The following is a 219,666-nucleotide window of genomic DNA, read 5'->3' as shown; positions in this document are numbered from 1 at the left end:
CGGACAGGAAGTTCCAGCTCGACCACACGCGCTTGCGCTTCGGCATCAGCGCGGGGTCGGAGTGCAGCCAGGCGATGTTGCGCGAGGTCTGGAAGCTGGAGAGCACATCGCGCTCCTCCGCATCCAGATCGGCGATTATCGCGCGGGACTGCGGCGCGTGGGACGCAAGCACCACCTGATCGAAGCTCGCCTCGGACCCGTCGGTGAAGCGCACAAGGGGCCGCCCGCCGGGCCGCCGGATCTCCGCCACGCCAATGCCCGCGACCGCGGTCGGCAGCCGCCCGATCAGGCGGCGGACATATTCGCGGGAGCCGCCATCGACCGTGCGCCAGCGGTGCCCCGGCCCGTTGCCGTTCAGAAGCTGGTGGTTCTTGAAGAAATGGACGAAGTTCTCCGCCGGGAAATCGAGCATGTCACCGGTCGGCGTCGACCAGATCGCCCCGCCCATCGGCAGCAGGAAGCAGTCGCGCAGCCAGTCGCCATAGCCGCCGGCCTCGAGATACTGGCCGAGGCTCAGCCCCTCCAGCCGCCCCTCGACGAGATCGGACTGTGCCTCACGGTGGAAGCGCAGGATCTCCCGCACGCCGCCGACAAAGCGGGGCGAGAGGATGTTGAGCGGCTGGGCGAAGACCTTCCAGACGTTGTCGCAGGCATATTCCGTGCGGCCGCCATTGACCGACATGCCGAAGCTCATGTCCGAGGCGCGCGTCGGCACGTCCAGATGCTCGAAGAGCGAGGTCAGGTGCGGATAGTTCGCGTGGTTGTAGACGATGAAACCGGTGTCGACCGGCTGGCCGTCCACCTCCACCGTGTTGGCGTGACCACCGAAGCGGCTGTCCTTTTCGATGAGTGTGACGTCGGCAACCTCGCTCAAGGCGAGAGCCGCGCCCATCCCGGCGATGCCGGATCCGATGACGGCGATTTTCACAGGTTTTGTCCCACGTTCAGTTCTTGAAGTCTTCGTATGCGTCGAGGGCTCGCTGGCGGCCCTCTTTCAGTCCGATCATGCGTTCGGGGTAGGCGTCGTCCGGGGAGAGGCCCCAGCTTTCGGGAATGGCGTCATAGAAAGCGGCCGCTTCGTCGCTGGCATCCACGTCGAGCCAGCGCTTGCGGTAGACGCCGTCCGGGTCGAACTTCTCCGCCTGTGTCTGCGGATTGAAGACCCGGAAATAGGGCGTGGCATCGGGGCCCGAGCCCGCGGACCACTGCCAGCCCAGCGCATTGGAGGCCGGGTCGTGATCGACGAGGCAATCCTCGAACCAGTCATGGCCGACGCGCCAGCTCGTCATCAGGTGCTTGGTCAGGTAGGAGGCGACGATCATGCGCACCCGGTTGTGCATGTAGCCGGTGACGTAGAGCTCGCGCATCCCTGCATCGACGATGGGCTCGCCGGTGAGGCCCCGCTTCCACTTCGTCGCCTCGGCATTGTCCTTCTGCCAGGGGAACTCGGCCCATTCCTCGCGCCAGGCGGTGTCGCGGATATGGGGTGTGTGGTGGATGAGATGCCAGGCGAAGTCGCGCCAGACCAGCTCCTTGAGGAAGGTCTCGGGCCCTGCCCCGCCCTTGTCATGCAACTGCCGGTAGGCCGCGTGCCAGACGGTGCGGATGCCGATCTCGCCCAGTGCGAGATGCTGGCTGAGCCGGGATGTGCCGTCATGGTCGGGCCGGTCGCGTTCGTCCGAATATGAGTGGATGCCGTGGCCCATGAAGGATCCGAGACGCCCGCGGGCGGCCTCCTCCCCCACACTCACGTAACGGGCCACGACATCCGCCCCCCTCCGCATCGAAGTGCCGAGGGCCCACGCCTCGAGTGTCTCCGATGAAGGCCAGGTGTCGGGTGCGGGGACGGTGGACGGCGTCGCCTCAGGCTCGGGCACGTCGCGGTCCTTCACCGCCTTCCAGTAGGGCGTGTAGACCTTGTAGAAGCCGCCGGTGCCGGTCTCGACCGTCCAGGGCTCGTGCAGGACGTGGCCCTCGTGGCTGACCGCCTCGATGCCGGTGTCCTTGAGCGCCGACTTCACCTTGCTGTCGCGGTCGATGGAGCGGCTGTCGTAGAGGCGAGACCAGTGCACGGCGGTGGCCCCGGTCTCCTCCACCAGCTTCAGCAGGACGTCGAGCGCCTCACCCGAGCGGAATATGAGCCGGCTGCCCTTCTCCTCGAACCGCTTGGCGAGATCGTCGAGCGACAGGCCGAGGCGCCATTTGGGTGCCGCGCCCATATCGTCCACCTGCCCGTCCCGGATGAAGACCGGGATGACCGGCCCGCCCCGGCCGATCGCCGCCACCAGGGCGGGGTGGTCGGACAGGCGCAGGTCGCGGCGAAGCCAGAGGATGGTGGGTGAAGGCACCGGGAACGCTCTCCGTCTGAAGTGTCGAAACCGCTTACGGCGGCGATGTGGGCTCGGATCACACGCGGCGGCCGGTGGTCGCACTGATCCCGGCCGGAAGGTGCAGCGTAGGCGGAGAACTGGAGGATCCGCGATGCCGCATGTCTCGATCACCGGGCTCACGCTGAAGGGACCGTGGCACCTGCCGTGGTTCTGGCGGCATACGCTCGCCAGTGTCGCGAGCGTGCGGCGGAGCGAGGGCCTGATCTCCTTCGACGCGCGGCAGGTCGGGCGGACGCATCACACGCTGACGGTGTGGGAGGATGCAGCGGCGATGCGCCGCTTCTTCGCCGGTCCCGCGCACCGGCGGGCGATGCGCGGCTGGCGGCGGCATGGCACGGGCCGGGTGCTCGGCTATACGACCGACGCGCCGCCGGGATGGGACGAGGCGCTGATGCGCCTCGCCCGGGATGGTCGGCAACTCTAACACACGCCGCGCCGCTCATCCCGCAGGCCGATTGCGATCGCGACCATCAGTGCCAGGAGGACGATGGTGAACGGAAAGCCGGTGGACACCGCCATGGCCTGCAGCGAGGCGAGCCCGCCGCCCAGCAGCAGCGCGATGGCCACGAGCCCCTCGAAGATACACCAGAACACCCGTTGGGGCATCGGCGCGTCGACCTTGCCGCCGGCCGTGATCGTGTCGATGACCAGCGAGCCCGAGTCCGACGAGGTGACGAAGAACACGATCACCAGCACGATCCCGATGAAGGAGGTGATGCCCGCCAGCGGCAGCTCGGACAGCATGACGAAGAGCCTGAGCTCCAGCGCTGCATCGGCCACGTCCGTCATCCCCGCCTGCACCTGCGCGATGGCGGTGCCGCCGAAGACGGTCATCCAGAGCACGCAGACCATGCTGGGGATCAGGAGGACGCAGATCACGAACTCCCGCACCGTACGCCCGCGGCTCACCCGCGCGATGAACATGCCGACGAAAGGCGACCAGGAGATCCACCACGCCCAGTAGAACGCCGTCCAGCCCTGCGAGAAGTTCACGTCCTCCCGCCCGAACGGGTTGGAGAGTGCGGGCAGGTAACTCACGTAGCTCACCAGGCTGTCCGCGAAGGTCGTGAGCAGGAAGATCGGCGAGCCCACGAGGAAGACGAAGACCAGGAGCAGGAAGGCGAGGCCCATGTTGAGCTCGCTCAATCGCTTCACCCCGCCGTCGAGGCCGGCGAGGACCGAGACGGTGGCGACGGCGGTGATCGCGAGGATCAGCAGCACCTTGGACATGTCGCCGTTTGGGATGCCGAACAGGAACTCCAGCCCCGCATTGGCCTGCTCCGCCCCGAAGCCCAGCGAGGTGGCGAGGCCGAAGAGCGTGGCGAAGACCGCCAGCGTGTCGATGATATGACCCCACCAGCCCCAGACCCGGTCGCCGAGGATGGGATAGAAGGCCGAGCGGATCGTGAGCGGCAGCCCCTTGTTGTAGGAGAAGAGCGCGAGGGCGAGGGCCACGACCGCGTAGATCGCCCAGGGGTGCAGCCCCCAGTGGAAGATGGTCGCTGCCATGCCGAGGGACGTCGCCGTCTCCGCATCGCCGGCCGCGGCACCCAGCGGCGCCCAGTCGGTGCGCGCGCCGCCCTCGGCCGCTGTGCCGCCCATGGCGCTCGAGAAGTGGCTGATCGGCTCGCTGACGCCGTAGAACATCAGCCCGATGCCCATACCGGCGGCAAACAGCATCGCGAACCAGCCCGGATAGGAGAAGTCCGGCGTCGCATCCGGCCCGCCGAGGCGCACATTGCCCCAGGGCAGCACGACGAGCGCGAGGCAGAACAGGACGAAGAGATTGGCCGCCGACAGGAAGAACCAGTCGAAGGTCGCCGTCAGCCAGTTGCGCATCCCGTTGAAGATCTCCGCCGCGCCCTCCTGAAAGGTGAGCGTCAGGAAGACGAAGGCGACGATCGACAGGCCGGAGATCAGAAAGACCGGATTGTGAATATCGACGCCGACCGGCCCGATCTGAGTGGTGATGTTGTCCTGACCGATCTCGTAATCGGTCTCGATTTCATTCGGAACGTCCGGTTCCGCCGATATATCTGCCATCGGATCCTGCTCCTCGTGACGGTGTTGACCATTTCGGTCTCGAAAGTGTCACGGAAGACGCCGATGTCGAGGCCGCGACATCCGCGGCATCGGATGCCGAAAACGACATCCGATCCGGCGGCAGTCTCAGCCCTCGCCGTTGTCGAGCTCGGTCTCAGCCACCCGGCAGGCACTGGCGAAGGCGAGCATCGCGTCGGCGGCGATGTCCCACTGGACCGTGGGAATGCTGGCGAAGCGCGCCTCCACCGCCTCGATCATCTGATCGTAGAGCTGGGCAATCTCCAGCCGCTTGGCGGCGACGAGTTCGACCGAGACCGAGCGCCGGTCGCGCTGCAGGCGCATTCGTCGCACGAAGCCCGCGGCCTCGAGCCGGTCCACCATCGCGGAGACGGCACCACTGGTAAGACCGGTCCTGCGACCGATCTGGCGTACGGTAAGAGGTCCGGTGTCGAGGAGATTGATGCACCGCAGATCCTGCCGGTTGAGCCCCAGCCTGCGGGCGATCGATCCATCTACGGCGTCGAGAGCGGCCTGAACCGCCCGCCCGGCGCCGATCAGGTTCGCAGGGCCCCCCACTGCGAACCTCTCTCGATCAATGAGCGAGTTCATGACCTGATAAGGAAGCTTTCAAAATGCGTTCGTCAAAGGGTCCCGCGGCGACAGAGTGATGCTTTTTGCAAAAAATTCGTCTCGATGGTGACGCCACGTCACGAAGAATCCGAAAAAGCGAAGGCGACGTCATAGCTTAGGACCTCTCGGTATCTGCTATCGGCCGAAACCTTGGCAAAATGGCAACAGCGACAGATGCGCGGAAACACTTTGCATCCGGGCGAAGATCCGCCCGGATTGCTTTACGGTACAACTAATCTCACCCTACGGAAAGCTAGACGTTCGTATCGACGACCACGCGGCCCCGGACCTGACCGCCGAGGATATCGGCCCCCAGCTTCGGAAGGTCGGCGAGCGTCGCGGGCTGGACCATCGCCTCGAGCTTGTCCATCGGCAGATCCTCCGCGATCCGCTTCCAGGCCCGCAGGCGGTTGTCATAGGGCTGCATGACGCTGTCGATGCCGAGCAGGTTCACCCCGCGCAACAGGAACGGGATCACCGTGGCCGGCAGCCCTGCCCCGCCGGCGAGGCCCACGGCGGCGACGCTCGCCCCGTACTGCATCTGGCCGAGCACGCGGGCGAGCATCGCGCCCCCCACCGCATCGACGCAGCCCGCCCAGGTCTCGGCCTCCAGCGGACGCTTGACGGTCTCGTTGATCTCCTCGCGTGCGACGATCTTCGTGGCCCCCAGATCCTTGAGGTAGTCCGCCGTCTCGGGCCGCCCGGTCACGCCCGCGACCTGGTAGCCGCGCTTGGCGAGGATGGCCGTGGCGACCGAGCCGACACCGCCCGCGGCACCCGTGACCAGCACCTCGCCCTTCGACGGCTCCAGCCCGTGATCCTCCAGAGCCATCACGGCCAGCATGGCGGTGAACCCGGCGGTGCCCACCGCCATCGCCTGCCGCGTCGTGAGGCCATCGGGCAACGGTACGAGGTGGTCCGCCTTCACGCGCGCCTTCTGCGCATAGCCGCCCCAGCGGTTCTCACCGACGCGCCAGCCGGTCAGCACGACCTTGTCGCCGGGTTTGTAGCGGTCGTCCTCCGAGCTCTCCACCGTTCCGGCGAGGTCGATGCCCGGCACATGCGGATAGTCCCGCACCAGCCCGCCGCCCGGCCCGATGCAGAGCCCGTCCTTGTAGTTCACGGTCGAGTACTCGACGGCGACCACGACCTCGCCCGCGGGAAGCTGGTCGAGCTCCACCTGTTCGACGGCGGCGGAGGTCTTTCCGTCATCGCCCTTGCGGACGACCAGCGCGTTGAAGCTCATGTCTGTCTCCCTGAAGATGCCGCCCCTTGCCGGGCCGCTTTCGAATTCGTGGAAATACTCACGTCGCGCCGCAGACGACGCGCGCGCCGCTCAGTTCGGGCCGGACCAGTCGATCTTCACGATCTCCGCCGAGCGGCCGCCGAAGTCCCAGACCCGGCCGTAGTCGCGCACCCGGCTCTTGGTGCCGCGCGCCACCGCGATGTCGGGGCCCATCCAGTACTGGGAGTTGCGGATCATGACGGGGCCGTCATCGGCGCCCGCGATCTCCTCGATCTCGCCCTGGATCTTCTTGCCGACGATAAGGCGGCGCTTGCGGCCCTCGCTCTCGATCACCACGGGCGCGCGCTCATGCCCGATGATCTCACTGACCAGCATGGTGAAGAGGCCGGTGGTGCCCCGCGCGGCACCCGAGAAGATCTGGAGGAGTCCCTCGTAGGCCGCGTCCGAGCAGCGCTCGTCCATGTAGGCGGCGACCTTCCAGTTGCCCTCGCCCATCCGGCCCGGGATGTCGAGCATCAGGCCCACGTTGAGCCCCGACAGCTCCTCGCCCGCATACGCGCCCTCATCGATGCGCACCCCGATCCAGGCGTGGCAGGCGCCTTCGGTGGGCGGGTGGGCGCCGAGGCTCACCACGCAGGGGCAGAAGACCGTGCAGTTGCAGTTGAGGATGAGCTCCCCGCGGATGTGCCACTCGGGCAAGGTGTCGAGCATGTGTCCTCCCTACAGGGCCGCGAGGCCGACCCAGAGCCCCAGTCCGATCAGGGCGATCCCGATGGGCGCCGTCAACCAGACGCCGATCGCCGGCAGTTTCTCCAGAACCATCAGGAACGTCGCGAGCCCCATCCACAGGAGGCTCATCATCCCGCCCGCAAAGCCGATCGCCATCAGGCCCCAGCAGCAGCCCGCGCAGTAGACCCCGACCACGAGGCCGAGCCGCGCGCCGCCGCGCAGGCCGGGGCGGAACCCGGCGAGGATATGGGTCATAGGGTTCCGGCAATAGGACGCGCAGCGGTCCTTGAGCGCCGTGAACTGGTAGAGCCCCGCGATGATCAGGAGCCCGGCGGAGAACCAGGGCGAGAGGCTCTGTCCCATGCCCCCGATCAGCCCGATCTGCAACAGCGCCACCTGCACGGCGGCGAGGAGGGCGGCCACGCCCACCCAGATCGCGGAGTAGCCCCAGACGAACCCGGCGAAGCCGATGGGCCGCGCCAGCCCCGCCTCGATCAGGTCGGTGAAGACGCGGGCCGTGGGCACGAAGGTCGGCAGCATCATCGCGGCCATCATGATCGACCACATACCGAAGAGCGGGCCGAAGCTGCTCATGTCCATCATCATGCCGCCGGAGGCCATGTCGCCGGTCATTGCACCGTCGGTCATGCTGCTGCCGGACATGCCGCTATCCATCATGGCGCTGGCCGAGGCCATCCCGGTTTCGGACATGGTGCCGGCCGCCATCTCGCCCGCGGCCATCCCCTCCATCGCCATGCCGTCCATCGGCATGCGCGGGAAGCCCAGGAGGTCGATCTGCATGGATGTCGCGGACTGGTAGAGCATCCACCAGGAGCCCAGGCACACCGCGAAGAAGCCGAGCCAGGCGATCGCGCGCGTCAGGACCACGGCCCGGCCGTCGGTGTCGCGCAGGATATCTTTGACTGCCGTCCTCATCGCGCCGAACATCGCCCTGCAAGCTTTGAAACGCAAATCCAATTTGCCGACCGCGACCTGCGCGCTGACAGGGCGGCTGATCCGTGCCATGCTGCGGCATCCCCGACATGAGGAGTGGACCAATGGGCGTGGACTTCCTGCTGACGGCACTGATCGTCGTGATCGCTCCGGGAACCGGGGTGCTCTACACCCTGTCGGTCTCGCTCGGCCGGGGCCTGAGCCCGGGTCTCGCCGCGGTCGTCGGCTGCTCCTTCGGGATCGTGCCGCACCTTGCGGCCGCCTTATTGGGCCTCGCCGCGATCCTGCATGCGAGTGCCGTCGCCTTCCAGCTCGTGAAGTATGCGGGCGTGATCTTCCTTCTGTGGATGGCGTGGAAGACGCTGAAGGAGACGGGGACGGCGGGTGACGGGCCGGAGGCGCCGCGCGGGCTTGTCCGGATCGCAGTGCGGGGCGCGCTGATCAACGTGCTCAATCCCAAGCTCTCGATCTTCTTCCTCGCCTTCCTGCCGCAATTCGTCGATCCGGCGGCGGGCAATGCGACGGCGCAGATGGCGCTGCTCGGCCTCGTCTTCACGGTGATGACGGCGGCGGTTTTCGCGCTCTATGCCGTCTTCGCTGCAGCTGCGCGCAGCCAGATCCTCGGCAACGCGGCGGCCATGCGCTGGCTGCGCCGGGTCTTCGCCGCGGCCTTCGGCGGGCTGGCGCTGCGTCTGGCGAGCGAGACCCGCTGACGGGGTTCCATCCGCCCGTCCGGAACTTCGCGAGAATTGAAGATACGTCCTCCGCAACCTTTTTTCGGGTTCCCCGTTGCTCTTTCGACAGGCGGGACGCGGATGGGGGTCCGCACCGCCAGGAGGGGGAGCCGCCCGGGCGTGGGGACGTTCGGGCGGCAACCGAAGCGGAAGGAGGCACCAGGGGTGGGCCTCCGGCACCGCGACAGGATCGGGAGAGAGACCAGGGGTGGGCTCTCGACCAGATGGCGGCCAGCAGGATCCGGGTGGGATCCGATGCGGCGCCGACACGGGACGGGAGGCCAGGGGTGGGCTCCCAACCGGATACCGGAGCGGAGCCAGGGGTGGATCCGACCGGTCAGATCAGGGGCCGGAGCACCGCGGGGGCGGGCTCCGGCCTCATCTGTTTCGGGGCTCAATTCACCCGCCAAGCCGGACAAGTGCTTGTTTCCGCTCGCCGCCGCTATATAGCCAAGGGCAGACCCAGCGGAGCGCACGATGCGTGACATACCGACCCCTGCCCTGATCCTCGGTTTCGCCGGGTTGCTGCCGTTCCTCGGCGGTGCGGCACTCGTTCTTCTGCCGCCGGGCACCGTGCCGCTCTACGGCTTCTTCATCAGCGAGCCCGAGGGCGGGCGCCTGCTGCTGGAGCGCTACGGCACGATCATCCTGAGCTTCATGGCGGGCTGCCTCTGGGGCTTCGCCTCGCGGCACGGGCGCAAGCCGTCGTGGGTGGAGCTGGGGCTCAGCGTCACACCGCCGCTCGCCATCTTCTTCGGCCTCACGAACGATCCCGCAGCCTCCTGCCTCCTGCTCACCTACGCCTTCGCGGGACTCCTGCTGATCGACAGCCTGTTCGCCAAGCGCACCATCGTGGTCTGGTGGTGGCTGAGCTTGCGCATCCCGCTGACCATCGTCGTCTGCGCCTGCCTCCTGATCGGAGCCTTCGCATGAGCCTGACCGGAGGCTGCCAGTGCGGCGTGGTGCGCTACCGCATTACGGGGGAGCCGCTGGGCTTCGCCCGCTGCCATTGCACCGACTGCCAGAAGCAGAGCGGCTCGGCCTTCGGCCTCTCGCTCTATGTCCGCCTCGACGATATCGAGATCACCGGGGAGCTCGCCGAGTGGCGCAGCCGGGCCGCGAGCGGGAAGGAGGTCATCCGGCGCTTCTGCCCCGTTTGCGGCGTGCGGATCATGCATGTCTCCGCCAGCGGCGCCGACTACGTCTCGATAAAGGGCGGCACGCTCGATCCCGGCCACGGGCTGGAGCCGCAGGCCGAGCTCTGGACCGCCTCCCGCTTGCCCTGGGTGCAGCTGATCGAGGGCGTCCCGCAATGGGAGGGCCAGCCGCCGAGCCACGACGCTCTGCGGCGCAGCTGGGCTGCGTGGCGCTCGGGCCGGACGCTCGCCTTCTACGACACCCACGCCGCCGATTACGCCGACTGGTCGGAGCCGGAGGCGGAACCGCCCCGCCTTGCCGCCTTCCTGGACAAGCTCGCGCCCGGCGCGCGGGTGCTCGATCTCGGCTGCGGCACCGGCTGGGCGGCGGCCAAGATGGGCCAGCGCGGTTTTCGCGTGCGCGCGATGGACGGCAGCCGGGGCCTCGCGGCGCAGGCCAAGCTCCGCCACGGCATCGACGTTGAGATCGCGGAGTTCACCGATTTCAACGAGTTCGAGACGCTGGATGCGATCTGGGCCTTCTTCTCCCTGCTCCACGCGCCCCGCGACCGGATGCCCCGCCACCTGAGCGCGTGTTCTGCGGCCCTCGCGCCCGGCGGGCGGCTCTATCTGGGGCTGAAGGCGGGCACCGGCTCCAGCCGCGACCCGCAGGATCGGCTCTACACCTATTACGATGCCGAGGAGCTGCGCGCTCTCGTTCGCGCCGCGGGCTTCCGCGACATCACGCTTGAGCACGGCGCGGGCAAGAACTACGACGGCAGCCCGACCGAGAACCTCTACCTGGAGGCCCTGCGTGGCTGACTTCTTCGCCTATACCGACGGTGCATGCTCCGGCAATCCGGGGCCGGGCGGCTGGGGCGTCCTGCTCCAGGCCAAGGAGCGCGGGAAGGTCGTCAAGGAGCGGGAGCTCAAGGGCGGCGAGGCGCAGACCACCAACAACCGCATGGAACTGATGGCCGCGATCACGGCGCTGGAGACACTGGGCCGCGCCGCCGACATCACGGTCGTCACCGACTCCGCCTACGTGAAGGACGGACTGACGAAGTGGATCCACGGCTGGAAGCGCAACGGCTGGAAGACCGCGGCCAAGAAGCCCGTGAAGAACGAGGACCTCTGGAAACGCCTCGACGCGGCTCAAGCACGCCACAAGGTGAGCTGGGAATGGGTGAAGGGCCACGCCGGCCACCCGGAAAACGAACGCGCCGACGAACTCGCCCGCGCCGGCATGGCCCCTTACAAGACGAAGTGAGGCAGGGCGGCGCGCAACGCCGGCCCCGCCCGGACCGGCGTTACTCGCCCGCCTCTTCGAGAACCGTGTCGTAGAACGCGCAGATCTCCTCCATCGACGCGCCGGTCTGCATGGCCACGGCCTGCTGCTGCATCTCGGTCGCGAGCTCGGTGGCACGCTGCGGATCGGACGCCGCGATCGTCTGCAGCGCGGTGGCGGCCTGGGTCGCCTTCTCCTGAAGTTCCTCCGGCGTGCAGGCCAGCGCGGATCCTGCGGTCGCAATGGTTGCTGCTGCGGCGAGAGCCAGCATACGGATCATGATCGTCTCCTGTGGAAGATGCACCGGGACCCCCGGTGCATTTTGAAAAATGCCCCGAAACCAATGAGATGACGTGGATCGGGACGTGCCGTGGGTCACACAACCTAAAGGCGAAATCAAGTGACACTTTTGCTTTGGCCCGCCCTGGATCAGGTCTCGGTCCGACGGTGCGGGACGCCACGACTGGCGGAGGTCAGAATGCGTATGCCGTCATGAACAAGTCTCGTCCGGTCACCACGGCGACCGACCCGCAGTAAGGCGTGCAGACCCATCCCGCGCTGCGCGCCAGGTCACCGCGATAGACCACGGCGTCCGCAAACTGAGTGGGGTCGACCCTCGGAAAAAAACCCGCGAACGCGCCGCGATAGAAGGCGGTATCGGATGCGTCGGCGGGCCGAAGGCCAAGGGCGCGGGTAGCTTCGGCCGTTGCCGTATCGGACGACAAGCGGAGGTGCCATTGCGCCTCTTCATCGGAGAATAGGATCGGCCAAGGCGCCGATCGCGTGACGATGGTGTGCGTGATGCCCGTGCCCGACAGCATCTCCGGCACGAGGTTCAGCATCGCCTGTCGCTCATAGATGGCGAAGGCGAGAAACCAGCCGGCGGTGGCCATCGCGAGCACAGCAAAGCCCTGGCGGATTCGTCTTCCAATCATCTGCGGTCCCTGCCTCTTGAGCCCGAACCCTTGCGGCGGCGTGGAAAGGCGTCAAGCTGTGGCTCCCGCCGTGACGCCCGGAGCCACCCTATGACCCTCGTCCAATTTCTCGACTATGTCGCGGTCTTCGTCTTCGCCCTCACGGGCGCGCTGACGGCGAGCCGGGCGCAGCTCGACATCGTGGGGTTCCTGTTCGTGGCGTGCCTCACTGCGGTGGGCGGCGGCACCGTGCGGGACGTTGTCCTGAACCGCGACGCGGTGTTCTGGATCGCCGATCCGGGCTACATCGCGGTAGCTTGCGTGGGCGCGGTCGGGGTGTTCTTCACCGCGCATCTTCTGGAAAGCCGGTTGAAGACCCTGATCTGGCTCGACGCGCTCGCCATGGCCGTCGCGGTGCCGGTGGGGGTGGCGGTCGCGCGGCGCATGGGCTTCGACTGGCCGGTGCTGCTGATGATGGGGGTGGTGACGGCGACACTCGGCGGGCTGGCGCGCGATGTGGTCTGCAACGAGGTGCCGCTGGTGCTGAAGGCCCGCGACCTCTACGCGACGGCGGCGCTCACCGGGGCTGGGGCGAATGTGGCGGCCTTCGCGCTGACCGGGGATGCGATCCTCGCGACGCTCGCTTGCGGCCTCACCTGCTTTGGCTTGCGGGCAGGGTCCATCGCGCTCGGCTGGCAGGCGCCGGTCTACAAGGCGCGACCGCCGCGCCGGTGACGCCTCCGGCGGGCGTATTTGGCGAGAGTGATGCGGGGTCAGCGGCGCCGGTTGCGGCGGCGGTAGGCCGCTTCGGTGGGGATCAGGAACAGCGCACCGGCGGCACCCACGATGGCGTTCACGCCGTGGGAGCCGAAGCTGATCCCGAACATGACCCGCACTACGAACAGCAGGAAGGTCCCGCCCAGCGCGATCACGATCGAGGGCAGAACACCGTTGTGGGTGAGCCCCCACTTCTCCGCGAGATAACCGACGATCCCGGCGAGCACCATCGAGCCGAAGAAGGCAAAGAACATCTCACTCTCCCAACCTGTCGCCCGCGGGCACGGGATGGCCACGCAGGAAATCTGTCGCATCCTGCACGCCGCGCCCCTCCCGCTGCAAGCGGATCAGGCGCAGCGCACCCGTGCCGCAGGCGACGGTGAGCGCGTCGTCTAATGCGCTGCCGGGGGCGCCCTGCCCCGCGACGGGCGTACAGAGGTGGATCTTGAGCCGCGTGGAATCATGGATCGTCCAGGCGCCGGGAAAGGGGGCGAGGCCGCGGATATGCCGGTCGAGTTCCGCCGCGGGCCGGGTCCAGTCGATGCGCGCCTCGGCCTTATCGATCTTGGCGGCGTAGGTGACGCCCTCCTCCGGCTGGGTCTCCGGCGTCAGGTCATCGAGGCGGGCGAGCGCGTCGACGATCAGCCGTGCGCCCATCTCCGACAGGCGGTCGTGGAGCGTGGCGGCCGTGTCCTCCGGCCCGATCGGCTTGGCCTCGCGCAAGAGCACTGGCCCGGTGTCGAGCCCCGCCTCCATCTGCATGATGCACACCCCCGTCTCGGCATCGCCCGCCATGATCGCCCGCTGGATCGGCGCCGCCCCGCGCCAGCGCGGCAGCAGCGAGGCGTGCATGTTGAGGCAACCACGCACGGGCGCGTCGAGCACGGCTTGCGGCAGGATCAGACCGTAGGCCACGACCACCGCGGCGTCGGCATTCAGGGCGGCGAGTGCCGCCTGCTCCGCCTCGCCCTTCAGCGACTTCGGGTGCCGAACCTCCAGCCCCAGTCCCTCCGCCCGCGCGTGGACCGGGGATGGCCGCTCCTTCTTCCCGCGTCCGGCGGGGCGCGGCGGCTGGGTGTAGACGGCGGCGATCTCGTGACCCGCCTCGACCAGCGCGTCGAGCACCGGTACGGAAAAATCCGGCGTTCCCATGAAGATCAGCCGCATGCGCTCTCTCTTCTCCCAATATCCCCGCCGGAGGCGCACGCCCGCCTCAGGCGCGCCGCCGCATCTTCTCGTGTTTCGCCAGCTGCATCCGCCGCTTCACCGGCTTGAGCCGATCGACATAGAGCTTGCCGGCGAGGTGGTCGATCTGGTGCTGCACGCTGGTCGCCCAGAGGTTCACGAAGTCCCGCTCAACCTCCGCCCCGGTCTCGTCGAGATAGGCGACCGTCACCGCCCGCGGCCGCTCGACCACCGCCGAGAGCCCCGGCAGGTTGGGCGAGGCCTCCTCGTGAGCGCGCATCTTCACCGAGGCGTGGAGCACCCGGGGATTGGCCATGCGCACGGGCTCGGACCGGTCGTCGGAGCAGTCGACCACCGCGACCTGCCGCATCTCCCCGATCTGGGGGCCGGCAAGGCCAACGCCGGGCATGGCGTACATCGCGGCCAGCATCTCGTCCCACACGGCGCGCACGCCATCGTCCACGGCCTCGACCGGCGGCACGGCCGTGCGCAGCCGCTTGTCGGGCCACATCAGGAACGGGCGAGGCGCCGTCATGCGGTGGCGCGCGCCTTCTTCAGCTTCTTCATCTTGTTGGTGATCATCGTGCGCTTCACCGAGCCGAGATAGTCGATGAAGAGCCGGCCGTTGAGGTGGTCGAGCTCGTGCTGCGCGCAGGTCGCGTAGAGCGCGTCGAACCGGCCCTCGCGCACCGCGCCGTCGCGGTCGAGCCAGCGCATCTCGACCTCGGCGGGCCGGGTCACCTCGGCATAGATGTCGGGGATCGAGAGGCAGCCCTCCTCATAGACGGCCTCCTCCTCCGACACGCTCAGGATCTCGGGATTGATAAGGACCATCGGCTCGGGCTCCGCATCCTTTTCCGAGCAGTCCATCACGAAGATCCGCTTCATTACGCCGATCTGCGGCCCGGCGAGCCCGATGCCCGGCGCCTCGTACATGGTCTCCAGCATGTCGTCGGCGAGCTTTCGCACCGCATCGTCTACGGTCGCGACGGGATCGGCGACCTTCTTGAGGCGCGGATCGGGGTGGATGAGGATGGGTCTGATCATGCGGGCGATCTAAGCCATCTCTGAAGGGCGAACAAGCGCCCAGCGCTATCGCGCGTAGTCGGGCGGGGGCAGCGGCGCCGGCGCAGGGTTGAGCAGCACCCATCTGACGGCAAGTTCCCCGAAGCGGCGCGTGCTGTCGGATCCGGTCCGAAGGGTCCGGGCCGCTTTGCGGGCCTCGTCCAGTTCCGGCGTCGGCAGCGCCTGACCCGTCGCCAGAAGATGGAGGAACGTCTTCACCATGCGATCATAGTCAGCGTCCCAGTTGATGCCGCCATTCCTGTCGATTTCATCGGCAACGCGGCCCGATATGCGGATGACCTCGCCTTGCACCGTCCGGGCGGGACCGCTGCCCGGCACCAGCATCTGCCACAGCTCCTCGTGCTGGTCGGGCCAGTTCTCCGACGTGACGGTGATGGTCGAGACACCGTCATGGAGCACGCGCCGCGGGACGGGCGGCACATCGAAGAGCCGGTAGAGCGCGTCGAGCGCTGCGCTGTGCTCCTCGACCGTCTCAGGATTGAAGTTGGCGCGGTGGAACTCGAAGGTCTCGCCGATCTTGGTGACGAAACCGCGGGCCCGCTCCGTCGGCTCCGCGCCCGCCTCCAGCAGCACACGGGTCACGGCGACCGTGCGGGGCAGCGTGGCGTTGCTGGCGAATTGCAGGGCCAGCTCCAGCGGCGTGAGACCGTTGCGATTGCGGGCATCCAGCGCCGCGCCATGGGCCAGCAGGACCGCGGCATGATCGGCGAACTGCGCGCCCGCGGCCACGTGCAGGGGCGTGGAGTCCTTCTGGTCGAAGGCATGCACGTCCGCGCCCAGCTCGATCAGCACGGCGATATCCGCCGCCCGGCTGCCCGCGCGCGTGTGCAGCGGTGTCCGGCCCCGGGCATCCCGGCTGCCGAGGTCGGCCCCCTCGCCCACCAGCCAGCGCGTGAACGCGTCGGGACACGTGCCGAAGGCGAGCGCGGTCTGCTTGGACGTACCGCCGACCGCGTCGATCTCCCGATCCTTGAAGACGGCCTTTAGCTCATCGAGATCGCCGCGTGCCAGGATCTCCTCGAAGTCCTTCGGCAGAGTCTTCTTCTTTCGTGCCATCGGAATGTCCCCTTATCGGCCCGAGTACCCCATCGGACCGCCCCCACTCCCCGGCACCACCGTTCGCCCGGACGGGTGCAAGGATACAATTCGCCGCTTGTGTATCACGGCCATCACTCTAGCTTCGCGGGAAATCGAGGAGCATGCCATGTCCGTGAATTTCGACGAGGTCATCGACCGCCGGAACACCCACTCCGTCAAGTGGGACGCCTGTGAGAGCATCTACGGCGTCTCCCCCGATGACGGGATCGCGATGTGGGTGGCGGACATGGACTTCAAGCCGCCACAGGCAGTGAACGCGGCGCTGGCGGACGCGGTCGAGCACGGGATCCACGGCTATTTCGGCAACGACGCGCCCTACAAGGCCGCGATCACCGGCTGGATGCATCGCCGGCATGGCTGGGAGGTCGACCCGGAGTGGATCTCGACGACGCACGGGCTGGTGTCGGGCGTGGGGCTCTGCCTGCAGGCGTTCACGGAGCCGGGCGACGGGATCATGCTCTTCACGCCCGTCTACCACGCGTTCGCGAAGATGATCCACGCGAACGACCGGCGGCTGGTCGAGTGCGAGATGGACATCGAGGACGGGCGCTACGTCATGAGCCTCGACCGCGCGGCTGAGATGGTCGAGGGCGTGCGGATGATCATCCTCTGCTCGCCACACAATCCGGGCGGGCGGGTCTGGTCGGAGGGCGAGCTCAGGGCACTCGGGCAGTTCTGCGCCGATCACGATCTGATCCTGATCAGCGACGAGATCCACCATGACCTCGTTTTCAAGGGGCAGACGCACCACGTGCTCGCCAAGATCATGCCGGAGATCAAGGATCGGCTGGTGACGCTCGCGGCTGCGTCGAAGACCTTCAACCTCGCGGGCGGCATGACCGGCAACGTGATCATCGAGGATGCGGAGCTGCGCCGGCGCTTCCAGAAGGTGCACCTCGCCGCGGGCGCCTCGCCCAACCGCTTCGGCATCCTGATGACGACGGCGGCCTATTCGCAGGGCGAGGACTGGCTGACCGATCTCGTTGAATATATCGACGGCAACCGGCGGATCTTCGAGGACGGGGTGAATGCCATTCCCGGGGTCAACGCGATGGCGCTGGAATCGACCTATCTCTGCTGGGTCGATTTCGCGGGCACGGGCATGACCCGCGAGGAGGTGAACGCCCGCGTGCAGGAGCAGGCGCGCATCGCACCGAACCACGGCCCGACCTTCGGCAAGGGCGGCGAGAGCTGGCTGCGCTTCAACGTCGCCACCCGCCGCGCGCTGGTGGAGGAGGCGGTGGAGCGTTTGCAAACCGCGTTCTCCGACCTGCAGTAGCGGCCCGGCAGCGCCGTCGCTGGCGTATTTGGGGAAAGATGAAGATCAGGGCGCGAAGGCCTCGAAGACCGTGCGGAAGGCGGGCTGCTGCGCCTCGATCCGTCCATCATTGGTGGCGAGGATGAGGGCGCGGTCCGTGCCGGGCCAGAAGGCGGCGATGGCGTACCAGAAGGTGTTCGAGCCGTCGTGGACCAGCGCGCCGCTCTCGTGCACGACCCAGCCCATGGCGTAGTCGTCGCCCTCGGGCGGGATGTGCAGCCAGTCCCAGAGGGCGGGCGGCAGGTAATCCGGGTCGCGGTCGAGATGGGCGCGCAGATAGGTCATCAGGTCCGGCCCGCTCATGTGGAGCCGACCCGCAGGGTTGAGTACCGGCGGGTTGTCGGCACCGGCGCCCTGCCCCGCCGGGCGAACCCCGAAGAGCCCGCCGCGGTGACCCTCGATGGCGGGCGGCGGGCCGAAACCGGCCGAGGTGAGGCCGAGCGGGGTCAGGATCTCGTCGCGCAGCAAAGTTTCGTAAGGGGTGCCGGTCAGGCGCTCCATCATCAACGCAGCAAGGACATAGCCCGCGTTGGAGTAGAGGAACTCACCCCGCGGGCCGCGCTCCTTGCCGAGGATCACGGTGGCGTATCGCTGCCGGTCGGCGACCGGGTCCCGCTCCGCATCGATGCCCTGCAGCCGCAGGGCGGTCAGGAAGCCGACATTGGCGGGCAGGCCAGAGCGGTGGCTCAGCAGTTCAGCTAGCATCACGTCGGCATAGGCGTCGGGTGCGTCCGGCAGCGCGGCGCTGAGCGGCGTGTCGGCCGACAGGCGGCCATCGGCGATCAGGCGCGCGGCGAGCGTCGCCGTGGCGCTCTTGGTGATCGAGCCGAGATGCCAGGCGTCGCCCTCCTCGACCGGTGCATCGGTGCCGAGGCGGCGGCTGCCTGCGACATGCTCGACCACCTCCGATCCGTCGAAGGTCACGATCATCGCGCCGGGCGCACCGGTCTCAGCGAGGAAGGCGTCGATGTCCTGGGCGTGGAGCGGCATGGCGAGGAGGGCCAGAAGGGGGGCGAGGCGCATTGTCGGGATATGGGGATGGAGGGTGGCTGGCGCGAGTGGCTGGGGGCGTAGGGGCTGTCGGCAGCCTAAGCCTGTTCGGGGCGGTCCCGGCTCGGGGGCCGGGACGGTGGTGTTCTTTGAGGGCACTCCAGGCCCTCGCCCCTACTCCACCTCGTGGCGGAAGTGTTTCAGCGTTAGGCGGATGGGGTTCGGCGCCGCCTGGCCCAGCCCGCAGATAGAGGCGTCGGCCATGAGGGTCGACAGCTCCTCCAGCAGGCCCGCATCCCAGTGCTCGGCCTGCATCAACTTCACCGCTTTCTCGCAACCGACGCGGCAAGGGGTGCACTGACCGCAGCTTTCATCCTCGAAGAAGCGCAGCATGTTGAGGGCTGCGTCGCGCGCGCGGTCCCGCTCGGAGAGCACCACCACGGCCGCCGAGCCAATGAAGGTGCCGTGCTCCTGCAACGTGTCGAAATCGAGCGGAATGTCGTCCATAGAGGCGGGCAGCAGGCCGGAGGACGGGCCGCCGGGCTGGTAGGCGTAGAAGGTCTCGCCCGCGGCCATGCCGCCTGCGAGTTCAATCAGTTGCGCGATCGTCTGCCCGGCCGGCACCTCGTAGACCCCCGGATTGCGCACGCGTCCCGAAACGGAATAGGCCCGCATCCCGCGCCGCCCGTTCACGCCGTGGTCGCCGAAGACGCCCGGCCCCTCGCGGCAGATGCGGGCGATCCAGTGCAGCGTCTCGACATTGTGGACGAGGGTCGGGCGGTCGAAGAGACCGACCTCTGCCACATAGGGCGGGCGGTGCCGTGGGAGGCCGCGCTTGCCCTCGATACTCTCGATCATCGCGCTTTCCTCGCCGCAGATATAGGCGCCCGCGCCACGGCGCAGGTCGATATATCCAGGGGCGACGAGGCCCGCCTGCTCAAGTGCCGCGATCTCGCGCCGCAGGATCTCCAGCACGGCCGGGTACTCGTCGCGCATGTAGATGAAGCAGGTCTCGGCCTCGACGGCCCAGGCGGCGATCAGCATCCCTTCGAGGAAGCTGTGCGGCGTCCGCTCCAGCACGTAGCGATCCTTGAAGGTGCCCGGCTCGCCCTCATCGCCGTTCACCGCGAGGTAGCGCGGGCCCTCGTAGCCGCAGACAAAGGACCACTTGCGACCCGACGGGAAGCCCGCCCCGCCCATGCCGCGCAGGCCGGAGGAGAGTACGTCATCCTGCACCGCGTCGGGCGTCTTCGCCCCGCCGCGCAGGGCGATGAGCGTGTCGTAGCCGCCCGCGGCGCGATAGGTGTCGAAACGCTCGTAGTCCGGGATCACCGGATGGGTTTCGCCTGCGGCGATGGCCGCCTGCACCTTCTCTGGCGTTGCGTGGTCAATATGATGGTGGCCCAGCTCCAGCACCGGCGCGGTGTCGCAGCGGCCCATGCAGGGGGCGCGCAGGACGCGGACCTCCGCCGGGTCGAGCCCGTCCTCCAGCGCGGCCTTCAGCGCCTGCGCCCCGGCGAGCTCGCAAGCGAGCGAGTCGCAGACCCGGATCGTCAGCGCGGGGGGCGGGGTCTCCCCCTCCTTCACCACGTCGAAATGAGCGTAGAAGGTCGCGACCTCGTAGACCTCCGCCTGGGAGAGCCGCATCTCCTCGGCCAACGCACGCAGGTGGGCAGCGGAGAGGTGGCCGTGCGCATCCTGGATGAGATGCAGGAACTCGATCAGCAGGTCGCGCCGCCGCGGCCGGTCGCCGAGCAGCGCCTGCACCTCGGCCAGCGCCGCGTCGTCGTACTGGCGGCCCTTGGGCGTCGCGCGCCCCTTGCCCTTGCCCGATTTCCAGATGCCCTTGCGCTCGTCCAACGCCATGTCGTCTCCTCGTGTTGGCGCCAGATTAGGGCCCTGCCCGACCGCCCGACAGCGCAAAAGCGGCAGGCAAACCCTGCCGACGCGACATCACGGTTTCCGAAAGACGACAATCGGGGCGGGACGCGGGCGTCCGCACTCCCTATGTACCTCTTGAGGCTGACAGGCGAGGACTACCGAATGCTGAGACCCGCGGTGCTGCTGATCGGCGGCCTGAGTGCCGCTGCGGCCGGTGCGGAGGATGCGCCGCGGCACATTCCGCTCGACGAGTGGCGTACGCTGGTGGACGGTCGGGTGCTGCATTACGAGGCGGACGGCCGCTATGTCGGCCGCGAATACTACCTCCCCGGTTCCAACCGCGCCCGGTTCGAAAGCGCGGACGGCACCTGCGGCGACGGCGTCTGGACCTATCTGGAGGAGAGCCGCGCCTACTGCTTCCGCTGGCCCTGGGACACGTTCTGCTTTCACCACCTCGAACGGGCGGACGGATCCCTCGCCATTTCCACGGTCACACCTGCGGGAGACCCGGTTCCGTCCACACCTCAGGACATCGTATCCATCACCAAAGACGTCTTCATTTGCGGCACGGAGAATCTGAGCTGATGCGCGCCTTCCTTATCTTGATCACACTGGCGCTGCCGGCGCTCGCCCTTGCGCAGGACAAGATCCGGCAGATCCCGCCCGACGAGTGGGAGGAGATGACCGAGGGCCGCACGGTCTACTACTATATCGGTCAGGAGTATTTCGGGCGGGAGTACTACCTGCCCGGCAGCAACGCGGTGCGGTTCGAGCATGTGAGCGGCCAGTGCCTCGAAGGGGTCTGGACCCACCTGGAGGAGAGCTTCGCCTATTGCTACCGCTGGCCGGGCGACACGCCGTGCTTCCTGCATTTCGAGGAGGGCGGTGAGACGCTGATCCAGCCGGTCACGCCGACGGGCGAGCCCACCGGATCGTCGCTGCAACGGGTCGAGCGGATCGAGGTGGCCCCCTTCACCTGCGGCCCGGCGGTGACGAGCTGATGCGGGCGCTGATCCTCGCAGGCCTCGTCGCCCTGCCCGCCGCCGCGCAGGAGGGCAAGGACATTCCGCGGGAGGAGTGGATGGAGCGGGTGCTCGGCAACTCGATCCACTACTCGATCGACGGCAACTACATTGGCCGCGAGTTCTGGCTGCCCGACGGCCGCTCCGTCCGCTACCAGACGCCGGACGGCTTCTGCCAGGACGGGCGCTGGACCGAGTTCGAGGGCACCTACTGCTTCGCCTGGCCCGGCTCCATCGTCTGCGCCCGGCATGTGGAAGAGGCGGACGGCACGCTCTCCTTCCCGCCGGTGGATTCCGGCGGCCAGCCGCTCGACGAAGCGGTCCAGCAGGGCGAGATCGTCGAGGGCGGCTTTACCTGCGAGCCGGGGCTGACGAGCTGATGCGGGCATTCCTTCTGCTCGCCGCCCTGCCCTTGGCGGCGCAGGCGCAGACGGTACCGCCCGACGAGTGGACCGCCGCCGTCAACGGCAACACTGCGGTCTACTTCGATGAGGGCCGCGTCGTCCGGCGGGAATACTGGCTCGGCAGCGTCTTCGGCTTTTCCCTGCGAATGCAGGACCATACGGGCGAATGCTACGACGGGATCGCCCTTGTCGAGAACGAGATGGTCTGCATCGCATGGCCTGCACGGGACGGCGAGGTGTGCCAGGTGTCGGAGCAGGGCGAGCACGGGCTCTTCACCGTCCACTCTTACAACTTCGTCGGCGATCCGCTCGACACGCCGCCCCTGCAGATGGAGATCGTCCCCGGCGACGTGGCCTGCGGGATGGAGCAGGTCGGTTGACCGGCCTCGAGACCCCGCCCGGGTCGGAGCGGAGCGCGGGGCTGGCGGTCGAGCTCGACGAGGCCCTCGCGGCCCGCGTGAACCACGTGCCGCGCACTCACCACTTGCGGCCCGATGGCAGCCCGCGCTTCGTGAACCGGCTGATCCGCGAGGCCTCGCCCTATCTCATTCAGCACGCCCATAACCCGGTGGACTGGCGGCCCTGGGGTGAGGAGGCGCTGGCGGAGGCCGCCGCCCTCGACCGGCCCGTCTTCCTCTCCGTCGGCTACGCCACCTGCCACTGGTGCCACGTGATGGAGGAGGAGAGCTTCGACGATCTGGAGGTGGCCGCGGTTCTGAACGCCTCCTTCGTCCCAGTGAAGCTCGACCGGGAGCAGCGGCCCGATGTCGACCAGGCCTATATCCTCGCGACGATGCTGCAACACCGCCACGCGGGCTGGCCGAACTCGGTCTGGCTGATGCCGGACGGGCGGCCGTTTCACACCGGGACCTACTTCCCGAAACCGCAATTCGTGCAGGTCCTCGGCGCGATTGCGCAGGGCTGGCAGGGGGGCCAGCGCGACCAGTTCGAGGGCGTCGCGGGCCAACTCGCCGACGCGATGCGGCGCATCCCGGCCCAAAGCGCGCCGCCCGCGGAGCTGACGGAGGCGCCCACCCGCGCCGTCGCCGACCTCGTCCGGCTCTTCAACGCGGAGCATGGCGGCTTCTCCCAAGGCACCCAGTTCCCGCAGGAGGGCAACCTCCTGTTCCTGATGGACCACTGGCGGCGGACGGGGGATGCCGCAGCGCGCGATGCGGCACTCACCTCGCTGATCCACATGGCCGCGGGCGGGCTGCACGATCATGTGGGCGGCGGCTTCCACCGCTACACGGTGGACGTGAATTGGCGCACCCCGCACTTCGAGAAGATGCTCTACAATCAGGCGCTTCTAATGCGATGTTACACCGAGGCCTGGCAGATCGCGGGCCGCCCCGACTTCGCCCGCGCCGTCGCCCGCTGCGCCGACTACGTGCTGCGCGACATGACCGCGCCCGACGGCGCGTTCTACTCGGCGGAGGATGCGGACAGCCTCGATGTCACGGGCAAGCAGGAGGAAGGCGCCTTCTACGTCTGGCCGCCGGAGGAGGTGGAGGACGACTGGCTGCGCGACACGCTCAACCTGCATGCCGCACCGACGCTGGAGGCTGGGCCGGTGGCGCATCTGACGCCCGGCGCGGCGGTAGATTTCGATCGGCTGGACACGGGGCTCGAAGCGCTGCGCCTGCGCCGCGACGCCCGCCCCCGCCCGCTGCGCGACGACAAGGTCATCGGCGGCTGGAACGGGCTGATGATCCGGGCGTTGGCCGAGGCGGGCGCGGCCTTCGCGCGCCCCGAGTGGACCGAAGCCGCGGCGCGCGCCTTCGACGCCGTGATGACCCGGCTCGGCCCGATCGAGGAGATGGCACGGCTCGACCTCGACGGCACGCGGCGGGAGGCGGCGAACCTCTCCGATCTCGCCTGGCTCGGCCTCGCAGCTCTGTCGCTGGGCCGAATCGACGAGGCCGCGCAGATGGCCGACGCCGCCCTCGCCCGGTTCTCGACCGACGGGCGGCTGGCGCTGACCCTCGACGGCCCCCTCGGCCCGGTGCTGGAGACGGAGGACGGCGCGGTACCGTCGGGCGAGTCCTCCGCGCTGGAGCTCCTCGCCCTGCTCGACGCGGCCGCCCCCGATCCGGAACGGCGGGCAAAGGCGGAGGCGCTGGTCACCGCCCTGTCCGGCCGCCTCGCGGAGATGCCAGTGGCCCGGCTGGAGGCCCTGCGCGCCAGCCGCATCCTCACCGACGGCGCGGCGGGCTGGCACCGGCGCATCGGTCCGGTGCAGCTGATCCTGCGCCGCACCCAGGACGACTTCACCCTCGACCTGCACATCGCCGAGGGCTGGCACCTGACGGCGGGCGCGCATCGCGCCGACCGTCGCCCCCTGACGCTCGACGGCGCCGACATCGACTGGCCCGAGCCCACCTCGGGTCCCGACGGCCCCGTCTGGCAGAACACCCTCACCCTGCCCTTGCGCCCCGCGGGCGATACCCTCACCGTGTCGTGGCAGCCCTGCGCCGACACGCACTGCCTGCTGCCCGTGACCGTGGAGTTCCGATGGCCCTGATCCGCCTGCTCATCCTTGCCTGCCTCGCGCTGCCTGCCGCCGCACAGGAGCGGCTGACGCCGGACCAGTTCCTCGACCTCGCCGTGGGCAAGACGCTGACCTTCCAGACCTATCCCGGCGGCATGCTGGTGGGGGTGGAGCAGTTCCTGAGCCGGGAGCAGAGCCGCTGGGCCCGCGCCGATGGCTCCTGCGTGATCGGGGAGATCTTCATCGACGGCCCCGCGCTCTGCTTTGCCTATCCCGACGATCCGCGCGACCATTGCTGGTGGCCGCTGCGCGTGGACGACCGGCTCTTCGTCCGCTTCGCCGATCTCAGTTCGCCCAGCACGCAGGAGATCACCAAGATCACGGAGAACCCGGTGATCTGCGAGGAAGTGCCCTCGGTATGAGGTGGCTCGCCCTCGTGCTCGCCCTGCCCGCAGCGGCGGAGGAGCGGATCGTGCCGCCTGCCGAGTTCGACGCGCTGTCGATCGGCGAGACCTGGATCTTCGAGCAGGACGGGCAATGGGCGGGATCCGAGCAGTACCGGCCGGGCGGACAGGTGATCTGGCAGTACACCGACGGAAGCTGCGCGCGGGGTGTCTGGGTGGCCGAGGGCGATGCGCTCTGCTTCTCCTACGAAAACCGGGACGACGTGCAGTGCTGGTTCTTCATCGAGGATGATCGCGGCTACGTCGCGCGCCCCGAAGGTGCGGACGGGCCGGAACGGGATCTGCGTCTCGTGTTCCGCTCGCCAACACCGCTGCAATGCGAGGGCGAGGTGCCGTCGGTCTGAGGACTTAGAAGAGCTGGCCCTGCTCCGGCGCGGGTGTCTTGGCCTTGCGCTTCTTCGGACGGGCGGCACCCTCGCCCTCCACCCGGGCGGCGACGTGGCGCTCCCCGGCGAAGGCGATGTCGAGCGGGGTGCCGGGCGGCAGCTCGGTGGTGGGACCGACGAGGGTGCCGTCGCTGCGCACCACCGCGTAGCCGCGTTCGAGGGTCCGGTGGTAGCTCAGCGTCTCCAGTGTCCGGGAGAGAGCGGAAAGGTTGCGCTGGCGGTCCGGGAGCGCGCGGGCCGCGGCGCGGCCGAGCCGCGCTTCCACGCCCTGCAACTCGCGCGACGCGGTGCGCAGGCGATTGGCGACCGGCACCGGTGAGGGACGCAGGGCGCCAAGGCGATCCCTTGCCCGCTCCACCCGGTGGGCCAAAGCCCGGCCCAGCGACTGCGCCCGCAGCTCCGCGCGCAGGCCGCCAAGACGCGCGGCGAGGCGCGCGGGGTCGAGCGCGCGGGTGATTTCGGAGAGGGCCAGCCGTTTCCGGTCCGCCCCACTCGACAAGGCCAGCGGCAACCGGTCCCCCAGCGCATCGAGCCGTTGGGAGCGGTCGGCGAGCAGCGCTTGCGGCCGCGGCAGCCCGCGAACGAGCCCGCGCAGCCGCTCACCGCGTTCGCGCAGCAGGCGGGCGAGCGCGCGGACGCGCCGATCCTCGTAGCCCGCAAGCGTGGACAGAAGCTCCGCCCGCACCGGCACCGCCATCTCGGCCGCCGCAGTCGGTGTCGGCGCGCGGCGGTCGGCAGCGAGGTCGATCAGCGTTGTGTCGGTCTCATGCCCCACAGCGGAGATCAGGGGGATCTCGCTCTCGGCCGCCGCACGGACCACGACTTCCTCGTTGAAGCCCCACAAGTCCTCCAACGAACCGCCGCCCCGCGCGACGATCAGCAGGTCGGGCCGCGGCACCGGGCCGTCCGGCGGCAGCGCGTTGAAGCCCCGGATCGCGGCGGCCACCTCGGGTGCGCATTTCTCGCCCTGCACGGCGACGGGCCAGACCAGCACCTCCCGCGGGAAGCGGTCGCGCAGGCGGTGGAGGATGTCGCGGATCACCGCGCCCGAAGGCGAGGTCACCACCCCGATGACCTTCGGCAGTGGCGGCAGGGGCCGCTTGCGTTCGGCGGCGAACAGCCCCTCGGCGGCCAGCGCCGCCTTGCGCTTTTCCAGCATCGCCATCAGCGCGCCGACGCCCGCAGGCGCCACATGCTCGATCACGAGCTGATAGCGGGACTGCCCGGCGAAGGTGGTCAGGCGGCCGGTGGCCACGACCTCCATGCCCTCCTCCGGCTGGGTGCGCAGGCCGGAGGCCACGCCCTTCCAGATCACGGCGGCGAGGACGGCGCGGTCGTCCTTGAGGTCGAGATAGACGTGCCCGGAGCGCGGGCGCGATACGCGCCCCACCTCGCCGCGCACCCGGACGTGGCCGAAGCCGCCCTCGATGGCGCGTTTCACCGCCTGGCTGAGATCGGAAACGGACAGCGCCGGGGCGTTTTCCCCCGGCGCGTCACCATCGTCGAATAGCTCACTCATGGGTGAGAGAGTAGCGGGCGGGGCGGCTCACGAAAAGCCGCCCTGCGCGATCATTGGGTCGGAACCGCCTCGTCGATGAGGTCTTCGAGCTCACCGTCTTCCTCCTGCTCGGAGGGAAGCTCGCCGGTTTCGGCATCGGGCATCTCGGACTGCTCCTGAACGGCCTGCTCGGCCTCTTCCTGAGCCTCCTGGATCGCCTCCGGGATCTCGACCTCGCCACCGCCGACCTGCGGCGCGGAGCCTTCGAACTGATCACCCGCGAGGTACTCGAAGAACTCGCTGTCGGGCGTGATCACCATGGTGGAGTTCTCGCCCTGCAGCGCCCGCTCGTAGGCCGCGAGGGAGCGGTAGAAGGCGAAGAATTCCGGATCCTGGCCAAAGGCTTCGGCGAAGATCGCGTTCCGCTGGGCGTCGGCCTCACCGCGAACGATCTCGCTGTCACGCTGCGCTTCGGAGCGGATTTCGACCGCGGTCCGGTCGGCCAGCGAGCGCACGCGCAGTGCAGCCTCCTGACCCCGGGCGCGCTCGTCCTCCGCCTCGCGCAGACGCTCGGCCCGCATCCGGTTGAAGGTTTCTTCCAGGTTCTGCTCCGGCAGATCGGCGCGCTTGATCCGGACGTCGACCACTTCGATGCCGAGCTCGGAGGTCTCGTCTGCCGCGCGGTCGCGGATCTGGTTCATCAGCGCCACCCGGTCGGCGGAGAGCACGGTGTTCGACGTCACCGAACCCAGAACCTCCCGCAGGGCGGAGTTCAGAACCGTCTCCAGCCGCTGCTGACCGGCGAGCACGGCGAAGTCGCCGCTCGCACCCGTCCGCTCGCGGAACCGGACCACGTCCGAGATCCGCCAGCGCGCGAACGCATCCACGACCAGGCGGCGATCATCGAGCGGCGTGACCTCGAGCGGTTCGGTGTCGAGGCTGAGGATCCGGTCGTCGTAGTACGCGACCGTCTGGATAATCGGGATCTTGAAGCCGATGCCCGGATCGGGCCGCACGTCGCGAATCTGACCGAACTGGAGCACGAGCGCGCGCTGCCGCTCGTCCACCACGTAGATCGAGGATAGGAGGGCGATGACCAGAAGCAGGAGACCGCCGAGAAAGACCATCATACGGTTCATTGCGTGTTCCCCCGGCGCAGTTCATTGAGCGGCAGGTACGGAACGACCCCCTGCCCGCCATTGCCGCCTTCGGAGACAGCCTGGTCGATGATGATCTTGTCCACGTCGCCCAGCACCCGCTCCAGCGTCTCGATGTAGAGACGGCGGCGGGTCACTTCCTCGGCCCCGCGATACTCGCTGAGGACGCTGACGAAGCGCGCGGCCTCACCGGTCGCCTCGTTGATGACCTGGGCGCGGTAGGCTTCGGCCTGCTGGAGGAGCTGCGCCGCCTCACCGCGGGCCTCTGCGAGCGCCCGGTTGGCGTAGGCGTCGGCCTGGTTCTGGGCGGTCTGACGCTCCTGCTCGGCCGCCTGAACGTCGCGGAACGCGTCGATCACGTCCGTCGGCGGGTCGGCGCGGTCGAAGTTGAGACGCACGATGTTCACGCCGGAATTGTAGCTGTCGAGCGTGCCCTGGATCAGGTCCTCCACTTCCGCGGCGATCAGACCACGGTCGCGGTTCAGGATCGGTGCGAGCTCGGAGCGAGAGATGACCTCGCGCATCGCGGATTCGGACACCGCCTCGATCGTCTCCTCGGGCTGGCGCAGGTTGAAGAGGAAGGCGCCGGGATCGGCGATGTTCCACACGATCTCGAAGTCGATATCTACGATATTCTCGTCGCCGGTCAGCATCAGCCCCTCGTCGGCGCGGCCCGCACGGCCGCCGGTGCCCACGTTGACGGTCCGTTCCTGCGTCACTTCGACGATCTCGTGCGTGACGATCGGCCACGGCGCGAAGTTCAGGCCCGGCTGCCCGGTGGAGGAGAACTGCCCGAGCGTGAGCTCCACCGACTGCTGCGAGGGCTGCACGGTGTAGATCGAGGCAAAGCCCCACACCACGACCAGCGCGCCTGCGCCGATCAGCCAGGCGCCCTTGCCGATGCCGCCGTTGCCCGAGCCGCCGCCACCGCCGCCGGTGCCGCCGCGTCCGCCCATCAGGACGCGCAGGCGCTCCTGGCCCTTGCGGACGATCTCGTCGATGTCGGGAACCTGCCCGCCGCCACCGCCGCCCGGGCGCTGGGGACCGCCGGGACGGTTGCCACCGCCCCACGGATTGCGGTCGCCTCCATCATTACCGCTCCCCCGGTTTCCACCCCGGTCGCCGCCCCCACCCCAGGGGCCGCCGGAATTGTTGTTGTAGGGCATCGCCTGTCCTGTCTGTTTCCAGTTGTCTGACGGTGAAGTGTATACTCCCCCCGCCGTTTCAAGTTAGCGGATCGGCTTCTTGAGCGTCACGAGCTCTTCCGCCGCAGTCGGATGCACCGCGACGGTCCGATCGAAGTCGGCTTTTGTCGCGCCCATCTTGATCGCAACGCCGGCCATCTGGATCATCTCTCCCGCGGCCTCGCCAACGATATGGCAGCCGAGCACCTTGTCGGTGTCGCGGGACACGATGAGCTTCATCAGCATCCGCTCCTCCCGCCCCGCGATGACATGGGCCATCGAGCGGAACGTGGTGCAGTAGACGTCGATCGGACCGGTGTTGCGGGCCTGATCCTCGGTCATGCCGACCTGCCCGATCTCGGGCTGGGTAAAGACCGCCGTGGGCACGAGGTCGTAATCGGGCTGCGTCGGGTTGTCGTGATAGACGGTGCGGGCGAAGGCCTGCCCCTCGCGGATCGCGACCGGCGTCAGCGCCAGGCGGTCGGTTACGTCGCCCACGGCATAGATCGAGGGCACCGATGTCTGGGAGAACTCGTTCACCGCAATCGCGCCGTTATGCGACAGCTCGATGTCCAGCGCCTCCAGCCCCAGGCCGTAGCTGTTCGGGTCGCGCCCCGTTGCGTAGAGCACCTCGTCGAATTCCATGGTCATGTCGCCTTCGAGGTGCAGCTTCACGCCCTCGTTCGTGCGCTCGACCTCTTCCACATCGCAGTTCGTGTGGATCGTGATGCCCTTCTTCTCCATCTCGTGCGCCACGTGGTCGCGGACCTCGCGGTCAAAGCCGCGCAGGATCTGCTCGGAGCGGTAGAAGAGGTCCACCTTGGTGCCGAGCCCGTTCATGATGCCCGCGAACTCGCAGGCGATGTAGCCGCCGCCCACGATGGCGAGGCGCTCGGGCTGGTGCTCGATCAGGAACATGTCGTTGGAGGTGAGGGCGTGCTCCTTGCCCGGAATGTCCGGGATGAAGGGCCGCGCGCCGGTGGCGACGAGAATACGCTCCGCCGTCACGCTCTGCCCGTCGATCGTCACCTCGTTCGGCCCGGTGACGGTCGCGCGTGCGTCGAAGGTGCGCGCACCGGCATTGGCGAGGTTGCGGCGGTAGATCTGTTCCAGCCGGTCGAGCTCCTTGTGGATGCCCTTCTGCAGCTTCAGCCAGTCGAAGCGCGGCGGCTCCGCGACCTCCCAGCCGTAGCCTTCGGCGTCGTGGAACTCCTCGGAGAACTTGGAGGCGTAGACCATCAGCTTCTTCGGCACGCAGCCGCGGATGACGCAGGTCCCGCCATAGCGGTACTCCTCCGCGATCGCGACCTTCGCCCCGGCCTCCGCCGCGACCCGCGCGGCCCGCACGCCGCCGGAGCCACCGCCGATCACGAACAGATCGAAGTCGAAGTCGCTCATGGTGCCGTTCCTTGTGATGGGTCTTGTTCTTGGCGTGCGGGCGGCAAACTAGGACCGCAGCGCGCGAGGCTCAACCGGCAAGCACGGTGACGTGAGAGCGCAGGCTCATACCTTCTGTTCGTCGACGAGGTTCATCAGGAAGGCAAGCTCGTCGATATCGTCGAGGATCGGGGCGGGCTGCATCGCGCCCCCGTCGCTCATCTGGTGCACCTCGCCGGAGGAGTAGCCGACCATCACCTGGTCCGCGACGCCGAGGAAGAGACCGTTCTCCACCACGCCCGCCACCTGGTTGAGGAGCGGCGAGAGGCGGTGCGGGTCGCCGATCTGGCGCAGGTGCAGATCGAGGATGTAGTTGCCCTCGTCCGTGCGGAACATCTCCTGCCCCGCATAGCGCGGCGTGACCGCGTGGCCGCCCACCAAGATCTGTTCCAGCAGCTCCTCGATGATCGCCTTCGTCGCCTTCCAGCCGAAGGGGATGACCTCCACCGGCAGCGGGAAGGCGCCCAGATGCGGCACCAGCTTGGAGTCGTCGGTGATGACCACCATCCGGTCGGACGCGGTGGCCACGATCTTCTCCTGCAGATGCGCGCCGCCGCCGCCCTTGATGAGGTTCAGCGCGGGGTCGACCTCGTCCGCGCCATCCACCGTCAGGTCCAGCCAGCCGGCCTCGTCGAGGTCCATGACCTCGATCCCGACCTTGCGCGCCAGATCCGCGGTGCGCGACGACGTCGCCACGCCCACCACGTCGATCCCCTCGACCCGGATCCGCTCCCCCAGCAGCCGCACGAACCAGTTCGCGGTAGAGCCGGTGCCGAGGCCCAGCTTCATTCCGCTTTCGACGAGGCTGAGCGCCCCGCGGGCGGCGATGAACTTGGCACGGTCGGCGGGCGAAAGGGGATCACGCATGGGACATCTCCGGCAGGCGGTATCGCCGCGTTATAGCAGCGTGTGCCGCGGGTGCGAGGAGTTTCAGCGCCGCGCGGCGCTGGCGAGCGCGATCGCGGCGCGGATCGCCTCCGCATCGCCCACATGGTTCATCAGCGTGAGCACGAGGCGGGCGTTGAGCGCGGCGCTTTCCTCCGCGCTCAGCCCCTCATGGGCGGCGAGCAGTTCGGCATAGAGGTCGTCGGCCTCGGCTCCGAGATTCGGGCTCGTCTCCAGCGTCATGCCCGCCCCATGGCGCGGTCGAGTGCCGTGCGGATATCGGCCGGGGTCGGCCCGTCCCAGCTCGCGGCGATGTGCTGGTCGGGCCGGATCAGGAAGACGCCGGGGCCGTAGCGGTTGAGCATGGTCTCGCCGGTGGCCTCGACCACCTCCAGTCCCATGGGGTCGTCCACCCCACGCTCCACCGCCAGCAGTACGAAGCGCCCACCGAGCCGGTCGAGCAGCCAGCCGTTGCCGATGGGCGCATCCGGGCACGGATCGCCGACGCGCACCGGCCCCGCCCGCTCCTCCCCCGGCAGGAGGCCCGCGAGCGTACAGGGCCGCGACAGACGGCCGGAATTGATGAGCGGGCGCGCGAAGGCGTGGTCGCGGGCGAGGTCCAGCACCGCATCGCGGAACAGGCCCGACGCGGCGTTGGGCGGCGACAGGAAGTTCGTGGCGCGCGTCGAATTCAGGATGTTCTCGTCCGCGCCGTGCCGCCGCTCGATATCGTAGGTCGCGACCAGCTCCGGCGTCGCCTCGCCCTTGATGACGGCGGCGAGCTTCCAGCCCAGATTGTCGACGTCATGGATGCCGCCATTGCCGCCCCGCGCGCCGAACGGGCTGACGACATGGGCGCTGTCGCCGACGAAGACGACGCGGTCATGCACGAACTTCTCCAGCCGCCGGCACTGGAAGGTGTAGACGCTCACCCAGTCGAGCTCAAAGGGCCTGCCGCCCACCGCCTTCTCGATGCGGGGGATCACGTTCTCCGGCTTCTTCTCTTCCTCCGGATCCGCGTCCCAGCCCAGTTGCAGGTCGATGCGGTAGATGTTGTCGGGCTGCTTGTGCAGCAGCGCGGTTTGCCCGCCGTGGAAGGGCGGGTTGAACCAGAACCAGCGTTCGGAGGGGAAGTCGGCCTCCATCACGATATCCGCGATCAGGAACCGCTCCTCGAACACGCGCCCTGCGAAGTCGAGGCCCAGCATCCCGCGCACCGGACTCCGCGCCCCGTCGCAAGCGATCAGCCAGTCGGCGGTGAGGGTATACGGACCGTCGGGCGTCTCCACCTCTATCTCCACACCTTCGGTCCCGTTCGTCACCGAGGCCACGCGGTTCTTGAAGCGCAGGTCGATGAGGTCGGGGAAGTCGTGGCAGCGTTCGACCAGATACTGCTCCACATAATACTGCCCGAGATTGATGAAGGCGGGCATCTTGTGCCCCTCCTCCGGCAGAAGGTCGAAGGAGAACACCTCCTCCTCCCCGTCGAAGAGGCGGCCGACCTGCCAGGTCACGCCCTTCTCAACCATCCGCTCCCCGACGCCGAGCCGGTCGAAGATCTCCAGCGTCCGTTTCGCCCAGCAGATCGCGCGCGACCCGACGGAGACGACGTCGTTGTCGTCGAGCAGCACGGAGCGCACGCCCTGTGTCGCCAGATCCACCGCCATAGCGAGCCCGATCGGCCCCGCGCCGACGATCACCACCGGATGCGTCGGCTCCGTCGCGTCGAGACCGGGAGCGCGGCGATAGGGGAAGGGTTTGTAGTCGAAGGGCATGGCGCTCAGTCCTGCAACTCGGCCCACATGGCCGCGTCGCGCTCGGCGGTCCAGATGCGGGGGGTGTCGATGTCGCGCGCCTCGTCATAGGCGCGGGCGACGTTGAAGGGGAGGCAGTGCTCGTAGATCGCGTAGTCGGAGAACTTCGGATCGCAGACCTCGCGGCAGGCGGCCATCGCCTCCTTCAGCGAGCCGCCGCGCAGCGCGACTTTGGCCACCGAGCGGTAGGTCGAGGTCACGAAATCCTTGGTGGAATCGATGGCGGCGTTCACCTTCTCCCGCCCGACCAGCGCGTCGCCGCGACCCGGTGCGATGGCGTCCACATCCCACGCACGGATCGCCTCCAGCGTGCCCGGCCAGTCGTGGAAATGCCCGTCGCCGCAATAGCAGGCGGAGTGGTATTCGACGATATCGCCGGTGAACATCACGTTCTGGTCGCCGACATAGGCGACGATATCGCCCGCCGTGTGCGCCCGTCCAAGCTGCATGAGATCCACCCGGCGATTGCCGAGATAGACGCTCATCCGCCCGGCGAAACTGGTGGTGGGCCAGGTGAGGCCGGGGATCTCCTCATGCCCCTGAAAGAGGCGAGGGAAGCGGGCGAACTCGCTGTCCCAATCCTCCTGCCCGCGCTCGACGACCATGGCGCGGGCCTTCTCGCTCATGACGATCTGGTCAGCCCCGTAGGCGGAGGCGCCCAGCACGCGGACGGCATGGTAATGGGTGAGCACCACATGGCTGATCGGCTTGTCGGTGACGGAGCGGATCTTCTCGACCACCAGCCGGGCAAGGCGCGGGGTGGCCTGCGCATCTACGATCATCACGCTGTCGTCGCCGATGATGACACCCGTGTTCGGGTCGCCCTCGGCGGTGAAGGCCCAGAGCCCTTCGCCGATCTCGGTGAAGCTGACCTCTTTCTCCTCCAGATCGCCTGCGGAGGCGAACGCCTTTGCCATGCTGCGGTTCTCCCTGTTTTGGCAGGGAACCTAGTGCTTGCAGATGTAACTAAAAAGACGAGGGGCGGCGCGGGGCCGCCCCTGCCGGGATCAGGAAACCCAGTCGTAAGCCCGCTCGCCATGGGCGGCGTAGTCGAGCCCCTCATATTCCTGCTCCTCGCTCACCCGCAGCGGGAAGATCGCCTTCACGATCAGGACCAGGATCACGGTGCCCACGGCGGTGAAAACGCCGACGGAGACGAGGCCGATGAGCTGCGTCATAACGCCCTGCCCCTCCGACAGCCCGCCGCCGCCCAGCGCCGGGGCGGCAAGGATCGGCGCCATGATCGTGCCGAAAATACCGCCGAGGCCGTGGACCGCGAAGACGTCGAGCGTGTCGTCGATGCGCAGCAGGTCCTTCACCCAGCCGCAGGCCACCTGGCAGAGCACGCCTGCCACCGTCCCGATGATCAGCGCCCCGATCGGCCCGACGAAGCCGGAGGCCGGCGTGATCGAGGCGAGGCCAGCGATCGTCCCGGTCACGAGACCGACCATCGACGCCTTGCCGTGGCGCAGCTTCTCCCACGCCGCCCAGCTCAGCGAGGCGGCCGCGGCGGAGATATGCGTGACCGTAAGCGCCATCGCCGCACCACCGTCTGCGGCGAGCTGCGACCCGCCGTTGAAGCCGAACCAGCCGACCCACAGCATGCAGGCGCCGATCATCACCATTCCCGGATTGTGCGGCGGCTTCACGTCGCCCGAGGCGAAGCCCCGGCGGCCGCCGAGCATCGCGGCCAAGATCAGCGCCGCGATCCCCGCGGTCTCATGCACCACGATGCCACCGGCGAAATCCATGACGCCCATCTCGCCGAGCCAGCCGCCGCCCCAGACCCAGTGCGCGACCGGCGCGTAGACGAGCAGCATCCAGAGGCCGGAGAAGGTGAGCACGAAGCCGAAGCCGATCCGCTCGACATACGCACCGACGATCAGCGCCGGGGTGATGATGGCGAAGGTCATCTGGAAGGCGAAGAACAGCACCTCCGGAATGGTGCCCGACAGCGTGTCCGGCCCGATGCCGATCAGGAAGGCCTTGCCGAGCCCGCCCCACCAGGCGTTGCCCTCGCCGAACGCGATGGAATAGCCGAGGGCGAGCCACAGGATCGACATAAGGCAGGCGATGGCGATGCACTGCATCAGCACGCTCAGCACGTTCCGCGCGCGCACCAGCCCGCCGTAGAAAAGCGCGAGACCCGGCAGGGTCATGAAGAGGACCAGCGCCGTGGCGACGATGATCCATGCGGTATCCGCTCCGTTCATCTTGAGATGTTCCCCGTCTGCGCGGCCCTTTCGCGGGCCGCTTGTTGATTGCGCGACGGGTTAGACGCGGGTGACGGAGGGCGATCAATCGCGGGCGGACGGCGGCGGCAGGCTCCGCCGCGACCTGTCACGGGAACGACACAAAAACCGGGCGTGTCGTTCGCGCACTGCCCACGGAACGGGCAGCGCTGCCTTCATCTTGGGCGGATCAGCTCAGGCCACGGCTCGCGCGAGGGCGCATTGGCTCCACAAGCTGTGCAAAGCGTTGACCAAATGGTCAATATCTGCCGCCGTGTGCAACGGCGAGGGCGTGATGCGCAGCCGCTCCGTTCCCTTCGGCACGGTGGGGTAGTTGATCGGTTGCACGTAGATGCCCCAGTCCTCCATCAGGATGTCGGACAGCATCCGGCACTTGACCGGATCCTTCACCATGACAGGGATGATGTGGGACGGGTTCGGCAGGTGCGGGATCCCGATCGCATCGAGCCTGCGGCGCACCTCGGCGACGTTGCGGGCCTGCTGCGCGCGCTCCTCCCGGCTCTGCTTGAGATGCCGGATGGAGGCGGTGGCCCCGGCCGCCACGGCGGGCGGCAGGGCGGTGGTGAAGATGAAGCCGGACGCAAAGGACCGCACGAAATCCACCAGCGGGGCGGACCCGGTGATATAGCCGCCCATGACGCCGAAGGCCTTGCCCAGCGTCCCCTCGATCAAGGTGATCCGGTCCATCAGGCCGCGCTCCTCGGCCACGCCGCCACCGCGGGGACCGTAGAGGCCCACCGCATGCACCTCGTCGAGATAGGTCATCGCGCCGTGCTTCTCGGCCACGTCGCAGATCTCCTCCATCGGGGCGATGTCGCCGTCCATGGAATAGACGCTCTCGAAGGCGACGATCTTGGTGGCGTCCTCGGGCAGCTCCGACAGCTTGCGGTCCAGATCCTCGACATCGTTATGCGCCCAGATCCGCTTGTCCGCGCGCGAATGCCGGATGCCCTCGATCATGCTTGCATGGTTCAGCGCGTCCGACAGGATCACCGCGTTGGGCAACCGCCCGCCCAGCGTGGAGAGCGCCGCCCAATTGGACACGTAGCCGGAGGTGAAGATCAGCGCCGCCTCCTTGCCGTGCAGGTCCGCAAGCTCCGCCTCCAGCAGCGTGTGATGGTGGTTGGTGCCCGAGATGTTGCGCGTGCCCCCGGCCCCGGCCCCGCAGGTCTCCAGCGTGTGCTTCATCGCGGCGAGCACCGTCTCGTTCTGGCCCATGCCGAGATAGTCGTTGGAGCACCAGACAGTGACCTCCTCGCCCGAGCCGTGGTTCTTCGCCCGCGGAAACGCGCCGCAGCGCCGCTCCAGATCGGCGAAGATGCGGTAGTTGCCTTCGTCCTTCAGCGCGTCGAGCTGTTCGGTGAAAAGGTGGTCGAACTCCATGACCGTCCTCCCTTTGGGTGTTCTGTTTGGGGCTCTCGCCCGGTCTCGGTATGCGAAATCATCCAGCGCCACAGGCGCGCGTCCTGCAGCGGCAGCACCATGGCCCAGTGTTCGATGAGGGCGAGCGCAGTGAGCGCCGCCAACAGCGCAAAGCCCACCTGCCCTGCCCCGTCCGAGGCATAGGCCCGCTCCATCCAGCAGGCGGTCGCGAAGGCGAGCAGCGTCACCGACAGCGGGAAGAGCGCGTTCATCCGCGCCACGCGGAAGTGGCTGGCGAGGTGGCGGACGGGGGCCGGCAGGAACTCCGTATTGATATTCGGCACGCCCAGATAGACGTTCAGTTTCGCACTGACCCGGGCGAAATAGAGGATGATGAAGGTCCACATGCCGAACGGGTTCGGTGCCTCCCACGCGAACATCACGACCGCGATCAGGCAGCCGAGCAGCGCCATCTCCGAATAGGCGACGGTGCCCCAGGCGCGGATGAACCGCTCCCATTCCGGCACGCCCTTGGGCAGCGGCCGGACGTTGGGACCGGTCAGCACGCCGGCGAGGAAGGCCAGTTCGAACCAGCCCCAGACCGCGAGACCGGAGAGGAAGGCAAGGTAGATGCTCGCGAGATCCGCGGAGCCTGCCGTCAGGGCGAGGCCGACACAGCCGATCACCAGCACCGGCAGGCCCAGCAGCGTCGCACGCAGATGCGCGCCGCCGCCGCGCCGGTCGGCACGCTTCACGACGACGAGGATCGCCCCGGTGGAGAACCACCAGAGGAAAAGCGCCAGCAGCGCCGCGATCCAGGGGCTCGCCATCAGTAGGCCGGTTCCAGGCGCGAGGACGCGGGCGGCGTGCTCTTCTTCACCGGGATCGTGTAGAGTTGCGCGAAGGCGAGCGCCGCATTGGCGCCCGACAGCGCCTTTCCGATCGCGCCACCGGCACCGCCCCGCTTCTTCGCCCTGTCCATCCCGTCGAAGGCCCGGCGCAGCCGCTTGAGCCCCTTCGCCCAGCGCGGGTGGTCGATGTCGAGGGTAATCGGGAAAACCTGCTTGGAGATCTCGGAGGTCTTGCGGAACACTTCCTGATCGTACCAGTCGATATCCACCCCCAGCGCCTCGTGGAACGCGGGCCGCGCGTGGTCGCGCACGTGCATGACGCTGAACACCGCCGTCAGGAAGAAGCGGATCCAGTAGACGTTCATCCCGCTCGTCAGCTTCGGATCGGTGCGCATGAGCAGCGCGAACGCCTCCCCGTGCGAGAACTCGTCATTGCACCACTGCTCGAACCACTTGAAGATCGGGTGGAAGCGCTTGTCCGGGTTCTGCTCCAGATGCCGGAAGATCGTGATGTAGCGCGCATATCCAATCTTTTCAGACAGATAGGTCGCGTAGTAGATGAACTTCGGCTTGAAGTAGGTGTACTTCTTCGCCTTGGTCAGGAAACCGAGATTCACCCCGATCCCCGCCTCGCGCAGCGCATCGTTGATGAAGCCGGCGTGGCGCGCCTCGTCCCGGCTCATGTAAGAGAACAGCTCGCAGATATCGGGGTTGTTCCCGCGCCGCTTCATCTCCTTGTAGAGCACGCAGCCGGAGAATTCGGCGGTCAGCGACGACACCAGGAAGTCGATGAACTCCTTCTTCAGCTCCGGCTCCATCCCGTCCCAGTCGATCTCGTCCCAGGCGTCGGTCTTCTTGAAATGGTTGCGGTTGGGGTCGGACTTCATCTGCGCGATGAGCGCGTCCCATTCCTCCCGCACCGGGGTCACGTCGATCCGGTCCATCTCGTCGAAATCGGTGGTGTAGAAGCGGGGATCGAGCAGCGTGGTCTCCGCCGCCATCTCCGTCGTCTCGCTCACCTTCTGGCGCAGGGCCTTCAGGTCCGCGTCGCTCACATCCGCACGCACATTCATGACAACACCTCCTCCGAGAAGCTGAACTCGCACAGCTCCATGAATTCCAGATCGCCGGTCAGCCGGGTCCAGGCCCGCTCCAGCGCACTTGCCCGCGTGATGGTGGCGACGCGGTCCTCGCTGATGACCTCGCCATAGGCCGCGAGCACCGGGGCGCCGTGCACCAGCACCTCGTCGCCTGGATGCACCACCGCGCCGTTGTTGAAGCGGACGTGGGCATGCAGGCTCTCGAACCGGTGACTGACCTCCACCGTGCAGGGCGCCTCCTCGGTCTTTCGCGTGAACAATCCCATGACCCCTACTCCCTATTGATCCATGAGCCGCTCGAAGGCGGCCGTGTTGTCCCGGCCGAAGCCGATGAGCTCCGCCCGCCATCCGGTGAAATCGTCGCGCAGGCCGAGGCGGCCGTCCTCGAACCGGACGATGCGGACCGGGGCGTGCACGTCCACGCCCGCATTGGTGCGCACCCGCGCCATGGCCCGCCACACGCCGGAGATGAAGCCGCCATTCTCGGGCGTGAGCTCCGCAACGAGGCTGCCTTCGGTGGTGAAGACCCGCGCCGCGCCGCTCATGTCGCCGTAGATGATGAAGGTGCGCTCCTCCACGATCGCCACGTCGGGCGGCATCGCAGCCAGCGGCCGGTCGGTGACGCTCGCATAGGTCGCGATCGCCAGCGCCGAGAAGACCAGCAGGCCCATGGCGCGCAAGAGGATCCGCGGGATCAGCTCCCGATCCTCGTGCGGCTGTTTCGCTCGAAGCTCCATGATCCCCTCCTATTCCGCCGCGACCGCGAGGCCGCCGCGCTCGGCCACCTGCTCGGTCAGCCGCGTCTCCGCAGCCTCCGCGATCAGGCGGGCGACGCGTTCGGCATCGGGAATGGCGCGCAGGGCAGGCTCGGTCTTTGCCATGCGCCAGGGCCGGACATGCGGCCAGCAGACGAGGTAGGAAAGCCGCGTGGTGCCCATGAGCTGCATCACCACCGTGCCCGTGCCATCGCGGTTCAGCTTCAGATCCGCCGAGCCGATCCAGCGATAGGGCAGGTTCAGCGTCACCGTCAGCGCCGCCCCGATGCGCATCGCCACGCGCCGGTTCGTCACCGTGTAGACCGTCGTGCGCGCCTGCACCGCCGCCATGGCGAGGATCAGCGCGCCCACGATCAGGGCCAGCACCGCGAACGGGAGGAAACCGCGCAGTGCGACGAGCCCGGCATCGAGATTGGCGAGCACCCGCCAGACGCCAAGTGCTGCGAAATACCCCATGACCCAGTAGAGCGCGAAGGCCTCCCGCGCCAGCCGCCAGGTCTGCGGGCGACCCTGCCAGAGGACATGCTCACCCTCGGGCGGCAGCTCCGGCAGGCCCTTGACCGGCTCGATGGCGAAATCGTCATGGGGCATTGCAGGCTCTCCTTATCCGATCTGCGGTTCTTGCCGCGCGGCATCGGCATAGAGCTTGCCGCCGCAGTAGAACCCGCAGATCTTCTCTTCCTCCAGCATGGTCACCTGGTTGGGCGAGGCATGCGTCGGCACGTTCGGGAACTGCTCGCCGTAGAGCGAGTGCACCTTCACCCGGTCGCCGCGGATGCGCGCGAGCGTCATCGGCAGGAGGCGGCGGCCCGCGCCGTCGTTGAGCTCGATCTCCAGGTAGCGGACCAGCTGCTCGGGCTCGTCGACCCACATGTCGACGATCGAGCCCACGACCTTGCCATCGTGCGCCTGCACCGGCAGCCCGCGCGGGTCGCGGCCCACGGCGACGTTGAACTTGCCCGAATGGGCCATCGGCACGATCTTCACGTGGCCATGGCCGTCGAGCTCCGGCACGTCGCGGCGCGGCGCCCAGCTTGCCGGGCCGACCCCGTCGAGCATCGGATCGCCCGTCGGCTCCAGCGGCGAGCCCGCGGTGGGCGAGGACTGGCGGAGGGCCAGGTTCTCCCGCTCGGGATGCTCCTCCGGGATCAACTCGCCGCGACCGTGCGGCATCTTGAAGACCTTCTTTTCCGGCGTGCCGAACAGCGCCTGGGAGCTTGACGTGCTGCCGTCCTCCTCCTCGAGCGGGTAGCCCTCGCGCATGTTCTCGCGCTGCAGGTAGAAAACCAGCCCCGCGAAGAAGATCCAGAAGAGATAGAGCGCGAGTTGCGCCAGATCGAAATCACCAAAGAACGCTTCGGTCATCTTGTCCTCCCGTTCAGCGTCATGTCGGTAGTTCGGCCAGGGCAATGGGCCTGGCCTGCGCCGTCTCTCCCGCCCGGCGTGCGGCGGTCAGTAGGGGGCCGAGGGCGAGCAGCGTGACGAAGAGCAGCCCGATCTCGACATGGTAGACGATGGAATATCCTGTGGCGGGACTGGCCAGCACCTCGCCGAAGCGCCCGGCCATCGCGGCCTGTCCGACCAGGTCGCGCAGCGCGCCCCCCGTCAGGATCCCGACGCCCGCGGCCGTCGCCTGCGCCCCGCCCCAGGCCCCGAGTGCGAGGCCGCGGCCCGCGATGCCCTCGACCGGCAGCGCCATGGCCGCGACCAGCGTGGCGACCGCGAAGAGCCCGCCACCCAGCCCGATCCCGAAGGCACCGGCAAAGAAGAGAGGCGCGAGGCCCATGGGCTCGGCAAAGACCACAGCGCAGAAGGCGGCGATCCCGATCAGGAGCCCCCGTACGGCGAGGCGATAGGGATGGTGCGTCGCCAGCCACTTCGCCGCGAGCGAGAAGCCCAGAAGCGCGCCGAGCGCCCAGAAGGCGGTCAGCAACGTGGTCGCGCTGACGGACAGCCCCAGGATCTCCCCGCCATAGGGCTCCAGCAGTACATCCTGCATGGAAAAGGCGAGCGTGCCCAGGAAGACCACGGCGATCAGGCGGCCCGCCTGGCCGCCCCGCGCGAAATCGGCCCAGGCGTCGCGGAAGGCGGGCCGCGGGCTCGCGCGCTCGGCCGCACTGGTCGGCGCCATCCGCTCCTGCTTCCAGAGGGCGATGATGTTGACGATCAGCGTGGCCGCCGCCGCCCCCTGCACCACCTGGATCAGCCGAAGCTGTGAGAAGTTCACGAGCAGCCCGCCGATCACCAGCGCCGAGACGCCCATCCCGATCAGGAACATCACGTAGAGAAGCGCGACGACCCGCCCGCGCCGGTCGGGCTCCGCCTGATCCGCCGCAAGCGCCAGACCCGCGGTCTGCGTCATCGCGAGGCCCAGCCCGGTCATAATGAAGGAGAGGGCGGCGAGCACCTCGCCGGCCCAGCTCGGCCCCAGCGTCTGGTCGCCCGACAGCACGATCAGCGCGAACGGCATGACCGCCAGCCCGCCCATCTGCCACAGCGTGCCGAACCACAGATACGGCACCCGCTTCCACCCGATGGCGGAGCGGTAGGTGTCCGACCGGAAGCCCAGCAGCGCGCGGAACGGTGCGACCAGCACCGGCAGCGCCACCATGGCGGCGACCAGCCAGGCCGCCACCGACAGCTCCACGATCATCACCCGGTTGAGCGTGCCGAGCAGCATCACCGTCGCCATGCCGACCGAGACCTGGAACAGCGACAGCCGCAGGAGCCGGCGCATCGGCAACCCTTCGGAGGCCGCGTCCGCAAAGGGCAGCAGCTTCATCCCGAACTGGGTCAACGGATGCCGTTCGGTCTTCATCGCAGCTCCATCGCCTGGGAAATGTAGAAGCCCCGCGCGACGCGCGGCCCGGCCTGCGGCGCGGGCGCGCCCCGCCGGACCATCTCGCGCCCCAGCCGTGCGGGGCTGACGGGGACGATGGCCGGTGCGCGGTCGGCCTTCGGAAAGGCCTTGCCCGCGAGGTGCATCATCGACAGGAGCGGCGTCGCAGGCGCCACGGTGAAGGCGAGCGTGCCGCGCACCCGCCCCATCAGCCGGTCGAGGGCTGCGGCGATGTCGGACGCGCGATAGTGGATCAGGCTGTCCATCGCGATCGCGTGGTCGAAGGTACCGAGGTCGGCGTTCAGCATGTCGCCGGGCACGAAGCTGATCCGGTCGCGTAGCTCCTCCGGGCAACGCCGGGCCGCGACGTCGAGGAGGCTCGGCGAGATATCGGCTGCAACCACTTCGGCGCCACGCTCCGCGAGCGCGAAGCTCATCTCACCCGGTCCGGCGCCTGCATCGAGCACTCGCGCACCGGTCAGATCCTCCGGCAGCATGGCGAGGAGAGCCGCCCGCATCTCGTCCCGCCCCGCGCGCACGGTGGCGCGGATGCGGGAGACGGGGGCGTCCGAGGTCAGCCGCTCCCACGTCGCACTCGCGGTGCGGTCGAAATAGTCCTCCAACCGCGCGCGTGTGTCGGAATAGCTCGACACCACCCCGGCCCCTGCGCCGGGGCCGTCCACAGGCACGGAAAGGTCCCGGCTCTGCGGCCGGGACGGTGCGCTCTCAACAGCACCCACCCGAGGCCCGGCTTCGGCCTCTCGTAGGGCGCCGTCCGGATGCATATCGAAATCCCGCGCCATCAGTCGAACCCCAGCAGTTCGAAGATCTCGCGGTCGGGCAGCGGCTCGGGCGCCAGTGGATCCGTCCCGGCCCACAGCGTCTCGGCGAGCCGAATGTACTCGGCCTGCACCGCCACGACGTCCTCGTCATCGCCCATCTCGAAGAGCGTCTTCTTCTTCAGCCGCGAGCGGCGGATCGCGTCGAGATCGGGCAGGTGCGCCAGCCGCCTGAAGCCCACGCGGTCGCAGTAGCGATCGACCTCGTCGGTCTCGCGCGAGCGGTTCGCGATGCAGCCCGCGAGCCGCACGTTGTAGTTCCGCGCCTTCGCACCCACCGCCGCAATGATCCGGTTCATCGCGTAGATCGAGTCGAAGTCGTTGGCGGTCACTACCACCGCCCGGTCGGCGTGCTGGAGGGGTGCTGCGAAGCCACCGCAGACCACGTCGCCCAGCACGTCGAAGATCACCACGTCCGTGTCGTCGAGCAGGTGGTGCTGCTTCAACAGCTTCACCGTCTGCCCCACCACGTAGCCGCCGCAGCCCGTGCCCGCGGGCGGGCCGCCGGCCTCGACGCACATCACGCCGTTGAAACCCTCGTAGACGTAGTCTTCTGGCCGCAGCTCCTCGGCGTGGAAATCCACGTCCTTCAGCGTGTCGATCACCGTGGGCACCAGCCGTCCGGTCAGCGTGAACGTGCTGTCATGCTTCGGGTCGCAGCCGATCTGGAGCACCCGCTTGCCCATCTTGGAGAACGCGACCGAGAGGTTGGAGGAGGTCGTGGACTTCCCGATCCCGCCCTTGCCATAGACGGCGAAGACCTTCGCCCCCTCGATCTTCGCCGAGGCGGGCTGATGCACCTGGACGGAGCCCTCGCCATCCTCCCCCCGCAGGATCGGGGGCGTATCGCGGTCAAGTGGGGTCATCGGATCGTCCTTTCCTGGGCGCGGGCGAGCGCGGCCTGCGCCCGCTCGCGCAGCATCTCGGCGTCGCGACGCAGACGGGCGGAGCGGGCCTTCGCCTCCGCCGAGCTCGACAGCGGGCTCGTCTGGGCCCGATCGATGTCGAACAGCACGTCTTCGTATGTCGCGTCACGCTCGCTCATTCCGCCGCCTCTATGCCTTCGAGCCGGTCTTCCAGCTCGTCCGCGCCGCGTTGCAGCGCCTCCAGAACCTCTTCGGAGGGCTGCCAGTAGGCGCGGTCATGCGCCTCCAGAAGCCGCCCGGCCATGCGCGCGCCGGCCTGCGGATTCAGTTCAGCGAGGCGCCGCCGCATCTCCTCGTCGAGGACGAAGGTCTCGCTGAGTCGGTCGTAGACCCACGGATCGACCGCGCCAGTCGTGGCGGACCAGCCCAGCGTGTTGGTCACGTGGCTCTCGATATGCCGGACGCCCTCCGCGCCATGCTTGAGCATCCCCTCGAACCATTTCGGGTTGAGGGCGCGCGAGCGGGTCTCCAGCGCGATCTGGTCGGCGAGGCGGCGCACCTTGCCGTCGCCGCGGGTCTGGTCGCCGATGTAGACCGGCGCTTCCGCGCCACGCTCGCGCTTCACCGCGCGGGCAATGCCGCCGAGCGTGTCGAAATAGTGGTCGACGGTGGTGACCCCGAGTTCCACCGACTCGAGGTTCTGGTAGGCGAGTTCCACCTTCGCGAGTGCCGAGTGCAGCAGCTCCGGCTGCTTCGCTGCCTTCCCGTCGCGGCCATAGGCGAAGCACTTGCGGGCGGCGTAGGCATCGGCGAGCTCGTCCTCCTGATCCCAGGCGCCCGCATCGACAAGCTGGTTGACGTTGGAACCGTAAGCGCCCTCGGCATTTGAGAAGACACGCAGCGCCGCCTCCTCCAGCGTGAGGCCCTTCGCCTCCGCCACCGCGAGAGCGTGGGCGCGGACATAGTTCCGGTCGAGCGGTTCATCGGCGCAGGCGGCGAGCCACGCGGCCTCGGCCAGCAGGCGGGTCTGCAAGGGCAGCAGGTCGCGGAAGATGCCCGAGAGCGTCATCACGCAGTCGATCCGGGGGCGGCCGAGCTCTTCCAGCGGCACGAGGTCCGCGCCCGCCAGCCGGCCATAGCTGTCGAAGCGGGGCTTCGCACCCATCAGCGCCAGCGCCTGCGCGATCGGGCCGCCATCGGACTTGATGTTGTCGGAGCCCCAGAGCACCAGCGCCACCGAACGTGGCAGGCTCTCATGGGTCGCCAGCAGCTTCTCCATCTGCCGCGCGCCGTCCTGCATGGCGAAGGCCGTCGGCATCCGGAACGGGTCGAAGGCGTGCATGTTCCGCCCTGTGGGCAGGATGTCCGGGTTGCGGATGAGATCGCCGCCGGGCACCGGGCGGATGAACTGGCCGCGCAGCGCGCGCATCAGCGCGGGCGTCTCGGGGTCCGAGGCCATCAGCGCGTCGAGTTCGTCGCGTCGCCCCTGCTCCGGCATCAGGTCGAGCTGTTCGGCCCGCGCCGCAGCCTCCGGCGGCTGGCCGACCACATGCAGCCCCTCGGGGATCAGCGCCGCCTCCGTTTCCATCAGCACACGCCACAGCGCATCGGGGTCCGAGCCGTCGAGGTCCACGGCCGCCGCTTGCTCGGCGAGCAGCGTCGCGATCTCGCCCCGCTCAGGCGCATCGGGCGGCAGGGCGCGCCAGCGAGCCAGTGTCTCCTTGACCTCCAGCAGCCCCTTGTAGAGCCCGGCAGCCGACAGCGGCGGCGTCAGGTGGCTGACGATCACCGCGCCGGACCGGCGCTTGGCCAGCGTTGCCTCGGAGGGATTGTTGGCGGCGTAGAGATAGACATTGGGCACGTCGCCGATCAGCCGGTCGGGCCAGCAGTCGCCGCCCATGCCCGCCTGCTTGCCCGGCATGAACTCCAGCGCCCCATGCATGCCGAAATGCAGGATCGTGTCGGCCCCGAAATCCTCCCGCACCCAGCGGTAGAAGGTGGAGAAGGCATGCGTCGGCGCGAAGCCCTTCTCGAAGAGGAGTCGCATCGGGTCGCCCTCGTAGCCGAAGGCGGGCTGGACGCCGACGAAGACCTTGCCGAACTGCGCGCCGAGGATGAAGACGCCGGAGCCGTCCGACTGGTGGCGGCCCGGTGCCGGACCCCACTGCGCCTCGATCTCCGCCAGATGCGGCTCACGCACGACGATGTCTTCTGCGCTGACGCGGGCCGCGACATTGGCCTGCTGGCCGAACTGCGCGGCATTGCCGTGGAGGATCGCGTCGCGCAGGGCGTCCACGCTCTCCGGCGGGTCGAGGTCGTAGCCGTCGGCCTTCATGGCATGCAGGACGTTGAAGAGGCTCTGGAACACCGCGAGATGCGCCGCGGAGCCCACCGCGCCCGCATTGGGCGGGAAGCCGTAGAGGGCGATGGCCACCTTACGCTCCGCCACCTCCGCCCGGCGGCGCACCGCCAGACGCTCGACCCGTGCGGCGAGCCGGTCGATCCGCTCGAAGCACGGCGCCATGGCCTTGCCGTCGCCATCGCAGCCCTGGGCGCAACCCGCGCAGCCACCCGCGCCATGCCGCCCGCCGAAGACGGTGGGCATGGTGGCGCCGTCGATCTCCGGCAACGCGATCAGCATCGTGGTCTCGACCGGGCCGAGGCCACCGGAGGCCGACCACTCGCCCAGCGTCTGGAACTCCAGCGGATGCGCGGCGACGTAAGGCACGTCGAGGGCGGCCAGCGCCTCCTCCGCCGCACCGCTGTCGTTGTAAGCGGGGCCGCCGACGAGGCTGAACCCGGTCAGCGAGACCAGCGCGTCGATCCCGCCCATGAACCGCTCGATCGCGGGCCGCCCGTCGAGACCCGCGGCGAAGGCCGGGATCACGCGCAGGCCCCGTTTCTCCATCGCCGCGATCACGGCGTCGTAATGCGCCGTGTCGCCGGACAAGACGTAGGAGCGCATGAGCAGCAGTCCCACCGTCGGCCCCTTCGCCTTCGGCAGGTCGCGCGGGTCCTCGGTGATCCGGTCCTTGAGCGCGGGGTGATAGAGCCCCGTCTCCGGGTACTCCACCGGCAGCGGCGCCTCGCGCCCGCGCCAGTCGGCCCGCGTCGCATAGCGGCCGATCAGGAAGCGGACCAGCGCCTCCACGTTGTCGTCGGAACCGCCAAGCCAGTACTGCATGGCGAGGAAATAGGCCCGCAGGTCCTGCGCCTTGCCCGGAATGAACTTCAGGATCCGCGGCAGGCGGCGCAGCATCGCCATCTGCTTCGCACCGCTGGAGGCGGACGGCTTGTTGGAGCCGCGCAGCCGCTTCAGCAGCGCCATGATCCCGCTGGCGGGCTGGGCCATGTCGAGCCCGCCCATCTTCGTCAGCTTCACGATCTCCTGCGCCGCGATGCAGCCGACGACGGCGTCCGCCGCCTCCCGCCGGGCGGCGATGTCGGGCGCGATGGCTGTGACGTGCTCCTCCAGGAACAGCAGGTTCGCGATCACGATATCGGCGTGAGCGACAGCCTCCTTCGCGGCCTGCAGCGCGGCCGGGTTGCCGCCCCACTCCGCCGCAGCGTGGACCGTGATGCGCAGACCTGGGAAGTCGCGGGCCAGCCGCGTTTCCACCCGCTCCGCCGGGCCCGCCGCGTGGCTGTCGAGCGTCACGATGGCGACGCGGTAGGTCATGTGCCCGTCATCGCGCATAGTGAGCCTTCGCCTCGTAGAGGGTGTCCACGTCGATCTGCGCGAGCCCGCGTTCGGTCGCGAAACTCTCCGTATTCCGCCGGGCCTTCCCGCGGACGAAGAAGGGAACCTTGCGCAGCTCCTTCTCCGCATCGGCGAGCCAGATCACCTCGCCGGTCGCCTCCGGCTCCACTGCCCCGTGGCCCGCGTGGTGGCTGGGGCCTGCGGCGTCGTTGAACTCGAAATCCTCGCGGAACATGGCGAGCAGGTGCTCCTCCAACCCCATGACGAGCGGATGCACCCAGGTGTCGAAGAGGACGTTCGCCCCCTCCCACCCCATCTGCGGGGCGTAGCGGGCGGGGAAGTCCTGCACGTGGACGGGGGCGGAGATCACGGCGCAGGGAATGCCCAGCCGCTTGCCGATATGCCGCTCCATCTGCGTGCCGAGGATCAGCTCGGGCTGGAGCGCTGCGATCGCCGCCTCGACCTCCAGGTAGTCGTCGGTGATGAGCGCCTCGAGGCCGTAGTCGCGGGCGAGCGCGCGGACCGGCCGCGCCATCTCGCGATTGTAGCAGCCGAGGCCTGCGACCTCGAAACCCATCTCCTCCCGCGCCACACGGGCCGCGGCCATCACGTGGCTGCCGTCGCCGAAGAGGAAGACGCGCTTGCCGGTGAGGTAGGTCGAGTCGACGCTGCGCGACCACCAGGGCAGACGCAGCCGGCTCTCGTCGCTGCGCGCGGGCACATCCGCAAGCTCCGCCACTTCGACGAGGAAATCGTGGCTGGCGCCGACGCCGATGGGCACTGTTTTCGTCCACTTCTGGCCGAAGCGGCGTTCCAGGTAGCGCGCCGCCTCCTCGCCCGTCTCCGGATAGAGCAGCACGTTGAAATGCGCCGCGCCCAGCCGCGCGATGTTCGAGGGTCGTGCGCCCATCGGAGCGACCACATTCACCGCCACGCCCATCTCGGCGAGCATCCGCTCCACCTCCGCCACGTCGTCACGGTGGCGGAAGCCGAGCGCGGTGGGACCGAGGATGTTGCAGGAGACCTCGGGCGTCCGCTCAACATCGACGCAGAGGTGGCGGCAGAGTTGCAGGAACGTCTCCGACGCCCCGAAATTCTCCTTCCGCTGGTAGCTCGGCAGCTCCAGCGGGATCACCGGCACCGGCAGGCCCATCGTCTCGGCCAGACCGCCCGGATCGTCTTGGATCAGCTCCGCCGTGCAGGAGGCGCCGACGATCAGCGCCTCGGGGCGGAACCGCTCATAGGCCTCGCGGCAGGCGGTCTGGAACAGCTCCGCCGTGTCGGCACCCAGATCACGCGCCTGGAAGGTCGTGTAGGTCACCGGCGGGCGCTTGTCGCGCCGCTCGATCATGGTGAAGAGCAGGTCCGCATAGGTGTCGCCCTGCGGCGCGTGAAGCACGTAGTGCAGCCCTTCCATCGCGGTCGCCACCCGGATCGCGCCGACATGCGGCGGGCCCTCATATGTCCAGACCGCGAGCTTCATAGCGCCAGCACCTCCCGCCGCCGCAGGGGCCGGGCGAAGAGCTCCGCAAGGTCGCCCGCCTGCTCGTAGCCGTGGACCGGGGTGAAGACGAGCTCGATGGCCCACTTGGTCGTCAGCCCCTCCCGCTCCAGCGGATTGGCGAGGCCGAGGCCGCAGACGGTGAGGTCAGGCTGGGCGGCACGGCAGCGGTCGAGCTGACGATCCACGTCCTGCCCCTCGCTGATCTGTCCCGCCTCCAGCAGGTCGAGATCCGGGCCGACGAGGCCGCGATGCAGGTATGGGGTGCCCACTTCCATGGCCTCCATCCCGCATTCGGTGGTCAGGAAGCGCGCCAGCGGAATTTCGAGCTGGCTGTCGGGGAAGAAGAAGATCGAGCGGTCGGCGAGCGTCTCGCGCGCCTTCGCCACAGCCTTTTGCGCGCGGGCGCGCGGGGCGGCGGTGACCTCGTCGAACCGCTCCGGGCTCACCCCGAATTCGTCGGCGAGCACCCGGAGCCACGCGGTGGTGCCCCGCTCGCCGAAGGGAAACGGCGCCGGCAGATGCTCCGCCCCGCGCCGGGCAAGCGCCGAGGCGGTCTCGCCCAGGAAGGGCTGCGCAAGGATGAAACGGGTGGCCGGGCCGATCCCGAAGTCCTCGTCAGCGCGGCGGGCGGGCAGCGCGCGGACGTTCTCGATCCCGAGGTCGCGGATGAGGCCCAGAAGCTGGTCCTCCACCACATCGGGCAGCGCGCCGACTACCACTAGATCGGCCGGATCGGCCTCGGGCAGCACCGGCACCATGGCGGCAAGGCAGGTGTCCTCGCCTTGGGTGAACGTCGTCTCGATGCCCGAGCCGGAATAGTTCAGCACCCGCACATGCGGCGCATGCACCTTCGTCAGCCGCTCCGCCGCGCGTGCGAGGTCGAGCTTGATGACCTCCGACGGGCAGGAGCCGACGAGGAAGAGCTGGCGGATGTCCGGCCGCCGGGCGAGCAGCTTCGCCACCTCCCGGTCGAGCTCGTCATGGGCGTCGGCCATCCCGGCGAGGTCCGTCTCCTCCAGGATCGCGGTGCCGAAGCGCGGTTCGGCGAAGATCATGACGCCGGCCGCCGATTGCAGCAAGTGGGCGCAGGTGCGGCTGCCCACCACAAGGAAGAAGGCATCCTGCATCTTGCGGTGCAGCCAGATGATCGAGGTGAGGCCACAGAAGACCTCGTGCTGGCCCCGTTCCTTCAGGACGGGCGCGTCGCGGCATCCGGGGGCGGTGTCGAGGCTCATGCCGTCACCTCCAGCCGCGCGGCGCGCAGCTTCAGCAGGAACTGCGTGGCGTTCAGCACGTAAGCCGCATAAGCCGCAATCGCGAGCCACATCAGCGCCTCCGGCGTCAGCCAGCCACCCAGCAATGCGGCGACGTAAGCCGTATGCAGCGCGATCACACCGAAGCTCACCATATCCTCCCAAAAGAAGGCGGGGGCGAGCAGGTACTGGCCGAAGACGACCTTCTCCCAGATCGCGCCGGTGACCATGATCGCGTAGAGAAATCCGGTCTTTACGAGGATCGAGACGGTGGCGGCCACATAGCCCTCACCGGTCATCAGGAACCGGACCACCAGCAGCAGCGAGATCAGACAGGCCAGGAACTGGAGCGGCGCCAGAACGCCTTGAACCGTGGTCCAGATCGTGGCATCGCGCCTCGCCCTCTGTTCGGGGGTATAGAGCCCGCGGTTCGGGCGGTGTCGCGTCGGGGCGACGAACATTTCGCGACTCCCCAATTTGTCGGCCTGTTTCAGACGGTAGCGTTGCGTCAATCAAGCTGTCAACGTTGATTTACATATCAACTCTGACATGTCAGCAGAGCATCGTGGAGCAAGCCCCTGAAACCCAAGTGAGTATCGAAAGAAGACCAATAACCGCGAATTAACCCTACGCTGACGGAACACACGGAAAACATCAAACAGTCTGTCTACGATAATTGACATGCACCCGGATGTGGCGCAGGCTTCTCCCAGACTGCGTGGCAAACCCGATCGGTTGCCCGCGCGACGCTCCCGTCCGGTCTGCCGCACGACGTGCCGATCGAAGACCTGCCACCCTGCCGGGGGATCGAGACGTGCCGAGCTTTTCGGATAATTCGAAGCAAGGAGACGGCCCGCGCACATCACGTGACGTGTCCGCGCTGGCCGAGCTTGCGCTGACCATGGTCGCGGGCGAGCAGTTCTCGCCTTCCACTCCGGAGTTCGAACGAACCGTCCGCGCACTCTGCGAAAGTCTCGTGCAACCGGACGAGGCGCGCCACCGCGCCCAGATCGACCAGCTCCTGCGCAGCGGCGTGAGCGTGGACGAGGTGCTGGGCCTCTACATTCCCGCCGCCGCGCGCCTCCTCGGTACCGACTGGGTGGAGGATCGGCTCAACTGGGCCGCGGTCACCATCGGCTCCGCCCATCTGCAACGGCAGGTCCGCCGGCTGAGCGCGCATCCGCTGCGCGACGCGCCGGCAACGGAAACCGGGCAGACGGTCCTGCTCGTCACGCTTGAAGGGGACCAGCACACGCTGGGCGCCTGCCTCGCCGCCGACGGGATGCGGCAGGCCGGACTGCGCGTCCAGATGGCCATGGGCCTCAGCGCCGAGGAGGTCGCCGCCATAGCGACAGCCCGCCCCCTCTCCATGATCGGGTTGTCACTGGGCAGTGCAAAAATGCAACCCGAAGCGGAGAGACTGGTTGCAATGCTGCACGGTTCGATGAAAGAACGGTGCCCGATTGTCGTCGGGGGCGCCGTTGCGAGCCCCGACGTGAACGTGAAGTCTTTGGTTGGCGTAGACCTGATAACATCCGATATGAGCGAAGCTCTCGAATTCTGCGGCCTGCCGACGATGTCTGAGATGTCCTCCGACCCGACCAAACCGCTGCAATCGAAAGCCGCACCAACCCGCGGTAGGCCGGTTTGACCAGACGGGACATCGCCTCACAGGCGCCGAGCGCCCCACATGACCTGGACGCCTCCGACCTCGGCGCGGCGCTGGCGCGGGCCTGTGACATCCTCATCGTCATCGACGCGCAGGCGAAGATCCGTCAGATCAGCGTGAATGCCGAAAGCCGCGCGCTCGGCAGCCTCGACCACTGGACGGGTCGCGCGCTCAAAGAGTTCCTGACGGTCGAGAGCCGCGACAAGCTCGCCGCCCGGATGCAGGAGATCGCGGCAGGCACCTCCGACGCCGACCGCGTGCTGGAACTCAACCACGAGGACAACGCGGCCTGGGCCTTCCCCATCCGCTACGTCCTCTACATCACGCGCCCCGGCGGCCTGATCTTCCTGATGGGCCAGGACCTGCGCCCGCTTGCCGAAAGCCAGCAACAGCTCGTCGCCGCCCAGATCGCAATGGAGCGCGACCACGAGGTCGTCCGCCAGATCGACACCCGCCACCGCGTGCTGATGGAGAAGGTGGAAAGCCCCATCCTCTTCGTCGAGGCGCCGAGCGGCCGGGTGATCGAGGCGAACGGCCGCGCGCAGACGCTCGCCGATTTCGACCGGTCCGAGCTGATCGGCGCCCGCCTCGACCAGGCCTTCGGCGCCGATCAGTCCGGCGACCTGTTGGCCCATCTGATGGAGGGGGCGGGCCCTGCGGCCTCCGCCCCCGTGCATTGCCGCACGGTCCGCGGTGACAAGCCGGTGGCGATGATCCCGTCGCTCTTCCGCGCTGGGGGCGACGCCACCCTGATGATCCGGATCGAGAGCGGGCTGGGTGGCGCGGCCTCCCAGGACCTGCTGGAGCGGGACCTCGCCGCCCTCTTCGATCGCAGCGCGGACGGCATCGTCTTCACCGATGCGCAGGGCGGGGTGCGCGGCGCGAACGAGGCGTTCCTGACGCTCTGCGATGTCGCGCAGGTCTCTGACCTCACGGGCACGACGCTCGCCGACCTCCTGTCGCGCGGCAGCGTGGATCAGAAGGTGCTGCTCGACAACGCGGCGCGGCGCGGGCGGATGCGGCTCTACGCCACTCGCCTCTCCGGCGCGTTCGGCCGGCAGGTGCCGGTCGAGATCGCGGTGACGGCCTTGGGTGATGGCGGCAAGGCGGGCTTTGGCCTGATCGTGCGCGACGCCAGCCGCACCGACAAGGCAGAGGCGAAGGCGCCCGCCACCCCGGCGACCGCGCCGATGCGCGAGGTCATGGACCTCGTCGGCACCTCCCCGCTGAAGGAGATCGTGTCCGCCACCACCGATGTGATCGAGCGCATGTGTATCGAGACCGCGCTGGAGCTCACCAACGACAACCGCGTGGCGGCGGCCGAGATGCTGGGCCTCTCGCGCCAGAGCCTCTACGTGAAGCTCCGCAAGTTCGACCTTCTGGGCCGCCAGAACAAGAGCTGAGCTTTCTCCCGCCGCCAGACCACGCTAATCCGCAGGCAATCCGCCCCTGCGGCGCCGAAGCGACTTGTCAGACTCATCTGACATCGGCACTGTTACACACATGACTGTCATGTCCAATTTACAGTCTCGCACCTGGCCCGAGCCCAAGGCGCTGCTCCGCCTCATCAAGCCGGTGACGTGGTTTCCACCCATGTGGGCCTATCTTTGCGGCGTGGTCTCCAGCGGTGCCGATCCCACGGGACGCTGGGGTCTCGTCGCTCTCGGCGTCGTGCTCGCGGGACCGATCGTCTGCGGCATGAGCCAGGCGGCCAACGACTGGTGCGACCGGCATGTGGACGCGATCAACGAGCCCGACCGGCCGATCCCGTCGGGCCGCGTGCCGGGGCGCTGGGGCCTCTGGGTCGCGCTCGCCATGTCGCTGCTGGCCCTCGCGGTCGGACAGGCGCTCGGCCCCTGGGGGTTCGCCGCGACCATCGTAGCCGTCGCCGCCGCCTGGGCCTATTCGGCTGAGCCCGTGCGGCTGAAGCGCTCCGGCTGGGCTGGTCCCGGCCTCGTCGGGCTCTGCTACGAGGGCCTGCCGTGGTTCACCGGCGCCGCGGTGCTGAGCGCCGGGCTGCCCGATCCGCGGATCATCGCGGTCGCTGCCCTCTACGCCATCGGCGCCCACGGCATCATGACGCTGAACGATTTCAAGGCGCTGGAAGGCGACCGCCAGACCGGCGTCGCCTCCCTGCCCGTCACGCTCGGCCCCGCGCGGGCCGCCCGCCTCGCCTGCTGGATCATGGCCGTGCCGCAGGTCGCGGTCATCGTCCTTCTGCTCACCTGGGGCACCCTGATCCCCGCCGCGCTGATCGCCGCGAGCCTTGCGCTGCAAGCGCTGGCCATGCGGCGGATGCTGACCGATCCGAAGGGCCTCGCGCCCTGGTACAACGGCACCGGCGTGACCCTCTATGTCGCGGGCATGATGGTCGCCGCTGTTGCCCTGAGGAGTATCGTGTGATGTTGAGCTGGTTTTCCATCGTCCGCATGGGCCTCGTCCAGATGGCCCTCGGCGCGATCGTGGTGCTGACGACCTCGACGCTGAACCGACTGATGGTGGTGGAGTACGCGCTGCCAGCGGTGCTCCCGGGCCTCTTGGTCGCACTCCACTACGGCATCCAGATCACCCGGCCGTCCTGGGGCTTCATGTCCGACAAGGGCGGGCGGCGGACACCCTTTATCATCGGCGGCATGGCGGCGCTCGCCTTGGGCGCAGTCGGCGCGGCGGCGGTGCTGCCGCTCTTCGAGAGCGGGTTCGTGCTGCCGCTCCTCCTGTCCATCGGGGCTTACGCGCTGATCGGGCTGGGCGTCGGCGCATCGGGCACCTCGCTTTTGGCGCTGCTCGCCACGGCCACCGCCCCGCGCCGTCGGGCCGCGGCCGCCACGATCACCTGGCTGATGATGATCGCAGGGATCGCGGTCACCGCCGGAGTCGTCGGCACGCTGATCGACCCGTATTCCCCGACGCGTCTGCTCATCATCGTCGCCTCCGTCGGCGGCGGCGCCGTGGCTATGACGGCCCTGGCCACCGCCGGGATAGAGCGACGCCTCGACCCGAGCCCCCAACCGGTGCAGGAGGAGACGCCCTTCCGCGAGGGCCTCGCCGAGATCTGGGCGGAGCCGCAGGCGCGCGCCTTCACCCTCTTCGTCTTCCTCTCCATGACCGCCTATTTCATGCAGGAACTGATCCTGGAGCCCTATGCCGGCCTCGTCTTCGGCCTGACGCCGGGCGAGTCCACCTCGCTTGCCGGTGCGCAGAACGGCGGCGTCTTCCTCGGCATGGTGGCCGTCGGCATCCTCGCCAGCGGGCTCAAGATCGGCTCGCTGCGCCTCTGGGTCAGCGGCGGCTGCGTCGCCTCGGCCGCTGCTCTGCTGGCGCTCGCCACGCTCGGGCAAGCGGGCCCGGGCGCACCGCTCACAGCGGCGGTCGTCGCCCTCGGCTTTGCCAACGGCGCCTTCGCCGTCGCCGCCATCGCCTCGATGATGAAGCTCGCGGGCGAGGGGCGCGAGCGGCGTGAGGGCACACGAATGGGTCTGTGGGGTGCGGCGCAGGCGATCGCGGCGGGGTTCGGCGGTCTCGTCGGCGCCGCCGCGGTCGACGTGCTGCGCACCGTCCTGCCAGACGCCACCGCCTTCGCCACCGTCTTCACGCTGGAGGCGGTGCTGTTCCTCGCCGCCGCCGCCATGGCGATGGCCGTGATCGACACGCGGCAACGCCACAGCCTGGTTCCGGGAGAATGAGCATGATCTACGATGTCGTCGTCGTGGGCGGGGGGCCGTCGGGCGCCACCGCTGCCGAGCATCTGGCCAAGGCCGGGCGCCGCGTGGCCCTCATCGACCGGGCGGGCCGGATCAAGCCCTGCGGCGGCGCGGTCCCGCCCCGCCTGATCCGCGATTTCGCCGTGCCCGACGACCAGATCGTCGCGCGGATCACCACGGCCCGCATGATCTCCCCCACCGGGCGGCAGGTCGATATCCCCATCGAGAACGGCTATGTCGGCATGGTCGACCGAGGCCCGTTCGACGAGTTCCTGCGCGCCCGCGCCGCCGCCGCCGGGGCCGAGCGGCACACCGGCACCTTCCTGCGCATCGAGCGGGACGAGGCCGCACACGTGGTCTACCGCGACAAGGACAGCGGGGCGGAGCGGCGGCTGACCACCCGCCTCGTCATCGGCGCGGACGGCGCCCGCTCCAACGTCGCGAAGGCCGAGGTGCCGGGCGGCGACGCCATACCCTACGTCATCGCCTATCACGAGGTGATCGCGGCGCCCGAGGGCGGCGCTTACGATCCGGACCGCTGCGACGTGGTCTATGACGGCCGCGTGTCCCCCGATTTCTACGGCTGGGTCTTCCCGCACGGCCACCAGGCGAGCGTCGGCATGGGCACGCAGGTGCCCGGCATAGACCTCAAGGCCGCCACCGCCGACCTGCGCGAAAGCGCGGGCCTCGCGGGCTGCGAGACCATTCGGCGGGAGGGCGCGCCTATCCCGCTCAAGCCGCTCGACCGCTGGGACAATGGCCGCGACGTGGTGCTGGCGGGCGATGCGGCAGGCGTCGTCGCCCCCTCCTCCGGCGAGGGGATCTACTACGCCATGGTCGGTGGACAGGTCGCCGCCGAAGCCGCCGAGGCCACCCTCGCCTCCGGCCGCATCGCCGATCTGCGCCTTGCCCGCAAACGCTTCATGAAGGAGCACAAGACGGTCTTCCGCGTGCTCGGCGCCATGCAGGACGCCTACTATCGCTCCGACGAGCGGCGGGAACGCTTCGTCTCCCTCTGCCGCGACGTGGACGTGCAGCGTCTCACCTTCGAAGCCTACATGAACAAGGAGCTTGTGCGCGCCCGCCCGATGGCACATCTGAAGATCATGGCCAAGAACATCGCCCACCTCACCCGCTTGATCCCGGCCACCGCATGACGGTGATGATCCCGGCGTGGGAGAACGGCACGCTCAAACCCTTGGAAAAGCTTGACGTTCACCGGCGCGGGCTGCGCCACGTCGCCGTGTCGGTCTTTGTGATCACAGGCGAGCGGATGCTGCTGCAGCGCCGGGCGATGGGCAAGTACCATACGCCGGGCCTCTGGGCGAACACCTGCTGCACCCACCCCGACTGGGGCGAGGCGACGCGGGCCTGCGCCGTGCGGCGGCTGCGGGAGGAGCTGGGGATCGAGGGCCTGTCACCAGACTTCGCCACGCGCGTGGAGTACCGCGCCGATGTCGGCGGCGGCCTGACGGAGCACGAATTGGTCGACATCTTCGTCGCCGAGGCGCCCGCGGATCTCGTCATCACCCCGAACCCCGAGGAGGTGATGGAAGTGCGCTGGACCACCCTGCCCGGCCTCCGCGCCGAGATCGCCGAGGCGCCGGAGCGCTTCACCCCGTGGCTGCGCATCTACCTCGCGGAGCATGCGGCCGCGGTGTTCGGGTAGGCCCGAACGACGATCCGACGTCTCAGAGGCTAGATCAAACGGTCCCGGTTCTGCGGCCGAGACGGTTATTCTCATCGCAACCACCCCGGACTTGATTCGGGGCCGTTCTGATTTCCAAACCACACTGAACGGTCCCGGCTCTACGGCCGGGACGGTTCCACCAAGCGCTACCGCCCCGGACCTGATCCGCCCGCAACCCGCGCCCTACCCCTCCGAAACCCCCGCCTCGGCAAAGGTCGCCATGCCCGAGTGGCAGGCGCAGGCCGCCCGCACCACGTGAATCGCGAGCGCCGCGCCGGAGCCCTCCCCGAGCCGCAGCCCCAGATCGAGCAGCGGCGCCTTGCCCAGATGCTCCAGCAGCCGCGCATGCGCCGCCTCGGCCGAGCGATGCCCCGCCACACAGTGATCGAGCGCTGCCGGGTTCACCTCGTGCAGCACCAGCGCCGCGGCGCAGCAGATGAAACCGTCGAGCACCACCGGGATCCGCAGGTGCCGCGCCCGGGCGATCGCGCCCGCCATCGCCGCGATCTCTCGCCCGCCGAGAGCGGCCAGCGTGTCGAGCGGCGAGAGGCCCGCATGGCGAGAAGCGGCCTCCGCCACGATCTCCGCCTTGCGCGACAGCCCTGCATCGTCGAGGCCCGTGCCCCGCCCGGCCCAGCCGTCGCCACCGATCAACGCCGTGGCAAGCGCCGCAGCCGCCGTCGTGTTGCCGATGCCCATCTCGCCCACGACCAGGAGGTCGGCGCGCTCATGAACCGACTGCCAACCGGCCGCGAGCGCCTCCGCCGCCTCCGGCGGAGACATCGCGGGGCCTTCGGTGAAATCCGCCGTCGGCCGGTTCAGCGCCAGCGGCACGACCTCGAGATAAGCGTTCGCGTCGAGCGCGAGCTGGTTGATCGCGGCGCCGCCCGCCTCGAAATTCGCGACCATCTGGACGGTTACCTCCGGCGGGAAGGCAGAGACGCCCTTTGCCGTCACCCCGTGGTTGCCGGCGAAGACGATGACCTGCGGCCGCTCGACCCGCGGTGTCGCGACGCCGCGCCAGCCTGCATACCAAGCCGCGAGATCCTCCAGCCGTCCCAACGCGCCCGGCGGCTTCGTCAGCACCGCATCGCGGGCGCGTGCGGCGGCGACAGCCTCCGCATCCGTCTCCGGCAAGTCGGCGAGCGCGCGGGCGAAGCCTTCCAGCGAATGCGGCTGTTCGAACATGGGACGGGCTCCTCGACGGTCGGGTCGCCGATGTGCATAAACGCCTGATACGGCCCGCGTAAAGCCGGTCCGTGCGTCAGAGGTCCCCATGCGCAAATCCCCGCTCATCGAAGCCCATGATGTTCTCGCGGCCGCGAGCCTGCTGAGCCGGATTCCGCTGCCCGTGGACCATGCGCGCGCCGGGGAGCGGGGGGCCGCGGCCGCCTGGGCCTGGCCTCTGGTCGGCGCGGTCGTCGGCGGACTGGCCGGGGCCGTGGGCGCGCTCGCGTTGCTTTTTGGGGCACCGGCGGGCGTGGCGGCGGGCCTCGTCCTGGTGGCGCTGGCGGTGGCGACCGGGGCGCTTCACGAGGACGGCCTCGCCGACTGCGCCGACGGGCTCGGCGGCGGGCGGAACCGGGACCATGCGCTCGAGATCATGAAGGACAGCCGGGTCGGCGCCTACGGTGTGGTCGCGCTGGTTCTCGCGCTCGGCCTGCGCTGGCAATCGCTCGCGGTCTTCGAGCCGATGCAACTGGTTCTGGCCGCGGCGGTCGCCGGCGCGGCCTCGCGGGCGGTGATGCTCGCCGCCATGACCGCCCTGCCCGCGGCCCGCAGCGGAGGGCTCTCGGCCGGGGTCGGGCGGCCCGCGGCGGCGACGGCATTCGTGGGGACGGCGCTGGCCCTCGTCCTCTGCTTTTTAGCGGGGTTCGTGGGCCTGATCGGGCTCGCTACGGCGGCCCTGCTGGCCCTGCCGCTGGCGCTCTTTGCGAAGCGGAAGCTGGGCGGTCAGACCGGCGACGTGCTGGGTGGCGTTCAGCAATGTGCGGAGATCGGAGCACTGGTGGCGCTGGCGATCCTGATCTGAGCGGCTCGGGGCGGTTACATCAAACAGCGCCGTCCCGGCCGCAGAGCCGGGACCTTTCGGCTAACGTTTGAGGAAGTACGAAACGGCCCCGGATCACGTCCGGGGCGGTGCCGGAAGCTTCGGAAAACGAAAAGGCCGCTCCAAACCGGAGCGGCCTTTCCGAAACCTTAGAAGCCGGCATCAGGCGGCGCGGGCCACCAGGACACCGTCGACCTTCGCCTGGGCGGAGCCCTCGTCCACGCCGTCCACGGCCGCGACCTCGCGGGTCAGACGCTCCAGCGCGGCTTCGTAGAGCTGACGCTCGGAATAGGACTGCTCGCGCTGGTCGTCGTTGCGGTGCAGGTCACGCACCACCTCGGCGATCGAGATCAGGTCACCCGAGTTGATCTTCTGCTCGTATTCCTGCGCGCGGCGGGACCACATCGCCTTCTTGACGCGAGCGCGGCCCTTCAGCGTCTCCAGCGCCTTTTCCACGATGTCCGGCGAAGACAGGGAGCGCATTCCGACCGAGGTCGCCTTGGCAGTCGGCACACGGAGGGTCATCTTGTCCTTCTCGAAAGAGATGACGAACAGTTCCATGGCGATACCGGCGATTTCCTGCTCCTCGACCGCTACGATCTGGCCGACACCGTGTGCCGGATAGACGATGTAGTCGTTCGGGCGGAATTCGTTGCCTGTCTTGACCTTGCTCATGTGCGCTTACCTCTTGTCGCCCAAGGCCGGACTCACCATTTTCCGGAGACAAAAGGGCCTTAAGCAGCGTCTGCCGCTAAGCCCGCTCCTGAACCGGTGATGTCTTCCGTCATACCCCGTCCCCCGAGGTCACTGACGCTATCGGCCATTCCAATATGACGAATATATAGCAGATGTGAGCGCACGTTTCAATTCGTCGGCGGTTTACCGCCGCCAACAAAGAGTGAACATCCGTGACGTCGCAACCCTAGATTGCAAAAGAACGGTACGTCGTCAACCCGTCATACTTGATTATCGTGGCGTCAAGCGGCTTCAGCCGCCCTCGCCCGGCGCCTCGGAGAAATGTGATTCGAGCTTGCCCGCCTTGCCGTCGAGTTCCTCGGCATTGGGCAGCGGATCCTTCTTGGTGATGATCACCGGCCAGGCCTCGGAGTACTTCCGATTGAACTCGACCCACTTCTCCATGTCCGGCTCGGTGTCGGGCCGGATCGCGTCGGCGGGACACTCGGGCTCGCACACGCCGCAGTCGATGCACTCGTCGGGGTGGATGACCAGCATGTTCTCACCCTCGTAGAAACAGTCCACGGGACAGACCTCGACGCAATCGGTGTATTTGCAGGCGATGCAGTTGTCGGTCACGACATAGGTCATTGGGTCATCCTCGGCGGGCGTCGCATATTGCGCTGCACTTAGACGGCGGGGCGCCGAGGTGCAAGGGGACTCACGGCCGCTCCTTGCGCTGGGTCAAGTCGTCGAGCGCGCGCCTGTCCCGCTTGGTGGGACGGCCGCCCGCGCGATCGACGCCGGGACCCTGCGGTGCGGGGGCCGCCACCGGCGGGTCGAGGTCGGTGTAGAGCGCCTGCGCCTCGGGCGCAGGACCACGCCGCTCGCCCAGCGCCTCCACCCGGATCTGGCGGATGTGGCGGTCCTTCGCGAAGGTCAGCACGTCGCCCGGCCGCACGCCGGAGGCCGGTTTCGAGACCCGCACCCCGTTGATGCGACAGCCCGAGGTCTGGACCACCTTCGCCGCGAGGCTGCGCGTCTTGAAGAACCGGGCATGCCAGAGCCATTTGTCGAGGCGCAGCGCGGGTCCCGGGTCCGCCATGGCTCACACGATCCGGAAGTTGGCCATGATCTCGTCCACGCTCGTGCCTATCTCGGCACTGACCTTCTCGGTCTGCTCGGAGAGCGACTTGATCTCGTCCGCGATCACACCGAAGGCCCGGCCCGCGGCACCAGCGCGTGCCGCCTCGACCCGCGCGTTGAGCGAGATCAGGCGGACCGTGCGCGCGATCGTGTCGATCCGGTCCCGCGCGTCGACGGCCCGATGGCGCGCCTCATGTGCCGCGTCCTCCCGGCTGCGCCGCATCGCGTCGCCCGCCTCCTTCATTCGGGAGGACAGCGCGAGCATCTCGGGATGAAAGCTGGAATAGGTCCAGCGCAGCAGGGCGTCATACTCCGCCGAGGTCGGACGGTCGCCCCGCAGAGCACGCTCCGCCATCCGCTCGGCCCGCCCGCGCAGCTCGCGCGGCGCGTTCAGGCTGCCAGCGTGATCGGCCATGACGGTGGCGAGCACCTGGCGCGCCTCGGGGTTGAGATCGCGGCGGCTCTGCCACCCCGACAGGATATCCAGTGCGTTATCGACCCCTTCGAAGGCGAGCTTCATCGCGGCGAAGGAGCCGTCGCGGATCTCCCGATCCTCGGTCAGGATCACCCCGCCGAGGAACATCAGGATCCGCAGGATCTGCGTGCGGACCATGATGGGCAGAGCGGCGACGGCGCGCATCGCCGCCGCCGGATCGTCGGAGCGGAACAGATCGGGCGAGATTTCCGTCTCGAAAGTGGGCCTGTAGTCGGTCATCGAGGCCAGCGTTACGCACTCTTCCTTTACGAGGGCCTAACCATCGATCCGATCGATGGCCCGTCCCTCAGTTCTTGTCCTTCAGCGCCATCAGTGCTGCGAACGGGTTGTCGGGGTCGATCGCCTTCTCCTTACGCGGCGGGCGGGCGGAGTGGACCTGCGGTTTGCCACCGCCCTTCGGTCCGCCCGGCTTCTTGCCGCGCGGCTTGCCCCCCTTGCCCTGCGGCCGGTCGCCCTTGCCCTGCCCCTCGCGGCGCGGGCCGCGGTTCTGGTTGCCGCGCGGGCGCGGGGCCCAAGTGAAGGTGTAGAAGACCTCGATCTCATCCTCGGCGGCTTCGGCAGCCTCGCCCACTTCGGCGGTGGCCTCCTTGGGCATCTCGCCGGGCGCCTCTTCCGGCATCTCGCCCGGCACTTCGGCGGGCGGATCCTCGGGCGTCTCTGCAGGTGGCTGGGGAGCCTCCTCCGGCGCGGCCGGCGGGACCTCGGACGGGGGCTCAGGCACCTCCTCCGGCTCGCCCGCCGCGGCCGGCTGCGCATCGGGCGGGGTGGCGTCGGCGACGGGCTCGGCACTCTCGCCCGCGGGCTCCACCACGACGGGCGCCTCCGGATCGAGGGCATCGGCGGGCTTCGCCTCCTCGACCGGCGCGGCCTTCACCTTCGTCCGCTCGCCGCGCTCCGCCTTGTAGCCGAGGCCGCCCATCAGGTCGGCGAACTGCTCCAGCGTGAGCCCAGTGATGGAGAGCATGTCGGGGTTCGCCTCGAACCCGCCGCGGGTGTCCTGTCCGCGGATCATGTCGGCGAGGCGCTCCAGCATATCGATGCGGATCGCCCGCTGCCCGGCGAGGCGATAGCCCGCCATGGCGTAGTAGCCCTGCGGCGCGTCCTTCACCTCCGGCACGGTCACGAGGCCCGGCGGGGGCGCCTCGGGAAACTCGTCGAGGCCCTGCGCCAGCGACCAGAGCACCAGCCGCAGCCGCGTCGGCGCGGGCTTCAGGAGGAGCGGCTGGAACAGCGTGAACTGTCCGAACCGCACGCCATGCTTGCGCAGCAGCGCGCGCGCCTCCTGCTCCAGCGACTTCACGTCCTGAGCCACGTCCGCCCGCGGCAGCACGCCGAGATTTTCCACGATCCGGTAGGCGACCCCACGCGCGAGGCCGGTCAGCGCCTCGTCATCCCGCAGCGCGATCAGCGGCTCGAAGAGCGCCGCGACGCGCCGGTCGATCCAGTGGCTCAGGCGGCGCTTCACCTTCTCGGCGACGTCCGCACCCGCCTCGTCATCGACGAAGACCTCGACCTGCGGGCTGAGCGCGTCCGCGCCGCGCGTCAGCTTGCCAACGGCGTACTCGCCCCACATCAGGCCACCCTGCTCGGTGACGTCGATCTCCTTGTCGGGGGCGTTGTAGAACTTGTCCGACGCGAGGTTGTAGTGCGGCTGCAAGGCGGCCAAAGCGGCGGAGCGCAAGGTCTTCGCCTCCTCCGCGCTCGCACTGGGGTCGAGATGGAAGCGGAACGCATCGAGGCGCCCGACAAGGTGCCCCTCCACGCTCACTTCGCCCTTGTCGTTCACGTCGGCCACGAGGCCCTCCTTCTGCTTCAACCGGCGCATGAGCACACTCGTGCGCCGATCGACGAATCGTTGTGTCAGGGCGGCGTGGAGCGCGTCCGACAGGCGGTCTTCTACCGCACGGGTCTCGCCCCGCCAATGCTCCGGATCAGAAAGCCACCCCTTCCGCTGGGCCACGTAGGTCCATGTCCGCACGAAGGCCAGCCGCTTGGAGATCGCATCGATATCGCCGTTCGTCTTGTCGATGCGCGCGACCTGCCGGGCGAGCCAGTCCTCCGGGATCGTGCCACCCTCGTGCAGGAAGTCGTGAAGCCGGGCGAGCAGGCTCGCATGCTCCGCCGGTGCGACCTTGCGAAAGTCGGGCACCTGGCAGACGTCCCAGAGGAGCCGCACCTCGGGCCCCTGCCGCACCTTGTCGTGCATGTCGGGCATCGCCCAGAGCGCGCGCAGCGTGGCGAGGTCGTCCGCCTCGCGCGCGCGCTGGAGGTCGGGATGCTTCGGCCCCTGCTCCAGCGAGGTCATCAGGGCGGGAACCGTGCCGAACTCCAGCCGGGGGTTGCGCCATTGCAAGCGGCGGATCGGGGCGAAGCGGTGGTTCTCGATCGCCTCGGCCACCTCCGGGTCCAGCGGCTCCGCCTCGCCGGTGGTGCCGAAGGTCCCGTCATTGGTGTGCCGCCCGGCGCGCCCGGCGATCTGCGCAAGCTCGTTGGGCTGCAGATGGCGAAAGCGCCGCCCGTCGAACTTCATCGTCCCGGCGAAGGCGACATGCGAGATGTCGAGGTTCAGCCCCATCCCGATCGCGTCGGTCGCGACAAGGTGATCCACGTCACCGTTCTGGTAGAGCGCCACTTGCGCGTTCCGCGTCCGCGGGCTGAGCGCGCCCATTACTACCGCCGCGCCGCCCTTCTGACGGCGCAGCAGCTCCGCCATCGCGTAGACCCCGTCGACCGAGAACCCCACGACGGCGGAGCGGGGCGGCATGCGGCTCGTCTTCTTCACGCCGGCAAAGCTCAGCTTCGACATGCGCTCGCGCCGGATGAAGCGGGCCTCGGGGATCAGGTTGCGGATACGCTCGCGCATCGTGTCCGCGCCGAGGAACAGCGTCTCGTGCAGGCCGCGCGTGTTCAGCAGGCGATCGGTAAAGACATAGCCCCGGTCCGGATCGGCGCAGAGCTGGATCTCGTCCACCGCCACGAAGTCGGCGGCCATGTCCGGCATCGCCTCCACCGTGCAGATCCAGTAGGCCGCGCGCGGCGGCACGATCCGCTCCTCCCCGGTGACGAGGGCGACGACGGAAGGCCCGCGGACCTCGACCACCCGGTCATAGACCTCGCGCGCTAGGAGGCGCAGCGGAAAGCCCATGATCCCGTTGCGGTGCGCCAGCATCCGCTCGATCGCGTAGTGGGTCTTGCCCGTATTGGTCGGGCCGAGCACGGCTGTGACGGTGCGGTCGCGGCTCATTCTGTCCTGCAGTTCGGTGGGATCAGAGCTCGGTGCCGCGGGCGACCGGGTCAAGCCGCAGGATCGCGTCGTTCACCGCATCCTGATGCGGGTTGAGAGCCTGTGCCATGCGGAAGGCCCGCCACGCCAGGGCTTCCTCGCCCAGCCGCTCCATGATGAAGCCGAGTCCTGCGAGCGCGCCGAAATGCTGTTCGTTGAGCGCCAGCACCGCCTCCACATCCTCGAGCGCGAGGCCGTATTCCTCCTGCAGGAAATAGGCGGTGGCCCGACCATTGTAGGCCTCCGCGAAGTCGGGCGCATGATCGATCGCCGCCGTGAAATGCTCCACCGCTCCGGCGAAGTCACTGGACTCGATGGCGTCCTGCCCGCGCCGGACCAGGAGGTCCATGGCAGGCGAGCCCGACTGCGACCAGCGGCGGATGATCTCGTTCTCGATCCCCGCGACATCCTGCGCCTCGGGGTCGGCAAGTTCGGCCATCAGCTCCGGCAGGCTCTGCTCCGCATGGGCGGGTGCACAGAATGCTAACGCCACGGCAAGGCTTGCGAGCGCGATTGATCCCTGTCTCATGACTTCTAAGGTAACACCTGACACCGCAAATGCGAGGGGGTTCCCTCGCGACATAAAGGGAGAGGACATCACATGAGCGCAGTCGTGGATCAGGCCGTCACGGCCCTGTCGGAAAAACTCGAGGGCGGCACCTTCGACGCGGGCACCGTCAAGTTCGTCATCGAGGATGAGGGCGCCGTCATCATGGACGGTGAGGGCGTGCGCGCGGGCGACGACGAGGCCGACTGCACCCTGACCGCCGATGCCGACACGTTCCAGGAGATCCTCTCCGGCGAGTTGAACCCGACCTCCGCCTTCATGTCAGGCAAGCTCAAGGTCGACGGCAACATGGGCCTTGCCATGCAGCTCGGGTCCGCACTCGGCTGATGGAAGCGGCCCCGCTTCACGACGACATCGCGGATGCCCCCGCCGGGGGCGCCGCGCACTACCGGCAGACGCGGGACGGCACCCGCATCCGCATCGCCCTCTGGCCGGAGGGCACGCGCGGCACCGCGCTCCTCTTTCCCGGCCGCACCGAATACATCGAGAAGTACGGTCGCGTAGTCGGAAGGCTCAGCGCCATGGGCTTCGCCGTCGCGGTGATCGACTGGCGCGGACAGGGGCTGTCCACCCGGATCCACGGCACGACGGAACTGGGCCATGTCCGGCGGTTCTCCGAGTACCAGCAGGATGTGGCGGCGTTGCTGGAGGCCATCGAGGGCCTGCCGCGCCCGCTCCACCTCTTCGCCCACTCCATGGGCGGCTGCATCGGCCTGCGCGCGCTCTCCGAAGGGCTGCCGGTCGCTACCGCCACCTTCTCCGCCCCGATGTGGGGTCTGAAGCTACCGCCGCTGCAGCGCCACCTCGCCCCCTTCGTGATCCGCCTGCTGCGCGCCGTCGGCCGCAGCGAGGACTACGCGCCGGGCGGCCGCTCGGCGGCCCATGTGGCGCTCAAGGGATACTCCGGCAACCCGCTCACCACCGACGAGGAGCATTTCGACCGGCTCAAGCGTCAGCTCGCGGCCTATCCGCAGCTCGGCCTCGGCGCGCCCTCCGTCGGCTGGCTCGCGGCGGCCTTCGACGAGATGACGGAGCTGCTGGACGCCCCCGCCCCGACCGTGCCGGTCCTCGCGGCCGTCGGCAGCGACGAACAGATCGTCTCCCCCGGCGCAGTCGTGACCCAACTGGAACGGATGCCCGACGGCACGCTCCTCAACATCGAGGGCGCACGCCACGAGCTCTGGATGGAGACAGCCGCGATCCAGGACCCGCTCTGGACCCGCATCGCCACGCATGTGGAGCAGGCGGAGGTGACGGCCTGACAACGGGTCGTGATCGTCCGGTCGGGCTGGACGCGCGCCGCGTTGGGAGATCCCCGGGGCAAGCCCGAGGATGACTCCTTAACATACCAGATACCGCACCCGACCACCTGTCATCGTCCGGCTTGACCGGACGATCTCCATCATCAGCCGATTGTCTAAGTGCGGCCGAGGGGAACGAACACTCTAGCGGTTCAACAGCTCCAGCGCCGCCGCGTGGATCTCCGCGTTCGCCGCGGCGATCGCTCGGCCGCCCGCGTGGACCGGGCCGCCTTCCCAGTTGGTGACGACGCCGCCCGCGCCCTCCACCACCGCCTGCGGCCCCTGGATGTCGTAGGGCGCGAGCCCCGCCTCGATCACCAGGTCCACCTGCCCCAGCGCCACCAGCGCGTAGCCGTAGCAGTCGAGGCCGTAGCGCGTCAGCCGCGCCGCGTCGCGCACCCGCTCGAAGGCCGCGCGGTCCGCGTCCGTGCCGACCTCCGGAAAGGTCGTCAGCAGCACCGCCTCGTCGAGCGGCCGTGCCGCCCGCGTGCCCAGCGGGCGCACGAACCCGCGATAGAGGAAATCGCTCCGCCCGAAGCCGCCGACGAAGCGCTCGTCGGTCCAGGGCTGGTCGATCATGCCGAAGAGCGGCGCCTCGCCGGCGTTGAGCGCGATCAGCACCCCCCAGGTCGGCGCCCCGGCGAGGAAGGCCCGCGTTCCGTCGATCGGATCGATGACCCAGGTAAGGCCCGAGGTGCCCTCGACGGCCCCCTCCTCCTCACCGAGGATGCCGTCGTCGGGCCGGCGCTCCGCCAGCACGGCGCGCATCGCGGCCTCGGCCGCGCGATCGGCGGCGGTGACGGGATCGAACCCGCCCTCCAGCTTGTTCTCGGTATCGAGGTCGATGGACCGGAAGAGCGGCAGGATCGCGGCCCGTGCCGCGTCCGCCATGGCATGTGCGCAGTCGCGAAGGTCGGACTGCAACGCCGGATCCGATAGTGTCATGGGTCCCCCAGGCCAGCGGCGGCCGGGTGAGTGGCCGCCGCGCCGGGGTTCCATACGGCCGGGCTCAGGTCAAGACCCGGCCCAAGCCTTGTCAGGCCACGTCGCTGAGGACGCGGGCCAGATCGAAGAGGCGACGGCGCTGCTCTTCCGGGATGGAGTAGTAGGAGCGCACGAGCTCCTGCGCCTCGCGGTCGACCATCAGGTCGCCCTGCTCGCTCATCGAGGACATCTCGGCCATCGCGGCCTCACGATCCTCGCTGTCGAGCCCTTCGAAGAAGAACGCGATCGTCACGTCCATTGCGTGCGCGATGTCCCAGAGGCGGGACGCGCTGACGCGGTTCATGCCGGTCTCGTATTTCTGGATCTGCTGGAATTTGATTCCGACCAGATCGCCAAGTTGTTGTTGCGTCATTCCCACCATCCAACGACGATGGCGAATGCGCTTTCCGACGTGAACATCAACAGGGTGTTTCATTTGTTTTTGACCTTTTGCACTCGATGGTTTCCCCAAACCACCCCTCGCTATGCAAGCCGTGTGCCAACTTTTGATTGTGTCCCCTTTATGTCGGGCGAAGCCAAGAAGGGGCACTCGCGCGGGGGTCGAGGTGATACCCGCATGAAGAGAGGCCACAAAGCCGCCATAGTGCCAGACGGGCATTTCGCAAAACGCATTGCATTTTGCATACACGCTATGGTTTATCGCGTTATGCGAAACTCTCGGCGGAGTTCTGCCGCTCCGATAGGCAAACACCGCCGGGAATTAGCGGCAAACCGCCTAAGTTGTTGCTGAACCGACAAAATTATTACGATCCGTTGACAGATCCCGCCTCCGAGTCCCCTCTGAAGGCCCTCATCGCCCGATACACCTCTCCCGGCATGGTTGAGTGGATCGGAGTGCGCGCCAACCGACGCGAGAATCTTCTTGAGCGGATGTCCGCCGACCTCAGCGAGACCGGTCTGGAAGGCGATCACGCCCGTCCCGGCAAGCGCGCCGTCACGCTGATCCAGGCGGAGCATCTTCCGGTCATCGCCGCGCTCTGCGGACGGGACAGCGTGTCGCCCGCGTTGCTTCGGCGCAACATCGTCCTGTCGCGTCTGAACCTCACCGCGATGCGCGGGCGCCGTCTGCGGATCGGAACGGCCCTCATCGAGGTGACCGGCCCCTGCGCCCCCTGCTCGCGGATGGAGGAGGCGCTCGGCCCCGGCGGCTACACCGCCGTCCGGGGCCATGGCGGCATGACCGCCCGTGTCATCGAACCGGGCCGCGTCGCCGTCGGCGACGCGGTCACCCCTCAGGACGCGGCAGAGCGCGCCTGACGCTTGCGCTCGTGCGGGTCGAGGTAGCGCTTGCGCAGCCGGATCGAGGTCGGCGTCACCTCCACCAGTTCGTCATCGTCGATATAGGCGATCGCCTCCTCCAGGCTCATCCGCGTCGCCGGCGTCAGCTTCACCGCATCATCCTTGCCCGCCGCCCGGATGTTGGTGAGTTGCTTGCCCTTGAGCGGGTTCACCTCGAGGTCGTTGTCCCGCGAATGCTCGCCCAGGATCATTCCCTGGTAGACCTTCTCGCCCCCGCCGATGAAGAACTTGCCGCGGTCCTCCAGGTTGAAGATCGCGTAAGGAACGCTCGTCCCCGTCTCCATCGAGATCAGCACACCCTGCCGCCGCCCGGGGATCGAGCCCTTGTAGGGCGCCCAGGAATGGAAGACGCGGTTGAGCACGCCGGTGCCGCGCGTGTCGGTCAGGAACTCGCCGTGATAGCCGATCAGGCCGCGCGACGGGACGGTCGCGACGATCCGGGTCTTGCCGCCGCCAGCTGTCTTCATCTCCTGAAGCTCGCCCTTGCGGGCGGAGAGCTTCTCGACCACGACGCCGGAATACTCCTCGTCCACGTCGACGGTGACCTCCTCGATGGGCTCCAGCCGGTCGCCGTCCTCCTCGCGGAACAGCACCTGCGGGCGGGAGATCGACAGTTCGAAGCCCTCGCGGCGCATGTTCTCGATCAGCACGCCCATCTGCAGCTCGCCGCGGCCCGCGACCTCGAAGGCCTCACCACCCGGGGTGTCGCTGACACGGATGGCGACGTTCGATTCCGCCTCCTTCATCAGGCGGTCGCGGATGACGCGGGACTGCACCTTGTCGCCGTCCTGCCCCGCGAGGGGGCTGTCATTGATGCCGAAGGTCACGGTGATGGTCGGCGGGTCGATGGGTTGCGCCGGGATCGGGTCGGAGACCGCGGTATCGCACAGCGTATCGGCAACCGTCGCCTTGCTCATCCCGGCGATGGAGACGATGTCCCCCGCCTCCGCCTGATCGATCGGCTGCTGGGCGAGGCCGCGGAAGGCGAGGATCTTGGAGACGCGGAAGCGTTCGACCTCCTGCCCCTCACGGCTGAGCGCCTTGATCTGCTGCCCGGTCTTCAGCGTCCCGGTCTCGACCCGGCCCGTGAGGATCCGGCCGAGAAAGCTGTCGCCGCCAAGCGTCGTGGCGAGCATGGTGAAGGGCTCGTCCCGCTTCTCGATCTGCTTCGGCGCGGGCACATGCGCGATCACGAGCTCATAGAGCGCGTCGAGATTTTCCCGCGGGCCGTCGAGCTCCGCATCCGCCCAGCCGGAGCGGCCGCTGGCATAGAGCACCGGGAAGTCGAGCTGTTCTTCGTCCGCGTCCAGCGCGGCGAAGAGGTCGAACACCTCGTCGAGCGCCCGGTCCGGCTCCGCATCCGGCTTGTCGACCTTGTTGAGCACCACGATCGGGCGCAGGCCGAGCGCCAGCGCCTTGGAGGTCACGAACTTCGTCTGCGGCATCGGCCCCTCGGCCGCGTCGACCAGCAGGACCACGCCGTCAACCATCGAAAGGATCCGTTCAACCTCGCCGCCGAAATCGGCGTGGCCGGGCGTGTCCACGATGTTGATGCGGGTGCCCTTCCACTCGACGCTGGTGGCCTTGGCGAGGATCGTGATGCCCCGCTCGCGCTCCAGATCGTTCGAATCCATCGCCCGCTCGGCGACGGCCTGGTTGGCGCGGAAGGCGCCCGACTGTTTCAGGAGCTCATCGACAAGGGTCGTCTTGCCGTGGTCCACGTGCGCGATGATCGCGATATTGCGAAGGTCCATGTGCCTGCATCCGGTCCGGGTGGGGGTTCTGGCGCCGCTTGAACCCCATTTCCGGTCCGGATGCCAGCGCCGATTGAGCGCGGAGCACCCGGCGGGTCAGATCTGGTGCACGGCACTCTGCCGCAAGTGGGTCGCAACCTCCCGGCCCAGCGCGAGCGGATCGTCGGTAGCCAGATCGATCCCGGCCACCGAGGCGAGCGCCGGTGCGCCGGACTGCCGGGCGAGCGAGACGAGGAACTGCAGCGCATAGCGCACGCTGTCCTCCCGCCGGGTGATCAGCGCCTCCAGCAGCCGCAGCCGCGCGCGGGCGATGTCGTCCTGCATGGTGCCGGTCGCGGGCGCCGTCCACTCGCCGTCATCCTCCATCGGCATACCGGCCAATGCGGCGTGAAGCGCGCCGGAGCTCGCCAGCGGCTTCGCCAGACAGAGGTCCGCGCCGGCCGCCCGCGCCGCACCCGCCACATCATCCTGGCCGGACAGCACGACGATGCGCGGCTTACGGAAGCCGGCGGCGGCCATCCGGGCCACCAGCTCCAGCCCGTCGCCATCGGGCAGGCCGGGATCGACGATCACCACGTCGGGGCGCCAGGACATCAGGTGCCGCTCGGCGGCGGCGAGCCCGTCGGCACGGCGCACGCGGGCGCCCCCGGCACGGGCCATCAGGCCCAGCGCCTCGGCAGCGCTTTCGCTGTCCTCGACGATCAGGACGGACAGGCCGGCAAGGGGCAGCGGGGGCGAGCCCCCCTCGGCGGCAAACGGCAATGCAACGACACTCATCGGGGGGTTCTCCTCCACAACTGACACCCCCTTCATCGCCCCCCTATCCCGAAGATTCGGTTAACACCGCGCGGCTCCGTACTATTCGGTATTGGTTCGAGGATTTGACCAAAATGCTTGACGTGGGGTCGCCGCATGGTACGCCTTCTCAAGCACGAAAAAGGCCGCAAAGGCCCCTGCAACGCAACAATCCTTTGGGAGGATCAAGATGAAACTGTCCAGGCTCCTCGCGGGCACGGCCCTCTGCGCCGCTGTCGCCACCACGGCCCAGGCCCAGGAAACGCTCGAGATGACCTCGGCCTTCTCCGAGAACCTGCCGATCCTCGGCACGGCCGCCGTCAACTTCGTCGACAAGATCAACGGCATCTCCGAGAGCGTCGAGTTCGAGCACTACAACCCGGGCGAGCTCGTGCCGACGCTCGAAGCGCTCGACGCCGTCTCCAACGGTTCGGTCGACGCGGCCTACACCACCGCGGGCTACTGGCAGGGCAAGATCACGTCCGCCTCGCTCTTCGCCGCCGTGCCCTTCGGCCCGGAAGCCGGCGAGTTCCTCGCATGGATGATGTACGATGACGGGCTGGAGCTCTTCCAGCGCATGTATGACGAGAACGGCTACGACGTGCACGTCATCCCCTGCGGCATCATCGCGCCGGAGACCTCGGGCTGGTTCAAGAACGAGATCAACTCGGTGGCCGATCTCGAGGGCCTGAACATGCGCTTCTTCGGCCTGGGTGCCGAGGTGATGCAGCGTCTCGGCGTCTCCACCTCGCTCCTCGCGGGCGGCGACATCTTCCCGGCGCTGGAGCGCGGCGCGATCGACGCGACCGAGTTCTCCATGCCGCGGATCGACGCGCGTCTGGGCTTCTACAACATCGCGAAGTTCAACTACTTCCCCGGCTGGCACCAGCCCGCAACGCTCTTCGAGCTCCTGATCAACAAGGATCGCTGGGAAGACCTCGACGAGCGCGCGCAGCGCCAGATCGAAGTCGCCTGCATGGCCAACATCACCGACAACTACGCCGAGGGTGAGGCCACCAACTTCGAGGCGATGCAGACCAACACCGAAGAGCACGGCGTGACCATCAAGACCTGGTCGCCCGAGATGCTGGAAACCTTCGAGAACACCTGGAACGAGGTCGCGGCCGAGCTCGCCGCCGAGGACGAGTACTTCGCCGAGGTCTGGGCCGACCTGCAGGAGTTCCGCGAGGGCTACAACGTCTGGAACTCCAACATCTACCTGCCGCGCCCGCGCTGATCGCGCTTCGCGTCTGACCTGACACGGGGCGGCTCCGACCGGGGCCGCCCCTTCCCGACACGCACCATCCCGCGAGGCCCGCGATGACGCACGAGCCCACCAACGCACCTCACTCCGCCCTCGCGGAGGAGGAGTTCGTCGCCGTCACCGATCCCGGGGAGATCAACCGGGCCGAGCACACCGCGGGTGACCGGTTCGTGGTGAACACCTCGAACCTCTTCTCCTGGCTCTACCCCGTCCTGATGCTGGCGATCTGTTCGCAGGTCGTCCTGCGCGGCACCGGCAACAACCAGGCCTGGCTCGACGACCTGCAGTGGTGGCTCTACGGCGCTGCGATCATGATCGGCATCGGCTTTGCCGTGACGACCAAGAGCCATGTGCGCGTCGACATCTTCCACGCCAATTTCCGCACGGAGAAGAAGGCACGGGTCGAGATCTTCGCCCTCGCCTGGCTGTTCCTGCCCTTCGTCATCCTATGCTGGGACGTGACCTTCCACTACGCGATGAGCTCAATCGAGGCGCGCGAGGGCTCCGACAGCCCCAACGGCCTGCACCGGCTCTATCTGCTGAAGACGTTCCTCAACATCAGCTTCCTCTTCATCGGCATTGCGATCTGGGCCGCGTACTACCGCGAGCTGCGCCGGCTGACCGTGCCGCATCTATGGAAGCAGCTCCTCGTCGCGCTGCCCTCCACGATGTTCCTGCTGAACCTCGTGATCTACTACGCGATCTACTGGTATCTGCGCCTCTTCGGCCCGGCCGAGCTGGAGGCGCGCCGCATCACCCGCGAGCCGATCTTCGAGACCACGACCGTCCTGGGCGTGGAGATCCTGTGGACCATGCTCTTCACCTTCATCCTGACGCCCGCGCTGATCCTGGCCGCGTGGCTCCTGCGCCGCCGCGAGGCCTGATCCATGTTCCTGCTCGAGGCCATCGCGCCGTTTCTCGACGTCAACCAGCTTGCCGTGCTGGTCATGTTCCTCATCTTCATCACGATGCTTTTCACCGGCATCCCGGTGGCCTACGCGCTGGTCGGCGTCAGCCTGATCTTCGTGCTGATCGCGGAGCTGATCCTCGACCCCTCGCGCCAGCTCTTCCGCGACGTGATCGAGTTCGACCGGACCGGGATCGACTACCGAAGGCTCGGCGCCACGGCGAGCCGCGTCTTCGGCGGCATCATCCGCAATCCGGTGCTCGTCGCGCTGCCGATGTTCATCTTCATGGGCCTGATGCTCGACCAGTCAGGCGTCGCCCAGCGCATGATGCACTCGATGCAGAAGCTCTTCGGCGGCCTGCGCGGCGGGCTGTCGCTGACGGTGCTCCTGATCGGGATCATCCTCGCCGCCTCCACCGGCGTGATCGGGGCGTCGGTCACGCTGCTCGGCGTCATGGCGCTGCCCGCGATGATGAACCAGGACTATTCCAAGCCCATCGCCACCGGCACGATCGCCTCCGCGGGCACGCTCGGCATCCTGATCCCGCCCTCGATCATGCTGGTCATCATGTCCGACCAGCTCGCGATCAGCCTTGGCGACCTCTTCATGGGCGCGCTCTTCCCGGGGCTGATCCTGGGCGGTCTCTACATCCTCTTCATCATCGTCTTCGGCATTTTGAACCCCTCTGCCATGCCGGTGCCCGAAAAGACCGACGAGGTCGGCTGGCCCGTCATCAAGGAGGTGCTGCTCGCCGTCCTGCCGCCGATGCTGCTGATCCTGCTGGTGCTCGGCTCGATCTTCGCCGGGGTGGCGACGCCGACCGAGGCTTCGGGCCTCGGGGCGGCCGGTGCGACCGCGCTCGCCCTCGCCAACGGCCGGCTGAGCTGGAAGGTCCTCAAGGAGGTCAGCCGCTCCACGATGAACTCCACCGGCTACATCGTAGGCATCTTCCTCGCCGCGAACTTCTTCGCCTTCATCCTGCGCCGCTATGGCGGGGACGAGATCGTGGAGACGCTGGTGACCTCCGCCTTCCAGGACCCCTACATGGTCGTGGTCTTCATCCTGTTCATCGTGTTCCTCTTGGGCTTCCTGCTCGACTGGATCGAGATCACGCTGATCATCATGCCGCTGATGCTGCCGATCGTCCTCGGCCTGGGGCTGGAGATCGAGGGCTTCAATCAGGTCCAGGACCCGGAGGTCGTCTGGTTCGCGATCCTCGTCGCCGTGACGCTCCAGACCTCGTTCCTGACACCACCGGTGGGCTTTGCGCTGTTCTATCTGAAGGGCGTCTGCCCGCCCTCGATCAGCCTCGGCCACATCTACCGCGGGATCATCCCCTTCGTGGCGCTGCAGCTCCTCGGCCTCTTCATCGTGTTCGAGTTCCCGACACTGGTGACCTGGCTGCCAAGCGTCGCCTACGGCAACTGACGGGACGTGGAGGGCATTCGTATCGTCCTCGCGATCCTCGCCTTCGGCTTCGTTTTCCTGCCCGTTAGCCTGTCGCTGATCGCCAATCTGCTCTATCCGCGCTCGGCCGCGGTCGCACGGCGCAACTGGGCCGGCTTGCCCGTGGCGTCGCGCCTTTTCCTGCGCGTATGGTGGCTCGGTCTCCACATCCACGGGCGATCCGGCCTCCGCGAGCGGCAGGACGCTATGATCGAGGAGCCGGGCTGGAAGGTCCATATCGTCATGCTCTGGGTCCTCGGGACGACGCTTGCCTTCCGATACCTGCTGCTCCGCTGAGCACGCACCGCTCACACCCTGTCACGAGCCCGTAGAGGCCCCTGCGATCCGCCCCGATCTTTCCCAAGTCGGAGGCAGTGCCACCGGATCGCAGGAGTTTGCCGATGTCCGCCCTAGACCAAGTCCTCACCTCCCCCGCCGCGCGCGCCCTGACGCTCGCGCTTACCCGCATCACCATGGCGGGGCTTCTCTTCTGGTGGGGGCTCGTGAAAGGCCTGAACACCGGCGTCGGCCCGGCGGTCTCCGAAGGGTTCTATGGCGGCGCCTTTGGCGGCGCGCTCCTCATCGCCTTCGGCTGGGTGCAGGTACTCGCGGCTCTCTCGCTGGCGCTGGGGCTGGCGCGGGGCGTTCTACTGCCGTTCCAGCTCATCGTGAACCTCTCGACGCTGGCGGTGACGGCAGCCTGGGTGATCGATCCGTTCTGGCTCTGGATGCCGGGTGAGAGCCCGCGCGCCACCGGCTACCTCTTCTACCCCTCCGCCATCGTCGCGGTGGTCTCCCTGCTGCTCATCGCCTTCTGCCACGAAGATCGCTACGCGCTGGACCACGTCGTCTTCGGCAAACGAAGTGCGGCGGCCTGAAGCGAAAGCGGCCCTGGAAGAGAAGAGGGCCGCGCCCGACCTGGAGGGCGCTTGCGCCACGAAGTTGCTGAGCAAGCGCCCTCAAGCATCCATGTCGCCCGTTCGATGCATGACACCGCCAACGCGCCCTCCGCGGGGAGGTCGGGCGCGGCCCGGCCTATCAGCCGGGCGGGAGGATCTTGTAGTGCGCTACCGCCCCGGACGTGATCCGGGGCCTTTTGACAACGAAGCTTACGGAAGACGAGAGATCCAAGCGACCGTCACCCAAGAAGTCCAGCCCGGCGGCACCGCCGGGCGGCGCCCGACCCTCCCCACGGGAGGGCGCTCTTGCAACGGACCAAGAGACTCAGGTCTATCAAGGGTGGCGCCAACAGGCTTCAGTATGGACCTTACGAGGCGCCCACCCAGGGTCGGGCGCTGCCCTCACTTCGGCTCTCCGAAGACCTCCCGCAGCTCCGCCACTTGTTCCTCGGTGAGCCCTCGCGGCCCCAGCCCGCGCGTCAGTAGCGCCAGCTTCGCCGTCTCCTCCAGCTCCTCCATGGCGTAAACCGCGTCCTCGAGCGTTCCGGCACTCACCACCGGGCCATGATTGGCGAGCACCACCGCCGCATGCGCGCCATCCAGATCCCGTACCGCGTCCCCCATCTTAGGATCGCCGGGCCGGATGTAGGGGAGCAGCTTCACCGCCCCCAGCCGCATCACCGAATAGGGCGTCAGCGGCGGCAGCATGTCGTCCGCATCCACGTCAGGCAGCATCGACAGCGCCACCGAGTGCGTGGAGTGCAGGTGAACCACCGCCCCCGCTTCCCGCGTCGCATAGAACGCCTTGTGCAGCGGCATCTCTTTGGTCGGCTGGTCGCCGCCCACATGCCGCCCGTCCTCATCGAACCGCGCCAGCCGCGCGGGATCGAGGAAGCCCATCGACGACCCCGTCGGCGTCACCAGAAGCCCGCCATCCGAGGTCCGCGCCGAAATGTTCCCCGACGCGCCGCAGGTCAGCCCGCGGTCGAAGAGCGACTTCGCCAGCAGGCAGATCCGCTCGGCCAGATCGCTATCGCGCATCGAGCACTCCTGCCGCGCGGGCAAAGAAATCCTCCTGCCCGAAATTCCCCGATTTCAGCGCGAGGACCAGCGGCCGTCCGCGCACCCGCAGCGCAGGCACACCGGGTGCGATCTCCGGCCCGATCTCCAGCGCCTCGGCCCCGAGCCCCGCGACAACGGCGCCCGAGGTCTCGCCCCCCGCGCTGATGATCCGGGTAACACCGCGCTCGGCGAGCAGCCCCGCAAGCTCCGCGAAGAGCCCCTCGATCGCCCCGGCCACCTTCTCGCGTCCATGCGCCGCCTGCGCCGCCGCCACCGTCGCCGGGTCGGCGGAGGAATAGATCAGCGGACAATCGCGCCCCGTGGCCCAGTCGGCGAGTTCCGCCGCCTTCAGCCCGCCGAGCACCGCCTCTGCCGTCGCCTCCCGGCCCTCGTGTGCTTCCAGATGCCGCGCCACCTGCCCTCGCGTCGCCCGCGAGCACGAGCCCGACAGGATCACGCAGGGCCCAGCCTCGCCGTGCCACTTGGCGGCGTCCCCCGGCGAGATCCCAAAATTCGCAGGCAGGCCCAGAGCGATCCCCGAGCCACCGGTCACGAGCTTCCGCCCCGCCGCCGCCCGCCCGATCGCCACCAGATCCCCGTCGCGGACCGCATCGACGAGCACCATGGCCCGCGGTCCGCCGAGCGCCGCGCGGATCGCCTCCGCACCCTGCCAGACCACCTCCGCCCCAATATGCGCGACGTCCCAGTCCGTCTGCGGCGCCAACACCCGCCGCAGGTCCGGCTCGCGCATGGGCGTCAGCGGGTGATCCTCCATGCCGGAGCGGCTGAGGAGCTGGTCGTTCACGAAGAGATGCCCCTGGTAGACCGTCCGTCCCGCCCCCGGAAAGGCCGGGCAGACCACCACCCGATCCTCCCCCAGCCGCTCCGCCAGCGCCTGCGCCACCGGGCCGATATTGCCCGCATCGGTCGAATCGAAGGTGGAGCAGTATTTGAAGAGCAGCTGCTCCGCCCCCTGCCCCAGCAGCCAGTCACAGGCCGCGAGGCTCTGCGCCACCGCCTCCTCCGCCGGGATGGTCCGAGACTTCAGCGCGATCACCGCGGCGTCCTCGTCGCCCGCGGCGCCTTCCGGCACGCCGGAATACTGCACCACCCGCATCCCCGCCTTCGTCAGCGTGTTGCCGAGATCGGAGGACCCGGTGAAGTCGTCGCCGATGCAGCCGAGCCTCACGGCGCCACCGGATCGAAGAGCGGCGGCGCGTCCAGCCGCCAGCCGAACTCGCAGTCGAGCGCCGGGAACGCCCGCGTCACCAGCGGGTCGTGGCCGGGGATCACCAGCGACGGCGTGCTCGCCAACTGCTGAATCGTGTCGAAGCCCTTCAGCATGTCCTCCGCATCCACAACGATCGGGAACAGCCGCCGCTGCAGGAAGTTCTCGTAGTAGTGCGAGGCATCCGAGGCGAGGCACATCCACCCCGCCTCCGTCTTCACCCGCACCGCCTGCAGGCCCCGCGAGTGGCCGCCGATGCAGTGCACCTCGACCCCCGGCGCCACCTGCGCCGCACCGTCATGGAACACCACCCGGCCCGAATAGACCCGCCGGACCATCTGGCAGACATGCTCCGCGGTGAACGGCATCCGCAGCACGCCCTCGCACATGCACGGCCCGGTGGCGAAGGCCATCTCGGCGGCCTGCAGGTGGAAGACCGCGTTCGGAAACCGGTCGAGCCCGCCCGCGTGGTCGTAATGCAGATGGGTGATGACGACCGTGTCCACGTCCTCGGCCGCCACGCCGACCCCGGCCAGCGCCTCGGCCGGGTCCCGCAGGATCGGCCGGTCGCGCGCCGCCGCCTCCTCCGCTGTGTAGCCGGTATCGACCAGGATCACCCGGCTGCCCGAGCGCAGGACCCAGATGAAGTAGTCCATGTCATGGGCGCTCGCATGGTCGTCGTCGAACATGAAGCTGTCATTGCGGGTGCGCGCATTCCGCTCAGAGTACTTCAGCGCAAAGACCTGCCAGAGTTCATCCATGCACCGCACCCCGCTTGCCGAACCCATGCACTTTGCGCCCGGCCAGCATCGGCGCAATCTGCGCGTCCTGCGCCTGCATCGCGTCGCTGCCCAGATAGGCGGCATAGCCATGCGAGTCCTCGAAGGTCGCGAAGAGGTAGACCGTGTCGGGCCGCCTCGGGCTCCAGAACGATTCGTAGGTGGAGTAGCCGGAGGAGCCGGACACGACCGGATCGTGCGCATCGCCCACGACGTCGTAGACGGAAAACCCCTCGCCCGCCTTCGCCTCCAGAATGGTCGCAACAAAGAACATCGGCTCCTCCCGAAACGGAGCCTATCGTCCTGAAATCCAAGGAGGCAAGCGCGCTGGTACCCGTGGTCGGACTCGAACCGACAAGCCTCGCGGCGGGGGATTTTGAATCCCCTGCGTCTACCAATTCCGCCACACGGGCAACGCTCCGCTTCTAGACCACACGGGCGCGGCACGGGCAAGCGGTGAAAAGCCGCCGACGCGCCGCTCCGCGCTGCGGAAAGTTGTGCGCATCCGCGCAAACCCGGCACTGCGCCGTGGACAGAATCCCGCCCCCCTGCTACCGCTACGCGCATGCTTCGCGCCATGTACAACCAGACGCTTGCCCTCGCCGAGACGCGCTACGCGCTCTGGGTGCTGGCCATGGTCAGCTTCATCGAAAGCTCGGTCTTCCCGATCCCGCCGGACGTGCTGCTGATCCCCATGGTGCTCGCCGCGCCGCACCGCGCCTGGCTGATCGCCGGGGTCTGTACCATTGCCAGCGTGCTGGGCGGCGGCTTCGGCTACTGGATCGGGGCGGAGCTGTTCGAGACGATCGGCCAGCCGGTGCTCCAGTTCTATGGCAAGGACGCGCTCTTCGCCGATTTCGCCCGGCAGTACAACGACGCGGGCTTCTGGGCGGTGATGTTCGCGGGCATGACACCGTTCCCCTACAAGGTGGTCACCATCGCCTCGGGGGCGACCGGCCTCGACTTCACGACCTTCATGGTCGGTTCGGTCCTGTCGCGCGGCCTGCGCTTCTTCATCGTGGCCGCGCTCCTGTGGAAGTTCGGCGACCCGATCCGCGAGTTCATCGAGCGTCGGCTCGGCTGGCTCTTCGCCGCAGGTCTGGGCGCGCTCGTCGCCGGTTTCGCGGCGGTGCGGCTGCTCTGATGACGGACGGAGCGCGGAAGGCCCTGGTGCTCGGCGCGGGCGCGGGTTCGGCTGCGCTGCTGATCGGCGCACTCCTCTTCCAGTATGTCGGCGGCCTCGCGCCCTGCCAGATGTGCCTGTGGCAGCGCTGGCCGCATGCCATCGCCATCGCCCTCGTCCCACTCGCCTTCCTCCTGCCCACCCGCCTGATCGCGGGCCTCGGCGCGCTCACGATCTTCGCCGGAGCGGCCATCGGCGCCTTTCACGCGGGCGTCGAATGGGACTGGTGGGAGGGCATCACCGCCTGCGCCGGTGCCGGCGACGCGCTCACCGGCCTGTCGGGCGCGGACCTGCTGAGCACCGAAGGCCCCCTCGGCGTCATCCGCTGCGACGAGGCCCCGTGGGTCTTCGCGGGTCTCTCCATGGCGGGGTGGAATGCGGTGTTCTCCGCCGCTCTCGCAGCACTCTGGCTCAGGGCCGCGTGGCCAGCGCCCGATCCGACCACGCAGACCACTTGAGCAGCTCCGGATCGCGCCCGCCATCGGCGTAATAGACACACATCCGCAGCATGTAGAGGTAGTTGCGGTGCGTCTCCCGCTCTTCCTCCAGATTGGCGTTCAGCAACATGCCGAACAGCACGCCCGGATCGCGCCCGGCGAGCTGTTCCACGTTGTCGATGCAGATCCGGGCGAGGTCCTTCTGGAAGGTCAGGCCAACGCCCGGGATGTCCGTGACCGGACGGCGTTCGGGTAGCGTCATGCGTCGAGTTCGGCATCCCAGTAGAGGAAATCCATCCAGCTTTCGTGCAGGAAGTTCGGCGGAAACTTCCGGCCCGTGTTCTGGAGCTGCTCGGGGCTCGGCTGCCGCGGCGGCTTGCGCAGCTTCATGCCCGCGCGCTCTAGCGTCTTGGAGCCTTTCTTCAGGTTGCACGGCCCGCAGGCCGCTACGACGTTCTCCCACGTCGTGCGGCCGCCGCGGGCGCGCGGGATCACGTGGTCGAACGTCATCTCGCCCGTTGCACCGCAGTACTGACAGGTGAACCCGTCGCGCAGGAACAGGTTGAAACGGGTGAAGGCCGCCATCTTCGCGGGCTTCACGTAGTCCTTCAGCACCACGACCGAGGGCAGCCGCATCTCCATGCTCGGGGAGTGCGCGACGGTGTCGTACTCCGCGATGATCGAGACGCGGTCGAGGAACGCCGCCTTCACGGCTTCCTGCCAGGGCCAGAGTGAGAGGGGAAAGTAGGAAAGGGGGCGATAATCGGCGTTCAGAACGAGGGCGGGATGATCCTTGAGGTTCCCCGGACTTCGCACGAAATTGGTTGCGAAACTGCTGACACTCATGGACTCGGCTCCCCGTCCCTGCCTGCCGTAACCGGCACCGAGACGGGACCAGACCCGTCCCATGCTTCGACTATATCTCGCCCCCGCCCTCGATCAAGCGTCTAGATGAAGGGGCGTCGCTCTGCCTCACGCGCTGTATAGGACGGATGCATGACGGCCCCGTGACAGATCGGTCCACAGGCTTGTCCACAGTTTCAGACACGGGCGAGCGGGATGTGCGGCGGGGGCGGCAGATGAACCTCGACTCGGTCTCCGGGTGCGACCTCGCCCGATTGCAGGACCACCGCCATGACACCCGCCCGGAGCGCGAGGGAGCCGTCGGGATGTCGCCCCAGACAGGCCCGCGTCAGCCCCTCGCGATAAGCGTCGAGCTGCGCGCACGGGTTGCGCAGACCGCTGATCGACACGAGCGCTTCGCCCAGCCTCAGAAGGGTTGATTTCGGCAGGGCGTGCAGGTCGAGTCCCTCGGTCAGCACGTTCTCCCCGACCGCGCCGGGCGCAAGGTCGAAGCCCTGCTCCGCCAGTTCCGCGAGCCGCTCGGCGGGCAGCAGATGGACCTGCCGCAGGTTCGGCTGATCGGGATTCGCCGCCACGCGGGACCGGTGCTGCACCCGCGCCCCGGCATGGCCGTCCCCGGCGACGCCGACCCCCTCGATCAACTCGATCCGCGGCTGCTGCGGTTTGGAAAAGGCGTGCCCCGGCCCGGCCGCGACCGCCACGACGTGGCCCTCATGCTGCATCGCAGCACGGCCCGTCGGTACACAAGTGGCATACGCATGTCATGCGCGAATCATACGCTTTTCATACGGCGCTTTCAGGACAACCAGGTCATGATGCGCTGCAGCGCGACCGTCAGCCCGTCCGGCCCAATTCCATGCGCCACGCCGGGGCTCACATGGGTCTGCACGTCGAAATCCGCGGCCTCCAGCGCCTGTGCGGCGAGCCGCATCGAGTCGAAGGGCACGACCTCGTCCGCATCGCCGTGGACAAGCTGCACGGGTGGTTTCGTACGCACCTCGTCCAGCGCATCCGACTCCAGCAGGCGACCGGAAAAGCCAACAATCCCGGCCAGTTGCTCGGCGCGGCGGGGGCCGACATGCAGGCTCATCATCGTGCCTTGCGAGAAACCGACGAGGACGGTTCGGCTTGCCGGGATCCCCTCCTGCTCGGCCACCTCGTCGAGATAGGTGTTCAAGAGATCGACCGACCGGGCGAAGCTCTGCCCCATCTCAACCTCGGAGGAGCCATCCATCCACGGGATCGGAAACCACTGGTATCCCATTGGATTGACGGCGTTTCTCTCCGGCGCGTTGGGCGACAGGAAGGTCACGTTCGGCAGGTGCGGCGCCAGCGGATCGGCGAGCCCGATCAGGTCGTTGCCATCCGCGCCGTAGCCGTGGAGCAGGATCACGAGCGCATCCGCCGTGCCCGATCGGGCATCCCGGCGCGGTCCGGTCAGTACGGTCATCTCAACCCTTTCTTCATGTCTCTAGCGTATCCCCTCTCGCGACTTCGCCTGGCGATAGTAGGCCCAAAGAAGCCGCGCGGCGACGGCGCGCCACGGGCTCCAAGCGGTGGCCATCTCGCGCAGGGCGGCGTCCTTCGGCCGCTCGGGCAGCTCGAAGATCAGGCGCGCGGCCTCCTGCAGGGCGAGGTCGCCAGGCGCGAAGACGTCGGCGCGTCCCAGGGAGAACATGGCGTAGATCTCCGCCGTCCAGACGCCGATGCCCTTCAGCTCGACGAGGCGGGCCACGACCTCGTCATCGGGCAAAGTGCGGAGCGCGGCGTAGTCGAGATCAGCCTCGGCCAGCGCGCGAACATAGCGGATCTTGGGCCGCGACAGCCCGCAGGCCCGCAGCGCATCGTCGTCGAGCTGCGCAATCCCGGCGGGCGTCAGCGCCCCGGCGGCCTCCAGCCGCCCCCAGATGCCGTTCGCCGCAGCGACCGAGAGCTGTTGCGAGACGATGGCAGAGAGTAGCGCCTCGAACCCGTCGGGCTTCAAACGCAGCGGTAGCGGGCCGGTCAGCTCGAGCGCCGCGGCAAAGCGCGGCTCGGCCGCGGCGAGCCACGCGGCGCCCTCGGCGAGGCAGGCGTCGGAGTGGATGACGCGCCCGACGCTCATGCGATGCCCAACAGCCCCGGCAGCTCGGCCATGTCGCGAAAGGCGACGGCGCCGTCGACCGCCTCACCGCCCTCGGGCAGGTAGGCGAAACAGGCGAGCCCCGCCGCCCGCGCCGCCGCCATGCCGGAGCGGCTGTCCTCGATCACCGCCGTCTGCCCAGCCGCAGTCCCGGTCCGCGCCAGCGCTTCGAGGAACACGTCGGGCGCTGGCTTCGGCCGGGCGACATCCTCCACCGACACAATGCTGTCGCCGAAATAGCGGCCGAGCCCGGTCCGCCCCAGCGTGATCGCCATCTTCGCCCGCGGTCCGTTGGAGCCGACGGCCATCGGTACTCCCCGCGAAGCGCATAACGCGAGCACCGCCTCGACGCCCGGCACGGCCTCGACCTCCCGCTCCAGAACCGTGAAGATCTCTGCGTAAAGCCCTTCCATCCAATCAGTTTCGAGGATCGCACCGGCGGCCCGCGCCTGCTCCGCCACCCCCTCGATCGTGCCGCCGACGAAGCTCTGCATCACCCGCTCCAGCGGCCAGTCGAGGCCGCGGCGGGCGAGGTTGTCGCGGATCGCGCGGTTGCTCAGCACCTCGCTGTCCACCAGCACGCCGTCGCAATCGAAGATCACCGATTGGTACAATTTGCTTTCTCCCGCGCGGCGGTTCAGAACGTCGGCATGACCCAAGCCGAAGCCTTTGTCGATGATAGCCGCGCCCTGCGCAATGTCGGTGTTCTGGTCGCGGCGCAAGGCGTGATGGGTGCGCAGATGCCGATCAGCTTCGTGCTGGGCGGCCTCGCCGGGCAGATGCTGGCGGAGAACAAGCTCTACGCCACGCTTCCCATTTCCATGATCGTCCTCGTGTCGATGTTCGCGGCGCCCGTCCTGTCCTCGCTGATGGGCCGCTACGGGCGGCGCGCGGGCTTCCTGATCGGCGTGATCGCGGGCGCGATAGGTGCTGCGATCAGCGTCTGGGCACTGGTGGAGGCGAACTTCACCGCGCTGCTGATCGGCCACGCAATGACCGGCATCTACATGGCGGCGCAAGGGTTTTATCGCTTCGCCGCCACGGACACGGCGAGCGAAGCACTGCGGCCCAAGGCGATTTCCTGGGTGCTGGCGGGGGGACTGATCTCCGCCGTGCTGGGGCCGCAGCTCGTGATCTTCTTCGGCGACGCGTTCCTGCCCTACCCCTTCGTCGGCGGCTACGTGGCGATCATCGCGCTGAACCTGATCGGCATTCCGCTGCTCCTGATGCTCGACATCCCCTGCCCGCCGCGCCGCGCGAAGGGTGCGCCGAGCGGCAGGCCCCTGCGTGAGATCGTGGCCCAGCCGCGGGTCTACACCGCGATCATCTGCGCCATGGTCTCCTACGCGCTGATGAACCTGATGATGACCTCGACCCCGCTCGCGGTCGTCGGCTGCGGCTTCCCGACGGAGACGGCGGCGAGCGTTGTGCAGTTCCACGTGCTGGCCATGTTCGCGCCGAGCTTCTTCACCGGGCATCTCATCGCCCGCTTCGGGGCGGAGAAGGTGATCGCCGCGGGCCTCACCCTGCTCCTCGCCGCGGGGATCGTGGCGCTGTCGGGGGTGGAGCTGACGCAGTTCTACACGGCACTCATTCTGCTCGGTCTCGGCTGGAACTTCGGCTTCATCGGGGCGACGGCGATGCTGGGCGGCGGGCACACGCCGGAGGAACGCTCGAAGGTGCAGGGCTTCAACGACTTCCTCGTCTTCGGCATGGTCGCGGTGGCGAGCTTCGCCTCGGGCGGGCTGATGAACGGGCTTGGCGCGGGCGACGTGCTCCTGGGCTGGACGGCGGTGAACGTGGCGATGGTGCCGTTCCTGCTGCTGGCGGGCGGTGTGCTGCTGCTCTTCGTGCTGCGCAAGGACCGGCTCGCCGCATGATTTTCACCCGCGCTGCGGTCTCCGACACGATGGCGGAGTGGGTGGAGGAGGAATTCACCCGGCTCGACACCCTCTTCGGCTACGGCCGCGACCGGCCGCTGATCGAGCCCACCCGCGCCTTCTTCGACGTGCCCAAGGGTCAGGACGAGGCCACGGCCCGCGCGATCTTCGATACCGTTGCGGGGCATTTGCGGATAGATGCGTCCGGCGTCACACTCATTCGTCAGCCCGAGCAGTTCGAGATCCCGTCGGCTCACTATCACGAGATGGCGAACCCATCCGGGACATACGTGCATGACGAGGACGACCCGATCATAACTTATGATCCCGATATCATGCAGACGCGGATCACGTTAATCGATCTGCTGGCCCACGAGTTGTCGCACTTCATGCTGGCCCAACACAGTCTGGATCTGATGGCTGACGAGCCGCTTACAGACCTTCTCCCCACTTGGGCAGGGTTCGGAGTGTTCCAGTTGCAGAGTAGGAGCGATATGGGCGCTACTGGCTACCTTGCCGCCCCGACCCGCGCCTACGCGCTCGCCCTCTTCCTGCACCGTCGGGGCGAGGGACCGGCGACGGCGGAGCGCCACCTCGACAGCTGGTCGCGCAAGCAGCTTCGCCGCGCGATCCGGCAGGTGGAGCGGCGCGCTACCAGCGCCCCGTGAAGGTCCGGACGAGGAGGCTGCCTTTGCGCCGGAATTCGGAGGCCGCAAGCCCGTCGAAGATCGCCTCGGGCGCCTCCACCAAGCGGGCCAGCATCCGGTCCGCCTGCCACGCTGCGCGCAGGGCCGGATAGGCCGCCGCATCGACCTTCTGTCGCCGCGCGGCGGACAGCCGCGTCCGCGCCTCCTCCGCCACCTGCTTCATGGCGCGCGCCACGGCCTCCGGCATCTGCCGATCGAGTACCGCCTGCCGGTCCAACCCGCCTTCCACCGGGAGCGGATCGCGCCCGGCGGACCACAGCACCGGCAGGGCTGCGAGCAGGCCCGCAGCGCCCTGCGCCCAGCCGGCCTCCCGCGCGACAGGGGCCGCGTCGGGCGCACCAAGTGCTCGCACCGCCAGTTCCATCAGCCCGCCGCCGGTCGCCGCGAGGTAGGCGTCGAACCCCGCCCGCCCCGGATGGCCGTCATCGTAGATGTCGAAAGCCCGCGCATCGATCAGCGCGTCGAAGAGCGGCCGCGGCAGGCGCGTGGCCCCGATGATCTCGCCGAGCGGCAGCACGACCTCGTGCCGCCGCGGCGTCGCCCCCTCGTAGAGCTCGCCCACCGCGTCGCGCCACCATTGCAGTCGGATCTCGGCGAGGCCCGCCTCGCTCGTCACCCAGGGCGCGCGCGCGACCTCCAGGTTGAAGGCGTAGAGCGGGAAGAGCCGCGCCCGCCCCTCCAGCGGCGCGGTCATGGCCGAGAGGTATCGGTCGGGATCGCCACGCTCGACCAGCTCCGCGCAGTCCTGCCAGCTCATGCAGGCTCCACGACGAAGACGCCGTAGGCATAGGCGGAGCCCCAGCGGCGGAAGAGCGCGACCTCCTGCTCGGCACCCTCCAGCACCTGGCGCAGGGTCTCGTCGGCATCGGGGCGCAGGGCCTCGGCCCGCGCGCCCAAGGGGCCGAGATAGTTGTCCCAGTCGCTCTTGGGCTGCACATAGTCGGCCACGGTGCGAAAGCCCGCGCGCGCCACCTTCTCCCGCACGCCGGCGCGGTTGGTCATGGCGGGGTACTCCATCCAAAAGATCTCGGCCTCCTCGGGCCGCTCCTTCACGATCCAGATCGCGTCGGAGAACGCGATCCGCCCGCCCGGCGCCAGAAGCGGCCGCCAGCGCCGCAGGCCCTCCTCGATGCCGAGGAAGTAGAGCGCGCTCTCGCACAGAATGAGGTCGAGCGAGCCCTCCTCGAACCCCGCATCGCCCATGTCGGCGACCCGCGTCTCCAGCCGATCCGCCAACCCCGCCGCGTGGGCCCGTTGCTCCAGTGTCTGCAGGTAGGGCGCGTGCAGGTCCACCGCCGTCACCTGCGCCTCGGGCAGCGCGCGCAGGGCAACCAGGGAAGCGGCCCCCGGGCCGCAGCCCATATCAGCCATGCGCACCGGTCCGCTCACCCCGGTCTCGCCCAGGGTGCGCAGCGTCGTCTCGTCGGAGCCCGGCCCCTCGCGCAGCAATCCCTGGTGCAGGCGGAAGATCGGATTGGTCTCGCTCACCGCCTTCTCCTTCGTCAAATATCCCCGCCGGAGGCCTCCGACGGGTCAGGCAGATGCACCGTCCCGGATCAGCTTCCAGACCACTGCGTCGCTCAGCGCCTGGAAACTCGCGTCCACGATATTTGGGGAGACCCCGACCGTGGACCAACGCCGCCCCGCCCCGTCCTCGCTGTCGATCAGCACGCGGGTCACGGCCTCGGTCCCGCCATTGGTGATGCGCACCTTGAAGTCGACGAGCTTCATGTCGTCGATGTAGTCCTGGTAGCGGCCAAGATCGCGGCGCAGCGCGGCCGACAGCGCATGGACCGGCCCCTGGTCCGCCTCGCTCTCGGCAAAGAAGCTGTCGGCGGCCGAGATGATCCGCTCGCCGCCGATCTGCACGACCACCACCGCTTCGGAGACGGTGATGAGCTCGCCCCTCGCATTGCGCCGCTTCTCGACCGTCACGCGGTAGCGTTCGACATCGAAGAACTCCGGCAGTTGGCCGAGGATGCGACGCGCGACCAGCTCGAAGGAACCGCGGGCACTGTCATAGGCGTAGCCCTGATCCTCGCGCCGCTTCACGTCGTCGAGAATGTGCTGCAACCGCGGGTCGCCCTTTTCCACAACGATCCCGGCCTCTTCCAGCCGGTTCCTCAGATTGGACTGGCCGGCCTGGTTGCTCATCGGCACGACACGGGCGTTCCCGACCACCGCGGGGTCGATATGCTCGTAGGTCGTGGGATCCTTGAGGATGGCGGAGGCGTGCAGCCCCGCCTTGTGGGTAAAGGCCGAGGCGCCGACATAGGCCGCATGCCGGTTCGGCACCCGGTTCAGGATGTCGTCGAGCATCCGGCTGATCCGCGTGAGATCCCCCAGCTTCTCCAGCGGAATGCCGGTGTCGAAGCGGCTCGCATAGGGCTCCTTCAGGAGTAGCGTCGGGATCAGCGAGGTGAGGTTGGCGTTGCCGCAGCGCTCACCCAGCCCGTTGAGCGTGCCTTGGATCTGGCGTGCACCGGCATCGACGGCGGCGAGGCTGCCTGCCACCGCGTTCTCCGTATCGTTGTGGGTGTGGATGCCGAGCTTCTCACCCGGCACGCCCGCCGCGATCACCTCGCTTACGATACGCCCGATCTCCTCCGGCAGCGTGCCGCCGTTGGTGTCGCAGAGCACGACCCAGCGGCACCCGGCCTCCAGCGCCTCGTGCAGGCAGGCGAGCGCGTAGTCCGGGTTCGCCTTGTAGCCGTCGAAGAAATGCTCCGCGTCGAACAGCGCCTCCCGGCCCTGGGCGACGAGATGGGCGAAGCTCTCGCGGATGTTCTGCCGGTTCTCGTCGAGCGTGATGCCGAGGGCCGTCTCGACGTGGAAATCGTGGGTTTTGCCGACGAGGCAGACGGCCGGGGTGTTCGCGTTCAGAACGGCCGCCAGCACCTCGTCATTGCCTGCCGAGCGCCCGGCCCGCTTGGTCATGCCGAAGGCGGTGAAGGTGGCGGTGTCGAGTTGCGGCGCACTGTCGAAGAAATCGCTGTCGGTGGGGTTCGCACCGGGCCAGCCGCCCTCGACATAGGCAAGGCCGAGTTCATCGAGCGCCGCCGCGATCCGCCGCTTGTCCTCCAGCGAGAAGTCCACGCCATGGGTCTGCTGCCCGTCACGGAGGGTGGTGTCGAAGAGCGAGAGAGGTTCGCGGGTCATTGGGCGTCATCCGAACCGAAGTGAGAAGGGTGGCGCCCGCACCGCGGGGCACGGCGCGAATGCGCCCGCCCCGGGGGGGCGGTGCGGGCGCCACCCGGCGTGCCGCCGGGAGAAGTCTCAACTGAACAGCTTCGCACGAAGCGTCGCGCCCGGCCCGAGGGGGGCGCAATCGCGCCCGCCTGGGGGGCGGGTCGGGCGCGACGCGGGCTGCTCGCCCGCAGGACATCCGAGCAGAGAGCCAAGCCCGTCATTTCAACGCCTCCAGCTTGGCCGGATCGAAGTCAGGGGTCAGTTCCCAGACGGCGCCATCGGGCGTGTCCTTCACAACCACACCTGCCGCCACGAACCCGTCCCGGATCGCATCCGCGCGTGCGAAGTCTTTTGCAGCGCGCGCATCGGCCCGTGCCGCGATCAGCGCCATGATCGACGCCGCGACCTCGTCAGACGCCTCCGGTTCCGCGGCCCATTCGCCAATCCCGTCACCCAGCAGACCAAGCACGGATGCACCAGTCAGCAATTCCGCCGGGTCCGCCAAAGCGTGCAATGCCGCAATCGCCCGCGGGGTGTTCAGGTCATCCGCAAGCGCTTCCAGAACGGACGCGGGCACGGCGGCGGAGGGCTCGATGCCCTCCGTCGCCGTTCGCCACTTCCGCAGCACCGTCTCCGCCTCCTCCGCTGCCCGTGCCGTCCAGTCGATCGGCTGGCGGTAGTGCGTGGACAGGAGCACGAAGCGGATCACCTCGCCAGGGATGCCCTGATCCAGCAGGTCCTTCACGGTGAAGAAGTTGCCGAGGCTCTTCGACATCTTCTCGCCCTCGACCTGCAGGAAGCCATTGTGCATCCAGATCGAGGCCATCTCCGCCCCGTTGGCGCAACGGCTCTGCGCCGCCTCGTTCTCGTGGTGCGGGAAGGCGAGGTCGATGCCGCCGCCGTGGATGTCGAAGCGCTCGCCCAGGATCTCGCGCGACATGGCGGAGCACTCGATGTGCCAGCCGGGGCGGCCACGGCCCCAGGGGCTTTCCCATCCCGGCTCGTCGCCCGAGGACGGCTTCCAGAGGACGAAGTCCATCGGGTCGCGCTTGTAAGGTGCCACCTCGACCCGCGCCCCGGCGATCATGTCGTCGAGATTGCGGTGCGAGAGCGAGCCGTAATCCGGATCGCTCTTCACGTCGAAGAGCACGTGGCCCTCGGCAGCGTAGGCGTTACCCTTCGCGATCAGGTCCTCGATCATCGCGACCATGCCGCCGATGCTCTCCGTCGCACGGGGCATGTGGGTGGGCTTCAGCGTGCCGAGAGCGGCCATATCCTCCAGATACCACCCGATCGTCTCGTCGGTGATGTCGCGGATCGGGCGCCCGGTCTCGGCGGCGCGGGCGTTGATCTTGTCGTCCACGTCCGTGAAGTTCCGCACGTAAGTCACGGCCTCCGAACCATAAACATGGCGCAGCAGGCGGTAGAGCACGTCGAAGACCACCACGGGCCGGGCATTGCCGATATGCGCGCGGTCATAGACCGTCGGCCCGCAGACATACATACCGACCTCGCCCGGTTTCACGGGGTTGAGGAGCTGCTTCTGCTTCGTCTTGGTGTCGTAGAGCCGGATCTCGGTCATGGCCTTGAGCCTTCGCGCACAGGGGTTGGCCGCGCGGGCTTAGCAGGTCGGATGAGGAGAGAAAACGACGAAACCGCGCGGACGATATGTCAGCGGGTAATGCAGCACCGAATGTCGATCAGCATCGTCATGTTCCAGAGCATACGCGCATTCGGTTGGCGCGCAAGGGTCTTGCGCCGCGGGTGGCGAGAGGCCAAGGCTTGCGGCCATGAAGCTCTCCTCCCGCATCCGCGCCATCCCCTCGCCCGCCGGCAACGCCTGGGCGATCTACGAGCGCGCCCATGTGCTCAAGGCGCAGGGCGTGGACGTGACCATGCTGACCATCGGCGACCACGACCACGTGACGCCCGAGCCGATCATCGCGGAGATGGCCCGTTCGGCGCGGGGCGGGCATACGGGCTACGCCGCCCTGCCCGGCACGGCCGAGCTGCGCCGGGCTATTGCCGCGCGGGCCGGGGAGGGTGTGGGGCCTCAGAATGTCTTCGTGACGCCCGGCGGGCAGTTCGCGCTGTTCTGCGCGCTGATAGCGATGCTCGATCCCGGTGACCGGGCGGCGATCGTGGATCCCTACTACGCGACCTATCCGCTGACCGTGCGCTCCGCTGGGGGCGAGGCGGTGATCGCGCGGGCGGATCCCGAGCGCGGCTTCCAGCCGGATCTCGCCGACCTGGCGGACAAGCTGCAGGGGGCGCGGGCGCTACTGATCAACTCGCCCAACAATCCGACGGGTGCTGTCTATTCTCGGGAGACGATGGAAGGGATCGCCTCGCTCTGCCGTGCGCACGACGTCTGGCTGATCTCCGATGAGGTCTACGACACGCAGGTCTGGGAGGGGGAGCATCTCTCGCCCCGCACCCTGCCCGGCATGGCGGAGCGGACGGTCGTGATCGGTTCGGTGTCGAAGAGCCACGTGATGACCGGTTTCCGCCTCGGTTGGATGGTGGCGCCGGAGGAGATGGTGAGGGCGATCTGGGAGCTCGGCGTCTCCACCACCTACGGCGTGCCGGGCTTCGTGCAGGATGCGGCGCTTTACGCGCTGGAGTACGGGGCCCAGATCGAGGCGGAGGTGACGGCGCTCTACCGGCGCCGCCGCGACCTCGCGGTCGAGGCGCTGCGCGGCGCGAACGGTCTGCGGCTCTCGGCACCGCAAGGGGCGATGTACGTGATGCTCGACATCCGCGCGACGGGGCTGAGCGGCGTTGCCTTCGCGGAGCGGCTGCTGGAGGAGCACCACATCGCCGTGATGCCCGGCGAAGGTTTCGGCGAGGCGGCGGCAGGGCATCTGCGTGTGTCGCTGACGCTGGAGGACGACCGGCTGGTCGAGGCCTTACAGGTGCTGGCTGCCTTTGCGGGGGAGTTGGCGCGGGGGTGAGGTTGTGGTGTGGCCTGTATGGCTGCGTCATCCTCGGGCGTGACCCGAAGATCTCCCAACGCCAGAGATGGTCGGGCTGAAACTGAATATGATACCCTCAGCACAGTTCCGACCGGAGCACCCGGATCACTAGGACTGAGACGCTTCATAAAAGGCTCCCGAACAGGTCCGGATCGGCATCACACAGAACTCATACCCCGCCCGGCTGATAGGCCGGGCCGCGCCCGACCTCCCCACGGAGGGCGCGTTGATGATGTCGTTCATCGAAGGAGCGACATGGATGCTTGAAAGCGCGGACGTATCAACACTGTCCCGAAAGCGCCCTCCAGGTAGGGCGCGGCCCTCGTTTCTTTTTGTTTTGCGTTGAGCACGTCGGGTGGCGATTTCAAATCGCACGCGTCGCATCGCTGATAAAGACACCGCTGCGCTCAAAAAGGTCCCGGCGCCTCGGCCGGGACGGTGGTTTCCGGTTGGAACCGCTCCGGACCTGATCCGTGGCCTTTTGGTACAGGCGGCTCGGTCCGAGCCGCCTGCCCCAGCTTCCGATCAGGCCGCCTTCGAGCGGGGCGGGCCGCGGCGGCGGCGCCGGCGGGGGCGGCCCTGTTCGCCGTCCTTGCGCGGGGCGCCGTTCGCGGCCTTGCGCGGGCCGCGCGGCTGGCGGTGTGCCGCCGGGCCGTCGGGGTGGAGCACCTCGCCGGTGATCTTTTCGACCGCGCGCAGCTTCTTCTCCTCATCCGGGGCACAGAGCGTCACCGCCACGCCATCCGCGCCGTTCCGCGCGGTTCGGCCGATGCGGTGGACGTAGTTCTCGGGCTCGTCGGGCAGGTCGTAGTTCACCACGTGGGTGATGCCCTTCACGTCGATGCCGCGCGCCGCGATGTCGGTGGCCACCAGCACCCGGACTTTGCCGAGCTTGAAGGCCCCTAGAGCGCGCTGCCGCGCGTTCTGCGCCTTGTTGCCGTGGATCGCGTCGGCGGCCACGCCGTCCTTCACGAGGTTGGCTGCCACACGGTCCGCGCCCCGCTTGGTGCGGGCGAAGACGATGGCGCGCTCGACACCCGGGCCACTGACGATCTCGGCGAGGCGGGCGCGCTTCTTCGGCCCGTCCATCAGTTCGACCGACTGCTCGACCTTGCCCGCGACCGTGGACTGGGGCGCGACCTCGACACGCACCGGATCGGTGAGGAAGGTCTCGACGAGGCCCGAGATCTCGGACGGCATGGTGGCGGAGAAGAGCGCGGACTGCCGCCGCGGGTGCAACATGGAGACGATGCGCTTGACCGGCTTCACGAAGCCCATGTCGAGCATCCGGTCGGCCTCGTCCAGCACCACGAAGCGCACCTCGTCGAGGCGCACCTTGCGATCGTCCACGAGGTCCGTCAGCCGGCCCGGCGTCGCGATCAGCACGTCCACGCCGCGCGAGAGCATGCGGATCTGCCCGCCGCGCGAGGTGCCGCCGAGCACCAGGCAGGTGGAGATGCGCGCCCCGCCGGCGAAGCGGCGGAACTCATCCTGGATCTGCACGGCGAGCTCCCGCGTCGGCGCGAGGATCAGCGCACGCGCGGTGCCGGGCGTCGGACGGCCCTTCATGCCGAGGATATGGTGCAGGATCGGCAGTGCGAAGGCCGCCGTCTTGCCGGTGCCCGTCTGCGCGAGGCCGAGGATGTCGCGGCCCTCGAGCTGTGGCCCGATGGCCTGCGCCTGGATCGGGGTCGGCGTCTCGAAGCCCGCCCGCGCGAGCGCGTCGGTGATCGGCTTGGCAAGGCCAAAGCCGGCAAATGTCATGGTCGTCAAAGGAATATCCCGTTGCCGCGTGACGCGGCCTGTCGGCGGGCCGGGCGCAACCGGGCTGCCGGAAAACTTGGGCGATGTTCGGGTCAGGCCCGTGAGGGCTTGGCGCGCTGCGCCATCGCATCGATCGGTTCCCGTGGAACCGACCCACGGCACGGGGCATCGCCCCGCTCTACGGTTGGACGCGGCATAGGGCACCAGAGCCGGAAACACAAGGGGATGGGGGTTGCTCCGCCCCCGTGGATAACCGACATAAGCCCTTAACCTTCCGTCACTCCCGACCGTGAGATCCGATGAGCCCTACCCGCGATACCGTCCTCCAGGCCCTGTCCACCGTGCGCGATGCCGCCGGTTCCTCCGATGTCGTCGCCGCCGATCGCGTGCGCGCGCTGAACGTGGAGGGCGGGACGGTGCGCTTCATCCTCGAGATGCCCGCCGACGTGGCAGCGCAGGCCGAGCCCGTGCGAAAAGCCGCAGAGGAAGCGGTGAAGGCGCTCGACGGGGTGGAGACGGTCTCGGTCCTCTTGACGGCCCATTCGGCGCAGCCCGGCGGCGCGGTGAAGACGCCGCCGCCGAGCCTCAAGGTCGGCCGTCACCCGACGCCGCAGGCCGGGCCGCAGCCGGTCGCGGGCGTCAAGCGGATCATCGCGATCGCCTCCGGCAAGGGCGGCGTGGGGAAATCCACCGTGTCCTCGAACCTCGCGGTGGCGCTGGCGGCGGAGGGAAAGCGCGTCGGCCTGCTCGACGCGGATGTCTACGGGCCGAGCCAGCCGCGGATGCTGGGCGTGTCGGGGCGGCCGGCCTCTCCGGACGGGAAGATCATCCTGCCGCTGCGCGCCCACGGCGTGACGGTCATGTCCATCGGCTTCATGCTGAAGGAGGAGGAGGCCGTGGTTTGGCGCGGCCCGATGCTGATGGGCGCGCTGCAGCAGTTCCTCGGCCAGGTGCAGTGGGGCGAACTCGACGTGCTGCTCGTCGATCTGCCGCCGGGCACGGGCGACGTGCAGCTCACGCTCGCGCAGAAGGCGGACCTGACGGGCGCCATCGTCGTGAGCACCCCGCAGGACATCGCGCTGCTCGACGCCCGTAAAGCCTTAGACATGTTCGACAAGACAAAGACGCCGGTACTTGGCATGATCGAAAACATGTCTACGTTCAGATGCCCCAAATGCGGCGAAGAGACCCACATCTTCGGGCATGGAGGAGCCCGGGCCGAAGCAACGAAGCTGGATTTACCTTTTCTTGGCGAAATCCCGCTGAATATGGAGATCCGCACGGCGGGCGATGGCGGCGCGCCCATCGTCGCCGCGCGGCCCGACAGCGCGGAGGCCGGTGTGTTCCGGTCCATCGCACGCCGATTGATCGATGGGGGGCTCATCTAGGGCGGGTGCCTCTACAACCCAAAGTTGCCTCAGCAGTGATCGTTTGTCGCCGTACTCCCGCCCCAATTGAAAACGACGTTCCGGTTGTCGAATAAGGGGTGTGACGGACATTGGCAGAGGCTGACACGACTTCGGGGTATGAGAGCGGGCGCGCCGATTTCGCGCGCCGGATCCTCGTTCTGGCCTCCATCACGATCTCGATCAGCACCTCCGTGCTGTCGCTCATGCTGGTCTTTGCCCTCGGGCAGCCGCAGGCGATGGTGCTCAACGTCCTGATCGCCTCGCTCGCTTATCTCGCCGTTCCGCTCCTGTTCCGCCTCGGCTTCAAGCTGGAACTGGTGCGCGACGTCTTCTTCGCGCTGAGCTTCGTGACGATCTTCCTGATGTCGCTGAGCCCGGATGAGGGGGTCGCGTTCGGCTTCGTCAGCTACCTGCCGATCTTCATCTGCATCGCGGGGATGCTCTACCAACGGTCGGGCATCATCATCCTCGCACTGCTGTCCGTGGGCCTCGTCGGTGGCATCGCCATCGTCGACCTGATGCGCCTGCCGGTGGAGCGGGTGATGGACAGCCCCGGCTCGGTCGCCACGGTCGCGGTGCGCCACGGCATGGCGGTCGTCTTCTCTGCCGTGCTGGTCATCGTCGCGATGAGCCTCTTCGAGGACATGCTGGGCCGCCTGCGCGCCGCCCGGGATCATGCCCGTCGCACCAGCGAGTCAAAGACGAGCTTCCTTGCCAACGTCAGCCACGAGGTGCGCACGCCGCTCAACGCGATCCTCGGCATGGCCGAGATCCTGCAGCAGACCGAGCTCGACCCCGATCAGCGCCGCAAGGTGGAGACGATTTCGGAGAGTGGCTCGACGCTCCTCGAGATGCTCAACGACATCCTCGACATTTCCCGGCTCGAAGCGGACCGGATGCCGATCTCGCCCTCGCGGCAGGACGCCTCCGACCTGCTGGCGGGGGTCGAGGGACTGTGGTCGCCGATTGCCGAGGACAAGGGTCTCCAGTTCCTCATCGACTTCGATCCCGACATTCCCGAGGCGATCGAGATCGATCCCCAGCGCTTCCGCCAGTGCATGAACAACCTGCTGTCGAACGCCATCAAGTTCACGCCCGAGGGGCATGTGCGCGTCGCCATGCGCTGGGACGACCGGGCCGGCCAGCCGACCAGGCTGGTGGTCGATGTGCAGGACACCGGCATCGGCATGTCGTCGGATGCCGCGAGCCGGGTCTTCGACCCCTTCAACCAGGCCGACGACACGATCATGGGCTCCTATGGCGGCAGCGGGCTGGGGCTCAGCATCACGCGCCAGTTGGCCCGGATGATGGGCGGCGATCTCGTGTTCAAGAGCGTGCAGAACGAGGGCACGCTCTTCACCCTGACCCTCGGCGTGAAGGCGCTGGAGCCCGAGGCGCCCCGCGCGCCCGCCCCTGCCCCGGTCGCCAACGGCCTGCGCGTTCTGGTGGTCGACGACATCCCGACGAACCTGATGGTCGCCGCGAGCTACATGCGCGCGCTCGGCGCCCAGGTGGACGAGGCGATGAGCGGCGACCAGGCGCTGGAGCTGATGCGCAACCAGGCCTTCGATCTCGTGCTCCTGGACATGCATATGCCGGACACCAACGGCCTCTGGGTGTTGGAGAAGGTGCAGAACCTGCGCCGCAAGGTGCCGCCGATCGTCATGATCACCGCCGGCGCGACCGAGGCGGAGATGGAGCGCGCACGCGCCCTCGGCGCCCGCGACGTGCTGATGAAACCACTGACGCCACGCGTGCTCGAAAGCCTGCTGCGCAGCTACGCCGCCTGAACGCAGAAGTAGCGGGGCCGCGGGCGAGCCACGGCCCCGCGAGCGTTACTGGCCCGGCGTGCCGAACAGCGTGTCGTGCATCAGGCTGTAGACCTCGGTCGAGTCCATCAGCGGCTCCACCCGGTCGCTGTTGAGCCCGGCCGCCCGCACCAGGATGCCGCCCGCCACGTCGTTGTAGCCGACCCAGGCGATGCCGAAATGGTGGGTGTTGCCGTTGGCATCGGGCGCCGTCTCGAACGCATCGCCGAACGCGCCCTGCTGGCCGTGCAGGATGCCGCCGCCGCGGGTCGTCGCCTCCACGGGGCCTTCATCGGTGTTCACGACCTGCAGGCCGCCCGCATCGGAGTCCGCCGCCATCACCAGAAGCGTATCGTCGCGCCCGTCCATGAAGCCGAGGATCTCGCCCACGGCTGCGTCGGCGCGGCCCAGAGCTTCCAGCGTGCCGGCGGCGTTCATGTTGTTGGCGATGTTGTCGGTGCCCTCTTCCTCGATCACGGCGAAGAAGCCGTCCTCGTCGCGGCTGATGATCTCCAGCGCCACGCGGGACATCTCACCGATGGTCGGCGCGCCCTCCATGTAAGTAGGCAGCCCCTCGATGAGATTCCGCTCCCGCTCCTGATCGTTGAAGGTGTGGTTGTGGGCGAAGACGCCGAGCACGCGGTCCACGGTGGAGGTGTCGAGCGCCAGCAGTTCCTCACGGTCATAGACCACGGTGTAGCCCAGCTCCTCCGCCCGCTCGATCAGGTTTACGCCGTCCTCCCGCTCACCGGGGCCGTGGCGGCCTTCGATGCCTGCAGGCAGCAGGAAGCGCTCACCGCCGGCGAGGATCACCTGCGCGCCGGATTCGATCACGTCCGCCGCGATCTCCTGCGTGTTCGAACGGCTCTCGTTGGAGGCGACGAAGACGCCGGTACCGGGCTCGGCGATGTGGCCGGTCTGGACGAGGGCGACGGCCTTACCCGCCTCGATCGCCTCCTGCGCCACCGACATCTGGCGGCCGGAGGCGGCGGTCAGCGGCTCGGTGCCGTTGAGGCCATAGCTGTCGGCGAGCACCTTGATCCCGTAGGCGTGCACGGTCGCGCCGCCATGGCTCGTGCCCGTCACCCGGTCCGCCATGTGGCCGGTGTAGACGCCGATCGCAGGTAGACGGTCCCAGTTGAGCTCACCGTCCGGGCCCACCGTGTGCATCCGGGCCGCGAGCCAATGGTTCACGCCGGTCCCGTCGGGATGGAAGAAGATGACGTTGCCGGTCTCTTGCGCGCTGAGCGGCGTTGTGGCGCACAGGGCCACAATCGCCGTCGCTGCTGCGAAGGTCGTTTTCATGGTTACGATACTCTCTGTTGTGTTTTGTTCAGGTACTGCGGCACCGACCGCCTCCCTGCCCCGGCAGATCGTTGTGATATTGTAACGTTTCAAGCCAATCACGATGACAGTTCGATGAAACGCGCGTCCCGCCGTACGGGGCCGAAACCGCCCCGCGCTTGCCCCTCCGCCCCCGCATTGCTAAGCGAACGCAACTGCAAGGATGAGGGTCGCCCGACATGGCCAAGATCAACGGCAACGAAATCCGCCCCGGCAACGTGCTGGAGCACAATGGCGGCCTTTGGGCCGCGGTGAAGGTGAGCCACGTCAAGCCCGGCAAGGGCGGCGCCTTCGCCCAGGTCGAGCTGAAGAACCTGCGCAACGGCTCCAAGCTCAACGAGCGCTTCCGCTCGGCGGACAAGGTCGAGCGGGTGCGGCTGGAGCAGAAGGACCAGCAGTTCCTCTACGAGACCGACGGGATGCTCGTCTTCATGGATCAGGAGACCTTCGAGCAGATCGAACTGCCCTCGGACATCCTCGGCGACCGCCGCCCATTCCTGCAGGACGGCATGACCGTGCAGATCGAGTACTACGAGAGCGAGGCGCTGAACGCGACCCTGCCCGAGAAGGTGATCTGCACCATCGAGGACACGGAGCCGGTAGTGAAGGGGCAGACGGCCGCGAACTCGTTCAAGCCCGCGACATTGGATAATGGCGTCCGCGTCATGGTCCCGCCCTTCGTGGGCACCGGCGAGCAGATCGTCGTCTCCACCGAGACCATGGACTACGTGGAGCGCGCCTGACGGGCGCGCTCCTGCTTTTGGGCGATCTCAGACGAAACTGAGATCGTCCGCGGTCAGCGTACCGGTGAAGCCTAGGAGGGTGACGGAGACTTCGTCGGCGAACGGCACCGCAGTCTCGTTCGTTATGATCGTGGACCCGTCGAACTGAACGATTTCGAAATCGGCCGGATTGTCCACGTCGAACACGAGCACATCCTCGCCAGCAGTGAAATCAGTGACGGTGTCTCGATGACTGGCGTCGTTGAACTCGAAGGTGTCGCTGCCCTCTCCGCCGGTCAGCAGGTCGTTGCCTCCACCGCCGAAGAGCACGTCGTCACCATCTCCGCCATCCAACGCGTCGACGCCGATGAAGAAGTCGTCCTCGCCACGAAGTGTGTCATTGCCCTCCTCGCCGAAGGCGAAGTTAGCTTCACCGGCGATGCGAAACTCGTCATTGCCCGAGCCACCGAACATGAAGTCGTTGCCGGTTCCCAAGCGGTTGCTGAGAATGTCGTCCCCGCTTCCGCCCAACATGGTGTCGCTGCCGCCGAACTCCCCGTTGATGAAGTCGTTGCCCGCTCCCGCATCTATGAAGGTGTCGTCGCGAGACAGAATGAGATCGTCACCAGCTCCGGTGAGTACGTTGAAGTTACCAACCGGGTCGCCAATCGACGTCATCCGACCGTCGGCTTCCAATCGGAAAATCTCATCAAGCTCGAGATCGACGATGAGGTCTGACGTGGAGGCGCTGAAGTCGATCGTATCGATCCCGAAGCCACCGTTGTACTCCGTGAACCCGTCCTCGCTTCCGATCAGCGTATCGTTCCCGGCCCCGCCGTTCAGCGTGTCGTCGCCGCCGTTGCCGTCGAGGATGTTGTCGCCGTCCGTCCCCGTGATCTCATTGTCGCCGGACGTGCCTATGGCGTTCTCGAAGTTGGTGATGACCTCCGTCACGCCATTGAAGAACGTGGCGAGACCCGCCGCGAGATCGATGTCGACGTCGGCGCTTGTGTAGCTGAAGTCGATCGTATCGATGCCGTCGCCGCCATCCATGGTATCGCGGCCGAGACCACCGCTGATCGTGTCGTCTCCGGCCCCGCCTTGCAGGTCGTTCGCCCCGCTGTCTCCGGTGATCAGGTTGTCTCCGCCCGATCCGATGACGTTCTCGAAATTGCGGATCTCCTCGGTATTGCCGTTGAAGAACGTGGCGAGTTCCGCCACGAGATCGATGTCGACGTCGGCGGACGTGTATTCGAAGCTGACCGTGTCAGTCCCGTTTCCGCCGTCGAGTGTATCCAACCCGAGATCGCCTGAAATGAGGTCGTTTCCGGCAAAACCACGGATGAATTCACGCGCCGCCGTGCCGATGAGGGTATCGTCGCCCGAAGTCCCGTTGAAATCGATAGACATCGTATCGCACTCCTAAATGAACACCTTTGCCTTCCAAATTGAAGGCCCTCTTTTCTACCATAGGTTGAGCTCCGAACTGAGAACGAAACAGGCCTTCCGGGGCAGGAAAGTCTCTATTTGTCAGTATGATGACACCGCTTTGAAGTTGGCGTAACGAATTGGACATCAAGCACGACGCAAACGACATCGAGCTGCGGGCGCTCTTCTGCATGGCGCGGCTCCCGGCGGCGCACCCGACCAGCCTCTCCAGGCGCTGCGGGCTTGCATTGGGCGCGTCACGGGGCTAGGTGGCTCGCCTGTCCGAACGCCAGCCCGAGAGGCCTTTCCATGTCCGTCGCATCCGCCAACGTAAACGTCATGATCAAGGCGGCGCGCAAAGCCGCGCGCGGCCTCGTGCGCGACTTCGGCGAGGTGGAGAACCTGCAGGTCTCGATGAAGGGCGCGGGCGATTTCGTGAGCCGCGCCGACATCAAGGCGGAGGAGGTCATCCGCACAGAACTGATGGAGGCGCGCCCCAACTACGGCTGGGTCGGCGAGGAATCGGAGGAGGTGAAGGGCTCCGACCCCACCCGCCGCTGGATCGTCGATCCGCTGGATGGGACCACCAACTTCCTCCACGGCCTACCGCACTGGGCGATCTCCATCGCGCTGGAACACAAGAAGGAGATCGTGGCGGGCGTCGTCTACGACCCGGCGAAGGACGAGATGTTCGTGGCCGAGAAGGGCGGCGGCGCCTGGCTCAACGACCGGCGCATCCGGGTGAGCGGGCGGCGCGACATGATCGAGATGCTGTTCGCGACCGGCGTGCCCTTCGGCAACATGGGTGACCTGCCCGGGACATTGCAGGACCTCAGCCGCCTGATGCCGCGCTGCGCCGGCGTGCGGCGCTGGGGCTCGGCAGCACTCGACCTCGCCTATGTGGCGGCGGGCCGCTACGACGGCTACTGGGAGCGCTCGCTGAACGCATGGGACATCGCGGCGGGGATCATCCTGGTGAAGGAGGCGGGGGGCCTCGTCGGGCCGATCGAGCCGGATCAGAGCGTGATCGAGAGCGGTTCGATCATCGCGTCGAACGAGCCGGTCTTCGACCGCTTCACCTCCATCATCCGCAACGATTGATGCGCGCCGCCCTGATCCTCGCCCTGCTGCCGCTCGGTGCGGTGGCGCAGGACCTGGAAGGGGCCATCGCGGCCTGCGCGGGGATCGAGAGCCGGCTGGACCGGCTCGACTGCTACGATCGGTTGCCGGGGGCCTTCGGCATATCGGCGGGGCGGTCGGATTGGGTCGTCGAGCAGGGAACCGATCCGCTGAACGGCATGCCGCTGGTCACGGTGACGCTGACGGCGCGCGAGGGGCGCGCGGCCTTCGGCGCGCCGATCCGGTTCGTCGCCCGCTGCCGCAACGACACGACCGAGGTCTTCGTGCAGTGGAACAGCTTTCTGGGGGCCGTGCAGGCGACCCAGCCCGTGACCCTGCGCATCGGCGACGGCGCGCCGGAGGAGGCGGAGTGGGTGCTGTCCGACGACCGCGAGGCGACGTTCACGCCGGACTGGGGCGGCACGCTGCTGCGGCGCCTCGCCGAGGGGCCGCAACTGGTGATCGAGACAGTGCCTTATGACGGTGAGCCGCTGCGCGCCGTGTTCGACACGAGTGGGCTGGCCGCGGCCGTGCAGCCGTTGACCGAGGCGTGCAACTGGGCGCTTTGAGGGGGCTGCGTGGCACCACCCCGGACTTGATACGGGGTCTTTGATCGCAGATCGCATTGAGAGGTACTGAGCGCTCCCGGCTCGGGGGCCGGGACGGTCGAGCCTCTCAGATCCGCTTTACCGTCGCGCCGCCCGCCGTCATCTCCCCACCCGCGCGGTCGAAGCGAAGATGGGCGAGGCCCTGTCCGTCCGCGACCGTGTAGAGCGTCCCGGCGGCCTTGCCGTTCGCCTCGATGGCGGTGCCCGGCGGCGGGGCATCGCCGGTGACGGAGACTCGGGCAAGGCCCTTTTTCAGCTCCGTCTTGTGCTTCATGCGGGCGGTGACCTCCTGCCCGACATAGCAGCCCTTGCGGAAATCGACGCCGGAGAGACGCTCGAACCCCGCCTCGAGGATGTAGGTTTCGTTGGGTACCAACTCGATCCCGGTGTCCGGCACGAGTTCGGCGACGCGGCGGCGGTCGTACTCGGCCCGGTCGAGGCCATCGGTCCCGCCATAGAGCCGCCAGCCCATGCCGGGCGCGCGCGGGTCGGGCAGCGCGCCCTCCGCCGCCTCGGCCAATGCCGCGACGGTCAGATCCGTCTCCTCGATCGTGACGTCCGCGCGCAGCTTGTAGAGCTTGAGGCGCTGCATCAGCCCGGGCGCGAGTTCCCCGTCCACGTCGAGCAGGATCGCGCCGTCCCACTCCAGCAGGAAGAAATCGGCGAGGTACTTGCCCTGCGGCGTCAGGAGCGCTGCATAGACCAGACCGTCCTTCAGGCCGCCCAGATCGTTCGTCACGAGGTTCTGCAGGAAGTCGCGCACATCCGCTCCGGTCAGGCGCAGGATGCGGCGGTTGGCGAGGGCATGGGACATGGGCGTGGCTCCGCGGTTCGTGAGCCCGGATATAGGCATGGGCGGGCGCTACACCAGCTTCGGCGTTTCGTGCCACTCGGCCCAGGCGCCGTGGAAGTCGCCGCGGCCGAGCTCCTGCGTCTCGCCCTCCGGGAAGGTGGTGAGTTGGACGGCGGCGGACCCGCGGACCTCGTCGGGCTCAAGCCGCAGCCAGCTCAGGTTGCCCGTGGTGCCAGCGGCCCGGATCGCCTCCTCGGCGCGGGCCTGTTCCTCGGCGGGCATGTATTGCCACATGATCGAGTGGATCACGACGCGCTGGCGATCCTCCGCCAGCGGGCGGGAGAGGCGGTCGGCGAGGAAATCTGCGGCCCCCATCTGCGCGATCTTCGGCGGGTTGTGCGCCGCGAATTCGAGGGCGGCGCGGATGCGGACTAGGCGGGCCGTCTGGTCGGGCCAGATATAGGCCTCCATCCGCCGCCGCGCCGCCGCATCGGTCACATCGATGGGCGCGATGTCGCAGCCCTCCCGCGCGACGACCTTCAGCGGCGCCTCCATCGGCGGGACCGCACCGCGCCACTGGCTGTCTAGCGCCACCGGCGCCGACGGCTCCCCCCAACGCAAGCTGCCGCCGAGGCGATAGCGGTAGAGGTCGGGCACCTGGTTGAGTCCGCCGCTCGCCCCCAGCTCCAGCAGCTCGATGGGTCGCGGGTCGCGCGCCGCGACATGCAGCAACCCACCGATCAGAACGGCGGAGCGGTTGACCTCGTTGGTCTGGGGCGCGGAGTTGAGCCAGGGGAAGAGCCAGACGGAGCGGCGCTGGAACACGTCGCGCAGCACCGCCTCCATCCGCGCGTCGTCGACCTTCGCAGGCGGATAGACGGCGGCGAGGTCCGCATCCTCCCACGACAGGGCGTGGAGCGCGCCGCAGAGCCGCAGCGCCAGCGCATCGGCCACCGGATCCCCCTTCCAGCCAAGGATCGCGGCGGCGAGCGGGCCGCCGACCTCCAGCGCCGCGGGTGCCACCCGGCAGATCTGCGCCGTCAGCGGGCTGCCCAGCCGCTCGCAGGCCACGGCCTGGCTGGCGAAGGAGGCGCGCACTTTTTCGGCTGACGTTGCGTCCGGGCTTTCCACCACGCGGCAAGTCCCCCACCTTGGTCTCAAAACAATCGCTGATCGGGAGGCTAGCCATGCGCGCCATGCGTGTCCATCAACTGGACGGAACGCTGCAACTGGACGAGGTCGAGGCGCCGCAGCCCGGCACGGGCGAGGTGGCGATCGCGGTCGCGGCCTGCGGCGTGAACTTCGCCGACACGCTGATGGTGCATGGCAAGTACCAGGAAAAGCCGGAGCTTCCCTTCGCGCCGGGCATGGAGATCTGCGGCACGATCGAGGCGGTCGGCGAGGGTGTGAAGCATCTCAAGAAGGGGATGCGCGTCGCCGCCCTCTGCGGCAACGGCGGCTTCGCCGAGGTGGCGGTGGCGCCCGCGGCCTCCTGCGTGCCGGTGCCGGACAACATGCCCGATGCGCATGTCGCGGCCTTCCTGATCGCCTACGGCACCAGCCATGTGGGCCTGAACTACCGGGCGCGGCTCAAGGAAGGCGAGAACCTTCTGGTGCTGGGCGCGGCCGGTGGCGTGGGCCTGACGGCGGTCGAAATCGGCAAGCTGATGGGCGCGAACGTGATCGCCTGCGCGCGCGGTGCGGCGAAGCTGGAGGCAGCTAAGGAGGCAGGCGCCGACCACCTGCTCGACAGCGAGAGCGCGGATATCCGCGAGGCGGTGAAGGCGCTCGGCGGCGCGGACGTGGTCTACGATCCGGTCGGCGGGGCGCAGTTCGAGGCCGCGCTGCGCGCCTGCAATCCGGAGGCGCGCCTGCTACCGCTGGGCTTTGCCTCCGGCGACATCCCTCAGATCCCGGCGAACATCCTGCTGGTGAAGAACCTGACGGTGCACGGCTTCTACTGGGGCGCGTATTCCCGCTTCAAGCCGCAGGTGCTGGTCGAGAGCTTCCAGCAGCTCTTCACCTGGTATCTGGAGGGCAAGCTGAAGCCCCATGTGAGCCACGAGGTGCCGCTGGAGCGCGCGACCGAGGCGCTGGAGCTTCTGACCACACGCAAGGCCACCGGCAAGGTCGTGGTCACGATCTGAGGCCGTCGATCACCGCGACGATTGCCGTGGTGGCGTCCTTCTGAGGGACGCCGTCCGCAACCGCGAGCGCGGCGCCATCGAAAGCGGCACTGAGCACGGCCGTGAGGGCGTCGAGCGGAAGATCTCCGATCTGACCGGCCTTCCGGGCCGCCTCGAGGCCCTCGCGCAGGGCGGCGCGGGCGTGATCCTCGTCGATGCGGGCCGCGGGCTCGGCGCCCAGCACGGCCGGGGCCTCGATGAGCATCAGGCGGGTGCGACCCCGCACCGACATCGCAGAAATATAGGCGCCCGCACCGTCGCGCAGGGCGTCGAGCGGGGTGGTGTCGGGCCGAATCGCACCGTCGATCCGAAGCGCTACGTTCTCCGCCTCCCGCTCCAGCACGCCGAGGAAGAGCGCCGTCTTGTCAGCGAAGTGGTGGTAGAGCGCGCCGCGCGTCACGCCCGCTGCCTTCACGATCTGAGGGGTCGAGGTCTTCGCAAACCCCTGCTCCAGAAAGAGGTTTCGGGCGGCATCCATCAGCGCGGCGCGCATGCGGCTGGTCCGGACGTCGTTGGGAATGCGATCGCTCATTTACATACATTCTGTTTGTTTGTATCTAGATACATATAGTCTGCATGTTTCATTCGGAGCTTTCCACCATGAAGACCACCTCCGCCTATACCGTGCTCCAGACCCGCGACGTGGCGGGCACGGCCGCCTTCTACCGCGATCATTTCGGCTTCCGCCCGACTTTCGAGGCCGATTGGTACGTCCACTTGCAATCGGAGCGTATGCCCACGCTGAGTCTCGCGCTTCTGGAGGCCGGGCACGGCACGATCCCGGAGCCCGCGCGCGGGCGGGTTGCGGATGGGATCCTGCTGAACTTCGAAGTGCCGGACGTGGATGCGGAGTATGACCGGCTGCAAGGGGCAGCACCCGTCCTGCTGCCGCTGCGCAGCGAGGCGTTCGGGCAGCGCCACTTTATCCTGCAAGGGCCAGACGGCGTGCTGATCGACGTGATCACGCCCATTCCGCCGAGCGCCGAGTTCGCTGCCGGTTACTCGGAAGAAGCGTTGCCGCAGTGATAGGTAAGGTCCCGGCTCGGGGCCGGGACGGTTCCAAACAGGAAAGACCGCCCCGGAACCGATCCGGGGCCGGTGCTACTCCGCCGCCACCGCTTGCGGCTTCGAATAGGCGCCGCGCACCGCCCGTGCGAGACGGCCTGCGAGATCCGCGTTCGCGCCCGGCGCCACGTACATGTTGATGTTGATCGCCGGCAGCTGCGGCAGCGCGCCGCCATGCCGGATCGTCTCCATGTAGGGCGGGGTCGAACCGGACACGACGGCGTGCACGGCCAGATCGGCGGAGACGCTCGCCTCGATGGTCCGGGTCGAGTCGCTCTCCACCACCATCTCCCAGGGGATGTCGGCCTTGTCGAGCGCGGCCTGCACGCCGGCGCGGAAGATGCAGGCATATTCGAAGGCGAGCTTCAGCGGCCGCTGCTTCCACGCCTGCCCACCCGGCGCACCGACCCAGTCGAGCGTGTGGGAGGCCAGCGTCTCACCGCCCGCATCCACCTTCTCCTCCGTCGTGAGGATCAGGTCGACCTCGCCCCGCTCCATCTGCGCCTTCAGCCCGCGCGTGTAGGAGGAGATGAGCTGCACCTTCACCCGCGGATAGTCCACGGCGAAGCGCTGCAGGATCTGCGGCACGTAGGGATAGACGATGTCGTGCGGCACGCCGAAGACGATCTCGCCCTCATAGGCGTGGTCGGTCATCCGGCTCCACACCTCGTCATTGAGCCGCAGAATGCGCCGGCCGTAGCCCAGAAGCTGCTCGCCCTGCGCGGTGAGCGTCACACCGCGCCCGGTCCGGTCGAGGAGCGGCTGACCCAGCGCCTCCTCCAACCGTTTGATCTGCATGGAAACGGCGGACTGCGTGAGATGCAGTTGCCCGGCCGCACGCGTCACCCCGCCGCATTCGGCGACGGTGACGAAGGACCGGAGGGCGGTCATGTCGAGATTGCGGGGCATCATCACCTCCCGTGATTGATATCCTCACATTCATTCATTTGAGTTACGGACGTCAAGCCCTCATATAGATCGCACACACTGATGAAAGGCCGCCGCCAGATCAGAAATGCGAATGCTTAAGGAGCCCATGATGTTTACCACCGCCACCCTGCCCCACGCCCGCACCGGCACCTCGATAGTCGACCGGATCGCCGCCCGCCTCGTCACGATGCGGACCCGCGCACAGCTCGCCAAGCTCGACGATCACATGCTGCGCGACCTCGGCCTGACCGAAGGCGAGGCCCTGCGCGAAGCACGCCGCCCGTTCTGGGACTGAGCTAGAGAATGGTGTGGTCGAGGGCCAAGGGGTACTCGACCAGCTCCGAGTAGACCGGACCCTCCGGCGTGAGCTCGGAGGAATAGAGCACGAAGCGCTCGGCCGGAAACGGGCCGAGCGAGACCGCCGCGCGCTGCGCCAGCCACCGGTCGAGCCCGACCCCCGGCAGCCGCGCATTGAAGCGGGCGAGCGTCACATGCGGCACGAACCGTTCCTGCCGCAGCGTGACGCCCGACTGCCGCACCGCCCGCCGCACCCGATCCCGCAGACCGACCAGTTGCTCAGACGGATCGATCGCCGCGTGGACGTTGCGCGGCTGGTTGCCGCCGAAGACCCCGGCGCCGCTCACCCGCCAGATGAACGGGAAGACCTCGATGGCGCCGAGCGTCAGCGCGACCTCCTCCGCAACCTCCTCGGGCTGATCGTCGAGAAAGGCGAGGGTGATGTGCCAGTGATCGGGATCGACCACGCGGCCCTCCAGCCCCTCGGCAAAGCGCTCCATCTCGGCGCGCGCCGCGCCCTCCACCGGGATCGCGACGAAGAGGCGCATCACTCCACCCGTTCGACCAGGTCGAGGACCTGCGGCCCCAGCGCCTGAACGATCAGAGCCACACCCTCCGCGTTCGGATGGATGCCGTCGGCCTGCATGTAGGCTTGTGCCGCGGAAATATCCGTCTCCTCCAGATCGAACCCCTCGAAGAAGCTGTCAGCGTAGAGCGTGTCGTACTGCTCGGCGAGCTCCGGATACATCGCATCGAAGGCCTGCTTGTAGTCCGGACCGTAATTCCCCGGCGCCTCCATCCCGACAAGGAGCACGGGCAGCCCCTGCTCCGTCGCGGTCGACAGGATGCCGTCGAGATTGGCGCGGGAGGCCGCAGGATCGATCCCGCGCAACAGGTCGTTGCCGCCCAGCGCCACGATCACCGCGTCCACGTCCGGCGTCAGCGTCCAGCCGATCCGGCTGAGCCCGCCGGCCGTCGTGTCGCCGGACACCCCGGCGTTCAGCACCTCGACGGCGGCGCCCTGCCCCTGCAGCCAGGCCTCCAGTTGCGGCACGAAACCGTCCTCTGGCGGCAGGCCGTATCCTTGCGTGAGGCTGTCGCCGAGGGCCGCGACGGTGATCCCCTCGGCCTCCTGCGCCGTAACGGAACCGACGGTCACGAAAGTGATCAGCGCTGCATTGCACAACGCGCCAGCACGCCCATATGCGCCTGATACGCCACGAAGGAGCCTACTGATGAGCGATCCGGTCCTCACCCTCCACGACGCGCAGCTGTCGCTCGACGGCAATGCCGGGCGGGTGGACATCCTGCACGGCATCTCGATGGAGGTCGCGCGCGGCGAAACGGTGGGGCTCACGGGGCCGAGCGGATCAGGCAAGTCGTCTCTCCTCATGCTCTTGGGCGGGCTGGAGCGCGCCACCGGCGGCGAGGTCCGGGCTCTGGGCCACGACCTCACGGCGATGGGCGAGGACGCACTGGCCCGCTTTCGTCGCGATCATATGGGGGTCGTCTTCCAGTCCTTCCACCTGATCCCCACCATGACCGCGCTGGAGAATGTGGCAACCCCGCTCGAGCTTGCCGGACGCAGCGACGCCTTCGACCGTGCGGCGGAGGAGTTGGAGGCCGTGGGTCTCGGCCACCGGATGGACCACTACCCCTCCCAGATGTCGGGCGGTGAGCAGCAACGGGTGGCGCTGGCCCGTGCGGCCGCGCCGCGGCCCGAAATCCTGCTGGCGGACGAGCCCACCGGCAATCTCGACGGGCCGACCGGGCAGCAGATCATGGACGTGCTTTTCGGCCTGCGCGACCGGCATGGTGCCACGCTGGTCCTCGTGACCCACGCGCCGGAGCTCGCCGCCCGCTGCGACCGTCAGATCCGCCTGCGCGACGGACGCCTCGACATGCTGGCGGAGGCGGCGGAATGATCTTCCTCCTTGATGGAAATATCCTCGACCCGCAGGTCGAAACCGCTTCCTGGAGCACGTCATGAGCGTCGCCTGGCGCATCGCCCGGCGGGAACTGCGCGGCGGACTGCGCGGCTTCACCGTCTTCCTGCTCTGCCTCGCGCTTGGCGTCGGTGCGATCGCAGCCGTCGGCTCCGTTCGGGCCGGGATCGAGGCCGGACTGGCGCGGGAAGGCGCGGCGCTCCTCGGCGGCGACGCGCAGGCCGAGTTCACCTATCGCTTCGCCACGGAGGAAGAGCGCGCCTGGCTCGACAGCGTCGCCACCGAAGTCAGCGAAACCGTCGACTTCCGCTCCATGGCCGTGGTCGGCGAGGATCGCGGCCTGACCCAGGTCCGCGGCGTGGACGATCTCTATCCGCTTTACGGCGCGGTCGAGCTGGAGCCCGCCATCCCCCTCTCAGACGCGCTGGAGACGCGCGACCTGCCCGGCGCCGTCATGCAGCCGGTGCTCGCCGAACGGTTGGGGCTGGAGGTGGGTGACACCTTCCGCCTCGGCACGCAGGACTTCGAGCTGCGCGCGATCCTGACCCGTGAGCCCGACGGCGCCGGTGCAGGCTTCGGCCTCGGCCCCCGCACCATCGTGACGCTGGAGGGGCTGGAGGGCTCGGGCCTCATCACCCCCGGCACGCTCTACGAGACCGAGTACCGCCTGCGCGTGCCCGACGGCACCGATCTGGGCGCACTTGAAGCCGCGGCCGAGGATCGTTTCGCCGATGCCGGCCTGCGCTGGCGCGACAGCCGCAACGGCGCCCCGGGCGTCGCACGTTTCGTGGAGCGGCTCGGCGCGTTCCTGGTGCTCGTCGGTCTCTCGGGCCTCGCGGTCGGGGGCCTCGGCGTCTCCGCTGCTGTCCGCTCGTACCTGGAGGCCAAAACCGACACCATCGCGACGCTCAAGACGCTGGGCGCCGAGGGCCGCACGATCTTCCTGACATATCTGTTCCAGACCGGCCTGCTGACACTGCTGGGCGTCGGCATCGGCCTGATGTTGGGCGCGCTGGCCCCGATCCTGCTCGGCCCGATCATCGAGGCACAGCTACCAGTCCCCGCTGTCTTCACCGTCTATCCCGGTCCGCTGGCGGAGGCCGCGCTCTACGGCATCCTAACCGCGCTCATCTTCATCATCTGGCCGCTCGCGCGCGCACAGGACATCCGCGCCGCAAGCCTCTTCCGCGACATCACGGGCGGTGAGCAGACCATGCCGCGGCCGGTCTACCTCGCCGGCATCGCAGCGCTGCTGGCCCTTCTGATCGGCCTCGCCGCCTGGTTCTCGGGCGTGTGGAATCTGGCTCTGGGGGCAGCTTCCGGCATCCTGGGCGCGCTGGTGATCCTCGCCATGATGGCGCGCGTGGTCCGCGCAATCACCCGCAGCCTTGCCCGCTCCCGCGCCGCACGGGGACGTCCTGCTCTGCGCCTGGCACTCGGGTCGGTTGGCGGACCGGGGGGCGAGACGGCGTCGGTCGTCTTGTCACTAGGCCTCGGCCTCACCGTGCTCGCCGCCGTCGGTCAGATCGAATCGAACACGCGCAACGCCATCGCGCAGGACCTACCGGAGATCGCGCCCGCCTACTTCTTCGTCGATATCCAGAACGACCAGCTCCCGACCTTCCTGGAGCGGGCCTATGCCGACGAGGGGGTCGAGCGGATCGACACCGCCCCGATGCTCCGCGGCATCATCACGGAGATCAACGGCCAGAACGCGCGCCAGGTCGCGGGCGATCACTGGACGCTGAACGGCGACCGTGGCGTCACCTACTCGCAAGCTCAGCCGGAAGACGCCGTGCTGACCGCGGGCGAATGGTGGCCCGAGGACTATTCCGGCCCGCCCCTCGTCAGCTTCGCGGCGGAGGAAGGGGCGGAGCTCGGCTTGAGCATCGGTGACAGCATCACCGTCAACATCCTCGGCCGCGACATCGAGGCGGAGATCGCGAACTTCCGCGTCGTGGAGTTCGGCAATGCGGGCATCAACTTCATCATGGCGATGAACGAGGGCGCGCTGGCCGGCGCACCGCACACCCACATCGCGACCCTGTATGCCGAGGAAGCGGCGGAGGGGCGGCTGTTGCGCACCCTCGCCGGGGAGTTCCCCAACATCACCGCCATCGGCGTGCGCGACGCGATCGACCGGGTGAGCGAGGCACTGAGCGGGCTCGCGGCGGCCACATCCTATGGCGCGGCGGCAACACTTGTTACCGGTTTTGTGGTGCTGATCGGCGCGGCCGCGGCGGGCACCCGGCGCCGGGTGTTCGAAGCCGCAGTGCTCAAGACGCTGGGGGCGGCACGCGCCCGGATCCTCGCGAGCTTCGCCCTGCGCTCCGCGATTCTGGGCGCGGCGGCAGGGCTCGTGGCCATCCTGGCAGGGGCATTGGGCGGCTGGGCGGTGATGACCTTCGTCATGGATGCGCCCTACGCGTTCGAGCCGGTCTCCGCCTTCGCCATCGTGATCGGGGGTGCGCTCGCGAGCCTTCTGGCCGGTCTCGCCTTCGCTTGGCCCCCGCTCGCCGCCCGGCCTGCCCGCGTCCTTCGGTCGCGGGACTAAGCGCGCGGCGGTTCTTCTTGAAAGGGAAGGGTCTCTCGCCGATATTATGACGGAAAGGCTCAGGAACGAGCCCGATGCCAACATCAAGGGAGTTTTCGATGGCACAATCCGATATCCTCCGGCAGCAGACCGCAGCCGGTGTGCGCACGGCGGAAATCGACGCCGGCCTGCGCGCCCACATGAACAAGATCTACGGCCTGATGTCCGTGGGTCTGGCCGTGACCGGCGCTGTGGCATGGGCCTTCGGCACCAGCGACGCGCTGTTCTCGATCCTTCGCGATCCGGCGACGCTTCAGCCCAACCTGCTCGGCTGGGCCGTGATGTTCGCGCCGCTGGCCTTCGTTCTGGTGCTGAGCTTCGGCATCAACAAGCTATCGGCCGGTGCTGCACAGGCGCTGTTCTACGTGTTCGCGGCCGTTATGGGCATGTCGATCTCCTGGATCTTCATGGCCTTCACCGGCATGAGCATCGCGCAGACCTTCTTCGTCACGGCGATCGCCTTCGCGGGCCTGTCGCTGTGGGGATACACGACCAAGCGTGATCTCAGCGGCATGGGCGCCTTTCTGATCATGGGTCTGATCGGCCTGATCGTCGCGTCGATCGTGAACATCTTCCTCGCGTCGAGCGCGATGGCCTTCGCGATCTCCGTGATTGGCGTTCTGATCTTCGCGGGCCTGACCGCATACGATACGCAGCGGCTGAAGAACGAGTACCTGATGGCCGTGGGTCAGCCCGGCGGTGCGGCATGGCTGGAGAAGTCGGCGATCCTCGGCGCGCTGAGCCTGTACCTGAACTTCATCAACCTGTTCATGTTCCTGCTCCAGTTCCTCGGCAATCGCGAGTGATCGGGGCCTGAACCGAGACCGGGGCCGGAGGGAAACCTCCGGCCCTTTTTTGTGCGGCATAGCGCGGCTACACAGAAGCAGCGCCGAAGAGAGACGTTCGGAGGCTCAGATCCGCCGCGTCATCGCCATGGCGGGGAAGACGATGCCGGGGCGCAGTTCGATCTCGATCGGACCGATCTCGGTGAAGCCCATGGCACGGTAGAAGGGCACCGCGGTGAGCGTCGACTGCGAGTCCATACGGGTATGACCCGCCGCCCGGGCCGCAGCCACGATATGCTCCATCAGATGCCGGCCGAGCCCGGCGCGCGTGCGGTCCGGGTCGGTCGCGACGTGGCGCACGTGGGCCACGCCCTCGATCCGGCCGTGGCCCTGCGGGGGCACTGCGGTCCAGCCGCCCGCGGCCACCACCGCCCCCTCATCCTCGATCACGTAGTAGGTCCCGCAGGCCACCAGCCGCGGCTGCGCGCGGGAGATCAGCGGCAGCGCCGTCACCAGGACCGAGGGCGCATAGTCGGCCTTCAGCAGCCGCGGATAGGAGCGCTGCAGCAGCGCCTCGACGCCGGGCACGTCGTCCCGGGTCGCCGTCCGGAGGATCAAAACAAAAAGGCCGCACCCGATGGTGCGGCCCCTTCTGTCCCCCGGAAAGGGAAGATCACTTGATCTTGCCTTCCTTGTACTCGACGTGCTTGCGCGCCACCGGATCGTATTTGCGGACCGACATCTTCTCGGTCATCGTCCGGCTGTTCTTTTTCGTGACGTAGAAATGGCCCGTTCCCGCGGTGGAGTTCAGGCGGATCTTGATCGTCGTCGGCTTCGCCATGATCCATCTCCTCGGAAGGGCCCTCGGCCCCGGCTACACGTTGCGGGCCATGTTCAGCCCGGATGTTCTTGAGAGCGCCTATCTACTAGGCCCGCGCGCGGTGTCAAGGCTCAGAGCATGCGGAAATGCGACCTCTCCCCCTCGTGAGAGAAGAAGGGCACGGGCCGCGGCCCCCGTTCGATGCGCGCGGCGACCTCGGCGAGCACGACCTCGGTGATGAAGGGCAGCTCCAGCGCCCGCGCCTCGCCCAGCCCGACCCAGTGGAGGTGGGAGAGCTCGTCGCAGGCCCCGGAGAAATCATCGGGGTCGCCCGCGATCTCCCCCGCATCCACGAGGAAGAAGCGCGCGTCGAAGCGGCGGGGCCGCCCCGCAGGGGTCACGGCACGAAAGATGAAGTCGAGCGCGTCGAGATGCGGGGCGAGCCCCCGACCGTAGAAGTCCTGCCACTCGGGCGGCCCGCTCCCCTGCCCCGGACGGCCGAGCGCGAGGCCGGTCTCCTCGAACAGTTCCCTGACGGCGGCGAGGGCGAGGCGGGGGCCGAGCTCCGGCGGCGCGTGGGCCGCAAGGCGGCTTTCCACATCGGCGCTCAGTCGGGTCGCCACGGGCAGGTCGGGCGTGTCAGCTCCATCGAGCGCTCCACCCGGAAACACGAACTTGTTCGGCATGAAGACAGCGTGCGCGCCGCGCTGGCCCATCAGCACCTTCGGCCCGTCGCCGGTGCGGCGCAGCAGGACAACGGTCGCCGCGTCGCGGATCGGAACCTCGGTCTTGTCACTCATGTCGGGGACTATGGCGGCGGCGGCCGGAGCGGTCCAGCCCTAGACGCCGTCCTGCTCGCCGCCGAAGCCGTGCATCCGCTTCGCCCACTGGAAGCCGATGAACGCGCCCTTGATGCGCGGCAGCAGCCACAGCGACACCAGCGTGAAGAGGAGCGAGAAGCCGACCGCCATCACCCACGCCTCGGGCCGGAATGTCTCGAAGACGAAGAGCATGAGCGGCGCCATGATGTGGCCCGCGATCAGCATCGTGGCCCAGGCCGGGCCATCGTCCGCGCGGTGATGATGCAGCTCCTGCCCGCAGACGGGACAGTCGCGGCGCACGGTCAGATAACCCTCGAACAGGGGACCGTGTCCGCAATTCGGGCACTTCTGCTTCCAGCCGTGCTTCAGCGCCGGCCGGACCTCGCGTTCACCCTCGTCGCTCATGATGTCATAACTGCTGTCGCGCATAATTAATGTGGTACTCCGCTAGCCCGATCGGGGCAGCATGACAACCTGCCCCGCGTCCGGATGTCGCGATTGGTGACGTCAGGGTAAGTTCGATCTGCCAGCGACGGAGTGTGCCGCCCTCCGCCGTATCAGTCCCAGAACGCGGGCAGAAGAACCGCGTTCCGAACCGAGGATGACGGAACGAGGAGACGAAAATGGTCATCACGAAGAAAGGACTGATCGGCGCGGCTGTCCTGATCGCACTGGGCGCAGGCGCGCTGCCGGCCGCCGCTCAACCGCGCGGCGCGGCCTTCCCCTTCGAGGAGGTCGATACCGACGGCAATGGCGAGGTCACGAGCGCCGAGCTCGACGCCTGGCGCGAGGCCCGCTTCGCCGCCAACGACACCGACGGCAACGGATCGCTGAGCGTCGAGGAGTTGCGGGCGGCACAGGAGCAGAACCGCTCGGGCCGGTTGGAGCGGATGATCCAGCGGGCGGACGCGAACGGCGATGGCGAGCTCTCCCCGTCCGAGATGCCGGGCAGCGACAGCTCCCGCATGTTCGACCGGCTCGACCGGGACGGCAGCGGCGGGATCAGCGAGGCCGAGATCGAGACCGCTCGCGAGGGCCGCGGCCGGCGTCAGGGGGGCTGAACCGGCCAAGGGCGCGTGCGGGTGGTGAACCCCTCCTCCCGCACGCGCAGCAGACATGCTAGCCCGGACCCAGCACGACGAGGAGAACGGCGCCGCATGGCCCCCGACACCGAGCGCGAGATCGACGATGCCGATCTGATGGCCCGCTATGCCAGGGGGGATCAGTCGGCGGCGCGTGCGCTGGCCACCCGCCATGCACCGCGCGCGCTGTCGGTGGCGACCCGGATGCTCGGCGACGCGGCGGAGGCGCAGGACGTGACACAGGAGGCGATGATGCGGCTCTTTCGCATTGCACCGGAGTGGGACCCGACGCGGGCGCGGGTGAGCACGTGGCTCTACCGCGTGGTCTCCAACCTCTGCATCGACCGCCTTCGCGTCCGGCGGCGCGGCGCCCCGCTCCACGAGATCGCGGAGCCGGTGGACGAGCGTCCTTCGGCGGCAGCGATGCTGCAGCACGCCGACCGGGCCGAGGCGCTGCACGCAGCCCTCGCGCAATTGCCGGAGCGCCAGCGCCTCGCCATCACGCTGCGCCATATCGAAGAGCTGCCGAACCCGGAGATCGCCGCGGCGATGGAGATCAGCGTCGAGGCGGTGGAGAGCCTGCTCGCCCGCGGGCGGCGCGCGCTCGCCACATTGTTGTCGGATCGACGCGATGCCCTGGGGCCGATAGCATGAAGAGGGAGGACGCGATGGGCGAAGGGCCGGAGCACAAGGACAATCTGGAGGCGTTCTTCGCCGCCGGGCGCGCCGCGCGACCCGTGCCGGACGACGCACTGATGGCGTGCATCCTGGGCGATGCGGCGGAGCTCACGCCCCAGGCCGCGCCTGCGCCTCGGCCCCGCCGGTCCGCCTGGAGCCGATTCAACGGCCTCTTCGGCGGGGTCGCGGGCCTTGCCACCGTCGCGGCGAGCGCACTTGTCGGCCTGATGATCGGCTATGCGGGCGCAGACGACCTGACGCTGCTCACCCGGGATCCGGAGTGGAGCATCGATCTGGGCTATGCCGAGACCGAAGCCGACTATCTCGACCTGGAGAGCGACGTATGACGGCCACGCCCGGCTCCTCCCGGCTGATGCGGCGCGTGCTGATCGTGTCGGTCGCGCTCAACGTGTTGGTCGTCGGGCTGGTGATCGGCGTCATGATCCGCACCGGCGGGCACGGGCCGCGGCTGATGACCCCGCCCGACCTGCGCGCCGTGATCCTCGCCCTGCCCGACGAGGCCCGCGCCTCGGTCCGCAGCGAGGTGCGCGGCGTGGTCAGCGGCGGCCCGGCGGAGCGGCGCGCGCGCCTGATGCAGGGCCGCGCCTTCGCCGCCGCCTTCACTGCCGATCCGATGGACCGCGCGGCGCTGGAGACGATCCTCGCGCAGCGCCGGGCCGCGGGTGCAGAGATCCGGGTGGAGCTGGAACGCGCCCTGCTCGACGAGATGGAAAAGCTGAGCGTCGCGGAGCGGGAAGCCATCCTGGAGCAGCTCCGGGAGACGACCATGCGGCGCAGAGATGGCGGCGGGCGGCCCTGAGCGGCCGGCCTCATGCCTTTTCGCAGCTGTCCCACGCGGTGCTGACCCGGTCGCGGCCATCCGCCTTCGACCGGTAGAGCGCCCGGTCGGCAGAGCGCAGCAGGCTGTCCACATCCCCCTCCCCCGCCGGTGCCACGGCGATCCCGATGCTCACGGTGCACTCGATCTGGGTGCCGTCGCGCATCAGGAACATCTCCCCACAGACCGCGCGGCGGATGCGCTCCGCCGCCTCCCGCGCATCGTCCTGCGAGGTGCCGGGCAGCGCGAGGCAGAACTCCTCCCCCCCCAGACGCACGGCGAGGTCGACGCCGCGCACGTTCTCCTGCAGGCGGCGCGCGATCTGGGCGAGCACCTCGTCCCCCGCATCATGGCCGTGGACGTCGTTGATCTGCTTGAAGAAGTCGAGGTCGAGGATCATGAGCGCGAAATCCGCCGCCTCCTCCCGCGCGCGCTCCATCATGATGCGGAGCTGGTGCTGGGCGTAGCGGCGGTTGTAGAGCCCGGTCAGCGGGTCACGCGTCGCCATGCGCAGGCCGTCCTGCACGTCCGTGCGCAGCTTGTCGGAGTAGATCTTGCGCCGAAGCTGGGAGCGCATGCGCACCGCCAGCTCGAACGGATCGTAGGGCGCCATCAGATAGTCCCACGCCCCCAGATCCAGCGCCTTGGCCGCCGTGCGCATGTCGTCGTCATCGACGACGAAGAGCAGCGCGCAGTGCCGCGTGGCCATCGCCCGGGCAATGTCGGCGAGCAGCTTCAGCCCGTCCCGCCCGTCGCCGAGCTGCTGGTGGACCACGATCGCGTCTGGCACGTCCTGGGCGATGGCGGCCTCGATCGCCCGGCTTTCGGTCTCCCAACTCGCCCCAACGCTCAGCCGCTCGTGCAGCGCCTCGCCCCAGCGCGCGCCCGTCGCCTCGTCCGGCGCGGCGATCAGGACCGACTGCGCCGGTGTCGGCTCGGTCGGTGCGAAGTTCGTGGTGAGGCCCAACTCCTGCGCCGCCTCGCTGCGTAGCTGCAGTTCCTCGATGGCGAAGCCCATCCGCATCAGGTTGCGCACGCGGGCAAAGAGCGCGAGGTCACTGATGGGCTTCACCAGGAAGTCGTCCGCCCCCGCATCGAGCCCGCGCGTCCGATCCTCCGGATCGTCGATCGCGGTGACCATGACGACGGGGATCTGCGCGGTTGCGGGATCCGCCTTCAGCGTCTTGCACACGGCGAACCCGTCGATGGTCTGCATCATGACGTCGATGAGCACGATGGAGGGCTGCTGCCGGCGCGCGAGCTCCAGCGCTTCGTCCTCGTTCTCCGCGACGAGCACGTCATAATAGGCCGTGCCGAGCTTCGCGCGCAGCAGGTCGCGGTTGGTCGCGACATCATCGATCACGAGGATGCGTCCCGACATTTCGCTTCCTTTACTCCGCGTTCCGGCGTGCCTAGTACACCACGACCCCGGACGATAGGGTTTAAAGATGTTTATGTCGCCGGAAATGCCCGCAATAGGTTGTGATTTCCTCAACGTGGTAGAAAGAGAGAACATTCTGACACCGGATACTGCACAAGGTCTGGCCATCGACGTGCTCGGCTGGCTGGCGACCGACGACGAGAAGCTGGGCGCCTTCCTCGCCCTGTCCGGTGCTTCGGCCGGTGATCTGAGAGAGCGGATGCGGGAGCCGGAGTTCCTCGGCTTCCTCGTGGATTTCCTGATGCAGGACGAAGCGACGCTGATCGCGTTCTGCGACGCGACGGGCCACGCCTACGACGCACCGCAACGGGCGCGGCAGCTCCTGCCCGGCGGCGACGTGCCCGACTGGACCTGAGCCTTGATCCCTGAGATCACGCGCGAGCAACTGGACCGGCTCTCCCTCGAGAGGGGCCGGCCGCTGCTGGTGCTCGATGCCGACGAGGTGCTCGTCTACTTCCTCCGCCACTTCCGGGTGTTTCTCGACGCCCGCGGCTGGGAGCTCGACCTCACGACCTACCGCCTCGACGCCGCGCTGAAGCATCGGGGCGAGGGGCGCACAGCGACCCGGGAGGAAGGGCTCGCCTTCATCGACCGCTTCTTCGCGGAGGAGACGCCGCAGCAGGAGGCGATTCCCGGCGCGGCCGAGGCCGTGGCGCGGATGGCGGAGCGGGCGCAGGTCGTGGTCCTCACCAACCTGCCGCACCATGCCCGCGCGGCGCGCGTCGGCAACCTCGCCCGGCACGGGCTCGCCTATCCGGTCGTCAGCAACAGCGGCGGCAAGGGCCCGGTGCTCGCCGCGCTGGCGGAGCGGACGGTGGCCCCCGTGGTCTTCGTCGATGACAGCAAGGCGCAGATCGACAGTGCGGCGAAACATGCGGCCTCGGTCCGCCGCCTTCAGCTCATCGGGTGCGACTACGCGGCACCCGCCCTGCCCCGGAGCGAGCAGGCTGAGCGAACGGCGCTGAACTGGGACGAGGCGGCGCCGTGGATCAGGGCCGCACTCGACGGCTGATGCTCAGATCAGCCGCGGCGCGTCGTCGGGCGGGCCGCGGTCCAGTTCGACGGCCCACCAGCCCTCGGGCGGCGGGGTCATGAGGCGCGCGGCGCCGTGCCCCGCCTCGCCGAGCCACAGCGCCCGATCCTCCGGCAGGATCGCCACCGGCAGGCGGCTATGGATCTCCGCCAGCTCCGGCGGTGCGGCGCAGGTGACGATGGCGCAGGTCGAGATCACGCCGTCGGGCCCGGGCCAGTCCTGCCAGACGCCTGCGAAGGCGACACCACCGCCCGCCGCCGGAGACAGCCAGTGCGGCCGCTTCCCTCGCCGCCCCAACGCCTGCCATTCGTAGAACCCGTCCGCGGGGATCAGGCAGCGCCGCGCCCGGCAGGCCGCACGAAAGGCGGGCTTCTTCGCGATGGTCTCGGAGCGCGCATTGATCAGGAGCGGCCCGCTATCCGGGCTCTCGTACCAGTCGGGCAGGAAGCCCCAGCGCATCGCCCGCAACCGTCGCCCGTACTCCGAGACGACGACCGCGATGTCGGTGGTCGGGCGGACGTCCTCCTCGGGCATGACCTCATCGACCAGCTCCGCCTCGAAGAGCTCGGCCAGATCCTCGGGCGTATCGGTGCGCGAGAACCGGCCGCACATCAGCCGATCTCCACCAGCTCCCCGCGGAAGCGTCGCATGTTCTCGACATAGTGGAGGGCGGAGGCCTCGAGCATCTTCGCGCCCGCAGCGTCGATCTCGCGAACGACCTTGCCGGGCGTGCCCATGACAAGGGAGTTGTCGGGAATGTCCTTGCCCTCGGTCACCAGAGCCCCAGCGCCGATCAGGCAGTTCTTCCCGATCTTCGCACCGTTCAGCACCGTGGCCCCCATGCCGATCAGCGAGTTATCCCCAATCGTGCAGCCGTGCAGCATCGCCTTGTGCCCGATGGTGCAGCCCCGCCCGATGGTGAGCGGGAAGCCCATGTCGGTGTGCATCACCACGTTCTCCTGAACGTTGGTGTTCTCGCCCACGTCGATCAGCTCGTTGTCGCCGCGCAGCGTGCAACCGAACCAGATGCCGACGCCCTCCCCCAGCCGCACGGCGCCGATCACGTTGGCATCAGGCGCGACCCAGCAATCACCGCTCTCCGGCAGCTCCGGACGGCGGTCGGCGAGGGTGTAGAGCGGCATCAGGTTCTCTCCTTGATCTGGCCGGACATGAGCCGCGCCTGCTGGGCGATGTCGGGCCGGCGGTCACGGCGCAGGCGCTCGGCCACCAAGACCGAGCGGAGCTGGTCGTAGCAGGTGTCGAGATCGTCGTTGATGAGGATGTAGTCGTATTCGGCCCAGTGGCTCATCTCCCGCCGCGCCTCGCCCATGCGGCGGGCGATCACGTCCGGGGCGTCCTGTGCACGCTTGCGCAGGCGGTGCTCCAGCTCCTCGATGGAGGGGGGCAGGATGAAGATGGAGATCGCCTCGCGCCCCATCTCGGAGTTGCGGATCTGCTGACCGCCCTGCCAGTCCACATCGAAGAGCACGTCGCGCCCCGCACTCATCGCGTCCCTTACGGGGCCGAGGGGCGAGCCGTAGAGATTGCCGAAGACCTCGGCATGCTCCAGCATCTCGCCCGCCACGACCATGCGCTCGAACTCGGCACGGTCCTTGAAGTAGTACTCCCGCCCGTCCTCCTCACCGGGCCGCGGCGGGCGGGTGGTGGCGGAGATCGAGAAGGAGATCTCGCCGTCCTCCGACAGGAGCCGCCGCGAGAGCGTCGACTTGCCCGCCCCGGAGGGCGAGGAGAGGATGACGAGGAGGCCGCGGCGGCACGGATCTATCATTCGGTTCTCATTCGACGTTCTGGACCTGCTCGCGCATCTGATCGATCACGACCTTGAGCGCAAGGGCCACGCGCGTCAGCTCCGCATCGCCGGACTTGGAGGCGAGGGTGTTCGCCTCCCTGTTGAACTCCTGCATCAGGAAGTCGAGCTTGCGCCCGATGGGCCCGGTTTCGGTGAGATGCACGCGGGCCGCGGCGACATGCGCGTCGAGGCGATCGAGCTCCTCGGTCACGTCGGCCTTCACGGCGATCAGGGCGAGCTCCTGCTCCAGCCGGTCGGTGTCGGGGGCGGCCTCCATCAGTGCGGCGACGCGGGCGCGCAGCGTCTCGCCGGCCCGGGCGGCCCGGGCGGCCGCCGTCTCCCGCGCTTCGGCAGCCAGGCGGGCGATCTCGTCAATGGAGGTGGTGAGGAGCGTGGCCAGCGCCGCGCCCTCGGACTCCCGCGCGTGGGCAAGGGCATCGAGCAGCGCCGCGATTTCCGACTGGGCGGCCTTGAGCCAGGCCTGCCCGGCCTCGCCTCCCTCGGCTACACCGCGCAGGGCAAGGATGTCAGCGGCGCTCACGGCCGCCAGCTCCCGCCCCTGTTGTGCTGCGACCGCCTCAACCTCGGCCAGGGCGGCGAGCGCCTGGTCGAGCGCCACGCGGTTCACTCCGCCGCCCGCCGCATCGGGCAGGCGCGACCAGCGCAGGGAAATCGAGACGTTGCCGCGCGCGAACCGGCGCGGCGTCGCCTTGCGCAGCTCGGCCTCCAGCGCGTCCGCACCGTCGGGTAGGCGCAGCCGCAGGTCGAGGCCGCGCGCGTTGACGCTGCGCGCCTCCCACGCCCAGCTCATCCCCTCGCCGGTGCCATCCACCCGCGCGAATCCCGTCATCGACTGCATCGCCACCTCCCGTCCCGGAGCGCCAGCGTTAACCTTCGGCCCCGAAAAATCATCTAAAATGCGTCGAAAATGCTAATGTCTGTGTTGTGGGAAGAGCAGACGCGTTTTTCGGACACTTTCTTGAAAATGTGTCCTAAGCTGGTGGGAGAGCGGTGTGGAACACGGGGATTTCGGTGTCGGACGGAAGGGCCTTCGGCCCGGCGATCGGATGGACGGCGCGATGAGCCAGCACATCATCGACAGCCTCGGTTCCTATTGGGAGCGGCTGCGGGGCGATCGGCTTGCGCCCCGGCGGTCGGAGATCGACCCGCGCGCCTTCGAGGATGCGCTCGAGCACATGTTCATCCTGGAGGACACCGCGGGCGCCCCGCTGCGCATCCGCCTCGGCGGCACGCGGATCTGCGACATGATGGGGATGGAGGTGCGCGGCCTGCCGGCACGCGCGCTCTTCAACGACGGCGACCGGACCCGTGCGCAGGAGCTGATGCGCGAGGTGATCGACCGCCCCGCGCGCGTCGACCTGCAACTGACGGCGAGCGGGCGCGGCATGGCCGACGCCCCGGCCCGCATGATCCTGCGCCCGCTCTGCGACGATTTCGGCGACATCACCCGCATCCTCGGCTGCCTGGTAGTGGAGACCGAGCAGTTCGGCGTGGAGACGCAGCTCACCATCGGCGCGATCCGCCTCGACACACTGCGGGAGCGCGCGGCGATCCCGCGGCCCGTCGCAGGCTTCGCGCAGGAGCAGGCGGCATTCCAGATGCCGCATCTGAAGCCCATCGACGGAGGCAAGGCCTCGACCGAGCGCAAGCCGCTCAGCCGCGCGCATCTGCGCGTCGTGAAGGACTGAGGCTCAGCCCCGCCACCACTCCGCCTGCGGGATGCCCTGCAACGCCAGCAGCGCTGTAAGGTCGGAGTGATCGAGCACGGCGTCGGCCCCGTTCTTCAGCGCCGGTTTCGCCTTGTAGGCCACGCCAAGACCCGCCGCCTCGACCATGGCAAGGTCGTTGGCTCCGTCGCCCACGGCGATCACCGCGTCGGGGCCGAAGCCGCCCTGCCCGGCCAATTCATGCAGCGCGTCGAGCTTCGCCTGCCGGCCCAAGATCGGCTCGGTCACGTCGCCGGTCAGCCGGTCATCCTCGAACAGCAGCGTGTTGGCACGGTTGACCGCGAAGCCCGCGGCCGCGGCCACCCGGCTCGTGAAGAAGGTGAACCCGCCCGAGACCAGCGCCGTCTGCGCCCCGCGCGCGGCCATGGTGCGCACCAGCACCTCGGCGCCGGGATTGAGCGCGATGCGCTCGGCATAGCACTGCTCCAGCGCGGCGGTCGGAAGGCCCTTCACCAGACCGACTCGCTCGCGCAGCGCCGCCTCGAAGTCGAGCTCGCCGCGCATGGCGCGTTCGGTGATATCGGCGACCCGGTCCTTGACGCCGGCGAAATCCGCGAGCTCGTCGATGCATTCGACCGGGATCATGGTGCTGTCCATGTCGGCGATCAGCATCCGCTTCTCGCGCCCCGCCACGGGGACGACGTTGAGATCTACGCCCTCGGGGGCCGCGGCGTCGACCGGCCCATCCACGGCGACCTCGACGGCGGTCTCCGCCAGCCGGTTCGGCGTGCCGCCCAGCGCGCGCGCCACGTCCTCGGCCACCGCATCGCTCACTCCGGCGGCGGCGGTCAGCACGACCATATGGGTCATGTTCACCTCTTCGGATAAGGGAAGGGGCGCCGCAGCGCCCCCTTGGATCACATCGCCGCGCGGTGCTTGACCGGCGCGCGATCGAGCTCTTCGGCCACGAGGAAGGCCAGCTCCAGCGCCTGGGAGGCATTGAGCCGCGGGTCGCAGGCCGTGTGGTAGCGGTCCGACAGGTCCTCGTCCGTCACCGCGCGCACGCCGCCGGTGCACTCGGTCACGTCCTGACCCGTCATCTCGAAATGCACGCCGCCGGCATAGGTGCCCTCGGCCGCGTGGATCTCGAAGAACTCGCGCACCTCGCTCAGCACGCTGTCGAAGGCGCGGGTCTTATAGCCGGTGGACGACTTCGTGGTGTTGCCGTGCATCGGATCGCAGGACCAGACGACCTTGCGGCCCTCACGCTCCACCGCCCGGATCAGGCCCGGCAGGTGGTCGCCGACCTTGCCCGCACCGAAGCGCGCGATCAGCGTCAGCCGCCCCGCCTCGTTCTCCGGGTTCAGCTTGTCGATCAGCGTGATCAGCTCGTCCGGTTCCAGCGACGGGCCGCATTTCAGCCCGATCGGGTTCAGTACGCCGCGGCAGAACTCCACATGCGCACCGTCCGGCTGCCGCGTGCGGTCGCCGATCCAGATCATGTGGCCCGAGCCCGCCACCACGTTGCCGGAGGTCGAATCGACCCGGGCCAGCGCCTCCTCGTATTCGAGCAGCAGCGCCTCGTGGCTGGTGTAGAAATCGACCCGCCCCAGCGCGTCGGTGTTGGAGGAGTTGACGCCCGCCGCCTCCATGAAGCGCAGCGCTTCGGAGATCCGGTTGGCGAGATCGCGGTATGACGTGGAGGCCGCCGCATCGGCAAACCCCAGCGTCCATTCGTGCACCCGGTGCATGTCCGCGAAGCCACCCTGGGAGAAGGCGCGCAGCAGGTTCAGCGTCGCCGCCGCCTGGGTGTAGGCCTGCAGCATCCGCTGCGGATCGGGGATCCGGGCCTCGGGCGTGAAGTCGAACCCGTTGATGATGTCGCCGCGGTAGCTCGGCAGTTCCACACCGCCCTTCACCTCGGTCGACGCCGAGCGCGGCTTCGCGAACTGCCCGGCCATGCGGGAGACCTTCACCACCGGCAGCTTCGCGCCGAAGGTCAGCACCATCGCCATCTGCAACAGCACCCGGTACGTGTCGCGGATATTGTCGGCGGAGAACTCGTTGAAGCTCTCGGCGCAATCACCGCCCTGGAGGAGAAACGCCTTGCCCTCGGACACGTCGGCGAGCTTGCGGCGCAGCGCCCGCGCCTCACCTGCAAAGACCAGCGGCGGATAGGAGGCGAGCCGGGTCTCCACCTCGCACAGTGCCTCGGCATTCACGTAATCGGGCATCTGGATGCGCGGCTTGGCACGCCATCCGGCCTTGGTCCAGGTTGCAGACATCTCGCGCACACTCCTGATCGCGGTCTCTTCGTCGGGGTGACGTCGTAACACGCCCGCTTGCGCCATGACCAGTCGCGAACGGTGCTCTTGGCGCAATTTTCGGCCGCGTCAATGTCGATCGACACGGGGTGTGTTTTTGCTGCTTGACGCAGTTGGCGAAATGCATGGAACTGAGCCATCGTTCCGCGCGGGGCCACGCATGACCGAGACAGCCGACACGCCGCAGACCTTCGTGTTCCTGCTGACGGCGAACTATTCCCTGCTCTCCTATGCCTGCGCGGTGGAACCGTTGAGGCTCGCCAACTTCACCTCCGGCCGGGAGCTCTACCGCTGGCGCGTCGCGGGCGAGAACGGCGAGTATGCGGAGTGCTCCAACGGCCAACGCACCCTGCTCGACATGGGTCTCGACGAGATCGGGCGCGACGAGGTGCTGATGATCTGCTCGGGCATCGACGTGAAGGGCGCGACCACGAAGCCCATCCTGCAATACCTGCGGCGCGAGGCGCGCAAGGGCATCGCCGTCGGCGGCCTGTGCAACGCCACCTACATCATGGCGCGCGCGGGACTGTTGGAGGATCGCCGCTGCACCATCCACTGGGACAACCGCGATAGCTTCATCGAGGAGTTCCCGGACATAGCACTCACCCAGGCGATCTACACCATCGACGGGAACCGCTATTCGAGCGCGGGGGGCTCCGCCTCCGCCGACCTGATGCTGAAGCTGATCGCGGACACCCACGGGCAGGAGCTCGCCAACAAGGTCGCGGACCAGATGATCTACACAACGATCCGCACGGATCGGGAGGAGCAGCGCCTCTCCATCCCCACCCGGATCGGGGTGCGCCACCCAAAGCTCGCCACCGTGATCCAGATGATGGAGGACAATATCGAGGAGCCGATCAGCCCCTCGATCCTCGCCTCGGACGTCGGCATGAGCACGCGCCAGCTCGAACGCCTGTTCCGCCGCTACCTCAACCGCTCGCCCAAGCGCTACTACATGGAACTGCGGCTGCAGCGGGCGAAGAACCTGCTGATGCAGACCGACATGACGGTGATCAATGTGGCGCTCGCCTGCGGCTTCACCTCGCCCTCGCACTTCTCCAAATGCTACCGCGCTCATTTCGACACCACCCCCTACCGCGAGCGCGGAACGCAGGGGGCGGCGTGAGGCGGTGATTGCATCATTCCTTGTGGTTGAGCCCGGAAGGGACTAAGCCGTCCTCGCAACGTGTCATGTCGCCGACTTCTCCGAGCTCAACGCAGATCGCAGGGTTTCGATTTGCCTTGCACCCCGGCCGCCGCATCCCGCGCGGCCCTTACAGGAGAGAACGGATGGCCACTGGCACCGTGAAATGGTTCAACCCCGACAAAGGCTACGGCTTCATTCAACCCGATGCGGGCGGCAAGGACGTGTTCGTACACATCTCCGCCGTCGAGCGTTCGGGTCTGACGGGCCTCAAGGACAATCAGAAGGTTTCCTACGAACTGGAAACCGGCCGCGACGGCAAGCAGAGCGCGGGCTCTCTCGTCGTGGAGTGATCGGGCAGCGCCCGGTCATCTGACCCGAAGCACCAACGGCAGCCGCACCCCGGCTGCCGTTTTCGTTTGCGCACCCCCGCGGTAGCGTTGCGCGAACGTTCAATGCTGCGGACATCTGGTGAAAATGGTCGGAGCGGCGAGATTCGAACTCACGACCCCCTGTACCCAAAACAGGTGCGCTACCAGACTGCGCCACGCTCCGACCTAGGGACCGGATAGCGCGGCAGCACGGCTTTGGAAAGGGCCATTCCGCTCAGAGGAGCAGTGCGAGGTGGACGAGGCCGAAGAGACCCGCGCCGCCGATGAGGATCCACGAGGTCAGGTTGTCAAACTCGTTCGCCGGATGGGTCCGGAACAGCCAGTGCAGGCCGACATGGATCACCGCGAAGGTGGAGAGCGCGGCCGCCCCCACCGTCGCCGCGCCCTGCAGCGCGAGCCACAGGAGTGCGGCGAAGAGCGGCACGTGGAGCCAGACGAACACCGCCTCACCGCGCGCCTCCGGCAGATCGCGCAGGAGCGGCAGGATGCGCCATTCGTGGCGGCGCATGGCATCGAGTTCATGCGTGAAGAAAAAGCCGGCCATCAGCGCGAAGGCGAGATCGGCCATGGCGCCGCCCGCCCCGTCAGTCGCCGCAGGGCCAGGCGGCCTCGGTGCCGAACGACGGATGGCGTAGCTCCGCCCCCGGCGAGAGCCCAAGCAGCGTCGAGAGCCCGCCATTGATCTCCAGAACCGCGACGATGTCATCGGTGGCCGATGGAATCGGTGTCTCGTCCAGCGGAACGGCGTTGACGTGAATGTCGCGCACCACACCCCGCTCATCGAGGAAGATCATGTCGAGCGGGATCAGCGTGTTGCGCATCCAGAAGCTGCGCCGCTGCGGGCCGTCGTCGTAGAGGAAGAGCATCCCCTCGAACTGCGGCATGTCCTCGACGAACATCAGGCCGCGGGCGCGCTCCTCGACATCGTCGGCGATCTCGACGGTGAAGGTCGCCTCGACGCCCTGGTGGCGCAGATCGACGCGGTCGTCCCGGCATTCGGCCGCGACCGCACCGCCGGCGCAGAGAAGAGCGAAAAGGCTAGGAAACCACCGTGTCCCAATTGCGGACATACATCACCATCCGTCCCCGTGGGCCGTCGCCGATATGGGCGGCAACCGCTTCGTTGGACTGTAGATCAGCAATGCCGCAACGCCGCAAGGTCTCCATATGGACGAAGACATCCTCGCTGTCGCCGAACACGTTGAGAAAGCCGAAGCCCTTCACGCGGTCGAACCACTTCACCCGGGCGGGGACGTATTCGATCTCGCTCGCGGCGGGGATGTCGATCACGGCGCCGAGCGGCCCGTGCGCTGGCTCCTCCGGTTGTTCGACCTCGACGACGGCGCTGGCCATGCGGCCCTTCTCCGTCTCCTCGACCTCGACGGTGATGGCACCGCCTTCGAAGAGCTCACGCAGGCCCGCGGCCTTCAAGACGCTGGCGTGGATCATCACGTCGCCCGCGCCGTCCTCCGCCACCATGAACCCAAAACCGCGCGTGGTGTCGTACCACTTCACCTGTCCCGAAACCATGTATTTTACCATTTTCTTATTGTCTTTCAGCGGAGTACCGAAAGAGTGTCCCATCCTCGACGGTGAACGCAAACCCACGTCCGACGCGCATCCCTGCCCCGATCCGACCATGGCGTGTCGTCCCCTGACCGAAGCGTCGAAAGGATAGATATCGCCTTTCGCTTGTGTCAAGCAGGCCACTACGGCCAGTAGGGGAGCGCGACACGGGTGCCACAGCACAGATCTTTTCGAACGGCGCGCTTCTGGCTGCCGGCCCTTGTTTTGATGGGAGCATGCGCCGCGCCGCTGCCCGTGCTCTTGCCGGACGCAGACGGTGTCCAGCGCGAATTCCTGCTGACGGCGGGGCAGACGCAGCTCGTTTCGCGCTCCATCGACGACGTGGATGACGTCGCCGACGCCGCCACCCGGCGCAGCATCGAGGAGATCGCAAGCCGCCGCCGGACCGAGGAGGTGCGCCTCGACCAGCTCGCCTACTTCTTCCGCGCGCCCGACGGTCAGGCCTACCTGCTCGCGAACGGGGAGAAGGCGCTGGTGCGCGGCGAGCCGGTGGCGCAGTGCCCGGTCCAGATCTCCATCCGCAGCGCCGAACCCGATCCGGGCGGGCGCGACACCATCGCCACGGCGCTCGACCTCTGCCATGCGGAGCTGGGCAATCTGGGGTTGGAGGAGGATTGCGGCTGCCGCCTGCTCGCCCACGGCGCCATCCTGCGCGCGGAGCTCGCGGCGTTCGAATACGCCATCGACCTTCCCGCCCGCCTGTTCCGCGGCGGGCGCCTTGACCCGATCACCTATTTCGCCCGTGAGATCGTGGAGGAGAACGGCGACCGCGGCGTGGTGATCGAGGTCGGCGCGGAGCGGGTCGTGACCCTGCGCTACGACATGGCGTCGTCCCCCACGGCGGAGGCGACCTTCCCGAACGGCACCGTCGTTCCGGCCGAGCGTCAGCCCGTCGGCTTCGACCGCGGGCGGCTGCGCGAGAGTTTCACGCTGACCGATCCCGAGGGCGCGGCTTTGCGGGTTATCGTCGGGCCCTGAGGCTCAGACGTGCTGGCCGCCGTTCACCTCGATCTCGGTCCCGGTGACATAGGCGGAACCCTCGGTGCAGAGGTAGTAGATCGTCTTGGCCACCTCCTCGGGCTTGCCGAGGCGGCGCAGGGGTAGCGTCTCCACCAGCTTCTCCGTGCCGGGGCTGAGGATATCGGTCTCGATCTCGCCGGGGGCGATGGCGTTCACCCGCACGCCGAGGGGCCCATAGTCATGCGCCATCTCCCGCGTCAGCGCCGCTAGTGCCGCCTTCGACGTGGCATAGGCGGCGCCGGCAAAGGGGTGCACGCGCGCACCCGCGATGGAGGTGACGTTGACGATCGCCCCCTGCGCCGCCGTCAGCTCCTTCTGCAGGCCCCGGGCGAGGACCACGGGCGCGAAGAAGTTGACGTGAAACACCTTTCCCCAGTCCCGCAGGTCCGTGTCGAGGGTGGAAAGCCGCGCGCCGCCCTCCCCTTTCGGCGAGATCCCGGCATTGTTCACCAGCGCCTCCAGCCGGCCGGCCAGCAGCCGCCGCCTGATCTCTTCCACCGCCTCCATCGTGTCGTGAGGATCGGAGAGATCGACCTGGATATGATCCTCCGGCCCCGCCTCCCACGGGCAGTTCTCCGGAAACGGATGGCGCGAACAGGTGATGACCCGCCACCCGGCGGAAGAGAAGCGCTTGACGGTCGCATGCCCGATCCCGCGGGAGGCGCCGGTCAGAAGCAGCGTGCGGCGATCAGGCATGGCGGGCTCCTTCGGCAGCGCAGCAAACCCAAGCTAGGCGCTCGGGAATGCCGCGGCAAGCCGGGGCTACGACCGGGGACAACCTTGCTCACTCGTCAAATGGGCAGCCAAGTTCGAGTACACGACTGAACGTGAAAGACTTGGATAAAACGTCGCAATTTTGTCTGCCGGTACAGGGCGCGCTTTTCGCGAAGAAAGGTACAAGAGTTCACTGCGCGGAAATACGGCCGGGCATCACCGAAACCCGCTTGATGACAGAGCTGAACCGTTGAACGATGGCAGTGACTACACCGCGTTGCAACTAATATCCGCAATGAGACAGACCGCGCCCTAGCCCGCGTCATAATAGAGGATGGTGAGCCGGGCCTTGTGGGCTGAGCGGATGTGCTTGCGCGCGGCCGCCTCGGCCGCGGCCGCGTCCCGCCGGGCGATCGCGTCCAGAATGGCGGTGTGCTCCTCGATCGCCTCGGCCTGTCGGCCTGGCACCGACAGCGTCGTGCGACCGAGGAGGGCCATGGACTGCGCGAGGCCATCGAGGGTCCGGTTCAGATAGCGGTTGTGCGCGCCATCGCAGATCGCCCGGTGAAAGATCCGGTTCAGGCGCGACGCCTCGGCCGGATTGGCATCGTTGGGCTTTTGCCTTGCCAGAAGGTCCGACAGGGCCGCGATCTCCATCTCCGATGCGTGCTGTGCGGCGAGGGCCGCGGCGGTCGCCTCCAGAACCTCGCGGATCGTGTAGAGTTCGGACACCGCCTGGTTGTCGAGCTGGTTCACGGTCACGCCGCGATGCGGCTCGTGGACGACGAGGCCGTCGCTTTCCAGCCGCCGGATCGCCTCGCGCACCGGGGTGCGCGACAGCCCCAGTTCCGACGCGAGCTCCCCCTCGTTCAGACGGTCGCCGGGCTTGATCCGACCGGTCAGGATCTTGTCGCGGATCTTCTCGAAGGCTTCGTTGGCTGTGAGCTTGCGGGGCTTGTCGTTCAACTCAGGTGTCCAGTGGGAAAGGCAGGTCCCACATGTCCTGCAGCAATCCGCGTGGAAAGTCGAGCGACAGCAGCCAGGCGAGGAGCGCAAGTACACCGAGCGCGGCGGCCCCGCCCAGCAGCGCCCGCACCGGCGAGACCCCGCTGCGCAGATGGAGGAAGAGCCCGGCGAAAAGCCCCACGGCGAGCCAGAACCCGATCAGCAACGTTCCCGCCAGCAGCCCCACGACCCACGCAACCTGTGGCCAGGCGGAGCGCTGGACCCTGGCCACGCCGTCGGGCCGGTCGAGGTCGCAGAAGATCGGGCTGCCGGGCGGGCTCCGCCAGACGAGGAACAGCGTGACCAGCGACAGGCCCAGCATCGGCAGGGCGATTACCTGTGGAAAGAGGCGCCCACCCGGCGTCAGGCCCCAGGTGGTCACGAGCACGAACACGGCAGCACCGACCATCGTCAGCGTGATCGCGATCTGCCCCGCGCTGCTGCCGTAACGCGGGCGCCCCTCGGCCGAGCGCTGCGCCTTCAGCAGCAGGTAGCCCGCCCAGGCCGAGAGCAGGCAGATCGCAACGAGCGCGAGGAAGAGCGGCCGCTGGAAGACCGACCAGCCGTAGAACTGCGTCGTCTGGTAGAAGTTCGTCTCCAGCCCGTAGGCGAGCACGAAGCCGATCATGAGCGCCGGCCGCGGGAAGCCGTAGCGGCGCAGGAAGTAGGCGAAGATGCCGATGCCCGTCGCCACGATCAGATCGCCCCAGGCCCGCGTCGACTGGAAGGCGGCGAAGAGCACCATCGCGATCAGGAACGGCGCGATGTACTTGAAGTCGATCGTCGTGAGCCGGGAGATGGGCTGCGCCAGCACCACGCAGAGCACCGCGCCCAGGATGTTGGCGAGCGCCAGCGACCAGATGATGGTGTAGACGAGCTCGATCTCCCGCGTGACCATCTGTACGCCCGGCTGCACGCCAAGCAGGATCATCCCGCCGAGCAGGATCGCGGTCGCTGCAGAACCCGGAATGCCGAAGATCAGCGTCGGCACCAGCGCGCCGCCCTCCTTGGCGTTGTTGGAGCTCTCGGGCGCGAGGACACCGCGGATGTCGCCCTTGCCGAAGCCGGTCTTGTCCTTCGCGGTCTGGACGGCGTGGGCATAGGCGACCCAGTCAACCACCGTTCCGCCGAGGCCCGGCAGCATGCCGAGGAAAGTGCCGAGGCCCGAGCAGCGCAACACCAGCCAGCGATGCCGGATCGCGTCGCGCACGCCGTTGAGCCAGCCGCCCCGCAGGGTCGCGCGCTCCGAAATGGCACTGTCGCGGCGCATCAAGTCGATGATCTCGGGGATCGCGAAGACGGAAATGGCGATCACCATCAGTGGGATGCCGTTCGAGAAGTAGAGGATCTCGAACTCCATCCGGTATTCATTCGTTGCCGGCGTGATGCCGATCATGCCGATGCACAGGCCCAGCATCGCCGTCATCAGGCCCTTGAGGAACGAGCTGCCGGACAGCACGCCCACCATGGTGAGGCCGAAGACGGAGAGCATCAGCATCTCCCCGGTGCCGAAGGCGAGCACGATGGGCCGCGCGATCTGCAAAACCAGCGTCAGGATCACCGCGCCGAAGAGCCCGCCGAAGAGCGAGGCGACGAAGCCCGCGGCGAGCGCCCGCGCGGCTTCTCCGCGCTTGGCGAGGGGGAAGCCGTCCTCCACCGTCGCCTGGCTCGAGACCGAGCCGGGTATGCCAATCAGCACCGCCGGAAAGGTGTCCGATGTGGCGACCACGCTCATCACCCCGAGCATGAGCGCCAGCCCGCTTACCTGGTCGAGCCCGTAGATGAAGGGCAGCAGCAGCGCGAGGCCGACGGAGCCGCCGAAGCCCGGCAGGATCCCCACCATGAGGCCCAGCAGCACCCCCGCGATCAGATAGAGCGGCGTCGTGCCGGACAGGATCTGCGCGAAGGCAGACAGCAGGTCGTGCATCATGTCGGGATCCCCACGCGGCAGGCCGGGCCGCCTCGCAAGGCGGCCCGGATCCGGATCACTGGCTGAAGTTGTAAGCCTCGCTCAGCCAGTTGAGCACCCACGCTTCGGCCTCTTCAGGCACTTCGGTGGCGGCGGCCTTCGCGACGGTGAGCGCGTCCTCGCCCACGATCTGCTCGTAGACGCCGATGCCGCCGACCAGCGTCTCCATCGCCTCGGGATCGTCGACGATGGCCTCGAAGGCGGCGCGGTAGGCCTCGATGATCGCGGGGTCGGTCTCGGCGGGCAGCATGATGAACTTCTGTGCGCCGAAACCCGCGGCATGGAAGGCGCGCCAAGCGTCCCATGCGGGACCGGACGGCGCCTCACCCTTCACCATTTCATAGACCTCGGGGAAGGTCGGCATGTCCGGGAAGGTCGGGTCGCGAACGATGTTGCCGTCCGCGTCCAGCGCACCCCAGGTGAAGAGCGGCACCATATCGCCTTCCTCCACCAACGGCTGCACGCCGTTCAGGTAGGAGGGTGTCGTCTGGTAGTCGATCTGCAGCTCACCCCGCTGGATCGACTGCAGCGCGTTGGAGCGGGACTGCATCCCGAAGACCGGCTCCACCTCCAGCTCGAGCAATTGGAAGGCCAGGAGCGGCACGAGGTCGAGCGTGGCGACCCCCTGGCTGCCGTAGCGGGCGCCGGTGCCCGCGATCTCCATGATCTCGGAGGCGTCGGCGATCCCCGCATCGGCGGGCACGTAGACGACACCGCCCGAGGGCGAGGCGAAGACCGGCGTCCAGTCGGCATAGTCGTAGCGCACCCGCGGGTCGCGCAGCAGGAACGGGATCTGGATCGAACCCGAGGTGCCGAAGATCATGGAGCCGTCGGCCTCCATCCGCCGGGCGAACTCGTTGGAGCCGCCGATGCCCCCGCCCTGATTGTTGTTCACCACGTTCACCACGGGCTCGCCGGGCAGGTTCTCCCGGATCAGGGGGGCGAGCGTGCGGGCCCAGACATCGGTGCCGCCGCCTTCGCGGAAGGGCACCCAGAACTCAATCGTCTCGCCTTCGAAGCTCACCTGAGCCGAGGCCGGAACGGCTGCCGAAAGGCCGGCGGCCATCAGAAGCATCGCTGCTCTGCGGTTCATCATGTCGTCTTTCTCCCGTTGTGGCCGGTCGCTTCGTCGCGATCGGCGCGGCTGCCCGGTGCTTCCATTCACCAGTTGTATTAAACTAAATACAATTGTATGCAGCTTTGCAACGGAAGATTTTGGAGATCGGCGATGAACGTATCGGACTACATGGCGCGCTACCTGCGCAGCTCGGGCATCGACACCATCTTCGGCTATCCCGGCGATCCCTCCGTGGAGTTTCTGGAGGGATGCCGCCGCGAGGAGATGTCCTTCGTTCTCGCCCGTCGCGAGGGCACTGCGGGCCTGATGGCGGAGGCTTACGGAATGCTCACCGGGCGGCCAGGCGTCGCGCTGTCGACGCTTGGGCCGGGCTCCACCAACCTGGTCAATGCGGTGGCGAACGCCACGCTGGACCGGACGCCGATGATCGCGATCTCCGGCCAGATCGACACCAAGCGGATGCCCACCTTCACCCACCAGGTGGTCAACCAGGACGCGCTGTTCTCCCCGGTCTCGAAATACGTGGCCACGGTTGGCGCGAACAATGTGGGCGACGTGATGCGCAAGGCGCACCGCACCGCCATCGCACCGCGGCCGGGTGCCGTTCACCTCACCACCCCGGCCGACGTGGTCGGGGCGGAGGTCGTGAACGACGCGATGAGCGTGCCGCCCGTGCGCGCGGTCGGCGGTCCGGCCGACACGGCGGAGGCGGTGCAGCAGATCCGCGCCGCACGCCGTCCCGTCATCCTGTTCGGCATCTCGGCGATGCAGCGCGATGCGGGGGCCGAGCTCGTCGCCCTCGCCGAGCGGATCGGTGCGGCGATCGTCGCGGCACCGATGGCCAAGGGCACGGTGAGCGAGGAGCATCCGCTCTTTGCAGGGACGCTCGACATGGCCTGCAACCAGATCATGTGGGACTTCCTCGACAGCGCCGATCTGATCCTGTGCGCCGGTTTCGACGCGGTGGAGCTCATCAAGCCGTGGTCGGTCTCGCCGCCCGTCATCCATATCGACGAGGTGCCCAACACCGACCAGATCTACGCCGCGGGGCTGGAACTGGTGGGCGACCTGCCGCTGACGCTCGCAGCCCTTGCCGATACGGTGGCCGACGCGCCGGGCTGGCCCCTCGCCGATGTGGCCGCCCATCGCGAGGCGCTGGGTGCGGCCTTCGACGACGGGCGGGTCGCGGGCGTACTGAACCCGTCGGACGTGATCCGCATCGCGCGCGGCGCCGTCGCGGGGGACGCGATCGTGACCACGGATGTGGGCTCCCACAAGCTGCTCGTCGGCCAGGGGTGGCGGCCGGGCGGGCCGCGGCGGCTCCTGATGACGAACGGCCTCTCCTCCATGGGCTTCTCCCTGCCTGCCGCGATCACGGCCAAGATGCTGAACCGGGGCACGGAGGTGGTGTGCTTCACCGGCGACGGCGGCCTCGCCATGGTGCAGTCGGAGCTCGCGCTCGCCGCCTCGATGAAGCTGGGGCTGAAGGTCGTGGTCTTCCTCGACAACTCGCTCAACCGGATCGAGCTCAAGCAGATGGCGCGGCAATACGCCTCCACCGGCACGCGGATCGATCCGATCGATGTCGGCGGTCTGGCCGGGGCGATGGGCTGCGATGGGGTGGAGGTCGAGGACGAGACCGCGCTCGGCGACGCGCTGTCGACCCGCACGACGGACCGCCCGCTGGTCATCGGGGCGCGCATCGATCCGGCGCAATACGTGGCCCAGTTCTGATGAGCGGCGTCGACGCCATTCCCACTGGCTGTTTCGTCGGCGGCACCTTCGTGGACGGCGGACAGGGCTTCGAGGTGCTCGACAAGTTCCACCTCACGCCCGCCGCCCGGGTGAGCGCCGCCGACGCGGCGACCATATCCCGCGCTCTCGACCTTGCCGCCGCCTACCAGCCCGCCTCCGGGGCCGAGCGGGCGGCGCTGCTGCACCGTGTCCGCGACCGGGTCGCCGAACGACGCGACGCCTTCCGTGACGCGATGGTCGTCGAGGCGGGCTTTCCGATGCGCGACGCCGCGGGTGAGATCGCCCGCGCGCTCGAAACCCTGAAGCTGAGCGCGGAGGAAGCCGGCCGCCTGACCGGGGAGATGGTCCCCTTCGACGGGGCGCCCGGCGGCGCCGGAAGGATCGGCTTCACCCTGCGCAAACCGGTGGGCATCGTCGTCGCCATCACGCCCTTCAACGCGCCACTCAACACCGTCTGCCACAAGATCGGCCCGGCGGTGGCGGCGGGCAACGCGGTCATCCTGAAACCGTCGGACCGCACGCCGCTGACGGCGAACCTGCTGGCGGAGTGCTTTGCCGAGGCGGGTGCGCCCGATGGCGTGCTCGCGGTGCTGCATGGCGGGGCCGACGTCGCGGGCCTGCTCCTCGACGATCCGCGGCCCGGCTTCTACGCCTTCACCGGCTCCACGCAGGCGGGACGCGCGATCCAGGCGCGGGCCGGGCTGCGGCGTACGCAGATGGAGCTTGGCAGCATCGCGGGGACCATCGTGCTCGCCGATGCCGATATCGGGGAGGCGGCGGCGAAATGCGCCGGTGCCTCCTTCCGCAAGGCCGGGCAGGTTTGCACCTCGATCCAGCTTCTCTTGGTGGAGAAACGCGCCCTGCCCGAGTTCGGAGATGCCTATCTGAGCCATGTCGAGACGCTCGTCGCGGGCGATCCCGCGCGGGAGGAGACGGATGTCGGCCCGGTGATCTCGCCCGAGGCCGCCGACCGCATCGCGGCGCTGCTGGAGGGGCAGACGCTGCTCACCGGCGGCGAGCGCGACCGCTCCGTCATCGAACCGACGGTGATCGCGGACCCCGATCCGCTGAGCGCCGCGGCAACGCGCGAGATCTTCGGCCCTGTCGTTTGCCTGATTGGGGTCGACAGCCTCGACGAGGCCATCGCGCGGGTTAACGCGACGCCCTACGGCCTTGCCACCGGGCTCTTCACCCGCGATCTTGGCGCCGCATTTCGCGCGGCCGATCAGCTCCATGTGGGCGGCGTCCATGTGGGCGAGACCTCGTCCAGCCGCGTCGATCTGATGCCTTATGGCGGGGTGAAGGCGTCGGGGTTCGGGCATGAGGGTCCCGCCCGCGCCGTGCGGGAGATGTCGGAGGAGCGGCTGGTGACATTTACGGGGTTTGCCTCATGAGCTGGGACGTGCTGATCGCCGGCGGCGGCAACGCGGCCCTCTGCGCGGCCATCGCGGCGGCGAAGGACGGCGCGCGGGTGCTGGTGGCGGAGGCCGCGCCGCGGGCCTGGCGCGGCGGCAACACCCGCCACACCCGCAACTGCCGCATCGCCCATGACGAGGGCAACGGCATCCTGACCGGCCCCTACCCGGTCGACGAGTTCATGGACGACCTGATGCGCGTCACCAAGGGCCGCACGGACGAGGAGCTCGCCACCCTGACGCTGGAGAAGTCGAAGGAACTCTGGGATTTCCTCGAAGACCAGGGCGTGCGCTTCCAGCCCTCGCTCGGCGGGACGCTGAGCCTGGGGCGGACCAATGCCTTCTTCCTCGGCGGCGGCCGCTCGATGCTGAACGCGCTCTACCGGACGGCGGAGGATGCGGGCGTGGAGGTCCGCTACGACACCCGCGTCGCGGCCCTCGACATCGAGGACGGCTTCTTCAAGGGCGCGACGCTGGAGCGCGACTGGCAGAACGGCGGGCCGGAGCGCGAGGAGGTCACCGCCCGCGCCTTCGTCGCGGCGGCCGGCGGCTTCGAGGCCAATATCGACTGGCTGAAGGAGGCGTGGGGCGACGCGGCAGAGAACTTCCTGATCCGCGGCACCCCCTACAATACCGGCGGCGTGCTGCGCCAACTGCTCGACGCGGGCGTGCAGCAGGTGGGTGAGCCCGACCAGTGCCACGCCGTCGCCATCGACGGGCGCGCACCGAAATTCGACGGCGGGATCGTCACCCGGCTCGACTGCGTCCCCTTCGGTATCGTGCTCAACGCCGAGGCCCAGCGCTTCTACGACGAAGGCGAGGATTTCTGGCCGAAGCGCTACGCCATCTGGGGCCGCCTGGTCGCCGCCCAGCCCGAGCAGGTCGGTCATGTGCTGATCGACGCGAAGTCCATCAACCTCTTCATGCCGTCGGTCTTCCCGCCCGAGCGTGCGGACACGATCGAGGAGCTGGCCGGGAAGATCGGCCTCGACCCCGCGGCGACGCGCGCCACGGTCGACGCCTTCAACGCGGCCTGCGTGCCGGGCATGTTCGACCATGCCGCCCATGACGACTGCCGGACCGAAGGGCTCGACCCGCCGAAATCGCACTGGGCGCGCCCGATCGATACGCCGCCCTTCTACGCCTACAGCCTGCGTCCGGGCATCACCTTCACCTATATGGGCGTCCGCGTGAACGCCGATGCCCGCATGGTCATGGAGGATGGCAGCGTCAGCCCCAACCTCTTCGCCGCCGGGGAGATCATGGCCGGCAACGTGCTGGGTCAGGGCTACCTCGCCGGGATCGGCATGACCATCGGATCCGTGTTCGGCCGCATCGCCGGAGAAAGGGCAGCCGCCTATGTCTCGAATTGACCTTCCCTCCCTCGCCTCCGCCGCGCAGGACGAGGTCGCGCGCCAGATGTCGATCTGCAATGCCTGCCGCTATTGCGAGGGGCTGTGCGCCGTCTTCCCGGCGATGGAGCTGCGCCGGGTCTTCGAGGGGCCGGATACCGACTACCTCGCCAATCTCTGCCACAACTGCGGCGCCTGCTACTACGACTGCCAGTACGCGCCGCCGCACGAGTTTGCGGTGAACGTGCCGCAGGCCCTCGCCGAGCTGCGGGAGGAAAGCTATGCCCGCTACGCCTGGCCGGGCTTCATGGCGCCTGTCTTCGAGCGCAACGGCGTCTGGATCGCACTGGCGGCGGGGCTGTCGGTCGCGCTCTTCATCCTGGGCTTCGCGCTCTGGTCCGATCCCGGAGCGCTGACGGCGAGCGGGAATTTCTACGCGGTGATGCCGCACAACGCGATGGTCGCCGTCTTCGCCCCCGCCTTCCTGTTTCCGCTGGTGGCGATCGCGCTGTCGCTGGTGCGCTTCTGGCGGCTGACCGGCCCGACGCCGGGGCTGACCTTCGCCGCCCTGCGGCAGGCGACGCGGGACGCGGCGACGCTGCGCTATCTCGACGGTGGCGGGATGGGCTGCATGACGCAGTCCGAGCGCCCCGACACGTGGCGGCGGCGCTTCCATCACCTGACCTTCTACGGCTTCCTGCTTTGCTTCGCCTCGACCTCGTCCGGCACGATCATGCACTACGTCCTCGACTGGCCTGCGCCCTACGCTTGGTGGACGCCGCCGAAGCTCTTCGGCGTGCCGGGCGGGCTGGGGCTCGTCATCGGGGCGGCGGGGCTGATCTGGTACGACCGCGCGCGCGACGGTCGGCTGCGCCCGGCGAAGCAGACCGGCATGGGCGCGGCCTTCACCTGGACGCTGCTGGCGCTCGGGGCCACCGGGCTCGCGCTCTACTGGCTGCGGGAGACGCCGGCGATGGGCGTGCTGCTGGCGGTGCATCTGGGCACGGTCTTCGCCTTCTTCATCACCATGCCCTACGGCAAGTTCGTCCACGGCCTCTACCGCTACGCCGCACTCGTCCGGCACGCCTACGAGCAGAAAAGGGCGCATCCGTGAAGGTCGCGTTCCTCGGCTTTTCCGAGGCCGGTCCGGCCTTTGCCGAGGTGCTGATCGCCCATGGCGCCACCGTCTCCGCCTACGACCCGCGGCTGGGGGAGGATGGGGCACTCCGGGCGAAGGCCGAGGCGACGGGAGCGACGATCCACGGAACGCCGGGGGACGCAGTGACGAAGGCGGAGCTCGTGATCTCCACCGTGACCGCCGCGTCCGCCTGTGCCGCGGCCCGCGGGGCAGCACCCGCGCTGCGACAGGGGCAGATCTATCTCGACCTGAACTCCTGCGCACCGGACACCAAGCGCGCGGTGGCCGACATCGTGACCCCCACGGGCGCCAGCTTCGTGGAGGGTGCGGCGATGGGCCTGATCCGCGGGCGCGGCGGGGACGTGCCGCTGCTGCTCTGCGGCGCGGATGCGGAGGCGCTTGCCGCGCGCCTGCGAGAGGCCGGACTGAACACCCGCGCAGTCGGCGCGTATCTCGGCCGCGCCTCGGCCATCAAGCTGATGCGCTCGGTCTATGTGAAGAGCATCGAGGCGCTCTTCGTCGAAGCACACGTGGCCGCCGCGCGCCTCGGCGTCGAGGACGAGGTGCTCGCCTCCCTCTCCGAGACCTTCCCGGGCCCCGACTGGCCAGCTCTCTCTGCCTACCACATCGGCCGGGTCCGCGCCCACGGCGCCCGGCGCGCGGAAGAGCTCGACGAGGCGGCCGAGATGATCGAAGCGCTCGACCTGCCGTGCCGCATGGTGCGCTCGGCCGCCGAAGTGCAGAGGGCCGGGGCAGCCCAAGAGTAGCATCTGAGTCGCTCGGCATGTCACCCGCGCCGCATGACAGTGTTGAAACAATTGTCTATTTGCCGGGATCTGTTCCGTCCTTCACGGTCGCGCCGACGAATTGGCTGACCTTGGATTGGGCGCGCTATGCATTTCGAGACACTCCAGACGATCAGCGTGAACGGGTGCGCGCAAAAGCCGAACGACGATCGCTGCGGCGCGACGGCACGGCTTGCCTGGGTCATCGATGGCGCCACCGACATGGGCCCGCCGGGCTTGCTGGGGCAGCAGGGCGGCGCGTCCTGGTTGGCCTCCACGGCCAGCAATGCCTTCGCCGCCACGCAGGCCGACGACGTCGAGGCGACTTGTCACGCCGTCTTCACCCACATCGAGGATCGGTTCGAGCGACAGAAGACGCGGGAGGTCGCCGCCCCTTGGGAAGTCCCCAAGGCGGCCTTCGGAGTGGCGCAGCTCACAAGCCACGGCTTGTCGGTGGCATGGGCCGCGGACAGCCCGATTCTACACATCTCCGGCCAAGACGTCCGGTGGTGCACCGGTGAGCCGGACACTAGCGCCGAAGCCGCGGATGCACGCGCGCTCGGCCCCGGCATCGGCGCTGCGGCTGAACTCCCCCAAGCCGTCCTCGACGACCGCCGCGCCCACCGCGCCCGGAACGGCCACGTCGCCCTCAGTTCTGACGCGAAGGCATCGTCTGCGGCCACACGCTTCGCGCATCATCCGATCGCTGCCGGCGACGAACTGCTCCTTATGAGCGATGGCTTCGCGAGCCTCGTCACGGATTACGGACGGTACACGGCCCACGAACTCGCGGCCGCGGTCCGATCGGAGGGGCTGGGCGCGCTCCTGCACGACATCCGAACCATCGAACGAGAGGATGCCGACTGCCTGCGCTACCCCCGCTTCAAGGTCAGCGACGACGCAACCGCGCTTTGGTTGAGGGTTGGGAGGTGAACTGGCTCGACAGGCGTGTTTCGCTCAATTTGGACAAGCTCAAGTGACAAACAGGGTGCTTTCCTAGTTCTCGCGCTCGCTACCACTAGAGGCTTGGCCATCGGCTCCGATTCCAGCGAGCAGTGCGGCTCCTCAGATCGGGCGCGTTTTCGGACACTGAGCTTTCAGCGGTCGCCTTGCGGAGCTGGTGAGCACCTCATCTACAGCCGTTGATCCGCAGGCTGGTTGCCTCTTGTTACAGCAGAACGAGACGAGCGTGTCGCGAAGGCCAGTGACGTGTGCTTTGACCTTGATGTGGAGCAGACATGTCTTCGCGATCTTCCAAAAGCCTTTCGCTGACAAGAGAAGCAACCTGAAGGGCCGTTCATGCAGACGAAGCAACTGATTGCTCTGGGACATCGCGCCCCATGGCTGTTGATCTCTCGGTCCTATGTCCGTCTCCATGACTTCGTCACGACGTATCACCATCGCCCTCGCTTGGGGCGCCGCCTGCCACGGTGCTTTCGCCATCGGCGTGGGCCTCATGATCTACCACCTGTTCTTTGGCCTGTTGCAGAGCTGGGGCGCGGTGCCGTGGCCGTGGGCGATCGGTGCGAACCTCGCGCTGCTGACCCAGTTCCCGCTCGCGCACTCGTTGCTGCTCACGCCGCGGGGCAGGAAGATCCTCGCGCTCATCGGCCCGGATGAGCGGCTGGCCACGACGAACTACGCCCTGATCGCCTCGCTTCAACTCGCTCTGCTCTTCGCGTTCTGGACACCCTCGGGCGTGATCCTGTGGCAGGCCGAGGGCGCTCTCTTCTGGACGATGTGCGCCGCCTACGCCGTAGCGTGGGGCTACCTGATGCTCGCCATCCTGCAGAGCGGCGTTCAGCTCCAGTCCGGAATGCTCGGCTGGCTCGCCATGGCCCGGGGGCGCGATCCGCAGTTCCCTGACCTGCCGACCCACGGCCTCTATCGCGTCACCCGGCAGCCGATCTATTTGGGCTTCGCGCTCACGCTCTGGACGATGCCGACCTATACGCCCGATCAGCTCGCGCTCGCTGTGCTCTGGACCGCCTATTGCGCTCTCGCGCCGCGCCACAAGGAGGCGCGCTTCGAGAAGATCTACGGCGACCGGTTCCGCGCCTACCGGCAGCGCGTTCCCTACTGGCTCCCCTTCCCACGAAAGGCCCCGCAAGATGGCGAAACCCCAGCGCAATGACCTGACGATCTACGACGACGTGGCGGAGAAGTGGTGGTCCGACGACATCCGCTGGGTCCGGACGTTGAAGAACATGGTGCCCGGGCGGCTGTCCTACTTCGATCGCTTCATCGACTGGCAGGGCAAGGCGGTGCTCGACCTCGGCTGTGCCGGAGGGTTCCTGGCCGAGGCGCTACACGACCGTGGGGCGAAGGTGACCGGCATCGACCCGGCGAAGGAGGCGATCGCGGCGGCGCGCGCCCATGCGGCCGAGACCGGGCGCGACATCACCTACGACGTCGGCACCGGCGAGGCGCTGCCCTATGCCGATGCGATCTTCGACGCGATCGCCTGCGTCGATGTTCTCGAGCATGTTGCGGACCTCCAGCAGGTGCTGCACGAGGTGGCGCGTACGCTGAAGCCTGGTGCCCTGTTTCTCTACGACACGATCAACCGCAACCCGCTGTCCCGCCTCGCGGTAATCACCATGGCCGAGGACGTCCTGCGCCTGCTGCCGAAGGGGACCCACGATCCGGCGATGTTCATCACGCCCGATGAGCTCCGCGACGGGCTTGAGAAGGCGGGGCTGACGCCCGGTGAGAGCACCGGCCTCGGCCCTCGCGGGCTGACTCGGCGCGGCGATCCAACCTTCGGCCGCCTGCCGCTCAAGACGATCATCTACATGGGCACGGCGCGGAAGGAGTGACCGACGCGCCGAGGCAGCAAGCCTCGTTACGCCGGGGGCTGCGCAGCATATCCAGCGGCTCACAAACCGCGGCGGTTACTTCTCCCCACAATGCGCCGCCAGTTCGGCGTTGAGGCTCTCCAGGAACCGTTCGACCGCTTGCCGCTCCGCCGGACTCAGTTCGTTCGCGATTGCGTCGATCGCTCCGGCCATCGGGATCAGGTCCAGCTCGGCAGCCTTCCACGCCCCCGCCGCAAGCGACACGGAATAGCTGCGCCTGTCGTTCCTGCTCGGCGTCCGTTCGATCATCCCCTTGTGCTCCAGACGGTCGATCAGGGCCGTGATCGAGCCGGACGGCATGTGGAGGCGCGCGCCGATCTCACCGGGCGTGAGTGGTCCGTTCACCTGAAGCTGCTCGAGGCACGCGACCTCGGCGAGGCCGATCTTCATCCGCCGCGCCGCGTAGGCCGCAAAGCTGTAATGCAGCGCCGCGTGTTGCTGCCAGAGCGACAGGATCATGCTGGGCATGGGCCCTCCAACTCTCTCGGAAATCGAGAATAAAGATAGATGGGATTTGCCTTTCCGGCCAGCGGCCCGATGTCGTGCCTTGATTGATCCCGAAAGTCATATGGAGAAAATCATGAGGCTTATCAGAACCCTCACGGCGAGCTTGACTGCGGCCGTAGTGTTCTCGACCGCCGCTCTCGCCGGCCCCGCGGAGAACGCCGCCGGCAGATTCTTCGAGCGCTACGATGCGCAGGACGTGGACGGGATGGTCGAGCTTTTCGCCGAGGGCGCATCCGTTCACTACGTGCCCTTCGGCCCGCCGGGATCGCTGGAGGAGGTCGGGGTCGCGGGCTGGCGCGGTCTCATCGACGCGTTCCCGGACCTCTCCAACGACGTCCGATCCATCCGGGAGACGGCGGACGGCCGCTTCGCCTACGTGGATGTCGACATCTCCGGAACACAGGCGAAAGACGCCTTCGGGATCGAGAACCAAGGCCGGTCCTATGACGTCCGCCACCTCTTCGTCGTCGGCATCGATGAGGAGGGCCTGATCACCGAGATGACGGCGTTTTGGGACAACGCGACCTGGTTCCGGCAACTCGGCCGGACCGACCTGACGGCGGGAGAGTGACGATGGACAAGCGTATCCTGATGGTGATGACCTCGCACAACCGCCTCGGCGGCACGGGGGAGAAAACCGGCCTCTGGATCGAGGAGTTCGCCGCGCCCTACTACGTCTTTCGCGATGCGGGCGCGACGGTGACCCTCGCTTCGCCGAGGGGTGGGCAGGTGCCGATCGATCCGAAGAGCGAGAGCGATGACGCGCAGACCGACGCGACCCGGCGGTTCGCGGGTGACGACGAAGCGCAGGCGGCTCTCGCCTCGACCAAGCGACTGTCCGATATGAACGCCGCCGATTTCGATGCGGTCTTCTACCCGGGCGGACACGGCCCGCTGTGGGACCTGGTGGACGACACCGACTCCATCCGCCTCATCGAGGCGTTCTGGTCGTCTGACAAGCCGGTCGCGGCAGTCTGCCATGCGCCGATCGCCTTCAAGAATGCAACCTCGCAAGGTGCGCCCCTCGTGAAGGGCCGCCGCGTGACGTGCTTCACCAACGGTGAGGAGGACATGGTCGGCCTGACCGAGGTCGTGCCGCATCTTGTGGAGGACACGCTGCGCGACCTCGGCGGCGATTATGCCAAGGGGGCAGGACATGGCCCCGTTCACCTGCCAGGACGGCCACCTGATCACGGGCCAAAACCCGCCCTCGTCTGAGCCTACCGCGCGCCTCGTGCTCGACGCGCTGTCCTAGGACCCCGCTCACAAGGTGGCTTTTAGTTAATGCTTAAGCACTTGCTCGAGCTCTTAGTAATCCAGCTATCACGTGGTACTGCCGACACTGCATGAATCAAGCTAGAGACCCAGTCAAAAATGCGCAGCTCAATGCGGTCACGGTTTCGTTCACCGCGCGGCTGCTGTTCCGGGTCTCGATCTTTGATCCACGCTCCGCTTGCGCGAACGTCTTCGCGGGGCAAAGCTGAGCCTACAACCAGCGGGAGAGCCGAGATGACCAGACAGCAAGCACATGCATGGATGCTGGGCGGCGCGATCGCCCTGGCGATGGCAAACGCCGCTGCGGCTCAGGACGCCAGCACCGGTGACGAGACCTGCACTGCTTTGACGAATCTCGCCCTCGACGGGGGTCATGTCAGTTCCGCGAGGGTTGTTCCGGCATCCTCCGATGGTCCCTACGGCGCCCTGCCTGCCTATTGCGAGGTTCGGGCGCACGCCCGACCGGCGATCTCCGTCGAGGTGCGTCTGCCGATGCCCGAGGCCGAGCCCGCGTGGAACGGTCAGCTCTACCAGACCGGGTGCGGGGGCTTTTGCGGCATCCTGGGGCGTGCCGACGCGGGCGGCGGCTTCATCAACGCCATGGGTCCGGGCCTGGCGCGGGGCTACGCCACGGCGACGTCGGATAGCGGTCATCACGGGCTGTCGGTGCTCGACGCCAGTTGGGCGCAAGAGAATCCGCAAGCGGAGCGCGACTGGGGCTGGCGGTCGGTCAGCGAGACGAACCGCGTGGCGGGTGTCCTGATCGACGCCTTCTACGGCAACGCGGCCGACACCTCGCTGTTCCAGGGCTGCTCAACCGGCGGGCGGATGGCGATGCGGGCGGCGCTCAAGGATCCGACGATGTTCGACGGCATCATCGCCGGGGCGCCGGCGATGGATTATCCCGGTCTCGTCGGGACCAAGATGGCCTACCTGGTGCAGGCGAACGACGCCGGGGACGGCACGCGCCACCTCGGGGCGGACGATGCCGCGCTGATCGGCGAGGCGGTGCTCGCGCAGTGCGACGCAGTTGATGGAACCGAGGACAACGCTGTAGGCGATCCCGCATCCTGCACCCCCGACCTGACGGCATTGGCCTGCGAGGCGGGCTCTGACGAGGCCTGCCTGACCGAGGCCGAGATAGCGGCTCTCGACATCTGGCGCGAGGGGCCGCGCAATGCGGCCGGAGAACAGCTCTATCCGGGTGGTGTGCCCGTCGGGTCCGAGGCATTCTGGCCCCTCTGGATGACCGGGGCGGAGGAAGGTGCGACGCCGCTCGTCGAGCTCTTCGCCGCCAACTTCCTCGCGCACATGGCCTTTCCGGAGGATCCCGGCGTGGGTTACGACCCGCGGTCCTTCGACGTCGAGGCAGACCCGGCGCGCATGGCGGCGGCGGCAGCGACGTATAACGGCGATGATCCCGACATCGCCGCCTTTCACGAGGCGGGCGGGCGGATGATCGTCTGGCACGGATGGGCCGATCCGCTGGTCACACCGCAAAAGACCGTCGACTGGTACGACGCAGTAGGCAGCACGATCGGCGAGGACGCCCGCAGCGAAGCCGTATCACTGCACATGATCCCGGGTCTCGACCATTGCGGCATTCAGGCGGGCCCTGCCGGTGTCACGCAGGCGGACCTCGATCCCCTTAGTGCGCTCGAGGCCTGGCTCGAGACCGGGACGCCGCCCGAAAGCCTTAGTGCGGGGCAGTGAACAACGGCCGCCACTGAGGTGATCAGTGCTGAGCCCTCCTGCGTGCACGTCGCCTACCGATCGCGGCTGCAGAGACGGGGAACGAGGCCGGGTGTGGCACGGGCAAGGTTCGCGGCCTGCTTGACCACGTCCAGACGGGTGCGGTTGGTCCGCAGAAGCCCGAACGACCAGTAGTAGACTTCGGCGACGCCGAGGCGGTCGGAGGCCGCGAGGGCATGCCACATGTCGGTCCGGCTCTTCGAAGATCCGCCCGAGAGCCCCATCACGATAGGCTTGCCCAGAAGTCCGTAGTTCTCCACGGCCCATCGCTGGATCTTGCCCGGGAAGGACCCGGTCGGGTAGGCCTGCGGCAGGGCGTAGTCGGTGGCGCGGATCAGCGGACCGACCTTCGGTCGAACGGACTTCGCGACGATATGCGTGGTGCCGACGCAGCAGGGCTTCGCAGCCAGCGCGGGTTTCACCACGGTGTCGACGAATCCGGGATAGGTCGAGGCGCTGCGCTTGGTCCACGGTTCCTCGGCATCGAGCAGCAGTGAGCGGGCACCGGCGCGGCGGCATAGAGCGAACATGGTGGCCGCCATCTCGTCGACCCAGCGCTCGGTCGGCGTGATCCAGGTCATGAAGTGGATGCGGGCGCCGCAGGACTTCAGCTCGGCGATCGCCGCGTCGAAATTCGGTCCGGGTGTGGCTGTGCGGTAGACGCGGAACGCTCCATTGGTGCGGAAAGCGGTGTGGGCATAGGAGATGTCATTGGTGCCGATCACGATGTCGGTCGGCCGCAGGTCGCAGAGCTGCGCGCGGCGCCGACGGGCGCGCGCCGAAGTTCCGACCACGGTGTTGGTATTGGTGTGCACCCAGACTCGGCGGATGTTCTGGAAGGAGGTGAGCGGCCCGCGCGGCAGGCTCGGGGTGGATGTCGCGGCGAGGATCTCGCCGACGCGCGCGTTGAAGAACCTCCACATCTCGACGAGGTCGGTGGCGCCGGGCTCCCCCGCAGCAATGGGCCGGCCGTTTCGGTCGGGGAAATGGGTGAAAAAGGCGAGATCGGTCAGGAATTCGCGACTGCGCAGGCCAGCGCGGATCGCGGCCTGCACGACTCCGGGCCACAGGATCGGCCCTTGGCCGATGATGCTGCGGATCTGCGGTGCGAGCCCCGCGTCCCAGGCCTCGGGCGCGGCATCGGCGAAGGCGGCTGGCGGGAAATAGAGCATGGCCGCCTCACGTCCTTGCAACGCGGCGGTTGATCTTCGCCCTCACGCCCGGCCCGCCAAAGCCCTTGTAACCGGAGAGGATCAGCGAGAACGTCTCGTGATGGTTGGAGCTCGGCCATGGCTCATCGACGAAGATGTCGAAGGGCACCTCGATCACCGGAAACTCGCGGATCCCGAGCCTGCGCCAGGCCTCCGGCGCCCTGTGAGTCTTGTAGGGCAAGGGTTCGGACACGGTGATACGCGTGTCGGAGTTGAGGCGCGAGCGGCGCCCCCCGGCATCGAACCGGAACTGCGCGAGCACTTCGGGACCGTTGTAACGCACATAGGCGCGAAGCTTGATGTTGACCGCCTCGATCTCGACCACGCGGGTCGTGGTGCGGTACGAGAAGAACCGCCAGTTCGACCGGCTCCACTTGTAGTCGAGGTTGGGCTTGTTGGGCTTGCGAACGCCAAAGACCTTATCGGTGAAATTGGTGGTGACACCGCCTCGCGTGAACGGGGTGACAATGTCCTTGACGATCTGGTAGCCGAGTGCGGCCCAGTCCGCCGTGCTATCCCTGTCAGGGAGCAGTTCCGGCTCGGCGTGTTCACCGCGGGCTTCGATGAAACTGCGAAAGCCGTCGCGGTCGCCCCAAGCCTCGCCGGGGCCGATGCGGTGCTCGTTCGGGTCGTGCTGGATATGTGCGGGCATATCGGGATCTCCTCAAAGGTGTTGCGGGTGACGGGCGAGCGCGCGGGCGGTGTCGACGGCGGCTTCGACGTCGATCATCCCGGCGCCGAGGCGGGGGATGTCGGCCTGGGCAAGAGGACGCAGGGGCGTGGCGGTGCCGATGAGCGCACGGCGAAGCTGAGCCGCGTCGAGCCTGCCCTGCCCCGCTTGAAGACAGAGCGCACAGACCCCGGCAACGAACGGTGCGGCCTGAGACGCGCCGGACATCCGGGTGAGGCCAGGGACGGGGCGCTCCTCGCCGGGTGGGGTTGAGCGCGCCGCTTCGATCCGCACACCCGGGGCGAGGACATCGGGCTTCGTGCGCCCGTCGCGGGTCGGGCCGGCCGAGGCGAAAGACGCGGGCGCGGTGAAGGGCGATCTCTGATCCGCGGCGCCGACCGCAATGGTCAGGAAGCCGTTGCAGATCGAGCCGATCGTGCAGGACGTCTCGATATCGCGGGCGCTGAAGCGGGACTGGCCGCGTCGCCCGCCCCGGTCCCGCTCGATCCAGGCGTGGAAGCGGCCGTCGGCGACCTCCGTACCCTCGACCTGCACCCTCCAGCGCCCAGACGGCGCATTTGTGTAGAGGAACACGTCGAAGTGGTGATCGGGCGTGTTGGGATCGAAGGCGCGGTGATAGGCGCGGCCGACCTCCTCGCCGGAGGGCTCATGGAACGTCACCGCCTCACCCAGCGCGACGGGGATCGGCGTTCCATCCGGGGACGCGATGGCGATGTCGAGCCGGTCGCGGTTGGAATACCAGAGTTCGAGCTCATTCCCGGTGCGGTCGCCGCGCGACACGATCCAGTCGAGCGTTCGGCGGCGACCGGGCGCGAGGCGGCCTGCACTGTGGGCACCCGCGCGGAAGTAGTTGCCGCCGGACTGGACGATCTGGGTGTTGCGGCGGCCGGCAACGAAGGCATCGAGGGCGCGCTCCACAAGGGTCAGGCCGGTATGTGGGCCACCGTGGCGCCCGATGGACATGTTGATCACGAGGGGCTTGTCGGCCGCGGTGCGCGCGATGAAGTCGACCGCCTCGAGGATGCGCACGCTATCGCCCAGATTGGCGAGGCCGGAGAGGGGCGAGGAGGCAAGGTGGACGAAGACGAGCTCCGCCTCCGGCGCGACGCCGCTCTGCGCATCGGGGCGGGCGGATCCTGCTGCGATGTCAGCGACGTGGCTGCCATGGGTGCCGATCCCGGTGTCGGCATCGCCGGGATGGTAGCCGAGCGCGTCATAGGGATGGCGCTCTGCCAGCGATCGGTCGATCTGGCGCTTGGTGAAGACCTGACCGTAGCCGTAGGGCGCGGGTCGGGAGGTGCCACGGGGCGGCCGACGCTGGTCCCAAAGTGCGGTGATCCGGCTCCGGCCCTCTGCATCGAGAAACGCCGGATGGGCCACGTCGAAGCCCCAGTCGATGATGCCCACAACCACGCCTCGGCCGGTTTCGCGCAGGCCCAGCGGGCGGCGAGAGACCTGGAGGCCGAGCCCTTCGCCCAGCGCAGGGTTGGGCGGACGTTCCAGTTGCAGAAGCCGGGGCGCCTTGAGGGAGGCAACGGTTGGATCGGCCCAGACCCGTCGGATGTCGTGGCGCGCAAGCCTCAGCGTGCGGATTTGCCCGAACCGGGTGACCTCGCGCGCGCCGCGTGGCAGGCGGGTTCGGCCGGGAGCGAGGCGGGCGACCGCCTCGAGGATCTCGGCCCGGTCGCCGCCGCGGGTGAGCTGCTGCAGCGCCGGGTCCATCTACACGCCCTTCGGCCGCGACCTGCGGCGAGGCTTGGCGGGCGTAGGTGCGCCACCGGGGTCGGCTGGGTCGAGAAGGGCGCGCAGGCGTGTCTCGAGGGCTGCCGTCGCGCGGTCGCCGGTCAGCCCGAAGGCTGGAGCAAGGACGGCCAGCGGTCCCTCACCTCCCGCCTCCGAAATGGCCCTGGCATAGGCCGTTCTGGCGCGGATCGAGGTGATCCGCTCGCCCACCAGCGCCTCGTGCAGCACGGTAATCGCCGTGCGCAGGGTATCGAGTTCGTCCAGCCGCCGCGCGAGCCCGCGCGCCCGGTCGCCGAGCGCCTCGAGATAGGAGTTCAATGCCTCCTGATCGGCGATCAGGGCCTCAAGGTCGGGGGCGTCGGCGCGCTGCATGGCGTCGTCCTTCTCCTCCGGTGCGTCCGGGTCCGGCGGGAAGTGGGCGAGTGCGGATGTGAGCGCTTTCGCCACCGCCCGGACGCGCGCCAGCGAGATATGCGCGTCGCGCAGACAGTGAACGAGCAGCCCGGTGCGGTCCTCCCGCGAACGGGGCGCGAGCATGGCGATCTCCCAGAGTTGCGTCGAACTTGGCGTCCCCCGAGCTCAGGGGACGCGGCGATTGTCAGGCGGAGAGCCGCTTTTGCATCCAGGCAAAGAAATCGGCCTCGACATCCGCGGTCTCGTCTGCGGCGGCGACGAGATTGCTGTGGTGGCTGTGAGCCGCAAACAGAAGGTTCCGTAGATTGCCGCTCCAAGTCACCGTGTCGGCGTTGGCGGGCGGGAAATTGGGCAGGCCGGTGGTCATCGCCCAGGCCATTTCCATGTTTTCCAGCACATCCCGCCCCGCACTGGCCTGGGCCGGGGTGACGCCGACGGCAAACATTCGGCCTTGTGGCTGCGCCGACGCGCCGTCATTGCCCTGCTCACCGTTCTTCTGGTCGCCGTTGCCGCCCCGATCGCCCTGGCCATCGTCGGCCTGACTGTTGAGGATCCATTGGATGCGGACTGCTCGCTGCGCATCCGTGACCGGCTGACCGTCGCCGAGACCCTGCGCGGCGCGTATATCCGCGTCGATCACCGCCTGAAGGCCCGCGAGATTGTCGAGGACCGCCGGGGATATGCCGTCGAGCCGGTCATCGTCGCCGAGGATCAGCGGCTTCGCGTCCGGGCCGGTCTTCTTCATCTCTTCAGCGAATTCCGCCTTTCGGGCAGCGAACCCCTCGGCGTCGGGCGTGATGTTGTAGACCCGCGAGACCGCCGTGTTGAGCGTACTCTCGACGGTTTTCAGCTCTACGGTCTTGGCCACGACCTCGTTCAAGGCGGCCTCGCGTCCCTCACGCTCAGTCCGCTCGGCCTCGTATTGCCGCAGCGAGCCGATGGCGCCGATCACGCCGGGCTGGCTGGCCAGAAGGGCGTTGGTCGGGTCCGAGCCCTCCCGGCTGGCGAAGGCCACTCTCAGAACATCTACCATTTCTCCGTCTCCTTCTCTCTGGGCTCAGTCGCGGTCGCTCAGGGCGAGGGCGAGGAGGAGCATGTTGTTGTTCCCGCCGGATCCGCCTCCGGTGAGGCCACCAGACAGCGCGAGCGGCAACAGGATGTCGGGTTTCTTGAACTTGACCTCCGCGGGGATCACGGTGTTGGCCGAGATTGACCCACCGGTCACCGGAAGCTCGCCGGTCAGTCGGACCTCCTCGACCTTCGGCGCCCCTTGCAGGAGCCCGATCAGCGCCGAGTTGCGCGACTGTTCCTCGACCTTCTTTACTTTGGATCGGACCGAGTTCACACGGGAGCCCATGGCCGAGACCTTGTTGTCGAGGTTCTTGGTGGCCTTCGAGATCTGCTTGGAGAGTCGGTTGAAGTTGGCCTTCCGCTCCTTCATCGCGTCGGCGAACTTCTTCTCCGTGTCGCTGATGAGCTTCTTCACCTCGGCCGCGGTCGCAAACTTGGTGCCGAAGCGGACGCGCATGCGTTGGCCCGTCGGCGACCTCAGCGTCGTCGTGCGACGGCCCTTGGGCCGGGCGAGACGACGACGGCGACCGACGCTGCGGTAGCGCGGGCGGCGATAGGAGGTGCGACGCAGGCGGCGGCGGAACCGACGGCCGAAGCGACGCCGGCGGCGGCGACGTTCGGCGTCCTCGGCGGAGTCCGCGTCGAGGAAGACTTCCTCGTCATCATCGTCGTCGTCCTCGCCGAAGTATCCTTCGTCATCGTCATCATCGTCGTCTTCGCCGAAGTAGCCCTCGTCATCGTCGTCGAACTCGTCTTCGCCGAAGTAGATCGCCTCGTCATCGTCGTCGTCCTCCTCGTCAGGATCGAAGTCGAGGAGGTCGTCGTCGTCGAGTTGCTCGCGGGCGTTGAGCCCGCTCAGCGCCAACAGCGCCGTGTTGTCGAAACCGGAATTACCCATCGGACTTGGTCTCCTTGTTCACGGGGATCGGGGAGAGGCGCCGGGCGGACGCGCCGGAACCTCTGTCGGACTTGGATGCGGGGCGCGGCCTGCGGCGGGCAGGCGCGGCATGGCTCTGTGGCTCGGCGTCCCAGTCGAGGTCCTGGTCGAGGCGATCGAGCACGGGCGCCACGAAGCGGTCGAAGCACTGCGCGTCGGGCTCCATGCGGCCCGGCAAACCCTCGCCCCCGCAATCGGGGCAACCGTCATCCGCGCCCCAGCAGGAGGGGCACGCGCCGAGTGCGCAGGCCAGCATCTCCAGCTTTGCCATCAGGGCGCGGTTGAGACGCTCGCTTTGCCGGAGGCTGCGGCGAAGGGTGCGCACCTCCTCCTCGGCGGCACGCGGATCGGGCTCGGCCGGGGCTCCGGCGCTCTCTCCCAGGGAGGCGAGGAGGAGCTGCCGGAGGGTGGGATCATCCCCACCAAGCCGGTCGGCCAGCGCGCCGAGGAGCGCTTCGGTGTCGTTCGCGCCGGTCATTCGAGAGGGCTCCCGAACCGGCGTCCGCTCGTGCTTTCGTAGGGCAGTGCCACGCTTTCGCCGGACTTTGCCTTGAGCGCCGCGGTAATCCGGCGCACCCGAACGCGCAGTCGACGCCTCAATCGCCGAAGTGCCGAAGCGCTCATCTGCTGGTAGCGATCCCGGCGACGGCGGCGGGTGCCGCGCCTGCGCCGTTCGTCATCCCAGCCGGTGATCACCGCATCTTCGGGATCGTAACCGGAGCTCTCGAACGGGAGCGCTCTCATCACGCGTCCTCCAGCGCATCAACGAGTTCGACGAAGGCATCTTCCGCACTGTCGAAGTCGCCGGGCACCAGGCCGGTCTCGGAGCTGTCGAGGTCACCGTGCATCTCCTCCATCTCGCGGAGTGCTTCCTGAATGCCGCCTTCGAGCGCGTAGAGCACCGCAGCGTCCGAGAACGCCTGATCGCGGCCGAACACGCCCGCGACGGCGCCCTGGGCACCCTGGTAGAGCGCGTTCTGAACCTGCGGATTGCGCAGCGTCCTCACGAGCGCCGAGCCGGCGCCGCGCGCGAAGCGACCGGCGGCGCGACCCGTGCGGTAGGCGCGCGTGCGGCGCCGCCGGGCACGATACGCATTCCCGCCCCGGAACCGGTAACGGCTGCGGGCGGGCGAACGCCGCATGCGGCGCATCGGCCGGCGGCGGATGCGACTGCGGGCCGGGCGGCGGCGCATCGAGCGGCCGAGCGCACCGGCACCCTGCCCGACGAGACCGCCGACGGCGCCCCCGATTTGGGACCCGACCGGTCCGCCGATGGCAGTACCGACGACGCGGCCGACGATGGGCGCTGCGGCCTGGACCACCGGCGCAGCCGCCCGGACAACGGTGCGGAAGCCGCGCTTCAGAGAGCGCCAGAAGCTCTCGATCTCCTCCGGCGACATTTCCGACATCCACTCCTCGAGCGCGAGGTCGATGTCATCGTCATAGCTGTCGGCGAATTCAGGATACACCAGCCGAACGGCGTCGTGATAGGTCACGCCGTTGTCGTAGAGCTCCTGCCATTCGGCGTCTTCGGCGATCGCCTCGGGCATGTCGTAGGCGTCCTCGCCGAAGAACTCGGCATCATCCTCGTCGTAGCTGTCGAGCTCGTCGAAATCCTCTTCGTTGTCATAGTCGTCGTGCATGGCTTCGCGAGCACCGAAGAATTCACCGAACCCTCCGCCGGGGGCCGTGTTGTGGCGCTCGGCAGCGAGCGGCGGTGCGGGTGGACGGGCATAGCGGGACATCTGGGCCACGGGTCACCTCTTGGTGTGGAGGGGCGAAGGCCCCTCGGTGATGTTTGGTCGCGTGCCGCGCAGGCTGCGGACCGCGGTGGGAAATTCGTGATGAGCAAGGTGTCAGGCCGCAGTCACGCCACGCTCTTCACGGCGATCACGGGGCAATCACGGGAGCAGCAAAACGCGTAGAGACGTGCTGCCTCGGTTGTGCCGCGGCTCTCCAACGGAGGCGAATGAAATGGGGGCTCAGTCGGTTTCCGGCAGGTCGTCGTCGAGCGCATCATCGAGCGCTGCCAGTTCGGCCATCAGCGACTCGGCGTGGATGCGCATCCGGGAGATGCGAGCGTGGAGCGCGATGGCCCGGCCTTCGGTGAGGCGTTCGACGGTGTAGCGGCGCTGGGCCTCTTCAATGGCAAAACGGCGCGGGCCCGCCTGCTCGATCCGGTAGCCTCTTTCGCGTGGCTCGAGGCAGGCCTCTCGCAAGGCAAGGGTCTCGGGTGCGGGCGTGACGCCGAGTTCGGACGACCACACAGCCTCGACCTCGCTGAGTTGGAGAAGCGCCCCTGCCCTATCGCCGCTGTCGATCTTGATCGCGATCAGAAGCCGGCGGGCTTCCTCGTCGAACGGCTCGGCCCGGACGAGATCCTCGGCGGTCTCAAGCGCGTCGCGCAGCCGGTCGGCCAGCCGCCACGCCTCCGCGAGCCGACGCAGAAGCCTCAGGTAAGAGGTGCGCAGGCGACGGCGCTCCTCCTCGATCCAGTCCGCTTCGAGGCCCCGCGCGAATTCGCCGCGATAGGCCCGGACGGCCTCGGCCAGCGGCTCCGGCCCGTCGTCGCGACGCAAGGCGCCGAGGAAGTTGACGAGATCGATCTCCACCCCGCCATTGGAGCAGCGCAGCGCGAGCATCGAGGCGTCCGAATTGAGCCAGCGGTCGGTCGACGCACCCGCCGAACCCAGCGCAGATTTCAGCCGCCAAAGCTCCGTGTTGAGGGATTTGCGGGCCTGCGTGTCGGGCTGGTCATGCCAAATTCTGCCCCAGATCCGTTCGCGCGGAGCGGGCATCCCGCGTTCCAGGGCAAGGGCCGCGACAAGTTCCTTCGTTCGTCGGCCGGGGAGGGGAACGGGCGTCCCGTCCTCAAGGCTGCAACCGACGTCTCCAAGTACTCGGACCAGGCCACATGGAGACTCAATGAACATGTTCGGGAACTACTACGAACCGGGTATTCATAGTACGCCCGCAGTTACACCCGTCAAGGTTGTGTGTCGGGCCGTCGTTGATCGGCGTGAGCTAGACCTTTGGGCCGCGGCAGTCGCTGAGTTTCGACAGCAGTGCGAAGCGGAGAGGCCATTAGTGGCGGCGGTCTTGAATAACGAGATGTTAGCGCACGACAAACTCTCGTGAGCTCCTTCACCGCGAATATTCGCCCGCCGGAAACCGGACTTTATGAACTAGCTTTGGCTCGTACTTTCCACCGTCAAAATGCTTTATGTGATGTAAATTCAAATAAGGATCACGCCCTACGATAACGCCGTAGCTCTTCACATGGCCCCTCAAGAGGCGAGCTATGACATGGGCGCCCTGCTCTGGTTGATGGATGTTCAGATGGTGCGGGCTCAGCCGAACGCGGGAGTGTCACTTTAGGCCCCGCGTTCGGCATCAGTGCGAAACGCCCGGCGTCATCTTTGTCACTCGCAATGAGTTGCGCTGGTGCGACGCGCCGGGGAGATACGGCGCACGAAGCACTGCACAAACGCTGGAGGCACGAGAGCGAGCAGGTGTGTTCACCAGGATCTTTGTCGGGCGGCCGAGAACTCCCAGGAGAAGAGCGGGACGGCCGATGCAACCTGCCTGAAGACCCATCGCACCGCGACCAGCTGCATGTGTAAAACAGGAGGCATGAGCGCCCAACTGTACGGTGTCCCAAACAGAGATGGGCGCTCCATCCGGTTCGTCATCAAGAATGGCAGGAGACGCGACGCCATTGGAGCACCGGCGTCGTGTGTGCCTTTGCAGCGGTCCAGTGGCTCATCAGCCGACGACACGACGCCGAGCGGGTCCGCGAAGCCTCGTGGGACAAGAGGGCCCGAGCAGGCATCCCCGGCAGACCAAGCCGCGGCAAGCCCGTCCGATACGACGAACGCCGCGGCACACGGCCGAGATGCCTCGAGATCACATGCGATGTGCTGCAAGGCTGTCGCCCGATCGCGAGCAGACACAACCCCTGTCCGGAGGCGTTCCCTTCTGTCGTCGAAATCCCTGCCGATGTCTCGGGTCACTGCTCCGCTGCTTACCAAACGGCCAAAACCGCGTCAAATATATACTCTCAAAAAAATAATATTAATAATATTTAAAAATTGACTTTATAAAAAATTACTTTTTTAAATACAAGAGTTGTTTTTGGGAAGTTTTTACTATATTATATTTGAATGTAGACCTGTCAGTGAGCGGGTGCGCGCCGCAGATTGGTGTGTCGAGCGCCTGCGTCCCATTTGAGCTGGACGGCTCAAGTCCTGGCGCGTCCTTTTCGTCCATCGGGGTGAGGTCGAAGGGGATGGAAGTGTCCAACTCCACGTTGACGTTGTGAAAGACGGAATGGGAAGCGGCTCGGTTGACACTTTCGAGCTCTTTCACCGGTTGCTCGAGCGTGTCAGTCTCTAAGAAATAAGCCTCATCAAATCGCTAGTCGCCTTACAGTAGCGGCGCTAGCTCGGGGCCGAAGAATCATCAGGCGAAGTGGGTCGTCTGGTCGAGCACAGCGCAGCCGAATTATGCGTCCATTTGGTTGCGGAGATCCTTGCCCTCATCAACGATGCGATGGGTCAGTTGGACCCACTCCGTTCGACGCGCGAATCCTCTTACACGATCAGGCCGGTTTCGGCTTGCATGTAGTGGTTCTCCTGGCGAAGGCGCAGAAGCATATCCTGCCACAACTCGAGGAGGTGCACGGCGCAGAAGATGATCCCGTTGTTCTTTTTGAAGCTCCGGCCGCTTGATATCGGCTCGAGGATCATGCCCTGCGAAGCAAACCAGTTCATGATCGGTGGAGACAAACCGATCAGTCGTTCCTGTCTCGGCGAGAGCAGGCGACCGTACTCAATGCTCAGAAGGCCTTTTCCAGACTTCGTCACGGTGTAACTGCCGAAGTCGGCGCGAGCGCGGCGCGGGTCGGCTGGATCGCAAAGGAGCGGCGTCAGTTTCTCACCTCTAGTCGTAGGCGACGCGCATCGCGCCCGCAGTGCACTTGTGTTGCCGCCCGCCCAGCGCTTCGTCCGCCGCTTAAAGGACGAACACCTCTGACCCGCCTTCCAGGGCCGCGAGGACGGCACTGCCCGATCCGTCCACGATCGATCGCTTTGACATTCCCCCGCTCTCCATCTAGATATTGTATCCAAGAGGATACAATTCTAAAGGCCATATGAACGACACGATCCAAGACACGCTTTCGCAAGGTGAGGCGGCCTATGTCCGTTTGATCGCGGCCATACGGGCCGGGGATTACGGCCCCGGCGACCGGCTGCGCGAGATCGAGATCGCGGAGCGCTTCTCGTTGTCGCGCACTCCGATCCGGGAGGCGCTGCGCCGGCTCGAGTCGGACGGGATCGTCGAGCATCGTCCGCGCATCGGCGCGGTGATCCGCACGCTCAGCCACACCGAGCTGGTCGAGCTCTACGAGATGCGGATCGTACTGGAGCGCACGGCGGCGGAGTTGGCCGCGCGGCATGCGGTGATGGCGGAGGTGGACGAACTCAACGCGCTGAACGCGTGCATCGCGGAAAGCCTCTCGGTGAGTGCGCAGGCCGCAGCGCTCAACCAGCAGTTCCATCAGGCGCTCTACCGCGCAGGGCGGAACCGGTTTCTGATCGAGGCGACGCGGGCGATGACGAATGCGCTCCTGCTGCTGGGGCCTACGACGCTCGCCGACGAGGAGCATATCGCGCTGGTCTGCCGCCAGCATCAGGCGATCACCGATGCCATCCGCTCGCGCGATGAGGAGGCTGCCGGGGCGGCTGCGGAGGCTCATCTGCAGACCGCGCTGCGCCAGCGGCTGTCCGTGATGCGCGCATGAGGCGCGTCCTGCTGACCTGGGCGATTTCGGCCGTCGGCGTCGGTGTGTTCATGGCGGCGGACCTGCCTTTGCCCTGGTTGCTTGGGCCGATCGCCGCCTGTCTCGCCGCCGGGCTGGCGGGTGTGGAGCTGGGCGCGCTGAAACCGCTCAACGATGCGATGCGCGCCATCCTGGGTGTGGCGATCGGCGCGTCGCTGAGCCTCTCGGTCGTGTTGGGGATGCCCGCGCTCTGGCCGACGCTGGTGATGATCCCCCTGCTGATCCTGCTGTCGGGGCTGATCGGGCTGCCGTACTTCCAGCGGCTCTGGGGCTTCGATTTCGCGACGAGCTACTACTCCGCCATGCCCGGGGGGCTGCAGGACATGCTTGCCTTCGGGGAGGAGGCGGGGGCGGATGTGCGCGCGCTCTCGCTGATCCACGCGACGCGGGTGATGGTGATCGTGGTGTCGCTGCCCTTCCTGCTCGAGGGTGTCTGGGGCGTGGATCTGAGCAACCCGCCCGGTGCGCCCGCAACCGAGATCGCGCCGGGCCAGCTGGCGCTGATGGTGCTGTCGGGGCTCATCGGCTGGCGTGTGGCGAAGGCGGTTGGGCTGTTCGGTGCGTCGATCCTGGGCCCGATGATCGCGGCGGGGGCGCTGTCGATTGCGGGTGTCCTGGAGCATCGCCCGCCGGCCGAGGCGATCTGGGCCGCGCAGTTCTTCATCGGCATGACGGTGGGCTCGAAGTATTCCGGCGTTACCGGGGCGGAGGTCCGGCGCGACGTGGCCGCGGCCATGGGCTACTGCGTGGTCCTGATCGCGCTTGCCGCTCTCTTCGCGCTGGTCGCCATCGGGCTCGGCGCGGCCCCTGCGATCGAGGGTCTGCTTGCCTTCGCGCCCGGCGGTCAGGCGGAGATGACGGTGCTCGCGCTGATCGCGGGCGCGGACGTGGCCTTCGTCGTCACGCACCACATCCTGCGGATCGTGACCGTCATCATCGGTGCGCCGCTCGCCGCGCGGCTCATGCGCGCAAGACCTCCGGATTGATCATGTGGATCGGCGCGCCCTGCGCATAGGCCACGACCTGGTCGAAGATGTCGGAGAACTGCAGGTCGAACTCATCCTCGGTGACGTAGCCGAGATGCGGTGTCGGCAGCACGTCGGGGCTGGTCAGCAGCGGGTGGGACGTGTCGGTGAGCGGCTCGCTGTCGAACACGTCCACCGCGGCGTGGATGCGTCCGCGCGCGATTTCCGCCTCCAGCGCGCCGGGGGCGACGAGGCCCGCGCGCGACGTGTTCACGAAGAGGCTGCGCGGCGCCATGGTAGCGAGGTCCTCGGCGGTGATGATGCCGCGGGTCGCGGGTTTGAGGCGGACATGAAGGCTCACGATGTCGCTGGTGGCGAAGAAGGCCTCCCGGCTGCCCGCGACGCGCCGTCCGTCTGACCGCGCGCGGGCGCGACCCTCCTCGGACGCCCACCACTGCACGCTCATACCGATCGCCTCGGCGTAGTCGCTGACCGCCCGCGCGATGCGCCCATAGCCGTAGAGCCCGAGCATGCGACCCCGCAGGGTGCGTCCGACGCCCGCCTGCCAAGTGCCCGCGCGGATCGAGGCGACCTGCTGCGGGATCTGGCGGTAGCTCGCGAGGATCAGCGCCAGCGTCATCTCCGCCGCGGCATAGGAGGGCGTGTCGCTGTGCATGTTGGAGCAGAGCAGGACGCCGTTGTCGGTGCAGGCCTCGACATCGATATGGGGATAGACGCTGCGCTGGGAGATCAGCCGCAGGTCAGGCAGCTTTTCGAGCAGGGGACGGGTGATCGCCGTGCGCTCGCGAAAGAGGACGAGTGCCTCCGCCCCGGCGAGGCGGGCGGCGAGCCGGTCGGTCTCCGGCTCGTGATCGGTCCAGATTGTGACGTCATGTCCGCCGAGCTTCGCGAAGCAGGGCAGCGTCCGCAGCGTGTCGAACCAGTCGTCCAGGATGTGGACCTTCATCGGCTTTCGATGCCCGCACCGGGATGGGGCGTGCGGGGCGTGGCCACGAAGGGTGTGCGTCCCAGCGCGGCCAGGGCGGCGCGTACGCGCGTTCGCTCGGCGATGAGGTGGTTGTACTGCGCATCACAGCCCGAGATCGGGGTGGGGTAGTCGCGCATCTGGTCCGAGATGCCCGAAAGCGCCTGCTCAAGCGCGTTGCGCGCGGTGACGATTGCGAACTGCGGGTCGGTCATGGCGGCCTCCAGCTTGATTTGCATGCCATTGTATACCAAGCATGCCTGTGGCCTTCAAGCCTGCGGGATCAGCAGCTCCCCGCGTGCGATCAGCCGAGCGGTGCGCACCAGCCCGGCGGAGCGCAGGGTGATCCCGTCCGCGTCGCGGCTGTAGTCCACGATGACCTCGATCCGGCCGGAAGCATGTTCGAGCACGACCGTCTCCGGCCCGGCATCCGGGGTCTCTGCCAGACCCTCGGCCACCGTACCGGGGGTCAGTACGCAGGAGGCGAGGCACTGCGCCCCGGTCACCGCCATCGAGGGGTGCGTCCGCCACGGCATGAAGTAGCGGGCGGCAACGGTGCCGCCGTCGCGGGCCGGGGCGAGCAGGCCGAACTTCGGTGTGACGGACGTGGAGACATCGCCCATTCCCATCGCGACCCCGGCGGCGCGGCGCACCGTTTCCATCCGCGCGAAGAAGTCGGTATTCGCTTCGAGCTCGGCCACGCTTTCGTACCCGGTCAGGCCGAAATCGGCGGCCAGTGCGATCACCATGGGCATGGCCACGTCCATGCAGGTGACGCGCCTGCCCTCGATCTCGTCGACGGGGTTGCCGGTGGGCAGGAAAGCGCCGGTGGCCCCGCCGACCGTGTCCATGAACTGCAGGCCCACCGGCGCGGCGGTTCCGGGCACGCCGTCGATCGCGGTCTCGCCGTCATAGCGGACCTGTCCGCCGGGCGTCTGCACCTCCGCCTCCACGCGTGCGCCGGTGTTGACCGCGCGGATGCGCACGCGGGTGACGGGATCGGTCGCGGGAACGAGACCCATCTCGATCGCTGCGGGGCCCACGCCCGACAGGATGTTGCCGCAGGTCGGTTTGAAATCGACCTGCCGGTCCTCCACGCTGACCTGCGCGAAGAAGTAGTCGATGTCGGCCCAGTCGTCGTCGCTGGCCGAGAGCATAGCGACCTTCGTCGTCACGGCGTTGCCGCCGCCGATGCCGTCGATGTTGAGCGGATGGCCCGATCCGACGACGCCGATCAGCAGCCGGGCCAGCGCCTCGCGGTCCTCGGGCAGGTCGGAGCGGCGGAAATAGGGCCCGCGCGAGGTGCCCCCCCGCAGGAACCAGAAGGGAACGGCGTCTTGGGTCATGTCAGCGGCCACGGCAGATCGAGATAGGATTGGAGGAGGCCCGGTGGGAAGTCGCGGTTCAGCGTCGCGGCCATCCCGCAGATGAAGGCGATGCCCGCCACGGTGTAGCCTCCTGCATAGGCCCAGCCCTTGCCCGCGCGATAGCGGATGAAGCCCACGAGGAAGAGCGCCAGCGCCAGGATGAAGCCCAGCAGGGCGGTGAGCGCGAGCAGCCCTCCGAACCAGGCCAGTGTCGGCCAGAGGCCATAGGCGTTCACGTCGCGGTCCATCATCTCGCGATCGGCGAAGAGGGCGTGCTCCTCGCTGCGCAGGCGCATCTGGAGGAGCAGGAGCGCGCAGCCGATCAGCCCGACCGTCGCCACGAAGACCGGGAAGACGCGGTCCGTGCGGGCATAGTCGGGGATGCTCGCCGCATCCCAGTAGGAGACGGCGATATAGGCGGTCACGGCGAGCAGGAAGAGGAACGGCGCGCGCTTGCCGCCCGAATTCACCTGGCCCTCGGCCTGGATGTTCTTGGCCTGCCGCAAACCCACGACCACCGAGATCAGCGTGATGACGATCAGCACGATCACGATGGGGCTGAAGATGTAGTCGATCCCCTCCTCGAAACCGCGGCGGAAGCGGGAGCTCGCGATCTGGTAGGCCTGGTTGGTGTAGCGCTCCGCCGGGGCGGAGAGCACGAAGCCGATCAGGAAGGCCGGGCGCGACCAGTCGAAGCGGCGCATCAGGATGCCGAGCAGGCCCAGCCCGAACAGCGCCACGAGGTCCCAGATCGACTGGCGTGACTGGAACGCGGCGAAGGCGATGATCATGAAGAGGAACGGGGCGAGCAGGGCGAAGCGGATCGTGGTCAGCCGGGCGATGCCGCCTGCAGCCGCGATGCAGATCAGCGTGCCCACGATGTTGGCGAGCGCCAGCAACCAGACGATCGCGTAGGTGAAGTTGAGGTTGTTGTTGATCATCGAGGGGCCGACCTCGATCTGCCCGGTGCCCAGCAGGGCGACGCCCGAGATGAAGATCGCCATCGAGCCGGAGCCGGGAATGCCGAAGAGCAGCGTGGGCACCAGGCCACCGCCTTCCTTGGCGTTGTTCGAGCTTTCGGGGCCGACCACGCCGCGGATGTCGCCGGAGCCGAAGCCGGACTTGTCCTTGGCGGTCTGTACCGCGTGGCCATAGGCGATCCAGTCCACGACCGAGCCGCCGAGGCCCGGGATCACGCCGACCGTGACCCCGATGAGTGAGCAGCGCACGGAAAGCCAGCGGTTCGCCCACCAGTCCCGCACTCCAACCAGCCAGCCGCCGCCCAGCACCTGTCGGTCGGCGATGGCCTTGTCCTGACGCAAGAGGGCGATGATCTCGGGCACGGCGAAGATGGCAAGGCCCACGATGACGAGCCTCAGCCCGTCCACCAGGTAGGGCATGTCATAGGTGGACATGCGCAGCTCGCCCGAGGCCGCACCCTCCCCGACGGTGCCGATGAGCAGGCCGAGACAGGCCGCCACGATCCCCTTGATCGCGACGCGGCCCGCCAGGATGCCGACCATCGACAGCCCGAAGATCGTGACCATCAGAAGCTCGGGCGTCTGGAACGCGAGCACGATCGGGCGTGCCGCAAGGATGAAGAAGGTCAGGAAGGCGGCGCCCACGATGCCGCCGAAGAGCGAGGAGGCGAAGGCGGCGGACAGCGCCCGCGCCGCCTGCCCCTTGCGCGCCAGAGGAAAGCCGTCGAGGACGGTCGCCTGGCTGGCCGAGGATCCCGGTATGCCCATCAGCACGCTGGCGAAGGTGTCGGAGGTCGGCACGACCGCGACCATGCCCACCATCAGCGCGAGACCGTAGAGCGGCTCCATGCCGAACATGAAGGGCAGCAGGAGCGACAGGCCCGCGATGCCGCCGAGGCCCGGAAAGACGCCGATGCACAGGCCCATCACGACGCCGAGCACGAGATAGCCCAGCACGGTGGGTTGCAGGATCATGCCGAATGCCTCGCCAAGCGCGGGCATCGCGGTCGCAAAGAGGTCCATCACGGCCTCCGTTCACTGAATGGAGCGGGCACGATGCGCGCCCCCGGATCGGATCCGGAGGCGCGGGGACCGTTTACTCGAGCACGACGCCGTAGCGATCGGCCAGCCATTCGATGACGTAGGCCTGCGCCTCCTCGGGCACCTGGGTGGCGCTTTCGAGGGCGGTTTGTGCCGCCGCGCCGGTCATCTGCGGATAGACGCCGAGGCGCGCCTCGGAGATGTCGGCAAAGTCGTCACGCTCGGTGATCGCCTGGAACGCGTTGGTATAGGTGTCGATCGCCGCCTGCGGTGCGCCCGCGGGCAGGAACACCATCTTCTGCGCCGGGAAGCCCGCGGTGAAGAAGGCGAGCCATGCGTCCCACACGGGGCCGGACGTCTCGCAGTTCGGGGCCGCCTCGCAGACCTCGGCGAAGCTCGGCATATCGGGGAAGGTCGGGTCGCGCACGACGTTGCCGTCCGCATCCAGCGCGCCGAAGGCGAACCATGGCACCGCGGTACCCGCCTCGACCAGCGGCACGACGCCGGAGAGGTAGGAGGACGAGGTCTGGTAGTCGATATTGGCCTCGCCCCGCTCGAACATCAGGCGGCCGTCGCCGCGGCCCTCGATGCCGAAGACGGGCTCGACGTCGAGGCCGAGCATCTCCCATGCCAGCAGCGGCACGAGGTCGAGGCGCGTGGCCCCCTGGCTTCCGTAGATGAAGTTGTCATCCATAAGTGCTTCGACGCCGCCCTCTTCGAGCTCGGCCGCCAGGTCGGCGGGGAGGTAGGCCACGCCGCCGGTGCCGGAGGCCAGCACGACATTCCAGTCGCCGTACTCGTAGCGCACGCGCGGGTCGTTGAGCAGATAAGGGAACTGCGTCGAGCCCGAGGAGCCGAAGATCGTCGTGCCGTCCTCGTAGCTGAGGCCCTGGAAGTGGTTCGCACCGCGGGTGGAGCCGGCACCTGGCATGAAGGTCACGACGACCGTCGGGTTGCCCGGCAGCGCCTCGCTCAGCAGCGGCGCGTAGAAGTTTGCCCAGCGGGCCGATCCGCCCGTCTCGGAGAACGGGATGATCCACTCCACCGTCTCGCCCGTCAGGTCGAGCGCGTGGTCGTCGGCCAGCGCCGGCGCGGCGAGCCCGAGCGCGGATGCGGTCGCGATGAGGGCCGCGGCGCGGCTGTTGAATGTGGTCATTTCGTCCTCCCTATCGCGGGTCGTCCATCGCCCCGCTCAGCTCCCCAGGCGGTTATGGTGCCGCCTTGATGCGCGCAGACTTCAGTGCCAGTCTTTCACGAACCTTTCACGGACCCGAAAAATGCGCATCGTCATCGTCGAGGACAACGTATCCGTGGCGAAAGGCATTGCCTACCGCCTGCGTGACGAGGGGCATGCGGTTGACCTGATCCATGACGGGGCGGAGGCGGATGCCTTCCTGCGCGACGATGGTGGGGACCTCGTCATCCTCGACATCAAGCTGCCGGGAATGAGCGGGCTCGACGTGCTGCGCGCAATGCGCAAGCGGGGGGACATGCGGCCGGTGCTGATGCTGACCGCGCAGTCTGAGCTGGAAGAGAAGGTCGCCGGGCTCGATGCCGGCGCCGACGACTACCTTCCCAAACCGTTCGAGCTGGCTGAGCTGAGCGCCCGGGTGCGCGCGCTCGCGCGGCGTGGTCCCACCACCGATCCGGGCCTGCTGCGGCTGGGCCCGCTCCGGTTCGACCCGGTGGCCCGCGCGGTCATGGGGCCCTCCGGCGATCTGTCGATCCCCCGCCGCGAGGTTGCGCTCTTCGAGACGCTGCTCGGCGCACGCGGGCGCTTCGTCTCCAAGCAGGCGCTGCTCGACAGCCTCTATGGCACGGGGGCCGACGTGGAGGACTCCGTGGTGGAAGTATATGTCTCGCGGCTGCGCAAACGGCTGCGCAGCTCGGGGATAGAGATCACGGTGCGACGGGGCATCGGATATGCAATGGGTGAGACGGGCCGATGATGCGGACCGCATCGCTGCGCCTGCGGCTCACGCTCATCATCCTCGTCCCGCTGCTGACCATATCCGCAGCCGTGGCGATCTGGGCCGGCAACGACGCGCAGGCGCGCGCGGCGGACCGTTTCGACAGGTCTCTCCTCGTCACGGCGCTCGGGATCTCTCGCGACACCGCGATCAGCGGAGGCGATGCGCTGAGCAGTGAGACGCGGGACCTGTTGCGCAACACCTCGGGTGGCCCGGTCTTCTATCACGTCTATGCACCCGACGGCGTCTTCGTCACGGGCTACGCCACCCCGCCCGTGCCGCCGCCCGACACGAACGGTGAGGAGTTCGCGTATTTCGATGCCGACTACCACGGAGCAAGGGTTCGTGCCGTGCGGTTCACCGACCGCATGGACGTGGACAACCTGACCGGCGATTTCACGTTCACGGTCTGGCAGAACCTGTCGCTGCGCGATGGCTTCGTGCGCAGCCTGTCGGGGCGCACCTACTTCGTGATGTCCACCCTGCTGATCGCGGTCGCGCTGACCGTGTGGTTCGGCGTCCGGCTGGGCCTTGCCCCGCTCACCGATCTCGAACACGCCATCGCGCGCCGCTCTGCCGAGGACCTCACCCCGATCGCTCGACCCATTCCGCAGGAGGTGCGCGGAATCGTTGGGCGTCTGAACACGCTCCTGTCCGACATGGCGGCGACCATGCGCGCGAAGGACAGCTTCATCTCCGACGCCGCGCATCAGTTGCGCAACCCGATTGCGGGTGTGCTGGCGCTGAGCCAGGCCGTCGCGGCGTCGCGCACGCCCGAGGACCTGCGCGAACGCAGTGACGACTTGATCGAGGCGGCCAGCCATGCCGCGCGGCTGTCCGAGGATCTGCTGGCCTTCGAACGCGCGCGCTCCGCTCCGCCGCCCGACCAGCTGGACCCGGTGGATATCGTCCTGGTCGTGGAGCGCGCCGTTGCGCGTCACCGTTCGGCCGCGATGGCTCAGGGGGTGCAGCTTCGCGAGCCCAAGGTCACAACGCCGATCATGGCGAGAGTGGACAGCGTCCTGTTGGGCCAGGCCGTCGAGAACCTGCTGGTCAATGCCCTGAAGCATGGCGGGGCAGGTTTGTCGCGGGTCACGGTCGAGTTGCGCCGGAAAGGCCCGTACTCCGTGCTCAGCGTGTCCGATGATGGGCAAGGTCTCGCGCCGGACCAGTTCGAAATGGCGCTCTCCCGCTTCGGACAGGGACGCCCCGGCGAAGGCAGTGGACTGGGTCTGCCGATCGCCTCAGCGGTCGCCGAGGCGTTCGGAGGCCGGCTTCTGCTCAACGGAGGCGGAGGTGGTCTGACTGTAGTGTTGGAGTTGCCGGTCGCGGAGGAATAGGTCATCCAGACGACGAGCCCGTGTCGCCCGACATCGACCATGTCGAGCGATATATCGGGCTGCTCCAAAGCATGATGCCCGTGATAGTTCCACGAGACACGATAGAACCGGAGTGGCCGCGATGATGTCTTCGGTCGGGTGCTACTCCGCTTGATGTGGGAATATGCCTTGGTCGAGTAGCTCGGGAATGGGCGTCAGATCTGGAAGCGGTAACTGAACATGACCGCCGAAGGCACCCTCCTCATCGGTCATGAAACTTAGTTAGGCAATTGACTTGATCGTTGACAACGCGAGTGTCCGGTCATCCGCAGTGGTTGATGTACCCTGGGGCTCCATAGCCATCTCGACCCGTCTGGCGACTGCAAGCAAGCCATCCTCTGCCAATGACACTGTATGGAGCATCGTGATCGTGCCGACGTGCAGGTCAGCCGTTGGCGTAGCCCCAGGCTGCGGGGCATCCGCGTCTCGGCGACGAAAATTGTCGAGCGGTCGGGCGGGGGCCTCGATGAAGAAGACCAAGTTGATGATAGAGTTGGAGACCACAGGCGCGTCTTCGCAGAGGTCAACGACCACGAGAGGGTCAGGCCCGCGCCGTGATGAAGCGTGCCCATAGCGGCGATCATCCTGAGGCGCGTTCGTGGTCGACGCCGCCCGCTTCGACGATCTTGGTGACCTGCGGATCGTGGCCGCCGGCATCTCCAACGTGGGGAGCCATGTTGCGCGCGACCGAGGCGGATCAGACGGGCCTCCTTGACGCGGTCCTTAAAGTTGAGCCCAATCTCTTTGCGCCTGACAGCGACGCGCGCGTTGCGAGCCCCGAAGGCACCCATGCAGCCCGCGGGCCTTCCTCGACTACGCAACCTGGTCCACGCTCTGCCAACGCTGCGCCGCCCTCGCCGATGTCTAAGAGGGCGACCCGTTTGCCGAGACGCTGGCACCTCTGCGCCTGGATCTCGTGGACCGTCGCCGTGCGCTACGCGACACCGGGGACCTCTCCGCAGAGGAGGACCGGTACCTCCCGGTTGAGGCGAGGGCACGGGCTCGACGCTCTGATGCTCTGATGCTCTGATGCTCTGATGCTCTGATGCTCTGATGCTCACCTAGGGGAGATCTCAACATGATGAACGTCGCTCAGAGCATCTGGCCGATGATAATGGCGGTCATGGCTCACGCGCTCAGTCGTCGCGATGCCGATGACCCGGTCTGCGGGATCAGCTTCGCCATGGTGTACGGCGACGGCCGCACCCGCGCGTTCACCTCCGCAGAGCGGGCGATCTAGTTCGGCGTCAGCACCGGATGGATACCGAGCGCAGGCCTTGTCCATTTCAACGAGGACGGCACGGCGCTGCGACGAGCGCCAAGATGTCTGCGGCCTTCGCCTGCTAACGCGTACTGTTCGAGGCCAACCAGACGATGCCGCGCTCCATCGCGGGCATCCGAACGAGCGGCCGCGTTCCCGACATCCCCATCGCCCTCGACCACGACCGCGGACTCGCTGATACTCACCAACCACAGTTCTCGACCGTGGGTGGCTGCGGCGCTCGCGAACGGACATGGCGAAGTGCGATACTAAGAGATCGGGAACGCTCAACGCGTCGATGTCGATGCCGTACTCGAAGGTACGAAGGCACCCCAGCACCTCGTCCAGATGCAGCCCTATCTTTGGGGCGCCTTGGAACGCGCCTTTCTCGCTTCGGAGAGCCGCTCAGCCTTGCCTGAGAGCCACATCGCTCGGGCGGAGACAAATAGTGTAAATCGGGTTGACCATCTCATCGATAAATCGGAGGTGCAAGACCGGATCGGGTCCTTCGGGCACACGTTAATGATACCGTGACGAGGCGAAAGCCGTCGCCATTGCTCACGCAGAACTCTGGAGACGTAGTGTCAGTGTTGCGTAGGGCCACCCTGCACGATCGAGCGGGCCGCAGATGCTATCGAGCCACCGGTGATGCAGCTTTGCATGCCTGCATCTTAGGCCCGTGTATTGGACTGGAAACCGGACCGGCGCGCCGCATCCGCTGAAACAATCCATAAGCTTAACCCATTTCCAGACGACTAGCATGAACGGCTGAACGAACCAACCGAATGTCCGGCCACTTGGGCATAGCGCCTTGGTGTACGGCCGAACTGTGCTGCGAACGCGGTACGGAAGCTATGGCCAGGCGCGTAACCCACATGTACAGCGGCCTGTGCCACTCTAGCGCCAGCCCGGATCGCCTCAGCGGCTCGCTGCACTCGCCGTGCGGCGACGAAGGCATGGGGCGTTGCCCCGACAGCCAGCGCGAACATGCGCCCGAAGTGATGCCGACTCACTGCCGCAACATCGGCGAGTTCACCAAGACGCAAGTCACTACCGAGATTGGTGTCGATGAACTCCGTCACGCGGGTCAGCCGCCGCGCATCAAGCCCTCTCACGGTCCTCGGTCGAGGCCGCGCACCCACTGCCTCCAGGCTTCGCGCCAATGCATTTCGGGTGAGGTGTTCGAGCTCTAGAGACGCAAGCCGCGGGCCACCCAGCGCATCGGCCCGCACGCGCACTGCGAGGGCGAAGAGCGCCGGATCGGCGCGGTTCCAGACCCGCTCATGCTCGGCCACATCGGCAGCGCGCAGGTCCTCGACGACTTCTTGGCGGAGCCAAGGCGCCGGGCGCACTTCAACGAATTCCGACGGCCCGTCGGTTTCCAGGAACTGCACCGGCTCCACGCCGACCGCGCCGCCTGTCAGAGCCCTGATCGGCCGCTCCTCGACCCGCCCGCAGCGTTCCACCACCGTCCGCGCATGCGGGCGAAACGCGAAATCAAGGGCCAGCGGCGCCGATGTCAGACCGTCCATCGACCGGCGCCCGACACGATCGGTTCGACCGTAGGTCGCCCCTCCCGCAGACCACGCCTGACGATATATCAAGGGCTTACGCACCCGAACCTCCGCAATGCGCGAATCTTCTCCAACCGTATGGCGGCGGCACCCGCGCATCATACGTTGGATGGCACCCGATGTTTTGCAACGCCAGATAACCCGATGCTCCTCCACCGAAATGATCCGCGAGGCCGTCGGGCAGCGAAGATCGGAGCGCACCGTCCGACCGCTATCCAGGCGTCTCAAATCTGACCAGACACTGAACTCGTCCAACAGCCGTGAAAGGGAAACCCATGTCCGACGACCAGAACGAGATCGACCCCGTTCGCCGCACGATCCTTACCGGTGCCGCCGTCACCGCATCGGCCGTCGCCCTCGGGGTGACGCCCGCGGCCGCGCAGACCACGCCGACCGGCACCGCCGCCCCTGGCCGCCGGATGCTCGGCGGGCTCGAGGTCTCCGAACTCGGCCTCGGCGTGCAGAACATGCACCGCACCTTCCACACCATCGTGCCCGAGCGTGCGGACATGATCACGCTCATCCGCACCGCCTTCGACGAGGGCGTCACCTTCTTCGACTGCGCCGAAGTCTACGGGCCCTTCGAATGTGAGCGGATCCTCGGCGAGGCGATCGCGGATTTCCGCGACGAGGTCCAGATCACGACCAAGTTCGGGTTCGACGTCGATCTGGAGACCGGGGTCTGGGGTGGCGGCGTGATCAGCGACCCGGCCCGCATCCGCCAGGCGGTGGACGGGTCGCTGCAGCGCCTCGGAACCGACCGGGTGGATCTGCTCTACCAGCACCGCGTCGATCCCAACGTGCCGATCGAGGATGTGGCGGGCACCGTCTCCGACCTCATGGACGAGGGCAAGGTGCTCCATTGGGGCCTTTCCGAGATGGGGCCGAACACGCTGCGCCGCGCGCACGAGGTCCTGCCCGTCTCGGCCGTGCAGAACGAGTACTCGATGCTCTACCGCGGGCCGGAGGCCGAGATCCTGCCGATCTGCCAGGAACTGGGCATCGGCTTCGTCCCGTTCTCGCCGCTCGGCTACGGTTTCCTGACCGGTGCCATCGACATGGAGACAACCTTCGCGCCGTCCGACTTCCGGGCGCTGACGAGCCGGATGGATCCGGAGAACCGCGAGGTGAACATGGCGCTGGTCGATATCGCGCGCGACTGGGCGGGTCGCAAGGACGCGACGCCGGGCCAGATCGCGCTCGCCTGGCTAATGGCCCAGGGGCCGTCGGTCGTCCCGATCCCCGGCACGACCCAGCTGCCGCATCTGCGCGACAATATCGGCGCGACACAGGTCAGCTTCACCGAAGACGAACTGGCGGAGCTGACCGCCGCACTCGACGCCGTCGAGGTCCAGGGCGACCGTGCCCCCGCGCTCGTCATGGGCTGGAACGGCACCGAGGCACCTGACGTCTGACCTTCCAATGAACTGCGGCGGCGGCCTAAGCATGCCCTGCCGTCGCAGACCCAGCTTGAGTAGTTGCCAACACCCGCTTGGGGCAAATCTCGGCTATTCGCGTGTCTTTCGCTGACCGCCCCATTGGAGACTGCATCTAATCCCGGCGCGCTCCCGATATCGCTCTTTGAGCTATGCGGCGGATGGTTCCGGCTTCAGGTCGACCGCGGCCTTCAGCGATCCGTCCATGTAGTAGGGGGTGGAGGAATGGTCGTGCGCGATCTTCCATTCGCCCTCGACCTTGCGGAAGCACATGGTGGTGCGGAACCAGATGTCCTCCTTCGTGCCGTTTTTCTTGGTGCCGCGAATGCGGTTGAGCGCGGTGGACCATGCGATCTCCGGCCCGACGACGAGATCGACATCCTCGGCGTCGACGAGGACCGGCCCCTCCCAGGTCGCGAGCCATTCGGCCATGCCTTCGGGATCGATCTTGTCCTTCAGGGGCGGGGCGAGCGAGTAGACGACCGCATCGGCGGCGTAGCAGTCCACGATGGCGCCGGCGTCCTTGTCGTGGTGCGCCTGTCCCAGACGATGGCACAGCGCTTCGATATCCTGGCGATCTTCCTGCATCCTATTGATCCTTCGATGGTTCAGCGGGGTCGAAAAGCAGATCGATGTATCGTGCGAGGTGGTCGAGGCTCGACCGAGCCTGCGCGGGATCTCCGGTGGCCTTGGCGAGGATGAAGGCGCCCTGGATCGCGGCCTGGATGTGGCGGGCAAGGTCGGTGGCCGTCCACTCCGGCTCCATCCCGCGCGCGGCGATGGCGAGGGCGATGTCGGGCTCGAGCGTTGCCGCGTGGTCGAGCATGCTGTGTGCGCAGGCGTCCCGGATCGCTGGGTGGGACGCGTAGGCCTCCTGCGTCATGGTTCCGACGAGGCAGGTGAACTCGGCCAGATCGCCCGAGATCAGTGCCCGTCGGAAGGCGATGTAGGCGCGCACGCGCTCCAGCGGATCCTCCGGCGCGTGGTAGGGGGCGTCGGCGAAATAGGCGCCGGTGGTTTCGGCCCAGAACTGAGCGGCGGCGACGCCGAGCGCCTCCTTGGTTTCGAAGTGGTGGAAGTAGGCGCCCTTGGTGACGCCTGCGGCCTTGCAGAGGTCATCCACCGTCGTGGCGTTGAAGCCCTTGCGCCGGATGACGTCACGCGCGGCCTCCAGCAGGCGGGTCCGCGCATCGCCGCGCTCGGGATTGAGTTTGGTAGGGCGGGTCATACAGGAAAGACACCGCACGGTTGGTATGCTTATTAAGGCGACCTTGAGGCGGATGCTGACTTTGGACCTCAAGTGTCCAATCCGCCACTTTCAAAGACTGTCTCCCGACCGTCATGCGGTCGCAAAGAGAGCTTGAAATACATAGGGCCGTCCGCAGACTGACTTGGACTTTTGGTTGCGGGCAACAAGCAGCCGCAATTCATTGTTGAGGTAGATCGGGCGCCGCAAACTTCGCCTCTGACCGTTAGTGTGCAGGACAATACGGCAAAGCCGACACCACTGTCTTCCCACGCAACTTAGAGCCCAAGCTCGGCCACGCCCACCCTATTCCAAGAATAACTGTACTCGCACATGCTCACCAATCCAATCTTTGGTGAAAAAACCGATGTTTATGCAGGCTCTAGCGTGTCGCAAATCAGTGATTGATTGGTGACTCTTCGAGCCTCTACACAGTAAGAGCGGTCATAAGTAAAAAAGTCTTAACACACTCATTGCGGGTAATAATTCGATCTACTACCCGCTTCAGTTGCGCCAATTTGGCAAAAACTGAACCTATCTCGATTTTTGGCGGAACTCCGGCCGCTGATTGGTTAACCTCTCGATTAACTCGAAAAGTCAGTGAGATAGACCATGCGGCGACAGCCATGCTGGTCGATGGACAGGTGTGTCCATCGGCCGGCCAGGGGCAGCTTTTGCCCCGAACCGACCGGACCTCCGCAATCCTGATTGCGGCCTGACAACCGACGCGCGTGTCGTGGGCGCGCGCGTCGGGGTCCGGTCGGCACCCACCGCGACGGCGGAGGGGTGCAGCGGTCGCAGAAACCAGAAATCCAGGACAGTGGGACAGAACGGATGGGCAAGCGGGACAAGCTGTGTCGCGCCGCGGAGAAGGTCGTGCGCGGCGGACGGATGACGAAGGTGGGACGGGTCGCAGCGAGCTATGCGCCCAGCCTCGGGGTGGCGGTGCTGTGCGCCGCGATGGGCTGGGCGCCGGCAGATGCGCAGAACCTGACATGGGACACCGCGACAGGCGACGGTGCGGTGACCGGCGGCAGCGGCACGTGGGATGACACGACGCAGAACTGGACGCGCGACGACGGCGTGACGAACGAGGTGTGGTCCGACGGCGCGGGCGCCCATTTCGGCGGATCGGGGGGGACCGTGACCATCGACGGCACGCAGGAGGTGGTCGGGCTCACCTTCACCACCGACGGCTACACGCTCACTGGCGGAACGATCGATTTCGGCAGCGATGACCGAAAGATCATAACCGGCACTGATCTGACGACAACCATTAACTCCACCATGACGGGGAGTGGCGAAATCGAGTTCGAAGGCATGGGTCGCCTTATTTTGAGCAGTTCAAATAGTCTTTCAGGAGTTATAAGACTTGTCGTCGGGGAGCGCGGCCCTAAGTTTGTTATAAATAATAATAATGCACTTGGATCTAGCCTGATAAGAGCCAACGGAGAAACCGAATTCACGCTTTCCAATAATATTAATTTATCAAATGACTTTTTTACAGCAGGAAATATAAATTTCCGAGTCGAAGAGGGTAATACCGCTGAGCTTTCAGGTAACAATTTGTCTAGATATGATGGTGGACCAGCCACCAAGACTGGCCGTGGAACTCTCATTCTATCAAGCAGCGACGTCCCCTTGGCACAAACTGAAATTGAGGAGGGCACTCTTTCGGTCGCCAGCGCGAATCCTCTGGGGCGCTTCGGTGGCGTCGTTTTTCTTCGTGGTGGAACACTTCAGACAACTGGCAATATGACACTCTTACAGCTTTTCGCGCTCTCTGAAGATTCCACGATAGAGACTGTCGCGGGAACGACCGCCACCGTCAACAATACGATTGATAACTTTTTAAGCAGCAGCGGTCACTCGTTGACCAAGACCGGCGGCGGTACGCTCGTCCTTGGGCGCACGAACACCTACATCGGCGACACGATTGTCGCGGACGGCACACTGTCGATTGCCGCCGACAACAGGCTCGGCGCGACATCGGGTGCGCTGACGCTGGATGGCGGGTTTCTCCGAGCGACGGAGAGCTTCACGACGAGCCGGGCGACGACACTGGCGAGCACGGGGGGCTTCGACGTCGAGAGCGGCGATACGCTCACCCATGACGGCGTGATCAGCGGCACGGGCTCGCTGACCAAGACCGGCGACGGCACGCTGATCCTGACGGGGACCAACACCTATTCCGGGGGCACCAATGTAAACGGGGGCACCCTGTCGGTCGGATCGGATGCCAATCTGGGCGCGGCATCCGGGGATATCACGCTGAACAATGGTGAGCTTCAAACCACGGAAACGTTTTCGACGGCCCGCGATATCGTCAGCAATACCGGTTCGATCTCCGTGGATGCGGACACCACGCTGACCGTCGATGGTACGATCAGCGGCAGCCTGCTGGCAGCGTTCGGAGAGGGGACGCTGATCCTCAATGGTGCGAACACGGTATCGGACCTCAATTTTGGCCGCGGCACCCTGGTGCTGAACGACAGTCAGGCCGCCGGGTCCGGTACATTGAACGCCCTCGGCGGGACGGTGCGCTTCGGAGATGGTGTCGATATCGGGAACACGGTCACTATCCTTGCTGGCTCTCCCAGCCTGGATGTCGCAAGCGTTGGGCGGGCGACGCTTTCAGGCAATCTCGTCGGTGGGCCCGGCGCACCTGTCGAGAAGATCGGAACGGGCACGCTGGTCCTATCTGGCGACAACATCGTCGGGGGAGGCTTCCAGATCAGCGAGGGCACGCTGTCGGTGTCGGCCGACGAGAACCTGGGGTACAGCAACGCTGATCTGGTCTTTTCCGGGGGACGGCTGGAGACGACCGGCACGTTCTCGACGGCGCGCGACTTCAGCATCTCGTCCCTATCGAGGATCGATATCGCCGCCGGCACGACCCTCACCCATGACGGCCTACTCCGTGGTTCCGGCGACCTCTTCAAGAGCGGCGCGGGCACGCTCGTGCTGGACGGTGCCAATACGCATAGCGGAGCGGTCGTCGTGACGCAGGGGACGCTCGCCCTGAACCACAGCGAGGCGCTGGGAACGGGCATCGTTTCGTTCGACTTTGCGCCCGGAGGACGGATCCGGTACGGCGACGGAGTTTCGATCGCGAACGAGTTGAACGTCCTGCAGCCCGGAACGCTGGAGGTCGCCGGCAGCGATGTGGCCGAGCAGTCCGGCCTCATCCGCACCTTCGCCGGGGAGGGAGAGCACGGGATCACCAAGACGGGCAGCGGCACGCTGATCCTGTCCGCCGCCAACACCTATGCCGGTGATACGACAATCAATGGTGGGACGCTCTCGGTGTCCTCCGACGGCAATCTGGGCGACAGCGGCAACGGGCTGGTGCTCAGCGGCGGGGTGCTGCGCAGTACGGCGGACTTCACCACCGAGCGGGCGACGACCGTCACCGGCACCGGCGGGTTCGACGTCGCGGCGGGGACGACGCTCACCCATGAGGGCCTCATCAGCGGAACCGGGCGGCTGACGCTGGACGGGGACGGCACGCTGATCGTGACCAGCAAACTCTACGGCCCGGACGAGCCAAGCTACGACCCGCTCGCGCACAGCGGCGGGACGACGATCAACAGCGGGACCCTGCAGATCGGGAACCGCTTTAACACGAGCGGCAGCCTCGGCACCGGTGAGGTCGTGAACAACGGCGTGCTGAAACTCGCGACAGGAAGGCGGGGCACCTATGCCAACGACATCTCGGGCACCGGAACGCTGGTGTCGTCGGGGAATGGATCGATACTGCTCGGCAACAACTCCTACGGTGATACGATCATCGAAAGCAGCTCGTTTCTGCAGATCGGTAATGAGGGCACGTCGGGGACACTGGGCACCGGCACCGTCCACAACAGCGGCGTCCTCGTCTTCGAACGCAGCGATACGCACATCGTGGCCAATGACATCGTCGGTGAGACCGGCTTCCTCTGGAACCGGGCGTCGGGAACGACGATCCTGCTCGGCACGAACGAGATAGAGAGCATGGCCGTCATCGAGGGAGCCATCCAGATCGGCAATGGCGGGACATCGGGAACGCTTGGCGCCGGTCTCAGCTCGATCAACGGCGAACTGATCTTCAACCGCAGCGGGGAACTGACGGAGCGCACGCAGCTCTCCGGCAGCGGCACGATTATCCAGCGTGGCAGCGGCACCGTCACGCTGACCGGCGAGGGCATCTCGTTCACCGGCAACACCGTGGTGGAGAACGGCACGCTGAACGTGAACAACGTCCTGGGTGGGGATCTGCGCACCGAGAGCGGCGGCACGCTGGGCGGGAGCGGCACCATCGAGGGGAACGTGACGATCGAGGCGGGCGGTACGCTAGCCGCGGGCAACTCCATCGGGACGCTGACGGTGGACAGCGATCTCAACCTCGACGCGGGCTCGCGGCTAGAGATCGAGGTCGATCCGTCGGGAACCACCGCGGACCTCGTGGCGGTGGGCGGGCGCGCGACGCTCGCCGGGACGGCCGCGCATGTGGGGCTGGCGGGCGACTATGCGCCGAGCTCCAGCTACACGATCCTGACCGCGGCGGGCGGCATCGACGGGACCTTCGGCGATGTCACCTCGGACTTCGCCTTTCTCGACCCGCGGCTCACCTACGGCTCCAACGCCGTAACGCTGACGCTGGAGCGGAACGACATCCGCTTTGCCAGCACTGCGCACACCGCGAACCAGGCCGCGGCAGCCTCGGGGCTCGAGGGGCTGAGCTTCGACAACGCGACCTATTCCGCGGTCACGGTGCTGGGCGAGGACGATGCCGCTGCCGCCTTCGACATGCTGTCGGGGGAGGTCATGGCCTCGACCACCACGTCGATGGTCAGCGGCGGACAGGCGATCAATGCGTTCACCTCCGCGCGGGCACGCTCGATCACCGGCCCGGCGACGCCGGCGGTGGCGAGCTTCGCGCCGGATCCGGCCTTCGCCAGGGGGGGGCCGGGCGACACGCCTGCGTGGATCCGCTTCCTCGGAACGCAGTCGGACATCGACGGCGACGGGAACGCGGCCGGGCTGGACACCCGCTCCGCCGGGACGCTGGTGGGCCTCGAGGGGTTCGCCCTGGGCTCCGCCCGGCTGGGCGTGCTGGCGGGCTACACCCGGTCTAATGTCGATGTGGGTGAGCGCGCCTCCTCCGCCGACGTGGACAGCTACCACCTCGGCGTCTACGGGCGGACCTCGGTGTCGGGCTTTGCGCTGCGCGGCGGCGTCACCGCAAGCTGGCACGACATCGAGACCGACCGCACGGTCGTCGCCGGTACGATGCGCGAGGATCTGAGCTCGGACACCAATGCCCGCAGCCTGCAGAGCTTCGCCGAGATCGCCTACGGCATGCCGATGGAGAGCTACGCGATCGAGCCCTATGCCGCGCTCGCCAGTGTCGTCGTGGACAGCGACGGCACGACGGAGACGGGCGGGAGCAGTGCGCTGACCAGCGTCGACGAGACCACGGTCACCAACTTCGCCACCGTCGGCGCGCGCGTCGGGACGACCTTCGATCTCGGTGGCATGGACGCGACGCTGCGCGGCGGGATCGGCTGGCGTCACGCCTTCGGCGACGTCACGCCCACAACGACGAACCGGATCGCGGACGGTCCGGATTTCACCGTCTCCGGCACGCCGATCACCCGCAACGTGGCGCTGGTGGAGCTGGGGGTCGGGCTGCGCACCTCGGCGAACAGCTCGCTCCACCTGTCCTATGACGGCGAGTACGGTGAGGGGGTGCGGAGCCACGGCGCCCAGCTCGACTTCGTCTTCCGGTTCTGAAGACCCGGGCGCGGCGGCCTGCGGGCCGCCATTTGCCCCTCAGGCGGGCAGCCGCTCCGGAACGATGTTCTCGATGACGAAGCGATGCAGGGCGAGGTCGGTCGCCGCATAGGTCAGCCAGTTCTCTGCAAAGGCCGGGTCGAGCCGGATCGTGTGCCCGCCCCTCACCGCGTGTTCGAGCTTCCCCTGCTCGGCTGCATAGCTGAGCACGTTGCGGATATGCGCTCGGGACACCCCGAACCGCTCCGACAACTCGCCGAAGGGCACGTCGGACAGGTACTCCCCCTCCAGCGTGATCCGGATCCCCCCGATCAGCTTGCTGCAGATGAGGTGGCCGTAGTCCGGCGACAGCATCTCGAGCACATGGGGAAAGTGCGGCAGGGTGGAGAAGCCGTGCTGCATCAACAGCTCGATCAAGGCGATCGCGTGGGCTTCCACGACCTTAGGCTGGCCCACGATCTCCTCCGGTGTGCGGTCGAACGGTTCGAGCTGATGCAGCGCCTCGACGATGGTCAGAAGGCCGGTGCGCCCGATCTCGATCAGGCGCGGTGTCGGCTTGTAGCGGCGCATCCGCCGGTCCGCCTCCATCGGGATCGCCTCGACCATGTCCGCATGCTCGAAGGCCCGCAGGGCGGACCGGATCCAGGACTTCGTCGCATAGGGCGCCTGCGCCAGGATCTCCTTCAACCGGGTCGCGGTCGCCCCGCCCCGAGGATCGCCCGGATCCGCCGTCTCGTCGAGGTAGATGACGAAGCACAGGGCGGAGAAGCGGGAGAGCTGGCAGAGGATCTTCCCGTCACGGACCTGGTTCTCCATGATCGGAAAGACCGTCTTCGTGTAATGCGCGAGGGCGGGAAAGAAGGTCGGGTGGTTGCGGATGGCCACCCCGGCAGGAAGGATCTCCGACGGATCGACCGAGGCAACCCGGGCGCGAAGCTCCGCCCACCCGGCGGCGCGTTGTACAGTCATCTGGCAGTCCCCACGACTTTTCTTCGAAGTTGCGGCCAGAGGCATTTTGGCTGCCCCTCGCTGGTGCATCTCCGAAGCAGTTATCCGCAGACCGCCGAACCGCGGCAGTCCCAAATGGGGAGGGGGGCATTCACGCTGAGCGGGCACAGCTCATCAAAACAGTGCAGTAGCAGCTCGCACATTAAGGGCAACTTAAATACATATATGCCTTCAGGGAAGTATTTTATATAAATATGATCAAAAAAAACTGAGTGATCTATTGATATTATATATTGTGAATCTGACATTTTTAGGCATAGTTCACACAATTTTTTCTCGCGCCCATCAAGACACTTAAGGCGCTTATCGCTTAATTACATAAATACCAATGAGGATCGATGCCGTAGGCCGGCATGCTGCAAGCTGCCTTTTACGATGCAGAGGAGATGAATGTCGCGAAACGCTTCAAGAGATATCGGATTCGTGAGCAGTGGGCCCATGCAATGCCACCTGCGCGAAGCCCCAGTATTCAGAGTTACGGAGCCGCGGTCGTGGCTCAACCAACCGCAGCTCCATGTCTTTCAAGCCGCTTTCGGTGCGCCGGGCGCGCCGAAAATCGGGATGGGTGACCAGTCGGGCAGTTCTGCCAACGGCGCTGGCGCGTGATTGGCGAAGGCGCCTTTGGCGTGGACGATCTTGCCGCCGGTCAGGGTCAGATCGGCGGTGATGTCGGCGATCTCGTCCTCGGCCACCTCGAAATAGTCGCGATCGAGCACCGCGAGATCGGCGAACTGGCCGGGCATGAGCTGGCCCTTCCGGCCTTGCTCCCGGCTGAACCAGGCACCGGCGGCCGTCCAATGGCGCAGGGCGTCCTCACGGCTCAGCCGGTTCTCCGCCGCCCAGATCACATCACCTCCGCGGCCCTTGCCCGACACCGCCCAGTGGATCGCGAGCCATGGGTTGTAGGAGGAGACCCGCGTCGCATCCGTCCCGGCCGCCAGCGGAACGCCCGACGCCATCATCTTGCGCACCGGCATCACGTCGCGCAGCGCCGCCTCGCCGTAGCGGTCGCGATAGGCGGTCGCCTGAAAGGCGATGCGGTTCTGGTAGGAGATCCCGCCGCCGAGGCGCGCGACCCATTCCATCGTGCGCTCCGAGATCGTCTCACCGTGGTCGAAGATCCAGTTCAGCTCCTCGAGCCCCTTGTCGCGGCCGACCTCCTCCAGCACCGTCAGCAGGCGATGCGCGCTTTCCTCGTAGGTGCAGTGGAAGCGGATCGGCCAACGGTTCTCGAGCAGGAATTCCAGCACAGGACGCAGGTCGCCCTCCATCCGCTTCGGCAGCTCTGGCCGGGGATAGGAGAAGTCTTCGAAGTCGTAAGCGGAGGCCACCAGCATCTCGCCCGCGCCGACGCATTTCAGGTAATCGTCGCCCTGATCGGGTTTGACGATATCGTTCCAGCGCCTGAAATCCTCCAGTTCGAAGAGCGGGCGCTGGGCAAAGAGCTGATAGCCAATGCGGACCGTCTGCTCGCCGCGCCGGTTGAGCTCGCTGATCACGCCGTAGTCGTCCGGGTAGTTCAGAAACCCACCCGCGCAATCGAGCGCGGACGTGAGGCCCAAGCCGTTCAGCGCCTTGAAGTAGTGCTTGGTCGACAGGATCTGGCTCTCGAAATCGAGCTTTGGCGCCATGTCGAGCAGGGCATAGAGCGGTTGTGCGTTCGGCCGCGCCAGGGCCAGCCCGGTCGGGGTGCCGTCTTCGTCCCGCTCCAGCCGGCCGGAAACGAAGGGCTCGTAGAAATGGCTGTCGATGCCGAGCGCGCGCAGCGCCGCCTTGTTCAGCCAAGCGCGATCGTAGAGATGCAGAACGTAGACCGGCACCTCCGGCGATACGGCGTTGATCTCGTCAATGGTGGGCAGACGCTTCTCGGCGAACTGATCGGCGGACCAGCCGCCGACCACGCGCATCCACTGGCCGACCGGCGTTCGCTGAGCCTGGCGCTTCAGCATCGCGAGACCATCGGCGAGCGAGGGCACGTCGTCCCAACGCAGCTCCATGGCGAAGTTGTTGCCCTGGCGAATGATATGCGTGTGGCTGTCGATCAGCCCGGGGATCACGCGCCGCCCGGCGAGATCGATCGTCACCGCGTCGCCTGCCGCGGCCATGATGTCCTGATCGCTTCCGGTCGCCTCGACCTTGCCATCGGCAATGGCGATCGCGGTGGCCTCCGGTAGGTCGGGGTCGAACGTCGTGATGCGTCCGTTGAAGAGAACGAGGTCGGGCATGGTCTGTCTCCCTATCATCGGTGGGATCGGTGAGCCCCGGTGCCGTCACGCACCGGGGCCGCGGGGGTGTCAGAGGTTGCGGCCCTGCAGGATGACCGGGGACCAGTCGGGCCGGATGGGTGGCATGTGGCGCAGGTCGTGATGGGCAAACTCATCCTTGCCGTGCACGACCTCGCCGCCGAGCACGGTCAGTACCGATTTCAGCTTGGCAATCTCCGCATCCGTCACGGCGAAGTAGTCCCGGTCGAGCACCGCGAAATCGGCCAGTTGTCCCGGCGTGATCGCGCCCTTCCGCCCCGCATCGCCGGTGAACCAGGCCGAACCCACGGTCCACAGGCGCAGGGCTTCCTCTCGGGTCAGCAGGTTCGCGTCGTCATACATCCGCAGCCCGCCGCGCGAGAGGCCCGTCGACATCCACTGGATCGAGAACCACGGGTTGAACGAGGTCACGCGCGTCGCGTCCGTCCCGCCGCCGACGGGCACGCCAAGGTCGAGGATCGCGCGGAAGTTCGGCGTCGTGCGCAACGCCTCCGCGCCATAGTTCGCGATGAAATCCTCGGCTTGGAACTGCAGCCGGTTCTGGAGCGCGATGCCACCACCAAGCTCGGCGATCCGCTCGAGGTTGCGCTGGCTGAAGGTCTCGACATGGTCGATGAACCAGCCGGGCGTCAGCCCCGCGCCCCGCGCCACTTCCTCATAGACCGGAAGCAGACGGTCGCCCGTCTCGTCATAGGTGACGTGCTGGCGGAAGGGCCACTCCGCCTCGCCCAGCACGGTCATGATCCGCGTCTGTATCTCCTCGGCATCCGCGTCGATCTCGGGCCGGGCATCGGCGAAGATCTCGTAGTCGTAGGACGCCCAGGTCAGGTTCTCGCCCGCACCGACGAACTTCAGCATGTCGTCGCCCTGCCCCGCCCGGATGCGGGAGGTCCAGTCCTGGTAGTTGGCAAGCTCCTCCCCCTTCACCTGCGGGAAGGAGTGGTAGCCGATGCGGGTGGTCAGCAGCCCCTCGCCATGCAGCCAGCGGACGACCTGGTAGGGATCGCTGTCCGGGAACTCCATGCCCCCGCCGCCCGCGTCGGAGACGGAGGTGACGCCCAGACCGTTGAGCTCGTCCATGTAGTGGATCGACGAGTTGATCTGGTCGCGGATCGACAGCGTCGGCGCCTGGCTCAGCGTCCGATACATGAGAAGGCCCGAGGGCGTCGACAGCAGCCGGCCGGTGGGATCGCCGTTTGCATCCTTCTCGATCGTGCCGCCCGGATAGGTCGGGTGGTCGGGCTGATCGTAGCCGAAATACTCGATCGCACGGCTGTTGAGCAGCGTCAGCTTGTAGAGGTGGTGGATCAGCACCGGGTGGTTCGGCGCCACGGCGTCGAGTTCCGCCACGGTCGGCAGGCGCTTTTCCTTGAACTGGAATTCGGAGAAGCCACCGGCGACCCGGATGAACTGTCCCTCGGGCGTGCGATCCGCCTGCTCGCGCAGCAGATGCAGCGCCTCCTCAAGACTGTCGACGGTGTCCCAGCGGACTTCGAGCGTGTAGTTGACACCGCCCCGGATCGAGTGCGTGTGGCTATCGATGAGGCCCGGGATGACACGCTTGCCCCCGGCATCGATCACCTGGATGAAAGGGCCGATGAGAGGCGCGACATCGGCCTCCGAGCCGACGGCCACGAACACGCCGTCCCGCGCAGCAAGCGCAGCGGCCTCCGGCAGGTTCGGGTCCATGGTGGTGATCCGTGCGTTGCGAAGGACGAGATCGGCCGCACCGGCCTGCGCCACGGCAGGGCCGGCGATCGCCGCGGCGCCAAGTGCTGCAGACCCCTGCAGGAGCGACCGGCGGGTGGGATGGGTCAAGCTGGTCATCTTGCGTCTTCCTCTGGCTCAGGTTGAGGGCCCGCATCTCATCGCAAGGCACGATACCGTTCGTTTGGGCGATCAATGCCGGGTGTCGTTCGAAGCGCCTGCCCGATGCCGAGCGACCGCGATCGATTGGCTGGTCGCTGCTTACGGGTGGCGTCTGTTCGAACGTGAGAACGTTGGTGCCTCTCTCTTTGATCTGCGGCCGTGATGCCCGCGATATGTGTTCAACCACCCGCTGCCGCTTTCAGCCGTGACGCCCGTTTTTCAACCGCGTGCGAAAAAGTGCGGCGTGACGCGGAAGGCGATTGACGGAGAAAACCAACGTTTCCCGACGTGACGGAGCATTAGCTCGCGCCGCGAACGCGATGCTGTGACTGTTCTCGCTGGAAAGCTGAGAACGTGGGCGTAAAGCCACGCAAGGCGCTTCAGCCCGAGAATGCGTGAGACGTGAGGAGGGCCAATGAACTCGACTTCAGTTCCTTTGAAGAACAGGTCGCGTCCTCAACCCGGCGTGTTCCAATGCCCACGCCTGCTGTGCAGCACGCTTCACGCGGGCGTCATGCGGTGCTCTCAGTCCCCCGACAGAGCAGTTGTGACATCCCCTTCGTCGATGTCAGCCAACGCTCTGTGAACACACCATGTCCGACGCGAGCCGTCCGATCCATGCACGGTCACGACCGTTTCCACGGGCGGGCAGCCCGGCTCGTGGCAGGCGAGTTCTGCCACGGTCACGAGATCGTCGTCGGTCAGAGCAAGATGCTGGATAACCCAAGCCTTCACCTCAGCAGCACGCCCCGGTGCGGCACGACGGGCAAAGAGGTTCTTCATGCGGGCTTCCCACCAAGTCGAACCCAAAGGACGCGACCACCTTCCTCACCGACGAAAAGCCAGCCCTCCGGTGTCAGTGCCAACGCGGCCACCGGTGTGCCGCTCGACCCTTTGACGACCAGATCCTCCGACGCACCGTCCGGGGACACGCGCCCGGCGAGCACACAGCCGTCCGTGAAGCCGGCCAAAACGCCGTCGTGCCCGAGAAGTCCCGTCACCGCGGTGCAAAGCTGCTTGCCGCCATAGGCACAGGTGTCCGGCGGGCGCCCCATCGGTCCGTCCTTACCTTCGAAGGGCCAGCAGATCGCCTGATCCGCGCCCGACGTCGCAAGGTGCGGCGCGCTGCCGATCCAGGTGAAGCTCTTCACCTTCGCAGGGTAGCCGGACATCCGCATGTCGGCCTTGTCGCGCAACCGCCATCCGTGGAGGGCGTTCTCCTGCATCAATGTCACGAGGTACTTTCGGTCCGGGCTGAAGGTCGCCGCACCGTGCGACCCCTTCCACACAAACTTCGACGACTTCCACCGGCGCTCGCCGCGTTCCCAGACGGTGGCCCCGCCGTAATGTGCCACGGCCAGACGGCGGGCCTTCCCATCGAAGGCGAGACCACCGACGGTGCTTGGATGATCGAACGTCCTCGCGGTGGGCCGACCTGCATGCCAGACATGGGCTGTGCGGCCAGATGAGCAAGCGTAGTGGCCTGGCCCGGCGGCGACGCAGTCCACCCACCGCGTGCCGAAGCTCGCTATCTCTTCGACCGTGCCGTCCGCAGTCACACGCAGGAACCTGCCATCGTCGCCACCGGTGAGCACCGCCCCTGACGTCCCCTCAGCCACCAGGCAGAGCACGGCGCCGCGATGGGCCTCGACGATCAACGGTGGCTCGTCGGGGCGAAAGAATCGGACGACGCCATCGCCGAACGCAGCTGCAACGCCGGTGCCGGTCGAGACGGCGGCGGTCACCGGTGCGCCGGTATCGAGCGTAAGGCCTTGACGTTCGAGCTGGGTCTCTTCGAAACCTCCGAGGCGCAGGTCCTGGCGCGCCGCGTCCGCCGCTACGCCGCTCGACATGCGGCGAAACCGTCTTCGAGGCCCATCGTGTCGAGATTGCGCCCGATGAAGACCAGCCGCGACTGCCGCGCGCCCCCGGGCCAGGAGCCCATCGGCGCACCATCCATCAGCATGTGAACACCCTGGAAGACGTAGCGGTTGTTCTCGCCTTTGAAGTCGAGGATGCCCTTGGAGCGCAGGATGTCGGGCCCTTTCGTCTGAAGAAGGTGGCCGAACCACGTCTGGAACTTCTCGAGATCCAGCGGCTCCTCCGACACCAGCGAGATGCTTTTCACATCATCGTCATGCTCGTGGTCATGGTCGGAGGTCAGGAAATCGGGCTCCACCTCCAGCACGCGGTCGAGGCTGAAGGCGTTCAGTCCGATCACCTCGTCGAGGTCGGCTCCGCAGCGCTCGGTCCGGATGATCTTTGCGTAGGGGTTGATGCGGCGGATGCGCTCCTCGACGCCGCTCAGGCCATCCGCTTTGACCAGGTCCGTCTTGTTGAGCAGAACGATGTCGGCGAAGGCGATCTGCTCTTCGGCTTCGTGATGCTCGCCGAGCTGGTTGCTCAGATGTACTGCGTCGGCCACCGTCACGATGGCATCGAGCCGCGTGCGGTCCGCTACGTCCTGATCGACGAAGAAGGTCTGGGCCACAGGCGCGGGATCGGCGAGACCAGTGGTCTCCACGATGATCGCATCGAACTTGTCGGCGCGCTTCATCAAGCCGCCGAGGATGCGGATCAGGTCGCCCCGCACGGTGCAGCAGATGCAGCCGTTGTTCATCTCGAACACTTCCTCGTCGGCATCGACCACGAGATCGTTGTCGATGCCCTCCTCGCCGAACTCGTTGACGATGACCGCGTAGCGCTTCCCATGCCGCTCAGTGAGGATCCGGTTGAGAAGCGTGGTCTTCCCGGCACCAAGAAAACCGGTGAGCACGGTGACGGGGATTTGCGTGGTCTGATCCATAATCGGGTCCTTCAAGTCGTTTGCGCGTCCGGACGGCAGGCGCCGCAGCGGCCGCGGATTTCGATGATCGAATGCTGGGGCGTGAAGCCCGAATGGCTGGAAAGGGCAGCGATGCTCTCGGCAAGGCGGGCGTCGACATGCTCGGTCACGGCTCCACAGTCCTCGCAGATTTCGAACACGGGCGTTTCTGTGTGGCTCGGGTCGCTGCAGGCGGTAAAGGCGTTGAGCGACTCGATCCGGTGGGCGCGTCCGGACGCAACGAGCTGGTCAAGTGCGCGGTATACCGTCGTTGGCGCCGTCACGCCTTCACCGCGGAGATCCTCGAGGATCTGATAGGCCGACAAGGGCTTTGTCTGGCGGCGCAGATGCTCCAGCACGCGTTCGGCATGGGTCTTGCGTTTCGGGTCGCTCGCCATCGTGTGCCTCGCTCCAACACACCTTGACGAAGACTAACGCGCAGGCTTAGCGTGTGCAATGTTATAACATTACATGTTGCGGGCCATGCGCGATCTCGAACCTGAATTGCCCTTGTTGTCGATCTGCCTGACCTGCCGCGACGGGCGCGAAAATGATCGCGACAGCATCAGAGGGGGCAGGCGCCTGGCCGACGCCGTTCTCGCGCGTCTGGCGGACCAAACCGAACGACCGGCACTGCGCATTCGCGGTGTGAGCTGCATGAGCCAATGCAAGCGTCCCTGCGTGGTTTCCCTCTCGGCAAGCGACCAGTTCACCTATGTTTTCGGAGATCTCGATCCCGAGGCGCCCGATCATGTCGATGCGTTGCTCGCGTTGGTTCCGCTTTATCGCGAGGCCGAAGAAGGGTTCCTGCGTCGTGAAGAACGGCCTGAGGCCCTGCGCGCGCGCATCCTGGGTCGACTGCCGCCACCGGACACGACCTCCGACCTCGTGACACCGCTCACGGGCGAGGCGGCGGCATGACCTCTGCACGCCTCCGCCTGGCATTGAATGACGGCGAAGTCCGAGTCATATCTCGGCGGACGCGATGCGCGTGTCCGGCCCCTTGGCCGCACGAAGCAGGAAACTGACCAGATGAAAGACTGCGCCGATCCTGTCGGACCCGTCCGGAATGTCGACACGGTCGAAGCCGCCTCCCTGTCGGTGCAGGCTGCGAGTTGGTCGGCACGGCGTGCAAGCGGGACGATCCTTCATCCGGTGAGTTTTGAGCTCGCCGCGGGGCGGGTGCTTGGGGTCGTGGGGCCCAACGGCTCGGGCAAGACGACGCTGTTGCGGCTGCTCTACCGTTTCCAGAAGCCCACCACGGGAACCGTTTCAGTCGACGGTCAGGACATCTGGGCGATGCCCGCCCGCGCCGTCGCGCGGAAGGTGGCGGCGGTCCTGCAGGAGCAGCCGACGGACTTCGCACTGACCGTGCGCGAGATCGTGGCGCTGGGGCGATGCCCGCATCGGAGCGGCTTTGGCGGCAGCGACGGGGCGCGCGATGGCGTGATCATCGAGGCGGCGCTGGACCGTCTGGACCTGCGCGGCCTCGCGAACCGGCATCTCGGCACGCTTTCGGGCGGCGAGCGGCAGCGGGTGATGGTCGCCCGCGCGCTCGCGCAGGAGCCGCGTCTGCTGATCCTCGACGAGCCCACCAACCACCTCGACATCCGGCATCAGCTCGAGGTGATCGACCTGATCCGCGACCTGCCGCTCACGATCGTCACCTCGCTCCACGACCTGAACATGGCGGCCGGGATCTGCGATGACCTGCTCCTGCTGAAGTCCGGCCGTTCGCTCGGGTTCGGGCCGCCCTCCGCCGTGCTCTCCGAGGGGACCGTGTCGGACGCATTCGGCGTGACCGCGCGCCGGGAACGGCTCGCCCCGAGTGACGCCGACCACCTCACCTTCCACCTGTCGACCGAAGAGACATCCCATGAAGACGCTCCTCCTCAGCTCCATTAGCCTCCTTCTGAGCACGGGGATCGCGTTCGCCCAGACCACCGTGCAGAGCTGCAACCGGACGGTGACGTTCGAGGCGCCGCCGGAGCGGGCCGTCTCCAACGACGTCAACCTGACCGAGATGATGCTGGTCCTCGGCCTCGCCGACCGGATGGTGGGCTATACCGGCATTTCCGGCTGGAACAAGCTGGACGAGGAGATGCGCGCCGGTGTCGAGGCGCTGCCGGAGCTGTCCGCGCAGTACCCCTCCAAGGAAGTGCTGATCGGCGCGGATGCGGACTTCTTCTTCGCCGGGTGGAACTACGGCATGCGGGTCGGCGGCGAGGTGACGCCCGAGACGCTCGCCCCCTTCGGCATCGAGGTCTACGAGCTGACCGAGAGCTGCACTCATATCATGGAGAAGGACAAGGCGAGCATCGAGGACATGTACAACGACCTCCTCAATCTGGGCCGGATCTTCGGTGTCGAGGATCGGGCGACGGCCCTTGTCGAGGGCTACCGCGCCGAGCTAGCGGCCTTTGCAAGCACCCTGGAGCCCAGCGATCCCCTGCGGGTCTTCGTTTATGACAGCGGCGAGGACGCGCCGTTCACCGCCGGGCGCTACGCGATGCCCACCGCACTGATCGAGGCGGCGGGCGGCACCAACATCATGGACGATTTCGAGAGAAGCTGGGCCACCGTGACCTGGGAAGAGGTGGTGGAGCGCAACCCCGAGGTCATCGTCATCGTCAACTACGGCGAGGTGACGGCGGAGCAGAAGCGCGACTTCATGATGTCCAACCCCGCCTTCGCCGGTCTCGATGCGGTCCGGAACGACCGCTTCGTGACGCTGGAATATGTCGAGGCGACGCCCGGCCCGCGCAATATCGAGGCGATCAGGACCCTCGCGGACGCCTTCCGGCCCATCACCCAGTGAGCGTCACCCAGTGAGCGACACCACGGGCAGCCGGGCGCCGGCGAGGCATCTGCGGGGAACGGTTCCGCTGCTTCTGATCGGCGTGGCGAGCCTCGTGATCTCGCTCTCCATCGCGATCTCCGTCGGGGCGGTTCCAGTGCCGACGGCGACGGTCTGGGGCGTGCTTATCAACAAGTTGTCGCCGGACATCGTCGAGCAGACCTGGAGTGCAGGGCGCGAGGCCATCGTCTGGGACATCCGCTTTCCCCGTGCGCTGTTGGCAATGATGGTGGGCGCGGGCCTCGCCATGGTCGGGGCGAGCCTTCAGGCCGTGACGCGCAATCCGCTGGCCGATCCGCATCTTCTGGGCATCTCCTCCGGCGGGGCGTTCGGTGCGATCCTCGCACTTCTGCACACGGGGTTGTTCCTGGGTCTGCTGACGGTGCCACTTCTGGCGTTCCTGGGGGCGTTGGGGGCCACGGCCATCGTGCTCGGCGTGTCGCGCATCGCGGATGCCACCAGCGCGGATCGCCTGGTGCTCGCGGGCGTTGCCGTGTCCTTCATCATCATGGCGGCCGCGAACGTCCTGATCTTCCTCGGTGATCCCCGCGCGACGCATACGGTGGTCTTCTGGATGCTCGGGGGGCTGGGCCTCGCGCAATGGGATCAGCTCGTCTTTCCGCTGGTCATCCTGCTCGCCTGCGGTGTCTGGCTGTTCAGCCAGGCGGCCGCGCTCAACGCGATGACGATCGGCGACGAGACGGCCTCCACGCTCGGGATCCCGGTCGCGCGGTTCCGCCTGATCGTCTTCGTCGTGGGGGCCCTGATCACCGGCGTGATGGTCGCCTTCTCCGGCATCATCGGCTTCGTCGGGCTGATGGTCCCGCACATCGTGCGCATGATCGTCGGGGGCGACTACGCCCGCGTACTGCCCGCCTCGGCCCTCGTGGGCGCGATCTTCCTGCTCTGGGCCGACATCGCCGCCCGCACCGTGATGCGCCCCGAGGACATGCCCATCGGCATCGTCACTGGCCTCGTCGGCGGCGTCTTCTTCGTCTGGCTCCTCGCGCGACGGGGAGCGAGGTAAATCGAAATTTGAATAGCGGCACAGCGCACAACATGAAGTGTCATTTTTGCATGGCTATTTATCTCCGCAAGATACATCCAGGTGTCTCTATTAGATATCGACAAATTATATTAGGCTACATTCGAAAACTCATACAAGCCCGCACCACTACGCTCTCTTTTGAGATAATTTATTAAAGATATATTATATTATAAGTAGTATTTAATATACTATATTCAATTAATAGAAGAGATTTTATTTTTGAGTAATTATTAGATATAATATCACTCCCGTTTATAGATAGCCATATTAGACGCGCGACGCCTTAGATAACTTAATAGCAGATACCACGCCAGTGGATCGCTATTAAAATCGCTCGCTGGTTAAGCTCGATCAATTTTAATACATATTCACATAAATCGAACACCTATCACAGACGTATAAATCCATGAGATTAACATGGAGAATGATAGTATGATCATTATCTTGGTGAGTCGCCTACTCTTGCTTGATACCACCAAAGACCGAAGAAGGTAGTGCAGGCCTAACGGAGGCTCTCCAGGATGGGCCCGTCGGTGGAAAAAAGGATCACGACGGGTCCGGCACATTCTCTACCACAGACCTCGGTTCGCCTGCGATTAGACCCGAAAAAGCGCGATGGCAGCCCCTCTGTCGCCGCCCAGGGCCAGCTGGAGCGCGAGCAGAACGCCCGCCAGGTCATCCAGAAGATGAAGGCGCGGGTCGAGAAGGGCTACTGGGTGTTCCGCGCGCCCGTCGGCTACCGCTACGCACCGGACAATGGCGGCAAGAAGCTCGTCATCGATCCGGCCCCGGCTGCCGCCGTCCGCGCAGGGCTGGAGGGCTTCGCCTCCGGCCGCTTCCGCAGCCAGGCCGAACTCAAGCGCTACCTCGAAGACCATCCCGACTTCCCGGCGGATCTGCCCGGCGGCGGCCTGCGCCCCCAGACCATCGTCCGGCTCCTCGGCAAGATCGTCTATGCGGGCTACGTCAATGCGCCCTCCTGGAACATCGCGCCCCGCAAGGGCGTGCACACGCCCCTGATCAGCCTGGAGACATACGAGCGTATTCAGGCGCGCCTGAAGGAGGGCACCTACGCACCGGCCCGCAAGGACGTCGCCCAGGACTTCATCCTGCGCGGCGCCGTCCGCTGCGCGTGCTGCAACACGCTGCTGACCGCTGGCTGGTCGACGGGCAAGACGAAGACCTATCCCTATTATCTCTGCCGCGAGAAGGGATGCGCGCTCTACGGCAAGAGCATCCCGCGCCAGGAGATCGAGGAGCGCTTCGAAGGCGTCCTCGTCAAGATCCAGCCCAACCGGACGCTCGCCAAGGTCGCCGGGACCCTGTTCCGCCAGGTCTGGGACCTGCGCGCCGGCCAGATGAGCGAGAGGGCCGCCTCCTTCAAGGCCCAGATCGCCGAGACCGAGAAGACCATCTCCGGCCTCGTCGAGCGCGTCCTGCAGGCCACCCAGCCGCGCGTGCTCGAAGCCTATGAACAGCGCATCGCAGAGCTGGAGCGCCACAAGCGCGTCCTCGCCGAAAAATCCGCCAATATCACTGCTCCGAAGCACACCTTTGACGAGATGTTCGAACTCTCGATGCGGATGCTCTCAAGCCCTTGGACGATCTGGAAGAACGGCGGATTCGAGGTTCGCAAAGCAGTGCTTCGACTGGCGTTTTGCGAGGAGTTGCGCTACGACCGCGAAAACGGATTTAGAACACCAAAAACCACCTTACCATTCAAGGTGTTAGCTAACTTCGACATCCAAAAATGCAAAATGGTGCTGCCGGAGAGATTCGAACTCTCGACCTCCCCCTTACCAAGGGGGTGCTCTACCCCTGAGCCACGGCAGCCCGTGGCGGGTCTTTTAGACGATTCACTTGGGCGTGCAAGGCCAATCTGGACCCTGTGCGCGGATGGGCCTATGTCGGGTGCCATGAGTGATGAGGACAAGACGTCGCGGGATCCCGATGCCGCCCCGAAGCCCGCAAAGACGGAGCGGGAGGACCGGCTGGCTGCGCAGTTGCGCGCCAATCTCCAGCGGCGCAAGGCGCAGGCGCGGGCGCGCAAGGCGTCGGATGACGGGCAGCAGTAGAGAGCAGGCATGGACAAGATCATCGTGCGCGGCGGCCGGCCGCTGAATGGCAGCATCCCGATCGCGGGGGCGAAGAATGCGTGCCTCACGCTGATGCCGGCGGCGTTGCTGACCTCCGAGCCGCTGACGCTGACCAACGCGCCGCGGCTCAGCGACATCCGCACCATGACCGAGCTGCTGCAGTCGCTGGGCTGCGAGGTCGCGCGGCTGAGCGACGGGCAGGTGCTGGCGCTCGCCTGCGGGAAGATCACGAACCACACGGCGGACTACGACATCGTGCGCAAGATGCGCGCCTCGATCCTGGTGCTCGGGCCGATGCTCGCGCGCGATGGCGAGGCGGTGGTGAGCCTGCCGGGCGGCTGTGCGATCGGCGCGCGGCCCGTGGACCTGCATCTCAAGGCGCTGGAGGCGATGGGCGCGCAGATCGAGCTGCGGGACGGCTACGTGCACGCCATCGCGCCCGGTGGGCTCACGGGGGCGGAGGTGGAGTTTCCGCTCGTCTCCGTTGGTGCGACAGAAAATGCGCTGATGGCCGCGACGCTGGCGAAGGGCACGACGGTCCTGAAGAACGTGGCGCGGGAGCCCGAGATCGTGGATCTCGCCCGCTGCCTGCGCGCGATGGGCGCGCAGATCGAGGGCGAGGGCACCTCGACCATCACCGTGCACGGCGTCGAGCGGCTGCATGGCGCCACGCACCGCGTGGTGACCGACCGGATCGAGCTCGGCACCTATATGCTTGCGCCCGTGATGACCGGCGGATCGGTCGAGCTCCTCGGAGGGACCCGCGATCTCGTTGGCGCCTTCGCCGACAAGCTGGAGGAGGCGGGCGTCGAGGTGGAGGAGACCGCGACCGGCCTGCGCGTCAGCCGCAACGGTAACGGGTTGAAGCCGCTGCACGTCGTGACCGAGCCCTATCCCGGCTTTCCCACCGACCTGCAGGCGCAGATGATGGCTATGCTCACGCTCGCCGACGGGGAAAGCGTGCTGGAAGAGCGGATCTTCGAGAACCGGTTCATGCACGCCCCCGAGCTGCAGCGCATGGGCGCGCAGATCGAGGTGAAGGGCGGGACCGCCCATGTCCATGGCGGCACTCCGCTCAAGGGCGCGCCGGTCATGGCGACGGATCTGCGTGCCTCCGTCTCCCTCATCCTTGCAGCGCTCGCGGCGGAGGGTGAGAGTACGGTGAGCCGGGTCTACCACCTCGACCGCGGCTACGAGAACGTGGTGGAGAAACTGTCGGCCTGCGGGGCGGATATCGAGCGGGTGAGCGAATGAGCACCGAAGACGCACGCTTCGAGGACGGCGCCGAGCAGCCGCTGCGCCTGATGGCGGCCGATGCCGAGGATCTGCGCGTGGTCTCGGCCCTCTGCCAGGACGCGGTGGCCCAGACGTCGGAGATGTCGTGGAAACCGTCGAAGCGGCAGTTCGCATTGCTGCTCAACCGCTTTCGCTGGGAATATCACGCGAACCGTCCGGGTCAGCCGGCCGAGCGGGTGCAGTCGACGCTGGTCGTCGATGACGTGCGGCGCGTGCGCGCGAACGGCGTCGATCCGGCGGATCGCGAGCTGGTGCTCTCGGTCCTGTCGCTCGAATGGGAGGCGGCGGAGGACGGCCAGGGCACGCTGCGCCTGATCCTCGCTGGCGACGGGGAGATCGCGCTGGAGGCCGAGGCGCTCAACGTGATGCTGACCGACGTGACGCGGCCCTACCTCGCGCCGTCGAAGAAGGTGCCGGAGCACGAATGATCCGAGTGCTGGGAGCGGAGGACGCGGCGATCTGGCGCGATGTCCGGCTCGCCATGCTGCTCGACACGCCCGAGGCGTTCGGCTCCGTCCATGCGGAATGGGTCGACCGGCCGCTGGAGGATTTCGCGGACTGGCTGCGGCGGATCAGGGTCTTTGCCTTGGTCGAGGATGGCCGTGCGCTCGCGACGGTCGGGTTGTGGCATTCGGATCGCGCTGCCGTGCGACACCGGGGCGAGGTCGTTTCGGTCTACGTCCGGCCCGAGGCGCGTGGTCGCGGGGCGGGCGACCGCCTGATGCAGACGGTGATCGAGGAGGCCCGCGGCACGGTCGTGCAACTGGAGCTCGGCGTCGGGACGCAGAACCGCCCGGCGCGGACACTTTATGCGCGCCACGGCTTCGTGGAGGTCGGGCGGGTGCCCCGTGCGCTGTGCCACGGCGGGCGCTATATCGACGAGATCACCATGATGCTGCGGCTCGATGCCTCCGGCGGGGATACTTGAAGAAGAGAGAGCCGGGCTTGAGGTGACGCGCGGCGCGGGCTAAGCGGGATGCGCCATTCCGTGAGAGACCCCATGCCGATCTTCCTCGACACCACCGATGCCGATTTCGACATGCGCTTTGCCGGACTGCTCGGCATGAAGCGCGAGGCGGACGAGGACGTGGATGCGGCTGTGGCGGCGATCATTTCGGACGTGCGTGCGCGCGGCGACGTGGCGGTGCAGGAGCTGACGGCGAAGTTCGACCGGCTTGAGCTGGGCGTGCTGGCGTTCTCCGAAGCCGAGATCGACGCGGAGATCGCGAAGGTGCCCGCAGCCGAACGCGAAGCGCTGGAGCTCGCGGCGGAGCGGATCCGGGCCTATCACGAGAAGCAGGTGCCGGCGGACGCCCGCTGGACCGATGCGACGGGGGCGGAGCTCGGCTGGCGCTGGACGGCGGTATCGGCGGCTGGGCTCTATGTGCCAGGCGGGCTCGCGAGTTACCCCTCTTCGGTGCTGATGAACGCGATCCCGGCACGGGTGGCAGGCGTCGAGCGGCTCTGCATCTGCTGCCCGACGCCGGGCGGCGTGGTGAACCCGCTGGTGCTGCTGGCCGCAAGGCTGGCGGGTGTGGACGAGATCTACCGGATCGGCGGGGCGCAGGCGGTGGCGGCCATGGCCTACGGCACCGAAAGCATAGCACCGGTGGACAAGATCACGGGGCCCGGCAACGCCTTCGTCGCGGCGGCGAAGCGGCGCGTCTTCGGCCAGGTGGGGATCGACATGATCGCGGGCCCGTCGGAAATCCTGGTGATCGCCGATGCCGAGAACGACCCCGACTGGATCGCCGTGGACCTCTTGAGCCAGGCCGAGCATGACGAGAGCGCGCAGTCGATCCTGATCACCGACGATGCCGCCTTCGGGCAGGCCGTGGCCGGGGCGGTGGAGAAGCGGCTGGAGGTGCTGGAACGCCGCGCCATCGCGGGCGCGAGCTGGCGCGATTTCGGGGCGGTGGTGACGGTGCGTGATCTCGACGAAGCCGTGCGCCTCTCCGATCGCATCGCGCCGGAGCATCTGGAGATCGCCTGCGCCGATGCCGAAAGTCTCGCCGCGAAGATCCGCCATGCCGGCGCGATCTTCGTCGGCTCTTGGACGCCGGAGGCGATCGGCGACTATGTCGGCGGGCCGAACCACGTGCTGCCGACGGCGCGCTCGGCGCGCTTCTCCTCCGGCCTCTCGGTGCTCGATTTCATGAAGCGGACGACGATCGCGCGTATGACGCCCGAGGCGCTCGCCGCCATCGGCCCGGCGGCGGAGACGCTGGCGATCTCAGAAAGCCTCGAGGCGCACGGGCTCTCCGTCCGCGCCCGGCTGGAAAGGCTGAACCGATGAGCCGACTGACCCATGTGGAGCTCGACGATGCGGGCCTGCCGCCGCCCACGCCGGAGGTGGAGCAGGAGCGGCGCGTCGCCCTCTTCGACCTGATGGAGGAGAACCGGTTCTGCCCCGCGGGCACCGGTGACGGGCCCTTCCATCTGTTCCTCTCGATCCAGGAGCGGCGCCTCGTCTTCGACATAAGGGAGGAGGACGGCACCCCGGCGGGCGAGTTCCACCTGTCGCTCAGCCCCTTCCGGCAGGTCATCAAGGACTACTTCCAGATCTGCGAGGCCTATTTCGAGGCGGTCAAGAAGCTCCCCCCGGCCCAGATCGAGGCGATCGATATGGGCCGCCGCGGCATCCATGACGAAGGCTCGCGCATCCTGACCGAGCGGCTGGAGGGCAAGGTGGAGACCGATCACGCCACGGCCCGGCGCCTCTTCACGCTGATCTGCGTGCTGCACTTCAAGGGCTGATGACGGAGCTGCCCACATCGGTGCTCTTCTGCTGCGATCACAATGCCGTCCGGTCCCCCATGGCCGAGGGCCTGATGAAGCAGCGCTTCGGCCGCCGGGTCTATGTCCAGTCCGCGGGCGTGCGCCACGAGCAAGAGATCGACGGCTTCGCCATCGCGGTGTGCAAGGAACTGGGCGTGGAGCTTGCCCGCCACCGGTCCCGCTCCTTCGAGGAGATGGCGGAATGGGGCGACGACCTCGGCGCCTTCGACATGATCGTGGCGCTGAGCCCGGCGAGCCTGCGCCATGCCCATGAGTTGACCCGCACCACACATGTGGACGTGCTGCACTGGCCGATCATGGATCCCACGGGCCTCGGCGAGGGGCGGGAGGAGAAGCTGGGCCACTACCGCGCGGCCCGCGACCAGATCGCCGGGCGCATCGCGGACACCTTCGGCTGAGCCTTCATCTTTCTGCAAAATACGCCTGTCGCGCGATCTGCCACGGGACCGACATCGCGTATTTGGGGAAAGATGACGTTGACGGAGGCGGCTTAGTCGCCAACGCTGAGCGGGTTTGCACAGGAGAGTTGTCCCATGAGCTTCGAGATCTGGCTAGCCTTCGCCATCGCCTCCGCCGTCCTGGTCGCCATTCCCGGCCCGACTGTCGTCATGGTGGTGAGCTACGCGATGGGCCAGGGACGCAAGGCCGCGCTCTCCGTCGTGCCGGGCGTGGCGCTGGGCGATCTGGTGGCGATGGTGGTGAGCCTTGCCGGGGCGGGCGCGGTGCTCGCAGCTTCCGCGACGGCCTTCACGGTGCTCAAGCTCTGCGGCGCGGCGTATCTCGTGTGGCTCGGCATCTCGATGTGGCGCACGGCGCCGCAGCGGCTGGAGGCGGCCCCGGTGCGGGGCGGGCGGGTGTTTCGCGATACCTTCATCGTGACGGTGCTGAACCCGAAGGGCATCGTCTTCTTCATCGCCTTCGTGCCGCAGTTCATCGACCCCGCGCTGCCGCTCTTGCCCCAGACCACCATCTTGGTGACGACCTTCGTGGTGCTGGGCGCGCTTAACGCGTTCCTCTGGGCCGTGGCGGCGGGCACGATGCGCGACCGGCTGGCCGGGCCGCGGGCCCAGCAGATCATCGCGCGGGTCGGCGGCAGCTTCCTGATCCTGGCCGGTGCGGTCACGGCGCTCACCCGGCGCGCCGCGTAAGGGTTGATTTCCGCGCTTTTTCGGCTCATATCCCTGCGGCACGGGGCCGGGGGCCCCGTTCTCGTTCACCCTATCTGGAGAGAGCATGGCCAAGGAAGAGCTGCTTGAATTTCCCGGGGTCGTGACCGAGCTTTTGCCGAACGCGACGTTCCGGGTGAAGCTCGAAAACGGCCATGAGATCATCGCCCACACCGCGGGCAAGATGCGCAAGAACCGCATCCGCGTGCTGGCGGGCGACAAGGTACAGGTCGAGATGACGCCCTACGACCTGACCAAGGGGCGGATCAATTACCGCTTCAAGTAAGGTACGTCTGACACTGGCGTCCGCCTCCCCCCGCCGCCGGGACCTCCTGGCGCAGATCGGGGTGGTGCCGGACGCGGTGACACCTGCCGACATCGACGAGACGCCGAAGCCGGGCGAGCTGCCCCGGCCCTATGTCGCGCGGCTGGCGGAAGAGAAGGCCGCGGCGGTGGAGGGCGAGCTGGTGCTCGCCGCCGACACGGTTGTCGCGGCCGGGCGGCGGATCCTCGGCAAGCCGGCGGATGCGGACGAGGCGGAGGCGTTCCTGCGCCTCCTCTCTGGCCGCCGACACAAGGTCATCACCGGTGTGGCGCTGAAGGGTGCGAAGCTCTGGACCCGCACGGTGGAAACAGCGGTGAAGCTCAAGCGCCTTTCGGAGGCCGAGATCGCCGACTACATCGCCTCGGGCGAGTGGCAGGGCAAGGCGGGCGGCTACGCGATCCAGGGGATCGGGGGCGCCTTCGTGCCATGGATTTCCGGGAGTTACACCAATGTCGTGGGCCTGCCGCTGACCGAGACGGCGGGGATGCTCGCCGCCGCCGGTTATCAGGTCCGCTACACCGGACTCGCCGCATGAAGGGCAGCGTCGTCGCCATCGAGCCGCGCGCCGACGGGGCCGGAGACATGGCCGCCCTCATGGTGAACGGGCGGCTCCACGATCTGCTGATCGACCCGCCCGAGAGCAACCGGCTGCAGCCCGGCGCCATCTATCGCGGCATCCTCGATCGCCCGGTGAAGGGCGCAGGCGCCGCCACGGTCCGCCTACCGGACGGCCAGTCCGGCTGGCTGCGGGAGGCGAAGGGTATCCGCCCGGGCACCGCTCTGCTGGTGCAGGTCACCACCCATGCGGAGCCCGGCAAGGCCGCGCCGCTCTCCCCCCGCCCGATCTTCAAGTCCCGCTATGCCATCGTCACGCCCGGCGCGCCGGGGCTGAACGTCGCCCGCTCGATCAAGGATGAGGAGGGGCGCGACCGCCTCGACGTGATCGCGCGCGAGGTGATGGACGGGGCCGAGAGCCTCGGCCTCGTCATCCGCTCCGCCGCGGCGGAGGCCGAGGATGGCGCGGTGGCCGACGACATCGCGGAGATGCGGGCGCTCGCCGAACAGGTGCTTGCCGATCCCGGCACCGAACCGGAGCTGCTGGTCGACGCCCCCGGTGCTGCGACGCTGGCCTGGCGCGACTGGCCCACGCCGGATCTGGTCGAGGACCGCGCGGGCAGCTTCGCCGATCATGGCGTGCTCGATGAGATCGAACTGCTCCATTCGCCGCGCGAGCCGCTCAGCGGCGGCGCCTGGATGAGCGTCGAGCCGACCTCCGCCCTCGTCGCGGTGGACGTGAACACCGGCGGAGACTTCTCCCCGGCCGCTGGCCTGAAAGCCAATCTGGCCGCGCTCGCTGCCCTGCCGCGGGCGCTGCGCCTGCGCGGCCTCGGCGGGCAGATCGTGCTCGACCTCGCCCCCTCCACGAAGAAGCTGCGCCCGGAGCTCGAAGCCGCCGCCCGCCGTGCCCTGCGCGCCGACGTAGTGGAGACGCAGGTCGTCGGCTGGACCCCGCTCGGCCACCTGGAACTCAACCGCAAGCGCGAGCGTCTTCCCCTGACGGAGGTGCTGCCATGAGCTGTCCGATCTGCGGCAAGACGACGGAGCGTAAGTACCGCCCCTTCTGCTCGAAACACTGCGCGGACGTGGACCTGTCGCGCTGGTTCTCCGGCGCCTACGCGGTCCCCGCCGAGGAAGAGGACACCCCCGACGAGGTCGAGATCCGCCCCGTCTTCCGCGGCGACGACACGGGGTGAAAAAGGCGCTGGACACCCCCCGGAGCCTTGTCTAAACACGCCACACCCGAGGGAACGCCCTCACCCGTGCCCGGGTAGCTCAGGGGTAGAGCAGCGGATTGAAAATCCGCGTGTCGGTGGTTCAAATCCGCCCCCGGGCACCATTCTCGTATTTCGGAAAGTCAGCCGTGCAGTTTCCGGTCCTGATGATCGCGGTCGCCGCTACCCTCACCTCCTGCAACTGGACGGAAAATCACTGGGCGGCGGAGAAGGCTTTTGAGGGTCTGGAACCGGTCATAGAAGCGATCGACGCGGAAGTTGTGCGCACCGGCGTTGCGCCAAGGATGCTTTGCGACCTGCCTCATGACAGCGCGCCGGTTCTCGAACGAACCTGCGCGCCGGATGGTCCTGCGCTGTGGGCGGCGTTAACCGGGATGCGTCAGGGGTCCGCAGGATACCTTGCCAACGCCCGTGACTGGCACGGGCCTGACGGGCCGGACACCTACATGATCCGCATTGACTGGGTAGGCGGCATCAAAAACACCTGCACTTGGTATGGCGGCGCCGAGGCATGGGACTGCTTCGGCGTCTGGTAGGGGCTAGCGCGTCGCCATCACCCGCTCCCACCCCACGCGAAGCTGGTCGGCGGTGAAGCCATGGCCGCCCCCGTGCAGGCACAGCGACAGTTCCAGCCCGGCGGGCGAGGTGCGGACCGAGCAGTCGAGCGGCCCCGCCTCGACGTCCTCCACCGCGCCGAAACCGCCATGGGCCGCGTACATGGCCAGCACCTCCTCGAGGTCCCCCTGCCGCGCATCGCCGACGACGCGGCCGGCCATCGGCACGATCTCGTCCGTGGTGCCGTGGACATGGACCACGCTGACCGGCGGCGCGCTACAGCCCTCCGGGATCGGGTCCCAGAACGTGCCGGCCATCGGCACCGCACCGGCCAGCCGGTCGCCCATCTCGCAGGCGAGCGTCCACGTCATCATGCCGCCCGCGGAGAAGCCCGCGGCCACCACCCCCGCAGGGTCGACTCCAAAGCGCGAGATCACGTCGTCGAGCACCGCGCCCGCATAGGCGACCTCGTCCCGGGCAACGGTGGCGCTGTCGGTCGGCGCGCCCGGCAGCGACCAGTCGTCGCCCGCCGATTGCAGGCCCACCAGCGCCACGCCCAGATCGTCGGCCATGGCCTGCAAAGACGCCGTGCCCACGATGCGCTCCGCCCGCCCGCGATACCCGTGGGAGAAGAGGATCGCGCCGTCGGCCGCCTCGGGCACGTAGGCCCAGTAGGCTCCGCCCGGCACATCGCACGGCGTGCAATCCTGCGCAGCAGCGCCACCCGCGGCCAGCACCGCGACCACTCCGATCCACCGCATCGCACCCTCCCCCAAACAACTGCGGCGCAGACTACCACCGCCCTGCACCGCGCCCCCGTCGCATTCGCGTGACCGACCACTGGCGCCGGACTGCCCGATCGGCTAGACCCCTCGCGCGAACCGCATGAGGACAGACATGGCCCGCTATCTCGTCACCTCCGCCATTCCCTACATCAACGGGATCAAGCACCTGGGGAACCTCGTCGGCTCCCAGCTGCCGTCGGATGTCTACGCGCGTTACCTGCGCGGGCGGGGGCACGAGGTCATGCATATCTGCGCGACCGACGAGCATGGCAGCCCGGCGGAGCTCGCCGCCGCGAAGGCCGGCAAGCCCGTGGCCGAGTACTGTGCCGAGATGCACGAGATCCAGGCCGAGCTCGCCCACGGCTTCCGCCTCGCCTTCGACCATTTCGGCCGCTCGTCGAGCCCGCAGAACCACGAGCTCACCCAGCATTTCGCCGCCAAGCTGCGCGAGAACGGCCTGATCGCCGAAGTGACGGAGCATCAGATCTACTCCGCCACCGACGGCCGCTTCCTGCCCGACCGCTATGTCGAGGGCACCTGCCCCAATTGCGGCTACGAAAGTGCGCGGGGCGACCAGTGCGAGAACTGCACCAAGCAGCTCGACCCCACGGACCTCATCAATCCCCGCTCCGCCATCTCCGGCGCGACGGATCTGGAGGTTCGCGCTACCACGCATCTCCACCTCAAGCAGTCCCAGCTCAAGGCCGAGCTCTCCGACTGGATCGACGGCAAGCACGACTGGCCGGTCCTCACCACCTCCATCGCGAAGAAATGGCTCAACGACGGCGACGGCCTGCAGGACCGGGGCATCACCCGCGACCTCGAATGGGGCGTGCCGGTGCCCGAGCTGCCGGGCAAGGTCTTCTATGTCTGGTTCGACGCGCCCATCGCCTACATCGCCTCCACCGCCGAGAAGTTCGCGGATTGGGAGCGGTGGTGGCGCACCGACAAGGGCGCCGAGGACGTGACCTACGTCCAGTTCATGGGCAAGGACAACGTCCCCTTCCACACCCTCAGCTTCCCCGCCACGCTGATCGGCTCGGGCGAGCCGTGGAAGCTCGTCGACTACATCAAGTCGTTCAACTACCTGAACTACGAGGGCGGCCAGTTCTCCACCTCCAAGGGGCGCGGCGTCTTCATGGACCAGGCGCTCAGCGCCCTGCCCGCCGACTACTGGCGCTGGTGGCTGATGTCGAACGTGCCCGAGACCTCGGACAGCCAGTTCACGTGGGAGAGCTTTCAGGCGGGCTGCAACAAGGACCTCGCCGACGTGCTCGGCAACTTCGTGAGCCGCGTCACCAAATTCTGTCGCTCCAAGTTCGGCGAGCAGGTGCCCGACGGCCCTTACGGCGAGAGCGAGCAGGCCCTGATCGACGAGCTCACCCGCCGCGTGCGCCTCTACGAGGAGCACATGGAGGCGATGGACTTCCGCAAGGCCACCGCCGAGCTGCGCGCCATCTGGGTCGCGGGCAATGAGTACCTTCAGGAGACCGCCCCATGGGCCGCCTTCAAGACCGACGAGGCGCGCGCCGCCGGGATCATCCGCCTCGCGCTCAACCTCATCCGGCTCTACGCGGTACTGTCGGCCCCCTTCATCCCGGACGCGGCGGCGACGCTGCGCGCGGCGCTGAACACCGACGACACCTGGCCCGCCAACGTGGCCGAGGCGCTGGAGGTCCTGAAGCCCGGCGACGCCTTCACCGTGCCCGACAACCTGTTCGACAAGATCACCGACGAACAGCGCGAGGACTGGCAGGAACGGTTCAAGGGGCGGTAAGGCGGGCAGCTCGGAACCGAAAGGTCCCGGCGCGGGGGCCGGGACGGTTGGTGCCTCAACGTAAGCCGTTGCGATCCATCGCAGAGATGCCGCCAGACGCCTATGAGGCTGCAGATCGCCAAGCTGGGCGCGCGCCGGCCCGTGGGATGGCGCTCCCGCCCGACGAACGACGCGCTTTATCCCCGCAATGTCATCGCTCCGCCTGAACCGCCCACCCCGCATCAAAGCGCCAGCCCGCCGGCACGGGCCGGCGCTCGCCCGGCGCCTTCGGCTTGTCCCGGGCCGAACATCGCCAGCTCCCCCACTCCACCTCAGACTAAAACACCCTCCTCCCCCCGAGGGGGGAGGAAGGAGGAGGGGGGCGCTCCCGTCACAAATCCAGATCCACCCAGATCAGATGATGATCCGACGCCGCATGCTGCCGCTCGGTCAGCTCGGGATAGACCTCCCAGCGCGGCGGACGGGAGCCCGGCCAGGCGCCCTTCCGGAACAGCCCACCCCGCTCCACCCGGTCGAAGAGCGCGGGCGACAGCAGCAGGTAGTCGATCTTGTCGTTGTCATTGCCGAGCCCGATCGTCCCGATCCCGCGATTACCGTTCCCGGCCCGAAACTCGAACTCGGTGAAGCCCGGATGCTCCGCCACGTCGCGCAGGTCCGTCTCCGCCAGCAAGGGTGCCAGCTCATCGCTGTCCGGCGTGTCGTTCAGATCGCCCGCGACCACCACGAAGTCGCGCCCCTCCTCCCGCAGCCGCCGGTAGTACCCCGCCACCGCCTCGGCCTGCGCCCGCCGCCGGGCGCGCGAGGACGGAGAGTTGCCGCCGAACTTGCTCTTGAAGTGATTCACGAGCACCACCAGCACCTTACCGGACGGGGTCGTCACCTCGTATTCGGGGCAGTCGCGGCTGAAGATCGGCGTGCCGTCGGGCCGCAGATCGTCCACATGGCTCAGCATCCGCCCGATCGGAAAGCCCGCGCGCGTCGCGAGCCCGACATCGATCCCCCGCCGGTCGTTGCCGTCGATCAGCATGACATTCGGATAGGTCTCCGGCAGGTCGAGCTGCCGCGCCATCTGCTCCTGGAACATCTTGAGCACCGGGCGGCTCTCCGCCTCCACCACCGCGAGCACGTCGGCGCCCGCGTCGAAGATCGTGCGGGCGGTGAGCAGGAGTGCCGTCTCCTCCACCGCCTCGGTCTTCAGCTCGACCCAGCCGATCCAGTCGCCGCGGCCCTGCGCCTCGATCCGGATCGGCGTGCCGCGGACGAGGAACTGGCCCCGGATCCGGCGCAGCCGCACGAAGGGCCCCTCGTCGCCGGCCAGCAGCCCCAGCGCCTCCAACAGCTCCAGCATCCGCGCGCGGTCCGCATCCTCGTAGACCGACTTCTCGAAAAGAATGCTGAGCTCCGAAAAGGCGTCGAGCACCTCGCCCGGCGCCCCGTCGTTGAAGACCCGTGCCCGGTCAAAGAGGTTCTCGACATTGTAGGCCGCAATCCGCATCCCGCCCTCCGGTCTCGCTCTTCCGCGCCATAGCACGGGCCGCGATCCCGCTCTACCGCGCCGCAGCATCGGTATGACTTGATGTCATACGCCCGGTGCACGCATTGTGCACGGGTTGTGCACACCTGATTTCGGAGCTTCGCAGTGCAGCAATCCCCGCCCGGCGCGGCCCTGCCCCACCCGGCCCGCAGCCACGCCGACAACCTGCGGGGGCTGGGCTGGATGCTGTTCTCGGTCGCCAGCGCTTCGGCCATGTCGGTCGGCGTGCGGGTCGTGAGCCTCGAGATCGACAGCCGGATGATCGTGACGCTGCGCGCCGGGCTCACCACGCTTATCCTTCTGGTCTTGCTTCCCCTTCTCTGGCGGCGGCTGCGCATCACCAGCTGGCGGGATCACATCGTCCGCGGCGCGCTGATCGGCGTGTCGACCCATCTGGGCTTCTACACGCTGGCCGAGATCCCGCTTGCGACGGCCACGGTGCTGTTCTTCACCGCGCCGATCTTCGCCACGATCCTCGCCGCCCTCTTCCAGAACGAGCGCGTCGGCCCCCGCCGCTGGGCCGCCGTCGCCGCCGGCTTCATCGGCGCTGCCATCATTTTGCGCCCCGGTTTCAACGCGTTACACCCGGCGATGCTCGCGGCGCTCGCGTCCTCCCTGCTCTTCGCCATCGCTCTGTCCATGAGCCGCCGGGTCGCCACCGCGGACGGGCCGTTCTCGGCCTTCGTCAGCTCCGTCGTCGTCACCCTGGTGCTCAGCCTGCCGCTCGCCGCCCCCGTCTGGTCGCTGCCGCACAGCACCCTCGGCTGGTCAATCATGGCGCTGGTCGTCGCGACCGGAGCCATGCGCAACATCGCCGACATCCAGGCCTATCGCTATGCCGAGGCAGGGCTGCTCGCCCCCGTCACCTACCTGCGGCTGGTGCTGATCGGGCTCGCCGGTTACGTGCTCTTCGGTGAGGTCATCGACAGCTATACTGGCGTCGGCGCAACACTCATCGTTGTCTCCACGCTCTATATCGCGCACCGCGCCCGCGTCGCTTCCAAAGCGGGGCGGCCCGGCGCATAGTCCGCGCGACACGCCATAAGAACGCATGGAAACAACATGAATCCCGAGCTCACCCTGGGCGGCGCGAACATCGTCGTCCTCGCCATCGCCGCCTTTATCATCCTCGTCGTCTTCCTCGGTGTGCGCATCATGCCACAGTCGGAGAAGCACGTGGTCGAGCGTCTGGGCCGCCTGCAGAAGGTGCTGGGCCCGGGCGTCAACTTCATCGTGCCCTTCCTCGACCGGGTGAAGCACCGGATCTCGATCCTCGAACGCCAGCTGCCCACCGCCAAACAGGACGCGATCACCGCCGACAACGTGCTGTTGCAGGTGGAGACCAGCGTCTTCTACCGCATTACGGAGCCGGAGAAGACCGTCTACCGCATCCGCGACGTGGACGCCGCGATCTCCACCACCGTCGCGGGCATCGTCCGCTCGTCGATCGGCGCGATGGAACTCGACGCGGTGCAGTCCAACCGCTCCCATCTCATCGATCAGATCAAGGACGCGCTCGTCGCCGTGGTCGACGACTGGGGCATCATCGTGACCCGGGTCGAGATCCTCGACGTCGATCTCGACGAAGCTACGAAGGCCGCGATGCTCCAGCAGCTCAATGCCGAGCGTGCGCGCCGCGCTCAGGTGACGGAGGCCGAGGGTACGAAGCGGGCCGTGGAGCTTGCCGCGGACGGCGAGCTCTACGCCGCCGAACAGGCCGCGAAGGCGCGCCGGATCACCGCGGATGCGGAGGCCTACGCCACCTCCGTCGTCTCCGCCGCGATCGCCGACAACGGTCTGGAGGCCGCGCAGTACAACGTGGCCCTCAAGCAGGTGGAGGCGCTGACTTCCCTCGGCCAGGGCGACGGCAAGCAGACGGTCGTGCTGCCCGCCAACGCGGTCGATGCCTTCGCCGACGCCTTCCAGATGCTCAAGGGGCGCGGCTGATGCTGGCGCTCTGGTGGGTCTGGGCGCTGGCGGGCCTCGCCCTGCTGGCGCTGTGCGCCGTGGCGCCCGAGGCCGTGCTGCTCGGCTTCGCGTTCGGGGCGCTCGTCACCGCGCTGGTCCTCGGCCTCGGCGGCCCGCTCGACACGGCGCTCAGCGGCAGCGTGCCGCTGACGCTGCTCTTCTTCGCCGCCGTCTCGCTGCTCGCGTGGCTCGCGATGCGCCGCCTGCTCGGCGTGCGACGGGGCCAAGCCAAGACCTTCGACCGGGACATCAACGAGGACTGAGAGCGGGACCGGGAGCGGCTTGAGCCCCCACCCCCGGGGCTCTAGCCTCTGACACTCAGCGACTCGGGGGACCCCATGAGCGAGACCACCTATCAGGTGCTGGCCCGCAAGTACCGGCCGGAGACCTTTGCCGACCTGATCGGTCAGGACGCGATGGTGCGCACGCTCAAGAACGCCTTCGAGGCCGACCGGATCGCCCATGCCTTCCTGATGACCGGCATCCGCGGGACCGGGAAGACCACCACCGCGCGGATCATCGCCAAGGGCCTCAACTGCATCGGGCCGGACGGCACCGGCGGCCCGACGGTGGAGCCCTGTGGCGTCTGCGAACCCTGCGTCGCGATCAGCGAGGGGCGGCATGTGGACGTGATGGAGATGGACGCGGCCTCCCGCACCGGGGTCGGCGACATCCGCGAGATCATAGACAGCGTCCGCTACCGCGCCGCCTCCGCGCGCTACAAGGTCTACATCATCGACGAGGTCCACATGCTGTCGACCAGCGCGTTCAACGCGCTGCTCAAGACGCTGGAGGAGCCGCCGGAGCACGTGAAGTTCATCTTCGCGACGACCGAGATCCGCAAGGTGCCGGTCACCGTGCTCTCCCGCTGCCAACGCTTCGACCTGCGCCGGATGGAGCCGGAGGAGACGATCCGCTATCTCGGCGAGATCGCGGGGAAGGAAGGTGCCCAGGTCTCGGAGGAGGCGCTGGCTTTGATCACCCGCGCGGCCGAGGGCTCGATGCGCGACGCGCTGTCACTGCTCGACCAGGCGATCGCCCATGGCGCGGGGGAGACCGGTGCGGACGAGGTGCGCGCGATGCTGGGCCTTGCCGACCGCGGCCGCGTGCTAGACCTCTTCGACCTGGTGATGCGCGGCGATGCGAAGGGCGCGCTGGAGGAGCTGTCGGGGCAATACGCCGCCGGGGCCGACCCGCTCGCCGTGCTCCGCGATCTGGCCGAGATCACCCATTGGGTCAGCGTGGTGAAGATCAGTCCGGAGGCCGCCGAGGACCCGACCGTCAGCCCCGATGAGCGCGCCCGCGGCCTCGACATGGCCGGGAAGCTGCCGATGCGCGCCCTCTCCCGCGCCTGGCAGATGCTCATCAAGGCGCTGGAGGAGGTTGCGGCCGCGCCCAACGCCATGATGGCGGCCGAGATGGCGATCATCCGCCTCACCCACGTGGCGGACCTCCCTTCGCCCGAGGAGCTGATCCGCAAGCTGCAGGACGCGCCCGCCCCCGCGGTCGGCGCCGGTGCCCCGGCTTCGGGTGGCGGCGGCACCGCGCGGATGGCGCTTGCGGGCAGCGCGCCGATCGCCGTGGCCGCCCCCGCGCCGGAACCCGTGCCGGGTGAGGAGCCGCTGGCCCGCTACGGCTCCTTCGACGACGTGGTGGCCCTCATCCGCAAGCGCCGCGACATGAAGCTGCTGGTCGAGGTCGAGCATCACGTCCGCCTCGCCCGCTACAGCCCCGGCCGGATCGAGTTCCAGCCGACACCTGATGCACCCCAGCACCTCGCCGCGACCCTTTCGCAACGATTGTCGAGCTGGACGGGAAACCGATGGGCCGTGACCATCGTATCGGAGGGTGGAGGCGAGACCCTGCACGAGGTGCAATCCGCCCGCCGCAATGACGAGGAGGCGCAGGCCCGCGCCCATCCCCTGGTGCGCGCCGCCCTCGATGCGTTTCCGGGTGCAACCCTTCGCGAGATCCGGTCCCCCGCGGCCGAGCCCGATCCCGCCGAGGCAGTGTTGCCGATTGATCCCGATGACGCACCGGATGACTGGGAGCCGTTCGACCCGTTCGAATGAGAAGTGCTTGCGGGCCAGTTACTTAGACAATCCGACAAGTCGGATCGCCGCGCAATTATCTAAATTTCCCCATATATTGTATTGATCATTTCATTGCGCCGCAATATGCGCTGCGGCCACGTTTCTTTTGCGCGACGCCAGCGCTCCGAAATCACCTAATGGGAGAACCCCAATGACACCTCGGGACTCGATCTCGAACGTTCTGCTCGTTGCCGCGCTCGCCATTGGCGTGCCGACGGGCGCCTCGGCCGACACGACGAGCAACGCTCCGGTCACTGCGGAGGAAGCCGCCTACCGCGTCAATGTCGCGGGACGCCAGCGCATGCTGTCCCAGCGGATGGCGAAGGCCGCATGCCTCGCCTCGACCGGGATCGCGACGGAAACGCATCTGAGCCAGCTCGACGCGGCCTACGATCTCTTCCAGCGCTCGGATGCCGCACTGCGCGTCGGCGATCCCGACTTCAACCTGCCGGCGGAGCGCTACCAGAGCGTGCTGACCGCCCTGTCCGAGATCGACGGTCCGTGGCGCGCCTATGGCCGGATGATCGACACCACCATCGCCGACGGCTCGATCGAGGAGGAGCGGCTGATGGTGCTCGATGCCGCCAGCGTCGAGGTGCTCGACCGGATGAACGCGGCCGTGAACCGCACCGCGCGCGCCTATGGCGATGCCGGACCTCGGGTGCCGCTCGCCCTGACCGTGACGGTGGACATCGCAGGCCGCCAGCGGATGCTGACCCAGCGCGCGGTAAAAGAGGTCTGCCTGATGCAGGTCGCCGACAACCCGCAGGACTACGCCGACCGGCTGACGCGCACCGTCGAGATCTTCGACCTGTCGCTGGCCGCGCTGCAGAACGGCCTGCCCGATGCGGGTGTGCTCGCCGCCCCGAACGAAGAGATCGCGGGCCAGCTGGCAGAGGTCGATCGGCAGTGGCAGGCGGTGCACGGCATCTTCGACCGCGCCGCGGCCGGTGAGGTGCTGGATGCCGACACGCTTGCGGATCTCGCCGACCGGGTGGAGCCGCTGCTCGCCGCCATGCACGCCGCCGTCGGCATGTATGAGGGCGTCGACGCGACGACCGGAAGCTGACGCCAAGGGCCTTCCCGTCAGGACGCGATGGGAAGGCCGGGCCGGGCGATCTCACCGACGCTTTCGAGCGACGCGGTGACCGTCCAACGGAGGCCCTCGACGGGCAGGTCGAGGGCGATATCCGCGTCCAGGGCCTGCTTGACCATGCGCTCGGTCGTCACCCGACCAAAGCCGCGGCGGCCGGACGCCACGACCGGCGGCCCACCGCTCTCAGACCACATCATCGAGAAGACCGGCTTCGCACCCCCGGTGACGCTCCACTCGATCTCGATCCGGCCGGTGCAGTTGGACAGCGCCCCATGCTTGATCGCGTTGGTGGAGAGCTCATGCAGCGCGAGCCCGATCGCCTGCGCGGCCGCCGGATTGAGTTCCACCGCCGGCCCGCTGAAGGAGATCCGCCCGGCGGAGCTGCCGCCCAGATGCGCGAGCTGCGTCTCGATCAGGTCGGCCAGCGGCACCGAGGTCCAGTCGCCCGCCACGATCAGGTTCTGGGAGCGCGACAGGCTTTGCAACCGCTGCCCGATGTCGTGGGCGAACGCCTCGGGATCCGAATTCGTCGCCGTCAGCCGGACGATGGCCTGTGCAACGGCGAGCAAGTTCTTCGCCCGGTGGTTCACCTCCCGCATCAGCAGGCGGATCTGCGCATCGCGCTTCCGCCGTTCCGAGATGTCGGAGAAGGTGACCGCGAAGCCATCCGCCACCTTCACCGCCGTCGCGCGGAACCAGCCGTCGATGCCGTCATGGGCGTAGTGGAACTCGTCCTGCCAGGGGTCGCCGGTCTCCACGACCTTGCGGTAGGCGGTGAAGAGGCCGCTTTCCGCGTGGCCCGGCATCTCCTCCAGCATGGAGCGGCCGATGATCTCCTCCGGCCGGGCGCCGAGCACCTCGGCCCCCGCGGCATTGGCATAGGTGCGGCGGAAATCGACGATCTCCTCCTCCGAATTGCGCACCGCGTCGAACAGCATGAAGCCGTCGGGGGAGGCCTCCTGCACGATGCGGAACCGCTCCTCGCTCGAGTCGAGCGCGCGGCGCGTCACATCGACCTGCTCGGCCAGCGCATCGCGCGCGGCCTCCAGTTCGGCCAGGGTGCGGCGATGCGCCTCGACCTCGTTGGTGAGCGCCGCATTGGCCGATTGCAGGGCCGCGGGCGCGGGAATGGCGAGCGCGCGGGGGATCAGCAGGAACACGGCCGCGGCCGTCAGGATCGACACTCCGGCCGTCAGCGCCTTCGCCAGACCCTGCACCACGTAGATGGGCTGCCAGAGCGTGACGAGGCCGATGACGTGGGTGATGCCGCACAGCAGGATGAAGGCCGCGAACATCGCCGCAAGCCCCCGCATTTCAAGCTCCGGCCGCCGCCGCAGGAAGATCAGGATGGCGATCGGAATGGCGAAGTACGACCCCGCGATCAGAAGGTCGGAGAGGGCATGCAATGTCAGGAGGCCGGGCTGCCAGAGCAGGCAGTAGCCATGCGCCATGAAGGCCGTTCCGTCGAATAGCGCGTCCAGCATTGGCGTGGTCCCCCTCCGTCAGGCCGACCTTCCGCCTAGCACCCAAAAGTTAACGATCCCTAAGTCGGCTTGCGGCCCGCTGGGCCGGTTGATAAGTCCTTTCGACGGATCGGCGGCAGGAGCGCGAGGATGGCCGACAGCACTGAAGAGCGGGCGCGCGCCTCGACCCTGGGGCCGATCCGCGGGCTGTGGCCCTTCCTTCAGCCCTACCGGGCCTGGATCATTGCGGCGGGTGCGGCACTCGTCCTGACGGCCTGCCTCACGCTGGTTCTGCCCATCGCCGTGCGGCGCGTGGTGGACAACTTCCTCGGCGACGATATCGCGCAGACCGACGCCTATTTCGGGGCGGCGATCGGCATCGTGGCGCTGCTCGCGACCGGCACGGCGCTGCGTTACATGCTGGTGACGCTCATTGGCGAGCGCGTGGTCGCGGACATTCGGCGCGCGACCTACGACAAGGTCATCGGGATGAGCCCCGCCTTTTACGAGCGGCTGATGACGGGCGAGGTCCTCAGCCGCCTGACCACGGACACGACGCTGATCCTGTCGGTGGTCTCCTCCTCGATCTCGGTCGCGCTGCGCAACATCCTCACCTTCGTCGGCGGGCTGATCCTGATGCTCGCCACCTCGCCGAAGCTGACGGCGGCGGTGCTGGTGCTGGTCCCGCTCGTCATCCTGCCCATCGTGATCCTGGGCCGCCGCCTGCGCCGCCTGAGCCGGGAGAACCAGGACCGGATCGCCGACAGCTCCGCCCAGGCGTCCGAGACGCTGATGGCCGCGCAGACCGTGCAGGCCTACACCCATGAGACGGTGAGCCGGAACGCCTTCGGCGCGTTGACCGAGGCGTCCTTCGATGCCGCCCGGCGCCGCGTGCGGGTGCGGGCGGTGATGACGGCGATCGTGATCTTCCTCGTCTTCACCGGCGTCGTCGGCGTACTTTGGCTCGGCGCGCGCGAGGTGCGCGACGGGCTGATCACGCCGGGCACGCTGGTGCAGTTCGTGATCTACGCGGTGCTCGTCGCCGGCGCCGTCGGCTCGCTCAGCGAGATCTGGGGCGAGCTGATGCGCGCCGCGGGGGCGACCGAGCGGCTGGTGGAGCTCTTGCAGGCCGAGGACCCGATCCGCGACGCGACCCCCGCCGCCGCGCTGCCTGAGGCGCACGGCGCCGTGACCTTCGACGGCGTCTCCTTCCGCTATCCCGCGCGGCCCACGGTGCCCGCGCTCGACGATGTTACCCTTGAGGTGCAGCCGGGTGAGACCGTGGCGATCGTCGGGCCCTCTGGCGCGGGCAAGTCCACGATCTTCCAGCTTCTCCTGCGGTTCTACGATCCCGATGCGGGCCACGTTGTGGTGGACGGTGCCGATATCGCGACGCTCGACCGGGCCGAGATGCGGACCCGCTACGCGCTCGTCCCGCAGGAGCCCGTGATCTTCGCCGCCTCCGCGCGCGAGAACATCCGCTTCGGCCGCCCCGACGCCAGCGATGCGGAGATCGAGGCAGCGGCGAAGGCCGCCGCCGCCCACGACTTCCTCACCGCCCTGCCCGACGGCTACGAGACCTATGTGGGCGAGCGCGGCGTCATGCTCTCGGGCGGGCAGAAGCAGCGGATCGCCATCGCCCGCGCCATCCTGCGCGACGCGCCGATCCTGCTCCTCGACGAGGCGACCTCGGCGCTGGATGCGGAAAGCGAGCGCGCGGTGCAGCAGGCGGTCGATGCCCTCTCCGAAGGCCGCACGACGCTGGTGATCGCCCACCGCCTCGCCACCGTGAAGAAGGCGGACCGCATCGTGGTGATGGAGCGCGGCCGCATCGTCGCCACCGGCACCCATGAGAGCCTGGTGGAGGAAGGCGGCCTCTACGCCCGCCTCGCCCGCCTGCAGTTCACCGGGGGCGTCGCGGCCTAATATAGCTTCCTAATTCGAGTGCACGCATGAATATGACTGGATTCTGAACTGTTTGCGAGCACGAGAGTTTAGGTCATAAAATCCGGGGCGTCGGGCCCCTCCCCGGCCCTCCCCCGGGTCGGGGGAAGGGGCGATATCTGCGAGGTTCGCTATCTGTCCGGGGCTTCGCCCTTTCGCACCTCAAGCGCTCCGCCAGAGCGTTTGCGAGACGGCGCCTGCCCGGGGCTCCGCCCGTGATCGGTCGAAATCGTCCACCGGACGATTTCCGGGAAGCCCGATCACCCCACGAAAGCCTTCTCCAGCACGAAATCGGCCGGGGCGCTGTTGGAGCCTTCGGTGAAGCCGCGCTCCTCCAGGATCGCCTTCACGTCGAGGTTCAGGCCCATGGAGCCGCAGATCATTACGCGGTCCTCGGCCGAATCCAGCGCCGGGGTCCCGAGTGCCACGAAAAGCTCGCCCGAGCGCATCAGGTCGGTGATGCGGCCGCGGTTCACGAAGTCCTCCTGCGTGGTGGTGGGGTAGTAGAGGAGCTTTTGCGCCGCCTCCTCGCCCACCAACGGGTCCTCGGGAAGGTGGTCCACCAGCTCCTGCCCATAGGCGAGTTCGGCGACGCTCCGGCAGGTGTGGGTCAGGATCACCTGGTCGTAGCGGGCGTAGACGTCCGGATCGCGGATCAGGGAGGCGAAGGGGGCGATGCCCGTCCCCGTCGCGAGCAGCCACAACCGCTTGCCCGGCAGCAGGGCGTCGGTGACCAGCGTGCCCACCGGCTTCGGCCGCACGATGACCTGATCGCCCACCCCGATCTTCTGCAGGCGGGAGGTTAGCGGACCGTCGGGCACCTTGATCGAGTAGAACTCCAGCGTGTCATCCCAAGAGGGCGAGGCGATGGAGTAGGCGCGCAGCAGCGGCTTTCCGTCATCTTTCAGGAGGCCGATCATGACGAACTCGCCGGAGCGGAAGCGCAAGCTCGCGGGCCGGGTCACGCGGAAGGAAAACAGCGTGTCGGTCCAGTGGCGGACTTCGGTCACGGTCTGCGCGTCGGGCAGGACGGGTGTCTTGATCGGTTCCTGAACGGTCATGGTTACTCCTCGGCGGTTGCGACTCCGCGGCAGCGGGTCAGCGTCTCTGATTGCTGGGGCGCGCTGAGCGTCAGGATGCCCGGCGCGGCGCTTTCGAAGGTGAAGGTGCGGGCGGCCTGGTCCGACCGGCACACCACGTTGACGTCGATGCGGCCCTGCACGGGGCCGAAATCGGAGATGTCGCAGATATCCGTCTGCGCGCGGATCTGTTCGGGGGCGAGGGACCACGTCTCCTCCACGCCCTCGCAGGAGCCACCCTCAATGGCGTAAACGCCGCGCAGCGCCGTGAAGCGCTCGGCGGCCGCGGTACGGGCGGCGGCGAGGTCCTCCTCGGACCGCGCACGGGGGCTGGTGGAGACCTGGATGTCGGGCCGCTCCACGATGATGACGACCGATCCGATGTCGAGGTCGCGCGGGTCGCGGGTGGAGTTGGCGTCGAGCACCTGCTCCACCGGCACCTCGCAGCGCTGCGCGATGATGGAGAACGTATCGTTCGGCTCCACCGCCTCGAAATAGCCGCAGGGGCCCAGCTCCGGCGCCTGAGCGGCGGCCGAGAGCGGGAGGGCCGCGAGGATCGCGGCGGTGCGTGCTGCGGAAAATGTCATGGGATCAGCTCCTTCGCGTGGGGTCGTGGCGCACAACCATCACGCGAATATAGCTCACGAGGCGCGTCGGAACTGCGACTGGTAGCGGAGGCGCTGCGCCTGTTGCCACTGCGCCTCGGGCTGGCGGGTGGCGAGGGCATCGTCGATCTCGACCTCGTCGAAGCCGGAGCCGGTGGCCTTGCGCCATTGGTCAGAGATCACATGACCTTGTGCACGCAGCTTGCCCGTGTAGCCGAGATCGCGCAGGCGTGAGGCGATCGAAAACCCGCGCCCGTCCGCGAAGCTGGGAAACGGGATGCGGATGATGGGAGCATCCCGCAAGTGGGGGTAAAGCGCCGCCACGTCCGCGTCGTTGGGCAGGTCGATGCCCTGACCCTCTTCCGCCTCACCCGGCGCTGCGAAGCCCGCGTTCCAGTACTCCGGGCCGAATTCCGGGCCGTTGCCCTTGTCTGCAATGATGGTGCTCATGCTGCGTTCTCCTTCACGGGGCCGCGCACGACCTTTCCGTCGATGAAATGGATGCCGCACTCCTCCTTGTCCTGACCGCGCCAGCGGCCGGCGCGCGGGTCCTCGCCCTCCTTCACTGGGCTGGTGCAGGGGGCACAACCGATGGAGGGGTAGCCCTGCGCCACGAGGGGGTGGCGCGGCAGGTTGTTGTTCCAGATGTAGTCCTGCACGTCGGCGGGCGCCCAGTGGGCGAGCGGGTTCACCTTGATGCGGCTCTCGCCCTCCGCCTCGAAGAACTGGAGCTCCTTGCGCGCGCCGCCCTGGAAGCGTTTGCGCCCCGTGATCCACGAATCGTAAGGCGCCAGCGCGGCCTCCAGCGGGATGGTCTTGCGCAGGGTGCAGCAGGCATCCGGGTCGCGCCGGTGCAGGGTTCCGTCGGGGTCCTGCGCGGCGAGCTGCGTGAGCGAGGCGCGGACGGTCTGGACGTTGGTGAGGCCCAGCTTCTCCGCCACCTCCTGCTGGTAGGCGAGCGTCTCGGGAAACAGCATCTCGGTGTCGATGAAGAGCACCGGGACATCCGGCTTCGCGACGGCGAGGAGGTGGAGCAGCACCACGCTCTCCGCCCCGAAGGAGGAGACCATGGCGATACGGCCCACCTGCGCATCGCTGATCGCGTGGCGCAGCACGTCGTCCGCCGCGTGGTGGCGGTAACGGTCGTTGAGCGCGGCGACACGCTCGGCCACCGTGGCGAAGCTGGCTTCAGGCCGCATGGGCTTTCTCCTGCTCGTAGAGCGCGGATTTGAAGGGGTCGAGGCCGAGGCGGCGGTAAGCCTGGAGGAAGGTTTCCTCTTCGCTTTCGCGCAGGTCGAGATAGGCCTCGATCAGGCGCTTCACTGCCGGGACGATCTCGTCATAGGCAAAGCCGGGTCCGGTGCGCGAGCCGATGGTCGCGGTTTCCGTCCCGTCGCCGCCGAGCGTGATCTGGTAGTTCTCCACCCCTGCCCGGTCGAGGCCGAGGATGCCGATATGGCCGACATGGTGGTGGCCGCAGGCGTTGATGCAGCCGGAGATCTTGATCTTCAGCGGGCCGATGTCGCGCTGCGCGTCGAGATCGGCGAAGGTCTCGCTGATCTGCTGGGCCACGGGGATCGAGCGGGCCGTGGCAAGCGCGCAGTAGTCCATGCCGGGGCACGCGATGATGTCGGAGACGAGGCCGATATTGGCCGTCGCCAGCCCCGCCTCGCGCAGAGCGGCGAAGACCGCCGGAAGGTCGCCGCGGTGCACATGGGGCAGAACGACGTTCTGCTCGTGGGAGATGCGCAGCTCGTCGTGGCTGTACCGCTCGGCAAGATCGGCCATCACGCGCATCTGGCGGGCGGTGGCGTCGCCCGGCGTCTCCCCGATCCCCTTCAGCGAGATGGTGACGATGCCGTAGTCGGGGTTCTTGTGCTCGGCCACGTTGGTGTCGATGAAGCTTTGCAGCGCAGGCTCCACGACCGGGGCGATTTCGGCGATCTTGTAGGCGGGCGCAGTGAAGCTGCCCTCGATCCGGGTCAGGATCTCGGTCGGCACCTCGAAGTCGCCCTTGATGCGGGCGAAGACGGCGTCGACGCGCTCACGCATGGTCTCCAGCGACTCCTCGTGGACGAGGATCTTGATGCGGGCCTTGTACTTGTTGTCGCGGCGGCCGTGCAGGTTGTAGACCTGCATGATTGCCTCGAGATAGGGCAGCAGCTCCGCCTTCGGGACGAAGTCGCGGATGACCTTGCCGACCATCGGCGTGCGGCCGAGGCCACCGCCCACGATCACCTCGTAGCCGGGCTCGCCCGCCTCGTTGCGGACCATGCGCAGACCGATGTCGTGCGCTTTCGTCACAGCGCGATCGTTCGGGGAGCCGGTGACGGCGATCTTGAACTTGCGCGGCAGGAACTGGAATTCCGGGTGATCGGTGGACCACTGGCGGATCAGCTCGGCGGTCGGGCGCGGATCCTCGATCTCGTCGGCGGCAGCACCGGCGAAATGGTCGGCGGTCACATTGCGGATCGTGTTGCCGGAGGTCTGGATGGCGTGCATGCCCACATCGGCGAGCGCCTGCAGCATCTCCGGCACGTCGGCGAGCTTCGGCCAGTTGTACTGGATGTTCTGGCGTGTGGTGAAGTGGCCGTAGCCCTTGTCCCAGGTCTCGGCGATGTAGGCGAGCTGATGCATCTGGCGGCTGTTCAGCGTGCCATAGGGGATCGCCACGCGCAGCATGTAGGCGTGGAGCTGCAGGTAGAGGCCGTTCATCAGACGCAGCGGCTTGAACTCGTCCTCGGTCAGCGAGCCGTCGAGGCGGCGGACGACCTGGCCGCGGAACTCCTCGACGCGGGCATTGACGAAATCGCGGTCGAAATCGGTGTACTGGTACATCTCAGGCCTCCACGCCTGCGGCCTGCTTGCCGTGGAAATAGTTGGACGGGCCGCGGGTGCGGAACGCCTCGCGGAAGTGCACGGGGCCCGGGCGACCGTCGGTGCCGATCTGGGCCTCCGCCAGATAAGGACCCACGACCTTGAGCTGCTGGGCCGCGGCCTGGGCGAGGAGCTCATCGGCCTCGTCCTGCGTCTGCGCGACGAGCGCGTCGGCGTGGTCGCGCGACCAGGAGCCGTCGGCGGTCAGATAGATCACGTCCCCCATCAGGAGGTCGTTGGCGGTGACGATCTGGGGCTTGAACGGTTTGGGCATCTTACAGAGCCTCCGCGGCTTGCAGTTGGGCCTGGGCTTCGCGGGGTGCGAGGCCGAGCATCAGGATGACGGGGCCGGTCACGGCCTCGCGGGTCAGCATGTCGGGCAGATCGAGAAGCGTGGTGGGCATGACGCGCTGGTCGGCGCGGCTCACGTTCTCGATCGCGGTGATCGGCGTGGTGTCGGGCGCGCCGTGGATCATCAGGCGGCCGCGCAGGAAGGTGGCTGCCTTCTTGCCCATGTAGATCGCGGCGGTCGCTCCGGGCTTGGCGAGGTCGCGCCAGTCCTGCTCGGCAAAGCCGTTGACGTCGTGGCCCGTCAGCACGCGGAAGGCGGCGTTACGGCCCCGCTTCGTCAGGCTCTGGCCGAGGGCTGCAGCGGCAGCCGACGCCGTGGTGATGCCCGGCACGATCTCATAGGCGATCCCTGCGGCCTCCAACGTCT

At 67.7% G+C, this 219,666-nt stretch carries 226 protein-coding genes, 4 tRNA genes and 1 pseudogene (2 of these 231 only partly in view); 98 read left to right on the top strand and 133 right to left on the bottom strand.

Annotated features, from left to right (window positions below; genetic code table 11):
• Together I0K15_RS17155 and I0K15_RS17150 are read right to left on the bottom strand one after the other, a co-directional pair.
• Positions 1 to 928: the 5' portion of an NAD(P)/FAD-dependent oxidoreductase gene (locus I0K15_RS17155; RefSeq protein WP_196102702.1), read on the bottom strand. The gene continues 359 nt to the left of window position 1, outside the view; 928 of the gene's 1,287 nt are visible here — the first part of the coding sequence; it begins with the start codon at positions 926 to 928; its stop codon lies off the left edge, out of view.
• A 16-nt stretch (positions 929 to 944) separates the two neighbouring features.
• Complete coding sequence (locus I0K15_RS17150) at positions 945 to 2,348, bottom strand: cryptochrome/photolyase family protein (protein ID WP_196102701.1); 1,404 nt, start codon at positions 2,346 to 2,348, stop codon at positions 945 to 947.
• 133 nt (positions 2,349 to 2,481) lie between these two features.
• On the opposite strand from I0K15_RS17150, the gene I0K15_RS17145 reads away from it, so the two are divergent.
• On the top strand, positions 2,482 to 2,814 hold the full coding sequence (locus I0K15_RS17145) for an antibiotic biosynthesis monooxygenase (RefSeq protein ID WP_196102700.1): 333 nt from the start codon (positions 2,482 to 2,484) through the stop codon (positions 2,812 to 2,814).
• Here the strand turns inward: I0K15_RS17145 and I0K15_RS17140 are convergent.
• The 5 genes from I0K15_RS17140 to I0K15_RS17120 form a co-directional block, all read right to left on the bottom strand.
• The gene (locus I0K15_RS17140) at positions 2,811 to 4,433 is read right to left on the bottom strand and encodes a BCCT family transporter (RefSeq protein WP_196102699.1); all 1,623 of its coding nucleotides are present in this window, start codon (positions 4,431 to 4,433) and stop codon (positions 2,811 to 2,813) included. The genes I0K15_RS17145 and I0K15_RS17140 overlap by 4 nt on opposite strands.
• A 126-nt stretch (positions 4,434 to 4,559) precedes the next feature.
• Entirely contained in the window at positions 4,560 to 5,042 is a 483-nt protein-coding gene (locus tag I0K15_RS17135; RefSeq protein ID WP_196102698.1) for a MarR family transcriptional regulator, read from the bottom strand.
• Between the two features lie 274 nt (positions 5,043 to 5,316).
• Positions 5,317 to 6,309 (bottom strand): acryloyl-CoA reductase, encoded by a 993-nt coding sequence (gene acuI, locus I0K15_RS17130; protein WP_196102697.1) that lies wholly within the window; start codon positions 6,307 to 6,309, stop codon positions 5,317 to 5,319.
• A 90-nt stretch (positions 6,310 to 6,399) separates the two neighbouring features.
• Positions 6,400 to 7,020, bottom strand: coding sequence for a DUF1326 domain-containing protein (locus I0K15_RS17125; RefSeq protein WP_196102696.1), 621 nt, complete (start codon positions 7,018 to 7,020; stop codon positions 6,400 to 6,402).
• Between the two features lie 9 nt (positions 7,021 to 7,029).
• Entirely contained in the window at positions 7,030 to 7,974 is a 945-nt protein-coding gene (locus I0K15_RS17120; protein WP_196102695.1) for a copper chaperone, read from the bottom strand.
• A gap of 122 nt (positions 7,975 to 8,096) precedes the next feature.
• Here I0K15_RS17120 and I0K15_RS17115 point away from each other — a divergent pair, with 122 nt between their 5' ends.
• The 4 genes from I0K15_RS17115 to rnhA all read left to right on the top strand — a co-directional run bounded on the left by I0K15_RS17115 (position 8,097) and on the right by rnhA (position 11,132).
• Positions 8,097 to 8,705 carry a LysE family translocator gene (locus tag I0K15_RS17115; protein WP_196102694.1) on the top strand — a complete coding sequence of 203 codons (609 nt, stop codon included), beginning with the start codon at positions 8,097 to 8,099 and terminating at the stop codon, positions 8,703 to 8,705.
• Positions 8,706 to 9,203: 498 nt separating this feature from the next.
• Complete coding sequence (locus I0K15_RS17110; RefSeq protein WP_196102693.1) at positions 9,204 to 9,659, top strand: DUF3429 domain-containing protein; 456 nt, start codon at positions 9,204 to 9,206, stop codon at positions 9,657 to 9,659.
• Entirely contained in the window at positions 9,656 to 10,684 is a 1,029-nt protein-coding gene (locus I0K15_RS17105) for a GFA family protein (RefSeq protein ID WP_196102692.1), read from the top strand. Before I0K15_RS17110 ends, I0K15_RS17105 begins: the two co-directional genes overlap by 4 nt.
• The gene (rnhA, locus tag I0K15_RS17100) at positions 10,677 to 11,132 is read left to right on the top strand and encodes a ribonuclease HI (protein WP_196102691.1); all 456 of its coding nucleotides are present in this window, start codon (positions 10,677 to 10,679) and stop codon (positions 11,130 to 11,132) included. Before I0K15_RS17105 ends, rnhA begins: the two co-directional genes overlap by 8 nt.
• Before the next feature lie 40 nt (positions 11,133 to 11,172).
• Here rnhA and I0K15_RS17095 read toward each other — a convergent pair whose 3' ends face one another.
• Together I0K15_RS17095 and I0K15_RS17090 are read right to left on the bottom strand one after the other, a co-directional pair.
• The gene (locus tag I0K15_RS17095) at positions 11,173 to 11,430 is read right to left on the bottom strand and encodes a hypothetical protein (protein ID WP_196102690.1); all 258 of its coding nucleotides are present in this window, start codon (positions 11,428 to 11,430) and stop codon (positions 11,173 to 11,175) included.
• Positions 11,431 to 11,623: 193 nt separating this feature from the next.
• Positions 11,624 to 12,043 (bottom strand): hypothetical protein, encoded by a 420-nt coding sequence (locus tag I0K15_RS17090; RefSeq protein ID WP_230374166.1) that lies wholly within the window; start codon positions 12,041 to 12,043, stop codon positions 11,624 to 11,626.
• A 132-nt stretch (positions 12,044 to 12,175) separates the two neighbouring features.
• On the opposite strand from I0K15_RS17090, the gene I0K15_RS17085 reads away from it, so the two are divergent.
• Positions 12,176 to 12,799 carry a trimeric intracellular cation channel family protein gene (locus I0K15_RS17085; RefSeq protein ID WP_196102688.1) on the top strand — a complete coding sequence of 208 codons (624 nt, stop codon included), beginning with the start codon at positions 12,176 to 12,178 and terminating at the stop codon, positions 12,797 to 12,799.
• A gap of 38 nt (positions 12,800 to 12,837) precedes the next feature.
• On the opposite strand, the gene I0K15_RS17080 is transcribed toward I0K15_RS17085, so the two are convergent.
• Genes I0K15_RS17080 through I0K15_RS17060 form a run of 5 tightly spaced genes read right to left on the bottom strand, consistent with a single transcriptional unit; the run spans position 12,838 to position 16,168 of the window.
• On the bottom strand, positions 12,838 to 13,095 hold the full coding sequence (locus tag I0K15_RS17080; RefSeq protein WP_196102687.1) for a hypothetical protein: 258 nt from the start codon (positions 13,093 to 13,095) through the stop codon (positions 12,838 to 12,840).
• A gap of 1 nt (position 13,096) precedes the next feature.
• Positions 13,097 to 14,008 (bottom strand): methionyl-tRNA formyltransferase, encoded by a 912-nt coding sequence (gene fmt, locus I0K15_RS17075; protein ID WP_196102686.1) that lies wholly within the window; start codon positions 14,006 to 14,008, stop codon positions 13,097 to 13,099.
• Positions 14,009 to 14,054: 46 nt separating this feature from the next.
• Positions 14,055 to 14,561: a peptide deformylase gene (gene def / locus I0K15_RS17070; RefSeq protein WP_196102685.1), complete on the bottom strand. Its 507-nt coding sequence runs from the start codon at positions 14,559 to 14,561 to the stop codon at positions 14,055 to 14,057.
• Positions 14,558 to 15,073 (bottom strand): peptide deformylase, encoded by a 516-nt coding sequence (gene def, locus I0K15_RS17065; protein WP_196102684.1) that lies wholly within the window; start codon positions 15,071 to 15,073, stop codon positions 14,558 to 14,560. Before def (I0K15_RS17065) ends, def (I0K15_RS17070) begins: the two co-directional genes overlap by 4 nt.
• 45 nt (positions 15,074 to 15,118) lie before the next feature.
• Entirely contained in the window at positions 15,119 to 16,168 is a 1,050-nt protein-coding gene (locus I0K15_RS17060) for an ankyrin repeat domain-containing protein (RefSeq protein WP_196102683.1), read from the bottom strand.
• A gap of 154 nt (positions 16,169 to 16,322) precedes the next feature.
• Between I0K15_RS17060 and I0K15_RS17055 the strand changes: the two genes are divergently transcribed.
• On the top strand, positions 16,323 to 17,489 hold the full coding sequence (locus tag I0K15_RS17055) for a MalY/PatB family protein (RefSeq protein ID WP_196105510.1): 1,167 nt from the start codon (positions 16,323 to 16,325) through the stop codon (positions 17,487 to 17,489).
• A gap of 45 nt (positions 17,490 to 17,534) precedes the next feature.
• Here the strand turns inward: I0K15_RS17055 and I0K15_RS17050 are convergent, their stop codons facing one another.
• Both I0K15_RS17050 and I0K15_RS17045 read right to left on the bottom strand, forming a co-directional pair.
• Positions 17,535 to 18,551 (bottom strand): serine hydrolase domain-containing protein, encoded by a 1,017-nt coding sequence (locus I0K15_RS17050; RefSeq protein ID WP_196102682.1) that lies wholly within the window; start codon positions 18,549 to 18,551, stop codon positions 17,535 to 17,537.
• A 141-nt stretch (positions 18,552 to 18,692) separates the two neighbouring features.
• Complete coding sequence (locus tag I0K15_RS17045; protein ID WP_196102681.1) at positions 18,693 to 20,384, bottom strand: NAD(P)H-dependent oxidoreductase subunit E; 1,692 nt, start codon at positions 20,382 to 20,384, stop codon at positions 18,693 to 18,695.
• Between the two features lie 177 nt (positions 20,385 to 20,561).
• Between I0K15_RS17045 and I0K15_RS17040 the strand changes: the two genes are divergently transcribed.
• From I0K15_RS17040 to I0K15_RS17010, 7 genes are read left to right on the top strand one after another with little or no spacing between them, the layout of a single operon-like run.
• Positions 20,562 to 20,984, top strand: a complete 423-nt coding sequence (locus I0K15_RS17040) for a hypothetical protein (protein ID WP_196102680.1) — start codon at positions 20,562 to 20,564, stop codon at positions 20,982 to 20,984.
• Complete coding sequence (locus I0K15_RS17035; protein ID WP_196102679.1) at positions 20,984 to 21,400, top strand: hypothetical protein; 417 nt, start codon at positions 20,984 to 20,986, stop codon at positions 21,398 to 21,400. The genes I0K15_RS17040 and I0K15_RS17035 overlap by 1 nt, the downstream gene beginning before the upstream one ends.
• Positions 21,400 to 21,801, top strand: coding sequence for a hypothetical protein (locus I0K15_RS17030; RefSeq protein WP_196102678.1), 402 nt, complete (start codon positions 21,400 to 21,402; stop codon positions 21,799 to 21,801). Before I0K15_RS17035 ends, I0K15_RS17030 begins: the two co-directional genes overlap by 1 nt.
• Positions 21,801 to 22,205, top strand: a complete 405-nt coding sequence (locus I0K15_RS17025) for a hypothetical protein (RefSeq protein WP_196102677.1) — start codon at positions 21,801 to 21,803, stop codon at positions 22,203 to 22,205. The genes I0K15_RS17030 and I0K15_RS17025 overlap by 1 nt, the downstream gene beginning before the upstream one ends.
• Positions 22,202 to 24,349, top strand: coding sequence for a thioredoxin domain-containing protein (locus I0K15_RS17020; RefSeq protein WP_196102676.1), 2,148 nt, complete (start codon positions 22,202 to 22,204; stop codon positions 24,347 to 24,349). The genes I0K15_RS17025 and I0K15_RS17020 overlap by 4 nt, the downstream gene beginning before the upstream one ends.
• Positions 24,340 to 24,738 carry a hypothetical protein gene (locus I0K15_RS17015; protein ID WP_196102675.1) on the top strand — a complete coding sequence of 133 codons (399 nt, stop codon included), beginning with the start codon at positions 24,340 to 24,342 and terminating at the stop codon, positions 24,736 to 24,738. The genes I0K15_RS17020 and I0K15_RS17015 overlap by 10 nt, the downstream gene beginning before the upstream one ends.
• The gene (locus tag I0K15_RS17010) at positions 24,735 to 25,124 is read left to right on the top strand and encodes a hypothetical protein (RefSeq protein ID WP_196102674.1); all 390 of its coding nucleotides are present in this window, start codon (positions 24,735 to 24,737) and stop codon (positions 25,122 to 25,124) included. Before I0K15_RS17015 ends, I0K15_RS17010 begins: the two co-directional genes overlap by 4 nt.
• A 4-nt stretch (positions 25,125 to 25,128) precedes the next feature.
• Here the strand turns inward: I0K15_RS17010 and xseA are convergent, their stop codons facing one another.
• The 24 genes from xseA to bchF all read right to left on the bottom strand — a co-directional run bounded on the left by xseA (position 25,129) and on the right by bchF (position 50,944).
• Entirely contained in the window at positions 25,129 to 26,685 is a 1,557-nt protein-coding gene (gene xseA, locus I0K15_RS17005) for an exodeoxyribonuclease VII large subunit (protein ID WP_196102673.1), read from the bottom strand.
• A 50-nt stretch (positions 26,686 to 26,735) separates the two neighbouring features.
• On the bottom strand, positions 26,736 to 27,803 hold the full coding sequence (gene hflC / locus I0K15_RS17000; RefSeq protein WP_230374165.1) for a protease modulator HflC: 1,068 nt from the start codon (positions 27,801 to 27,803) through the stop codon (positions 26,736 to 26,738).
• Positions 27,800 to 28,987, bottom strand: a complete 1,188-nt coding sequence (hflK, locus tag I0K15_RS16995; RefSeq protein ID WP_196102672.1) for an FtsH protease activity modulator HflK — start codon at positions 28,985 to 28,987, stop codon at positions 27,800 to 27,802. The genes hflC and hflK overlap by 4 nt, the downstream gene beginning before the upstream one ends.
• Before the next feature lie 63 nt (positions 28,988 to 29,050).
• Complete coding sequence (gene gor, locus I0K15_RS16990) at positions 29,051 to 30,403, bottom strand: glutathione-disulfide reductase (RefSeq protein WP_196102671.1); 1,353 nt, start codon at positions 30,401 to 30,403, stop codon at positions 29,051 to 29,053.
• A 105-nt stretch (positions 30,404 to 30,508) separates the two neighbouring features.
• A complete protein-coding gene (gene rpiA, locus I0K15_RS16985) occupies positions 30,509 to 31,309 on the bottom strand; it encodes a ribose-5-phosphate isomerase RpiA (protein WP_196102670.1) in 801 nt (266 codons plus the stop codon).
• A 63-nt stretch (positions 31,310 to 31,372) separates the two neighbouring features.
• Positions 31,373 to 31,570 (bottom strand): DUF2783 domain-containing protein, encoded by a 198-nt coding sequence (locus I0K15_RS16980; protein ID WP_196102669.1) that lies wholly within the window; start codon positions 31,568 to 31,570, stop codon positions 31,373 to 31,375.
• The gene (locus I0K15_RS16975; RefSeq protein ID WP_196102668.1) at positions 31,567 to 33,102 is read right to left on the bottom strand and encodes an FAD-dependent oxidoreductase; all 1,536 of its coding nucleotides are present in this window, start codon (positions 33,100 to 33,102) and stop codon (positions 31,567 to 31,569) included. Before I0K15_RS16975 ends, I0K15_RS16980 begins: the two co-directional genes overlap by 4 nt.
• A gap of 5 nt (positions 33,103 to 33,107) precedes the next feature.
• The gene (locus I0K15_RS16970; protein WP_196102667.1) at positions 33,108 to 34,058 is read right to left on the bottom strand and encodes an MBL fold metallo-hydrolase; all 951 of its coding nucleotides are present in this window, start codon (positions 34,056 to 34,058) and stop codon (positions 33,108 to 33,110) included.
• 90 nt (positions 34,059 to 34,148) lie between these two features.
• Positions 34,149 to 35,354, bottom strand: a complete 1,206-nt coding sequence (locus I0K15_RS16965; protein ID WP_196102666.1) for an ammonium transporter — start codon at positions 35,352 to 35,354, stop codon at positions 34,149 to 34,151.
• Positions 35,355 to 35,567: 213 nt separating this feature from the next.
• Positions 35,568 to 36,776, bottom strand: a complete 1,209-nt coding sequence (gene hemA, locus I0K15_RS16960; protein ID WP_196102665.1) for a 5-aminolevulinate synthase — start codon at positions 36,774 to 36,776, stop codon at positions 35,568 to 35,570.
• Positions 36,734 to 37,585, bottom strand: a complete 852-nt coding sequence (puhE, locus tag I0K15_RS16955) for a putative photosynthetic complex assembly protein PuhE (RefSeq protein ID WP_196102664.1) — start codon at positions 37,583 to 37,585, stop codon at positions 36,734 to 36,736. The genes hemA and puhE overlap by 43 nt, the downstream gene beginning before the upstream one ends.
• On the bottom strand, positions 37,585 to 38,679 hold the full coding sequence (gene acsF, locus I0K15_RS16950) for a magnesium-protoporphyrin IX monomethyl ester (oxidative) cyclase (RefSeq protein ID WP_196102663.1): 1,095 nt from the start codon (positions 38,677 to 38,679) through the stop codon (positions 37,585 to 37,587). The genes puhE and acsF overlap by 1 nt, the downstream gene beginning before the upstream one ends.
• Entirely contained in the window at positions 38,676 to 38,972 is a 297-nt protein-coding gene (locus I0K15_RS16945; protein ID WP_196102662.1) for a hypothetical protein, read from the bottom strand. The genes acsF and I0K15_RS16945 overlap by 4 nt, the downstream gene beginning before the upstream one ends.
• 12 nt (positions 38,973 to 38,984) lie before the next feature.
• Positions 38,985 to 39,443, bottom strand: coding sequence for a photosynthetic complex assembly protein PuhC (gene puhC, locus I0K15_RS16940; protein WP_196102661.1), 459 nt, complete (start codon positions 39,441 to 39,443; stop codon positions 38,985 to 38,987).
• Between the two features lie 9 nt (positions 39,444 to 39,452).
• Positions 39,453 to 40,073: a photosynthetic complex putative assembly protein PuhB gene (gene puhB / locus I0K15_RS16935; RefSeq protein ID WP_196102660.1), complete on the bottom strand. Its 621-nt coding sequence runs from the start codon at positions 40,071 to 40,073 to the stop codon at positions 39,453 to 39,455.
• Positions 40,074 to 40,085: 12 nt separating this feature from the next.
• On the bottom strand, positions 40,086 to 40,847 hold the full coding sequence (gene puhA / locus I0K15_RS16930) for a photosynthetic reaction center subunit H (RefSeq protein WP_196102659.1): 762 nt from the start codon (positions 40,845 to 40,847) through the stop codon (positions 40,086 to 40,088).
• Positions 40,848 to 40,866: 19 nt separating this feature from the next.
• A complete protein-coding gene (locus tag I0K15_RS16925) occupies positions 40,867 to 42,300 on the bottom strand; it encodes a PucC family protein (RefSeq protein ID WP_196102658.1) in 1,434 nt (477 codons plus the stop codon).
• The gene (gene bchM, locus I0K15_RS16920) at positions 42,297 to 43,010 is read right to left on the bottom strand and encodes a magnesium protoporphyrin IX methyltransferase (RefSeq protein WP_338420748.1); all 714 of its coding nucleotides are present in this window, start codon (positions 43,008 to 43,010) and stop codon (positions 42,297 to 42,299) included. Before bchM ends, I0K15_RS16925 begins: the two co-directional genes overlap by 4 nt.
• Before the next feature lie 113 nt (positions 43,011 to 43,123).
• Positions 43,124 to 44,026 carry a ferredoxin:protochlorophyllide reductase (ATP-dependent) iron-sulfur ATP-binding protein gene (gene bchL / locus I0K15_RS16915; RefSeq protein WP_196102657.1) on the bottom strand — a complete coding sequence of 301 codons (903 nt, stop codon included), beginning with the start codon at positions 44,024 to 44,026 and terminating at the stop codon, positions 43,124 to 43,126.
• Positions 44,023 to 44,205: a hypothetical protein gene (locus I0K15_RS16910; protein WP_196102656.1), complete on the bottom strand. Its 183-nt coding sequence runs from the start codon at positions 44,203 to 44,205 to the stop codon at positions 44,023 to 44,025. The genes bchL and I0K15_RS16910 overlap by 4 nt, the downstream gene beginning before the upstream one ends.
• Entirely contained in the window at positions 44,202 to 47,723 is a 3,522-nt protein-coding gene (locus I0K15_RS16905) for a magnesium chelatase subunit H (protein ID WP_196102655.1), read from the bottom strand. The genes I0K15_RS16910 and I0K15_RS16905 overlap by 4 nt, the downstream gene beginning before the upstream one ends.
• The gene (gene bchB / locus I0K15_RS16900; protein WP_196102654.1) at positions 47,713 to 49,209 is read right to left on the bottom strand and encodes a ferredoxin:protochlorophyllide reductase (ATP-dependent) subunit B; all 1,497 of its coding nucleotides are present in this window, start codon (positions 49,207 to 49,209) and stop codon (positions 47,713 to 47,715) included. The genes I0K15_RS16905 and bchB overlap by 11 nt, the downstream gene beginning before the upstream one ends.
• Positions 49,206 to 50,465, bottom strand: a complete 1,260-nt coding sequence (locus I0K15_RS16895; protein ID WP_196102653.1) for a ferredoxin:protochlorophyllide reductase (ATP-dependent) subunit N — start codon at positions 50,463 to 50,465, stop codon at positions 49,206 to 49,208. Before I0K15_RS16895 ends, bchB begins: the two co-directional genes overlap by 4 nt.
• Positions 50,462 to 50,944 carry a 2-vinyl bacteriochlorophyllide hydratase gene (gene bchF / locus I0K15_RS16890; protein WP_196102652.1) on the bottom strand — a complete coding sequence of 161 codons (483 nt, stop codon included), beginning with the start codon at positions 50,942 to 50,944 and terminating at the stop codon, positions 50,462 to 50,464. Before bchF ends, I0K15_RS16895 begins: the two co-directional genes overlap by 4 nt.
• Before the next feature lie 410 nt (positions 50,945 to 51,354).
• On the opposite strand from bchF, the gene I0K15_RS16885 reads away from it, so the two are divergent.
• The 6 genes from I0K15_RS16885 (at position 51,355) to idi (ending at position 57,522) form a co-directional block, all read left to right on the top strand.
• Positions 51,355 to 52,134, top strand: a complete 780-nt coding sequence (locus I0K15_RS16885) for a cobalamin B12-binding domain-containing protein (protein WP_196102651.1) — start codon at positions 51,355 to 51,357, stop codon at positions 52,132 to 52,134.
• Positions 52,131 to 53,555 carry a transcriptional regulator PpsR gene (gene ppsR / locus I0K15_RS16880; protein WP_196102650.1) on the top strand — a complete coding sequence of 475 codons (1,425 nt, stop codon included), beginning with the start codon at positions 52,131 to 52,133 and terminating at the stop codon, positions 53,553 to 53,555. Before I0K15_RS16885 ends, ppsR begins: the two co-directional genes overlap by 4 nt.
• A gap of 100 nt (positions 53,556 to 53,655) precedes the next feature.
• Positions 53,656 to 54,555: a chlorophyll synthase ChlG gene (chlG, locus tag I0K15_RS16875; protein WP_196102649.1), complete on the top strand. Its 900-nt coding sequence runs from the start codon at positions 53,656 to 53,658 to the stop codon at positions 54,553 to 54,555.
• A complete protein-coding gene (locus I0K15_RS16870; protein WP_196102648.1) occupies positions 54,552 to 55,835 on the top strand; it encodes a BCD family MFS transporter in 1,284 nt (427 codons plus the stop codon). The genes chlG and I0K15_RS16870 overlap by 4 nt, the downstream gene beginning before the upstream one ends.
• Positions 55,836 to 55,837: 2 nt before the next feature.
• The gene (locus tag I0K15_RS16865; RefSeq protein WP_196102647.1) at positions 55,838 to 57,010 is read left to right on the top strand and encodes a geranylgeranyl diphosphate reductase; all 1,173 of its coding nucleotides are present in this window, start codon (positions 55,838 to 55,840) and stop codon (positions 57,008 to 57,010) included.
• A complete protein-coding gene (gene idi, locus I0K15_RS16860; RefSeq protein ID WP_196102646.1) occupies positions 57,007 to 57,522 on the top strand; it encodes an isopentenyl-diphosphate Delta-isomerase in 516 nt (171 codons plus the stop codon). Before I0K15_RS16865 ends, idi begins: the two co-directional genes overlap by 4 nt.
• A 204-nt stretch (positions 57,523 to 57,726) precedes the next feature.
• On the opposite strand, the gene cobT is transcribed toward idi, so the two are convergent.
• On the bottom strand, positions 57,727 to 58,731 hold the full coding sequence (gene cobT, locus I0K15_RS16855; RefSeq protein WP_196102645.1) for a nicotinate-nucleotide--dimethylbenzimidazole phosphoribosyltransferase: 1,005 nt from the start codon (positions 58,729 to 58,731) through the stop codon (positions 57,727 to 57,729).
• An 88-nt stretch (positions 58,732 to 58,819) separates the two neighbouring features.
• On the opposite strand from cobT, the gene cobS reads away from it, so the two are divergent.
• Complete coding sequence (gene cobS, locus I0K15_RS16850; protein WP_196102644.1) at positions 58,820 to 59,575, top strand: adenosylcobinamide-GDP ribazoletransferase; 756 nt, start codon at positions 58,820 to 58,822, stop codon at positions 59,573 to 59,575.
• Positions 59,576 to 59,755: 180 nt separating this feature from the next.
• Here cobS and I0K15_RS16845 read toward each other — a convergent pair whose 3' ends face one another.
• The 6 genes from I0K15_RS16845 to I0K15_RS16820 form a co-directional block, all read right to left on the bottom strand.
• Positions 59,756 to 60,268, bottom strand: coding sequence for a CarD family transcriptional regulator (locus tag I0K15_RS16845; protein ID WP_196102643.1), 513 nt, complete (start codon positions 60,266 to 60,268; stop codon positions 59,756 to 59,758).
• A 312-nt stretch (positions 60,269 to 60,580) separates the two neighbouring features.
• Positions 60,581 to 60,919 carry a ferredoxin FdxA gene (gene fdxA / locus I0K15_RS16840; RefSeq protein ID WP_196102642.1) on the bottom strand — a complete coding sequence of 113 codons (339 nt, stop codon included), beginning with the start codon at positions 60,917 to 60,919 and terminating at the stop codon, positions 60,581 to 60,583.
• Positions 60,920 to 60,989: 70 nt separating this feature from the next.
• Entirely contained in the window at positions 60,990 to 61,373 is a 384-nt protein-coding gene (locus I0K15_RS16835) for an RNA-binding S4 domain-containing protein (protein WP_196102641.1), read from the bottom strand.
• A 3-nt stretch (positions 61,374 to 61,376) separates the two neighbouring features.
• Positions 61,377 to 62,129, bottom strand: coding sequence for a methyl-accepting chemotaxis protein (locus tag I0K15_RS16830; protein WP_196102640.1), 753 nt, complete (start codon positions 62,127 to 62,129; stop codon positions 61,377 to 61,379).
• Positions 62,130 to 62,196: 67 nt separating this feature from the next.
• Positions 62,197 to 65,154 (bottom strand): helicase-related protein, encoded by a 2,958-nt coding sequence (locus I0K15_RS16825; RefSeq protein ID WP_196102639.1) that lies wholly within the window; start codon positions 65,152 to 65,154, stop codon positions 62,197 to 62,199.
• 22 nt (positions 65,155 to 65,176) lie between these two features.
• A complete protein-coding gene (locus I0K15_RS16820; RefSeq protein WP_196102638.1) occupies positions 65,177 to 65,722 on the bottom strand; it encodes a tetratricopeptide repeat protein in 546 nt (181 codons plus the stop codon).
• 72 nt (positions 65,723 to 65,794) lie between these two features.
• Between I0K15_RS16820 and I0K15_RS16815 the strand changes: the two genes are divergently transcribed.
• Together I0K15_RS16815 and I0K15_RS16810 are read left to right on the top strand one after the other, a co-directional pair.
• A complete protein-coding gene (locus I0K15_RS16815; RefSeq protein WP_196102637.1) occupies positions 65,795 to 66,088 on the top strand; it encodes an SCP2 sterol-binding domain-containing protein in 294 nt (97 codons plus the stop codon).
• The gene (locus tag I0K15_RS16810; protein WP_196102636.1) at positions 66,088 to 67,023 is read left to right on the top strand and encodes an alpha/beta fold hydrolase; all 936 of its coding nucleotides are present in this window, start codon (positions 66,088 to 66,090) and stop codon (positions 67,021 to 67,023) included. The genes I0K15_RS16815 and I0K15_RS16810 overlap by 1 nt, the downstream gene beginning before the upstream one ends.
• Before the next feature lie 183 nt (positions 67,024 to 67,206).
• Here the strand turns inward: I0K15_RS16810 and hisN are convergent, their stop codons facing one another.
• Positions 67,207 to 68,007, bottom strand: a complete 801-nt coding sequence (gene hisN / locus I0K15_RS16805; protein ID WP_196102635.1) for a histidinol-phosphatase — start codon at positions 68,005 to 68,007, stop codon at positions 67,207 to 67,209.
• 91 nt (positions 68,008 to 68,098) lie between these two features.
• The gene (locus I0K15_RS16800) at positions 68,099 to 68,482 is read right to left on the bottom strand and encodes a helix-turn-helix domain-containing protein (protein WP_196102634.1); all 384 of its coding nucleotides are present in this window, start codon (positions 68,480 to 68,482) and stop codon (positions 68,099 to 68,101) included.
• A gap of 455 nt (positions 68,483 to 68,937) precedes the next feature.
• Here I0K15_RS16800 and I0K15_RS16795 point away from each other — a divergent pair, with 455 nt between their 5' ends.
• A complete protein-coding gene (locus I0K15_RS16795; protein ID WP_338420747.1) occupies positions 68,938 to 69,324 on the top strand; it encodes an MOSC domain-containing protein in 387 nt (128 codons plus the stop codon).
• Here I0K15_RS16795 and typA read toward each other — a convergent pair.
• Positions 69,300 to 71,120 (bottom strand): translational GTPase TypA, encoded by a 1,821-nt coding sequence (gene typA / locus I0K15_RS16790; protein WP_196102632.1) that lies wholly within the window; start codon positions 71,118 to 71,120, stop codon positions 69,300 to 69,302. The genes I0K15_RS16795 and typA overlap by 25 nt on opposite strands.
• 96 nt (positions 71,121 to 71,216) lie before the next feature.
• Positions 71,217 to 71,897, bottom strand: a complete 681-nt coding sequence (locus tag I0K15_RS16785) for a response regulator (RefSeq protein ID WP_196102631.1) — start codon at positions 71,895 to 71,897, stop codon at positions 71,217 to 71,219.
• A gap of 208 nt (positions 71,898 to 72,105) precedes the next feature.
• Here I0K15_RS16785 and I0K15_RS16780 point away from each other — a divergent pair, with 208 nt between their 5' ends.
• From I0K15_RS16780 to I0K15_RS16760, 5 genes are all read left to right on the top strand, one after another.
• Positions 72,106 to 73,152 carry a TRAP transporter substrate-binding protein gene (locus I0K15_RS16780; RefSeq protein ID WP_196102630.1) on the top strand — a complete coding sequence of 349 codons (1,047 nt, stop codon included), beginning with the start codon at positions 72,106 to 72,108 and terminating at the stop codon, positions 73,150 to 73,152.
• Between the two features lie 83 nt (positions 73,153 to 73,235).
• A complete protein-coding gene (locus I0K15_RS16775) occupies positions 73,236 to 74,063 on the top strand; it encodes a TRAP transporter small permease subunit (RefSeq protein WP_196102629.1) in 828 nt (275 codons plus the stop codon).
• A gap of 3 nt (positions 74,064 to 74,066) precedes the next feature.
• Positions 74,067 to 75,515, top strand: a complete 1,449-nt coding sequence (locus I0K15_RS16770) for a TRAP transporter large permease (protein WP_196102628.1) — start codon at positions 74,067 to 74,069, stop codon at positions 75,513 to 75,515.
• A gap of 6 nt (positions 75,516 to 75,521) precedes the next feature.
• Positions 75,522 to 75,830: a hypothetical protein gene (locus I0K15_RS16765; RefSeq protein ID WP_196102627.1), complete on the top strand. Its 309-nt coding sequence runs from the start codon at positions 75,522 to 75,524 to the stop codon at positions 75,828 to 75,830.
• Positions 75,831 to 75,934: 104 nt separating this feature from the next.
• Complete coding sequence (locus tag I0K15_RS16760) at positions 75,935 to 76,411, top strand: hypothetical protein (RefSeq protein WP_196102626.1); 477 nt, start codon at positions 75,935 to 75,937, stop codon at positions 76,409 to 76,411.
• A 423-nt stretch (positions 76,412 to 76,834) separates the two neighbouring features.
• Here the strand turns inward: I0K15_RS16760 and otnC are convergent, their stop codons facing one another.
• From otnC to I0K15_RS16735, 5 genes are all read right to left on the bottom strand, one after another.
• The gene (gene otnC / locus I0K15_RS16755; protein ID WP_196102625.1) at positions 76,835 to 77,473 is read right to left on the bottom strand and encodes a 3-oxo-tetronate 4-phosphate decarboxylase; all 639 of its coding nucleotides are present in this window, start codon (positions 77,471 to 77,473) and stop codon (positions 76,835 to 76,837) included.
• Positions 77,463 to 78,683 (bottom strand): 3-oxo-tetronate kinase, encoded by a 1,221-nt coding sequence (gene otnK, locus I0K15_RS16750; RefSeq protein ID WP_196102624.1) that lies wholly within the window; start codon positions 78,681 to 78,683, stop codon positions 77,463 to 77,465. Before otnK ends, otnC begins: the two co-directional genes overlap by 11 nt.
• Positions 78,680 to 79,483 carry an N-acyl homoserine lactonase family protein gene (locus tag I0K15_RS16745; RefSeq protein ID WP_196102623.1) on the bottom strand — a complete coding sequence of 268 codons (804 nt, stop codon included), beginning with the start codon at positions 79,481 to 79,483 and terminating at the stop codon, positions 78,680 to 78,682. Before I0K15_RS16745 ends, otnK begins: the two co-directional genes overlap by 4 nt.
• On the bottom strand, positions 79,476 to 79,775 hold the full coding sequence (locus I0K15_RS16740) for a putative quinol monooxygenase (protein WP_196102622.1): 300 nt from the start codon (positions 79,773 to 79,775) through the stop codon (positions 79,476 to 79,478). Before I0K15_RS16740 ends, I0K15_RS16745 begins: the two co-directional genes overlap by 8 nt.
• 54 nt (positions 79,776 to 79,829) lie before the next feature.
• Positions 79,830 to 79,914 (bottom strand) — tRNA-Leu (locus tag I0K15_RS16735).
• A 152-nt stretch (positions 79,915 to 80,066) separates the two neighbouring features.
• Here I0K15_RS16735 and I0K15_RS16730 point away from each other — a divergent pair.
• The gene (locus I0K15_RS16730) at positions 80,067 to 80,645 is read left to right on the top strand and encodes a YqaA family protein (RefSeq protein ID WP_196102621.1); all 579 of its coding nucleotides are present in this window, start codon (positions 80,067 to 80,069) and stop codon (positions 80,643 to 80,645) included.
• Positions 80,645 to 81,142, top strand: a complete 498-nt coding sequence (locus I0K15_RS16725) for a disulfide bond formation protein B (protein ID WP_196102620.1) — start codon at positions 80,645 to 80,647, stop codon at positions 81,140 to 81,142. Before I0K15_RS16730 ends, I0K15_RS16725 begins: the two co-directional genes overlap by 1 nt.
• Here I0K15_RS16725 and I0K15_RS16720 read toward each other — a convergent pair.
• From I0K15_RS16720 to I0K15_RS16695, 6 genes are all read right to left on the bottom strand, one after another.
• Positions 81,096 to 81,383 carry a helix-hairpin-helix domain-containing protein gene (locus tag I0K15_RS16720; protein WP_196102619.1) on the bottom strand — a complete coding sequence of 96 codons (288 nt, stop codon included), beginning with the start codon at positions 81,381 to 81,383 and terminating at the stop codon, positions 81,096 to 81,098. The two genes, I0K15_RS16725 and I0K15_RS16720, sit on opposite strands and share 47 nt — an antisense overlap.
• Complete coding sequence (locus I0K15_RS16715) at positions 81,380 to 81,967, bottom strand: HNH endonuclease (RefSeq protein WP_196102618.1); 588 nt, start codon at positions 81,965 to 81,967, stop codon at positions 81,380 to 81,382. The genes I0K15_RS16720 and I0K15_RS16715 overlap by 4 nt, the downstream gene beginning before the upstream one ends.
• Before the next feature lie 194 nt (positions 81,968 to 82,161).
• Complete coding sequence (locus tag I0K15_RS16710) at positions 82,162 to 82,707, bottom strand: MOSC domain-containing protein (RefSeq protein ID WP_196102617.1); 546 nt, start codon at positions 82,705 to 82,707, stop codon at positions 82,162 to 82,164.
• A 74-nt stretch (positions 82,708 to 82,781) separates the two neighbouring features.
• On the bottom strand, positions 82,782 to 83,435 hold the full coding sequence (locus I0K15_RS16705) for an alpha/beta hydrolase (RefSeq protein WP_196102616.1): 654 nt from the start codon (positions 83,433 to 83,435) through the stop codon (positions 82,782 to 82,784).
• Between the two features lie 21 nt (positions 83,436 to 83,456).
• Positions 83,457 to 84,089, bottom strand: a complete 633-nt coding sequence (locus I0K15_RS16700) for a DNA-3-methyladenine glycosylase family protein (protein WP_196102615.1) — start codon at positions 84,087 to 84,089, stop codon at positions 83,457 to 83,459.
• Positions 84,086 to 84,721 (bottom strand): HAD family hydrolase, encoded by a 636-nt coding sequence (locus tag I0K15_RS16695; protein ID WP_196102614.1) that lies wholly within the window; start codon positions 84,719 to 84,721, stop codon positions 84,086 to 84,088. The genes I0K15_RS16700 and I0K15_RS16695 overlap by 4 nt, the downstream gene beginning before the upstream one ends.
• Before the next feature lie 36 nt (positions 84,722 to 84,757).
• Between I0K15_RS16695 and I0K15_RS16690 the strand changes: the two genes are divergently transcribed.
• On the top strand, positions 84,758 to 85,987 hold the full coding sequence (locus tag I0K15_RS16690) for an MFS transporter (protein ID WP_196102613.1): 1,230 nt from the start codon (positions 84,758 to 84,760) through the stop codon (positions 85,985 to 85,987).
• The gene (locus I0K15_RS16685; protein ID WP_196102612.1) at positions 85,984 to 86,655 is read left to right on the top strand and encodes a hypothetical protein; all 672 of its coding nucleotides are present in this window, start codon (positions 85,984 to 85,986) and stop codon (positions 86,653 to 86,655) included. The genes I0K15_RS16690 and I0K15_RS16685 overlap by 4 nt, the downstream gene beginning before the upstream one ends.
• Here the strand turns inward: I0K15_RS16685 and I0K15_RS16680 are convergent.
• The 4 genes from I0K15_RS16680 to cysS all read right to left on the bottom strand — a co-directional run bounded on the left by I0K15_RS16680 (position 86,639) and on the right by cysS (position 91,465).
• Positions 86,639 to 87,451, bottom strand: a complete 813-nt coding sequence (locus tag I0K15_RS16680) for a phytoene/squalene synthase family protein (protein WP_196102611.1) — start codon at positions 87,449 to 87,451, stop codon at positions 86,639 to 86,641. The two genes, I0K15_RS16685 and I0K15_RS16680, sit on opposite strands and share 17 nt — an antisense overlap.
• Positions 87,448 to 88,182: a class I SAM-dependent methyltransferase gene (locus tag I0K15_RS16675; protein WP_196102610.1), complete on the bottom strand. Its 735-nt coding sequence runs from the start codon at positions 88,180 to 88,182 to the stop codon at positions 87,448 to 87,450. Before I0K15_RS16675 ends, I0K15_RS16680 begins: the two co-directional genes overlap by 4 nt.
• Before the next feature lie 45 nt (positions 88,183 to 88,227).
• Positions 88,228 to 89,853 (bottom strand): citramalate synthase, encoded by a 1,626-nt coding sequence (cimA, locus tag I0K15_RS16670; protein ID WP_196102609.1) that lies wholly within the window; start codon positions 89,851 to 89,853, stop codon positions 88,228 to 88,230.
• A 247-nt stretch (positions 89,854 to 90,100) separates the two neighbouring features.
• Positions 90,101 to 91,465, bottom strand: coding sequence for a cysteine--tRNA ligase (gene cysS, locus I0K15_RS16665; protein WP_196102608.1), 1,365 nt, complete (start codon positions 91,463 to 91,465; stop codon positions 90,101 to 90,103).
• Positions 91,466 to 91,673: 208 nt separating this feature from the next.
• Here cysS and I0K15_RS16660 point away from each other — a divergent pair, with 208 nt between their 5' ends.
• Complete coding sequence (locus I0K15_RS16660) at positions 91,674 to 92,837, top strand: pyridoxal phosphate-dependent aminotransferase (protein WP_196102607.1); 1,164 nt, start codon at positions 91,674 to 91,676, stop codon at positions 92,835 to 92,837.
• A 546-nt stretch (positions 92,838 to 93,383) separates the two neighbouring features.
• Here the strand turns inward: I0K15_RS16660 and I0K15_RS16655 are convergent.
• A complete protein-coding gene (locus I0K15_RS16655) occupies positions 93,384 to 94,622 on the bottom strand; it encodes a DEAD/DEAH box helicase (protein WP_196105508.1) in 1,239 nt (412 codons plus the stop codon).
• A gap of 299 nt (positions 94,623 to 94,921) precedes the next feature.
• On the opposite strand from I0K15_RS16655, the gene I0K15_RS16650 reads away from it, so the two are divergent.
• Together I0K15_RS16650 and I0K15_RS16645 are read left to right on the top strand one after the other, a co-directional pair.
• On the top strand, positions 94,922 to 96,010 hold the full coding sequence (locus I0K15_RS16650; RefSeq protein ID WP_196102606.1) for an Mrp/NBP35 family ATP-binding protein: 1,089 nt from the start codon (positions 94,922 to 94,924) through the stop codon (positions 96,008 to 96,010).
• A 110-nt stretch (positions 96,011 to 96,120) separates the two neighbouring features.
• Positions 96,121 to 97,821, top strand: a complete 1,701-nt coding sequence (locus I0K15_RS16645) for an ATP-binding protein (RefSeq protein ID WP_196102605.1) — start codon at positions 96,121 to 96,123, stop codon at positions 97,819 to 97,821.
• A 45-nt stretch (positions 97,822 to 97,866) separates the two neighbouring features.
• Here I0K15_RS16645 and I0K15_RS16640 read toward each other — a convergent pair whose 3' ends face one another.
• A complete protein-coding gene (locus tag I0K15_RS16640) occupies positions 97,867 to 99,144 on the bottom strand; it encodes an alkaline phosphatase (protein ID WP_196102604.1) in 1,278 nt (425 codons plus the stop codon).
• A 218-nt stretch (positions 99,145 to 99,362) separates the two neighbouring features.
• Between I0K15_RS16640 and efp the strand changes: the two genes are divergently transcribed.
• Positions 99,363 to 99,926 (top strand): elongation factor P, encoded by a 564-nt coding sequence (gene efp, locus I0K15_RS16635; RefSeq protein ID WP_196102603.1) that lies wholly within the window; start codon positions 99,363 to 99,365, stop codon positions 99,924 to 99,926.
• Positions 99,927 to 99,953: 27 nt separating this feature from the next.
• On the opposite strand, the gene I0K15_RS16630 is transcribed toward efp, so the two are convergent.
• The gene (locus tag I0K15_RS16630; protein WP_196102602.1) at positions 99,954 to 101,315 is read right to left on the bottom strand and encodes a calcium-binding protein; all 1,362 of its coding nucleotides are present in this window, start codon (positions 101,313 to 101,315) and stop codon (positions 99,954 to 99,956) included.
• Positions 101,316 to 101,642: 327 nt separating this feature from the next.
• Here I0K15_RS16630 and I0K15_RS16625 point away from each other — a divergent pair, with 327 nt between their 5' ends.
• Positions 101,643 to 102,434: an inositol monophosphatase family protein gene (locus tag I0K15_RS16625; protein ID WP_196102601.1), complete on the top strand. Its 792-nt coding sequence runs from the start codon at positions 101,643 to 101,645 to the stop codon at positions 102,432 to 102,434.
• Positions 102,434 to 103,021: a type VI secretion system-associated protein TagO gene (locus I0K15_RS16620; protein WP_196102600.1), complete on the top strand. Its 588-nt coding sequence runs from the start codon at positions 102,434 to 102,436 to the stop codon at positions 103,019 to 103,021. The genes I0K15_RS16625 and I0K15_RS16620 overlap by 1 nt, the downstream gene beginning before the upstream one ends.
• Before the next feature lie 106 nt (positions 103,022 to 103,127).
• On the opposite strand, the gene ygfZ is transcribed toward I0K15_RS16620, so the two are convergent.
• Positions 103,128 to 103,874 (bottom strand): CAF17-like 4Fe-4S cluster assembly/insertion protein YgfZ, encoded by a 747-nt coding sequence (ygfZ, locus tag I0K15_RS16615; protein WP_196102599.1) that lies wholly within the window; start codon positions 103,872 to 103,874, stop codon positions 103,128 to 103,130.
• Between the two features lie 48 nt (positions 103,875 to 103,922).
• Positions 103,923 to 104,951 carry a DUF2332 domain-containing protein gene (locus I0K15_RS16610; RefSeq protein ID WP_196102598.1) on the bottom strand — a complete coding sequence of 343 codons (1,029 nt, stop codon included), beginning with the start codon at positions 104,949 to 104,951 and terminating at the stop codon, positions 103,923 to 103,925.
• Between the two features lie 89 nt (positions 104,952 to 105,040).
• Here I0K15_RS16610 and I0K15_RS16605 point away from each other — a divergent pair, with 89 nt between their 5' ends.
• Complete coding sequence (locus I0K15_RS16605) at positions 105,041 to 106,000, top strand: NADPH:quinone oxidoreductase family protein (RefSeq protein WP_196102597.1); 960 nt, start codon at positions 105,041 to 105,043, stop codon at positions 105,998 to 106,000.
• Here the strand turns inward: I0K15_RS16605 and I0K15_RS16600 are convergent.
• Positions 105,990 to 106,571, bottom strand: coding sequence for a TetR/AcrR family transcriptional regulator (locus I0K15_RS16600; RefSeq protein WP_196102596.1), 582 nt, complete (start codon positions 106,569 to 106,571; stop codon positions 105,990 to 105,992). The two genes, I0K15_RS16605 and I0K15_RS16600, sit on opposite strands and share 11 nt — an antisense overlap.
• 68 nt (positions 106,572 to 106,639) lie before the next feature.
• Here I0K15_RS16600 and I0K15_RS16595 point away from each other — a divergent pair, with 68 nt between their 5' ends.
• Entirely contained in the window at positions 106,640 to 107,065 is a 426-nt protein-coding gene (locus I0K15_RS16595; protein WP_196102595.1) for a VOC family protein, read from the top strand.
• A gap of 75 nt (positions 107,066 to 107,140) precedes the next feature.
• Here I0K15_RS16595 and I0K15_RS16590 read toward each other — a convergent pair whose 3' ends face one another.
• Complete coding sequence (locus tag I0K15_RS16590; RefSeq protein WP_196102594.1) at positions 107,141 to 108,013, bottom strand: LysR family transcriptional regulator; 873 nt, start codon at positions 108,011 to 108,013, stop codon at positions 107,141 to 107,143.
• Between the two features lie 130 nt (positions 108,014 to 108,143).
• Here I0K15_RS16590 and I0K15_RS16585 point away from each other — a divergent pair, with 130 nt between their 5' ends.
• Complete coding sequence (locus I0K15_RS16585; RefSeq protein ID WP_230374164.1) at positions 108,144 to 108,329, top strand: DUF1127 domain-containing protein; 186 nt, start codon at positions 108,144 to 108,146, stop codon at positions 108,327 to 108,329.
• A gap of 1 nt (position 108,330) precedes the next feature.
• Here I0K15_RS16585 and thpR read toward each other — a convergent pair whose 3' ends face one another.
• The gene (gene thpR, locus I0K15_RS16580) at positions 108,331 to 108,879 is read right to left on the bottom strand and encodes an RNA 2',3'-cyclic phosphodiesterase (protein ID WP_196102592.1); all 549 of its coding nucleotides are present in this window, start codon (positions 108,877 to 108,879) and stop codon (positions 108,331 to 108,333) included.
• Positions 108,879 to 109,490 carry an arylesterase gene (locus tag I0K15_RS16575; RefSeq protein WP_422393988.1) on the bottom strand — a complete coding sequence of 204 codons (612 nt, stop codon included), beginning with the start codon at positions 109,488 to 109,490 and terminating at the stop codon, positions 108,879 to 108,881. The genes thpR and I0K15_RS16575 overlap by 1 nt, the downstream gene beginning before the upstream one ends.
• A gap of 76 nt (positions 109,491 to 109,566) precedes the next feature.
• Here I0K15_RS16575 and I0K15_RS16570 point away from each other — a divergent pair, with 76 nt between their 5' ends.
• The 3 genes from I0K15_RS16570 to I0K15_RS16560 all read left to right on the top strand — a co-directional run bounded on the left by I0K15_RS16570 (position 109,567) and on the right by I0K15_RS16560 (position 113,676).
• Complete coding sequence (locus tag I0K15_RS16570; protein WP_196102590.1) at positions 109,567 to 110,256, top strand: ABC transporter ATP-binding protein; 690 nt, start codon at positions 109,567 to 109,569, stop codon at positions 110,254 to 110,256.
• A gap of 61 nt (positions 110,257 to 110,317) precedes the next feature.
• Positions 110,318 to 112,831 carry an ABC transporter permease gene (locus I0K15_RS16565; RefSeq protein WP_196102589.1) on the top strand — a complete coding sequence of 838 codons (2,514 nt, stop codon included), beginning with the start codon at positions 110,318 to 110,320 and terminating at the stop codon, positions 112,829 to 112,831.
• 98 nt (positions 112,832 to 112,929) lie between these two features.
• Positions 112,930 to 113,676 (top strand): Bax inhibitor-1/YccA family protein, encoded by a 747-nt coding sequence (locus I0K15_RS16560; protein WP_196102588.1) that lies wholly within the window; start codon positions 112,930 to 112,932, stop codon positions 113,674 to 113,676.
• Positions 113,677 to 113,781: 105 nt separating this feature from the next.
• Here the strand turns inward: I0K15_RS16560 and I0K15_RS16555 are convergent, their stop codons facing one another.
• The 4 genes from I0K15_RS16555 to I0K15_RS16540 form a co-directional block, all read right to left on the bottom strand.
• Positions 113,782 to 114,243: a GNAT family N-acetyltransferase gene (locus I0K15_RS16555; RefSeq protein WP_230374163.1), complete on the bottom strand. Its 462-nt coding sequence runs from the start codon at positions 114,241 to 114,243 to the stop codon at positions 113,782 to 113,784.
• Positions 114,244 to 114,328: 85 nt separating this feature from the next.
• The gene (gene rpmG / locus I0K15_RS16550; RefSeq protein WP_108782441.1) at positions 114,329 to 114,496 is read right to left on the bottom strand and encodes a 50S ribosomal protein L33; all 168 of its coding nucleotides are present in this window, start codon (positions 114,494 to 114,496) and stop codon (positions 114,329 to 114,331) included.
• 110 nt (positions 114,497 to 114,606) lie between these two features.
• Entirely contained in the window at positions 114,607 to 115,275 is a 669-nt protein-coding gene (locus I0K15_RS16545) for an NUDIX hydrolase (RefSeq protein ID WP_196102587.1), read from the bottom strand.
• Positions 115,276 to 115,314: 39 nt separating this feature from the next.
• Positions 115,315 to 115,725 carry a DUF983 domain-containing protein gene (locus I0K15_RS16540; protein ID WP_196102586.1) on the bottom strand — a complete coding sequence of 137 codons (411 nt, stop codon included), beginning with the start codon at positions 115,723 to 115,725 and terminating at the stop codon, positions 115,315 to 115,317.
• Positions 115,726 to 115,919: 194 nt separating this feature from the next.
• Between I0K15_RS16540 and I0K15_RS16535 the strand changes: the two genes are divergently transcribed.
• The 4 genes from I0K15_RS16535 (at position 115,920) to I0K15_RS16520 (ending at position 117,876) form a co-directional block, all read left to right on the top strand.
• Positions 115,920 to 116,357: an EF-hand domain-containing protein gene (locus I0K15_RS16535; protein ID WP_196102585.1), complete on the top strand. Its 438-nt coding sequence runs from the start codon at positions 115,920 to 115,922 to the stop codon at positions 116,355 to 116,357.
• Between the two features lie 96 nt (positions 116,358 to 116,453).
• Complete coding sequence (locus I0K15_RS16530; RefSeq protein ID WP_196102584.1) at positions 116,454 to 117,032, top strand: RNA polymerase sigma factor; 579 nt, start codon at positions 116,454 to 116,456, stop codon at positions 117,030 to 117,032.
• Positions 117,029 to 117,403, top strand: coding sequence for a hypothetical protein (locus tag I0K15_RS16525; RefSeq protein WP_196102583.1), 375 nt, complete (start codon positions 117,029 to 117,031; stop codon positions 117,401 to 117,403). Before I0K15_RS16530 ends, I0K15_RS16525 begins: the two co-directional genes overlap by 4 nt.
• On the top strand, positions 117,400 to 117,876 hold the full coding sequence (locus I0K15_RS16520; protein WP_196102582.1) for a periplasmic heavy metal sensor: 477 nt from the start codon (positions 117,400 to 117,402) through the stop codon (positions 117,874 to 117,876). The genes I0K15_RS16525 and I0K15_RS16520 overlap by 4 nt, the downstream gene beginning before the upstream one ends.
• Before the next feature lie 10 nt (positions 117,877 to 117,886).
• Here the strand turns inward: I0K15_RS16520 and I0K15_RS16515 are convergent, their stop codons facing one another.
• Positions 117,887 to 119,275 carry a PleD family two-component system response regulator gene (locus tag I0K15_RS16515; RefSeq protein WP_196102581.1) on the bottom strand — a complete coding sequence of 463 codons (1,389 nt, stop codon included), beginning with the start codon at positions 119,273 to 119,275 and terminating at the stop codon, positions 117,887 to 117,889.
• 115 nt (positions 119,276 to 119,390) lie between these two features.
• Between I0K15_RS16515 and I0K15_RS16510 the strand changes: the two genes are divergently transcribed.
• Complete coding sequence (locus tag I0K15_RS16510; protein ID WP_230374162.1) at positions 119,391 to 119,690, top strand: DUF3572 domain-containing protein; 300 nt, start codon at positions 119,391 to 119,393, stop codon at positions 119,688 to 119,690.
• 3 nt (positions 119,691 to 119,693) lie between these two features.
• Positions 119,694 to 120,347, top strand: coding sequence for an HAD family hydrolase (locus I0K15_RS16505; protein ID WP_196102580.1), 654 nt, complete (start codon positions 119,694 to 119,696; stop codon positions 120,345 to 120,347).
• Between the two features lie 3 nt (positions 120,348 to 120,350).
• Here I0K15_RS16505 and I0K15_RS16500 read toward each other — a convergent pair whose 3' ends face one another.
• The 4 genes from I0K15_RS16500 to I0K15_RS16485 are packed head-to-tail and all read right to left on the bottom strand — an operon-like array spanning position 120,351 to position 123,037.
• The gene (locus I0K15_RS16500; RefSeq protein ID WP_196102579.1) at positions 120,351 to 120,980 is read right to left on the bottom strand and encodes an SOS response-associated peptidase; all 630 of its coding nucleotides are present in this window, start codon (positions 120,978 to 120,980) and stop codon (positions 120,351 to 120,353) included.
• Entirely contained in the window at positions 120,980 to 121,510 is a 531-nt protein-coding gene (locus I0K15_RS16495) for a gamma carbonic anhydrase family protein (protein ID WP_196102578.1), read from the bottom strand. The genes I0K15_RS16500 and I0K15_RS16495 overlap by 1 nt, the downstream gene beginning before the upstream one ends.
• The gene (gene gmk / locus I0K15_RS16490; RefSeq protein ID WP_196102577.1) at positions 121,510 to 122,157 is read right to left on the bottom strand and encodes a guanylate kinase; all 648 of its coding nucleotides are present in this window, start codon (positions 122,155 to 122,157) and stop codon (positions 121,510 to 121,512) included. The genes I0K15_RS16495 and gmk overlap by 1 nt, the downstream gene beginning before the upstream one ends.
• Positions 122,158 to 122,164: 7 nt before the next feature.
• Positions 122,165 to 123,037 carry a YicC/YloC family endoribonuclease gene (locus I0K15_RS16485; RefSeq protein ID WP_230374161.1) on the bottom strand — a complete coding sequence of 291 codons (873 nt, stop codon included), beginning with the start codon at positions 123,035 to 123,037 and terminating at the stop codon, positions 122,165 to 122,167.
• Between the two features lie 154 nt (positions 123,038 to 123,191).
• Between I0K15_RS16485 and I0K15_RS16480 the strand changes: the two genes are divergently transcribed.
• Entirely contained in the window at positions 123,192 to 123,887 is a 696-nt protein-coding gene (locus I0K15_RS16480) for a PAS domain-containing protein (protein ID WP_196102576.1), read from the top strand.
• Positions 123,888 to 123,890: 3 nt separating this feature from the next.
• Here the strand turns inward: I0K15_RS16480 and serB are convergent, their stop codons facing one another.
• Positions 123,891 to 124,736: a phosphoserine phosphatase SerB gene (gene serB, locus I0K15_RS16475; protein WP_196102575.1), complete on the bottom strand. Its 846-nt coding sequence runs from the start codon at positions 124,734 to 124,736 to the stop codon at positions 123,891 to 123,893.
• Between the two features lie 47 nt (positions 124,737 to 124,783).
• Positions 124,784 to 126,151, bottom strand: a complete 1,368-nt coding sequence (locus I0K15_RS16470) for a class II 3-deoxy-7-phosphoheptulonate synthase (RefSeq protein ID WP_196102574.1) — start codon at positions 126,149 to 126,151, stop codon at positions 124,784 to 124,786.
• 199 nt (positions 126,152 to 126,350) lie between these two features.
• On the opposite strand from I0K15_RS16470, the gene I0K15_RS16465 reads away from it, so the two are divergent.
• Positions 126,351 to 127,319: a GlxA family transcriptional regulator gene (locus I0K15_RS16465; RefSeq protein WP_196102573.1), complete on the top strand. Its 969-nt coding sequence runs from the start codon at positions 126,351 to 126,353 to the stop codon at positions 127,317 to 127,319.
• A 164-nt stretch (positions 127,320 to 127,483) separates the two neighbouring features.
• Positions 127,484 to 127,690, top strand: a complete 207-nt coding sequence (locus I0K15_RS16460; protein ID WP_196102572.1) for a cold-shock protein — start codon at positions 127,484 to 127,486, stop codon at positions 127,688 to 127,690.
• A gap of 125 nt (positions 127,691 to 127,815) precedes the next feature.
• Here I0K15_RS16460 and I0K15_RS16455 read toward each other — a convergent pair.
• From I0K15_RS16455 to I0K15_RS16440, 4 genes are all read right to left on the bottom strand, one after another.
• Positions 127,816 to 127,892 (bottom strand) — tRNA-Pro (locus I0K15_RS16455).
• 51 nt (positions 127,893 to 127,943) lie between these two features.
• Positions 127,944 to 128,297 (bottom strand): DUF6713 family protein, encoded by a 354-nt coding sequence (locus I0K15_RS16450; protein WP_196102571.1) that lies wholly within the window; start codon positions 128,295 to 128,297, stop codon positions 127,944 to 127,946.
• Between the two features lie 16 nt (positions 128,298 to 128,313).
• Positions 128,314 to 128,799 carry a DUF192 domain-containing protein gene (locus I0K15_RS16445; RefSeq protein ID WP_196102570.1) on the bottom strand — a complete coding sequence of 162 codons (486 nt, stop codon included), beginning with the start codon at positions 128,797 to 128,799 and terminating at the stop codon, positions 128,314 to 128,316.
• Positions 128,768 to 129,259 (bottom strand): cold-shock protein, encoded by a 492-nt coding sequence (locus I0K15_RS16440; protein WP_230374160.1) that lies wholly within the window; start codon positions 129,257 to 129,259, stop codon positions 128,768 to 128,770. The genes I0K15_RS16445 and I0K15_RS16440 overlap by 32 nt, the downstream gene beginning before the upstream one ends.
• Positions 129,260 to 129,556: 297 nt before the next feature.
• Between I0K15_RS16440 and I0K15_RS16435 the strand changes: the two genes are divergently transcribed.
• The gene (locus I0K15_RS16435; RefSeq protein WP_196102568.1) at positions 129,557 to 130,294 is read left to right on the top strand and encodes a hypothetical protein; all 738 of its coding nucleotides are present in this window, start codon (positions 129,557 to 129,559) and stop codon (positions 130,292 to 130,294) included.
• 3 nt (positions 130,295 to 130,297) lie between these two features.
• Here the strand turns inward: I0K15_RS16435 and I0K15_RS16430 are convergent, their stop codons facing one another.
• From I0K15_RS16430 to I0K15_RS16415, 4 genes are all read right to left on the bottom strand, one after another.
• Entirely contained in the window at positions 130,298 to 131,032 is a 735-nt protein-coding gene (locus tag I0K15_RS16430; protein WP_196102567.1) for an SDR family NAD(P)-dependent oxidoreductase, read from the bottom strand.
• A gap of 330 nt (positions 131,033 to 131,362) precedes the next feature.
• Positions 131,363 to 132,016 (bottom strand): GntR family transcriptional regulator, encoded by a 654-nt coding sequence (locus I0K15_RS16425; protein WP_196102566.1) that lies wholly within the window; start codon positions 132,014 to 132,016, stop codon positions 131,363 to 131,365.
• A 1-nt stretch (position 132,017) separates the two neighbouring features.
• Complete coding sequence (locus tag I0K15_RS16420; RefSeq protein ID WP_196102565.1) at positions 132,018 to 133,985, bottom strand: tripartite tricarboxylate transporter permease; 1,968 nt, start codon at positions 133,983 to 133,985, stop codon at positions 132,018 to 132,020.
• 55 nt (positions 133,986 to 134,040) lie between these two features.
• Positions 134,041 to 135,120, bottom strand: coding sequence for a type 2 periplasmic-binding domain-containing protein (locus I0K15_RS16415; RefSeq protein WP_196102564.1), 1,080 nt, complete (start codon positions 135,118 to 135,120; stop codon positions 134,041 to 134,043).
• Positions 135,121 to 135,252: 132 nt separating this feature from the next.
• Here I0K15_RS16415 and I0K15_RS16410 point away from each other — a divergent pair, with 132 nt between their 5' ends.
• The 8 genes from I0K15_RS16410 to ubiG all read left to right on the top strand — a co-directional run bounded on the left by I0K15_RS16410 (position 135,253) and on the right by ubiG (position 144,366).
• Positions 135,253 to 136,836: a thiamine pyrophosphate-binding protein gene (locus I0K15_RS16410; RefSeq protein WP_196102563.1), complete on the top strand. Its 1,584-nt coding sequence runs from the start codon at positions 135,253 to 135,255 to the stop codon at positions 136,834 to 136,836.
• The gene (locus I0K15_RS16405; protein WP_196102562.1) at positions 136,836 to 138,251 is read left to right on the top strand and encodes an aldehyde dehydrogenase family protein; all 1,416 of its coding nucleotides are present in this window, start codon (positions 136,836 to 136,838) and stop codon (positions 138,249 to 138,251) included. Before I0K15_RS16410 ends, I0K15_RS16405 begins: the two co-directional genes overlap by 1 nt.
• Positions 138,248 to 139,645 (top strand): FAD-dependent tricarballylate dehydrogenase TcuA, encoded by a 1,398-nt coding sequence (tcuA, locus tag I0K15_RS16400; RefSeq protein WP_196102561.1) that lies wholly within the window; start codon positions 138,248 to 138,250, stop codon positions 139,643 to 139,645. Before I0K15_RS16405 ends, tcuA begins: the two co-directional genes overlap by 4 nt.
• Positions 139,632 to 140,738 carry a tricarballylate utilization 4Fe-4S protein TcuB gene (gene tcuB, locus I0K15_RS16395; RefSeq protein WP_196102560.1) on the top strand — a complete coding sequence of 369 codons (1,107 nt, stop codon included), beginning with the start codon at positions 139,632 to 139,634 and terminating at the stop codon, positions 140,736 to 140,738. Before tcuA ends, tcuB begins: the two co-directional genes overlap by 14 nt.
• A complete protein-coding gene (locus tag I0K15_RS16390) occupies positions 140,735 to 141,529 on the top strand; it encodes an NAD(P)-dependent oxidoreductase (RefSeq protein WP_196102559.1) in 795 nt (264 codons plus the stop codon). Before tcuB ends, I0K15_RS16390 begins: the two co-directional genes overlap by 4 nt.
• A 126-nt stretch (positions 141,530 to 141,655) precedes the next feature.
• Positions 141,656 to 142,480, top strand: coding sequence for a protein phosphatase 2C domain-containing protein (locus tag I0K15_RS16385; RefSeq protein ID WP_196102558.1), 825 nt, complete (start codon positions 141,656 to 141,658; stop codon positions 142,478 to 142,480).
• Between the two features lie 442 nt (positions 142,481 to 142,922).
• Positions 142,923 to 143,681, top strand: coding sequence for a methyltransferase family protein (locus I0K15_RS16380; protein ID WP_230374159.1), 759 nt, complete (start codon positions 142,923 to 142,925; stop codon positions 143,679 to 143,681).
• Positions 143,659 to 144,366: a bifunctional 2-polyprenyl-6-hydroxyphenol methylase/3-demethylubiquinol 3-O-methyltransferase UbiG gene (gene ubiG, locus I0K15_RS16375; RefSeq protein WP_196102556.1), complete on the top strand. Its 708-nt coding sequence runs from the start codon at positions 143,659 to 143,661 to the stop codon at positions 144,364 to 144,366. The genes I0K15_RS16380 and ubiG overlap by 23 nt, the downstream gene beginning before the upstream one ends.
• Positions 144,367 to 144,441: 75 nt before the next feature.
• Here the strand turns inward: ubiG and I0K15_RS16370 are convergent, their stop codons facing one another.
• Positions 144,442 to 144,873, bottom strand: a complete 432-nt coding sequence (locus tag I0K15_RS16370; protein ID WP_196102555.1) for a MarR family winged helix-turn-helix transcriptional regulator — start codon at positions 144,871 to 144,873, stop codon at positions 144,442 to 144,444.
• A gap of 112 nt (positions 144,874 to 144,985) precedes the next feature.
• Between I0K15_RS16370 and I0K15_RS16365 the strand changes: the two genes are divergently transcribed.
• The 3 genes and pseudogenes from I0K15_RS16365 to I0K15_RS16355 all read left to right on the top strand — a co-directional run bounded on the left by I0K15_RS16365 (position 144,986) and on the right by I0K15_RS16355 (position 147,900).
• Positions 144,986 to 145,483, top strand: a complete 498-nt coding sequence (locus I0K15_RS16365; protein ID WP_196102554.1) for a nuclear transport factor 2 family protein — start codon at positions 144,986 to 144,988, stop codon at positions 145,481 to 145,483.
• 2 nt (positions 145,484 to 145,485) lie between these two features.
• A pseudogene (locus I0K15_RS16360) lies at positions 145,486 to 146,167 on the top strand (type 1 glutamine amidotransferase domain-containing protein).
• Positions 146,168 to 146,421: 254 nt separating this feature from the next.
• Complete coding sequence (locus tag I0K15_RS16355) at positions 146,422 to 147,900, top strand: tannase/feruloyl esterase family alpha/beta hydrolase (RefSeq protein WP_230374158.1); 1,479 nt, start codon at positions 146,422 to 146,424, stop codon at positions 147,898 to 147,900.
• A 53-nt stretch (positions 147,901 to 147,953) separates the two neighbouring features.
• Here I0K15_RS16355 and I0K15_RS16350 read toward each other — a convergent pair whose 3' ends face one another.
• The 11 genes from I0K15_RS16350 to I0K15_RS16300 form a co-directional block, all read right to left on the bottom strand.
• The gene (locus tag I0K15_RS16350; protein ID WP_196102553.1) at positions 147,954 to 149,111 is read right to left on the bottom strand and encodes a hypothetical protein; all 1,158 of its coding nucleotides are present in this window, start codon (positions 149,109 to 149,111) and stop codon (positions 147,954 to 147,956) included.
• Between the two features lie 7 nt (positions 149,112 to 149,118).
• The gene (locus I0K15_RS16345; RefSeq protein ID WP_196102552.1) at positions 149,119 to 149,802 is read right to left on the bottom strand and encodes a hypothetical protein; all 684 of its coding nucleotides are present in this window, start codon (positions 149,800 to 149,802) and stop codon (positions 149,119 to 149,121) included.
• A 12-nt stretch (positions 149,803 to 149,814) separates the two neighbouring features.
• Complete coding sequence (locus I0K15_RS16340) at positions 149,815 to 151,563, bottom strand: S8 family peptidase (protein WP_196102551.1); 1,749 nt, start codon at positions 151,561 to 151,563, stop codon at positions 149,815 to 149,817.
• Positions 151,564 to 152,121 carry a hypothetical protein gene (locus I0K15_RS16335; protein ID WP_196102550.1) on the bottom strand — a complete coding sequence of 186 codons (558 nt, stop codon included), beginning with the start codon at positions 152,119 to 152,121 and terminating at the stop codon, positions 151,564 to 151,566.
• Between the two features lie 61 nt (positions 152,122 to 152,182).
• Positions 152,183 to 153,013, bottom strand: coding sequence for a hypothetical protein (locus I0K15_RS16330; protein ID WP_196102549.1), 831 nt, complete (start codon positions 153,011 to 153,013; stop codon positions 152,183 to 152,185).
• 42 nt (positions 153,014 to 153,055) lie between these two features.
• Positions 153,056 to 153,967, bottom strand: a complete 912-nt coding sequence (locus I0K15_RS16325; RefSeq protein WP_196102548.1) for a hypothetical protein — start codon at positions 153,965 to 153,967, stop codon at positions 153,056 to 153,058.
• Positions 153,960 to 154,484, bottom strand: a complete 525-nt coding sequence (locus I0K15_RS16320) for a hypothetical protein (RefSeq protein ID WP_196102547.1) — start codon at positions 154,482 to 154,484, stop codon at positions 153,960 to 153,962. The genes I0K15_RS16325 and I0K15_RS16320 overlap by 8 nt, the downstream gene beginning before the upstream one ends.
• Positions 154,481 to 154,750, bottom strand: coding sequence for a hypothetical protein (locus I0K15_RS16315; protein WP_196102546.1), 270 nt, complete (start codon positions 154,748 to 154,750; stop codon positions 154,481 to 154,483). The genes I0K15_RS16320 and I0K15_RS16315 overlap by 4 nt, the downstream gene beginning before the upstream one ends.
• Positions 154,750 to 155,760, bottom strand: coding sequence for a hypothetical protein (locus tag I0K15_RS16310; RefSeq protein ID WP_196102545.1), 1,011 nt, complete (start codon positions 155,758 to 155,760; stop codon positions 154,750 to 154,752). The genes I0K15_RS16315 and I0K15_RS16310 overlap by 1 nt, the downstream gene beginning before the upstream one ends.
• 228 nt (positions 155,761 to 155,988) lie before the next feature.
• Positions 155,989 to 156,804, bottom strand: coding sequence for an AfsR/SARP family transcriptional regulator (locus I0K15_RS16305; protein ID WP_196102544.1), 816 nt, complete (start codon positions 156,802 to 156,804; stop codon positions 155,989 to 155,991).
• Positions 156,805 to 158,598: 1,794 nt separating this feature from the next.
• Entirely contained in the window at positions 158,599 to 158,778 is a 180-nt protein-coding gene (locus tag I0K15_RS16300) for a hypothetical protein (RefSeq protein WP_230374157.1), read from the bottom strand.
• A 380-nt stretch (positions 158,779 to 159,158) separates the two neighbouring features.
• Here I0K15_RS16300 and I0K15_RS16295 point away from each other — a divergent pair, with 380 nt between their 5' ends.
• Entirely contained in the window at positions 159,159 to 159,809 is a 651-nt protein-coding gene (locus tag I0K15_RS16295; RefSeq protein ID WP_196102542.1) for a GntR family transcriptional regulator, read from the top strand.
• Positions 159,806 to 160,834 (top strand): AbrB family transcriptional regulator, encoded by a 1,029-nt coding sequence (locus I0K15_RS16290; RefSeq protein WP_196102541.1) that lies wholly within the window; start codon positions 159,806 to 159,808, stop codon positions 160,832 to 160,834. Before I0K15_RS16295 ends, I0K15_RS16290 begins: the two co-directional genes overlap by 4 nt.
• Here the strand turns inward: I0K15_RS16290 and I0K15_RS16285 are convergent.
• The 5 genes from I0K15_RS16285 to I0K15_RS16265 all read right to left on the bottom strand — a co-directional run bounded on the left by I0K15_RS16285 (position 160,809) and on the right by I0K15_RS16265 (position 166,342).
• Positions 160,809 to 161,780: a D-2-hydroxyacid dehydrogenase family protein gene (locus I0K15_RS16285; RefSeq protein WP_196102540.1), complete on the bottom strand. Its 972-nt coding sequence runs from the start codon at positions 161,778 to 161,780 to the stop codon at positions 160,809 to 160,811. The genes I0K15_RS16290 and I0K15_RS16285 overlap by 26 nt on opposite strands.
• A complete protein-coding gene (locus tag I0K15_RS16280; RefSeq protein WP_196102539.1) occupies positions 161,777 to 162,037 on the bottom strand; it encodes a hypothetical protein in 261 nt (86 codons plus the stop codon). The genes I0K15_RS16285 and I0K15_RS16280 overlap by 4 nt, the downstream gene beginning before the upstream one ends.
• A 30-nt stretch (positions 162,038 to 162,067) precedes the next feature.
• Positions 162,068 to 163,144 carry a 4-oxalomesaconate tautomerase gene (locus I0K15_RS16275; protein ID WP_196102538.1) on the bottom strand — a complete coding sequence of 359 codons (1,077 nt, stop codon included), beginning with the start codon at positions 163,142 to 163,144 and terminating at the stop codon, positions 162,068 to 162,070.
• Positions 163,141 to 165,168, bottom strand: coding sequence for a tripartite tricarboxylate transporter permease (locus tag I0K15_RS16270; protein ID WP_196102537.1), 2,028 nt, complete (start codon positions 165,166 to 165,168; stop codon positions 163,141 to 163,143). Before I0K15_RS16270 ends, I0K15_RS16275 begins: the two co-directional genes overlap by 4 nt.
• A 73-nt stretch (positions 165,169 to 165,241) precedes the next feature.
• Positions 165,242 to 166,342 carry a type 2 periplasmic-binding domain-containing protein gene (locus tag I0K15_RS16265; RefSeq protein WP_196102536.1) on the bottom strand — a complete coding sequence of 367 codons (1,101 nt, stop codon included), beginning with the start codon at positions 166,340 to 166,342 and terminating at the stop codon, positions 165,242 to 165,244.
• 121 nt (positions 166,343 to 166,463) lie between these two features.
• Between I0K15_RS16265 and I0K15_RS16260 the strand changes: the two genes are divergently transcribed.
• The 3 genes from I0K15_RS16260 to I0K15_RS16250 all read left to right on the top strand — a co-directional run bounded on the left by I0K15_RS16260 (position 166,464) and on the right by I0K15_RS16250 (position 169,775).
• The gene (locus tag I0K15_RS16260; protein ID WP_196102535.1) at positions 166,464 to 167,135 is read left to right on the top strand and encodes a response regulator transcription factor; all 672 of its coding nucleotides are present in this window, start codon (positions 166,464 to 166,466) and stop codon (positions 167,133 to 167,135) included.
• A complete protein-coding gene (locus tag I0K15_RS16255; RefSeq protein ID WP_196102534.1) occupies positions 167,132 to 168,496 on the top strand; it encodes a sensor histidine kinase in 1,365 nt (454 codons plus the stop codon). Before I0K15_RS16260 ends, I0K15_RS16255 begins: the two co-directional genes overlap by 4 nt.
• A gap of 1,117 nt (positions 168,497 to 169,613) precedes the next feature.
• Positions 169,614 to 169,775 (top strand): hypothetical protein, encoded by a 162-nt coding sequence (locus I0K15_RS16250; protein ID WP_196102533.1) that lies wholly within the window; start codon positions 169,614 to 169,616, stop codon positions 169,773 to 169,775.
• A 776-nt stretch (positions 169,776 to 170,551) separates the two neighbouring features.
• Here I0K15_RS16250 and I0K15_RS16245 read toward each other — a convergent pair.
• Positions 170,552 to 171,328: a helix-turn-helix domain-containing protein gene (locus tag I0K15_RS16245; RefSeq protein ID WP_196102532.1), complete on the bottom strand. Its 777-nt coding sequence runs from the start codon at positions 171,326 to 171,328 to the stop codon at positions 170,552 to 170,554.
• Positions 171,329 to 171,645: 317 nt separating this feature from the next.
• On the opposite strand from I0K15_RS16245, the gene I0K15_RS16240 reads away from it, so the two are divergent.
• Positions 171,646 to 172,785 (top strand): aldo/keto reductase, encoded by a 1,140-nt coding sequence (locus I0K15_RS16240; RefSeq protein WP_196102531.1) that lies wholly within the window; start codon positions 171,646 to 171,648, stop codon positions 172,783 to 172,785.
• A 171-nt stretch (positions 172,786 to 172,956) separates the two neighbouring features.
• Here the strand turns inward: I0K15_RS16240 and I0K15_RS16235 are convergent, their stop codons facing one another.
• Together I0K15_RS16235 and I0K15_RS16230 are read right to left on the bottom strand one after the other, a co-directional pair.
• On the bottom strand, positions 172,957 to 173,394 hold the full coding sequence (locus I0K15_RS16235; protein ID WP_196102530.1) for a YybH family protein: 438 nt from the start codon (positions 173,392 to 173,394) through the stop codon (positions 172,957 to 172,959).
• Position 173,395: 1 nt separating this feature from the next.
• Entirely contained in the window at positions 173,396 to 174,034 is a 639-nt protein-coding gene (locus tag I0K15_RS16230) for a TetR/AcrR family transcriptional regulator (protein ID WP_196102529.1), read from the bottom strand.
• Between the two features lie 1,890 nt (positions 174,035 to 175,924).
• Between I0K15_RS16230 and I0K15_RS16225 the strand changes: the two genes are divergently transcribed.
• Positions 175,925 to 179,827, top strand: coding sequence for an autotransporter domain-containing protein (locus I0K15_RS16225; RefSeq protein ID WP_196102528.1), 3,903 nt, complete (start codon positions 175,925 to 175,927; stop codon positions 179,825 to 179,827).
• Positions 179,828 to 179,866: 39 nt separating this feature from the next.
• Here the strand turns inward: I0K15_RS16225 and I0K15_RS16220 are convergent, their stop codons facing one another.
• The 7 genes from I0K15_RS16220 to I0K15_RS16190 all read right to left on the bottom strand — a co-directional run bounded on the left by I0K15_RS16220 (position 179,867) and on the right by I0K15_RS16190 (position 188,190).
• Positions 179,867 to 180,796, bottom strand: a complete 930-nt coding sequence (locus I0K15_RS16220; protein WP_196102527.1) for a hypothetical protein — start codon at positions 180,794 to 180,796, stop codon at positions 179,867 to 179,869.
• Between the two features lie 560 nt (positions 180,797 to 181,356).
• A complete protein-coding gene (locus tag I0K15_RS16215) occupies positions 181,357 to 183,060 on the bottom strand; it encodes an amidohydrolase (protein WP_196102526.1) in 1,704 nt (567 codons plus the stop codon).
• A 69-nt stretch (positions 183,061 to 183,129) separates the two neighbouring features.
• The gene (locus I0K15_RS16210; RefSeq protein WP_196102525.1) at positions 183,130 to 184,926 is read right to left on the bottom strand and encodes an amidohydrolase; all 1,797 of its coding nucleotides are present in this window, start codon (positions 184,924 to 184,926) and stop codon (positions 183,130 to 183,132) included.
• Positions 184,927 to 185,493: 567 nt separating this feature from the next.
• Positions 185,494 to 185,751, bottom strand: coding sequence for a hypothetical protein (locus I0K15_RS16205; RefSeq protein WP_196102524.1), 258 nt, complete (start codon positions 185,749 to 185,751; stop codon positions 185,494 to 185,496).
• Positions 185,748 to 186,821 carry a WD40 repeat domain-containing protein gene (locus I0K15_RS16200; RefSeq protein ID WP_196102523.1) on the bottom strand — a complete coding sequence of 358 codons (1,074 nt, stop codon included), beginning with the start codon at positions 186,819 to 186,821 and terminating at the stop codon, positions 185,748 to 185,750. Before I0K15_RS16200 ends, I0K15_RS16205 begins: the two co-directional genes overlap by 4 nt.
• Positions 186,806 to 187,774, bottom strand: a complete 969-nt coding sequence (locus tag I0K15_RS16195; protein WP_196102522.1) for a CobW family GTP-binding protein — start codon at positions 187,772 to 187,774, stop codon at positions 186,806 to 186,808. The genes I0K15_RS16200 and I0K15_RS16195 overlap by 16 nt, the downstream gene beginning before the upstream one ends.
• An 11-nt stretch (positions 187,775 to 187,785) precedes the next feature.
• Complete coding sequence (locus I0K15_RS16190) at positions 187,786 to 188,190, bottom strand: Fur family transcriptional regulator (protein WP_196102521.1); 405 nt, start codon at positions 188,188 to 188,190, stop codon at positions 187,786 to 187,788.
• 85 nt (positions 188,191 to 188,275) lie between these two features.
• Between I0K15_RS16190 and I0K15_RS16185 the strand changes: the two genes are divergently transcribed.
• The 4 genes from I0K15_RS16185 to I0K15_RS16170 all read left to right on the top strand — a co-directional run bounded on the left by I0K15_RS16185 (position 188,276) and on the right by I0K15_RS16170 (position 191,676).
• Positions 188,276 to 188,713 (top strand): DUF1636 family protein, encoded by a 438-nt coding sequence (locus tag I0K15_RS16185; protein WP_196102520.1) that lies wholly within the window; start codon positions 188,276 to 188,278, stop codon positions 188,711 to 188,713.
• Between the two features lie 111 nt (positions 188,714 to 188,824).
• Complete coding sequence (locus tag I0K15_RS16180; RefSeq protein ID WP_196102519.1) at positions 188,825 to 189,697, top strand: ABC transporter ATP-binding protein; 873 nt, start codon at positions 188,825 to 188,827, stop codon at positions 189,695 to 189,697.
• Positions 189,669 to 190,610, top strand: a complete 942-nt coding sequence (locus I0K15_RS16175; protein ID WP_196102518.1) for an ABC transporter substrate-binding protein — start codon at positions 189,669 to 189,671, stop codon at positions 190,608 to 190,610. The genes I0K15_RS16180 and I0K15_RS16175 overlap by 29 nt, the downstream gene beginning before the upstream one ends.
• Positions 190,611 to 190,659: 49 nt before the next feature.
• Positions 190,660 to 191,676: a FecCD family ABC transporter permease gene (locus I0K15_RS16170; protein WP_230374412.1), complete on the top strand. Its 1,017-nt coding sequence runs from the start codon at positions 190,660 to 190,662 to the stop codon at positions 191,674 to 191,676.
• Positions 191,677 to 192,293: 617 nt separating this feature from the next.
• On the opposite strand, the gene I0K15_RS16165 is transcribed toward I0K15_RS16170, so the two are convergent.
• Both I0K15_RS16165 and I0K15_RS16160 read right to left on the bottom strand, forming a co-directional pair.
• The gene (locus I0K15_RS16165; RefSeq protein ID WP_196102516.1) at positions 192,294 to 193,199 is read right to left on the bottom strand and encodes a hypothetical protein; all 906 of its coding nucleotides are present in this window, start codon (positions 193,197 to 193,199) and stop codon (positions 192,294 to 192,296) included.
• A gap of 256 nt (positions 193,200 to 193,455) precedes the next feature.
• Positions 193,456 to 193,530 (bottom strand) — tRNA-Thr (locus I0K15_RS16160).
• A gap of 83 nt (positions 193,531 to 193,613) precedes the next feature.
• Here I0K15_RS16160 and I0K15_RS16155 point away from each other — a divergent pair.
• The 14 genes from I0K15_RS16155 to I0K15_RS16090 all read left to right on the top strand — a co-directional run bounded on the left by I0K15_RS16155 (position 193,614) and on the right by I0K15_RS16090 (position 201,708).
• Positions 193,614 to 193,772, top strand: coding sequence for a hypothetical protein (locus tag I0K15_RS16155; protein ID WP_196102515.1), 159 nt, complete (start codon positions 193,614 to 193,616; stop codon positions 193,770 to 193,772).
• 9 nt (positions 193,773 to 193,781) lie between these two features.
• On the top strand, positions 193,782 to 195,047 hold the full coding sequence (gene murA, locus I0K15_RS16150; RefSeq protein ID WP_196102514.1) for a UDP-N-acetylglucosamine 1-carboxyvinyltransferase: 1,266 nt from the start codon (positions 193,782 to 193,784) through the stop codon (positions 195,045 to 195,047).
• On the top strand, positions 195,044 to 195,517 hold the full coding sequence (locus I0K15_RS16145; RefSeq protein ID WP_196102513.1) for a DUF2948 family protein: 474 nt from the start codon (positions 195,044 to 195,046) through the stop codon (positions 195,515 to 195,517). Before murA ends, I0K15_RS16145 begins: the two co-directional genes overlap by 4 nt.
• Positions 195,514 to 196,017, top strand: coding sequence for a GNAT family N-acetyltransferase (locus I0K15_RS16140; RefSeq protein WP_196102512.1), 504 nt, complete (start codon positions 195,514 to 195,516; stop codon positions 196,015 to 196,017). The genes I0K15_RS16145 and I0K15_RS16140 overlap by 4 nt, the downstream gene beginning before the upstream one ends.
• Before the next feature lie 72 nt (positions 196,018 to 196,089).
• The gene (gene hisD / locus I0K15_RS16135) at positions 196,090 to 197,385 is read left to right on the top strand and encodes a histidinol dehydrogenase (RefSeq protein WP_196102511.1); all 1,296 of its coding nucleotides are present in this window, start codon (positions 196,090 to 196,092) and stop codon (positions 197,383 to 197,385) included.
• Positions 197,382 to 197,846 (top strand): UPF0262 family protein, encoded by a 465-nt coding sequence (locus I0K15_RS16130; RefSeq protein WP_196102510.1) that lies wholly within the window; start codon positions 197,382 to 197,384, stop codon positions 197,844 to 197,846. Before hisD ends, I0K15_RS16130 begins: the two co-directional genes overlap by 4 nt.
• Positions 197,846 to 198,286: an arsenate-mycothiol transferase ArsC gene (locus I0K15_RS16125; RefSeq protein WP_196102509.1), complete on the top strand. Its 441-nt coding sequence runs from the start codon at positions 197,846 to 197,848 to the stop codon at positions 198,284 to 198,286. The genes I0K15_RS16130 and I0K15_RS16125 overlap by 1 nt, the downstream gene beginning before the upstream one ends.
• 135 nt (positions 198,287 to 198,421) lie before the next feature.
• Positions 198,422 to 199,036 (top strand): LysE family translocator, encoded by a 615-nt coding sequence (locus tag I0K15_RS16120; protein ID WP_196102508.1) that lies wholly within the window; start codon positions 198,422 to 198,424, stop codon positions 199,034 to 199,036.
• A gap of 85 nt (positions 199,037 to 199,121) precedes the next feature.
• Positions 199,122 to 199,340 (top strand): translation initiation factor IF-1, encoded by a 219-nt coding sequence (gene infA / locus I0K15_RS16115; RefSeq protein WP_108782316.1) that lies wholly within the window; start codon positions 199,122 to 199,124, stop codon positions 199,338 to 199,340.
• On the top strand, positions 199,324 to 199,914 hold the full coding sequence (locus I0K15_RS16110) for a Maf family protein (protein ID WP_196105503.1): 591 nt from the start codon (positions 199,324 to 199,326) through the stop codon (positions 199,912 to 199,914). The genes infA and I0K15_RS16110 overlap by 17 nt, the downstream gene beginning before the upstream one ends.
• Positions 199,911 to 200,954 (top strand): ribonuclease E/G, encoded by a 1,044-nt coding sequence (locus tag I0K15_RS16105; protein ID WP_196102507.1) that lies wholly within the window; start codon positions 199,911 to 199,913, stop codon positions 200,952 to 200,954. Before I0K15_RS16110 ends, I0K15_RS16105 begins: the two co-directional genes overlap by 4 nt.
• Positions 200,951 to 201,133, top strand: a complete 183-nt coding sequence (locus I0K15_RS16100; protein ID WP_196102506.1) for a DNA gyrase inhibitor YacG — start codon at positions 200,951 to 200,953, stop codon at positions 201,131 to 201,133. Before I0K15_RS16105 ends, I0K15_RS16100 begins: the two co-directional genes overlap by 4 nt.
• Positions 201,134 to 201,201: 68 nt before the next feature.
• Positions 201,202 to 201,276 (top strand) — tRNA-Phe (locus I0K15_RS16095).
• Positions 201,277 to 201,318: 42 nt separating this feature from the next.
• Positions 201,319 to 201,708 (top strand): hypothetical protein, encoded by a 390-nt coding sequence (locus I0K15_RS16090; RefSeq protein ID WP_196102505.1) that lies wholly within the window; start codon positions 201,319 to 201,321, stop codon positions 201,706 to 201,708.
• A 3-nt stretch (positions 201,709 to 201,711) separates the two neighbouring features.
• Here I0K15_RS16090 and I0K15_RS16085 read toward each other — a convergent pair whose 3' ends face one another.
• On the bottom strand, positions 201,712 to 202,488 hold the full coding sequence (locus I0K15_RS16085; protein ID WP_196102504.1) for a CE1 family esterase: 777 nt from the start codon (positions 202,486 to 202,488) through the stop codon (positions 201,712 to 201,714).
• Between the two features lie 136 nt (positions 202,489 to 202,624).
• Between I0K15_RS16085 and metG the strand changes: the two genes are divergently transcribed.
• Positions 202,625 to 204,289, top strand: coding sequence for a methionine--tRNA ligase (metG, locus tag I0K15_RS16080; RefSeq protein ID WP_196102503.1), 1,665 nt, complete (start codon positions 202,625 to 202,627; stop codon positions 204,287 to 204,289).
• Positions 204,290 to 204,659: 370 nt separating this feature from the next.
• Here the strand turns inward: metG and I0K15_RS16075 are convergent, their stop codons facing one another.
• Positions 204,660 to 205,784 (bottom strand): endonuclease/exonuclease/phosphatase family protein, encoded by a 1,125-nt coding sequence (locus I0K15_RS16075; protein ID WP_196102502.1) that lies wholly within the window; start codon positions 205,782 to 205,784, stop codon positions 204,660 to 204,662.
• A gap of 144 nt (positions 205,785 to 205,928) precedes the next feature.
• On the opposite strand from I0K15_RS16075, the gene I0K15_RS16070 reads away from it, so the two are divergent.
• The 5 genes from I0K15_RS16070 (at position 205,929) to I0K15_RS16050 (ending at position 210,953) form a co-directional block, all read left to right on the top strand.
• Positions 205,929 to 206,849, top strand: coding sequence for a DMT family transporter (locus I0K15_RS16070; RefSeq protein WP_196102501.1), 921 nt, complete (start codon positions 205,929 to 205,931; stop codon positions 206,847 to 206,849).
• A gap of 36 nt (positions 206,850 to 206,885) precedes the next feature.
• On the top strand, positions 206,886 to 207,770 hold the full coding sequence (locus I0K15_RS16065; RefSeq protein WP_196102500.1) for an SPFH domain-containing protein: 885 nt from the start codon (positions 206,886 to 206,888) through the stop codon (positions 207,768 to 207,770).
• Complete coding sequence (locus I0K15_RS16060) at positions 207,770 to 208,054, top strand: NfeD family protein (protein WP_196102499.1); 285 nt, start codon at positions 207,770 to 207,772, stop codon at positions 208,052 to 208,054. The genes I0K15_RS16065 and I0K15_RS16060 overlap by 1 nt, the downstream gene beginning before the upstream one ends.
• A 75-nt stretch (positions 208,055 to 208,129) precedes the next feature.
• Complete coding sequence (locus tag I0K15_RS16055; protein WP_196102498.1) at positions 208,130 to 209,863, top strand: DNA polymerase III subunit gamma/tau; 1,734 nt, start codon at positions 208,130 to 208,132, stop codon at positions 209,861 to 209,863.
• A gap of 172 nt (positions 209,864 to 210,035) precedes the next feature.
• Positions 210,036 to 210,953 (top strand): type IV pili methyl-accepting chemotaxis transducer N-terminal domain-containing protein, encoded by a 918-nt coding sequence (locus I0K15_RS16050; protein ID WP_196102497.1) that lies wholly within the window; start codon positions 210,036 to 210,038, stop codon positions 210,951 to 210,953.
• Positions 210,954 to 210,970: 17 nt separating this feature from the next.
• On the opposite strand, the gene I0K15_RS16045 is transcribed toward I0K15_RS16050, so the two are convergent.
• Positions 210,971 to 212,464, bottom strand: coding sequence for an HWE histidine kinase domain-containing protein (locus tag I0K15_RS16045; protein ID WP_196102496.1), 1,494 nt, complete (start codon positions 212,462 to 212,464; stop codon positions 210,971 to 210,973).
• Between the two features lie 129 nt (positions 212,465 to 212,593).
• Here I0K15_RS16045 and I0K15_RS16040 point away from each other — a divergent pair, with 129 nt between their 5' ends.
• Positions 212,594 to 214,369 carry an ABC transporter transmembrane domain-containing protein gene (locus tag I0K15_RS16040; RefSeq protein WP_196102495.1) on the top strand — a complete coding sequence of 592 codons (1,776 nt, stop codon included), beginning with the start codon at positions 212,594 to 212,596 and terminating at the stop codon, positions 214,367 to 214,369.
• 278 nt (positions 214,370 to 214,647) lie between these two features.
• Here I0K15_RS16040 and I0K15_RS16035 read toward each other — a convergent pair whose 3' ends face one another.
• The 7 genes in view from I0K15_RS16035 to cysG are tightly spaced (at most 54 nt apart) and all read right to left on the bottom strand, a layout consistent with a single transcriptional unit that may run on beyond the window.
• On the bottom strand, positions 214,648 to 215,448 hold the full coding sequence (locus tag I0K15_RS16035) for a ferredoxin--NADP reductase (protein ID WP_196102494.1): 801 nt from the start codon (positions 215,446 to 215,448) through the stop codon (positions 214,648 to 214,650).
• A gap of 2 nt (positions 215,449 to 215,450) precedes the next feature.
• The gene (locus tag I0K15_RS16030; protein WP_196102493.1) at positions 215,451 to 216,053 is read right to left on the bottom strand and encodes a LysM peptidoglycan-binding domain-containing protein; all 603 of its coding nucleotides are present in this window, start codon (positions 216,051 to 216,053) and stop codon (positions 215,451 to 215,453) included.
• 54 nt (positions 216,054 to 216,107) lie between these two features.
• Positions 216,108 to 216,521 (bottom strand): DUF934 domain-containing protein, encoded by a 414-nt coding sequence (locus tag I0K15_RS16025; RefSeq protein WP_196102492.1) that lies wholly within the window; start codon positions 216,519 to 216,521, stop codon positions 216,108 to 216,110.
• Complete coding sequence (locus I0K15_RS16020) at positions 216,518 to 217,270, bottom strand: phosphoadenylyl-sulfate reductase (RefSeq protein ID WP_196102491.1); 753 nt, start codon at positions 217,268 to 217,270, stop codon at positions 216,518 to 216,520. The genes I0K15_RS16025 and I0K15_RS16020 overlap by 4 nt, the downstream gene beginning before the upstream one ends.
• Positions 217,260 to 218,909, bottom strand: a complete 1,650-nt coding sequence (locus I0K15_RS16015) for a nitrite/sulfite reductase (protein WP_196102490.1) — start codon at positions 218,907 to 218,909, stop codon at positions 217,260 to 217,262. The genes I0K15_RS16020 and I0K15_RS16015 overlap by 11 nt, the downstream gene beginning before the upstream one ends.
• 1 nt (position 218,910) lies before the next feature.
• The gene (locus I0K15_RS16010; protein ID WP_196102489.1) at positions 218,911 to 219,222 is read right to left on the bottom strand and encodes a DUF2849 domain-containing protein; all 312 of its coding nucleotides are present in this window, start codon (positions 219,220 to 219,222) and stop codon (positions 218,911 to 218,913) included.
• A gap of 1 nt (position 219,223) precedes the next feature.
• Positions 219,224 to 219,666 carry the end of a siroheme synthase CysG gene (gene cysG, locus I0K15_RS16005; RefSeq protein ID WP_196102488.1) on the bottom strand. The gene runs 943 nt beyond the window's last position, so 443 of the gene's 1,386 nt are visible here — the last part of the coding sequence; its start codon lies beyond the right edge, outside the window — the gene reads right to left on this strand; its stop codon occupies positions 219,224 to 219,226.

Origin of the sequence: Pontivivens ytuae (assembly GCF_015679265.1) — a bacterium.
Lineage (GTDB): Bacteria > Pseudomonadota > Alphaproteobacteria > Rhodobacterales > Rhodobacteraceae > Pontivivens > Pontivivens ytuae.
This window is presented reverse-complemented; position numbering and strand designations above follow the sequence as displayed.

Excerpts from the sequence above, each read along its gene's own strand:
- def (WP_196102684.1), bottom strand. The coding sequence starts at position 15,073 with ATGATCAGACCCATCCTCATCCACCCCGATCCGCGCCTCAAGAAGGTC.
- I0K15_RS16420 (WP_196102565.1), bottom strand. The coding sequence starts at position 133,985 with ATGATGCACGACCTGCTGTCTGCCTTCGCGCAGATCCTGTCCGGCACG.
- hflC (WP_230374165.1), bottom strand. The coding sequence starts at position 27,803 with ATGAACCGTATGATGGTCTTTCTCGGCGGTCTCCTGCTTCTGGTCATC.
- I0K15_RS16520 (WP_196102582.1), top strand. The coding sequence starts at position 117,400 with ATGACGGCCACGCCCGGCTCCTCCCGGCTGATGCGGCGCGTGCTGATC.
- I0K15_RS16025 (WP_196102492.1), bottom strand. The coding sequence starts at position 216,521 with ATGAGCACCATCATTGCAGACAAGGGCAACGGCCCGGAATTCGGCCCG.
- puhA (WP_196102659.1), bottom strand. The coding sequence starts at position 40,847 with ATGACCGAAGCGTTCTTTGGTGATTTCGATCTGGCGCAACTCGCGCTC.
- I0K15_RS16660 (WP_196102607.1), top strand. The coding sequence starts at position 91,674 with ATGAAGCTCTCCTCCCGCATCCGCGCCATCCCCTCGCCCGCCGGCAAC.
- I0K15_RS16385 (WP_196102558.1), top strand. The coding sequence starts at position 141,656 with ATGCATTTCGAGACACTCCAGACGATCAGCGTGAACGGGTGCGCGCAA.
- I0K15_RS16945 (WP_196102662.1), bottom strand. The coding sequence starts at position 38,972 with ATGGGATTGTTCACGCGAAAGACCGAGGAGGCGCCCTGCACGGTGGAG.
- fmt (WP_196102686.1), bottom strand. The coding sequence starts at position 14,008 with ATGCGGCTGATCTTCATGGGAACGCCGGATTTTTCCGTACCGGTGCTC.
- bchB (WP_196102654.1), bottom strand. The coding sequence starts at position 49,209 with ATGAAGCTCGCGGTCTGGACATATGAGGGCCCGCCGCATGTCGGCGCG.
- I0K15_RS17080 (WP_196102687.1), bottom strand. The coding sequence starts at position 13,095 with ATGTTCTTTGCCTTCTTCGGCTCGATGGTGCTCGCCGGGATCGTCGGT.
- I0K15_RS16770 (WP_196102628.1), top strand. The coding sequence starts at position 74,067 with ATGTTCCTGCTCGAGGCCATCGCGCCGTTTCTCGACGTCAACCAGCTT.
- acsF (WP_196102663.1), bottom strand. The coding sequence starts at position 38,679 with ATGAATGTGCGTGCGGATGTGAGCGACGCGGACCTGAAGGCCCTGCGC.
- I0K15_RS16180 (WP_196102519.1), top strand. The coding sequence starts at position 188,825 with ATGAAAGACTGCGCCGATCCTGTCGGACCCGTCCGGAATGTCGACACG.
- I0K15_RS16865 (WP_196102647.1), top strand. The coding sequence starts at position 55,838 with ATGATCTACGATGTCGTCGTCGTGGGCGGGGGGCCGTCGGGCGCCACC.
- I0K15_RS16185 (WP_196102520.1), top strand. The coding sequence starts at position 188,276 with ATGCGCGATCTCGAACCTGAATTGCCCTTGTTGTCGATCTGCCTGACC.
- puhE (WP_196102664.1), bottom strand. The coding sequence starts at position 37,585 with ATGGCGAGCCCCTGGATCGCGGCGCTGCTGGCGCTTTTCCTCTGGTGG.
- I0K15_RS16155 (WP_196102515.1), top strand. The coding sequence starts at position 193,614 with ATGAGTGATGAGGACAAGACGTCGCGGGATCCCGATGCCGCCCCGAAG.
- metG (WP_196102503.1), top strand. The coding sequence starts at position 202,625 with ATGGCCCGCTATCTCGTCACCTCCGCCATTCCCTACATCAACGGGATC.
- I0K15_RS16630 (WP_196102602.1), bottom strand. The coding sequence starts at position 101,315 with ATGTCTATCGATTTCAACGGGACTTCGGGCGACGATACCCTCATCGGC.
- I0K15_RS16205 (WP_196102524.1), bottom strand. The coding sequence starts at position 185,751 with ATGAAGAACCTCTTTGCCCGTCGTGCCGCACCGGGGCGTGCTGCTGAG.
- I0K15_RS16815 (WP_196102637.1), top strand. The coding sequence starts at position 65,795 with ATGAGCGCAGTCGTGGATCAGGCCGTCACGGCCCTGTCGGAAAAACTC.
- I0K15_RS16620 (WP_196102600.1), top strand. The coding sequence starts at position 102,434 with ATGCGCGCCGCCCTGATCCTCGCCCTGCTGCCGCTCGGTGCGGTGGCG.
- I0K15_RS16090 (WP_196102505.1), top strand. The coding sequence starts at position 201,319 with ATGATCGCGGTCGCCGCTACCCTCACCTCCTGCAACTGGACGGAAAAT.
- I0K15_RS17085 (WP_196102688.1), top strand. The coding sequence starts at position 12,176 with ATGACCCTCGTCCAATTTCTCGACTATGTCGCGGTCTTCGTCTTCGCC.
- hisN (WP_196102635.1), bottom strand. The coding sequence starts at position 68,007 with ATGACACTATCGGATCCGGCGTTGCAGTCCGACCTTCGCGACTGCGCA.
- I0K15_RS16500 (WP_196102579.1), bottom strand. The coding sequence starts at position 120,980 with ATGTGCGGCCGGTTCTCGCGCACCGATACGCCCGAGGATCTGGCCGAG.
- I0K15_RS16345 (WP_196102552.1), bottom strand. The coding sequence starts at position 149,802 with ATGCCCGCACATATCCAGCACGACCCGAACGAGCACCGCATCGGCCCC.
- ubiG (WP_196102556.1), top strand. The coding sequence starts at position 143,659 with ATGGCGAAACCCCAGCGCAATGACCTGACGATCTACGACGACGTGGCG.
- murA (WP_196102514.1), top strand. The coding sequence starts at position 193,782 with ATGGACAAGATCATCGTGCGCGGCGGCCGGCCGCTGAATGGCAGCATC.
- I0K15_RS16970 (WP_196102667.1), bottom strand. The coding sequence starts at position 34,058 with ATGGCAAAGGCGTTCGCCTCCGCAGGCGATCTGGAGGAGAAAGAGGTC.
- I0K15_RS16210 (WP_196102525.1), bottom strand. The coding sequence starts at position 184,926 with ATGACCAGCTTGACCCATCCCACCCGCCGGTCGCTCCTGCAGGGGTCT.
- gor (WP_196102671.1), bottom strand. The coding sequence starts at position 30,403 with ATGAGCGACTTCGACTTCGATCTGTTCGTGATCGGCGGTGGCTCCGGC.
- I0K15_RS17110 (WP_196102693.1), top strand. The coding sequence starts at position 9,204 with ATGCGTGACATACCGACCCCTGCCCTGATCCTCGGTTTCGCCGGGTTG.
- I0K15_RS16085 (WP_196102504.1), bottom strand. The coding sequence starts at position 202,488 with ATGCGGTGGATCGGAGTGGTCGCGGTGCTGGCCGCGGGTGGCGCTGCT.
- I0K15_RS16725 (WP_196102620.1), top strand. The coding sequence starts at position 80,645 with ATGACGGACGGAGCGCGGAAGGCCCTGGTGCTCGGCGCGGGCGCGGGT.
- I0K15_RS16045 (WP_196102496.1), bottom strand. The coding sequence starts at position 212,464 with ATGCTGGACGCGCTATTCGACGGAACGGCCTTCATGGCGCATGGCTAC.
- I0K15_RS17120 (WP_196102695.1), bottom strand. The coding sequence starts at position 7,974 with ATGAGGACGGCAGTCAAAGATATCCTGCGCGACACCGACGGCCGGGCC.
- I0K15_RS16040 (WP_196102495.1), top strand. The coding sequence starts at position 212,594 with ATGGCCGACAGCACTGAAGAGCGGGCGCGCGCCTCGACCCTGGGGCCG.
- I0K15_RS16440 (WP_230374160.1), bottom strand. The coding sequence starts at position 129,259 with ATGGTTTCGGGACAGGTGAAGTGGTACGACACCACGCGCGGTTTTGGG.
- I0K15_RS16830 (WP_196102640.1), bottom strand. The coding sequence starts at position 62,129 with ATGACCGACTACAGGCCCACTTTCGAGACGGAAATCTCGCCCGATCTG.
- I0K15_RS16335 (WP_196102550.1), bottom strand. The coding sequence starts at position 152,121 with ATGCTCGCGCCCCGTTCGCGGGAGGACCGCACCGGGCTGCTCGTTCAC.
- otnC (WP_196102625.1), bottom strand. The coding sequence starts at position 77,473 with ATGCGCGATAGCGATCTGGCCGAGCGGATCTGCCTGCTGGCGAAGTCG.
- I0K15_RS16720 (WP_196102619.1), bottom strand. The coding sequence starts at position 81,383 with ATGACGCTACCCGAACGCCGTCCGGTCACGGACATCCCGGGCGTTGGC.
- I0K15_RS16910 (WP_196102656.1), bottom strand. The coding sequence starts at position 44,205 with ATGAGCGAGCGTGACGCGACATACGAAGACGTGCTGTTCGACATCGAT.
- I0K15_RS16535 (WP_196102585.1), top strand. The coding sequence starts at position 115,920 with ATGGTCATCACGAAGAAAGGACTGATCGGCGCGGCTGTCCTGATCGCA.
- chlG (WP_196102649.1), top strand. The coding sequence starts at position 53,656 with ATGACTGTCATGTCCAATTTACAGTCTCGCACCTGGCCCGAGCCCAAG.
- I0K15_RS17135 (WP_196102698.1), bottom strand. The coding sequence starts at position 5,042 with ATGAACTCGCTCATTGATCGAGAGAGGTTCGCAGTGGGGGGCCCTGCG.
- I0K15_RS16710 (WP_196102617.1), bottom strand. The coding sequence starts at position 82,707 with ATGCAGCATGAGGGCCACGTCGTGGCGGTCGCGGCCGGGCCGGGGCAC.
- I0K15_RS16215 (WP_196102526.1), bottom strand. The coding sequence starts at position 183,060 with ATGCCCGACCTCGTTCTCTTCAACGGACGCATCACGACGTTCGACCCC.
- hisD (WP_196102511.1), top strand. The coding sequence starts at position 196,090 with ATGCCGATCTTCCTCGACACCACCGATGCCGATTTCGACATGCGCTTT.
- I0K15_RS16640 (WP_196102604.1), bottom strand. The coding sequence starts at position 99,144 with ATGAAAACGACCTTCGCAGCAGCGACGGCGATTGTGGCCCTGTGCGCC.
- I0K15_RS16195 (WP_196102522.1), bottom strand. The coding sequence starts at position 187,774 with ATGGATCAGACCACGCAAATCCCCGTCACCGTGCTCACCGGTTTTCTT.
- I0K15_RS16140 (WP_196102512.1), top strand. The coding sequence starts at position 195,514 with ATGATCCGAGTGCTGGGAGCGGAGGACGCGGCGATCTGGCGCGATGTC.
- I0K15_RS16350 (WP_196102553.1), bottom strand. The coding sequence starts at position 149,111 with ATGCTCTATTTCCCGCCAGCCGCCTTCGCCGATGCCGCGCCCGAGGCC.
- acuI (WP_196102697.1), bottom strand. The coding sequence starts at position 6,309 with ATGAGCTTCAACGCGCTGGTCGTCCGCAAGGGCGATGACGGAAAGACC.
- I0K15_RS16655 (WP_196105508.1), bottom strand. The coding sequence starts at position 94,622 with ATGACATTTGCCGGCTTTGGCCTTGCCAAGCCGATCACCGACGCGCTC.
- I0K15_RS16810 (WP_196102636.1), top strand. The coding sequence starts at position 66,088 with ATGGAAGCGGCCCCGCTTCACGACGACATCGCGGATGCCCCCGCCGGG.
- I0K15_RS16585 (WP_230374164.1), top strand. The coding sequence starts at position 108,144 with ATGTTTACCACCGCCACCCTGCCCCACGCCCGCACCGGCACCTCGATA.
- I0K15_RS17095 (WP_196102690.1), bottom strand. The coding sequence starts at position 11,430 with ATGATCCGTATGCTGGCTCTCGCCGCAGCAGCAACCATTGCGACCGCA.
- I0K15_RS16595 (WP_196102595.1), top strand. The coding sequence starts at position 106,640 with ATGAAGACCACCTCCGCCTATACCGTGCTCCAGACCCGCGACGTGGCG.
- I0K15_RS16820 (WP_196102638.1), bottom strand. The coding sequence starts at position 65,722 with ATGAGACAGGGATCAATCGCGCTCGCAAGCCTTGCCGTGGCGTTAGCA.
- bchF (WP_196102652.1), bottom strand. The coding sequence starts at position 50,944 with ATGTTCGTCGCCCCGACGCGACACCGCCCGAACCGCGGGCTCTATACC.
- I0K15_RS16525 (WP_196102583.1), top strand. The coding sequence starts at position 117,029 with ATGAAGAGGGAGGACGCGATGGGCGAAGGGCCGGAGCACAAGGACAAT.
- I0K15_RS16445 (WP_196102570.1), bottom strand. The coding sequence starts at position 128,799 with ATGTCCGCAATTGGGACACGGTGGTTTCCTAGCCTTTTCGCTCTTCTC.
- I0K15_RS16650 (WP_196102606.1), top strand. The coding sequence starts at position 94,922 with ATGAGCCCTACCCGCGATACCGTCCTCCAGGCCCTGTCCACCGTGCGC.
- I0K15_RS16980 (WP_196102669.1), bottom strand. The coding sequence starts at position 31,570 with ATGACGCTGGAGACGAGCCCGAATCTCGGAGCCGAGGCCGACGACCTC.
- I0K15_RS17145 (WP_196102700.1), top strand. The coding sequence starts at position 2,482 with ATGCCGCATGTCTCGATCACCGGGCTCACGCTGAAGGGACCGTGGCAC.
- I0K15_RS16260 (WP_196102535.1), top strand. The coding sequence starts at position 166,464 with ATGCGCATCGTCATCGTCGAGGACAACGTATCCGTGGCGAAAGGCATT.
- cimA (WP_196102609.1), bottom strand. The coding sequence starts at position 89,853 with ATGACCCGCGAACCTCTCTCGCTCTTCGACACCACCCTCCGTGACGGG.
- I0K15_RS16545 (WP_196102587.1), bottom strand. The coding sequence starts at position 115,275 with ATGAGTGACAAGACCGAGGTTCCGATCCGCGACGCGGCGACCGTTGTC.
- I0K15_RS16685 (WP_196102612.1), top strand. The coding sequence starts at position 85,984 with ATGATTTTCACCCGCGCTGCGGTCTCCGACACGATGGCGGAGTGGGTG.
- serB (WP_196102575.1), bottom strand. The coding sequence starts at position 124,736 with ATGACCCATATGGTCGTGCTGACCGCCGCCGCCGGAGTGAGCGATGCG.
- I0K15_RS16015 (WP_196102490.1), bottom strand. The coding sequence starts at position 218,909 with ATGTACCAGTACACCGATTTCGACCGCGATTTCGTCAATGCCCGCGTC.
- I0K15_RS16240 (WP_196102531.1), top strand. The coding sequence starts at position 171,646 with ATGTCCGACGACCAGAACGAGATCGACCCCGTTCGCCGCACGATCCTT.
- I0K15_RS17090 (WP_230374166.1), bottom strand. The coding sequence starts at position 12,043 with ATGGCCACCGCCGGCTGGTTTCTCGCCTTCGCCATCTATGAGCGACAG.
- I0K15_RS16485 (WP_230374161.1), bottom strand. The coding sequence starts at position 123,037 with ATGCAGTCGATGACGGGATTCGCGCGGGTGGATGGCACCGGCGAGGGG.
- I0K15_RS16565 (WP_196102589.1), top strand. The coding sequence starts at position 110,318 with ATGAGCGTCGCCTGGCGCATCGCCCGGCGGGAACTGCGCGGCGGACTG.
- I0K15_RS16905 (WP_196102655.1), bottom strand. The coding sequence starts at position 47,723 with ATGCGCGATGACGGGCACATGACCTACCGCGTCGCCATCGTGACGCTC.
- efp (WP_196102603.1), top strand. The coding sequence starts at position 99,363 with ATGGCCAAGATCAACGGCAACGAAATCCGCCCCGGCAACGTGCTGGAG.
- I0K15_RS16300 (WP_230374157.1), bottom strand. The coding sequence starts at position 158,778 with ATGAACTGGTTTGCTTCGCAGGGCATGATCCTCGAGCCGATATCAAGC.
- I0K15_RS16925 (WP_196102658.1), bottom strand. The coding sequence starts at position 42,300 with ATGAAGACCGAACGGCATCCGTTGACCCAGTTCGGGATGAAGCTGCTG.
- I0K15_RS16795 (WP_338420747.1), top strand. The coding sequence starts at position 68,938 with ATGTCCGCCGACCTCAGCGAGACCGGTCTGGAAGGCGATCACGCCCGT.
- I0K15_RS16895 (WP_196102653.1), bottom strand. The coding sequence starts at position 50,465 with ATGAGCCTCGACACCGCCCCCGGATGCCGCGACGCGCCCGTCCTGAAG.
- I0K15_RS16825 (WP_196102639.1), bottom strand. The coding sequence starts at position 65,154 with ATGAGCCGCGACCGCACCGTCACAGCCGTGCTCGGCCCGACCAATACG.
- I0K15_RS16065 (WP_196102500.1), top strand. The coding sequence starts at position 206,886 with ATGAATCCCGAGCTCACCCTGGGCGGCGCGAACATCGTCGTCCTCGCC.
- fdxA (WP_196102642.1), bottom strand. The coding sequence starts at position 60,919 with ATGACCTATGTCGTGACCGACAACTGCATCGCCTGCAAATACACCGAT.
- I0K15_RS17125 (WP_196102696.1), bottom strand. The coding sequence starts at position 7,020 with ATGCTCGACACCTTGCCCGAGTGGCACATCCGCGGGGAGCTCATCCTC.
- idi (WP_196102646.1), top strand. The coding sequence starts at position 57,007 with ATGACGGTGATGATCCCGGCGTGGGAGAACGGCACGCTCAAACCCTTG.
- I0K15_RS16775 (WP_196102629.1), top strand. The coding sequence starts at position 73,236 with ATGACGCACGAGCCCACCAACGCACCTCACTCCGCCCTCGCGGAGGAG.
- cobT (WP_196102645.1), bottom strand. The coding sequence starts at position 58,731 with ATGTTCGAACAGCCGCATTCGCTGGAAGGCTTCGCCCGCGCGCTCGCC.
- gmk (WP_196102577.1), bottom strand. The coding sequence starts at position 122,157 with ATGATAGATCCGTGCCGCCGCGGCCTCCTCGTCATCCTCTCCTCGCCC.
- I0K15_RS16465 (WP_196102573.1), top strand. The coding sequence starts at position 126,351 with ATGACCGAGACAGCCGACACGCCGCAGACCTTCGTGTTCCTGCTGACG.
- tcuB (WP_196102560.1), top strand. The coding sequence starts at position 139,632 with ATGTCTCGAATTGACCTTCCCTCCCTCGCCTCCGCCGCGCAGGACGAG.
- I0K15_RS16965 (WP_196102666.1), bottom strand. The coding sequence starts at position 35,354 with ATGAACGGAGCGGATACCGCATGGATCATCGTCGCCACGGCGCTGGTC.
- I0K15_RS17045 (WP_196102681.1), bottom strand. The coding sequence starts at position 20,384 with ATGGCGTTGGACGAGCGCAAGGGCATCTGGAAATCGGGCAAGGGCAAG.
- I0K15_RS16200 (WP_196102523.1), bottom strand. The coding sequence starts at position 186,821 with ATGTCGAGCGGCGTAGCGGCGGACGCGGCGCGCCAGGACCTGCGCCTC.
- I0K15_RS16305 (WP_196102544.1), bottom strand. The coding sequence starts at position 156,804 with ATGCCCGCTCCGCGCGAACGGATCTGGGGCAGAATTTGGCATGACCAG.
- I0K15_RS16380 (WP_230374159.1), top strand. The coding sequence starts at position 142,923 with ATGACTTCGTCACGACGTATCACCATCGCCCTCGCTTGGGGCGCCGCC.
- I0K15_RS17010 (WP_196102674.1), top strand. The coding sequence starts at position 24,735 with ATGAGGTGGCTCGCCCTCGTGCTCGCCCTGCCCGCAGCGGCGGAGGAG.
- I0K15_RS16705 (WP_196102616.1), bottom strand. The coding sequence starts at position 83,435 with ATGACCGTACTGACCGGACCGCGCCGGGATGCCCGATCGGGCACGGCG.
- I0K15_RS16340 (WP_196102551.1), bottom strand. The coding sequence starts at position 151,563 with ATGGACCCGGCGCTGCAGCAGCTCACCCGCGGCGGCGACCGGGCCGAG.
- I0K15_RS16450 (WP_196102571.1), bottom strand. The coding sequence starts at position 128,297 with ATGGCCGATCTCGCCTTCGCGCTGATGGCCGGCTTTTTCTTCACGCAT.
- I0K15_RS16680 (WP_196102611.1), bottom strand. The coding sequence starts at position 87,451 with ATGAGCTGGCAGGACTGCGCGGAGCTGGTCGAGCGTGGCGATCCCGAC.
- I0K15_RS16700 (WP_196102615.1), bottom strand. The coding sequence starts at position 84,089 with ATGAGCGTCGGGCGCGTCATCCACTCCGACGCCTGCCTCGCCGAGGGC.
- rpmG (WP_108782441.1), bottom strand. The coding sequence starts at position 114,496 with ATGGCGAAGCCGACGACGATCAAGATCCGCCTGAACTCCACCGCGGGA.
- I0K15_RS16145 (WP_196102513.1), top strand. The coding sequence starts at position 195,044 with ATGAGCACCGAAGACGCACGCTTCGAGGACGGCGCCGAGCAGCCGCTG.
- I0K15_RS16730 (WP_196102621.1), top strand. The coding sequence starts at position 80,067 with ATGCTTCGCGCCATGTACAACCAGACGCTTGCCCTCGCCGAGACGCGC.
- I0K15_RS16430 (WP_196102567.1), bottom strand. The coding sequence starts at position 131,032 with ATGCCTGATCGCCGCACGCTGCTTCTGACCGGCGCCTCCCGCGGGATC.
- bchL (WP_196102657.1), bottom strand. The coding sequence starts at position 44,026 with ATGACCCCACTTGACCGCGATACGCCCCCGATCCTGCGGGGGGAGGAT.
- I0K15_RS16020 (WP_196102491.1), bottom strand. The coding sequence starts at position 217,270 with ATGCGGCCTGAAGCCAGCTTCGCCACGGTGGCCGAGCGTGTCGCCGCG.
- I0K15_RS16460 (WP_196102572.1), top strand. The coding sequence starts at position 127,484 with ATGGCCACTGGCACCGTGAAATGGTTCAACCCCGACAAAGGCTACGGC.
- I0K15_RS16190 (WP_196102521.1), bottom strand. The coding sequence starts at position 188,190 with ATGGCGAGCGACCCGAAACGCAAGACCCATGCCGAACGCGTGCTGGAG.
- infA (WP_108782316.1), top strand. The coding sequence starts at position 199,122 with ATGGCCAAGGAAGAGCTGCTTGAATTTCCCGGGGTCGTGACCGAGCTT.
- I0K15_RS16320 (WP_196102547.1), bottom strand. The coding sequence starts at position 154,484 with ATGACCGGCGCGAACGACACCGAAGCGCTCCTCGGCGCGCTGGCCGAC.
- thpR (WP_196102592.1), bottom strand. The coding sequence starts at position 108,879 with ATGCGCCTCTTCGTCGCGATCCCGGTGGAGGGCGCGGCGCGCGCCGAG.
- I0K15_RS17140 (WP_196102699.1), bottom strand. The coding sequence starts at position 4,433 with ATGGCAGATATATCGGCGGAACCGGACGTTCCGAATGAAATCGAGACC.
- I0K15_RS16230 (WP_196102529.1), bottom strand. The coding sequence starts at position 174,034 with ATGACCCGCCCTACCAAACTCAATCCCGAGCGCGGCGATGCGCGGACC.
- I0K15_RS16800 (WP_196102634.1), bottom strand. The coding sequence starts at position 68,482 with ATGAAACACCCTGTTGATGTTCACGTCGGAAAGCGCATTCGCCATCGT.
- I0K15_RS16605 (WP_196102597.1), top strand. The coding sequence starts at position 105,041 with ATGCGCGCCATGCGTGTCCATCAACTGGACGGAACGCTGCAACTGGAC.
- I0K15_RS17050 (WP_196102682.1), bottom strand. The coding sequence starts at position 18,551 with ATGCGCCTCGCCCCCCTTCTGGCCCTCCTCGCCATGCCGCTCCACGCC.
- I0K15_RS16075 (WP_196102502.1), bottom strand. The coding sequence starts at position 205,784 with ATGCGGATTGCGGCCTACAATGTCGAGAACCTCTTTGACCGGGCACGG.
- I0K15_RS16530 (WP_196102584.1), top strand. The coding sequence starts at position 116,454 with ATGGCCCCCGACACCGAGCGCGAGATCGACGATGCCGATCTGATGGCC.
- I0K15_RS16100 (WP_196102506.1), top strand. The coding sequence starts at position 200,951 with ATGAGCTGTCCGATCTGCGGCAAGACGACGGAGCGTAAGTACCGCCCC.
- cysS (WP_196102608.1), bottom strand. The coding sequence starts at position 91,465 with ATGACCGAGATCCGGCTCTACGACACCAAGACGAAGCAGAAGCAGCTC.
- I0K15_RS16740 (WP_196102622.1), bottom strand. The coding sequence starts at position 79,775 with ATGTTCTTTGTTGCGACCATTCTGGAGGCGAAGGCGGGCGAGGGGTTT.
- puhB (WP_196102660.1), bottom strand. The coding sequence starts at position 40,073 with ATGCCCCATGACGATTTCGCCATCGAGCCGGTCAAGGGCCTGCCGGAG.
- xseA (WP_196102673.1), bottom strand. The coding sequence starts at position 26,685 with ATGAGTGAGCTATTCGACGATGGTGACGCGCCGGGGGAAAACGCCCCG.
- I0K15_RS16105 (WP_196102507.1), top strand. The coding sequence starts at position 199,911 with ATGAAGGGCAGCGTCGTCGCCATCGAGCCGCGCGCCGACGGGGCCGGA.
- I0K15_RS16845 (WP_196102643.1), bottom strand. The coding sequence starts at position 60,268 with ATGAGCAAGGTCAAGACAGGCAACGAATTCCGCCCGAACGACTACATC.
- I0K15_RS16715 (WP_196102618.1), bottom strand. The coding sequence starts at position 81,967 with ATGAGTGTCAGCAGTTTCGCAACCAATTTCGTGCGAAGTCCGGGGAAC.
- I0K15_RS16745 (WP_196102623.1), bottom strand. The coding sequence starts at position 79,483 with ATGGATGAACTCTGGCAGGTCTTTGCGCTGAAGTACTCTGAGCGGAAT.
- I0K15_RS16410 (WP_196102563.1), top strand. The coding sequence starts at position 135,253 with ATGAACGTATCGGACTACATGGCGCGCTACCTGCGCAGCTCGGGCATC.
- def (WP_196102685.1), bottom strand. The coding sequence starts at position 14,561 with ATGACGGCGCCTCGCCCGTTCCTGATGTGGCCCGACAAGCGGCTGCGC.
- I0K15_RS16125 (WP_196102509.1), top strand. The coding sequence starts at position 197,846 with ATGACGGAGCTGCCCACATCGGTGCTCTTCTGCTGCGATCACAATGCC.
- I0K15_RS16175 (WP_196102518.1), top strand. The coding sequence starts at position 189,669 with ATGAAGACGCTCCTCCTCAGCTCCATTAGCCTCCTTCTGAGCACGGGG.
- I0K15_RS16055 (WP_196102498.1), top strand. The coding sequence starts at position 208,130 with ATGAGCGAGACCACCTATCAGGTGCTGGCCCGCAAGTACCGGCCGGAG.
- I0K15_RS16280 (WP_196102539.1), bottom strand. The coding sequence starts at position 162,037 with ATGCAAATCAAGCTGGAGGCCGCCATGACCGACCCGCAGTTCGCAATC.
- I0K15_RS16760 (WP_196102626.1), top strand. The coding sequence starts at position 75,935 with ATGTCCGCCCTAGACCAAGTCCTCACCTCCCCCGCCGCGCGCGCCCTG.
- I0K15_RS16130 (WP_196102510.1), top strand. The coding sequence starts at position 197,382 with ATGAGCCGACTGACCCATGTGGAGCTCGACGATGCGGGCCTGCCGCCG.
- I0K15_RS16245 (WP_196102532.1), bottom strand. The coding sequence starts at position 171,328 with ATGGACGGTCTGACATCGGCGCCGCTGGCCCTTGATTTCGCGTTTCGC.
- I0K15_RS16270 (WP_196102537.1), bottom strand. The coding sequence starts at position 165,168 with ATGGACCTCTTTGCGACCGCGATGCCCGCGCTTGGCGAGGCATTCGGC.
- cobS (WP_196102644.1), top strand. The coding sequence starts at position 58,820 with ATGCGCAAATCCCCGCTCATCGAAGCCCATGATGTTCTCGCGGCCGCG.
- I0K15_RS17035 (WP_196102679.1), top strand. The coding sequence starts at position 20,984 with ATGCGCGCCTTCCTTATCTTGATCACACTGGCGCTGCCGGCGCTCGCC.
- I0K15_RS16030 (WP_196102493.1), bottom strand. The coding sequence starts at position 216,053 with ATGACATTTTCCGCAGCACGCACCGCCGCGATCCTCGCGGCCCTCCCG.
- I0K15_RS16690 (WP_196102613.1), top strand. The coding sequence starts at position 84,758 with ATGACCCAAGCCGAAGCCTTTGTCGATGATAGCCGCGCCCTGCGCAAT.
- puhC (WP_196102661.1), bottom strand. The coding sequence starts at position 39,443 with ATGGAGCTTCGAGCGAAACAGCCGCACGAGGATCGGGAGCTGATCCCG.
- I0K15_RS16315 (WP_196102546.1), bottom strand. The coding sequence starts at position 154,750 with ATGAGAGCGCTCCCGTTCGAGAGCTCCGGTTACGATCCCGAAGATGCG.
- I0K15_RS16035 (WP_196102494.1), bottom strand. The coding sequence starts at position 215,448 with ATGACCGTTCAGGAACCGATCAAGACACCCGTCCTGCCCGACGCGCAG.
- I0K15_RS16540 (WP_196102586.1), bottom strand. The coding sequence starts at position 115,725 with ATGCGCGACAGCAGTTATGACATCATGAGCGACGAGGGTGAACGCGAG.
- I0K15_RS17040 (WP_196102680.1), top strand. The coding sequence starts at position 20,562 with ATGCTGAGACCCGCGGTGCTGCTGATCGGCGGCCTGAGTGCCGCTGCG.
- I0K15_RS16515 (WP_196102581.1), bottom strand. The coding sequence starts at position 119,275 with ATGTCGGGACGCATCCTCGTGATCGATGATGTCGCGACCAACCGCGAC.
- I0K15_RS16275 (WP_196102538.1), bottom strand. The coding sequence starts at position 163,144 with ATGACCCAAGACGCCGTTCCCTTCTGGTTCCTGCGGGGGGGCACCTCG.
- I0K15_RS16785 (WP_196102631.1), bottom strand. The coding sequence starts at position 71,897 with ATGAGTGTCGTTGCATTGCCGTTTGCCGCCGAGGGGGGCTCGCCCCCG.
- I0K15_RS16060 (WP_196102499.1), top strand. The coding sequence starts at position 207,770 with ATGCTGGCGCTCTGGTGGGTCTGGGCGCTGGCGGGCCTCGCCCTGCTG.
- I0K15_RS16780 (WP_196102630.1), top strand. The coding sequence starts at position 72,106 with ATGAAACTGTCCAGGCTCCTCGCGGGCACGGCCCTCTGCGCCGCTGTC.
- I0K15_RS16355 (WP_230374158.1), top strand. The coding sequence starts at position 146,422 with ATGACCAGACAGCAAGCACATGCATGGATGCTGGGCGGCGCGATCGCC.
- I0K15_RS16120 (WP_196102508.1), top strand. The coding sequence starts at position 198,422 with ATGAGCTTCGAGATCTGGCTAGCCTTCGCCATCGCCTCCGCCGTCCTG.
- rpiA (WP_196102670.1), bottom strand. The coding sequence starts at position 31,309 with ATGCGTGATCCCCTTTCGCCCGCCGACCGTGCCAAGTTCATCGCCGCC.
- I0K15_RS16285 (WP_196102540.1), bottom strand. The coding sequence starts at position 161,780 with ATGAAGGTCCACATCCTGGACGACTGGTTCGACACGCTGCGGACGCTG.
- I0K15_RS16975 (WP_196102668.1), bottom strand. The coding sequence starts at position 33,102 with ATGCCCTTCGACTACAAACCCTTCCCCTATCGCCGCGCTCCCGGTCTC.
- I0K15_RS16470 (WP_196102574.1), bottom strand. The coding sequence starts at position 126,151 with ATGTCTGCAACCTGGACCAAGGCCGGATGGCGTGCCAAGCCGCGCATC.
- I0K15_RS16290 (WP_196102541.1), top strand. The coding sequence starts at position 159,806 with ATGAGGCGCGTCCTGCTGACCTGGGCGATTTCGGCCGTCGGCGTCGGT.
- I0K15_RS17105 (WP_196102692.1), top strand. The coding sequence starts at position 9,656 with ATGAGCCTGACCGGAGGCTGCCAGTGCGGCGTGGTGCGCTACCGCATT.
- I0K15_RS17115 (WP_196102694.1), top strand. The coding sequence starts at position 8,097 with ATGGGCGTGGACTTCCTGCTGACGGCACTGATCGTCGTGATCGCTCCG.
- I0K15_RS16370 (WP_196102555.1), bottom strand. The coding sequence starts at position 144,873 with ATGCCCAGCATGATCCTGTCGCTCTGGCAGCAACACGCGGCGCTGCAT.
- I0K15_RS16625 (WP_196102601.1), top strand. The coding sequence starts at position 101,643 with ATGTCCGTCGCATCCGCCAACGTAAACGTCATGATCAAGGCGGCGCGC.
- I0K15_RS16235 (WP_196102530.1), bottom strand. The coding sequence starts at position 173,394 with ATGCAGGAAGATCGCCAGGATATCGAAGCGCTGTGCCATCGTCTGGGA.
- I0K15_RS16265 (WP_196102536.1), bottom strand. The coding sequence starts at position 166,342 with ATGACCACATTCAACAGCCGCGCCGCGGCCCTCATCGCGACCGCATCC.
- tcuA (WP_196102561.1), top strand. The coding sequence starts at position 138,248 with ATGAGCTGGGACGTGCTGATCGCCGGCGGCGGCAACGCGGCCCTCTGC.
- I0K15_RS16590 (WP_196102594.1), bottom strand. The coding sequence starts at position 108,013 with ATGCCCCGCAATCTCGACATGACCGCCCTCCGGTCCTTCGTCACCGTC.
- I0K15_RS16365 (WP_196102554.1), top strand. The coding sequence starts at position 144,986 with ATGAGGCTTATCAGAACCCTCACGGCGAGCTTGACTGCGGCCGTAGTG.
- ygfZ (WP_196102599.1), bottom strand. The coding sequence starts at position 103,874 with ATGTCCCATGCCCTCGCCAACCGCCGCATCCTGCGCCTGACCGGAGCG.
- I0K15_RS17060 (WP_196102683.1), bottom strand. The coding sequence starts at position 16,168 with ATGGCACGAAAGAAGAAGACTCTGCCGAAGGACTTCGAGGAGATCCTG.
- I0K15_RS17025 (WP_196102677.1), top strand. The coding sequence starts at position 21,801 with ATGCGGGCATTCCTTCTGCTCGCCGCCCTGCCCTTGGCGGCGCAGGCG.
- I0K15_RS16600 (WP_196102596.1), bottom strand. The coding sequence starts at position 106,571 with ATGAGCGATCGCATTCCCAACGACGTCCGGACCAGCCGCATGCGCGCC.
- I0K15_RS16255 (WP_196102534.1), top strand. The coding sequence starts at position 167,132 with ATGATGCGGACCGCATCGCTGCGCCTGCGGCTCACGCTCATCATCCTC.
- I0K15_RS16570 (WP_196102590.1), top strand. The coding sequence starts at position 109,567 with ATGAGCGATCCGGTCCTCACCCTCCACGACGCGCAGCTGTCGCTCGAC.
- I0K15_RS16495 (WP_196102578.1), bottom strand. The coding sequence starts at position 121,510 with ATGCCGCTCTACACCCTCGCCGACCGCCGTCCGGAGCTGCCGGAGAGC.
- I0K15_RS16050 (WP_196102497.1), top strand. The coding sequence starts at position 210,036 with ATGACACCTCGGGACTCGATCTCGAACGTTCTGCTCGTTGCCGCGCTC.
- I0K15_RS16250 (WP_196102533.1), top strand. The coding sequence starts at position 169,614 with ATGATGAACGTCGCTCAGAGCATCTGGCCGATGATAATGGCGGTCATG.
- I0K15_RS17015 (WP_196102675.1), top strand. The coding sequence starts at position 24,340 with ATGGCCCTGATCCGCCTGCTCATCCTTGCCTGCCTCGCGCTGCCTGCC.
- typA (WP_196102632.1), bottom strand. The coding sequence starts at position 71,120 with ATGGACCTTCGCAATATCGCGATCATCGCGCACGTGGACCACGGCAAG.
- I0K15_RS16220 (WP_196102527.1), bottom strand. The coding sequence starts at position 180,796 with ATGACTGTACAACGCGCCGCCGGGTGGGCGGAGCTTCGCGCCCGGGTT.
- hflK (WP_196102672.1), bottom strand. The coding sequence starts at position 28,987 with ATGCCCTACAACAACAATTCCGGCGGCCCCTGGGGTGGGGGCGGCGAC.
- I0K15_RS16405 (WP_196102562.1), top strand. The coding sequence starts at position 136,836 with ATGAGCGGCGTCGACGCCATTCCCACTGGCTGTTTCGTCGGCGGCACC.
- I0K15_RS16295 (WP_196102542.1), top strand. The coding sequence starts at position 159,159 with ATGAACGACACGATCCAAGACACGCTTTCGCAAGGTGAGGCGGCCTAT.
- hemA (WP_196102665.1), bottom strand. The coding sequence starts at position 36,776 with ATGGAGTTCGACCACCTTTTCACCGAACAGCTCGACGCGCTGAAGGAC.
- I0K15_RS16835 (WP_196102641.1), bottom strand. The coding sequence starts at position 61,373 with ATGGCGGACCCGGGACCCGCGCTGCGCCTCGACAAATGGCTCTGGCAT.
- I0K15_RS16415 (WP_196102564.1), bottom strand. The coding sequence starts at position 135,120 with ATGATGAACCGCAGAGCAGCGATGCTTCTGATGGCCGCCGGCCTTTCG.
- I0K15_RS16325 (WP_196102548.1), bottom strand. The coding sequence starts at position 153,967 with ATGGGTAATTCCGGTTTCGACAACACGGCGCTGTTGGCGCTGAGCGGG.
- I0K15_RS17030 (WP_196102678.1), top strand. The coding sequence starts at position 21,400 with ATGCGGGCGCTGATCCTCGCAGGCCTCGTCGCCCTGCCCGCCGCCGCG.
- I0K15_RS16560 (WP_196102588.1), top strand. The coding sequence starts at position 112,930 with ATGGCACAATCCGATATCCTCCGGCAGCAGACCGCAGCCGGTGTGCGC.
- I0K15_RS16010 (WP_196102489.1), bottom strand. The coding sequence starts at position 219,222 with ATGCCCAAACCGTTCAAGCCCCAGATCGTCACCGCCAACGACCTCCTG.